Here is a 225,793-nt window from a genome sequence, read left to right on the forward strand (position 1 = left end):
TACGGGGCATTGTAAATTTTGGGGGGCGTGTTTAAGAGGCACCCGGTGCTGGGGCATATGTTATCTGTTGGCATAAAACGGCAACGGGGCCCCCCCCCGAGGGGTGGGCCCGTTTCCGTTTCACGTGAAACAGAGTGCGCTGCCTACTGCTCACCGATGAAGGCTTCGAGGTCGCGGAGGATCGCGGCCTTCGGCTTGGCGCCGACGATGGTCTTGGCGACCTCGCCGCCCTGGTAGACGTTGAGCGTCGGGATGGACATCACGCCGTACTTGGCGGCGGTGGCCGGGTTCTCGTCGATGTTGAGCTTGACGATCTCGATCTGGTCCCCGTGCTCGGCCGCGATTGCCTCCAGCGAGGGGGCGATCTGACGGCACGGACCGCACCAAGCGGCCCAGAAGTCCACCAGTACGGGCTTCTTGCTGTTGAGGACTACCTCGTCGAAGGTGTCGTCGGTCACGTTCTTCAGGTCGCCGGCCACGGCGGCCTCCTTAACTTCGCGGGGTGTGGGGTGGGGTGGGTCAGACCGCGGGGGTCTTCTCCGGTTCGGCGGCCTTCTCGTCGGCGAGTGCGGCAAGGAAGCGCTCGGCGTCGAGAGCGGCGGAGCATCCGGTACCGGCGGCCGTGATGGCCTGCCGGTAGGTGTGGTCGACGACGTCTCCGGCGCCGAACACTCCCGACAGGTTGGTGCGCGTCGAGGGCGCTTCGACCTGGAGGTAGCCCTCGTCGTCGAGGTCGAGCTGGCCCTTGAAGAGCTCGGTGCGCGGGTCGTGGCCGACTGCGATGAACAGGCCGGTCACCGGGAGCTCCGAGGTCTCGCCCGTCTTCGTGTTGCGCAGCGTCAGACCGGAGAGCTTCTGCTCGCCGTGGACCGCGGCGACCTCGCTGTCCCAGGCGAACTTGATCTTCGGGTCGGCGAAGGCACGGTCCTGCATGGCCTTGGAGGCACGCAGGGAGTCGCGGCGGTGGACGATCGTGACGGACTTGGCGAAGCGGCTGAGGAAGGTTGCTTCCTCCATCGCCGTGTCGCCGCCGCCCACTACGGCGATGTCCTGGTCCTTGAAGAAGAACCCGTCACAGGTCGCGCACCAGGAGACGCCGCGTCCGGAGAGCGCGTCCTCGTTGGGCAGGCCGAGCTTGCGGTGCTGGGAACCGGTGGTGATGATGACGGCCTTGGCGCGGTGGACCGTGCCCACCGTGTCCGTGACGGTCTTGATGTCGCCGGTCAGGTCGACTGCGACCACGTCATCGGGGATGAGCTCCGCACCGAAGCGCTCGGCCTGGGCGCGCATGTTGTCCATGAGCTCGGGGCCCATGATGCCGTCCTGGAAGCCCGGGAAGTTCTCCACGTCGGTGGTGTTCATCAGAGCACCACCGGCGGTGACGGCGCCCTCGAACACCAGCGGCTTCAGCGACGCGCGAGCCGTGTACAGGGCGGCGGTGTAACCGGCCGGCCCGGAACCGATGATGATCACATTACGGACGTCGCTCACTGGTGTCTTCCTCGTCTCTGCAGACTGCCTACTGCCTACTGGGGCCGGTTCAACGACTCTCACCCCACCCAACGGATCCTACGGGCCTTGCATTCCCGACGTGCCGCGGCATTCGGCGCGGTGTTCAGGAGCGGGCGTAGGAGTCGGTGAGGAGCAACCGTCCCTTTGTCGCAGGCGTGGCGTCGACGCAGGCCGCATCGACGACATACGCCTGCACGCGCGAGGAGTCCGTCGAGTCGGGCAGGACGACGAGGTAGGCGGCCCTTCCCTGGTAGTTGCCTTGTTCCGCGGCCAGGGGCGGAGTGCTACGGCCGGTGCCCTGCTGTACGCAGGGAGGGACGGTCGCGGTGGGTGCGCGCAGGGTGCTCCTGGGCGTGGCGGGGTCCTCGGAAGACACCTCGGGGGTCACCTGTGAGTCGACGGTCGGCTCTCTCTTCTCGCCGCCCGGGACCTCTGAAGGCTTTGCAGCGCTGAGGATGGCGTTGACGCGACCCTCCAGCGTGCTCTCCGAGAAGGTGTGTGCACTGTCCTCGGCTGCGCTGGAACTGCTGTCCGCCATCTTGGAGGCGGAATCCGAACCGTTGGGTGTCTGAACGGACTGCAGCAGGAAGACGCTCACGCCGACGACCGCTGCCCCGAAGGCCGCACCGAGCACTGCCGTGCGGCGCCGACGGCGGCCGGGACGACCACTGGGGCCGGTCGCGCCCCTGGGCCGTCCTGCCGGGCGGTCGGCCGGGGTGGTCTTCGAACCGGTGGTCTCCTCGGCAGCGGGCTCTGTTTCACGTGAAACAGAGTCGGCTTCAACGGGAGCGGTGGAATTCAGGAGTGCTTCGGCGGCGAGCGCGGCATCGATACGGCCGGCGACATCGTCGGGCATCCGCTGGGAGCCGGGCAGGGTCCCGAGAAGGCTGCGGATCTCCTCCAGAGAGGTCTGGACGTCGTCGCAGAGCGCACATCCGTCGATGTGGTCGCGGACGTCCGCCGTGCGGGAGGCGGAGAGAAGTCCCTCAGTGAGATCCGAGATCTCCGAGACGTCCGGGTGCTGATCCATGTCGGCCGTGGAAGTCACGAGCGCCCACCTCCTCCCTTCGCAGCAGCAGGATCGCTTGTCCCTGCATCTCTAGGTCCCGACGCCGGTGGGACGGATGTCCCCTGCGTGCGGTTCCTTCCCACTGTGTGGTCCCCGCTATCCCTGGCATCACCGCGCAGATGGGTGAGCATGGGGACCAGTCTCGCCCGCCCCCGCGCACAGCGGCTTTTCACGGTGCCGGTCGGGACGTCGAGGATGCGCGCGGCCTCGGCGACCGGGTAACCCTGCATGTCGACGAGCACGAGTGCGGCGCGTTGTTCCACGGGCAGTTTGGCCAGGGCGGCGAGGAGCTCGCGGTGCAGATCCTGGCGTTCGGCGGGCGCCTCGGCGGACTCGTGCGGTTCCAGGAGCTGGTCGAGCCGGTCGGCGTCGTCGACCGGGGCTGTCTTGCGAGAGGCGGCCTTGCGCGCACGATCGAGGCAGGCGTTGACGGTGATGCGGTGCAGCCACGTGGTGACCGCGGACTGGCCGCGGAAGGTGTGGGCGGCGCGGAAGGCGGATATCAGCGCGTCCTGGACCGCGTCAGCGGCTTCCTCGCGGTCGCCGAGCGTACGCAGGGCCACGGCCCAGAGCCGGTCACGATGCCGCCGCACGAGCTCGCCGAAGGCGTCCGGATCGCCTGCGACGTGCTGGGCCAGGAGATCCTGGTCGTTCGTGTCGGCGAATCTGGCGTTGTCCAACGGTGAGCCCCCTCCCCTGGTGCAGTCAGTTGGTGATCTTGATGTCCGAGACCTTGCCGCGGAATCGTCCGTCGTCGCCACCCAGCGGCAGATTGGTCAGCCAGACCAGAACGTACCGCGCCTTCACCGGTTCGTCGGGCTTGAGGGACACCTTCGTACCTGATCCGTCGGCGACCTTGGTGAAACCACCGGGAAGCGCGGGCACCGACGAGCTTTCCGTCGTCCGGAGCTCCACGGAGGTGGTGCCGCCGAGGAAGGAGACATCCACGGTCCCGACCTGCTGGACCTTGCCAAGGTCGAGAACGACCCCGGCGCCGTCCTTGAGCCTGCCGAAGTCGGCGGAGGCGTAGCCGTCCGTGTGCCAGAAGGTGGAGGAATCACCGTCGTGCACGTTCTGTATCGTGGCGGGCTTCTCCGAGCCGTCCCCGAGCGGGTCGAAGTCCCGGGCCCCGACGATGGAGACGGGCTTGCCGGCTTCGTTCTCGTTGTTGTTCTTGTCGTCTTCCGGCGTCGTCTGGGTGGTGCCCGGGTCCACGGGGTCCTTGCCCCGGTCGAGGACCGTCTCGGCCAGCTGCCAGCTGCCCAGACCGAGCGCCGCGATCAGAAGGGCGGACACGGCCCATTTCAGAACCCTGCCCGTGCGGCTCTGCAGAGGGGGCGGCGGCGCGGCCATCACGGGCTGGGTCGCCTGGTTCGGACGGGCTGACGGGCGCCCGTACGTGCCCTGCTGGTAGGTCGTGCGCTGGTACTCGGGCGGTGCGGTGAACGTCGGTTCCGGCGGCAGGATGCGCGGCATGGCCGCGACGGCCTTGGCCAGCTCGTCCGGCGTGGTGCAGGGCTGCTCCTGCCTTGAGGCGGTCGCACCGTCGTTGGCGAGCGCCCGCATGGCGATCTCGGAGAGCCCGCGGTGGACACCTGCCCGCACCTGATCGGGGGAGATCAGACCGACGCCCTTGGGAAGCCCCGAAAGTCCGTAGGCGTCGTCCTCGTAGGGCCAGCGATGGGTCAGTGCGGCATAGAGCAGCGCACCGATGGCTTCGGTGTCCGTGCGCAGCGGGCGCTCCGCGGTGATGCCGCGCAGGGCGGCGTTCACGGCGAGGCCGCGAATCCGGTACTGCCCGGTCGAGCTGCGCAGCACCGCACCGGGAGTGAGCCTCAGATGTGCGAGACCCTCACGATGAGCGGCTGCCATCGCCTGCGAGACCTGGCTGACGAGCTGGTAGGCGTCGTGGGCCTCCAGCGGTCCCGAGGCCAGCAGAGCGGTGAGCTCCGTGGCGTCCGGAAGCCATTCATGGACGACGTAGACGAGGTCGTCCTCCTCGACGGCGTCCAGCACCTGTACGAAGCGCGGGTCACCGAGCAGAGCGGAGGACCGGGCGGCGGCCAGCACGGAGCGGGCACGCGGGTGGTCGGCGGGGAGGAGGTGCACCCCGACCGCACGGCGCAGCTTCTCGTCCACGGCGCGCCAGCTGCTGAATCCGTCCAGACGGGTGACGCACTCTTCGAGGCGATAGCGTCCGGCGAGTTTGTGGCCACTGTGCACATCGGGCGCCGGGGGAATGGCGCGTGAGCCGTCCCGCCCGCTGTCCGCACGCTTGGGGCTCACGCCTGCTGTGTCCTGGGGTTCCGCGGTCCCGTCGGTCGTGGCCTCGTCCGCCTTGGCGGTCAGCGGCTCGTTGCCGCCGTTGTCGGCCACGTCGACGGCAGCCGTGCTACGTTCCGCCACCGTCGTTCCTGCCTCCCCATCCGTTGAGCGATGCCAGCCGGCTCTGCACAGTCACGCCAATTGTGCCCACACTCCGGCGCTATGCACGACACGCGGTGTCCGGCGATGGTTGTGCGGCCGGCGTCCCCTTTACCGTCCGAGCCGACCCCGGACCATGCCGACCATGCCGTTGAGTTCTTCGATGCGCATCTTCTTGGCGGCCAGGAAGAAGACTCCCAGCAGCACGATGCTGCCGCAGACCAGCGCGACGAGTGAACCGAGGGCACCCTCGCCGAGGGCGGTCAGGAGAGCGAATCCGATACCGCCGCCGACGATGGCCGCGGGCACCGCGGCCAGGCAGAGGCGGGCGTAGGTGCGCACGATGCGGGCGCCGTCCAGATCGCCGCCCAGCCGGTTGCGCAGTCGGCGCCAGGCGATGCCGACGCCCACGGCGTAGGCCAGCCCGTACGAGGCGGCCATGCCGACGACAGCCCACTGGGCCGGAAGGAGCACGTAGCAGAGGGCGGAGGCGGCTGCGTTGACCGCGGCGACGATGACGGTGTTGTAGAAGGGGGTCCGGGTGTCCTCGTACGCGTAGAAGCCGCGCAGCACGACGTACTGAACGGAGTACGGGATGAGGCCGAGGCCGAACGCCATCAGGATGAAGCCCATGGAACGGGCGGATTCGGTGCCGCTGGACGCGTACAGCAGGGTGCACATGGGCAGGCCGAGCGCCAGGAAGGTGAAGGCGACCGGCACGATGGCCACGGCCGAGTTGCGCAGTCCCTGGGAGATATCGTCGCGGACCGCACCGGGATCGTTGTCGTGGGCGGCCCGGGAGATACGGGGGAGCAGAGCGGCCATGACCGAGACGGTGATGATGGCCTGCGGCATGCCCCAGATCAGCTGGGCGTTCGAGTAGGCGAGGAAGCCGGTCCCGTCCTTGCCGGACGCGGCTTGCGCCGAGGTGGCCAGCTGGGTGACGACCAGTACGCCCGCCTGGTTGGCCAGCACGAACAGGACGGTCCACTTGGCCAGCTTGACCGTCTTTCCGAGCCCGTGGCCCCGCCAGTCGAAGCGCGGACGGAAGCGGAAGCCGGCCTCACGCAGGTACGGCAACATGGCGAGTGCCTGGACGACCAGACCGAGCAGTGTGCCGATCCCGAGGAGCCGGATGCCCTCGTCGGGGATCGTCGTGACGTCCATAGCGGACTCGCCCGAGGTGCCGTAGACCCAGATGAACAGACCGAACGTGAAGATCATGACGACGTTGTTGAGGACCGGGGTCCACATCATCGCGCCGAACTTTCCGCGGGCGTTGAGAATCTGGCCCATCACGACATGGATGCCCATGAAGAAGATGGTCGGCAGGCAGTACCTGGCGAAGGTGACGGCCACGTTGTTGGCGTCAGAGTTCCCCGCGATCGTCTGCGACATCATGCCGATCAGCCAGGGTGCCGCGAACACCGAAACGGCGACGATCACGCCCAGCGCGACCATCACGAGGGTCAGCAACCGGTTCGCGAATGCCTCGCCGCCGTCCTCGTCGTCCTTCATGGAGCGGACGAGCTGGGGGACGAACACCGAGTTCAGTCCGCCACCCACGGTAAGGATGTAGATCATCGTGGGCAGGGTGTACGCGATGGTGAAGACGTCACCGAGCACCGCCGCACCCAGGGCGGCGGTGATCACCAGGCTTCGTACGAAGCCGGTGAGCCGCGACACCAGGGTGCCGGCCGCCATCAGCGCGCTGGACTTCAGTATTCCGGAGGCCCGGCCGCCGGACTTGGGCGGGACGGGAGCCGGGGCCGGTTCGGGCTCCGGCGTACCGGACGGCCTTCCTGAGCCCTCCTGGTCGCGGAAGAGGTGAGCGAACGCGTCCGGTTCCTCGCGGTCGTCGGACGCGCGGGTGACCAGGTCGTCCACTCCGACGAACTGAGTGGTCGCCGCATTGTCACCGTACGGAAGATGGCGGGAGGGGCCGTCCGGCTCGGGGGCCGGGGTCTGGGCCCACAGACGGGGGTCCGGGGCGTACGGCGCCGCCGGCGGCTGCTGGTAGAGGGGCTGCGGCTCCTGGAACGTGCCCGGGGCCGGCGGCGGGTGCGAGGCGCGGTCGTACAGCGCTTCGGTCACCGGGTCCTGGGCCGCGAGGTCCTGAGCCTGGTAGGGATCGTGGTCGTAGGCCTGCTGAAGGTACGGATCGGGGGGCGTCGGGCTCTCGTAGCCGTCCGGAGGGACCGCCGGCCCACCGGGAGACCCACCTCCGCCCGCACCCTGGCCGCGGTCACCGTCGTACGGCGCGTTCATCGAAACCCCACCTCATCGTCCCCGGCCGACCGGCCACGACAGACATCGCTGCTCAACGGTCCACTTTCTCACCCGTTCCTGACGGGTCCCCGCTTTCCGGACCAGTGTCCGGCGTCGGGTCACTCGGCTGCTCGGGTTCGCCGCCGTTGTCCTCCGTTGTGTCGCTTGCGATGGTGCGCTTGCGGTGTGTGTACATCCTGATGCCTGCGAGGACCAGCAACAGCAGTCCGCCCGCGATGACGAGCAGCACGGTCGGCGTGACCTCGGAGATCTTCACCGTGAAGGTCATTTCTTCGCCGTACGGTGTGCCGTCCTCGGTGAACAGTCGAGCGGTGACCTGCACCTGCCCGTTGACATTGGCCGCGGCATCGAATTTCACGGACTGACTGTGACCGCCCGCGATCTTGACGGGCTGCTCCGCCACGGCGCCGCCGTCGTTGAGCTTCAGCCGGGTCGCGTTCTCCGACGTCAGCCGGAGCACCAGGTGGTCGACGCCCTGCACCAGCTTGTTCTGGACCGTGACGGGAATCGTCGCGCTCCGGCCGGACAGGGTGACGTCCGACTTCGCGATGAGCTGGACCTCGCTGGTGAGGCTACGCAGGTATGTGCGTACCGAGTCACGGTACCGCTGCGCCTCCAGGGGCCTGCCGCGCCACGACGTCGACATGGAGCGGTTGATCGCGTTCCCGAAGGGGGTCACCACCCGGTCGGGCTGGGTGAGGATGACCTGGAAGCTGTTGAGCGATTCCTTGGTGGTCCTGATGTCCTGGAACGCCTGGGTGGGGAGTTCCTGGCTGCGCAGCTTCTTCGGGTACTGGGATGACCCGGGCACCTTGGTCGTGGCCTGCGCGTCGGGCTTCTCCTCGGCCGCGGCCGTCAGGTCGATCGGCTGCGTCCAGCGCTCGTCGGTGAGCGCGCGCAGGGAGTCGGCCATCGACTGCGCCTGGGAGGCACTGGGAGTGCGCTGGGGGGCGACGACGATGCTGCGCTGCTTCTTGGGATCCTGCTCCGTGAGCGCCAGCGTCTGCGCCAGGAACCTCTGGACGGCGAGTGTGGAGTCCCCGGCGTGCGACATGTCGCCCTTGAACGCCGTCGAGAGCCGGTGGTCCGCGACGACGGCAGTGGTGCCGCCGCCGATCGGCCGGGCCGCGGTCGGTGTGTAGAGGAGGCTGTCGGATTCCCCGAGGCTGTCGCTGCGGGCGATCACGTTGTGCGCGCCGGCCGAGGTGGCGACGTCGACGATCGACGGATCGACCGCACCCTCCACCGGCCAGGCGAAGTCGGTGGACGGCTTCACGTGGAGGATGGTCTCCACCGTCGTCCCCGCCACTTCGGTGGCGGTCTGAAGGTGGCTGAGGGTGCCCGTGACTGTCTTGCCCCGGTGCGCGATCGACGCCAGATCGGGGTCGGCGAACGGCAGCGCGATCACCTTGCCGTCCTCCACCGCCGCTCCGAGCGCCGTCAGCCACTTCTTGGCGACGTCCTGGTTCGTCCCCGCGACCGTGGTGTCGCCGACCTTGATCCGGTAGTTCTTCGTCATCGCGTCGACCGTGGCGAGCAGATCCGGGTCGATGACCCAGGTCACCGGGAGCTGACGGCCCAGCGAGACCAGCTGTTCCAGCCGCCCGCCCGGAGCGAGCTCGGCCGCGAGGTCGTCGTCGGAGAAGACCGGTGTCTGCTGTTCGTCCGAGCCCGTCTCGGCGCTGACGTGCGCGGAGGCGATGAGCGGCCAGAGGTACGTCAGCTTGGTCTTGCCGTCGCTTTCCTTGGGCTGCCAGGGAAGGAAGGTGCGCTGAAGTCCCAGCACATGGTCATAGCGCGCGCGGGCGGTCTGACCAGAGAGCGAGACTCCGAGCTGGTAGACGCCCGCGTCGTCCAGCGGCAGTTTGTTGACGGGCACGGAGAACTCGAAGTCCTGGCTGATGCCCGACCGCAGATTGGCGGTCTTCAACGTGTACTTGCCGCCGAGCGGAGCCGGATCGACTCCCGGTACGTACCCGGTGCGCTTGGCGGCGTCGTCGATCGCGGTCCTGCCGGACAGCTTCGGTCCCACACGAAGATCGATCTCCGCGTTGGTGATCGTCTCCCTGCCCTTGTTCGTCAGGGTGCCGGAGACGGTGAGTGTGTCGCCTTTCACTGGCGCACTGGGGGCCAGTGTGTCGAGGGACACCGCGACGGTGCCGGCGCCGGTGGGGGCTTTCACGGGCTCCGCGGCCTGCGCCGCAGGCGCTGTGGGACCGCTGAGGAGGCCCGCCAGCAGCGGCGCCCCGATGAGCAAGGAGGCCGTACGCCGCAGCCACCGGCGGGCAGGAGCGGGACTCATCCCCTGAAAGTCTGCCGCCTCGGCCACGCGCCTACCCGTCCCTCGTCGTCGTCACTGCTGTCGATCGTTGTCGGTCCTTGCGTCCCCGCATGGTAACGATGTGCGCCGGAGCTAAGTGCTGGGGACTGCGCCACATGATCGGGAGAGTCTCGCAGGGTCCGAAGAAACGATGACGCCCGGGCCGGTCGGTGCACGTACCCTTTTCTGTTGTGCCGAATGCCAACGAAGACAACGCCAGTGCACTGAGCCAGGTGCAGCACCGCGCAGTCAGTGAACTGCTGCGAGTGTCCCCGGTCGCCGACGACCTCGCCCGCCGATTCCAGGAGGCTGGATTCAGCCTCGCCCTGGTCGGTGGCTCGGTCCGTGACGCGCTGCTCGGCAGGCTTGGGAACGACCTGGACTTCACGACCGACGCCCGCCCCGAGGACGTACTCAAGATCGTCCGGCCGTGGGCGGACTCGGTGTGGGAGGTCGGAATCGCCTTCGGCACCGTCGGGTCCCAGAAGGACGGATACCAGGTCGAGGTCACGACGTACCGGTCGGAGGCGTACGACAGGGCCTCGCGCAAGCCCGAGGTCTCCTACGGCGACTCCATCGAGGAAGACCTCGTACGGCGGGACTTCACGGTCAACGCGATGGCTGTCGCTCTGCCGCAGAAGGAGTTCATCGACCCGCACGACGGCCTGAAGGACCTCGCGGAGCGCGTGCTGCGCACCCCGGGAACCCCGGAGGAGTCCTTCTCCGACGACCCGCTGCGCATGCTGCGTGCGGCGAGGTTCGCCGCACAGTTGGACTTCGAGGTGGCCCCCGACGTCGTCGCGGCGATGACCGACATGTCTGGGCGCATCGAGATCGTCTCGGCCGAGCGGGTCCGCGAAGAGCTCAACAAACTGCTCGTCTCCGCACACCCGCGCAAGGGACTGGGGCTGCTGGTCGACACAGGTCTGGCGGACCACGTGATGCCGGAGCTTCCCGCCCTGCGGCTGGAGAGTGACGAGCATCACCGCCACAAGGACGTCTACGAGCATTCGCTCACCGTCCTTGAGCAGGCCATCGACCTGGAAGAGGACGGGCCCGACCTCGTCCTTAGGCTCGCCGCTCTGCTGCACGACATCGGGAAGCCGCGGACGCGTCGCTTCGAGAAGGACGGCCGGGTCTCCTTCCACCACCACGAGGTGGTCGGCGCGAAGATGACCAAGAAGCGGATGACCGACCTCAAGTACTCCAACGACATGGTCAAGGACGTCTCGAAGCTCGTGGAGCTGCATCTGCGCTTCCACGGCTACGGCGATGGGGAGTGGACCGATTCGGCGGTCCGCAGGTACGTGCGCGACGCCGGTCCCCTCCTGGAGCGTCTGCACAAGCTGACGCGGTCGGACTGCACCACGCGCAACAAGCGCAAGGCGAACGCTCTCTCGCGGACCTATGACGGCCTTGAGGAGCGCATCGCCCAGTTGCAGGAGCAGGAGGAGCTCGATTCGATCCGGCCCGACCTGGACGGCAACGAGATCATGGAGATCCTGGCGGTCGGTCCGGGGCCAGTGATCGGTAAGGCGTACACGTTCCTGCTGGAGCTGCGGCTGGAGAACGGGCCGATGGAGCGCGATGCGGCCATCGCCGCTCTCAAGGAGTGGTGGGCGGCGCAGAGCTAGCCGCTGCCGGTGCCGGTCATGTTTCACGTGAAACATGACCGGCACCGGATGGGTCGAGGGCGCTGTTTCACGTGAAACAGCGCCCTCGGCGTTATTCGGAGCCCCCGACATTCAGCGCCCTCGAACATGGAGCCCCGCGACGCTATGGAGACTCGCTCAGCACTCCCCTGACGTGCCTCCACCGCAACATCGCCACGGCGACGGACGCGTAGAGCACGGCCACCCCGATCACCACGGTGACCGATCGCCCGTCAGCGGGCAGCAGCAGAGCGGACGCCCCCGCCGCGCCGACGAAGCCGACATTGAACAGCACGTCGTAGAGGGAGAAGACCCTGCCGCGGAAGGCGTCGTCCACGGAGGTCTGCACCACCGTGTCCGTGGTGATCTTCGCTCCCTGCGTGACGAGCCCGAGCACGAATGCCGCGATCAGTATCGGTCCGAGCGCGAAGGGCAGCGCCAGCGCCGGCTCCAGGACAGCGGCGGCGCCCGCGCACAGGGCCATCCAGCCGTACCGGCCCAGACGCCCCACGGCCCAGGGAGTCACCACCGCGGCCACGAAGAACCCCGTCGCGGAAGCGCCCAGGGCCAGCCCCAGCAGAGCCAGCCCATCGGACTCGGTGTCGGACCACGCGTACCGGCACAGCATCAGCACCATCACAGTCAGCGCCCCGTAGCAGAAGCGCATCACCGTCATGGCGGCCAGAGCGCGGGCAGCGTCCTTCCGCTCGGCCAGATGGCGCAGCCCGGCGGCGAGGCCGCGGGCGGTGATGACCAGTGCCTCACGGACCCGCAGACGGCTCGCGTCCTCGTCGGGACCGAGCAGCCGCCGGGGCAGGCTCAGGGAAGTCACGGCCGAGATGAGATACAGCGTCGCGCCCAGCAGGACCACCGCGGCATCGGACCCGTCGGCCAGCAGGCGCACGGCGAAGGCGAGGCCGCCGCCCGCAGCCGCTGCCAGCGTGCCGGCCGTCGGTGAGAGGGAGTTGGCGACGACGAGCCGGTCGGCGTCGACAACGCGTGGGAGGGCCGCCGAAAGCCCGGCGAGCACGAAGCGATTGACCGCTGTGACGCAGAGGGCGGAGACGTAGAAGAGCCAGCTGGGTACGGAGCTGAGAATCAGCAAGGCCGTGCAGCAGGCGAGGGCTGCCCGCAGCAGATTCCCGTACAGGAAGACCTGACGGCGTGGCCAGCGGTCCAGGAGGACGCCGGCGAAAGGGCCCACCAGTGAGTACGGCAGCAGCAGCACCGCCATGGCGGAGGCGATGGCGCCGGGCGTCGCCTGGTTCTCCGGGGAGAAGACGACGTGCGTGGCCAGAGCGACCTGATAGACGCCGTCGGCCGACTGGGACAGAAGCCGTACGGCGAGAAGACGACGGAAGTTCCGAAGGCGCAGGAGTACGCGCAGATCACGCACGACAGGCATGTGAGCAAGCGTCACACACGTTGAGGGTCCCTGGGCGGATTGCCCAGGGACCCTCAACGTGTGGATGGGGAGAAGCGGCTACTGCTCATCGCCCCGGTGATGCTGTGCGCCGTGAACGGCTGCTCAGCGCTCGACCTCGCCCGCGATGAACTTCTCGACGTTGGCCGCGGCCTCGTCGTCGAAGTACTGCACCGGCGGGGACTTCATGAAGTACGAGGACGCGGAGAGGATCGGGCCGCCGATGCCGCGGTCCTTGGCGATCTTCGCTGCGCGCACGGCGTCGATGATGACACCCGCGGAGTTCGGGGAGTCCCACACCTCGAGCTTGTACTCAAGGTTCAGCGGAACGTCACCGAAGGCACGGCCCTCGAGGCGCACGTACGCCCACTTGCGGTCGTCCAGCCAGGCCACGTAGTCCGACGGACCGATGTGGACGTTGTCCGCACCCAGCTCGCGGTCGCGGATCTGCGAGGTGACGGCCTGCGTCTTCGAGATCTTCTTGGACTCCAGGCGCTCACGCTCGAGCATGTTCTTGAAGTCCATGTTGCCGCCGACGTTCAGCTGCATGGTGCGGTCCAGGACGACACCGCGGTCCTCGAAGAGCTTCGCCATCACGCGGTGCGTGATGGTGGCGCCGACCTGGGACTTGATGTCGTCGCCGACGATCGGGACACCGGCCTCGGTGAACTTGTCCGCCCACTCCTTGGTGCCGGCGATGAAGACCGGGAGGGCGTTGACGAACGCGACCTTGGCGTCGATGGCGCACTGCGCGTAGAACTTCGCAGCGACCTCGGAACCGACGGGCAGGTAGCAGACGAGGACGTCGACCTGCTTGTCCTTGAGGACCTGGACGATGTCGACCGGGGCCTCGGCCGACTCCTCGATCGTCTCGCGGTAGTACTTGCCCAGACCGTCATGGGTGTGGCCGCGCTGAACGGTCACGCCCGTGTTCGGCACATCGGCGATCTTGATGGTGTTGTTCTCGCTGGCGCCGATGGCGTCCGCGAGGTCGAGGCCGACCTTCTTCGCGTCGACATCGAAGGCGGCGACGAACTCGACATCGCTGACGTGGTACTCGCCGAACTGGACGTGCATCAGACCGGGCACCTTGCCGGCCGGATCGGCGTCCTTGTAGTACTCGACGCCCTGAACCAGCGAGGCGGCGCAGTTGCCCACGCCAACGATTGCTACGCGAACCGAACCCATGCCGATTGCTCCCTGTGTGTTCTCGGTGTTCCCCGTCGGACCTTGCGGACCTGCGGGGGTTTTCACTTGGTGGTGTCGTCGGACGGATCCGGCCGGGTGGAATCCCGGTGCCGGGGCAGGCCGCCCGTCTCTCCTGATGTGTCCTGTTGAGCAGAACCTTCGGTCGAGGACCTTCGCTGATCCCGTCCCGACCGCTCGCTCTCGATGAGCTCGTTCAGCCAGCGCACTTCGCGCTCCACGGACTCCATGCCGTGTCGCTGCAGCTCAAGCGTGTAGTCGTCGAGTCGTTCACGGGTGCGGGCGAACGAGGCGCGCATCTTCTCGAGACGCTCCTCGAGCCTGCTGCGGCGACCCTCCAGCACACGCATCCGCACTTCCCGCTCCGTCTGCCCGAAGAAGGCGAAACGAGCCGCGAAGTGCTCGTCCTCCCAGGCGTCCGGGCCGGTGTGCGAGAGCAGCTCCTCGAAGTGCTCCTTACCTTCTGCCGTCAACCGGTAGACGATCTTGGCCCGGCGTCCTGCGAGTGAAGACGCGGGAGCGACCGCCCGGCCCGTGGTGGGAGGAAGGTCTGCCGGAGCATTTCCCGGTTCTTCGATCAACCAGCCATGGGCGACCAGCGTCTTGAGGCAGGGGTAGAGAGTGCCGTAACTGAAGGCGCGAAAGATCCCCAGCGAGGTGTTGAGGCGCTTGCGCAGCTCGTACCCATGCATCGGGGATTCGCGGAGCAGGCCGAGTACGGCGAATTCGAGGATGCCTGAGCGTCTGCTCACCTTCGCCTGCCCTTCCTTCTCCGTGTGCTCCCGCGGAGCTCTTGAGTGGAACGTATGCCGTGCTGATGTATCGACTCGATACATCAGCACGATAGATTGGTCGGCCCGCTTCGACAAGGGCGACCTTCGTGAGCGGCGTCACATCACCAATTCGTAGGAAGCGACTTGCGTTATTTGGGGTGAAGTTCGGCGCTAGGTGTGTTTTGACCGTGCGTACTCTGGGCGGGATGCAGACCACCGGGAACCGTGTGGCGCTCCCGAGCGTCAGTCTTCGCGGACTGCCGGATGCACTGCGGGTGAGCCCTCCGCAGGGTTTGTCCGTAATTCGGGGGGACCGGATCTCAACTGCCGCTTCCAGGCGCTCTCGCCTGCCCGAGGAGTAGTCGTTCGATGAGCGAGCACCGTCGCAAAACGTCCCAGCCGCAAGGTGGCGGACGCGCAGCGGCCAGACGAGCCGCCCAGCCTGCAGGACGTCGCGCAACACCGTCACGCAGCGTAACCAACGAATCACCGTCCGACTCGTACGGCGAGGAACGCCAGTACGGAAGTCGTGCCGAGGCCCGTCGCGCTGCCCAGCGCGGCGGGGGACGCCGAAGAGGCGCCGAAGAGCTCAGCTCCGGAGCCGGAGGCGCCGGCCGCCGTCGTGGCGGAAGCGGTGGAGGCGGCCACGACGGCCCTGGCCGAGGCCGGGGCGGCGCAGGTGGCGCCCCGGGCAAGAAACGCTTCATCGACTACCCGCGCTCCGGGAAGTACGGCTTCCGCCGCTGGGTGCCGTCCTGGAAGCTCGTCTCCGGTGTGTGTCTCAGCTTCCTCGGTCTTCTGATGGGCGTGGCCGGAGTCGCGTACGCGATGGTCGAGAAGCCGAAGGTCAGTCTCGCAGCCACGGCCCAGAACAACGTTTACTACTGGGCCGACGACACGCAGATGGTCGCCACCGGTGGTGAGGTCAACCGCCAGGTGATCAGCTACGCGCAGATCCCGGAGGCGATGCGCAACGCCGTCATCTCGGCCGAGAACAAGACGTTCGAAGACGACAAGGGCATCGACCCCATGGGTATCGCCCGAGCCCTGTTCAACATGGCCAAGGGTGGTGAGACCCAGGGCGGCTCGACCATCACCCAGCAGTACGTGAAGAACTCGATGCTCACCCAGGACCAGACCGTCAGCCGGAAGTTCAAGGAGCTCTTCATCACCCTCAAGGTCGGTGGGCAGATGGAGAAGCAGGACGTCATGGCCGGCTACCTCAACGTCTCGTACTACGGCCGGGGCGCCTGGGGTCTGCAGGCCGCGGCCCGCACGTACTACAACAAGGACGCGAAGGACCTGGACCCGAGCCAGTGCGCTTTCCTGGCCACTCTGCTCAAGGGCGCGACCTACTTCGACCCGGCGGGTGTTCCCGAGGTCGACTCGGTGAAGGCCACGAAGGAGAAGAACAGGGAGCGGGCGGAGGACCGCTGGAGGTGGATCCTCAACGAGGAGGTCAAGGACGGCAGGATGGAGGAGGCGGAGCGCGCCACGTACGACGAGTTCCCCATGCCGCTGCCGCCGCGGAAGGACGCGCAGCTCGGCGGTCAGACCGGCTACCTGGTCGACCTCGCCAAGTCGTACGTCCTCAATAACACCGACATCACCTCGGCCGAACTCGCCCAGGGCGGCTACGAGATCCACACGACCTTCGACGAGGACAAGGTCAACCAGCTCAAGAAGGCCGTCGAGGACGTCGACAAGGCGAACATCGACGCGAAGAAGCGCCCAGAGAAGGACACCCACGTCCAGTTCGGTGGCGCGTCGGTCGACCCGGCCACCGGTGCCATCGTGGCCACGTACGGCGGGCGGGACGCGACCAAGCACTACACCAACAACGCCGATCCGACCGGTGCGCAGGTCGGATCGACCTTCAAGCCCTTCGTGCTGGCAGCGGCGATGAAGTACGGGAAGCGCAACCCCGCCCTCGACGCGGAACAGAGCGAGTCGGAGCGTACGCCGGTCTCCCCCAAGAGCATCTACAACGGCGACAACCTGCTGAAGATCACGCAGTACAACGGCGATGTGTGGCAGAACGAGAAGGGGGAGCAGTGGCGGCAGACCAATGACGGCGATCAGTCCTACGGCGATATCGATCTGCGTTACGCCATGCAAGAGTCCGCCAACTCCCCTTACGTGCAGCTCGGTATGGACGTCGGCACCGACAAGGTGAAGGACGTGGCCATGGACGTCGGGCTGCGCGACGACGACTACATGGCGGACTCGAAGGTTCCGTCGTTCTCCATCGGTACGTCATCGCCGAGCGCCATCCGGATGGCAGGCTCGTACGCGACGTTCGCCACCAGTGGCATCCAGCGCGAACCCTTCTCGGTCACCGAGGTGAAGAAGAAGGGCTCGCCGGTCTTCCAGCACGAGTCGAAGAAGAAGCGTGCGCTCGACCCGATCATCGCGGACAACGTCACCGATGTGCTGAAGAACGTCGTGGAGAAGGGGACGGGTACGCCGGCCAAGCTGCCCGGCCGCGATGTGGCGGGCAAGACGGGTACGACGGACGGGAACAGGTCGGCGTGGTTCGTCGGCTACACCCCGCAGCTGTCCACCGCCATCAGCATGTTCCGCCTGGACGACAACGAGAAGAACACGAAGCGCGAGTTCCTCGAGATGTACGGCACCGGTGGTGAGGAGCAGATCCACGGTGCCTCGTTCCCGGCGCAGATCTGGCACGACTACATGGCCGCGGCGATGAAGGGCCAGAAGGTCATCAACTTCCCGAAGCCGCAGCCGTGGGGCGACAAGATGTACGGCGGCGGTGCGGCCAGCCCGACGCCTACGCCGACCGTCACCGCTTCGCCGACGCCGTCTCCCACGCCGTCGACCATGTCGCCGACGCCGACGCCGTCTTCCCCGTCCCCCACGCCGAGTAACACCTGCGGCATCTGGGGCTCGGAGGACTGCAAGAACAACGGCGGTACCAACACCGGTACGGACACCGGCGGGACGACCACCGAGGGAACGACCGACGGAACCGATACGGGCGGGACCACCGACGGAACCGACACGACCGGCACAACGGGCGAAACGACGACCGACGGCAGCGGGAACGGCGGGAACGGAAACGGGAACGGTGGGTTCTTCGGGGGCGGTGGATAGCCCCCGTAGGACAGCGCCCGGCGACGGGCCTGCCTGAGAGACGACGGCGAGGGCCGCCGCACCCACCAGGTGCGGCGGCCCTCGCCGTGTCCCGGGGCGGGCCACGCCTCGCGCACAGCCCCGTACGGCAGGATGTGCGGCATGCCAAGCGCAGAAGACACGAGCGTGCATCCGGAACGGCCCGTCGTACGGCCCACGCACGAGGACGAGATCGCCGCGGCCGGCAGCGAGCTGATCGGCGGGCGAGTGGGCCGCTGGGCGCTGCTCGGCAAGAGCCCGCTGACTCCCGTACGGGTCATCGCGCTGGTCGCGATCGGCATGTTCGCGCTCGGCATGGTGCAGAAGATCCCCTGCTACGAATGGGCCTGGTTCAGGGGCACCACCTCGCAGTACACGCACGCCTGCTACTCCGACATTCCGCATCTGTACATCGGACGCGGCTTCGCCGAAGGGCTCGTGCCGTACTTCGACCGGCTCACCGGTGACATGCAGTACCTCGAGTACCCGGTCCTGACCGGCCTGTTCATGCAGGTCGCGTCATGGCTGACGCTGACGCCCGACAGCGACCCCGTGCAGCAGCGCGAGCAGATGTACTGGATGGTCAACGCGGGCATGCTGATGGTCTGCGCCGTCATCACCGCGGTGTGCGTCGCCCGTACGCACCGGCGCCGCCCCTGGGACGGCCTGCTGGTCGCCCTGGCGCCCGCCCTGGCACTCACCGCCACGATCAACTGGGACCTGCTGGCCGTCGCCCTGACGGCCGCGGCGATGCTCATGTGGTCCAGGGGGCGCGCCCTCGCGTTCGGCATCCTCATCGGCCTGGCGACGGCCGCCAAGTTCTACCCCGCGCTGCTGCTCTGGCCGGTCCTGCTGCTGTGCTGGCGGGCCGCGAAGTGGAAAGCGTTCTTCCATGCGGTGCTGGGCGCGGGAGCCGCCTGGCTGCTGGTCAATCTGCCCGTGATGGTGTTCGCCCCCGAAGGCTGGAAGAAGTTCTACACCTTCAACCGGGAACGGCCGCTCGACTTCGGTTCCTTCTGGCTGATCATCACCCAGCGCACGGGCCTCGCCATCGACGTCGACACGGTGAACATGGGGTCGACGCTGCTGATGGTGGTGGCGGTCCTGGCGCTGGCGGGGCTGGCTCTGGCCGCCCCCCGCAGGCCGCGTTTCGCACAGCTCGCGCTTCTACTGGTCGCGGCCTTCGTCCTGACCAACAAGGTGTATTCGCCCCAGTACGTGCTCTGGCTCATTCCGCTCGTCGCGCTGGCCAGGCCGCGCTGGCGTGACTTCCTCATCTGGCAGGCGTGCGAGTGCATGTACTTCCTGGGGATCTGGCTGTACCTCGCGTACACGACGAGCGGCGACAAGCACCAGGGGCTGCCCGAGGAGGGCTATCAGATCGCGATCGTCCTGCATCTGCTGGGGACGCTGTACATCTGCGCCGTCGTCGTCCGGGACATCCTCATGCCCGAACGCGACCCGGTACGACGTGACGGGTCCGACGATCCGTCGGGCGGCGTGATCGACAACGCGCCGGACGTGTTCGTACTCGGAGAGGCGCCGCACCAGGCACGGCACGCGGCGCACGCGGTCGAGGGGCCGCGTGTGGAGTGGGGTGTCGCACGAGGACCGGCCGCCGACTGAGGCGCGGCGGGCCGGTCCTCTCGGGGCGGCCGGGTCTCTCAGAGCACCGGGTCCCGCACGTCGGAGGGTCTCAGGTCACCGGTCGACGAGGCGGTCGAACTGGGTGGTCGTGTGGCGCAGATGGGCCACCAGTTCGTCGCCGACCTTCGGCTCCTGGGCGTCCGACGGCACGAACAGGATCGACACCTGCATGTGCGGAGGCTCCGCGAACCAGCGCTGCTTGCCCGCCCAGACGAACGGTGAAAGGTTCCGGTTGACCGTGGCCAGGCCGGCGCGGGCGACTCCCTTGGCCCGCGGCATCACGCCGTGCAGGGCCTTGGGAGCCTCCAGGCCGACGCCGTGGGACGTACCGCCGGCCACGACGACCAGCCAGCCGTCGGACGCCGCCTTCTGCTGGCGGTAGCCGAAACGGTCACCCTTGACGACGGGCGTGACATCGAGGACGGCGCCCCGGTATTCCGTCGCCTCGTGATCGCCGAGCCAGAGCCGCGTACCGATGCGGGCGCGGAAACGGGTCTGCGGGAACTGCTGCTGCAGCCGCGCCAGTTCCTCGGACCGCAGATGGCTGACGAACATGGTGTGCAGCGGCAGCCGGGCCGCGCGCAGCCGGTCCATCCAGCCGATGACCTCCTCGACCGCGTCCGAGCCGTCGGTGCGGTCCAGCGGAAGATGCAGGGCGAAGCCTTCGAGCCGTACGTCCTCGATGGCGGCGTGCAGCTGCCCCAGCTCCTCCTCCTTCACACCGTGGCGCTTCATCGAGCTCATGCACTCGATGACGACCCGCGCACCCACGAGGGCGTGAACACCGTCCACGGAGGAGACCGAACGGATGACGCGGTCGGGCAGCGGCACCGGCTCCTCACCCCGCCGGAAGGGAGTGAGGACGAGCAGGTCGCCGCTGAACCAGTCCTTGATACGAGCTGCCTCGTAGGTGGTTCCGACGGCGAGGGTGTCGGAGCCGAACCGGATCGCCTCGTCGGCGAGCCGCTCGTGGCCGAAGCCGTAACCGTTGCCCTTGCAGACCGGTACGAGGCCGGGGAACTGGTCGAGCACGGACTTCTGGTGCGCCCGCCAGCGCGCGGTGTCTACGTAGAGGGAGAGCGCCATGGCCGGCCCGGAACCTTTCTTGTGGCTGCGGTGTATCAGAGGTATGCGGAACGTGCTGAAGCATCCATTGAAGCGAAAGACGTCAGCGGCGCGACATGTAGATGTCGAGTGCCTTGTGCAGCAGCTTGTTGAGCGGGAAGTCCCACTCGCCTACGTACTCGACGGCTTCCCCGCCGGTGCCGACCTTGAACTGGATCAGGCCGAAGAGATGATCGGTCTCGTCCAGCGAGTCGCTGATGCCGCGCAGGTCGTAGACCGTCGCACCCATCGCGTACGAGTCGCGGAGCATGCGCCACTGCATCGCGTTCGAGGGCCGGACCTCACGCCCGATGTTGTCGGACGCTCCGTACGAGTACCAGACGTGCCCGCCGACGACGAGCATCGTCGCCGCGGAGAGGTTCACCCCGTTGTGCCGCGCGAAGTACAGCCGCATGCGGTTGGGGTCCTCGGAGTTGAGGACCTTCCACATGCGCTGGAAGTAGGAGAGGGGGCGCGGCCGGAAGCGGTCGCGCACGGCGGTGATCTCGTACAGCCGCTGCCATTCGGCAAGGTCCTCGTAGCTGCCCTGGACGACCTCGACACCGGCCTTGTCGGCCTTCTTGATGTTGCGGCGCCACAGCTGGTTGAAGCCCTTGAGGACGTCTTCGAGGGAGCGGTTGGCCAGCGGCACCTGGAAGACATAGCGGGGCTGTACGTCACCGAAGCCGGCGCCGCCGTCCTCGCCCTGCTGCCAGCCCATCTTGCGCAGCCTGTCCGAGACCTCGAAGGCGCGGGGCTCGATGTGAGTGGCCTCGACATCGCGCAGACGCTTCACGTCGGGGTCCTGGATACCGGACTTGATCGCGGCCGAGTCCCAGCGCCTGATGACGACGGGCGGGCCCATCTTCACGGAGAAGGCGCCCTGCTGCTTGAGGTGGGCAAGCATCGGCTGGAGCCAGTCGTCCAGGTTCGGGGCGTACCAGTTGATGACCGGGCCCTCGGGGAGGTATGCGAGATACCGCTTGATCTTGGGCAGTTGGCGGTACAGGACCAAGCCGGCGCCGACCATCTCGCCGCTCTTGTCGAACCATCCCAGGTTCTCCGAGCGCCATTCGGTCTTCACGTCAGCCCACGCCGGGACCTGGCAGTGACTGGCCGAGGGCAGGCTCTGGATGTACGCCAGATGCTGTTCTCGGCTGATGGTCCTCAGGGTCAGGCTCATGCGGGGCGCTCCTCGGCAGGTGTGTCCCCATCGGTCAGGGGCTCCGGCTCTCGCGCCGAAGCCTACTGTGACCGAGGAGCGCCCCGTCTGGCACTACGGGACCGGGCTCGGCACCCGGGTGAGAGAGCTCTCAGCCGATCACGCCGCCGAAGAGGCCGCCGTGAGCCATACCGAGGAAGAACCCGATGGCCGATGCGCCGAGTCCGACGATCAGCGGGAACCTCTCGCGTGTGGTCACCGAGACGTACTGCCCGTAGGCACCCGTAAGGATTCCGATCAGTCCGGCCCACGAGCTGATCAGGTGCAGGTTGTGGAACATCGCCGTCACGAAGGCGACGGCACCCAGCACCAGGGTCACCGCCATCAGGCCGTCCTGGAGTGGATGAGCCTTGCCGTCCGTGGCGAAGAGGGAGACGGAAGAACGGGGTCGCACTGCGTGTGCCATGGAGAACCTCCCGGCCTGAAGGCGGCGCACTGTAGCGCCGCTCACACCCGATGTGTACAGATTGCGTCCTCTGAGCACCGGATTTCAACCGGAAGCCCCTCTGCGGGTAGTCTGGACGGTCTGCACCTGTGTCTGCCCTGAGCCGGCTAGGCGGCACCCTCTCCATGTGAGGGCGTTGTCAGTGGCGGCTGTTTTACTCGGAGACACAAGTGCTCAACGCATCACGACCCTCCTGCCACGGAACGACCGTGGCCGCTGAGTCCAAAGGAGGTGGGTTCCACATGCGTCACTACGAGGTGATGGTCATCCTCGACCCCGATCTCGAGGAGCGCGCAGTCTCCCCGTTGATCGAGAACTTCCTCTCCGTTGTCCGTGAGGGCAACGGAAAGGTTGAGAAGGTCGACACCTGGGGCCGTCGTCGTCTCTCTTACGAGATCAAGAAGAAGCCTGAGGGCATCTACTCGGTCATCGACCTGCAGGCAGAGCCCGCAGTCGTCAAGGAGCTCGACCGACAGATGAACCTGAACGAGTCGGTCCTCCGGACCAAGGTCCTCCGCCCCGAGACCCACTGAGCTTCTAGCTCAGCGGTCATCGGGTTCGAGTAGCAGCAAGCAGCCAGAAGCAATCCCCGCCGAGAGGTTCACCCATGGCAGGCGAGACCGTCATCACGGTCGTCGGCAATCTCGTCGACGACCCCGAGCTGCGCTTCACCCCGTCCGGTGCGGCGGTCGCGAAGTTCCGTGTCGCGTCCACTCCCCGCATCTTCGACCGTCAGACCAATGAGTGGAAGGACGGTGAGGGCCTGTTCCTCACCTGCTCGGTCTGGCGTCAGGCGGCGGAGAACGTCGCGGAGTCGCTCCAGCGAGGCATGCGCGTCGTCGTGCAGGGCCGGCTGAAGCAGCGGTCCTACGAAGACCGTGAGGGCGTCAAGCGCACGGTCTACGAGCTGGACGTCGAGGAAGTCGGCCCCAGCCTGAAGAGCGCCACGGCCAAGGTCACCAAGACCACGGGTCGCGGTGGCCAGGGCCAGGGCGGCCAGGGTGGATACGGCGGTGGCCAGCAGGGCGGCGGCAACTGGGGCGGCGGTCCCGGTGCCGGCGGCCAGCAGGGCGGCGGCGGTGCTCCCGCCGACGACCCGTGGGCCACCGGCGCGCCGGCAGGCGGCCAGCAAGGCGGGGGTCAGCAGGGCGGCGGAGGCAGCTGGGGCGGAAGCTCCGGCGGCTCCGGTGGATCTGCTGGTTCCGGCTCTGGCGGCGGCTACTCGGACGAGCCGCCCTTCTAGGGCAGCTCGTACCCCCACTTCTTGATCACACAGGAGAAACACCATGGCGAAGCCGCCTGTGCGCAAGCCTAAGAAGAAGGTCTGCGCGTTCTGCAAGGACAAGACCCAGTACGTGGACTACAAGGACACGAACATGCTGCGGAAGTTCATTTCCGACCGTGGCAAGATCCGTGCCCGCCGCGTTACCGGCAACTGCACGCAGCACCAGCGTGACGTCGCCACGGCAGTCAAGAACAGCCGTGAGATGGCGCTGCTGCCCTACACGTCCACCGCGCGATAAGGGGAGGGTGACCGAATCATGAAGATCATCCTCACCCACGAGGTCTCCGGCCTCGGTGCTGCAGGCGACGTCGTTGACGTCAAGGACGGGTACGCCCGTAACTACCTGGTTCCGCGTGGCTTTGCCATCCGCTGGACCAAGGGTGGCGAGAAGGACGTGGCGCAGATCCGCCGCGCCCGCAAGATCCACGAGATCGCGACGATCGAGCAGGCCAACGAGATCAAGGCCAAGCTCGAGGCCGTCAAGGTTCGTCTGGCTGTTCGCTCCGGCGACGCCGGCCGTCTCTTCGGCTCCGTCACCCCGGCCGACATCGCCTCGGCGATCAAGGCTGCCGGTGGTCCGGACGTCGACAAGCGTCGCGTTGAGCTCGGCTCGGCGATCAAGACGCTCGGCGGACACCAGGTGTCCGTGCGTCTGCACCCCGAGGTCGCTGCGAAGCTCGGCATCGAGGTCGTTGCTGCCTAAGGGCACAGCTCAGCAGAGCTAGGTGAAGGGCCGCACCCCTGGGTGCGGCCCTTCGTCGTTCCTCGGATCGGGTCGGATCGGAACAGGTCGGAACGTCTCGCGTGGGGCCTGTTTCACGTGAAACAGGCCTCATCGGCCCTTGGTCAGCGCGTGGCGCCGGTGACGATCCACCGTCCCGAGCGGGCGCGCAGCCAGAGCGTCACCAGCCGGACCGTCATCATCAAGGTCATCGCCCACCAGAGGGCGGTGAGGCCACCGCCGAACGCGGGGACCAGAAGGGCGACCGGGGCGAAGACCGCCAGAGTGAGCAGCATCGCCCAGGCGAGATAGCGGCCGTCCCCGGCTCCCATCAGGACCCCGTCCAGGACGAAGACCACGCCGGCGATCGGTTGCGAGAGCGCCACCACCAGCAGAGCGGGGAGCAGTGTGTCCTGCACGGACTGGTCGCTGGTGAAGAGCGGGATGAACAGGGGACGCGCCAGCACGATCAGCACGCCCAGCACCACGCCGGACATGATTCCCCACTGGACCATGCGGCGGCATGCCTCGCGTGCGCCCTTGGCGTCGTTCGCGCCGAGATAGCGGCCGATGATGGCCTGTCCGGCGATGGCGATGGCGTCTAGGGCGAAGGCTGTGAGGCTCCACAGCGACAGGATGATCTGGTGGGCGGCGATGTCCACGTCGCCGAGGCGGGCCGCCACAGCGGTGGCGATCATCAGGACGGCGCGCAGCGACAGCGTACGGACCAGCAGGGGTACACCTGCTTGTGCGCTGGCTCTGATGCCGGCGGCATCGGGTCGCAGGGAAGCCCCGTGGCGTCTGGCACCTCGGACGACCACGACGAGATAAGCGGCGGCCATGCCGACCTGGGCGATCACGGTGCCCCAGGCGGATCCGGCGATGCCGAAGCCTGCGCCGTAGACGAGCACGACGTTGAGAACGCCGTTGGCGGCGAAGCCGCCGATGGCGACATAGAGCGGCGTCCTCGTGTCCTGGAGACCGCGCAGTACACCGGTCGCCGCGAGGACGACGAGCATGGCGGGGATCCCGAGGCTGGAGATCCGCAGATACGTGGTCGCGTAAGGGGCCGCGGTATCGGAGGCGCCGAACACATCGACGAGCCAGGGGGCCGAGGGGAGGGTTACGGCGACGACCGCGGCGCCCAGCAGCAGCGCCAGCCAGATTCCGTCCATGCCCTGCCGGATCGCGGACGGCAGATCTCCCGCGCCGACCCGGCGGGCTACTGCCGCCGTGGTCGCGTAGGCAAGGAAGACGAAGACGCTCACGGCCGTCATGAGCAAGGCTGCGGCTACCCCCAGACCGGCCAGCTGGGGCGTTCCGAGATGGCCGACGATCGCGCTGTCGACCATCACGAAAAGAGGCTCGGCGACGAGTGCGCCGAAGGCGGGAACGGCGAGGGCGATGATCTCGCGGTCGTGCCGTCGGCGGCTGATCGAGGGCGTCGCGGGGGCCTTGGTCATGAGGGCCAATCTAATCTTCCACAGGTAAGAGATGCAATGCCATTGCACTCCTTACTTTGGTCACCGTCCGGAGTTCTGCTGTGCACCGTTTGCCGTGATCTTGATCTGAGGGCAAAAGAATTTCTCCCCCACAGCCGGTGGATGGAGAAACCCCAGGTCAGGGCGCTGGTCCGGGTGGAGGTATGAGTTTGTCCACAGTGCTGTCCCCCGCTCCGTGCACAGGATCCGAGGAGTTCTCCACAGCATCTGGCCCGTCGTCCACATGCCCTGTGGATAACCAGATTGGCTGACGGTGCGGAGCGGCCTACCGTGGTCCGGCGCCCGCACTCCGTTATGGCCTTGGAACCCCGCAGAACTCTTCGCGCCGGAACCGGAGTCGGGCGTCTTGTTTGTCGGTGCCGTGCCGTAAGAAAGAGTGGCACGGCTAGGTCCGCGAAGCGGACGGGAGGAGGTGGCCGGGTGAGTATCCCCGAGCCTTTGGACGACCCCTGGGCCGACACCGGTCCCAGTGACCGTCTGCCCGTTTCCCGTAAGCGCCGAGGTGACGGCAAGGGACGCGACGAACAGCACGACCGGGGGCGCGAGGACAGCTGGGACGGTGGCTCGCCCGGCTTCGAGCGTGTGCCTCCGCAGGATCTCGACGCCGAGCAGTCGGTGCTGGGCGGCATGCTGCTGTCCAAGGACGCCATCGCCGACGTCGTGGAGATCATCAAGGGCCACGACTTCTACCGCCCGGCCCACGAGACCGTCTACACGGCGATCCTCGACCTCTACGCCAAGGGCGAGCCGGCCGACCCGATCACCGTGGCGGCCGAGCTGGTCAAGCGCGGCGAGATCACCAAGGTCGGCGGAGCCCCGTATCTGCACACCCTCGTCCAGTCCGTGCCGACCGCGGCGAATGCCTCGTACTACGCGGAGATCGTCCACGAGCGGGCCGTACTGCGACGCCTCGTCGAGGCCGGCACCAAGATCACGCAGATGGGATACGCGGCCGACGGAGATGTCGACGAGATCGTCAACTCCGCCCAGGCCGAGATCTACGCCGTCACCGAGCAGCGCACCAGCGAGGACTATCTGCCGCTCGGCGACATCATGGAGGGCGCTCTCGACGAGATCGAGGCGATCGGCTCGCGAAGCGGGGAGATGACCGGTGTACCGACCGGCTTCACCGACCTCGACGCCCTCACGAACGGCCTGCACCCCGGCCAGATGATCGTCATCGCGGCCCGCCCCGCCATGGGTAAGTCCACGCTCGCCCTGGACTTCGCGCGGGCGTGCTCGATCAAGAGCAACCTGCCGAGCGTGATCTTCTCCCTGGAAATGGGCCGCAACGAGATCGCGATGCGACTCCTGTCGGCCGAGGCCCGGGTCGCGCTGCACCACATGCGCTCCGGCACGATGACGGACGAGGACTGGACGCGCCTGGCCCGCCGGATGCCGGACGTCTCGGCCGCCCCGCTCTACATCGACGACTCGCCGAACCTCTCCATGATGGAGATCCGGGCGAAGTGCCGGCGCCTCAAACAGCGCAACGACCTCAAGCTCGTGGTCATCGACTATCTGCAGCTGATGCAGTCGGGTGGTTCCAAGCGGGCCGAGAGCCGTCAGCAGGAGGTCTCGGACATGTCCCGAAACCTCAAGCTGCTCGCCAAGGAGCTGGAGCTTCCGGTGATCGCGCTCTCCCAGCTGAACCGTGGCCCCGAGCAGCGTACGGACAAGAAGCCGATGGTCTCCGACCTGCGTGAATCCGGCTCCATCGAGCAGGATGCCGACATGGTGATCCTGCTGCACCGTGAGGACGCGTACGAGAAGGAGTCCCCGCGTGCGGGCGAGGCGGACCTGATCGTGGCCAAGCACCGTAACGGTCCGACGGCGACGATCACGGTGGCCTTCCAGGGCCACTACTCACGCTTCGTGGACATGGCCCAGACCTGAGCCGGCCGGCTGGAAGGCCAAGCCCCCGGGCGGCCGGTTGATTGGTCAACCAGCTTGGTGGCAGGCCCTCTTCGGTCTGACCGTGGCGTGCGACCGCGGGTGCTTCGTGGGGCGGAAACAGGGGACCCGATCGGTCAGGAATCGAGAAGCGCCGGTGCGGGACCGCGCCTAGCATGATCGTCATGGACATCACCATTCACACCAGTTTCCTCCCGCACGACGACCCGGACGCGTCCGTGGCCTTCTACCGCGACGTCCTCGGTTTCGAGGTCCGCAACGACGTCGGACAGGGCAAGATGCGCTGGATCACGGTCGGTCCCGTCGGTCAGCCCAGCACGTCGATCCTCCTGGCGCCGCCGGCCGTCGACCCCGGAATCACCGACGACGAGCGCCGCACCATCGCCGAGATGATGGCCAAGGGCACCTACGGCTGGATCCTGCTCGCCACCCCGGACCTCGACGGCACGTTCGACAAGGTGCAGGGCGCCGATGCCGAGGTCGTTCAGGAGCCGACCGAGCAGCCGTACGGCATCCGCGACTGCGCCTTCCGCGATCCCGCGGGCAACCTGATCCGCATCCAGGAAGTTCGCTGAGCCCGCCTCCACCGCACCGCACCGCCCCGCCGCCTTGAGCGGTTGCTCCGGCTGCTCGACCGGCTCGTCCACTCCGACGGGCCGGTCGTTGCCATGAGCACCCCACCATCCACTTGGAGAAAGGGAGTTCTCTCATGTGTCACCCCTCGTGGGGACGCGCACGCGCCGAGGCTCAGCGTCTGAGCGACCTCGCGCGAATGCGTCGTGTACGGGACAGGATCGACCGGGAGTACGCGCAGCCGCTGAACGTCGAGGCGCTCGCTCACGGCGTGAACATGTCCGCCGGGGACCTCAGCCGTCAGTTCCGGCTGGCGTACGGCGAGTCGCCGTACGCGTACCTGTTGACGCGCCGCGTCGAGCGCGCGGCGGCGCTGCTGCGCAGCGGCGACCTCGACGTCACCGGGGCCACAGAACCGGTCAGGAATCGAGAAGCGCCGGCCGTCGAGCCGCAACTAGCGTGATGGTCATGGAAACCATCGCATCCGTCACCCTCGACGTGGCCGACCCCACGGCCGCCACCGACTTCTACACCACCGCCTTCGGGCTGGACACGCAGATCCGTCTGCGGGCATCCGAGGCACCCACCACCGGCTTCCGCGGGTTCACGCTGTCGCTCACGGTGTCCCAGCCGTCCACCGTCGACAGCCTGGTCGATGCCGCTGTCGCCGCCGGAGCCACCACGCTGAAGCCCGCATCGAAGTCGCTCTGGGGCTACGGCGGTGTCGTGCAGGCGCCGGACGGGACGATCTGGAAGGTCGCGACCTCCGCGAAGAAGGACACCGGCCCCGCCACCCGGAAGATCGACGAGATCGTGCTCCTGCTGGGGGTGGCGGACGTGATCGCGAGCAAGCGGTTCTACGTCGGCCAGGGTCTTGCCGTGGCGAAGAGCTTCGGCCGCGTGTACGTCGAGTTCGCTGCCGGGTCGAGCCCCGTCAAGCTGGCGCTGTACAGGCGCCGTGCGCTTGCCAAGGACGCCGGTGTCTCTCCCGACGGCACCGGATCGCACCGGCTCATGATCGGCGGCGGTGCCGGCCCCTTCACCGACCCGGACGGGTTCGCGTGGGAGGCCGTATCGTCGGCGCGCACCGCCTGATGCGTCCCTGCTGTCTGCCCTGACCACCGACGGAGCCCTGTACCCCGTAGCAAGGGCTCTCCACGAAGTGACTGGAGTAAGCATGACGAAGGCGCCGCCGCGTGAACTCGAGGAGCGGCTGCGGGACACCCGCGCGCGACTGGAGAGCGATATCGATCTCTGGGTCGCGACGTCGGGCTCCGAGGGCGGAGTCCACCTCGTCCCGCTCTCGTACCTCTGGGACGGGACCGTGTTCCTCATCTCGACGCCCCTCGCCTCGGTCACCGGCCGCAGCCTGCTCGCGGACGGCCGGGTGCGGCTCGGCCTCGGGCCGACGCGCGACGTCGTCATGGTCGACGGTGACGCCGAGCCGGTGGACATCGCGGCCCTCGGCCCCGGGGCGCGCGAGGCGTTCGCGGCCAAGACCGGTTTCGACCCGGGCGCACTCGAGGACCAGTACCAGTACTTCCGGGTTCGGCCGAGGCGCATCCAGGCCTGGCGTGAGGCGAACGAGCTGCGGGGTCGCGATCTCATGCGCGACGGCCGCTGGCTGGGCTGACTGCCGGCGGATACCGCGCAGAGAGACCGGTGAGAGGCCCGGCTCCGAGGATGAATGACCAGTGATGTCGTGACGTTCCCCCTCGCCGGGGCCGATACTCCCTGATTCCGAGGACCGTGCCTTTCCGACAGGAGAATGCCCATGCGTTTCCGCTGTCTCGCCACCACTGCCGTCCTCGCCGCCACCCTGGTGGTATCCGCCGCAGCGACCTCAACGGCCAAGTCCTCACCGGCCAAGCCCGCACCGAACGACAACTACCTCACCGACACCAAGTACGACGCCGTCTCCATCGGCATGACCCAGCAGCAGGTCGAGGACTTGATCGGGACCGATCCCAGCTGCTCCGGCACCGCGGAGGGCCTCATGTGCTGGACAGCGAACCAGTTCGTCGACCAGACGGCGACGTTCACCTTCAACGACAGTGACCGGCTGTACAAGAAGGAGAAGGGCTTCTCCTTCGCCTACGGCTGGTACACCTACGACCTGCCCCGAACGATGACCAAGGCCCAGTACGAGACGTTCGCCGTGGGCGACCTGCTGGCCGACGTCAACGCCGTCGTCGACGGCACCTCATGCACGGACATGTCGGTCGAGCACCCCAACTACCCGTCCACCAGCGGGTGGAAGACCCTGATCAAGTGCGACGGAACCGTCGATGAGTCCTACCCGGAGATCAAGTTCTACTTCACGGACGGCCGGCTGACGGACAAGACCTACTGGTCCCGCGACAGCGTCCGCTGAGGGCTGTGGCGCCGCTCAGGCGGCGAAGCCCAGGGCGAGGGCGCCGACCACCGGGGCCATGTACACCAGGGGGAAGGGGACGTGGGCGTACGAGCGGGCCCGGATCACGGTGATGACGGCGCCCGTGAAGTACAGCACCAGGCCGATACCGGCCAGGAGGCCGATGACCGGTACGAGCAGGCCGGCGAGGAGGCCCACCGCCCCTGCCGCCTTTGCCGCACCGAGCCAGACCCACCACGACCGGGGGACGCCGTAGTCGGCCAGCGGCTCCACGACCCACTTGGCGCGGGCGAGGACCGAGACGGCCGAGAAGCCGGCCATCGCGGCGGCCAGGACAGTGACGACGACGTATGCGGTTGACATCAGGAGTGCTCCCATCGGGGAGGCCGGGTGTTCCGGCCGGTTCGAGTCCGTCACTGCTATGACCCGGCGCGACACGGGAATGTGACAGGTGACCGGCAGCAATGTGTCAGCGGGGCACGATCTGCGTGACCACGGTCTCCACCAGGTCGTCGAGCTCGGTGTCGGACAGCACCCCGGGCAGCGTGAAGTGCTCCACGAGTACGCCGGTCATGGCCAGGTAGAGCACGAGGAACGTGTCGTGGTCGCCCGGCAGGCCCGCGTTCCGGTGGAAGTCGGCGCCCGCGTCGAACTCGGCGCGCACCGTCTGTGTCAGCTGGACGCGCAGGGCAGGCCGGCGGGTGGCCTCCAGGCGCAGTTCGAGCATGGCCAGATAGCCGGTGCGGTCGTCCGTCATGCGCTGGACCAGCCATCGCATCAGGGACGTGACCAGTTCTCGTGAGGGTGCGGGGCGCAGCGCCTCTTCGACCGTGGCCGGGTCCGGCGTCATGCGGCTGTTGATACGGGCGCCGGCCTGCATGAACAGGTCGTCCCGGCTGGCGAAGTAGTTGGACGACGTGCCCACCGGTACACCTGCCCGGGCGTCCACGGCGCGGAAGGTGAGTCCGCGGGCCCCTTCGTCCGCCAGCACTTCGATGGCGGCGTCGGTGAGCGCTGTCCGGCGTTCCGGATTCCTGGCCATGGGTCATCTCCTGTCGGTTCGCCCCTCCGAAAAAGAGGCTTGCGTAACCACTACATGTGAAGCACTATAGATGACGTGGTTGTGGCGCCGGGGAAAATGGCGCCGCGATCGCGGACATGCTCAGTGGCCACATGGCCACATGGCCCACGTGGAACGGGGACCACATGCGCAAGCTCACCTACTTCATCGCCTGCTCGATCGACGGTTTCATCGGGGACCCGAGTGGCGACGCAACATCGATGTACCCCTTCGTCAGTGAGGAGTTCCTCGGATTCCTCAAGGCGGAGTATCCGGAGACCGTTTCGGTCGCGGGCCGGGAGGCTCTGGGGTTCCATGACGCGAAGAACCAGCGGTTCGACACCGTGGTCCAGGGGCGCACCAGCTATCAGCTGGCGCTGGACGCCGGCATCACCAGTCCTTACGCCCAGCTCCGCGAGTTCGTCGCCTCCCGCACGCTGAAGGAATCGCCGGACGCGAACGTGGAGCTGATCTCGGAGGACCTGGTCGGCCGCGTCCGGGAACTCAAGGCGGAGAGTGGCGACCTGGGGATCTGGCTGTGCGGTGGCTCCCAGCTCGCGGGAGAGCTGATCGACGAGATCGACGAGCTCGTGATCAAGACCTATCCGCTGGTGTACGGCTCCGGCATGCCGATGTTCGGTTCGGACTTCCGGCCCACCGAGTTCACCCTCGACGGCGTGCGTACCTTCGAGAACGGGGCGCTGGTCAGGACGTACGGCCGCAAGCGCTGATCCGCTGACCGGTGGTCCGTACGGACCCGGGCGGGGCGCCACTTCAGCGCCCCGCGAAAACGGCTCGCCAGACGGCTGTCGCCCGGGTAGTCCTTGACCATGATCTCCCCCATTGAAGAGCTGCTCCCCAGTACGCGACGTGCCTTGCTGCACCGCATCGCCACCGCTCAGTCCGAAGGCCGTACGCCCTCGTTCGTCGCCGCGGTGCAGCGGGAGGGGCAGACCGTCTGGAACGGCTCGCGCACCTGCGTCGAGGGCCATGCCCCCGACACGGACACGCAGTTCAGGATCGGCTCCATCACCAAGACGTTCACCGCCGTACTGGTGCTCCGGCTCCGCGACGAGGGTCTGCTCGATCTCGACGATGCGCTGGAGAAGCACCTGCCCGGTACCGGGGTGGGCGACGTGACCGTCTTCCAACTGCTCGGCCACAGCGCGGGCCTGGGCGCCGAGTCGCCCGCGCCCTGGTGGGAGCGGACGCCCGGGTCCATCCGTCCCGGGCTTGCCGACGTCCTCGGTGACCGGCCGCGGACACAGCCGGCAGGCCGGAACCACCACTACTCCAACCCCGGCTACACCCTGCTCGGCGCGCTCGTCGAGGCGCTGCGAGGGGCCTCCTGGGAGGAGGTGCTGCGCCGGGAGATCCTGGAGCCGCTGGGGATGCACCGGACGACCGCGCAGCCGGTGGCTCCGCACGCGGGCGGCTGGGCCGTGCACCCCTGGGCGGATGTCATGCTTCCCGAACCGTCCGAGGATCTCGGCCTGATGGCGCCGGCCGGTCAGCTCTGGTCGACAGCCGCCGACCTCCTCCGCTTCGCGGCGTTCCTCGCCGAGGGGGACGAGAAGGTCCTCGGCGCGGCGTCCGTGCGGGAGATGCGGGTGCCGTCGGCGTCGCCCCCGGCAGGGGACTGGGACGGCGCCTACGGCCTCGGTCTCCAGGTCGTGCGCAGGGACGGCCGGACCCTCGTCGGTCACACGGGTTCGCTGCCCGGATTCCTGGCCGCGCTGTGGTTCAGCGTGGAGGACGGCCTTGCCGCCGTCGCGCTCACCAACGCCACATCCGGGCCGCCCACCGCCACGGTCGCAGCCGACCTCGTCCGGATCGTCGCCGACGCGGAGCCTCGTATCCCGGCGCCGTGGCGCCCGCTGCCCGAGGTCGACAGGGAACTCCTGGCGCTGACGGGCCCCTGGTACTGGGGCACCCACTGCTACGTCCTGAAGCTGGCCGCAGACCGGGACGTGGAGCTTCTTCCCTTGCGCGACGGCGGTCGCAGTGCCCGCTTCCGGGCCCGGCCGGACGGTACGTGGACGGGCCTCGACGGGTACTACGCGGGGGAGACGCTCAGCGTGGTGCGGACCGGCGACGGCGCCGTGGACCATCTCGACCTGGGTTCGTTCGTCTTCACCCGTGAGCCGTACGACCCGGGGGCGGCCGTCCCCGGTGGCGTGGACGCGGAGGGCTGGCGGGGGCTGGCCATCTGAGTCGTCCCCGGAGCTCACCGGTTCGTTTCACGTGAAACACCCTGGTCCCGCTTCGGTTCTCCCGCACGTGCGGGAGCCGGGCTCAGAGGGTGAGCTTGAACCCGACGTGGCTGGCGGTGAATCCGAGGCGCTCGTAGAAGCGTCGCGCGTCGGTACGGGTGGCATCGGACGTCAGCTGGACCAACTGGCACTCCTGGCGCCGGGATTCGTCCACGGCCCACTGGATCAGCTGGGTGCCGAGTCCACTGCCGCGCTCGTCGGCATGAATGCGGACGCCCTCGATGATCGAGCGCGTCGAGCCGCGCCGGGACAGGCCGGGAATGATCGACAGCTGAAGTGTTCCGACGACCCGTTCCTCGCGCACCGCGACGACGAGGTGCTGGTTCGGGTCGTCGGCGAGCCGCTGGAACGCGGTGTTGTACGGGGTGAGGTCGTCCGGCGACTCGCGCTGCGCGCCGAGCGGGTCGTCGGCCAGCATGGCCACGACGGCGGGAAGGTCGGAGAGCGCGGCAGGACGTATTGCAAGATCGTTCATATTCGGCAGAATACGCAGCCCGCACGGACTACGCGGGAACCTTCAGCTCTTCCACCGCGGTGACGAGCGGGGCCAGCTCGGGGTTGAGCGCGGCTTCGTCGAGGGCGGCACGCAGCGCCGTGTCATTGGTCGGCCGGGCCTCGGCGAGCAGGGTCAGTCCGCTCTCGGTGACGTCGGTGTAGATGCCGCGCCGGTCGGTATCGCAGAGGTACCGGGTCAGCAGTCCGCGGTCCTCGAGCCTGGTGACCAGCCGGGTGGTGGCGCTCTGGCTCAGCACGACGGCGTCGGCGACCTGCTTCATCTGGAGATGACCGCCAGGGCCGCTGTGCTGCCTGCTCAGGACGTCGAGCAGCGAATACTCCCGCACGCTGAGGTCGTGGCCCGCCTGCAGGGCCCGCTCGATATGGGACTCGATCTTCCCGTGGAGCAGGGAGAGCGCGCACCAGCCCTGGGAGAGCGCGGTCAGGGCGGGGTCTGTCGCTGTCATGGTCTCTCCTCCGTGTGGAGCCTTGTGCCTCCAGGATAGGGCACACGTGCAATAGTCTGCGTGTGCAATTAATCAGCGCCTGCAATTATTGCGAGCTCAGCCCATCGCGACGGTCAGTGGAGCGAACCGGCGGGTCCAGTCACCCGGCAGTTCGGGGCTGCCGTAGGTCATGACCGCCGTGCCGGCGCCCTTTTCCAGGCCGCGCTCGTGGAGCCAGTCGACCAGCTCCTGGTGGCGTGCGTCGATATCGGCGCGCAGAGGCCGGTCCGTCGTCGCGGCGAGCGAGGCGACGAGGGCCTTGGCCGTGGCGGTGTCCCGGGCGATCAGCGGGCCGAGAGCATGGACGTTCCCGCTCGGCCAGAGCGCCGCGTACCCGATGAGCTCGCCGCCCTCCTCCGCGACCCGGAGCCGGTCGGAGAAGGCGGGCAGCCGCGCGATGACGTGGGTACGGTCGGCGCCGAACGTATCGGCGTCCAGGCGGAGGATGCCCTGGAGGTCATCGGCCGTGGCCGGGCGGGTGGTCACCGTGCCGGCCACGGGGGACCCGTCAGGGTCCTCGCTCGGCGGCCGGAAGTGGCCGCCGAGGCGGTCGGCCCGTCCCGCCAGGGTGAAGCCGAGCTGCTCGTAGAGCGGCTCGCCCTGGGGGGTGGCGTACAGCGCGAGCGGACTCTCCCCCGCCGACTCGATCACGTACCGCATCAGCCGCCGGGCGACCCCCTGCCGTGCGTACCGTCCGGCGACGAGGACCATGCCGATGGCTGCGAGGCGCGGTCCGTACGAGGTCACCACACAGCTCGCGGCCAGGCCCTTGCCGTCCGGGTCGTCGATGCCGTAGCCCGTTCCGGCGGAGAGGAGCAGCCCCCACCGGTGCTCGTCGCGTGGCCACCCGCGGTCTTCGCAGAGGTCGGCGCAGGGGACCAGGTCGCCGCGGGTGAGGCGCCGGATGGGCAGTTCGGCGAGCGTGCGAGGCAGTGGGCTGTGCATAGGGGTCAGGCTGTCCGACGCGATGATCGTTCGTCCACCGCTTTAGCGGATCTGGCCGAGACGCGCAGCTGCCGGCCCCGCCGGGTCAGTCCCCAGGGCTTGAGTACCGAGACGGCTGTGACGAACAGATACGTGGCCGAGGCCACCGCCGGACCCATCACCAGGTCGGAGTTGATGACGCCACCTTCCGCTGCCTCGTTGATCCCGGGACGCAGCGAGAAGATCGACAGGCCGGTGGTGACCAGGGTGATCCAGAACTTCGCCCAGACCCACCGGTGCCTGGCCAGCCCCCACGGTGTGCCGAGTGCCAGCACCAGACCGCTGAGGAGCGAGAGGAGGGCGACCGGCACGACCAGCCAGTCACCGAAGATCTTCATGGCGCGGGTGGCGGCCTGCGCGGTCGTGGGATCACCCGTGAAGAAGGCGGTGAGGCCGAGAGTCAGCAGGCCGACGGTGAGGCCGAGCCAGCTCACGGAGACCGCGACATGGGCGACGAGGACACTTCTGCGGGTGCGTCGATTCAGTGGTTTCACGTGAAACACGTTGTCAAGCGCGGAGCGATCGGTCGTCTGACAGCGGGAGTATCCGCACGTACTGACCTCGGCGTACGAGGATGCCCCGGAGCGTCGTCCGTAGGGCCATGGGGCAGGAGAGCGTAGTGGGAACACGCGCTCTGATACCCGGACTTCCCAGTATTTGTCCGATGCGTGGGGAGTTCCTGCCACACTGCGACGAAGGAGAGCCGCACGCAGGGGACGCGTGGGGTGTGGGCGCGTCACGACCATTTGATGCTTGAGGCGAGGCACTTCTATGGACGTTCCGGTCACCACACCGGCCGACAGATCCGGATCCGCGACTCCGTCCGCATCTGCCGATGAGACCCTGATCCACCGCACGCTCGCGGAGGTGGGCCCGGTCGCGGACCGCGCCACCGCCTACTTCTACGCGCTGCTGTTCATCCGCCACCCGGATCTGCGCGCCCTGTTCCCGCCGGCGATGGACACCCAGCGCGACCGCCTCTTCCGGGCGATCCTCACGGCGGCCGACCGGCTCGGTGACCCGGAAGCCCTCACCGAGTACCTCGGAGCGCTCGGCCGGGGCCACCGCAAGTACGGCACGCAGCCCACCCACTATCCGGCGGTCGGAGAGGCTCTGCTCGGTGCGCTCGGCCGCTACGCGCCCGCCACCTGGAGCGGTGAGGCGGAAGCGGCCTGGGTGAGGACCTACACCAGGATCTCGCAGATCATGATCGACGCGGCGGCGGAGGACGAGCGCAACGCCCCTGCGCTGTGGCAGGCGGAGGTGGTCTCCCACGACCTCAGAACCCCCGACATCGCGGTCCTCACGGTCCGCCCCGACCAGGCGTACCCCTTTCTGGCCGGGCAGTACACGACCCTTGAGACCCCTTGGTGGCCGAAGATATGGCGCCACTACTCCTTCGCCTCGGCGCCGCGCAGGGACGGGCTGCTCTCGTTCCACGTCAAGGCGGTGCCCGCGGGCTGGGTCTCCAGGGCGCTGGTGCACCGCGCCCGCCCCGGCGACATCCTGCGGCTGGGAGCTCCGGCGGGTTCGATGACGGTCGATCACACCACCCACAACGGTCTGCTCTGCCTCGGTGGTGGCACGGGCATCGCGCCCATCAGGGCGCTGGTCGAGGACGTCGCCGAGCACGGTGACCGGCGTCCTGTCGACGTGTTCTACGGCGCTCGCAGGGACGACGACCTCTACGACATCGACACGATGATGCGCCTCCAGCAGACCTACCCATGGCTTGCCGTGCACCCGGTGGTCGGCGGGGGACCCGGCCACGGTGCGCAGGGCCGGCTGCCCGACGCCGTACGGGAACGCGGGCCCTGGAAGGGGTACGAGGCCTACCTGTCCGGCCCTCCAGGCATGATCCGCAGCAGCGTGGACGTGCTCAGAGGCATCGGCATGCCGGCCGAGCGGATACGGCACGACGCACTCGACGAACTGTCGGTGCCCGCGCCCGGCTGAAAGCACCGCTTCAGCCGCCTCAGCCGGTTCAGCCGCTTCACCAGGCTCACCCCAGGTCGGCCGCGTGCATCGCGCGTACGCCCTCGATATTGCCGTCCAGGTAGTGCCGCAGCGAGAGCGGGACCAGATGGACCGCGGCGATTCCGATCCGGCTGAAGGGCACCCGTACGGTCTCGTACTCCCCGCAGGGATCGTCGATCTCCGGGCCGTGCCGCCGTGAGGGGTCCATCGACTCCAGCCGGCAGACGAAGAAGTGCTGGACCTTGACGCCCTTCACCCCGCCGCCCGCGATGTGTTCCACGGTGTCGACGAAACAGGGCACGACATCGGTGATCTTGGCGCCGAGTTCTTCGTCGACCTCACGGTGCAGGGCGTCGACGACGGTGGTGTCCTCCGGCTCGACCCCGCCACCCGGCGTGAGCCAGTACGGATCCACCCCCGGTTTGGTGCGCTTGATGAGGATGAGGTCGTCGCCGTCGAGCAGGATGGCACGTGCGGTGCGCTTGACCACAGGTCGTTCGGTCATGGCAAGAGAGTGGCCCGTTGAGCGCGATCTGAAACTCTCCCGAGCTCACAGGTCACCAGTCGACGGCAGCGCGCACCAGCCACTCGTGAGCCCGCGCGATGTGCGGCATCGCGAGTGTGCCGGTGCGCGCGGCCAGGAAGTACGTACGCAGTGGGGGCACCGGCGGATCGAGGAGCGCCACGACCTCCCCCCGCTCCAGCGCCCGCTCGCACAGATACCGCGGCAGCACGGCGAGACCGGCGCCCGCAGCCGTGCACTCCAGGACCGCCCGCAGATCCGGTGTGATCACGGTCGCGGACGCGGCCGGCCGGCTGTCGAACACGGCGGCCCAGTAGCGGGAGACGAAGGGCAGGCTCTCGTGCACCTCGACCACGGGCAGCTGCTCCAGCACCACAGGACCCTTGTGTCGAAGTGTCCCGGGCCCCAGGCGGCCGGCCCAGCGCGGTGCCGCCACCAGGACGTGTTCCTCGTCGCAGAGCGTCGTGGAGGTGAGCAGCCCACCGCGCGGCCGGGCCGTCGTGATGGCCAGGTCGTGGTGGCCGGCGGCCAGCCCCTCCATGGTCTCCTCGGCGTTCGCGCTGAACGAACTGCGCAGCGTGAGCCCCTGGGAGAGCAGCGGGGTGAGCGCGGGCAGGGCGCGTACGGAGGTGAACTCGGGGGGCCCTGCCAGGTGCAGTGTCCGTATCCCCGTTGTCCCCGTCACCTCGTCGAGCCCGGTCTCGGCGATCTCGACGAGGGCGTCCAGGTGGGGAGCGGCCCGGTGCGCCAGCTCGTCGCCGATGCTGGTCGGGGTGACACCACGGGCCCGGCGCAGGAAGAGGGGGCGGCCGAGCTGGCGTTCCAGCGTCCGTATCTGTGAGGTGACGGCGGGCTGCGAAAGACCCAGCAGGGCGGCGGCCCGGGTGAACGACCCCGCCCGGTGCACGGTGACGAAGGTGCGCAGCAGAGCCAGGTCCATTGCCCCGCCTCCTCCCGCGCCCACGACGCTTCGGACCCGGACAACTATAAATATGTCGATAGGTCGCTGCCGCTACTGTGATTGGACACTGACGCAGAGTCAACTAGCCTTGTGCAAGCGGTTCTTCGCGCGTTGAACCGCGTGTGGAACCGGGGCGGTCCGAGCCACGAGGGGGGAGGCTCGGGCCGCCCGTACCAGCAGGCACCCCTGCTGAGCAGGGTGTTTACCGGGACGCCTCGTCGAGAGCGCGTTCCACGTCGGCGAGCAGGTCCTCGGGATCCTCGGCACCGACCGAGAACCGGATGAAGCCCTCCGGCACGGCGTCCCCGCCCCAGCGCGCCCGGCGTTCCGCGGTGGAACGTACGCCGCCGAAGCTCGTCGCGTCGTCGACCAGCCGCAGCCCGGCAAGAAAGCGTTCCGCGGTCGCCTGGTCGGCCAGTACGAACGACACCACCGAGCCGAAGCGCCGCATCTGCCGCACGGCGACGGGGTACGAGGGATCGGTCGGCAGCCCCGGGTAGCGCAGACCACTCACATCGGCGCGCTTGCCCAGCGTCTCGGCGAGTGCGAGAGCGGTCGCGCACTGCCGGTCGATCCGCAGCTGGAGCGTGGACAGGGAACGGTGCGCGAGCCAGGCCTCCATCGGCCCCGGAATCGCCCCGACGACCTTGCGCCAGCGCCGTACACCCGCTGTCAGCCGAGGATCGCGGCAGGTCACATGGCCGAGCAGGATGTCGCCGTGGCCCGTCATGCCCTTGGTGTCGCTGGCCACCGAGAAGTCGGCGCCCAGCTCCAGCGGGCGCTGGCCGAGCGGCGTGGCCAGTGTGTTGTCGACGGCGACCAGAACGCCCACCAGGTGCGCGGCCTCCACGAGCCGGCGCACGTCGCAGACATCGAGGCCGGGGTTGGAAGGGGTCTCGATCCACAGCAGCTTGGCGCCCTCCAGGAGCGCCAGTTGCGCGTCGCCGCCGGTCGGCGCGGTCCGCACCTCGACGCCGTACGCCTCCAACTGCTCACGGACCAGCGGCAGCGCCTGGTAGCCGTCGTCCGGCAGTACCACCGCGTCGCCCGTCCGCGTCTGCGACAGCAGTACGGCGGTGACCGCCGCCATCCCGGAGGCGAACACGGTGGTCTCCACCGGCTCCCCGGGCGCCTCCAGCTCGCTGATGGCACGTTCCAGATGTGTCCACGTCGGGTTGGTATCGCGGCCATAGGTGTACGGGCCGACCGGTTCTCCGGACAGATGGAAGTGCGCGGCGAAAACCGGTCCGGGCAGGGTGGGTTCGTACTGCGCCGGTTCGGGAAGCCCTGCCCGTACCGCTCGTGTCCCGTCGCCCATGGTGCTCATATCAGTCCTCGTCGGGGAGTACGACGTTCAGCGCCCAGGAGACGACCGAGATGATCAGGCCGCCGAGGACTGCGGTCCAGAAGCCGTCGACATGGAAACTCAGATCGAACTGGTCGGCCAGCCACGAGGTCAGCATCAGCATCAGGGCATTGACCACCAGCGTGATCAGCCCCAGCGTCAGGATGAAGAGCGGGAGCGTCAGCAGCTTCACCACCGGCTTGACGATGAAGTTCACAAGGCCGAAGAGGAGTGCGACCACGATCAGCGTGAGCACCTTGTTCCAGGTGTCGTCACCGGTCAGTGTGATGTCGTTGAGCAGCCAGATGGCTACGGCCAGCGCACCCGCGTTGGCGATCGTCTTGACTACGAAATTCTTCATGTGTCTGATCGTGGCAGACATGATCGGTGGCCGACACCGGCAGCACGGAACAAGGGCGGACAGGGCGATGAAGGCATTCAGGCTGGACGAACTGGAGGCGGAGCGGGCCGCCAACGACGGCGCCTACCTCCAGTTCGTGCGGGAACGCAATATGTCCGTCGGGCTCTACGCGCTGGACGCCGGACAGCTCGACCCGCAGCAGCCCCACAACCAGGACGAGGTCTACTTCGTCGTGAGCGGCCGTGCGGCGATCACGGTCGGCATGGAGACGACACAGGTGGGCAGGGGCAGTGTCGTGTACGTACCGGCCGGAGTGGCCCACAAGTTCCACCACATCACCGAGGACCTGCGGGTGATGGTGGTCTTCTCTCCGCCGGAGAGCTGAGCCCGGCTCCCCCGGTCCCTAGGGGATCGTTCAGGGGAGTTCAAGGGATCGGGAGCCTCCGCCGGCCACCCCCGCGCCTCTAGCATCGAAGCAGGAACCCATGGAGACGAGGTAAGGACGATGGCCGTGCAGGAGATATTCGCGGGGATGCCCTGGTGGGTGAAGTGGGTCGCGGTGCCCGTCATCGCGATCGTCGTGTTCGGCAGCCTGATCGCCAGCGTGGTGGGCTTCGTCATCGGCCTGCTCTTCAAGGTGCTGGTCTTCGCCGTACTGGTCGGTGGTCTGGTCTTCGTCGTACGGAAGTTCATGTCCTCGTCCTCTTCGGACCGTGACTGGTAGTGACGGGCGTCCCGGGACGATTAGGCCAGCTGAGCTAAGTCCCGGACGAAAAGGCATTGCGGGCGTACGGTGCGGATACAGTGGCGTATCGCTGCCACAGCCTGGGAAGTAACCGTCCGTCACCACCTTGACCAGTGGTTTGTACGTCAGTCCGGTCTCCGGACCTCAGGTTCGTGGCAGTCCGTGGGGGCGGCCCCCACGGGAGGGCTGACCGCCCGTCACCATGCCTGGGGGTGACCTGTGACCACAGCAACGAATACCGCTGTGCCGACGTTGATCGGATCGGTTCAGCGGGCATTGAGACTGCTGGAGGCTGTGGGCACCCATCGCGACGGGGCGCCCGCGAAGCAACTCGCAAGGGAAGCGGGGCTTCCGCTTCCGACCGCGTACCACCTGCTGCGCACCCTGACCCATGAGGGCTATCTGCGCCGGGAGAACGGCGTCTTCCTCTTCGGGGAGGCTGCCGAGCGGCTGATCGACGGTGGTGCGGTGCAGAGTCGTCGCAGCGCCATGACCGATTCGCTCGCGCGATGGCGCGACATCATCGGTGTGCCGGTGTACTGCGCCATCTACCGCGAGGGTGAGATCGAACTCATCGCGGTCGCGGACACCCCGTCGAATCCCGCCGTCGACGAATGGGCCGCGTTCCCCGAGACCGGGCACGCACACGCGATCGGCCAGTGTCTGCTGAGACAGCTCGACGAGGCCGAGCGGGTCGATCATCTCGACCGCCATCCAGTGGACCCTCTGACTCGTCACTCTGTGCGAGATCGTCAGGCGCTTCTTGATCGGTTGCGATCGACCGAGCGCATGGAGCCTGTCATCGAACGACAGGAATATGCCCTTGGAACGATCTGTGCGGCCCTTCCTGTCACGGTGGGTACGACCGTCGCGACGGTGGCCATTTCCGTCCCCCTTGACCAGCAGGATCGATTGCTCCCCGCAGTCGATCAACTACGCACCGAGGTTGCAGACCTCTTGCGCTCGCTCATGTTCTCTATCAGTATCTGAAAAATCACTCCTTGTGATCTGCTATCGCGTGCACCACGATGGCGTCAATAGGGCCACGGGGGATCATTCCTGGCCAGTTTCATCTACCGCGGGGTTGAACGATGCGCGAGTCGGTTCAAGCAGAGGTCATGATGAGCTTCCTCGTTTCCGAGGAGCTCTCGTTCCGTATTCCGGTGGAGCTCCGGTACGAGGTTTCTGATCCGTACGCGATCCGGATGACCTTCCACCTGCCGGGCGACGCCCCTGTCACCTGGGCTTTTGGTCGTGAGCTGCTGCTCGACGGTCTCAACAGCCCCAGTGGCGACGGGGATGTGCACATCGGTCCGACCGAGCCCGAAGGGCTTTCCGATGTACACATCCGGCTCCAGGTCGGGGCGGACCGTGCTCTGTTCCGAGCCGGCACGGCGCCCCTTGTGGCGTTCCTCGACCGGACGGACAAACTGGTGCCGCTCGGTCAGGAGCACACGCTGAGTGACTTCGAGGGCAACCTGGAAGAGGCACTGGGCCGGATCCTCGCCGAGGAGCAGAACGCCGGCTGAGGGGGCACGTCGCTACGACTTGCGACGACGGCCCCTCCCGCTCCGTACGGGTGCAGAAGCTCCGGCTTCCGCGCCGACCCCTGTGCGGTCCGCGGAGACCACCAGCGCCGCCAGAGCCGTCGTCACCGGCACCGAGGCGACAAGACCGATCGAACCGATCAGCGTCCGGACGATCTCCTCCGCCACCAGTTCGCTGTTGGCCACCGTCCCCATGCTGCTCTGGGCGATCGAGAAGAGCAGGAGCAGGGGCAGCGCGGCCCCCGCGTAGGCGAGCACGAGGGTGTTGACGACCGATGCGATGTGATCGCGGCCGATTCTGATCCCCGCCTTGTAGAGCTTCCGTGCCCCCATCGTCGGGTCCGCCTGGTGCAGTTCCCAGACCGCCGACGTCTGGGTGACGGTCACGTCGTCGAGCACGCCGAGCGAGCCGATGATGACGCCGGCCAGCAGCAGACCGCTCATATCGATGTCCGGGTACAGACCGTGGATGAGACCGGTGTTGTCGTCCGTGTTGCCGGACAGGCTCGCCCAGCCGATGAAGAGCGAGCCGAGCAGTCCGATCAGCAGCAGCGAGATGAGTGTGCCGATGACGGCCACGGACGTACGGGCCGTCAGTCCGTGGCACATGTACAGGGCCGCCAGCATGATGGCGCTCGCCCCGATCACCGCCACGACCAGGGGATTCGAGCCCTGGAGGATCGCCGGCAGGATGAACAGGGTCAGCACGGCGAACGACACGACGAGCGCGATCAGCGCCATCACGCCCTTCATCCTGCCCACGACGACCACCACCAGCGCGAAGATTCCGGCCAGCAGCGCCAGCGGCAGCTTCCGGTTCACGTCGGTCACCGAGTACTGGAGGTCACGGGGCGCGTCGGGCGCGTACGCCACGACCACGCCCTGACCCTCGTGCAGCTGCCTCGGGGCGTCCGGCTGGACCACCTCGACGAAGGTCCGGCCCTTGTCCTTGCCGCTGGTCACCTCGATCGTGGCTTTCTCGCAGTCCCCCGTCTGCGCGTTGGCCGCCTCGCGTCCCGAGGGTGTCGAGGTGTCGCCGGTCGACGGAACCTGTGCGGCGTTCACGTCCGCGCAGTCCACCTTGTCGACCCGGATCACCGTGCCGGACTGGGTCTGCCGGTCGAAGCCGACGCCCGTGCGCTCGTGTTCGGGTGCGCCACCGGGCCAGAACGCCACGAGACCGACGAGGACCGCCGTGGCGAACGGAATCAGCACGGCCGCGATGACCTTGCGCAGATGCTTGGAGACGGGGGCGGCAGGGCCATGACTGTGCGAGTGGCCGTGCGGGGCGCCCTGCGGTTCGGGATCGCTTTGGGAGGAGGTCACCGGCCGATCATCGCAAGAACGGGAGGGGCCCTCTATTCAGCACGCCATGAAGGACGCTAGCGTGGTGGCACCTTTGCACACGCGGGAGCTCGGAGCACCGGGCTGAGAGGGCGCTGACCTCCGTACACCGGTACGGAACAGGCTGCGCCGACCGCCGAACCTGTTACCGGGTAATGCCGGCGTAGGGAGTAGGTCTCATGACCACCACGGACGTAAACACGCCTGCCTCCAGTTCCGAGGAGAGCGGGAAGTCCATCGGCTGGCACAAGGGATACGTCGGGGGTTCACGCCCCGACATCCAGGTGCCGGTCCGCCAGGTGCACCTCACCAACGGCAAGGACGTGACGCTGTACGACACGTCCGGGCCTTACACCGACCCGAACATCGACACCGATGTACGGCGCGGACTCCAGCCCCTGAGGGAGAACTGGATCATCGCCCGCGGCGACACCGAGGAGTACGCGGGCCGCGAGGCCCGTCCCGAGGACGACGGGCTCAAGCACACCTCGCCGCGCGGCGGACTGCGCAACCTTGACGCGGTCTTCCCCGGCCGCCCGCGCCAGCCGCGCCGGGGGCGTGACGGGCAGGCGGTGACCCAGCTCGCGTACGCCCGCAGGGGCGAGATCACCCCGGAGATGGAGTACGTCGCGATCCGCGAGAACGTCTCCCCCGAGGTCGTCCGCGAGGAGATCGCGGCGGGGCGTGCGGTGCTGCCCGCCAACGTGAACCACCCGGAGATCGAGCCGATGATCATCGGCAAGCGGTTCCTGGTGAAGGTCAACGCGAACATCGGGAACTCCGCGGTCACCTCCTCCATCGAGGAGGAGGTCGACAAGATGACCTGGGCCACCAAGTGGGGCGCGGACACGGTCATGGACCTCTCGACCGGGCGCAACATCCACACCACCCGCGAGTGGATCCTGCGCAACGCCCCGGTGCCGATCGGGACGGTGCCGCTCTACCAGGCGCTGGAGAAGGTCGACGGCCGTGCCGAGGACCTGACCTGGGAGGTCTACAAGGACACCGTCATCGAGCAGGCCGAGCAGGGCGTCGACTACATGACGGTCCACGCGGGTGTGCTGCTGCGGTACGTGCCGCTGACCGCGCGCCGCAAGACCGGCATCGTCTCGCGCGGCGGCTCGATCATGGCGGCCTGGTGCCTCGCGCACCACAAGGAGTCGTTCCTCTACGAGAACTTCGAGGAGCTCTGCGACATCCTCGCCGCGTACGACGTGACGTACTCCCTCGGTGACGGGCTGCGGCCCGGGTCCATCGCGGACGCCAACGACGAGGCGCAGTTCGCCGAGCTGAAGACGCTCGGGGAGCTGAACACGATCGCCAAGCGGCACAACGTACAGACGATGATCGAGGGCCCCGGGCACGTCCCGATGCACAAGATCAAGGAGAACATCGACCTCCAGCAGGAGATCTGCGAAGAGGCGCCGTTCTACACGCTCGGCCCGCTGACCACCGATGTGGCGCCCGCCTACGACCACATCACCTCCGGCATCGGCGCCGCGATGATCGCCTGGTGGGGCACGGCGATGCTCTGCTACGTCACGCCCAAGGAGCACCTGGGGCTGCCCAACCGGGACGACGTGAAGACCGGCGTCATCACGTACAAGATCGCCGCGCATGCGGCGGACCTCGCCAAGGGGCACCCGGGGGCGCAGGAGTGGGACGACGCGCTTTCGGACGCCCGCTTCGAGTTCCGGTGGGAGGACCAGTTCAATCTGGCCCTCGACCCGGACACGGCGCGGGAGTTCCACGACGAGACGCTGCCCGCCGAGCCGGCGAAGACCGCGCACTTCTGCTCGATGTGCGGTCCGAAGTTCTGCTCGATGAAGATCTCGCACGACATCCGGCGTGATCACGGCGGTACGCAGGAGGAGGTCGAGGCGGGCATGGCGGAGAAGTCGAAGGAGTTCGCCGCGGCCGGCAACCGGGTGTATCTGCCGATCGCCGACTGACACCACTGACGGCACCGCACACACGCAAGACGGCGCCGTCCGGGGCACAAGCTGCCCCGGGCGGCGCCGTTTTCGTATGCCCGGTGGCCAACAGCCGACCGTCGTGGCTCATTTCAGGCGGCGTGTACCCAAGTGCCCGAGTTGTGGTGGCCGTCCGGCATCGGTAGGGACACGGTAGCGCGGCAGGTAGGTGTACGTTTCCGCAGCGGTCGGCCACGGCTTGACCCTTTCCTTATCTGTGTCTTACCTTCCGGCTTGCTCGGCTGAAAATGTGCGCCTCTGAACAGAGGCCTGGGGAGGGAAAAGCAGTGAACTGGTACCTGACAGTGCTCAAGAACTACGCGGGCTTCAGTGGGCGTGCGCGCCGCAAGGAGTACTGGATGTTCGTGCTCTTCAACTTCATCGCGGCCATGGTGCTCGCGGGCATAGGCGTGGCGATCGACACGCAGATCCCCTACATCCTCTACCTCGTCGCCACGGTGGTCCCGACGCTCGCCGTCGTCGTGCGGCGGCTGCACGACACCGGCCGTTCGGGCTGGTGGATCCTGATCTCGTTCGTGCCGCTGGTCGGCGGAATCATCCTGCTCGTCTTCCTTGTCTCCGACGGCAAGCAGGAGACCAACGAGTACGGGGCCAACCCCAAGCTGGCGGTTGCGGTCTGATCCGCTTCCCACCGCACGGGCCGGGCGCAGCGAGAGCTGCCCCGGCCTTTGTGCGTTCCGCACACGGAACGCACAAAGGTCACTCCGGCTGGTGCTCGGGACCGCCGAAGTCCGGACTGGTGAAGTCGGGGCTGGTGAAGGTCGGACGGGGGCCGGCCGACGGTCCGTCGGACGGGCCGGAGAAGTCCGGCCTGCTGTACCCGATCTTCGGGATGCGGTTCGGCGAGCGGTGCGGGATCCGGGAGGCGGCGCCCGCGGTCGGGTCGGCGAGGGCGTCCCGCAGGAACGGCAGGATGCCGCGCTCCAGCAGCGCGTGGCGCCACGCCTCTCTGGCGCGCGCCACGTCCTCGGGCAACTCCTCCTCGGGATCCTCGGCAGGCAGCGAGTTGGCGCCGTTGCGCAGGGCCGTGATGAGGAGTCCGACAGCGGCGACCAGGGTGGCCGCCGCGGCGACCGCTCCGAAGAACCAGCCCGCGGTGACCATCGTGTCGGCGAACGCGATCTCCGGACCGAGCGCCTGGAGCAGATAGCCCACGAGCAGGAAGATCACGGCGGCGGTACCTGCGAGGACCGGGGCCAGGACGGTGATGACGGCGCCTATGCCCGCGCCCGGCCCGCTCGTCTCGTCCGCGGCGGATCCGACGGCCTGGCCGAGGGCCGGATCACCTGCCGGACCGCGCAGTTCACCGCGGACCTTCACATAGTGCTCGTACTCGGTGGCGGCGGCTGCCGTGATGAGCGCCGTGGCGTTCAGCGCCATCGTGCGCAGCTGTTCCGGGTTGAGCCGGTCGCCGACCCCGTCCAGGGCCGGGTGTTCATGAGCGTGACGCAGCGCGTCGTCGAGGATCCGCTCGTACTCGGGGCGGTCCTCTGCCAGCAGGTGCGGAGCGCTTTTCATGTGCATCCCCCGATGCTCCGTAGGGCCTGACTGACCGCGTTGTACCGGGCAATCGGGCGGAAACGGAGGAGAGCCTGCTACTGATACGCCGATGGTAGAGCGCCCACGGCACGGGGTGACAGGGGGTTTCCGTAAATAGGCCCGGTGGTCGGCGTGGTCAGGTCGTGGATGCGTCTTCCCCGGACTGCTTCATTCATGCAGGGGGAGTTGGACCACCAGCAGCTTTCCGGCCATGGTCACTCCGCCGTCCATGGCGATGGCGAGTCCGTCCGCGTACACGTGCGGGCCGTCCACGACGGGACGTGCGCTGTCCTCGCCGTCCTCCGAACCGACCTCGCCAAGGAGATACGGAATGGGGCTGTGACCATGGACGACGCGCTGTCCGCCGTACGTCGACATCAGCTCGCGTACGGCGTCGGCGCCGCCCTCGTCCCGGAAGGCGAACCGCTTGGTCAGCTTGCGGAAGACGTCCCAGCACTCGTCGGCGTCGTTACGCGTGAGAATGGCGTGCACCGTGTCGTTGACGTCCTCGATGGTGGAGCCGTAGTCGAGGTACGCCGTCGTGTCGGAGTGCATCAGCAGATGCCCGTCCTCCTCGACGACCGCGTCGAGCCGGGACATCCACTGGAGGTGGACGTCCTGGAGCCGGTCCATATCGGTCTTCTGGCCGCCGTTGAGCAGCCAGGCGGCCTGGAAGGTCGCGGTGCCGGCTCCGGAGTTCACCGGGGTGTCGCCGAACCGCTTGGCTCCGATGAGCAGCAGTTCGTGGTTGCCCATCAGGGCCTTGCAGTAGCCGCCGGCGGCTGCGGCCTCGGCGGAGAGCCGCATCACGAGGTCGATGACGCCGATGCCGTCGGGGCCGCGGTCCGTGAAGTCGCCGAGGAACCAGAGCCGGGCGTTGCCCGCCGCCCAGGCGCCGTCGGCGTCGATGAGGCCCTGCGCGGCGAGGGCGGCGAGGAGCTCGTCCAGGTAGCCGTGGACATCGCCGACGACGTAGAGCGGTCCGCGCTCCGCGTCGACGGCCGGCCGCTGCTCGGGGACGGGGCGCACCTCGACGGTGTCCTCGCGCCTGATCACGGGCAGATCGCGCTCGGTGGGCGTGTAGCCCTCCGGCGGTCCGTCGTCCATCGTCACGCTTCCGGGATGCGGCGAGGGCGCCGGTACGGGCGTCTGCGCATACGGCGGAACGCGAAAGTCGCGCAACGTCGCCGTCCGCACCACGGGTTCCTGACCGGCCCCCTGAGTCATCGACCCCTCCACCACCGTCGCGCCGCCGTACACCTGACGGGCCCTGCCTGGTAGAGGTGGTCCGCGGTGTTGTGCGCCCATCATAGGAATGCGGATCGTGCTGTGTGACGCACCAGGGGTGGTGAATCCGCGCGCACCTACGGATCACCGGTCGATTGGCCCGGTTTGTTCCGATCAGTCCCCTGCCGGAGAGCGCGGAGCGCTGACCGTGGTGCGTGGCGGGCGGCGCTGTGACGAGGTCCGGACGATGAGCTCGGTCGGTATTACCTGTTCGAGTGGCCCGTCGTGTTCGACCCCCTCGATGGCGTCGATGAGGAGCTGGACGACCGCCGTGCCGATTCTGCGCGGCTTCAGGGACAGCGTCGTGATGGGCGGCTCGGTGCTCGCGTACACGGTGGACTCGCTGCAGCAGACCAGCAGCAGGTCCTCGGGGACGCGCAGACCGTACCGGCGGGCGGCGGCCAGCAGATCCGTCCCGTTGGGGTCGAAGAGCCCGTACACGGCGTCGGGCCGGTCCGGGCGGGCCAGGAGGCGGTCGGCCGCCACCGCGCCCGCGCACGGGTCGTGGGCCGGATAGGACTCGTACACCGGGTCCTGGCCCACGCGCTCGCACCAGTGGAGGTAGGCGGTGGTGGAGAGCCGGGTGTACGTGTCGGTGGTGGTGCCGGTCAGCAGGCCGATGCGGCGGGCTCCGGCGGCGGCCAGATGGTCGAGGAGGTCGAGTACGGCGGCCCGGTGGTCGTTGTCGACCCAGGCGGTGACCGGAAGCGACCCGGCCGGGCGGCCGTCCGAGACGACGGGAACCCCCTGGCGCACGAGTTCGGTGACGACCGGGTCCTGGTCGGAGGGGTCGATGACGACGGTGCCGTCCAGTGCGACGTTCGACCAGACGTCGACGGTGCTGTGGCGGGAGGTGGCGGGGAGGATGACGAGGGCGTAGCCGCGGGCGAGCGCCGCGGATGTCGCGGCTCTGGCCATCTCCGCGAAGTACGCGAATTCGGTGAAGGTGAAAGGTTCATCCCCGTACGTGGTCACGGTCAGGCCGATCAGACCCGACTTGCCCGTACGGAGGGTTCGGGCCGCGGCGGACGGGCGATAGCCCAGACGCTCGGCGACCTCGCGGACATGGCGGCGGGTGGCGTCCGGGAGCCTGCCCTTGCCGTTGAGCGCGTCGGAGACGGTCGTGATGGAGACCCCGGCCGCGGCGGCTACATCCCGGATGCCCGCCCGTCCTTGCCGGCCGTTGCGCCGGGGCGTCTCTGTCCGGCTCACCTGGTGCTTCCCTGCTGCTGTCATGGCGAGCCGATAGTAGGGCTCGGACGGCTGGTTGGGCCGGTCGCATATTCACCCGTTGACAGGCACGTTTCTGCATGATCATTTGTGGCCAAATGCCTTGCAAAGCAAGGGCGTTGACGGGTTGGACGCAAGTGTGTCACGTGTCGAAGTGGATGGGCCTACTAAATGGTCGATGTCTCGAAGAGGTCTCAACTCACCACTTCGAGGGATGCGCGCCACGGAGTGAGCCACCGGCGCGCAGCGGATTGCGGAACGCTCCCCCTCGTCCGGCCCAAGTCGGGCGTGACCATTCCGTGCTCTTCCCCTCACAGGGGACGAATCCCGGCTCCGGCCATTCGCAGCGGCGCCGAATCCTCATAAGGTGAGCAGTATTGATGTGCACGGATGGTCGAGGAGGACCTGCGGTGAGCGATACGAGCCCCAAGCTGCGCGCCGAGCTGGACGGCGTGCCCGCCTATGTGCCGGGTAAGCCGGCGGCGGCCGGCGGACCGGTCGCCTTCAAGCTTTCCTCCAACGAGAACCCGTTCCCGCCGCTGCCTGGCGTGATGGAGTCAGCGCTGGCCGCCGCCGCGAACTTCAACCGCTACCCGGACATGGCCTGCACCGGTCTGATGAACGAGCTGGCCGACCGGTTCGGTGTGCCCCTCTCGCACCTGGCCACCGGTACCGGCTCGGTCGGGGTGGCGCAGCAGCTGCTCCAGGCCACGTCGGGCCCGGGGGACGAGGTCATCTACGCCTGGCGTTCCTTCGAGGCGTACCCGATCATCACGCAGGTCAGCGGTGCGACCTCGGTGAAGGTGCCGCTGACCGACGGTGATGTGCACGATCTGGACGCGATGGCGGACGCGATCACCGACCGGACGCGTCTGATCTTCGTCTGCAATCCGAACAACCCGACCGGCACGGTGGTCCGCAGGGCCGAGCTGGAGCGGTTCCTGGACCGGGTGCCGAGCGATGTGCTGGTGGTGCTCGACGAGGCGTACAAGGAGTTCATCCGGGATGTCGAGGTGCCGGACGGCATCGAGATCTACCGGGACCGGCCCAATGTCGCGGTGCTGCGGACCTTCTCCAAGGCCTACGGTCTGGCCGGTCTGCGGGTCGGGTTCGCGGTGGCTCATGAGCCGGTGGCGGCCGCGCTGCGGAAGACGGCCGTCCCCTTCGGGGTCAGCCAGCTCGCGCAGGACGCCGCGGTCGCCTCGCTCCGCGCCGAGGACGAGCTGATGGGGCGGGTCGGCTCCCTGGTCTGCGAGCGCAACCGGGTGTACGAGGAACTGCTGCGGCAGGGCTGGACCGTTCCGGAGTCCCAGGCCAACTTCGTGTGGCTGCGGCTCGGGGACCGTACGGCCGACTTCGCCGCCGCGTGCGGGCGGGCCGGAGTGGTGGTCCGGCCGTTCGCCGGTGAGGGTGTGCGGGTCACGATCGGGGAGTCCGAGGCCAACGACCTGTTCCTCAAGGTGACGGAGTCATACCGCAACGAGTAGTGAGCTGGAGTAGCCGCTGCGGAGTCTTCCGTTCGCCGTAGTAGCCGTTCCGTCCTGTGTGCCGGTGGCCCCGGACCTCGCATGCTGAGGTCCGGGGCCACCGTGCTGCCGCTAGGTACCCCCGATCGAGCCTTCCGAAAGTGTGTGCGCCATAATGCTTGTGAATGTGAACGCGTTCACAAGCGTGTCCCGGTTCCTCCCACGATCGGTGGGATTCGAGGGGCAAAGTGCCCCTGTGAACACGGCCCCGTAAGGAGAACGACGACGTGGAACTAGCTCTGGCGCCGGAGACCCTGGCGCGATGGCAATTCGGCATCACCACCGTCTACCACTTCCTGTTCGTCCCTCTGACGATCTCCCTCGCCGCGCTCACCGCCGGCCTGCAGACCGCCTGGGTGCGGACGAGCAACGAGAAGTACCTCCGGGCTACGAAGTTCTGGGGGAAGCTCTTCCTGATCAACATCGCCATGGGTGTCGTCACCGGCATCGTCCAGGAGTTCCAGTTCGGCATGAACTGGTCGGACTACTCGCGCTTCGTCGGCGACATCTTCGGCGCCCCGCTCGCCTTCGAGGCCCTGATCGCGTTCTTCTTCGAGTCCACCTTCATCGGGCTGTGGATCTTCGGCTGGGACAAGCTGCCGAAGAAGATCCACCTCGCGTGCATGTGGATGGTCTCCATCGGCACCATCCTGTCCGCGTACTTCATCCTGGCGGCCAACTCCTGGATGCAGCACCCGGTCGGCTACCGCATAAACGAGGAACGCGGGCGCGCTGAGCTCACCGACTTCTGGCTCGTGCTCACACAGAACACCGCGCTCACCCAGTTCTTCCACACCATCACGGCGGCCTTCCTCGTCGGCGGCGCCTTCATGGTCGGTATCTCCGCCTTCCACCTGGCGCGCAAGAAGCACATCCCGGTGATGCGGACGTCGCTGCGGCTCGGGCTCGTCACCGTCGTGATCGCCGGAATGTTCACGGCCGTCAGCGGCGACATGCTGGGCAAGGTGATGTTCAAGCAGCAGCCGATGAAGATGGCCGCTGCCGAGGCCCTGTGGGACGGGCAGAACTCCGCCCCCTTCTCGATCTTCGCGTACGGGGACGTCAGCAAGGGCCACAACACCGTGGAGATCTCGATCCCCGGGATACTGTCCTTCCTCGCGGACGACGACTTCAACTCGTACGTCCCCGGCATCAACGACATCAACGAGGCCGAGCAGGAACGCTTCGGCCCCGGTGACTACCGCCCCAACATCCCGGTCGCCTTCTGGAGCTTCCGCTGGATGATCGGCTTCGGCATGGCGTCGTTCGGCCTCGGTCTGCTCGGACTGTGGCTGACACGCAAGAAGTTCATGCTGCCGGCGGCGATGCGGACCGGTGACGACGAGGTGCCGAACCTGGTCCTGTTCAAGAACAAGGCGCTGAGCCCGAGGCTCACCAAGCTCTACTGGATCGTCGCCCTGTGGACCCTGCTCTTCCCGCTGATCGCCAACTCCTGGGGCTGGATCTTCACCGAGATGGGGCGTCAGCCCTGGGTCGTCTACGGCGTGCTCCAGACCCGCGACGCGGTCTCCCCCGGCACCTCGCAGGGCGAGGTTCTCACCTCGATGATCGTCTTCACCCTGCTCTACGCGGTGCTCGCCGTGATCGAGGTCAAGCTGCTCGTGAAGTACATCAAGGCCGGACCGCCGGAGCTCACGGAGGCCGATCTCAACCCGCCCACCAAGATCGGCGGTCACGACGAAGAAGACGCCGACCGCCCGATGGCCTTCTCCTACTGAGAGCAGAGGAGCTGCGAGATGGAACTCCACAACGTCTGGTTCGTACTCATCGCCGTCCTCTGGACCGGCTACTTCTTCCTGGAGGGATTCGACTTCGGCATCGGTGTCCTCACCAAGGTGCTGGCCCGCGACCGCAAGGAACGCCGGGTCCTGATCAACACGATCGGTCCGGTCTGGGACGGTAACGAGGTCTGGCTGCTCAGCGCGGGCGGTGCGACCTTCGCCGCGTTCCCCGAGTGGTACGCCACGCTCTTCTCCGGCTTCTACCTGCCGCTGCTGATCATTCTGCTCTGTCTGATCGTGCGCGGTGTCGCCTTCGAGTACCGGGCGAAGCGGCCCGAGGAGCGGTGGCAGACCAACTGGGAGAACGCGATCTTCTGGACCTCGCTGATCCCGGCGGTGCTGTGGGGAGTGGCCTTCGGAAACATCGTGCGCGGTGTGAAGATCGACGCCGACATGGAGTACGTCGGCACCTTCGGGGACCTGCTCAACCCGTACGCCATCCTCGGCGGACTGGTCACGCTCTTCCTCTTCACCTTCCACGGCACGGTGTTCGCCGGACTCAAGACGGTCGGGGACATCCGGGAGCGAGCCCGCAGGCTGGCGCTCAAACTGGGGCCGGCCACCGCGGTCCTCGCGCTGGTCTTCATGATCTGGACCCAGATCGACAACGGTGACGGCTGGAGCCTGCTGGCCATGACCGTCGCGGCCGTGGCGCTGGTCGCCGCGATCGGTGCCGTCGCGGCCGGACGCGAAGGCTGGTCGTTCGCGCTCTCGGGGCTGACCATCGTGGCGGCGGTCGCGATGCTCTTCCTGACGCTCTTCCCGAACGTCATGCCGTCCTCGCTGAACGACGCCTGGAACCTCACGGTCACCAACGCCTCGTCCACCCCGTACACGCTGAAGATCATGACCTGGTGCGCGGCCATCGCCACTCCCGTCGTCCTGCTCTACCAGAGCTGGACCTACTGGGTGTTCCGCAAGCGCATCGGTACCCAGCACATCGCCGATGCGCACTGATCGCACCGGCCGCGCCGAGCTCTCTGGGGGCTGTTTCACGTGAAACCGATCGACCCGCGTCTGCTCCGGTACGCCCGGGCCACCCGCCTCTTCCTGGTTGCCGTGGTGGCACTCGGGCTCGTCGGGGCGGCGCTGGTGATCGCCCAGGCGATGCTCATCGCCGAAGTGGTGGTGGGCGGATTCGAGAGGGGACTGTCCCTTCCCGGACTCCGCACGCCTCTGCTGCTGCTGGCCGCGGTCGCGGTGGGCCGGGCGCTGGTGGCCTGGCTCACCGAACTGGCCGCGTACCGGGCCGGTGCGGCGGTCAAGTCCGAGCTGCGCGGCCGGCTCATGGAGCGGTCCGCGCAGCTCGGCCCCGAGTGGCTGAGCGGGCAGCGCACCGGCTCCCTGGTGGCACTCGCCACCCGGGGCATCGACGCGCTCGACGACTACTTCGCGCGCTACCTGCCGCAGCTGGGACTCGCGGTGGTGGTCCCGGTCGCGGTCCTGGCCAGGATCGTCACCGAGGACTGGGTCTCCGCCGCGATCATCGTGGTCACGCTGCCGCTCATCCCGCTCTTCATGATCCTGATCGGCTGGGCCACACAGTCCCGGATGGACCGTCAGTGGCGGCTGCTCTCACGGCTCTCGGGACATTTCCTCGATGTGGTCGCCGGGCTTCCGACCCTGAAGGTCTTCGGGCGCGCCAAGGCGCAGGCCGAATCGATCCGCACCATCACCTCGCAGTACCGGCAGGCCACCCTGCGGACCCTGCGGATCGCGTTCCTGTCGTCCTTCGCCCTGGAGCTCCTGGCGACCCTCTCGGTCGCCCTGGTCGCCGTGACCATCGGCATGCGGCTCGTCCACGGCGAACTGGACCTCTACACCGGCCTGGTGATCCTCATCCTGGCCCCGGAGGCGTATCTGCCGCTCCGGCAGGTCGGGGCGCAGTACCACGCGGCTGCGGAGGGGCTCTCGGCCGCGGAGGAGATCTTCTCGGTCCTGGAGACCGAGCCCCCCGCAGGCGGCACACAGGACGTTCCCGCCGCGCTGAGGCTGGAGCTCGACGGGGTGACGGTCCGGCACCCGGGCCGTACCGAACCGTCGCTGAACGACGCCTCCCTGGTGGTGGAGCAGGGTGAGACCGTCGCCCTCGTCGGCCCCAGCGGGGTCGGCAAGTCCACGCTCCTCCAGGTGGTGCTGGGCTTCACCGCCCCCGACGAGGGACGCGTACGGATCGGCGGGACCGATCTGGCCGACCTCTCTCCGGAGCGCTGGCGTGAACGCATCGCCTGGGTGCCGCAGCGCCCGCATCTCTTCGCCGGCACGATCGCGGAGAACGTACGACTGGCCCGCCCGGACGCGAACGACGAGGCGGTGTCGGCGGCGCTGCGGGACGCGGGTGCGTCCGACTTCGTCGCGGACCTCCCGCAGGGTGTGCGGACGCTGCTCGGCGAGGACGGCGCCGGCCTTTCGGCAGGGCAGCGTCAGCGGCTCGCCCTGGCGCGGGCGTTCCTCGCCGACCGGCCGCTGCTCCTGCTCGACGAGCCGACCGCGAGCCTCGACGGCGAGACGGAGGCGGGGATCGTCGAGGCGGTACGGAGACTGGCGGCCGGACGGACCGTGCTCCTCGTCGTACACCGCCCGGCGCTGCTGTCGGTCGCCGACCGCGTGGTGACGCTGGAGCCGCGGGACGTCCCGAGCCCTGCGGACGCGGCCGTGGAGGCGCAGCGCCCGATGATCCCGCGGCCCGGGGGGCCGTCCCCCGCCGCACCGTCCGATGCCCTGAGCACCGCGGCGGAGCCCGGGATCCTCAAGGACACCGTCCCGAGGCAGGGGAACGTACTCGCCCGCGTCAGGGAAACCGCCGGTGCGCAGCACGGGAAGCTGGGTCTGGCCCTGCTGCTCGGCAGCCTCGCCGTGGGCTCGGCCGTCGGGCTCATGGCCGTGTCGGGATGGCTGATCTCCCGCGCCTCCGAACAGCCCCCGGTGCTCTATCTGATGGTCGCCGTCACCGCGACCCGCGCCTTCGGTATCGGCCGCGCCGTCTTCCGGTACGCGGAGCGTCTCGTCTCGCACGACGCGGTGCTGAGGATGCTCGCCGAGCTGCGGGTCTCCGTGTACCGGGGACTGGAGCGGATCGCGCCGGCCGGTCTGCGTACGACGCGGCGCGGCGACCTGCTGTCGCGCCTCGTGGCCGACGTGGACGCCCTTCAGGACTACTGGCTGCGCTGGCTGCTGCCCGTGGGCACCGCGGTCGTCGTCGGGACCGCCGCTGCCGGATTCACCGGCTGGCTGCTCCCGGAGGCGGGCGCCGTGCTCGCCGCCGGGCTGCTCCTCGCCGGGGTGGCCGTGCCCTTGGTCAGCAGTGCGAGCGCCCGTCACGCGGAACGCCAACTGGCGCCCGCGCGGGCCGCGCTGGCCACCAGGATCACGGATCTGCTCAGCGGGACGGCCGAGCTGACGGTCGCGGGCGCGCTGCCCGAACGCGGCCTGCGGGTGCGCGAGGCGGACGGCGTCCTCACCCGGATCGCCTCCCGCGCGGCGACCGCGACCGCGCTCGGCGGCGGTCTCACCGCCCTGATCTGCGGCCTCACGGTGGTCGCCACCGCACTCGTCGCGCTCCCCGCGGTGCACGACGGGCGGCTGGCGGGCGTGGAGCTGGCGGTGGCGGTCCTGACCCCGCTGGCGGCGTTCGAGGCGGTGACGGGACTGCCGCTCGCCGTGCAGTACCGCCGCCGTGTGAAGCGGAGCGCGGAGCGCGTGTACGAGGTGCTGGACGCCCCTGTGCCCGTACGGGAGCCCGTCACGCCCGCTGCCGAGACCGCTTCGCCTTTCCCGCTGGAGGTACGAGGGCTGTCCGCCCGGTACGCGGGAGCGGGCCGCGACGCCCTGGAGTCCGTCGATCTGACGCTCCTGCCCGGCAGGCGTATCGCGGTGGTCGGGCCCTCGGGCTCGGGCAAGTCGACGCTCGCCCAGGTCCTGCTCCGCTTCCTGGACGCACGGGCCGGGACGTACCGCCTCGGCGGTGTCGAGGCGTGCGAACTGGACGGCGACACGGTCCGCAGGCGTGTGGGGCTGTGCGCCCAGGACGCCCATGTCTTCGACAGCTCCATCCGCGAGAACCTGCGCCTCGCCCGTACCGGAGCGACGGACGCCGAACTGCGGGACGCGCTCGCGCGGGCGCGGCTCCTTGACTGGGCCGAGTCGCTGCCCGACGGGCTCGACACCCTGGTGGGTGAACACGGCGCCAGGCTCTCGGGCGGTCAGCGGCAGCGGCTCGCGCTGGCCCGCGCGCTCCTCGCCGACTTCCTCGTACTCGTCCTCGACGAGCCCGCGGAACACCTCGATCTGGTGACGGCCGACGCGCTGACCGCGGACCTGCTGGCCGCCACCCGGGGCCGTACGACCGTCCTGATCACCCACCGTCTCGCGGGGCTCGACGCCGTGGACGAGGTGCTGGTGATGGACGCCGGGCGCGTGGTCCAGCGCGGTGCGTACGCCGATCTCGCCGGTGTGGACGGCCCCTTGCTCCGCATGCTGGAGAGGGAGAGGGAGAGCACGCCCGTCTGACGGAGGGGCGTCGGGCGGGCTGGTCCTGGCCCCGCCCGACTTTCCTCGCCAATTGGGACTAATTAGGCTCAGTGCATGGCAGAGCCGGACCCGAAGGACTCACTCGAAGCCGCGACCCGGGCGACGCGCAGCCTGCAGGGTCTCTCCACCGAACTCACCGCCCGTGTCCCGCAGCTGCTGGAGGCCATGCGCTCCGTCGGCACGGGCCTGGAACTGCACTCCACCCTTGACCGCATCTGCGAGACCGCGGCCGAGCTGGCGGGAGCCCGCTACGCGGCGATCGGTGTCGTCGACGAGGCCGGCGAGGGGCTGTCCGACTTCGTCACCTACGGAGTGCCGGAGGATGTGGCCCGGGAGATCGGCCATCGGCCCGACGGACAGAAGGGGCTCCTCGGTGCGCTGATCCATGATCCCGTACCCCTCCGGCTGGCCGACCTGACCGCCGATCCCAGGGCCGCCGGATTCCCGCCGGGCCATCCGCGGATGCGTACGTTCCTCGGGGTGCCGATCCGTGTACAGGGGGAGATCTTCGGCAATCTCTATCTGGCGGAGAAGCACGGCGGGACCGAGTTCAACGACTACGACCTGCACATGGTGAGGGTGCTCGCCACCGAGGCCGGGATCGCCATCGGCAACGCCCGGCTGTACGAGGCGGCGCGGCAGCGCGAGCGGTGGATCGACGGCTCGGTGGCCGTCACGACCGCCCTCCTCTCCGGTGGTGACGCCGACGACGCGCTGTCGGTCGTCGCCGAACAGGCCCGTCGTCTCGCCGACTCGGCAGCGGGGATCGTGCTGCTGCCGACATCGGACGGCGGTCTCGAGATCGTCGCGGTCTCCGCCGACGACCCGTCCGCCTCGCTGGGAATCATCATTCCTCCGGGGAGCCCGGTCGTGTCGATGCTCCTCGCCGGTGAGGCCGTCTTCATGGATGACTCGGCCACCGACGAACGCCTGGTCACAAGGCTGGCCGACCAGTTCGGCCCGAGCATGCTGCTGCCCCTGCACAGTGGCGGCAGGGTGCTCGGCGCGCTCGCCACCCCGCGCGGTCGGGGCGAGCGCCCGTTCACGGAGGCGGAGCGGACGCTCGCCACCCAGTTCGCCTCGCAGGCGGCGCTCGCGCTGATGATGGCCGAGGCGCAGCGCGACCGCGAACGGCTCGCGGTGTACGAGGACCGGGACCGGATCGCCCGTGACCTCCACGACCTCGTCATCCAACGGCTGTTCGCCACCGGGATGATGCTGGAGAGCGCTCAGCGCAGGTCGGTGGTCCCCGAGGTGCAGACCGGAGTCGGACGGGCCGTCGACGAACTGGACGTGACGATCCAGGAGATCCGGACGGCGATCTTCGCGCTCCAGCAGGAACCGGCCGAGGCGCCTTCGGGGCTGCGCACCCGCGTGCTGCGGGAGATCAACATGGCGGCCGTGCCACTGGGCTTCAAGCCCTCGCACCACTTCGTCGGACCGGTCGACTCACTCGTGGGCGAGCTCACCGGGAAGAACCTCATCGCGGCCCTGCGCGAGGCACTGTCCAACGCGTTCCGGCACGCCGCTGCCTCGCTGATCGATGTGGTCGTCGACGCGACCGTGACGCTGCCGGACGGGCGCGAAGGAGTACGCCTCACGGTCGCCGACGACGGGGTGGGCATCCCTGACGGCGGGCGGCGCAGCGGTCTGCGCAACCTGGCCCGCCGCGCGGAGTCACTGGGCGGCGCGAGCTGGTTCGGCCCCGGGATCGGGGAGGACGGGGGCGGTGCGACGGTGGTGTGGGAGGCGCCCCTCTGACGGCCGCGCCTCCCGTGCACGGTGCGTCAGCGGGCGGCGAGAATACGCTCGATGACGACGGCCACGCCGTCCTCGTTGTTCGTGAGGGTCCTTCCGGAAGCGGAGGCCACCGCGTCGGGGTGGGCGTTGCCCATCGCGTACGAGGCGCCCGTCCAGCTCAGCATCTCCACGTCGTTGGGCATGTCCCCGAAGGAGACCACCTCGGACGGGTCGATGCCGCGCTCGGCGCAGCAGAGGGCGAGGGTGCTGGCCTTGGAGACACCCGGGCCGCTGAGCTCCAGGAGGGCTGTCGGGCTGGACCGGGTGATGGATGCCAGGCTGCCCGCAGCGGTGCGGGCCAGCGCGAGGAACTCGTCCGGGGCCAGTTCGGCGTGATGGGCCAGGAGCTTGATCACGGGGGCGCCGGAGCCCGGGGACTCCTCCTGGAGCAGCTTCTCGGCGACGGCGACGGTGGCACCCGGGTCCAGGTGGAACGGCGGGTAGGCCGGTTCGTAGTGGATGCCGGTGGTGAACTCGACGGCGAACGAGGTGCCGGGGGCCACTTCGCGGAGCGTGCGGACCGCGGTGAGGGCGGCGTCCCGCTCCAGTGGCCGGACCAGGAGCGGCTTGCCCTCGGCACGCAGATCGACGACGGTCGCGCCGTTCGCGCAGATCGCCATGCCGTGAGGGTGGACGTGGTCGCGGACGACATCCATCCATCGGGCGGGCCGGCCGGTGACGAAGAAGACCTCGATCCCGGCCTCCTCGGCCGCCGCGAGGGCTGCCACCGTGCGGTCCGACAGTGTCTTGTCGTCGCGCAGGAGTGTGCCGTCCAGGTCGGTGGCGATCAGCCGGGTTACGGCAGGCAGAGGCGAGTCGGTAGCTGAGGTCACAGGGTCATTCTCCCGTACGGAGGTGCACGGGCGTGCGCAGGGGCGCACATTTGAGGGCACGCGCCCCTGAGCAGCAGAACATGCCTTTGGCATGTGCCCGGGGACATCTGAACGGAAATCAGCGGAACTGAGCAGGCCCCTCGGTGGCGATCCGCTCGAAGACCTTCTCGTCGGCGGCGAAGTCCGAGCCGGGGACCGGCCAGTGGAGCACGATCTCCGTGAACCCCAGCTCGAAGTGCGTCCCCGCGAAGTCCACGTACGCGTCGAAGGAGTCCAGCGGGCGGTCGGGGGTGAAGCCGGTGAGAAGGATCTTGTCCAGCTCCGTGGTGTCCCGGCCGACCGCGGCGCCCGCCGCCGCGAGCCCGTCGAGCTGTCGGCGCAGCGCGTCCACGGACTGTGCCGGCGTCCCCGTCTCGTACAGCTTCGGGTCACCGGTGGTCACCCACCCCTGGCCGTACCGCGCGGCGAGCTTCTGCCCGCGCGGGCCGGTGGCGGCGATCGCGAAGGGGAGCCTGGGGCGCTGCACACAGCCGGGGATGTTGCGGGCCTCGTTGGCCGTGTAGAACTCGCCCTCGTGCGTGACCGAGGGCTCGCGCAGCAGCTGATCGAGCAGCGGGACGAACTCGGCGAAGTGGTCGGCGCGTTCGCGCGGCGTCCACGGGGCCTCGTCGGTCCTGCGCAGCGTCGTGGCGTCGAAGCCGTTGCCCCCGGCGCCGATGCCGAGGGTGATACGTCCGCCGGAGACGTCGTCGAGCGTGATGAGATCCTTGGCGAGCGTCACGGGGTGCCGGAAGTTCGGCGAGGTGATGAGGGTGCCCAGACGCATCCGCTCGGTGGCGGCAGCGGCGGCGGTCAGCGTGGGGATCGCACCGAACCACGGTCCGTCGCGGAAGGTCCGCCAGGCCAGATGGTCGTAGGTGTACGCGGCGTGGAAACCGAGGTCCTCGGCCCGCTGCCAGACCTTTCGGCCTTCGCTCCAGCGGTGAATGGGCAGGATGAGGGTGCTCAAATGCATACATGCGACATTACGGCCGAGTCGTCGGGATACGTCGCAGGGGTCGGCGCGAGTGGTTGCCGCCTCCTGTGCACGGGGCGACGCTGGAACTGGACGCGGCCGGTCCCATCCCGCGCGTGAGCGCGGCGCCGGGCGCTGTTCACTGGAAGGATGAGCCCTCATGAGGATGCTGCTGACCGTTCGGATGGACACCGAGCAGGCGAACCGAGCCGTCTCCGACGGGACGATGCCCAAGCTCATCGGGGACATCGTGGAAACCCTCAAGCCCGAGGCGGCCTACTTCACGCCGACGGAGGGCGAACGTACCTGCATGCTTGTCTTCGACATGGAAGAAACCGCGCAGATGCCTCCGATCGCCGAGCCGTTCTTCCAGGCCGGCGGCAAGGTCAGCATGCAGCCCGTCATGAACCTCGACGATCTCCGCAAGGGCCTCGGCAACCTCGCGCGCTGACCGCACTCAGCCGGGCATACGCAGGAACTCCGGTGGTACGGCGTCGGTGAGCCAGACCCCGTTGGCGCTGACGTGAAAGGTGTGACCGGCCCGGTGCATGGCCGCCGCGTCCACCGACAGCACGACGGGCCTGCCGCGGCGGGCGCCGACACGGGTCGCGGTCTCGCGGTCGGGCGACAGGTGGACATGGTGGCGGGTCATGGGGCGCAGCCCTTCGGTGCGGATCATGTCCAGGGCCCGCGCGACAGTGCCGTGGTAGAGGTACGCGGGCGGCTCGGCCGGAGGCAGCGCGAGGTCCACCGTGACGCTGTGGCCCTGGTTCGCGCGGATGCGGTCGCCGTCCACGGTGAAGCGCTGTTTGTCGTTGGCCGCGACGACGTGTTCGAGCTCGTCGCGGGTGAGGGCGAATCCCTGCCGGGCCGTCGCACGCAGAAGCTCGTCGATCGGTACCCAGCCCTGGGCGTCGAGCGTGATGCCGATGCGCTCGGGTTTGTGCCGGAGATGGGCCGAGAGGTACTTGGACACCTTGACCATGCGTTGTTCGTTCATCCGGTCAGAGTGCCCAGGGCGCACGTCCCGGCGCACCCGGATTTTCCAGCAGTGATGTAAGCCCACAGGTTTGATCCACAGCCAACTGCGGTTATCCACAGGCAGTTTGGCGATTCTGTGGACAAGTAGCGGCCGAAATAGGCTATTTGGTCAACTTATTTGGTTTTTGCGTGAGATGAGGCAAGAGAGTCCAATGTCCTGGCCTGCACCTCCCGTTCAGTTGCTGCCGCGACGAAGGCCGCCGCCTGCTCCGCGCCAACCAGCTCGTGGACGGCGCGCATTGTCCCGGCCGGCAGAAGGACCGGGCGGGGCGTGTCGTCGTCGGTCAGCGGCTCTTCGGAGCCCAAGTGATGGTGCAGGTGACGGGTCGCGAACAACCGCATGGCGCGGGCCAGTTCGGCGTCGACCGTCTGTTGGGCGAGCGGCCGGAGCCGACGCACCATCGACGCGGCCTCCGCCGCGTCCGCGTCCGTCGGAGGGCGGTGACCGAGATAGCGGGCGAAGACGTGCTCGGTGGTGAACTCCAGGAAGCGGGACGCTATGTGCTCGACCTGCCCCCGAAGTTCACGGAGATGAGAGGCGATCGCGGAGAGCGGGACCCCGGCCGCGTACAACTCGGCGGCCACGGACAGCTCTTGTGGGCTGGGGACCAGGAACTCGTCCTCCTTGCCCGGCACACGTTCGAGTACGCCGAGTGCCACCGCCTCGTCGACCGCCGCGTCGTCCGGCCTGGAACCGAACCTCATGTCGAGATCGGCGCGGGTGATCCGGCCGGCCTCCTCATCGGTCCATGGACCCTGCACCTCGGCGACCAGGCCGAGCACTCCGCCCAGACCGCGGCCGGCGTCCCACGCCTCCAGCAACTCCTTGATGCTGGCCAGGGTGTAGCCCCGGTCCAGGAGATCCGCGATCTGCCGGAGCCTGGCCAGGTGCGTGCACCGGTAGACGTTGGCCCTACCGCGCCGCTCAGGTGTGGGCAGGAGCCCCCGGTCCTGGTAGGCGCGGATCGTGCGGACCGTGGCACCGCTGGCATGGGCCAGGTCCTCGATCCGGTACTCGGCGTCCGCTCGGGCCCCGGTCCCGCCCGCCGTCCCGCCCCCGGTCACAGCGGCGGCTTCAGACGGGCGATGGAGCGCAGCACCCTGGGACTCACCCGGGACAGCAGCCGCGCCCCCCGGGCCTCCGGGGTGACCGGCACGACGGCCTGATTACGCACGACGGCCTTCAGGATCGCGTCGGCGACCTTCTCCGGCGGGTAGTTCCGGAGCCCGTACAGCCTGCTGGTCCGCTTCTGGAGGCGCTTCTCCTCCGCCGCGTCCGTGCCGGCGAACCGCGTGGTCGCCGTGATGTTGGTGTTGACGATGCCCGGGCAGATCGCGCTGACGCCGATGGACTTCTCGGCCAGTTCGGCCCGCAGGCACTCACTGAGCATCAGCACCGCCGCCTTGGACGTGCTGTACGCGGGCAGGGCGCGCGAGGGCTGGAAGGCCGCGGCGGAAGCCGTGTTGACGATGTGGCCGCCCTGGCCGCGGTCGGCCATCTGCTTCCCGAAGATCCGGCAGCCGTGGATGACCCCCCACAGATTGACGTCGAGAACCTTCTTCCATTCCTCGCTCGTCGTCTCCAGGAAGGAGCCGGACAGTCCTATCCCGGCGTTGTTGACCAGCACGTCGACGATGCCGTACTCCCGGGCGACCTTCTCCGCGAGCTTCTCCATCGCCTGCTCGTCGCTGACGTCGACCGTCTCGCCCCAGGCGGCCGGAGAGCCGATCAGCCGGGCCATCTCCGCCGTCCGGGCCGCTCCCTCGCCGTCCCGGTCCACCGCGACCACCCGTGCGCCCGCCTCGGCGAACGCGAAGGCGGTGGCCCGGCCGATTCCTCCGGCCGCCCCCGTCACCAGGACCAGCTGTCCGCCGAACCGGTCGGCATGGGCCCCGGTCGCCATCGAGCCCTGCACCGGCATACCGTCCCGCTTCGCGTCCTCGTTGGCCGCGACGAACTCGCTGATCCAGGCGGACAGCTGGTCCGGCCTCGTACGGGGAACCCAGTGCTTGGCCGGCAACGACCGCCGCACGAGTTGCGGAGCCCACAGCTCCAGTTGGTCGTAGAGCGACTCGGAGAGGAAGAAGTCGTCGGTCGGCGTGATCAGTTGGACCGGGACGTGTGCGTAGGCGTCCGCCCGGGGCCTGCGCAGACGGGGGCGGACGTTGTCACGGTAGAGCCAGGCCCCGTGCGCGGCGTCCTGGGGCAGCGACGCCGTCGGGTAGTCGCCCGCGGGCACCTTCTCCATGCGCTGGAGGATCCGCGGCCACTGCTTGCCGAGCGGCCCGCGCCAGGCGAGCTCCGGCAGGACCGGGGTGTGCAGCATGTACACGTACCAGGACTTGGCGCCCTGCCCCATGAGCTGGCCGACCCTGCGCGGAGTGGGCCGGCTCATGCGCTGCTTGATCCAGTGACCGAAGTGGTCGAGGGAAGGCCCGGACATGGAGGTGAAGGAGGCGATCCGCCCCTCGGTCCGCTTGACCGTGGCGAATTCCCACGCCTGGACCGAACCCCAGTCGTGTCCCACCACATGCACGGGCCGGTCCGGGCTCACCGCGTCCACGACGGCCAGGAAGTCGTCCGTGAGCTTCTCCAGCGTGAAACCGCCCCGCAGCGGGGACGGCGCCGTCGACCTGCCGTGGCCGCGTACGTCGTACAGCACGACGTGCCACTCATCGGCCAGCCGCGAGGCCACCTCCGACCAGACCTCCTTGCTGTCCGGATAGCCGTGCACCAGCACGACCGTCGGCCTGGACCCGTCGCCCAACTCGGCGACACACAGCTCGATTCCGCCCGTGCGGACCCAGCGCTCGCGCGCTTCACGCAGCGTCATGCCGCCACCTTCTCCTCTGCCCAGCGCCGCACATGCGGCAGATCGTCGTCCAGCCAGAACGCGCTCTGTTCGGGGTCCTTGGAGTCGGTGACGACCAGGATCTCCTCGAACTTCGCGCCCGTACCCCGGAATCCGAGGTGCGGCTCCACCGCCCACAGCCCCGGCTGCGGCGGGTGGTCGGAGAAGCGGTAAGGGCTCCACAGGGGAGACCAGCCGTCCCGGTGGCCGTGCAGCGCGTCGCTCGCCAGCCCCTTGAGCGACTGGGTGCCGAATCCGAAGACATGGGGGGACCAGCGCCGCTCGGTCACACGGTCGACCTTGTGGGCGATGACACCGAACGGATACGCCCGGTGCCGGTTCGCGTATCCCTGTCTGATCATGAGCCGCTCGACGTCCTCGTAGATCTCGCGCAGTGAACGCCGCTCACGGACCTCGCGCAGGATCAGCTCGCGGTGGACCTCCAGATCGGCCAGCAGCCTGTCGTGCAGCGGGCTGAGGCCGAGGCAGCCGGAATAGCCGATGTCCGCGGTGAACCCCTTGTACACCGGGGCCATGTCGAGGATGAACGGCATCCCCGGCTCCAGCTTCCGGCCGGTCGGGAAGAACTGCAACGGCACCTTGAAGCCCGCGAACGCCGTACGGTCCCCGAACCAGGCGAACGGGAGGTGGAACCAGTCCCGCACACCGCGCTCGCGCAGCCAGTCACGCTGCATCCGGGCCGCCTCGCGCTCCGTCACACCCGGCCTGAGCTGGGCGGCGACCGCCTCCGCGCAGTCGTACGCGAGGCGCTGCACCTCTCTGAACCCCCGCAGCTCCGGGGCTGATTGGTCCTTCACTGCCGAGGTCATGCAACCGTCCGTTCCCTGACGTGTGCGGTCCGTGCCCGTAACGTGACACTGATGAATGTGACAATGTCCGGCGGCTACGTCAAGAGGCGTGCGGCGACCTGTGGACAACTCCGCGGACGGGCCACCCCGGTCCGGACGTCCTCCCTTGTGGGGTCCCCCTACGGGTCCGTACGCCTGGAGTCTGACGCCGATACAGCCGCCAGGTCTGACGACCGCTGTGGCCCACGCCACTACCGTCGAACCCGTGACTGTGATCGTGACCGAAAGCCTGAGCAAGCGGTTCCCCCGCGTGACCGCGCTTGACCGGCTCACCCTGGACATCGGACCCGGTGTAACCGGCCTGGTGGGTTCCAACGGGGCCGGCAAGTCCACATTGATCAAGATCCTGCTGGGTCTGTCCCCCGCCACCGAAGGCCGGGCCGCTGTCCTCGGGCTCGACGTCGCCACCAGTGGCGCCGCCATCCGGGAGCGCGTCGGCTACATGCCCGAGCACGACTGCCTGCCGCCCGACGTCTCGGCGACCGAGTTCGTCGTGCACATGGCCCGGATGTCCGGCCTGCCTCCCACGGCGGCGCGCGAGCGCACCGCCGACACGCTGCGCCACGTCGGTCTGTACGAGGAGCGCTACCGGCCCATCGGTGGCTACTCGACCGGCATGAAACAGCGGGTGAAGCTGGCCCAGGCACTCGTCCACGACCCGCAGCTGGTCCTTCTGGACGAGCCGACCAACGGCCTGGATCCGGTGGGCCGGGACGAGATGCTCGGCCTGATCCGCCGTATCCACACCGACTTCGGCATCTCCGTGCTCGTCACCTCCCACCTCCTGGGCGAACTCGAGCGCACCTGCGACCACGTGGTCGTCGTCGACGGCGGCACCCTGCTGCGGTCGAGCTCCACCAGCGACTTCACGCAGACCACCACGACCCTCGCGGTCGAGGTCACCGACAGCGACACCCACCCCGACGGCACGGACGCGCTGCGCAAGGTCCTCACCGAGGCCGGCGTCACCCTGGTCGGCCTCGACGGCGTCGACACCGAGGGGCTGCCGGGAGCGGGCCACATCCTCCTGGTCGAGGCGACCGGCGAGGAGACGTACGACATCGTCCGCGACAGCGTCGCCGTCCTCGGACTCGGCCTCGTACGGATGGAACAGCGGCGCCACCACATCGCCGAGGTCTTCCGTACCGAAGAGGCGCCGCAAGCAGTCGGCGCGGCACACGCCGCGGGCGCCGGCGCCGTAACGCAGAAGGGGAGCGGTTCGTGATGAGCACCGAGACCGGGGCCGTGACCGGGGGCGACAGCTCCCGGATCCACAACATCGGCTACCGCTCCTACGACGGCCCGCGCCTGGGCCGAGCCTATGCGCGCCGCTCGCTCTTCTCGCAGTCCCTCAGGGGCTCGTTCGGGCTCGGCCGCTCCGCGAAGTCCAAGGTGCTCCCGATGCTGCTGTGCGGGGTGATGTGCCTGGTCGCGCTGGTCCTCGTCGCGGTCGCCATCGCCACACCCAACATGACGAAACTGCCCATCAAGTACACGGCGTTCGCGATCTACCTCCAGGCGGTGATCGGGCTCTTCATCGCCGCACAGGCACCGCAGTCCGTCTCCAGGGACCTGCGGTTCAAGAGCATCCCGCTGTACTTCTCCCGGCCGATCGAACGCGGCGACTACGTGGTCGCCAAGTACGCGGCCATGGCGTCCGCCCTGTTCATCCTCACCGCCACGCCGCTCGTCATCCTGTACGCGGGTTCGCTGCTCGCGAAGTTCGACTTCGCCGACCAGACCAAGGGATTCGGACAGGGGCTGGTGTCGGTGGCGCTGCTGTCCGTCCTGTTCGCCGGACTCGGTCTGGTGATGGCCGCCCTCACACCGCGCCGCGGCTTCGGCGTCGCGGCGGTGATCGCCGTACTGACCATCTCCTACGGGGCGGTCTCCACGGTCCAGGCCATCGCCTGGGAGACGGGGTCCGACGGGGCGGTGCCGTGGCTGGGGCTCTTCTCCCCGATCACACTGATCGACGGTGTCCAGACCGCGTTCCTCGGTGCCACCTCCGCCTTCCCCGGAGGGGAAGGCCCGGGCGCCGGTGCCGGAGTGGCGTATCTGATCGTTGTTCTCGCGCTCGTCGCCGGCTCGTACGCCGTGCTGATGCGCCGCTACCGGAAGGTCGGGCTGTGACCACCATCGAGATCGACCACACCTCGCGCTGGTTCGGCAACGTGGTCGCCGTCAACGACGTCAGCATGACGGTGGGCCCGGGTGTCACGGGTCTGCTCGGCCCCAACGGCGCAGGAAAGTCCACGCTGATCAACATGATGGCCGGGTTTCTCGCCCCGTCGACGGGCAAGGTCACGCTCGACGGCAGGACGATCTGGCGGAACGAGGCGGTCTACAAGGAGATCGGCATCGTGCCCGAGCGGGAAGGCATGTACGACTTCCTGACCGGCCGCGAGTTCGTCGTCGCCAACGCCGAACTGCAGGGACTCGGCGACGAGGCGGCGCGCAAGGCGCTGGCCACCGTCGAGATGGAGCACGCGCAGGACCGCAAGATCTCGACGTACAGCAAGGGCATGCGCCAGCGCGTGAAGATGGCGTCCGCGCTGGTCCACGAGCCGTCCGTGCTGCTGCTCGACGAGCCGTTCAACGGAATGGACCCGCGTCAGCGCATGCAGCTGATGGAGCTGCTGCGGCGGATGGGCGCGGAGGGCCGTACGGTCCTGTTCTCCTCGCACATCCTCGAAGAGGTCGAGCAACTGGCCTCGCACATCGAGGTGATCGTGGCAGGCCGGCACGCCGCGTCCGGTGACTTCCGGCGCATCCGCCGGCTGATGACGGACCGGCCGCACCGCTATCTCGTACGGTCCAGCGACGACCGCGCACTCGCTGCCGCGCTCATCGCCGACCCGTCCACCGCGGGCATCGAGGTCGACCTGAGCGAACGTGCCCTGCGGATCCAGGCCGTGGACTTCGGGCGCTTCACCGCGCTGCTGCCGAAGGTGGCACGCGAGCACGGCATCCGGCTGCTGACCGTTTCGCCGTCCGACGAGTCCCTCGAATCGGTCTTTTCCTATCTCGTAGCGGCCTGACCAGTGGCCGATAAGGAGCTGTGAAGCGTCATGTACGACCCCACAGTCGCTCGGCTCACCTACCGGGCACTGCTCGGCCGGCGCCGGGCCGCCATTCTGTTCATCCTGCCGGTGCTGCTGGTGGTCATCGCCGTTGCGGTACGGGCGTTGGCCGGCGTGGACGACCAGGTGGCCGCCAATGTGCTGGGCGGCTTCGCCATCGCCACGATGGTTCCGCTCATCGGTGTCATCGCGGGGACCGGGGCGATCGGACCGGAGATCGATGACGGCTCGATCGTCTACCTCCTGGCCAAGCCGGTGAAGCGTCCGACGATCATCGTGACGAAGCTGATCGTGGCCATTGCCGTGACGATGGTGTTCTCGGCACTGCCGACCCTGATCGCGGGCCTGATCCTCAACGGCAACGGTCAGCAGATCGCCGTGGCCTACACGATCGCGGCGCTGGTCGCCTCGATCGCGTACAGCGCGCTGTTCCTGCTGCTCGGCACGGTCAGCCGGCACGCCGTCGTCTTCGGCCTGGTGTACGCCCTCGTGTGGGAGGCGCTCTTCGGCAGCCTGGTGCCGGGCGCGCGGACGCTCAGCGTGCAGCAGTGGTCCCTCGCGGTCGCCGAGAAGGTGGCCGGGGAGGGTGCGATCACTTCGGACGTCGGCCTGCCGCTGGCGACGCTGCTGCTGGCGGGTATCACGGTGGCCGCCACCTGGTACGCGGGCCAGAAGCTGAGGGCGCTGAAGCTCGCCGGCGAGGAGTGAGCCGACCTGCCCGACATGGTGCGACCCCCGTCCGATGGGCGGGGGTCGTTCTGTGTCCTATGAACGGACAGTGGTACGCGTGACTGTACGGTTATCGGCTCGTTGTTCAGTGTGCGTGGAGGCAGTTGGAATCTGTGGCGTCGAGCGTTCGTGAATTCGGGGATCGCCGACACCGGTGAGGCAGTGCCGGCCGGGTCGGTCATTGAGTCAGTGGCAACCGTGAGCGTCCTCCACCCCTGAAGCCCGGGGACAGGGCCGTCCATCGCCGTTCCCGCGCACGAAAGGCATGCCCATGCCCACGGAAGTCGCCCTGCTCGAATCACGCGCCCTGCGTGTTGAGCGGATGGGGCGCGTCGACGTCCTCGACAAGATCAAGAGTCTTGTCATGCTCCCGGACGGAATTCACGTTCGCACAGAGGATGTCGCTCGCTACTTCGAAGTATCCACAGAAGCCGTAAAGAAGGTGACCCAGCGCCATCGAGCCGAGATGGAGGAGAACGGGCTCACGCTGCTGCGCGGCGCTGACCTGCGAACCTTCCATAGGGACATGTTGTCCCTATGGACCGGCGGGGAGGGTGAGAGTTATCCACAGGCCGCCACTCAGCTCACGCTCTACACCCGCAGAACCGTGCTCAACGTCGCCATGCTTCTTCGCGACAGCGACATCGCGCGGTGCGTGCGTACGTACCTTCTCGACGCCGAGGAGGAGCTGAAGGTGGCGTACCGCTCGCTGGATCAGCGCGTCACCGGCATCGAAGGCTGCCTCGCCGGTGTCGGCAACGCGCTCCAGGAGCTCGGCCCGGTGCTCGGCAGGATGTCGGAGCGGCTCGACAGCCTCGACCGGAAGCTGGACGTCACGTACCAGGTCGTCGGCGCCATGAGTGTGAAGCTCTCGGACGTCTCCCAGGACATCGTCCGCATCGACACACGCATGGACGGTCTCGCCCAGCAGCTGAAGGATCTGCGCGGCTGACCCGACCCTGACACCCGACAGCTCGCGGTCCGCCCCGGCTTCCCGACGCACGGGCGCGGACCGCGAGTTAATCGGTGGCACGGGAGGCGCGCCACGCGGCACAGTGGTGGAGACAGCGCGCACGGATACGTACGCCAATGACCGGGGAGGAGCGCGGCGATGACCGAGAGTCCGAGTCCGTCGAGTTCCCAGCAGGGTGGTCCGCAGCCGGTCCCGGAGTAGCCGCATCAGCTACTCCGCCGAACCGCTCGCCGCAGGACCCCCCGGGTGGCCCTTCACGCGCGTCGCGCGCGGCCACCCGCCCGGAGGATTGGCCGAGTGGTAAGGCAGCGGCTTGCTAAGCCGTCGTCGGGGTCGCGAAACCCCGCGCGCGTTCGATCCGCGCATCCTCCGCCGCAGAATTTACGGGGGAGTCCGCCGGGGCCGGCGGGCTCCCCCCGTGCGTCAGGCGCGCCCTGTCCTCAGAAGCTCCTCCAGCACCACGGCGATGCCGTCCTGCTGGTTCGAAGCGGTGATCTCGTGGGCCACGGCCTTGAGGTCGTCGTGCGCGTTCGCCATGGCCACACCGTGCCGCGCCCAGCCGAACATCGGGATGTCGTTCGGCATGTCACCGAAGGCCAGCGTGTCCGCGGCCTTCAGGCCCAGCCGACGGGCGGCCAGGGACAGCCCGGTCGCCTTGCTCAGCCCCAGCGGCAGGATCTCCACCACACCCGGACCCGCCATGACCACGTCCACCAGACTGCCGACCGCCTCCCGGGCGGCCTTGGCCAGCGCGTCGTCGCCGAGCTCCGGATGCTGGATGTAGACCTTGTTGAGCGGGGCGGCCCACATCTCGGCGGGATCGTCCACGAAGACGGCCGGCAGCGGTCCCTCCTGCACCCGGTAACCGGGCCCGACCAGCACCTCGCCGTCGAGTCCGTCACGGCTGGCGGCCAGCGCCAGAGGACCGACCTCCGCCTCGACCTTCGACAGCGCAAGACCGGCGAGCTGCCGGTCCAGGGTGAGCGAGGTCAGCAGCTTGTGCTCACCGGCGTGGTAGACCTGCGCGCCCTGGCCGCAGACCGCGAGGCCCTCGTAACCCAGGTCGTCCAGGATGTGCCGGGTCCACGGGACCGCGCGTCCGGTGACGATGATGTGCGCGGCGCCGGCCGCGGTGGCTGCGGTCAGCGCCTCGCGCGAGCGCTCGGAGACCGTGTCGTCGTCACGCAGCAGCGTGCCGTCGAGGTCGGTCGCGATGAGCTTGTACGGGAAGGTCGTCACTTGGAGACCGGCTCCAGGACCTCACGCCCGCCGAGGTACGGCCGCAGCACCTCGGGAACCCGCACCGAACCGTCGGCGAGCTGGTGGTTCTCCAGGATCGCCACGATCGTGCGCGGTACGGCGCAGAGCGTGCCGTTCAGCGTGGCCAGCGGCTGGACCTTCTTACCGTCGCGCATCCGGACGGACAGGCGGCGCGCCTGGAAACCGTCGCAGTTCGAGGCGGAGGTCAGCTCGCGGTACTTGCCCTGCGTCGGAATCCACGCCTCGCAATCGAACTTCCGGGAGGCGGAGGCCCCCAGGTCGCCCGAGGCGACGTCGATCACCTGGAAGGGCAGCTCGAGCGCGGTCAGCCACTGCTTCTCCCAGTCGAGGAGACGCCGGTGCTCGGCCTCGGCGTCCGCCGGATCGACGTACGAGAACATCTCGACCTTGTCGAACTGGTGGACGCGGAAAATGCCGCGGGTGTCCTTGCCGTACGTGCCGGCCTCGCGGCGGAAGCAGGGCGAGAAGCCCGCGTACCGCAGCGGCAGCTTGTCGGCCTCGACGATCTCGTCCATGTGGTACGCGGCGAGGGGCACCTCGGACGTACCGACCAGGTAGAAGTCGTCCTTCTCCAGGTGGTAGACGTCCGCGGATGCCTGGCCGAGGAAGCCGGTGCCCTCCATGGCGCGCGGGCGGACCAGCGCGGGGGTCAGCATCGGGATGAAGCCGGCCTCGGTGGCCTGCGCGATCGCGGCGTTGACCAGCGCGAGTTCCAGCAGCGCGCCGACACCCGTCAGGTAGTAGAAGCGCGAACCGGAAACCTTGGCCCCGCGCTCCATGTCGATGGCGCCCAGCGCCTCGCCGAGCTCCAGGTGGTCCTTCGGGGCGAAGCCCTCGGCCCCGAAGTCGCGGATGGTGCCGTGCGTTTCGAGGACGACGAAGTCCTCCTCGCCGCCGACCGGCACGTCCTCGTGGACGATGTTGCCGAGCTGGAGGAGCAGCCGCTTGGCCTCGGCGTCGGCCTCGTCCTGAGCGGCGTCGGCCGCCTTGACTTCGGCCTTCAGCTGATCGGCCTTCTTGAGCAGCTCGACGCGCTCGTCCGGGGATGCCTTGGGGATCAGCTTGCCGAGCGACTTCTGCTCGGAGCGGAGTTCGTCGAAGCGGACGCCGGACGACCTGCGCAGCTCGTCGGCGGAGAGAAGGGCGTCGACGAGCGCGACGTCCTCTCCACGGGCGCGCTGGGAGGCGCGAACACGGTCGGGGTCCTCACGGAGCAGGCGAAGGTCAATCACCCCTCAAGGCTACCGGTGCGGGGTTCCCCCGCTCGAACCGATATCGATGAGCGTGTCACTTTGCCCGAATTGCCGGAATTGATAATCCTGGAGGGAATCGTCGGTCCGCGTGTGGCCGGGGTGGTCAATAAACGAGCGCATTCCCCCGAAAAGGGTTCAAGTGGTTCGCGCTGCTTGACGCACCGGGCTTGTGGGAGGCGGGAGTTGGGGGCGGAATCCCGATGTTGTCCACAGGTGGGGGCGGTTCGATTTAGTTATCCACAGGCTGTGAGGAAGATCTGTGGACACCGGAAGAGATCGTTCCGAAAGCCGCATGAAGGCTCATGGATTCCCCGCTCAAACGCAGTTCACACACTCATTCGGGTGGGAATTCGATGCTCTAAAGAGTTGATCAATGCAATTGGGGTGACACGGGACGACCTGGGGTTCTGTGGACGGATCTGATGCCACTGAGCCGATTTGTCGACCATGTCGCATTACGGTGTCGACTTGTCCCCAGGTCGAGAGGTCGGCCTGTGGATAACTCTGTGGGTAAATGAAAATCTGCAGGTAGGACCGGTGGGCAACGCACAGGACGCCCCTCGTGGGGGCGCCGCCGGTGCCCGGCTCAGCCGGGCCGGTTACACGTCGGGCCGTCAGGCCCGGTGCTGCGTCAGGCCCGGCCGTCCTGGCTGCGGGCCAGCCAGTCGGAAGCCTCGGTGAAGTCGGAGTCCGAGGTCCCCGCGCGCAGCGCGCGTACGTCCTCGGCCGTCACTCCGGCCCGCGGATACGAACCCAGGAACCGCACGTTCGGGCAGATGCGCTTGAGCCCCATCAGCGCCTCGCCGACCCGCCGGTCCGCGATGTGCCCTTCGGCGTCCACGGCGAAGCAGTAGTTGCCGATGCCCTCCCCGGTGGGCCGGGACTGGATCAGCATCAGGTTGACCCCGCGTACGGCGAACTCCTGGAGGAGTTCGAGCAGTGCACCCGGGTGGTCGTCGCCCAGCCAGATGACCACCGAGGTCTTGTCCGCGCCGGTCGGCGCCGACGGCCGGGCCGGGCGGCCCACCAGGACGAAGCGGGTCTGGGCGTTCTCGGCGTCGTGGATCTCCGTCACCAGCGGTTCCAGGCCGTAGGTCGCCGCGGCGAACTCCCCGGCGAAGGCGGCGTCGTAACGCCCCTCCTGGACCAGCCGCGCACCGTCGGCGTTGGACGCGGCCGACTCCCACACGGCCTTCGGGAGATGGGCCGCCATCCAGTTGCGTACCTGCGGCTGCGCGGCCGGGTGCGCCGTGACCGTCTTGATGTCGGTCAGCTTGGTCCCCGGACGCACCAGCAGCGCGAACGTGATGGAGAGCAGCACCTCGCGGTAGATCATGAGCGGTTCACCGGTGGTCAGCTCGTCGAGCGTCGCCGTGATGCCGCCCTCGACGGAGTTCTCGATGGGTACGAGCGCTGCCGCCGCTTCGCCGCTGCGCACCGCGTCCAGAGCCGCCGGTACGGAGACCATCGGGACGAGCTCCCGGGTGGCGGCCTCCGGGAGCGTACGGAGGGCGACCTCGGTGAAGGTGCCTTCGGGGCCGAGATAGGCGTAGCGCGTGGCTGACATACGGTCACCCTAATGCGCCCTGCGTGAGGGGCCTCGCCGTCTCAGGATGCGGCCGGGCAGCCGTCAGGACTCCAGCAGCCGCTGCCCCACGTACTCACCCTCCGCCGCGCCGCCCGGCACCGCGAAGAGACCGCTCGCCTCGTGCCGGATGAACGGCGAGAGCGCGTCGCCCCGGTCGAGCTTGCGCTGCACCGGCACGAAGCCCCGGAACGGGTCCGCCTGCCAGCAGACGAAGAGGAGCCCGGCGTCCGGGGTGCCGTCCGCCGCGATGCCGTCGTGGTACGAGAAGGGGCGCCGCAGCATCGCCGCTCCGCCGTTCTTCTCGGGGGAGGAGATCCGGGAGTGGGCGTTGTCGGGGATCAGGAGGCGGCCGTCGGGGCCGGCCTTGTCGAGGTCCATCTCGGTCGTCTCGGTGCCGCCGCTGAGCGGGGCGCCGTCCGCCTTGCGGCGCCCTATCACCCGCTCCTGCCGCTCCACCGGGAGCTTCTCCCAGTCGTCGAGGAGCATCCTGATGCGCCGTACGACGGCGTACGAGCCGCCCGCCATCCAGTCGAACGCCGGCCCGGAGCCGGGCGAGGCGGTGCCGGTCCCGGTGCTCGAAGGTACGAAGATCCGCTGGTCGAAATCGCTGTCGGACGGCTTCGGATTGCCGGTGCCGTCGATCTGGCCCATCAGATTGCGGGCGGTTCTCGGCCGGTCGGTGGCGCCCGGAGTGCGGTTGAAGCCGTTCATCTGCCAGCGCACCCGGGCCGTCGCGGCGGCCTCCTTCTGGATGGCGCGCAGCGCGTGGAAGGCGACGAGCGCGTCGTCGGCGCCGATCTGTACCCAGAGGTCGCCGTTGGAGCGCTTGGCGTCGAGGTGGTCGGAGGAGAAGGGCGGCAGCGGGTCGAGGCCGGTGGGCCGACGGCTGGTCAGGCCCGTACGTTCGAAGAAGGTGCGGCCGAAGCCGAAGGTGACCGTCAGCGAGGACGGCCCGGCGTCCAGCGCGATCCCGGTGTCGTGGCCTTCGCCGTCCCCGCCCTCCGCCGGCCGGCCCGCCATCAGCCGCTCGGCCGTGGACGACCAGCGGCGCATCAGCGCGGCGGCCTCCTTGCGCCCCGCGCCGGGCACCAGATCGAAGGCGACCAGATGGCCGCGGGCCTGAAGCGGAGTGGTGATCCCCGGTTGATGTTTCCCGTGAAACATTGCGCGGGTCGATCCGACGGTGGCCAGCGCGGCCGGTTCGTCGGGGCGGGTGGCGGCGTATCCCGCGGCGCCGCCCGCCGCGCCCAGCATGAGACCGGTCGCTCCGGCGGCCCCGGCGGTGCCGAGCAGGCGCCGCCGGGAGATGTCGTCCTTCATGTTCTTGCTCAACCTGCTCAGCCGATCTTGACGTTCTTGTCGATGGTCGTCTGGTCGATGTCCGACGTCCGTACTGTCACGGCGATCGTCCAGTCGCCCGCCATCGGGATCTGGACGCCGTCGGCCGTCCAGTGGCCCTCGGTGAGGCGGTCGGGGACGACCGGCAGCGGACCGATGTCCTTGGACTTCAGCGTGAGCGCCACCTTCACCTCGGGGACGTCCAACGGCTTGCCGTTGTCGCCGTCGACCCAGAGATGCAGTTGGTTGGCTCCGGTGCGGCCGGGATCGATGTCCATCCGCACCGTCCCCTTGCCGTTCCGGCCGCCGGTGTCGAACGGCAGGGTCAGATTGACCGGGGTTCCGGCCGCCGGAACGCTCGCCGCGGCCGAGCCGCGGGAGGCTTCCTCCTCGGTACGACCCGGCTCGGTGGAGGTCAGCACGGTCGTCACCGCGAGGATGACGACGGCGATGCCCGCCTCCGTAAGCACCGAGCGGCGCAGCCCGGAGCGGTCCGGGTCGGCATCGCGGACGCGCTTCTTCTCCGTGGCCGTCAGGGCGGCACGCTGGCGGGCGAGCTGCGCGGCGCGCTCGGGGGCGACGGCCTCGGCGTCCGAGGTCACCGTCACCGCGACCGGCTCGGCGTCCGTCGCCTCCGTGCTCTCCGGGGTCTCCGTCGCCTCCGTGCTCTCCGCCAGCCGGGAGGTCCACCGGCGGGAGATCCAGGCGACACCCACGAGGACGGCCACCAGGGCCACCTTGACGAGCAGGAGCTGCCCGTACCTGGTGTCGGTCAGTGCGGACCAGGAGCCGACCTGCCGCCAGGACTGGTAGATCCCGGTCGCGGCGAGGACGACCACGCTCCCGAACGCCACGCGGGAGAAGCGTCGTACGGCGGAGCTGTCGACCCCGGGCGTCCGGTACAGGGCGACCAGCAAGGCGGCCAGACCGCCCAGCCACGCGGCGACGGCCAGCAGGTGCAGGACGTCGACCGGCATGGCGATGCCCGGCTGGATACCGGTCGACGCGTGCTCCGCGAGAGCCCAGGTGCCGGCGATCCCGGCGGCGACGACCGTGCCGCCGATGGCGAGGCCGAAGGTGAGGTCCTTCTGTTCCGTCTCGTCCTCGCGCTTGGCGTACCCGCCGAACAGGACGGCGATGAACAGCGCGGCGGCGCCGAGCAGCAGCAGCCGGGAGACCAGTGCGGCCCCCGGCTTGGTGTCGAGCACGGCCTGCAGACCGTTGAGGTCGAACGCGTCCGCGAGCTTCCCGGAACCGGTGTACGGGCTCCGCAGCAGCAGCATGACCAGGGTGGCGGCGGTCAGGGTGATCCAGCCGCGCACGACGAGGCGTTGCAGCGGGCGCTCGCCAGCACCGCGCCGCCAGCAGGCCAGTACGAAGGCGGCGCCACCGGCCAGCAGGATGAATCCGGCGTACGCGGCGTAGCGCGCGATGCCGTAGAGCGTGCCGACCAGACCTCCGCCGGCTCCGCCCGAGGGGAGCGCGACGGTCGTTTCCGAGGGGGCGCCGATGGAGAACGTGAAGGCGCCGGACACCGGGTGGCTGTCCACGGAGACGGCCTGCCAGGCCACGGTGTAGGTGCCGTCGGGCAGACCTGCGAGGAGCCGGACGCCGTACTGCACCGCGCCGCCGCTCCCCACCTCGCGTGGCGTACCGGCGTCCGCCCGGCGTCCGTCGGGGTCGAGGACGCGGATCGAGTCCTCGCCCATGGCGATCTGTTCGGAGAAGGTGAGCGTGACGTCCTTGGGAGCGGTGTCGACCACCGCCCCGTCCTGCGGGTCGCTCCCGGTGAGGGCGGCGTGCGCGGACGCGGGGCTCGCGCTCGCCAGCACCAGGCCGAACAGCAGGCTGATCAGCGTGGCGAGGAGCGCGACGGCGGCGAGCGGCCGGCGTATCGGGTGCGGCCCGAAGTGCGGGGCGGTGGCTGTCATGGGGTGTCAGTCCCTCACTGCTTCTTCGGGTTGTGGGTGGTCTCCTTCACGGGAACGTCGACCTTGATGGGGCCGGCCTTCTCGAAGTGCAGCTCCAGGGAGACCTTCTCGCCCTGCTTCGGCCGCTGCTTGAGCTTCATGAACATGATGTGGCTGCCACCGCGTTCAAGATCCAGTTCGCCGCCGGCGGGCACTTCGAAGGAACTGACCATGCGCATGGTCTGGTTCTTCGTCTCGTGGATCGTGACGTTGTCCGAGAGCGGACTGGTCACGGAGGTCAGCCGGTCGGCGGCGTCGCCGCTGTTCCGTACGACGAGGAAACCGGCCGCCATGTCGCTGATGGGCTGCGGCATGAAGGCGCCGACCACCTTCAGTTCCGGCTCGCTGCCGGAGGAGCAGCCCGCCAGCGTCAGCCCCGTGGTGAGGGCCAGAACGCCGGCGATGACAGTGCGGCGGTTCACGGAGTCGCCCCCGTGATGAGCTTCGGGAGGTCCTTCGTGTAGTCGTCCGCCGTGGTGTCCTCGCCGTAGAGCACGTACCCCTTGTCGGTCTTCGGCGAGAACGCGACCACCTGGGCGCCGTGCATCGAGACGACGGTGCCGTCCTTCTCCACCTTCGGCGGGTCGATGCCGATGCCGATCTGCCGGGCGCCCGCCTGGATGGTCGGGAAGTCTCCGGTGAGTCCGGTGAAGGTGGGGTCCTGGGCCTTGAGCCAGCTGCCCAGGGACGACGGGGTGTCGCGTTCGGGGTCGGTGGTGACGAAGACGACCTGGAGTTTGTCCTGGTCGGCCTTGGGCAGGGCGCGCTTGGCGAGCGCGATGTTGCTCATGGTCAGCGGACAGACGTCGGGGCAGTGGGTGTAGCCGAAGTAGATCAGCGTCGGCTTGCCCTTGGTCTCCTCGCGGAGGTCGTACTTCTTGCCGTGGGTGTCGGTGAGGACGAGATCGGGCTTGGTGAAGGGCTGGTCGAGTACGGTCGCGGCCTTGGTGCTGGTGTCGGCGGAGACATCCGCGACGGGCTGCTTCGCGGAGTCGGCGTCGCTGCCGCAGGCCGACAGCGTCAGTGCCGCCGCGGCGGCGAGCGCCGCGGCCAGCATCGTCTTCTTGGTGCGCATGGAGAATTGTTTCCTGGTCTGTGGTGCGGGTGCTGCTTTGGGCGTCAGGCGGTGCGGCGGCGTCCCGCGAGCACGCCGAAGGCGACACCCGCGATGCCGATGACGATGCCGACGACGCCGAGGATCCGGGCGGTGCTGTCGCTGCTGTCGGACGGGGCGGCGGACGCCTTCGTGTCCTCGGCGGACTCGTGGGCCTTGTCGTCAGCGGCGTGGGCGCTCTTGTCGTCGGCGGCGGGAGCGCCGTGCGCGTCGGCCGAAGCGGCGGTCAGCTTGAGGACGGGGGCCGGGCTCTCGGGCTCTTCGCCGCCCTCGGTGGGCTCCTCGATCCAGCGGACGACTTCCTTGTTGTCGTACGTCTGGAGGGCCTTGAAGACGAGCTGGTCTGCATCCTCGGGGAGCTGGCCGACCGAGAGCGGGAACTGCTGGAAGTAGCCCGGATCGATCTTGCTGCCGTCGGAGGTCCAGGTGACCTTCGTGACGGCCTCGGTGATCTTCTTGCCGTGCACGTCGAGGGGCTTGTCCAGCTTGCTCTTGTCGACCTTGATCTTCCAGCCGGGCACGGCCTGCGGGCTGACCGAGGACAGCGGGTGCTCGGTCGGGAAGTTCACTTCGAGCTTGACCGTCGAGGCGTCGTCACGCTCGTTGGGGACCTTGAAGTTGATGGTGGCGTAGCCGCCCTTGGCGGCCTCGCCCTGCGGCTGGACGCTGACGTGCGCGGCGGCGGGGCCGGCGAGCAGCAGGACGGTGGAAGCGGCGACGCCGCCCGCGATGGCGATGCGTGAAACGTTCATGGCAGGGATCTCCACAGGCAGGGGAACAGGTGGTCCGGCGCGCGTGTGCGCGACGGCATCGCGACACCTGTCCCCTGGGTGATCCAAGGAGGGTGTCGCGTCAGGCCGCGTGTACGTATACGGCGGGAGGCCCGCGCCTGATCACCATGTGCTGCAACGGATCCCCGGTGGCGGGCGCGAGTGCGTCGTCGGCCGTACGGGGGAGGTGGGGCCCGGTCGTACGCCGCCCGTACGGGAAGCCCGCGAGAAGGGTGCGTACGAGCGAGAGCGCGGCGCGCAGAGCACGTAGCCTGGCGCCCGCCGCGAGCTCCTGGGCGCCGTGCACCGAGAGCCGGGTGAGACCGAACAGGGCGACCTCGCCGCGGCGCAGCAGCCAGCCGGTGACGAGTGCGGCCAGGAGGTGCCCGAGAAGCATGGGCAGGCTCGGCAGCGTCCCGGACGATTCCGCGAGTCCGGCGAGGCCGGTCAGCGCGGTCGGGCCGGCCGGTGCGAGGTGCGCGTGATCCTGCATCAGGGTCGCCGGGTCGATGCCGGCGTCGGTGACGACGCGGTGGGCATCGGCGGCGTTCAGCCGGGCCGGTCCCTCGCCGCACAGCAGCCCGGCGGCGAAGCGGATGAGCGCGTCGCTGTCCGTCCCGGCCGCGGGACCGGCCGCGGTGTTCGCGCCGTGGGTGCCGAGTCCGAAGAGGACGTGCAGAGCGAGCTGTCCGCCGGTGAGTGCGGCGGCGATCGACAGGAGCGACCGTTCGCGCCCGGCGAGCGGCAGCACGACCGCGAAGACCCCGAGGAAACCGGCGAGCAGTGTCCACCACGGGACTGCCGCGCAGGAGGCGAGCGCATGTCCTGCCGCGGACAGCACGACGCAGACCGCGGTGAACACCGCGGCCCTCATGAGCCGCAGACCGGCTCCGGCGCGTGCGACGGGCTTAGACATGGCCGGGTCATCATCGCACTGCGTACCCGGACCCCGTCAGGCAGGTCCGGAAGGTCGGATTCCTCGACATGGGTGGCTGTTGTGCCTGTTCGGGCGGCTGGGATCGCCGGACATAGCCGGTATGCGGAATATTCGCATCCGCCGAATGAGTGCCATCACAGCCGAAGGGTGCTTACGAAGGGCTCCGCGCGGCAATACGTATGGGTATGTCGAGCCGCAGCCAGGAGGCTGGAGCATGAGCATGTGGTGGTCACTCCATTTGCGGCGCGAAGCTGCGAGCGTTCCGCTCGCCCGTCGTTTTCTGCTCGGCACCATGGAAACCGCAGGGGTCGATCCGGACATCTCCTACGACTTGTCGGTCGCGCTCAGCGAAGCCTGTGCGAATGCCGTCGAGCACGGCGGGGACCGATGGGACGCCACTGACGCCGATGGTGCCGGTGATACGCCGGGGTTCCGCCCCACAGGGGACGGGCCCTCCGGTACGGCCTCCGGGCAGTATCGGGTCACCGCTTATCTGGACGGCGAGAAATGCCGTATCGAAGTCGCCGATTCGGGGCCCGGTTTCCCCAGCCGGCGCACGCTTCGCACCGCCGCACAACCGTCCGCGGACTGTCCGCAGGACCGGAAGCCCGCTGCCGCGCAGCGGCCACCGGCCCACCGGCAGCCGCCCGCCGCGTACCCGCCCGTCACGGCGGAGAGCGGGCGGGGGCTCGGTCTGATCGAGGAGCTCGCCGATCACGTCCACTTCGCCAACCGGCCTGGCCGGGGCGCTGTGGTGAGCTTCGACAAGGTCCTGAAATGGCGGGAGGGCGCGCTGCTCATGGTGTCCTGAGCGGCGCGCCCTCCGGCACGGGGTGCGACGTTCCGTCGCCCCGTGGGGTCAGCTCTTGAGCTGAGCCATCCATGCCTCGACCTCGTCGGCACGACGCGGCAGCTGGTCGGACAGGTTCCGGTGGCCGTCCTCGGTGACGAGGATGTCGTCCTCGATCCGGACGCCGATGCCGCGGTACTCCTCGGGCACGGTCAGGTCGTCGGCCTGGAAGTACAGACCGGGCTCGACCGTGAGGCACACGCCGGGCTCCAGGACGCCGTTGACGTACGCCTCGGTGCGGGCGGCGGCGCAGTCGTGGACGTCCATGCCGAGCATGTGACCCGTGCCGTGCAGGGTCCAGCGGCGCTGGAGGCCGAGCTCCAGGACCTTGTCCACGGACAGGTCGCCGAGCAGGCCCCACTCGACCAGCTTCTCGGCGAGTACGCGCTGCGCGGCGTCGTGGAAGTCGCGGTAGTCGGCGCCGGGCCTGACGGCCGCGATGCCCGCTTCCTGAGCCTCGTACACCGCGTCGTAGATCTTCCGCTGGAGCGGCGTGAACGTGCCGTTGATGGGAAGGGTGCGCGTCACATCGGCGGTGTAGAGGTCGTTGGTCTCCACACCGGCATCGAGCAGCAGCAGCTCGCCGGAGCGGACGGCGCCGTCGTTGCGGACCCAGTGCAGCGTGGTGGCGTGCGGTCCTGCCGCGCAGATCGAGCCGTAGCCGATGTCGTTGCCCTCGATGCGGGCGCGCAGGAAGAACGTGCCCTCGATGTAGCGCTCGCTCGTCGCCTCGGCCTTGTCGAGGACCTTCACGACGTCCTCGAAGCCGCGGGCCGTGATCTCGCACGCCTTCTGCAGCTCCGCGATCTCGAAGGCGTCCTTCACGAGGCGGGCCTCGGAGAGGTAGACGCGCAGCTCCTCGTCGCGCTCCGCGGTGACCTTGTCGGTCAGGGCGGCCTCGATGCCGGCGTCGTGCCCGCGCACGTTGCGCACCGGTCCGGTGGCCTCGGTCAGCGCGGCGCGGAGCTCACGGACGTCCTTCGCCGGTATGCCCAGCACCTGCTCGGCCTCGGCGAGCGAGTGGCGGCGGCCCACCCACAGCTCACCCTGGCCGTCGAGCCAGAACTCGCCGTTCTCGCGGTCGGAACGGGGCAGGAGGTAGACCGTCGCCTCGTGCCCCGCCTCGTCGCCGGAGCCCTTCGGCTCCAGGACCAGGACGCTGTCGTGGGTCTGGTCACCGGTGAGGTACGCGTACTCGGTCGAGGGCCGGAAGGCGTACTCGGTGTCGTTCGAACGGGTCTTGAGGTTGCCCGAGGGAATGACCAGGCGCTCGCCGGGGAAGCGCGCGGAGAGCGCGGCGCGGCGGGCAGCGGTGTACTCGGCCTGGGCGATCGGCTCCAGACCGTGCAGCTCGGTATCGGCCCAGCCGGACTTCATGTTCTCGGTGAGCTCATCGGAAATGCCCGGGTACAGGCCGTTCTTCCGCTGCTTGATCGGCTCTGCTTCTTCGGTCTCCGGCTCCGGGTTCTCCGGGGTGAGCTCCTCAGACACGATTTGTCTCTCCTTGATACGACACTGGACCACCCCCCATCGTACGGGCGTACGGAAGGGGGTCCAGGGCCGGAAGACCTCTTACATGTCCCGGAGCGGGCGGCGCGAAACGGGCGGCGCGGCGGCCAGCCGAAAACAGGCGGCCGCAGGGGTCGGTCGAAAGCCGTGGCCGGTCGAAAGCAGCGGTCGGTCGAAAGCAGCGGTCAGTCGAAATGGGCGGCCAGGATCACGACGTCCTCGGTGCCGTCGCCCTGGTCCAGGCCCTCGGGCAGCATGGCCCGCAGTACGTGGTCGGCGACCGCTCCCGGGTCGTGGCGCGCGGCCTTCGGCACGCAGGCCGCCGCCGAGTGCAGCCGGGCGAACGCCCGGTCCATCGCGTCGCCGGTACGGCGCAGCAGCCCGTCGGTGTAGAACAGCACGGTCTCACCGGGTTCGGGGGTGAACTCCACGCTCGGAGCCTCCCAGCAGGCGAGCATCCCCAGGGGCGCCGACAGGGTGGTCTCCACGAACTCGGTGCGGCGCTCGCCGATCACCAGGGGCGGACTGTGCCCCGCGCCTGCCAGCACGATCTTGCGGCGGGCGGGTTCGCAGTAGGCGAAGAGCGCGGTCGCGGCCCTGGCGGGCTCGGTCAGCCGCAGCAGCAGTTCCAGATCGGAGAGTACGGCGACGGGGTCCTCGCCCTCCATCACGGCGTACGCCCGCAGACTCGCCCGCAGCCTTCCCATGGTGGCGAGTGCGCCGGGACCGGAGCCGCCGACCGATCCGACGGCGAGGCCGAGCGCCCTGTCCGGCAGCGGCAGCGCGTCGTACCAGTCCCCGCCGCCGTGGGGCGCGGGCCTGTGCCGGGCGGCCAGCTGTACGCCGGGGACGCGGGGCAGCCGGCTGGGCAGCAGCTCCTCGGCGAGGATCGCCACGTCGGCCCTGGCCCTTTCGAGCTCCAGCAGCCTGGCCAGGTGCTCCGTGGCGTACCGGATGTAGAGGCCGACGAGATGTCGCTGGCGTTCCAGCGGTTCGGCGGGTTCGTCGTAGAGCCAGACGGCGGCGCCGAGCCGGCCCGCCGAATCGGTGGCGAGCGGCAGGGCGTAGCTCGCGGCGTAGCCGAGCCGGGCGGCGACCTCACGGTGGCGGGGGTCGAGATTCTCGTCGCCGAGCAGATCGGGGCTGGTCAGCGGTCCCTGGGCGTCCGGCAGTCCGTCGAGGATGCGTCCGTACGAGGTGGCGCTGCGCGGCACGGTCTCGATGTGCCCGAGCTCCGCGTGGGCGAGTCCGAGGCCGACCGTGGTGGACGGGCCGCCAGCGGCCGGTTCGAGGACGAGGAGTCCCCGACGGGCGCCGACGAGGGCGGCTCCGGCGTCCAGGAGTTCGCGGAGAGCGTGGTCGAGGGTATGCGTTCTGGCCAGGCGCTCGGTGAGCTCGTGCAGCGTGGTGAGGTCGGACACCCAGGACGCCAGACGGTCCTGGAGGAAGGCTCCCGGGGCTGCGGGCACACCCGTCAGAGGTGCGGAAGTGTGCGTTGAAACAGGAACGATGGGATCGATTCCAGCCACTTTCGGCAGGTGAGGGGCGCTCATGGCAGCCAGCTTTCCGACCGGTGCGATTCGTCGAATAGCATCGCAAACCCCCATGTCATTCTGCGCCGCTATCAATGCATCCACATGTACACGCACAAGTAAGGCGATGTCCAGCATTGTCCTCGCGGGATTTGTGGTGTCTGTGTGACAGTTAAGTTGGCTAAAAAATGCACCTATGGCAGTTATTTGCGGTCGACTGGGTGTGCTCGACAGGGGGTGCTCTCGGGGTGAAGTGCCCGAGGGAGCGTCATCCAGGGCATGCTGGGTACGTAATCGGTGATGACCAGGGGCAGTTGTGATCGCCCTGGAACCTGGCAGCGGGCCCGGACGTCTTTATCGACGACGGCCGCGCCCCCACCCCCGAGTGGCGGGGCTTGCACCAGGGACGGCAAGCGTGAAGCGCGCGCCGCCTCCGCCACGTATTGGCTGGACTCGGCTCAGCACGGCTCGGCTCAACTCGGCTCGGTTCGGTTCGACTCAGCTCGGTTCTCAGCTCCATTTCTGCTCGGTTCCACTCTGCTCGGCTCGGCTCACGCTCGGTAGCGACGGCTTGCCCGTACCGCACATCCGATGAGCATGTACGCACAGTGAAGAGACACACACGTGGTGCAACGCACGCGTGGTGTCATGTGGACCTCGGCGTTCAACGGAAAGGAACGAGCGCTCATGCGCGAGATCCTCGGAAGGCGACGCAGGCTCCGGCTCCGGCGCAAGGGACGGCCCGCACAGCTCGACGCGGCGCTGACCTGTGCCACCGCATGGCAGTGGCCCGTGCTGCCCGGAGCGGGACTGGCGACGGCCGGCATGCGCGGTGACCGCGGCCGTGGCTGCGCCTGCCCCGACCCCGAGTGCGCCGTGCCCGGCGCACATCCCTTCGATCCCGGCCTCCTGGCCGCGACCACGGACGAACGCATGGTGCGGTGGTGGTGGACCAACCGGCCCGCCGCCCCGGTCATGCTGGCCACCGGCGGCCGTGCGCCGTGCGCGCTCAGCCTGCCCGCCGTGGCGGGCGCCAGAGCGCTGACCGCACTCGACACGATGGGCATGCGGATCGGCCCGGTGGTGGCGACGCCGACGCGGTGGTCGCTACTGGTGGCCCCGTACACCCTGGAGCGGCTCGGGGAGCTGCTTCACGCCAAGGACTGGGTGCCCAGCTCCCTGCGCTTCCACGGCGAGGGCGGCTACCTCGTCCTGCCCCCGTCGGAGATCGGCGCGGGGCAGGTCCGGTGGGAGCGTGCGCCCCTGTCCCGGACGGCCGCGCCCTGGCTCCCCGATGTGGAAGCGGTGCTGGACGCGCTGGTCGAGGCGAGCACCGGTGCTCCGGACGGCGGCAGCCGGCTCGCGTACTGACGGGCAGACAGTAGATCGCCAGGCGGGACGGTACGGCGGTCGGCTCACTCGTACGGGTGTGAGCCGACCCGAGTTCTGCGGTAAATGGGCGCGCGGGTCCCGACCGCCCGCATTCCGTCGATATCGTCGGCAGACCGTCAGAAATACGCGCCCAGTTGGCAGGTGAGGCCCCGATGAATCTCCGCATGGCCGGTCTCTCGGCGGCGGTGTTGTTCACCGTTCTGCTTCCACTGGCCGCTTCCGCCGTGACTTCGGATACGCCTGATTCCGTATCGTCCGATGCCAAATCCGGTGAGTCGCTACTTTCTGATGGCCTTTCCGCAGAACATGGCGAAGAGAGTGCCGTAGAACGCGCCGGAGAAAAGCCCGAAGTGCATCCGGCGGATGGCTCGAAGGATGGTTCGGCCGAGAGCCTGACGGAGAGTGCGGGCAGAAATGCCCCGGAAACTTCTCCACCCGGACTTCTGTCCGAAAGTGGGCTGCCCTTCGGAGCCGGAGGCACCGACGCGCCTGCCGCCAGGTGCGGTCCCGAGCTCACCTCCCCCGAAGGCGTCGAGGCGCAGACCTGCGTCATGGCGGAGGGGCGCGATGTGTGGGCACGTACCTACTATCGCAACACGACCGGTGAGCAACTGCGGTCGTTCCTCACGCTGATGGGGCCCGGCGGGCGGGCCGTCGAGCTGCGCTGCGAGGTGGAGGCGCACGACGAGCCGGGCGTCTGCGAGACCCCCCGCGCCCCTGCTCACGGAGCAGTCGGCGCCTATACGGCAGTTGCGGAGTACGCCGGGGGCGGAGCGGCGGACGAGGCTCCGCTGCTTCTGCGAACCGGCAGCAACCTGGCGTCCCCGCCCACGGATTGACCGCCCGGACCGATGGCTCGCGGGGCGGTCCACCGGTACTGCGGCGAATGCCGGGCCGGTGTCACGGGCCCTGTCGTACGGGCCCGGATATGAGGATGCCCGATCGCTGGCGACGGGGGATGCACCAGCGACCGGGCTTCCAGAACGGTAACAAGAGATCTGCCGTTCGCAAATTCGATCTCGCCTATTCGGACAGCCATTTACCCGCGAGTACGGTCGCTGTGACGCGAGTCACCGGACCGTCCCGCGGGTAATCGTCACTGTCAGCTGAGCGTCACTTGGCGGTTGGTGAGCCCGCCGCGCGCCCGACGCTCCTCGGGGCTGAGAGGGGCATCCGAAGCGAGCGCTTCCGCGAGCCGCTCCGCAAGCTGCGCGGCCGGCTTCTCGCACTCCTCCGCGCCCATCGTGCGCGGCAGGTCCCAGACGGGAACCATCAGGCCGTGGGCCCGAAAGGACCCGACCAGACGGGTGTCGTCGCCCAGCGAGGACGTCCCCGCCGCGTGCAGCCGTGCGAGTGCGTCGAGGAGCTGCTCCTCGGGGTGCGGCATGACCCAGCGCAGGTGGTTCTTCTCCGGGGTCTCGCACCAGTACGCGGCGTCCACGCCGGAGAGCAGCGTGGTCGGGATCGCGGCGTCGTTGGCCCGCTCCAGGGAGGCGGACACCTCGGCCGTGGCGTTCTCGGCGTCCGGGACCCAGAACTCGAAACCGGAGTGGACGACCGGCTCGAACGGGGCGCCGGGGTCGAGCACGTCCTGGAGACGCGGACCGTCGGCCGGTACGCGCCGGGCGGCGACCGGCGTGCCCGGCTCCGCTTCCAGCGCCCGCTGCAGAGTGTCCGCGAGGTCGCGGCTCAGGTCGCCGGAAGAGGTGTCGTTCTGCAGGGCGAGCAGTACGGAACCGTCGTCGCGGCGCAGCGCGGGCCAGGCCATGGGCAGTACGGTCGCGAGCGTCACGGACGGCACGCCATCGGGCAGTCCGCCCTTCAGCGTCAGCTCGACGGTGGCGGCGGGCACCAGCTCGCGCAGGGCGACCCAGTCGCACTCGCCGGAAAGCCCCTCGAAGGGGCGCTGGACCAGTTCGGTCACGGCCTGGGCGGCGGCGCGTCCGTGACACGCCTTGTAGCGGCGGCCAGAACCGCACGGGCAGGGCTCGCGGGCCCCGACGACCGGGATCTCACCATCCTTGAGCTGCTGCTTCCCGGCCTTGGTCTGAGGGCGCTTCTTGGCCATGGTGGGCATTCTCCCGATTGCGACAGTGCGGTCTCGGCCGCGAGCCTAGCCGCCTGTGCCGCTGCCCGGACACACATGCCGGGCGCGGCCCTTGCGCGCCCCTCACTGCCGGGCCGGTGCGCGACGCTCCGTCCGCCCGTCACCCCATGTCGTCGAAGGCGTCGGCGAAGCCGAGGCCGTCGAGTCCGCCCAGCTCGTCCAGCCCGTCGAGGCCGTTGACGCGGTTGATGCCGTTGACGCTGTTGTGCCCACTGAGTCCGTCGGGCCCGTCGGTGTCGCCCCCGGTGCGCTCGTCGGTCCCGTGCTCCTGGGCCACCTGCGCCCAGACGGTGACTTCGCCCGACGAGTCGTCGCGTACGCCCCACTCCTGGGCGAGCGCGTTGATGATGTTGAGCCCCCGACCGCCCCGAGCGGTCACCGAAGGCGTGGCCGGGACCGGCCGGGTCGGCCCGCCGCCGTCCGTCACTTCGACGGTCAGCTCGCCCGTTCCGTCGACGCGCCATGCGGCGCGGACATCGCCGTCACCCACCTCTGTGTGCTGCCCCAGCGGCCTGCCGTGTCTGCAGGCATTGCTGAGAAGTTCGGAAAGGATCAGAACTGCATCGTCGACGACCGCGTCCGAGACCCCGTTGCTGCGAAGCTGCTCGCGCATACGGTGCCGCGCCTGCCCCACGCCCGCAGGGCCATGGGGTACGGCCATGCTCGACGACGTGGGCACTTCCTGTGCCACCACCAACGCCACCCCCGGACCTCCTTCGCCCCACGCCACGGATTGGATGCCCCACTGGACTGGACCGGAAACCGGCCAAAGGTCTGCCAGTGACGCACTCGTAACGATCGGATACGGAACGAATGCGCCGGTGTACTCCCCGTAACGGATGTTAAAGGCGACCCAGTTGGGACAGGACCTGCTTTGGGCGGTTCGTGATGATTGCCTCCACTCCGAGGCGTGCGCAGAGCTCGACGTCCTCCGGTTCGTTCACCGTCCAGACGTGCACGCGGTGGCCCGCGCGGTGCAGCCGGTCGATGTAGCCGGGGTGACTGCGTACGATCCGCATCCCCGGACCGGCGATCCGGGCACCCGCGGGAAGCCGTCCGTCCCGGAGCCTCGGGGTGACGAACTGCATCAGATAGACCGTCGGCAGCGTGGGCGCGGCTGCCTCGACGCGGTGCAGGGAGCGAGCCGAGAAGCTCATGATGCGTACCGGCGATGGTCCGTCGGCCGGAGGATCGTCCAGATCGAAGCGCTTGAGCAGGTGCAGCAACCGCTCCTCGACCTGCCCGGCCCAGCGTGTGGGGTGTTTGGTCTCGATGGCCAGCTGGAGGGGCCGCCCGGCCGCGCGCGTATCGGTGACGAGTTCGAGGAGGCGTTCCAGCGTGAGTACGGAGGTGAGCTCACCCGGCGCCGGATCCCAGTCCGGGGACTCCTCGCGGTCCTTCCAGGAGCCGAAGTCGAGCGCGGCGAGAGCGGAGAGCTCCAGAGCGGAGACGGCACCGCGGCCGTTGGACGTGCGGTTCACCCTGCGGTCGTGGACACAGACGAGATGTCCGTCCGCGGTGAGCCGCACATCGCACTCCAGGGCGTCGGCCCCGTCCTCGATCGCCTTCCGGTAGGCGGCGAGGGTGTGCTCGGGTGCGTCGTCCGAGGCCCCGCGGTGGGCGATGACCTGGATGGGGGTGCGGATGGTGTGCTGCCGTGCGTCGGTCACCGCGTCATGGTGTCACCCGGTGGGCGAGAGGCGCGCGCACCTTCTGAAGGGCGACATAAAGGGAGACCGTTTTGCCTGATGTAAAGATTGGTGTGCGGATGCACAGGTCCTGCTTACAGTGGCCTGACGTGCTGTGGGAAAAGCTGACCGCAGACACGTGCACAGCGGATCTCTTGCCGAAGACCGAGTGGAACCGAGGAGTAAAGAGCTGTGAGCACCGAGAACGAGGGCAACGAGGGCGCTGCGGTCCCGGCCGTACCGCCTGTTCCGTCCACACCTCCAGTGCCGCCGGCCGCTGCTCCCGAGGGCATGCCCCCGTCCGCGGCGGCCCCGGCCGTTCCCGCTGAGGCACCGACGGCTCCCACGCCGGCCGTCACCCCTGCCCCTGTCCCGGTCCTTGACGGGGCTTCCGAGGACCAGTCGCACGAAACTCTCCAGCAGTCCTATCAGCAGGACCACCAGCGGGACTATCAGCAGCCGAACCAGGAGCCGTACCAGCAGCCCGCGGACTCGGGCGGCTGGCCGCCTCCCCCTCCGGCCATCCCCTCCTACGCCGGAGGCGGCGGCGACGCGGGCCCGGTCTGGGGTGCTCCGGCGCCCACGGCCCCGGAACCGGCGCGCAAGCGGCGCGCGAGCGGTCTGGTCGCCGCGGTGGCCGTGGCGGCGCTCGTCGCCGGCGGCGTCGGCGGAGCCCTCGGCTACTGGGTGGCCGACCGGAACGACACGGACTCCGGCACCGGATCGACCACGGTCGCGGCCTCGAACAGCCCGAAGGACTTCAAGCGCGCCGAGGGCACGGTCGCCGGCGTCGCGGCGAAGGCCCTGCCCAGCGTCGTCACGATCGACGCCCAGAACGGCGACGGCGAGGGCGGTTCCGGCACCGGCTTCGTGTACGACAAGGAGGGCCACATCCTCACGAACAACCACGTGGTGGCCTCCGCTGCGGACAGCGGCCAGCTGACGGCGACGTTCTCCAACGGCAAGAAGTACGCCGCCGAGGTCGTCGGCCGTGCCCAGGGCTACGACGTGGCCGTACTGAAGCTGAAGAACGCACCGCAGGGCCTCACCCCGCTGGCCCTCGGCGACTCGGACCAGGTCGCGGTCGGCGACTCGACCATCGCGATCGGTGCGCCGTTCGGCCTGTCCAACACGGTCACCACGGGCATCATCAGCGCCAAGAACCGCCCGGTCGCCTCCGGTGACGGTTCCAGCAGCAAGAACTCGTACATGAGCGCCCTGCAGACCGATGCCTCGATCAACCCGGGCAACTCCGGCGGCCCGCTGCTCGACGCGGGCGGCGCGGTCATCGGCATCAACTCGGCCATCCAGTCGACCAGCGGCGGCGGCCAGTCCCAGGCGGGCTCGATCGGCCTCGGCTTCGCCATCCCGGTCAACCAGGCGAAGAACGTCGCCGAGCAACTGATCAAGACGGGTGAGCCGGTCTACCCGGTGATCGGCGCGACGGTCACGATGGACGAGACGACGGGCGGCGCGGTCATCTCGGAGGAGGGCGCGGGCGGCACCCCGGCGGTCTCTCCCGACGGCCCCGCGGCCAAGGCCGGGCTCAAGGGGGGCGACGTGATCACGAAGTTCAACGACACCGTGATCGAGAGCGGCCCCACCCTGATCGGCGAGATCTGGACCCACAAGCCGGGCGACAAGGTCACGCTGACCTACAAGCGCGACGGCAAGACGGCAACGGCCGAACTCACCCTGGGCGAGCGCGAGGGCGACAGCTGACCGGCTAGGCTGTCCTTCGCGTCGAGGCGGGCCCGCGGCCCGTCGGCTCGATGACGCGGGGGTGGGTTGCCCGAGCGGCCTAAGGGAACGGTCTTGAAAACCGTCGTGGCAGCGATGTCACCGTGGGTTCAAATCCCACACCCACCGCCGAGGTCAGAGTAAGTGCAGGTCAGAGGGCGGGTCCCGAATTCGGGGGCCCGCCCTCTGTGTTCACCCTGTCTCACCTTGACTCACCCATATCCCGGTTCTGACCAGTGCGTATGGGCCATGTGTGGGCCAGGATCGGCGACTCAGCCGCCGTTCAGCCCCTGCTCGATGAGCGCGTTTGCGCGGGACTGCTGGCCCTTCAGGAGCTTGGCGTAGAAGCGGAAGAGAACGGTCAGGCTGTGGCCCGCCCGTTGCGCGACCTCCACGGGGTCCACTCCGGAGTTGATCCACAGGGAGACCCCCGCGTGACGGAGGGAGTACGGGACGTCTGCGAGGGGCGTCTTCGCCTCCTTCGCCGACAGAGCCTTGAGGCGAGCTGAGTCCCAGAGAGCGCAGTATTCCGTGGACCCGACGCGTCCGCCCTCCGCCGCCCGGAAGAGTCGGCCGTCGTCCGCAGCCCCGTGCCTTTCCTTGTGCTCCCGGAGCATCGCCGTGAGCACGGGCGGGATGGGGACCGACCGAGTCGCGGTACGGGCCCGGCGCTTGAGCCCCCGTTGGTCGTACGACTTCCCGTCGTCGGTCCACCCCGAGCCGACCTCCGGACGGCTTCCGGCAAGGATGAGTTCACCCCACCCGGTCTTCGGCAGCGTGCAGTCCTCCGCGCGCAGGGCCGCGATCTCCGACGGCCGCATGGCGGCGTAGTAGAGGCACCCGAAGAACGCGGCCAGATGCTCGCCCCGCCCACTGAGCTGCCGTACGGCGTCGATGAGCGCGGCGGCCTGCACCGGGTTCGGGACGTACCGGAAGTCGACTTCGTCGTCCCGTACGGGGGCCGTCCAGTCCACACGGCCCAGCGGGTTGGCGGGGAGGATCGTGCGCTCGACTGCGTACCGCAGCGTGTTGCTCAGCACCATGCGCTTGCGGTTCACCGTGTTGTCGGCGGCGGGCTTCCCGTTGAGCTTCGTGGCGATGGCGTCCAGGGCCGCGCGCAGCCGATCGGCCCGGGCTACTTCCGTCATCTTGTACGTGTTCGAGGCGATCCACGTGAGAGCTGCGGCGACATCGGCCGGCGCCTGCTCGACCTCGTGGCGCAGGCGCAGCGTTCCGTCCTTGTCCTGCATTGCGCGGAAGGCCCATCCGTACAGCGCCTTCCGCAGGACGGCGGAGTCAGGGGCCCCGCGCGAACTGGACACAAAGGCCGGGGTGACGTTGGCCAGTGTCTCGGCGATGCTCGCCCGGTGCTTGGCCGCTGCCTTCGGCCACTTCATCAGCACGTACGCGGTGGCGTGCTCGTACCAGGTGGGTGTGGTCAATGCCTCGAACTCCGAGGCGGGGAGCCCGGTCTCCTCGTCGAACTGCTCCCGGTTACGCAACGCGGCCAGCAACTCGGACTGCCGCCCTTCGGCCTGCGGCTTGAGCTTGAAGCTCCGCGAGTGCGAGCGCTCTCCGACCCGCCACCGCAGCTCGAACGGCTTCGGACGGCCCTTCCGCTGCCGGATGGACCAGATGTCTACGTCGTACGTGAGCATGGCTCTCCAAAAGCGGGAGAGGGCCCACCGGATCGGCGGGCCCTCTCGTAATGGGTGAATCAGGCGGCGGACTGCTCGTACTGGCTGAGCCAGGCGTCAAGGTCGGCACGGCGGACGCGGATCTGCTTGTTGGGGAGCTTGATGAGCTTCGGGGCGAGGCCGCGGGCGCGCATTCGGTAGAAGGCGGCGCGGCTCATGCCGAGTTCGGAGAGGACTTCGGGGAGCTTGAGCATCTGCGGGCGAGCCACGGTGCGACTCCTTTGGGAGAGCGACGGGTCATAGAGCTGTGGGCTTTCGGGGTCTGCGACTGTCCTAGGTGCGGATTTCTGCGTCACAGCGTCACCAGCGTCACGCGGGCTTCTGACCTGGGGTTTTGCGTGACGCGGCGGTGTGGGGTGCGTCATCGGTGCGTCACGGGCTGCGTCACGGCGTGACGCAGGTGACGCAGGATGACGCAGAGCTTGCCGTCTGCGTCACGCCCGTAACCGCAGGCCAGGGGCTGGTTTTTCCGTCAGCGTGACGCTGTGACGCAGAGCTTCCCTACTTAGGAAAAAGGAAGGAGCGTCTGTAGTAGTCCGGTTGCCCCTCAGAGCGTGAATGAGGAGCCGCTGCGCGGCACGACTACCGGGCGGCGTTCCGCCGAACAGCAAGAAGAGCACGCCGCGCCGGGTGCTCTTCTTGCTTGTCCGGGTGAGCGAGCAGTGCGGGTCAGAACACGCCCGGCTGCTCGTGTGGGGGTGGGGTGGCCTGGCGGGTCATTTCGAGGTAGCGGCCCTCGCGGGTACGGCCCGAATCGATGAGGACTCCCCGGGCGGCGAGGGTCGGTTGGAGGCGCTTGAGCCGGTCGGAGAGGACTTTTCCGGTGGTCGGCCAGCCCCTGGGCAGGGGCCGCATTTCGTCGCCGCCGTAGAGGCGGCTGAGGCACTGCAGCCACTCGGTGGAAGTCATCTGCTGCTCGGCGCCCGGCGCCAGGCCGACGGCGTGCGCGAGGACGGTCTGCGCAAGCAGGTCGCCTTCAATCACGTCGTCGTTCAGGTCGTCCAGGCTGGCCCGGTAGGCGGTGAGCGCTCCGAGGCTGGTTGCCGCGTCGAGCTGCGCGCACAGGTGGGCGAAGTCGGCCATCCGCAGATCGGTGGGGGTCTCCGCCTCAGCGGCGCGAACCTTGACCGTGAGGTCCAGCAGCGAGCCGAGGACGACGGGCAAAGCGTCCTCGAACTCCGCCCACAGCTCAGCCTCGGTACGCCTCACGGTGGGACGCTCCAGCCGCAGGGGCAGAAGCCGTTCGGCGAGGTCGGGCCGGATGACGCCGACGTCGATGCCGGTGAGGAGTAGGGGGCGGCGGTAGCGGGCCCGGTGCACGTCCCCGTCGGTGAACAGGGCCCTTTTGACGCTCTCGGCCCCCGTGACGATGCAGCACATGGCATCGGACAGGTCCGGCGTCATGTGGGACAGGTTGTCCAGCGCGGTGACCCACCCCGCCGCCACGGCCGCGATCAGGTTCTCCTCATCCTTCGGAGCCCGACGCAGGTCACCACTCATGCCCTCGATGATCCGCACGAGCATCCGGCCGGCCGTGGACTTCCCCGCGCCCTGCGGGCCGGTAAGGAACGGGGCAGGGACGGGCACCGACGGCCCCAGACAACCGACCAGCCACGCCATGGCCAGGCACTCGGTCTCCGCGTTGGCGAAGTTCGTCAGCCTGAACAGAAGGTCGATGCCCTTGCCGTCGGTGTCCTTGACCGGCAACGGGAGTTCCCCGGTGAGCTGGGTGCGGCGCCAGCACACCTCGCGCGGGTCGGGGATGGTGATGTCCCAGCCGGTGGGGTGGATGCGGACGGACTGCCCGTCATTGCGGCCCAGGTCCAGCCACGTCGCTCCGTCGAATCCGGGGGCGACTCGGATTTGTACGGGCTGGGTGTCCTCCGTCAGTGCGAGGGCTTCGATCAAGTCCAGCGCCTCCTTGAGCGCGGTCCCGTTGAACACGCCGCGCCCGTCTTTGAACAGGCCGACCATGAGTTCCTGGCGGTGGCTTCCCGTGGTGCCCTGGGAGCGGATCGGCCGGGCCACGGGGTGGCCGTTCTTCTGGGCGTACACGGTGCCGTCAGCGGTGCGGAAGTACCGGAAGTGCTGCTGCGCGTAGTCGGTGATGACCTCACGTGCCGGGTTCTTCTCGTCGTCGGACATGGTCACAGTCCCAATCGGGTGCGGGCGTTGGTCCACGCGTCGGTGCAGTGCCGGGCGGATTCGCCCTTGGCCTGGGCGGCAGCGAACAGCCGCCCGACGTGCGTGTCGGTGAGGCAGCCGCACCGGCCATGGGCGGACAGCACGGCGAGGAAGGTGCGGTAGACGGTCGCGTGGACCGCGCTGGGGGCCTCGGTGATGCGCTGCTCGGCCATGGCGATGCCACGGTCCAGGTAGGCGGGCGTGCGATGGCGACACTGCCCGGCCCCAGCCCCTGCCGCCAACGTGATGACGTGCGGTGAAGGCCGGACCGCGGGGGGCTCCTTGACGGCCAGTGCGCGCACGGCGCCCGGCAGGTCGGTCATAGTGCCGGTCCCGGGACCGAGCCACCGCGCATAGGCCATCGTGGACTTGATGTCGACGCCTCCACGAACGGCGTTCACTGACTGCATCGCACCCCGGTAGATCCAGTGCTCGCCCCGTGTCGTGGGTACGGTCCGGGTGGCCGGGAGCGTCTGGCGGGCCCACATGACCGCCTCCGTGTTGTCGAGGTCGACGACGGTCAGCCCGGCCCCACCGGGGTGGTAGGCCACGGTCTGAGCCTGCCCCCACACAGCCGCCCACGGGCGGCCGGTGAGAACGGCGGGGTCGGTGGTGGCGGCGGCCCATCCGTGGCAGGGACGGGGGCAGTGGCAGGGGCCGGGGGTCTTCATGTTCGGCCGGCCGCCGCAGGCGTTGTCGCGGCAGGCCGGGCAGTTCCCGAACGGGACCTTCCCGGCTCGCAGCGGCAGCACCGGCACGCTGGCCGCGGCGAGTGTCAGTGCGGTTTGAAGGTGAGCCCCACGGTCCCGGCCTCGCAGGATGGTGGTGGGCTGAGTCATGCTGGATGTCTCCAGTTCTGTTGAGGGCTGGGAGACAAGGGCGGCCCCGGATCATTGGCGTGAGACAGGGGCCGCCCTTGGCGTAGCTAGGGGTTGGTGGGCGGGAGTTCGGGGAGTCCAGCCCGGGTGAGCGTGGCGGGGTCGAAGCCGGGCAGGGTGGCGCGGGCGGTGAGTGCCTGAGCGAGGGCGTCGGCGTAGGCGACGGATTCGCGGGCCACCTCGATGTGTGTCCGGCTGCGGAGCAGTTCCACCCGCTCGGTGTGGGCGTGGTCCTCGCGCCGGACGGTGGTCTGCCGGTCGTAGGCGACGGTGTCGCGGCGGTCGGTGCGCCAGTACCGGGCTGCGATCCCGTACGCCACCGTGGTCGCCAGGACCCACAGCAGTAGCGGGAGAGGCAGGCCGTCGGCGTATCCGGCGACGCCCGCGAGAGCGAGTCCGCCGGAGGTGGCGAATGCGGTTCCGGCGAGCACTCCGTCACCGCCACCGCGCCCGGCAGCGGCGAAAGCGCCGGCCGTTGCGGCTCCGGCCGCGAGCACGACCATCAACGCCGCGTTGCCGGTGCTGTGTTCGGCGCCGTTGGCGTTCCAGATCCGGCCCAGGATGAGCACGGTGGACGTGGCAACAGCCGGTGCAACCTTCGGGGCCGCGAGCGCGACCCAGTGGCGGGCGACGATCTGTTCGTTCATGGCGGTGCCTCCTACAGGTCCGGGATGGCTTCGATGACGGCGGTGGTGAGTTCGTTGATGGGTCCGGACGCGCCGGTGGAGGCGAGGAAGAACCCGAACATGACGGCTATGAACGCGGAGCCCCAGCCGAGGGTGTTGGAGCGGAGCAGGAAGAACAGGACCAGTCCGAACAGCAGGACCAGCGAGACGGTGACAACCACAGTGGTTTCCCTTCGGGTGGGTTAGCGGGTGCCGTCGCGGTGGAGGCGGGCGGCGACGTTGTAGAGGTGACGGCCGACGCGTATGCGTTTGCCGGTGGCCTTGCAGCGGCGGCAGTCCTTGCCGCGCTTGGCCTTGCCCTTGCGGTCGGTCTTGATGGCGTGGCCCCAGCCGCGGCACTTGCGGCAGTCACCGAACGGGCTGGCCGCACACAGAGTCGCGTAACAGAGCGTGAGCACGAGAAGGAGTGCGCTAGCGAGCAGGGCAGGGGTCATGAGGGGCCTCCCGGGCCTGTTTCAGGGGTTTCCGCAGGTGGGGCGCTAGTGACTAGCTCCCTGATCAATGCGGGTTTGTGCCGCTAGCGGTGCCGCTAGACCTAGCGGGGTGTACTGCTAGGTCTAGCGGCGAACGGTGTCAGCCCGCGTCCCGGTTTCCGTCACGCTCCGCAATCACGGTGAGGATGTGGGAGCGCTCGATGCCACGCCGGTTGGCGCCCTTCCCGGCCTCGGTCTTGCCCCACACCTGGCCGGTGCTGACCCCATGCGGCTTGAGCGCTGCGGCCAGCTGTTCGGGCTCCCACCCGCCGTAGACGTCCGGCCGCAGCTCCGCGAGGCGTGCCACGACAACTTCGGACCACAGCTTCGGCTCTTCGGCCGGCACGACCGCGAGGATGTCCGCGAGCAGGTCAAAGCCGCTCGACTCCCGGTCCTCGAACGACTCCCCCGCGGCGTGGCCGGTGAGGGTTCCGGCGGCTTCGCGCAGGCGGCGGGCCCGCAGCCCGATCACCTCAGCCGTGGGCGCGTCCACGTAGACGGACGAGACGATCCGCGCGTCAGAACCTTCACCGACGAAGTAGTGGATGCCCTTGTCCTTCCAGCTGAACATCGTGGCCCGGATGCCCCGCTTGTAGCTGCTGGTGCCGAGGACCATGTCGTTCTCCAGCTGGCCCATGACCTTCAGGCACCACCGGGCCGACGCGTTCGCGCTGATCCCGGTGGGCAGGGCCTTGGCGTCCGGTCGCTGGGTGGCCAGCAGCAGGACGATTCCGGTGGCGGGGCCGCGCTTGACCAGGTCGGTGCAGATCTCCTCGAACTCCCCGCCGTGCTTGGGGTGCTCGAACCAGACCTGGCACTCATCCACCCCGATCACGATCGGGTGCAGACCAAGCTTCGGCTTGGACGCCAGCTCGGACGTCACCTTCGACTCGGGGCAGATGTCCCGGGGCAGGGACCGGATCATCTTCGCCCGGCGCCGCAGCTCGGTACGCAGTTCCCGCAGGTCAGCGAGCGCGTAATCAATGTCTTCATCGTCGTCCCCGGCCCGGTGGCGGTGCGAGACCCGCTCGCCCACCGGGTCGAGGTCGCCGGTTCCCTTGAGGTCGTAGGTGTGGACCTCGGCGCGGGAGTCGAGTGCGGCGATGAGCAGGAGCAGGCGGAGCAGGAAGGTCTTGCCCATGCGGGGGATGGCTCCGATGACGCCTGCGATGTACATCAGGGTGATGTCGACCCAGCGTCCGCGCTGGTCAGTGCCGAAGGAGACCGGCTTGAACAGGTCGACGGACCCGCCCTTGATGAGCGGCCATGCGGGTTTCGTGGCGGTCGACATGTCCTGATCCCCGACCCACAGCACGAGGCGCCCGGTGTGCTCGTTCGGTACGGCTTCGGGCCACACACAGCCGAGGGGGCGGCGCAGGCCGGAGGCCAGTTTGTCGCGGCGCTCGATCACGTCGGTCACCGTGACGCCGTACGGGAGGTCGCCCTCCGCGCGCCATCCGGGGCCGTCGCGGGTGATCGGGGCGGTGAACGTGAACCCGTCCCGCCCCTTGCCCTGCACCTGGTTGATGGCCGTGATGCCGAGTGCTCCCAGGGCCCGCAGGACAATGTCGGAGGTGAGCTTGGGTGCCTTGGTCATCTCGACTGCGCGGGTGATGACGGGCGCGTCGGCCTGTGTACCGGCCGAACCCAAAGCGAGCAGCACCGCCCCGACCGAGATGGCTTGGAGCCAGCCGGGGGCGAGGACGTAGATGGCGAGCGCGGCACCCAGCCCAACGAACATGGCAAGCACCGTGACCAGAGTCCGCAGCCGTACCCGGCCGTCGCGCTGTCGGGAGAGCTTGAGGTACTCGGCTGCGTCCTCGCGCCGGACGGAGGCGAGTCGGACCGGCTCGCCCTCCCGGTCGGCCACCCACCGCATCGTCCCGCCCAGGAACTTCGCAGCCCCACGCGGCGACTGGAACGCGAGGCGGGTCGCGTAGTACGGGGAGCGCAGGGCGTGGTACCCGGCCAGGTGACCGTAGTGACCAGCGGCCCAGCGGGTCGCGGTCCGCAGCTCGGTCGTCGACCGGAGCCACAGAGGGAGGATCGCGCGGCGCTTGGCGCCCATGAGTCGGCCCAGGAATCCGGGGCCGACCGGCTGCGCACCGTCGACCATCACACGCTCGGTCGGGTCGCCCGACCCACCACCCGACTCACCACTGCGGGAGTCGGCCGACCGGTCGGTGTGCGGGTCGGCCGACTCGGTACGGGCCGACCGCGCCTTGTCGAGGTCGACCACATCGGCCCCCGAATCGGGTCCGGAGGTGGTGGCCATGTCGGCTTCGAGTCGGTTGAAGAGTTCGTTCTCGTCGTCGTGATTCACTGACTGTCCTTCCTGGACAAGGGAGTGGGCACGGGCCCGACCGACGCTGTGAGAGGTGAGCGGCCGGGCCCCTGCGGTTGATGCTCATCGGTCGTGCTGGAGACCAGGGGCAGGATTCCTGCCCCTGGTACAGGCATGCGTTTTCACGCAGCGGGGCGCTGTTCGTCGGGGTAGGCGCAGGCGGGGCACATGCCGAGCGACGTCGGGATGCAGTACCCGGCATCCGTCTGGCACTTGGGGCAGGTGCGGCGGGCGAGCATCGCCTTGGCGAGAGCCGCGGTACGACCCGGTGTCATCGGGCGAACCGGTTTGGCCATGTCGAGGCGGTAGAGGTAGGCGACCGACACCCCGGCCTTACGTCGGCGGGAGCGGCGCATCACCTGCGCGGCCACCGGCTGACCACCGGGCCGCAGACCGCGGGCGCGGAGCTGGCGGCGAGTGGCATATCCGTCCGGGGCGTACCTCCACGGGAACGTCGGTATCCCGTGCATGGCCCCAGACGGGTCGTAGCACTTGCCGAACGTCGGAGACATCAGGCCACCGCCCGCGAACCCGATTCGGCACCGGAGCCGCGTCGGCCGGCACGGCGACCGGACCAGGTTGCGAAGAGCCTGCCGAGCCCCGCCCGGCGGACCCCGGCCCGGGCCTGCTTGGCCGCGTACATCGCCTCATCCGCCCGACGCAACAGCCCGGACAGGTCCTCTCCGGGGTGGTCTTCGGCACGAACCCAGCCGAGCGACACCGTGGTGTGCACCGCAGGGTCCAGCCCGTCCGCGGGGCGGGCGAGCACCCCGTGCAGGACCGCGAGGAGGTCGGCGGCGGTGCCGTGGTTGTCGATGACGACCGCGGCGAACTCATCTCCCCCGAGCCGTCCGGCAATACCGGACTTGCCGACGTAGTGGGCCAGCCGGTCCGCAGTCGCTTTCAACAGCGCGTCCCCGGCCGGGTGGCCGTGACGGTCGTTGATCTGCTTGAAGTGGTCGACATCCGCGAGCACCACCACCGCCCGCGGATCCTTGAGCAAGGCGGTGGCGCGGCGGGTGAAGCCGTCGCGGGTGCGCAGCCCGGTGAGCGGGTCACGGCGCGCGCGGTGCAGGGTGCGGCGCATCCACAGGGTGTGAGCAGACCATCCGGCCGCGAGTGGCCCAGCAGCGAGTGCGACTAACAGGACGCTCATGCTGCCACCGCCGACCGGTCACGGAATTCCTGGTAGCGGGTGGAGACCCAGCCGATAGACCAGCCGCACAGCTCGGCGGCAGCCCGTACCGGCAGACCTTCACCGAACGCAGCGTGGACGATCTGGCGGGCGTGGTCCTCGGGCAGCTTCTCGTTCACCGGACCACCGGAGAGCAGAGCAGCGCGTTCACGAGCGGCGCGCTCCTGCTGCTCCTTGTGTGCATGGCGGGCGGCGGCTTCCTGATCCAGACGCTCCCGCTCGCGACGATCGGACGCCTGTCGTTCCAGGCGTTCACGCTCGGCGTGCTGCTGTTCACGCTCGCGTTCACGGCGTTCACGGGTCTCCCGCTCGGCCCGCTCCCGGGCCTCGGCCCGATCACGCTCCTCACGCCGTGCCGCTTGCTCCCGCTCGGTCTGTTCACGGGCCAGCATGGCTTCGTGGTCGCGCTGTTCACGCACCAACGTGGCGGCGTGCTCGCGCTCCTCACGGGCCCGGCGCTCGCTCGCTTCCCGGCGCTCAGTAGCGGCCTGCTCGCGTTCTGCGCGCTCGGCTTTCTGTGCGGCTTCCTGCGCGGTTAGGGCGGCGGTGATGGCCTGCCGGTAGGCGAGACCGGTCTCGGCGGTGACGATGAGCAGGAGCGGGGCGACCGCGTGCACGGCCACTCCGACCAGCTCTTTCTTCAACGCGGAGTCGGCCACGTTCAGGGCCAGGGTCATGCCACCGGTCATCCACCGCAACGCGATGGGCCACCGGCCACCATGCCCACCCAGGCGGGCCAGGACGGCATCGAGGCGGACCACGATCACGACCGCAGCGTCCACCACCAAGGGCAGAATCGGCGCGGTCCACTTCCAGCCCTCGGGCGTGTGCTTCTCCATGAGCGGCGTCACCGTCAGGATGGAGAAGAGCATCGCCCCGCCCACGATCAGCCACGTGCCGACGGACAACGCCCGCTCCGCTGAACGGATCTGAACACTGTTCATCCCGCACCCCCCGACACCGGCAGGGACGGCACCACCGAGCACATGAACGCGTCCGTCGCGGTGTCGAAGGTGAACGTGATCGTGGCCCAGGCATCCGATGCGGACGACGGCCCTGAACACGGCCGCCAACCGTCCGGGTGAGCACCGTGCGTACCCGCGCACGCCTTTGCCGCGTGAACACTGCGGTGGATGCTGTGCGGCTCGCCGTAGCGCACCAGCAGCACAACCTCACGCAACTCCGCTGCATCCAGCTCGGCCCGCAGCGCGGTGACCACACCGGCATAGGCCACCCGGTCCTGCTCCGCCTGCTCGGCCCGGCCAGTCAGCTCGGCCACCGTGCGAACGTGAGCAGCGAAGGCCGTATCGGCCTGCTCCTGCACCCGCGCCGCGTCGCCGTGGGCCCGCTCCGCTTCGGCGACCAGTCGGGCCAGCCGAGCCTTGGTGACGAAACGAATCATGACGCCACCGCCCTATCCACACCGGCGTCCCCGTCCAGCGGCCGAACTTCGGCCGCCGCCGTGAGGGCTACGCGCACCGGGTGCGGGTGGTACTCCGGCCCGGTGTCCTCGACCCACTCCCACTCGGTCCCGTCGACGAGGACGAACCCGAGGGACGCGAGGGCCATCTCGCGGACCTCGATGCTCGGGATCTCCGTGGACGTGGGCCAGGTGTGGACCGGCCAGTCACTGACCCGGCCGGTCATGGCCACGTACAGCTGCCAGCAGGGTCCGGCGGTCCGTACCGGCACCGTCGTCCCGCAGCAGCGCAAGCTCAGCTGCGCCCGCAGTACCCGGCCGCTCATGCCGCCACCCCGCCCCGGTACTGCCGACGGCGGGCCTTGGTGGGCATCGGGATGACGTTGAAAAGCTCCGGCGCGAACGCCTCGATCGCCTCCGCGGCGACCCGGCTCACGCGGTTGGGGAAGTCGCGGTTGTCGGCAAGGATGTCGCGGGCCGCGTCCATGCGGGCCGCGCGCTCCATCTCGCTCTCGCCCTCCACCCCGAGCCACAGCTCGACCGGGGTGCCCAGGGCGAGTTCGATGAACTCGGTGGTGCTGGCCGCGATGCGACCGGCCACAATGTTCTTCATGGGTCGTTTTCTCCTGTCGGTGGAACGGCCCAGAACAGCGGCCCCGGTGGTAGGACACCGGGGCCGCGCGCCGTTCAGGTGAGGTGAAGCAGGAAGAGCGATCTCCGGCTCCCTGCTGCCCTGCCCGTACGGCTCGCGGCCGGACGGGCAGGGGAGGCAACCGGCGCGGCCCAAAGGCTGCGCGGGTGAAGCTGAGCGGCGGATCACCAGCTGTCCCGGTGCGCAACGCGGCCGTTCAGCCGATGACGCGAAGGGCGTTGCTGCCGTGCCGGTCCAGCACGGCCAGCGCCCGGATTCTTCGTCGGTGCATCAGTAGCTCCTCTGTCGGTGTCGCCGTACATGCGTGTCGCACTGCAAGGGGGACCTCGTCCCCACACTCCGGCCGTTGCTCGCGGTCGCCGGGCCACCTCGCCAGTCGGGCCGAAGCCCATTGCGTCCTACCTGGCCTTTAGCGGGATTGCAGCGTCCCCGCCCTCTGCTGGAAGCACTCCATCGGCGAACCGATGCAATACCTGTATTACAGGTCCTGCATGCTGGTTCCGTCAAGCAGGGCGGTGGAACTTCTTGACTTCGCGCCCTGGACTTCCTGGTGCACCATCAGCATCTGTGCAGGCCAGGGGCGTTGGTTACCCCATACGTGGACAGCTCAGATTCATCTCGCTACCTTCAAGAGGTCCCAAGACGTCCCATCGGGGGTTGCGATGTCCAACGAACGCTTGCGGTCGGCGCTTCTCGCGCAGGGCATGACCGTGCAGGACCTGGCCGATTCGATCGAGGTCAACCCGAAGACGGTCGAACGCTGGATCACCCAGGGCAAGGTGCCGTACCGGCGCCATCAGTACGCCACGGCGTCACTGCTCAACGTGGATGTGACGACCCTGTGGAACGACTCCCGCGCAGTCGACACGGCAACTGACCTGAGCAAAGCGGAGATCGTCACGATCTATCCGCACCGCCACATGGTGCCCAACACCTTGTGGCGCGAGATCTACGAACGAGCAGAAGCACGCATCGACGTTCTGGTCTACTCCGGTCTGTGGCTGTCGGAAGATCCGCTGTTCCATGACCTCTTGAAAAGGAAGGTGCAGGGGACGACGCAGGTCCGAATCCTTCTGGGAGACCCAGGCTGCGTTGCTGTGCACCAACGCGGCATAGACGAAGGTCACCGGATTATGGACGGCAAGATTCGCAACGCCCTGGTGAACTACCGCCCACTCTTCACCAGCCATCCCAACATCGGCTTTCGCCTGCACGATGGAACGCTCTACAACTCGCTCTTCCGTTCTGACGACGAGATGCTTGTGAACACCCACGTATACGGAATCGGGGCGTACATGGCGCCTGTCCTGCACCTGCGACGGCTCCCAGGAGGTGGGCTCTTCGACACCTACGCGAATAGCATTGAACAGACCTGGGGCAGCGCACGCCCGGTCGAAGATCACGACATCACGGGAGTTTGAGCATGGGACGCATCGACTACCTTCATGACCCAGCCGCTCCGCCGGCCAACTCGGTGGTGCCGTCCGTCGTGGCATTCGTGCAGAACGATGCGGGCGGCGTCCTGCTGATCCAGCGCTCTGACAACGGCCGTTGGGCGTTGCCGGGCGGCGGTCACGATGTGGGCGAGTCCATCAGCGACACGGTGGTGCGCGAGGTCTGGGAGGAGACAGGGATCAAAGCCGAGGTCGTCGACATCTCGGGGATCTACACCGACCCTGGCCACGTGATGCTGTACGACGACGGTGAGGCCCGGCAGCAGTTCAGTATCTGCTTCCGCGCTCGCCCGGTCGGCGGCGACGTCCGTACGAGCGATGAAACGACACAGGTCCGCTGGGTCTCCCCAGCGGACCTTGCGGATTTCGACATCCACCCCACCATGCGGCTCAGGATCGAGCACGCGATGGACCGGACGCGGACCGCGCCTTACGTCGGCTGACGTTTGGCTGCGGCGAGCCGTTCGACGACGCGGGCAGTGCTGGCGAGAATCTCCGGTTCGGCCCGGCGGATGAACGTGCCGATCAAGCTGTCCGGTCCGTAGCGCCCTGCGATCTCATTCACCCTGTCCACGGGATTCGTCGGGGTGCCGTCCGGCGTCGTGTTCATGTCGCAGTAGCAGAGAGCATCGGCGAGGTGGGGATGTTCCCGCGGAAACTCCCCCTCCAGCTCCGCACTCAGCCCGCGTGCTTCTGCCTCCATCCACGCGCAGGAGTGGTGCGCCACGAGGCACACGACCCGCTCGTCTGCGTTGGCTACGTCCCGCAGGTATCGCGCTCCGTCCAGCGGATGAAAGCCGGTCTTGGCGAGGTCCGGCGCGTATCCGATGTCGTGCAGGATTGCCGCCGCCTCCATGAGGTTCGCGTCCGCACCCAGGATTGGCGCGATGGTACGGGCCCTCTCTGCGACCCCTTGCGAATGTGCCCACCGGCGGGGCAGAGGTTCGGCGAGCAGCGATTCGGCGAGGGGATAGGCCCATTCAGTCAGAGTCGTGGAGATCAAGGGTTGGCACTTTCGTCTCGGTTCGGCAGGGACAACACGGTTCGCTGCTTCCCCTGCCTCCCTTCCGACAGCAGACCGGCGGCTTGCAGTTTGTCGAGCGCTTTGCTCACGGTCGGACGCGAGACACCAAAGTCCGCGCACAGCTCGGATGCGCTCGGGAAGTCTGCCCCCACGGTGAGTTCCCTATCCGTGATCACGTCAGCGAGACGTTCGGCCAACGGCCGGCGGTCGACGGACTCTCCACGCCGCACCACCCGCCAGCGCCCGCCTGGCACCGGTTCTGCGACTCCCTCTTTCTGGAGAGCGCCGAAGACTCGGAGCGCGACGCCGCGCGATACGCCGTGGTCACGCATCAGGTCAGCAGCCGACGGCAGCTCGGTCATTTCGTCGTCGGCGTCAATCTGAGCTCTGACAACATCAGCGATCTTCAGGAAGGTCCCGCGAGGGCTGGCCTGCTGCGACACGCGTCTTCCCTCTCTCCGTCGTAGTTGTCTCAAGCCTGCCATGTTCCTCTTCTCGTCAGTACTGTCCGGCGGGATGGGCGGGACTGCTCGCACAGCGCGGAATCGCGGGCAGTGGGCCATGTGTGGGCCAGCGGGGCGCCACCGGGGGTAAGCCGCCGCTAATGCGCAGGTCAGAGGCGCAGGCGTTCGGACAGGCGGGCGGTCTTGAAAACCGTCGTGGCAGCGATGTCACCGTGGGTTCAAATCCCACACCCACCGCAGATGAACGGCCCCTGACCGGGTGAATCGGTCGGGGGCCGTTGTCATGCGCGCTGTCCGTCCGGCACCGTGGTTTTCCGTCCCTAGGATGGCGGACGGGCAGAGCCGTAGCGCAGAGGTCGTCGCGCGCGGTCTCCAAAACCGCGAGGACGCCGGTTCGAATCCGGCCGGTTCTGCCTTCCCGCGGCGTGGTGTCCGGCGTTCACCACTCAGCCCAACCCGCCGAGGCCCGTGGTCAGGCGGGCCGCTGAGGCGATTGCGGCTCGGGCCTCCTGTTCGGAGAGGCCGGTGTGGACCGCGGCGGCGGTGAGGGCGTCCGCGAGTTCGTCGCCGAAGCCGTGTTCGTAGGCGCGGCAGGCCGCCCAGAAGAGGCGGGTGTTGCGCTGGCCCTCCTGGGCCGCCCGTACGAACTGGATCAGACCCTGGCCTCGGCGGATTCCGGGCCGGTGGACCGCGGGGTGGTGGCGGCGCGCGGGGGGTGTGAGCAGGCGGAGAAGGGCGCGCGGGCACGGCGCGGGGGCGAGGCGGGCGGTGCCCGGGGCCAGGCGGTACGTGCCGTGGGTGGTGACCGAGCCGGGGCCCACCAGGTATCCGCCGGAGCCGCGGATGTCGATGCCGGGTGCCAGGCGGCTCGCCGAGTTCGGTACGGCCACGTCGAGTGGACCGGTCAGCCAGAGGTGGCGTCCGCCGCTCGGCGTGAGCACGGTGATGGTCGGCGGGATGGTGAACCGGTGCCGCTCGGCCAGCTGTTGGAGTGCGCCCATGGAGTCGCTGCCGTGCGCCGCGTCGATGTCGAGGTCGATGCCGATGAGGCGGTGCGGGGGCCGGCCGCAGGCGATGCCGTAGCCGGTGGCGCGCGGCGCGGCGGCGAAGAGGGCGCGTACGGCGGTGGGGTCGGTGGTGGCGTCGTGGACGCCGTGGCCGGTCAGTCCACAGCCGCCCCGGCAGCGGACCGGAGGGTCCTCGCCGCGGTGGGGGGAACGCAGTGCGGGGAGCTTGGTGGCGGACAACGGGATGACGGGGAGCCCGCGCTCCGCGGCGGCGAGTGCGTGGGCCAGGGCCAGGGTGGCGGTCTGCCGGTCGATGGTGGCCATGCATTCATTCTCGTACAAGCGTTCGAAGGACGGAAGAGGGCGAGGGGGAGTGAAGGGGGTGGCGACCGCGAGGAGGCGGTGACGCAGGAACGCTTTTCCTCTTGGGGGGTGTGGGATTGGGCGGCGGCAAGGTGTGTGAGCTGGGGTTTTGGGGCGCGCGGGAGGTTTATCGGGTGTTCCTCACGCTTGCGGGGGAATCGAGGGCTGCGGGGTGGTTCGACGGGGATTCGGCGGGCAACTTTGGTCCTGCGACGTCGTGACCAACTCCGGAGCGGTCGGCCAACTGCTTCGGAATCAGCCGTAACAGCCGTAACAAGCCGTACTTTCGGTTCCTGGAGGAATTGACATGGCAAGCATTCGTACCGCTCGTGCCCTCGCCGCTGTTGCCGCCCTGCCGCTCGCCGTTGCGCTCTGCGGTGGTGTGGCCGCGGCCGACAACGGATCCTTCGCGAACGACGGGTCGAACGCGGCGGTGGCGACGATCGTCGGCAGTGGTGTCGGTGGCAACAACCACGGCAACTCGTCCACGTCGCAGCAGCAGGCGGTCGGATCCGGCGCCTCGAACCAGAGCAACTCGGCCCAGGTGAACGGCTCGGCCTTCACGGCGATCGACCAGTCCAACGAGAACTACGCGGTCAACTTCACCCAGCTCTGGTGACCCGGAGGCCGGGGACTGCTGGGGGGTAGGTCCACGGTGATGTGAAGCACGGTCTGCGCGGCGGCACTTCGGTGCCGTCGCGCAGACCTTTGTGCGTTGCGGGTCTTGCGTGTTGTGGCAGTTGTCTTGACAGTCCGAGTAAATCTGACGGACAGTCAGAAAGTCATGACGTCACCGATCCGTACGCCCGGGAGGACGCCGCAGTGCACCTCGCCCCGACGGAACGCCAGCAGCAGCTGCGCGCCGAACTCCGCACGTACTTCCGCGATGTCATGCCGGACACGAGGGTGGTGGACCCCGCGGCACAGCGTGCGCTGCTGCGGCGGATCGGCGCCGACGGCATGCTCGGACTCGGCTGGCCCGTGGAGTACGGCGGGCAGGGCCGCGGCCCCGACGAACAGTTCGTCTTCTTCGACGAGGCGTACCGCGCGGGCGCACCCGTATCGATGGTCACGCTCAACACCGTCGGACCGACCCTGATGAAGTACGGGACCGAGGAGCAGAAGGACTACTTCCTGCCCAGGATCCTCAGTGGCGAGCTCGTCTTCGCGATCGGCTACAGCGAGCCGGAGGCGGGTACGGACCTGGCGGCGCTGCGCACCCGTGCGGTACGCGACGGCGACTGCTGGGTCATCGACGGGCAGAAGATCTTCACCAGCAACGCCCAGAACGCGGACTGGATCTGGCTCGCCTGCCGGACCGATCCCGAAGCGCCCAAGCACAAGGGAATCTCGATCGTTCTCGTCCCCACGGACGATCCCGGCTTCGCCTGGACGCCCATCGAGACCGTGGGCGGGCTGACCACGACGGCCACCTACTACGACCGCGTGCGTGTACCGGTCAGCCATCTCGTCGGTGCCGAGAACGGCGGCTGGGGCCTGATCACCAACCAGCTGAACCACGAGCGGGTGGCGCTCGCCGCGATCGGGATGCAGGCCGAGGATTTCTACGACGAGGCGCTGGCCTACGCCCGGACCCCCGATCCGGTGACGGGGCGGCGGCCGGTTGACGAGCCCTGGGTGCGGTCCCGGCTGGCTGAGGCGTATGCCCGGCTGGCGGCAACGCGCCTGCTCAACTGGCGTTTGGTGGGGGAGGTGGGGGCGGGCTCACTGGCCCCCGGCGAGGCAAGCGGTGTGAAGTTCGTGGGAACCGAAAGCGCCGTCGAGGTGTATCGAATGTGCCAGGAAATTACGGGCGAGGCCGGGATGGTCCGAGGCGGCTCACTGGGTGCGTTCGGGGACGGGGAGCTGGAGCGGATGAACAGGGCGGCGCAGATCAACACCTTCGGGGGCGGGGTGAGCGAGGTGCAGCGGGAGATCGTCGCGACGATGCGGCTCGGCATGAAGAGGGGGAAGCGGTGACGGAAGGACAGGGAGGAGGAGGCGGGCAGGGACGGCCGGACGAGCTGTACGCGCGCATCAAGGTGTACGAGGGGCGTGCCGCGGCCACCGCGGGCATCGGCAAGGACGTGGTCAACCAGGCGATGATCCGGCACTGGTGCGAGGCGATGGGCGACAGCCTCCCGGCGTACGAGGGTCCGGACGCCATCGCGCCGCCGACAATGCTCCAGGCGTGGACGATGGGCGGGCTCTCGGGGCACACGGACCGGTCGGAGGCGTACGACGAGCTGTTTGCCCTGCTCGACGGCGCCGGCTGTACATCGGTGGTCGCGACCGACTGCGAGCAGGAGTATCTGCGTCCGCTCCGGCCCGGTGACCGGATCACCTTCGACGCGGTGATCGAGTCGGTCTCGGAGCGGAAGACGACCAAGCTGGGCACGGGGTATTTTGTCACGACGCGGATGGATGTCCGGGCGGACGGGGAGCCCGCCGGGACGCACCGCTTCCGGATTCTGAAGTACCGGCCCGCGTCGGGGAAGCCGAGCTCCAGGAACCTGCGACCGCGCCCCGTGATCAACAGGGACAACGCCGGATTCTGGGAAGGGGTGGCCGAGCACAAGCTGCTGATCCAGCGCTGCGCGGAGTGCGCGACACTGCGCTTCCCCTGGCTGCCGGGGTGCAACGAGTGCGGTGGCCAGGAGTGGGACACCGTCGAGGCGAGCGGTGAGGGCACCGTCTTCTCCTACGTCGTGATGCATCACCCGCCCTTCCCCGCCTTCAGCCGTTCCGACGAGCCCGGGCCGTACGCGGTAGGGCTGGTCGAGCTGGACGAGGGGGTGCGGATCGTCAGCAACGTCATCGGCGTGCCGTTCGACAAAGTGCGGCCCGGCATGCGAGTGAAGCTCGAATTCCTGCGTACGGATCCCGAGTTGGAGCTTCCTGTCTTCCGGGGGAGTGAGAGCTGAGATGGACTTCACGCCTACGGAGGAGCAGGCGGCGGGTCAGGGTCTTGCGGCCCGGATCTTCGCGGATCTGTCGACGCACGAGCGGCTGGCGGCGGCCGGGACGGGCACGGACGCCGAACTCTGGAAGGAGTTGTGTGCGGCAGGGCTGACGGCCGCTGTCGAGGAGATCGGGCTGCTGGGGCTGGTGCTGTTGCTGGAGGAGCAGGGCAGGACCACAGCACAGGTGCCCTTCGCGGCGACCTGTGTGTACGGGGTGCTCGCGGTCGGCGAGCACGGCACGGCGGAACAGCGGGAGCGGCTGCTGCCGCCGCTGCGGGACGGCACGGCCGTGGCGACGGGGGCGTTTCCGGCGCGGGCCGGTCTCCGGTCGGCCGATGCCGATGCCGATGCCGACGGCGATGGTGGCGGGCGACTGAGCGGGACCGTGCCGTATGTGCCGTGGCTGCGGGACGCGACGCATGTCCTGGTGCCGGACTCGGACAGGGCGCTGTGGTTGGTGAGGACCGCCGATCAGGGAGTGTCGGTGCGGCCGGTCGAGACGACGGCGCCGTGGGCGGCGGCGCGGCTCGTCCTGGACGGTGCGCCCGGGGAGAGGCTCGGTGGGGCAGGGGCGTACGCCTCGGTGCTGGCGACGAGCCGTACGGCGTTCGCGGGGCTGCAGGCGGGAGTGGCAGCCGGTTCGCTGGCGCGGGCGGTCGAACACACCGTGACCCGCGAGCAGTTCGGCCGTCCCCTCTCCACCAACCAGGCGGTACTGCTTCGGGCCGCCGACGCACACATGGACACCGAGACGATCCGGGTCACGGCGTACGAGGCGGCGTGGCGGCGCGATCACTCGCTGGCGTACGGGGCACAGGCGCTGACGGCCGCGTGGTGGGCGTCGGAGGCGGGCCGGCGCGTCGTGCATGCCGGACAGCATCTGCACGGCGGGACGGGCGCAGACCTGGAGCATCCGGTCCACCGCCACTTCCTGTGGGGGCGCCAGCTCGACGCCTACTTGGGATGTGGGAGTGAAGTGCTGGACGAACTGGGCCTGTTGCTGGCGGAGGAGGTGCCGACATGAGACAGGGAGCGCGAGAGTTCCGACCGTGTGTGGGTGAGGAGCTGGTGCCACTGGAGATCGCGGTGACCCGCACCCTCATCGTGGCGGGGGCCGTCGCGTCCCGCGATTACCAGGATGTGCACCACGATGCCGAGCTCGCGCGGGAGAAGGGGTCGCCGGACATCTTCATGAACATCCTCACGACGAACGGGCTCGTGGGCCGGTTCATCACGGACCGCTTCGGTCCCTCTGCGGTGCTGAGGAAGGTCGCGATCAGGCTCGGGGCTCCCAACTACCCGGGGGACACGATGGTGTTGTCCGGAACGGTCGTCGCAGTAACAGGCGCGGCGGACTCGGCCGCGGCCACAGAGGCCGTGGAGGTGGACGACATCGTGGAGGTGGAAGTCGTGGGGGCCAACGGGCTGGGGCGCCATGTCTCCGGCAGGGTCACCCTCGCTCTGCCGGCCGTCGATCCGGCGGGGGAGGCGGCGTCATGAGCCTGCGCAGGGCCGATTCGCTCGGCGGGAAGGCCGCGGTCGTAGGGATCGGTGCGACCGAGTTCTCCAAGGACTCGGGGCGCAGCGAGTTGAAGCTTGCCGTCGAGGCCGTGCGGGCCGCTCTCGACGATGCCGGGCTGACCCCTGCCGATGTCGACGGGATGGTCACCTTCACGATGGACACCAGCCCCGAGATCACGGTCGCGCAGGCGGCGGGGATCGGCGAGCTGTCGTTCTTCTCGCGGGTCCATTACGGCGGCGGAGCCGCGTGCGCCACCGTGCAGCAGGCGGCGCTGGCCGTGGCGAGCGGGGTGGCCGATGTCGTCGTCTGCTACCGCGCGTTCAACGAGCGCTCCGGGCGCAGATTCGGATCCGGAGTACAGCAGCGGGAGCCCACCGCCGAAGGAGCGGCGCTCGGCTGGAACCTCCCGTTCGGGCTGCTCACTCCCGCCTCCTGGGTGGCGATGGCCGCCCAGCGCTATCTGCACACCTACAACCTGGCCCCGGAAGTCTTCGGGCACGTCGCGGTCACGGACAGACGCCATGCCGCCAGGAACCCGGCGGCGCACTTCTACGGGAAGCCGATCACCCTCGCCGACCACGCCGCCTCGCGCTGGATCGTCGAACCGCTGCGGCTGCTCGACTGCTGTCAGGAGACCGACGGCGGGCAGGCGATCGTCGTGACGAGCGCCGAGCGGGCCAGGGACCTGCCCCGGCCACCCGCCGTGATCGTCGCCGCGGCCCAGGGAGCGGGGCGGGCCCAGGAACAGATGACCAGCTTCTACCGGGACGGGCTGACAGGACTGCCGGAGATGGGAGTGGTGGCCCGGCAGCTCTGGCGCAACTCCGGGCTGTCCCCCGCCGACATCGATGTGGGCATCCTCTACGACCACTTCACTCCGTTCGTGCTCATGCAGCTGGAGGAGTTCGGCTTCTGCGGGCCGGGTGAGGCCGCGGACTTCGTGGCGGGTGACGAACTGCCGCTGAACACACATGGAGGGCAGCTGGGAGAGGCGTATCTGCATGGGATGAACGGCATCGCGGAGGCGGTCCGGCAGATCCGCTCCACCTCGGTGAACCAGATATCCGGTGCGGCCAGGACGCTGGTCACGGCCGGTACGGGCGTTCCCACCTCGGGGCTGATCCTGGGCACGGACGACTGAGCCGGCGGCGCGGCGTGGCTGCGGCGGAGCTGCGGCAGGGTGGCGCCCAGGGGCCCGGGCCCGCCGGTGTCCGGCTCGGGGGCGGACCCTGACACGGGCGGTCGGCCCCTCCACCTTCAGGAGGTCGGGCCCGCCCCACCCCTACAACCTGAGGCGGACGCCGCTTCGGGACCTGGGGCCGATCCCCTCGGCGGCGACCGCTCCTAGCGTGGACATATGACCACGCCAGTCTGCACCGGCGCCTCCAGGGCAGTCGCTGCCGCCGCCGGACACCCGACCTATTCGCCCTATGCGTCGTTCTCCTCGTACGTACGGGCGCGGGGGCCCGTGCTGCTGCGGACGGCCCGCTCGCTCACCGCGAATCCGAGCGATGCGGAGGATCTGCTGCAGACCGCGCTCACCAAGACGTACGTCGCGTGGGAGCGGATCGAGGACCACCGGGCGCTCGACGGGTATGTCCGCCGGGCCCTGGTGAACACGCGCACCTCGCAGTGGCGCAAGCGCAAGGTCGACGAGTTCGCCTGCGACGAGCTGCCCGAGCAGGAGACCGTACCCGCCCCCGATCCGGCCGAGCAGCAGTCGCTGCACGACGCGATGTGGCGGGCGGTCCTCAAGCTCCCGGACCGCCAGCGCGCCATGGTCGTCCTGCGCTACTACGAGGACCTCAGCGAGGCCCAGACGGCCGAGGTGCTCGGCGTGTCCATCGGTACGGTCAAGAGCGCCGTGTCCCGGGCACTCGGCAAACTCCGCGAGGACCCGGAGCTGACCCTGGTCCGATAGGCGCGCTCCGATGGGCGCGCTCCGATGGGCGCGCTCCGATGGGCGCGCTCCGATAAGCGCGGTCCGGTAAGGGCGGACCGTCCCAGGAGGTGCGAATTTGCCCGGCCGCACCGATTCGTAAGCGCCGGAGTAGTGACATACCAATTGGTATGTGCGCAGAATCAGCGGAACATTACTGCCGCGTAGCGCCCACCGGGAGGACGCCGTGCTCAGCACCATGCAGGACGTACCGCTGACTGTCACCCGCATCCTGACCCATGGGATGACCATTCACGGGAAGTCGCAGGTCACGACCTGGACCGGCGAACCCGAGCCGCACCGTCGTACCTTCGCCGAGATCGGCGGGCGTGCCGGGCAGCTGGCCCACGCCCTGCGCGACGAGCTCGGCATCGACAGCGACCAGAGGATCGCGACGCTTTGTTGGAACAACGCCGAACATGTCGAGGCGTATCTGGCGATCCCCTCCATGGGCGCCGTACTGCACACGCTCAACCTCCGGCTCCCCGCCGAACAACTGGTCTGGATCGTCAATCACGCCGACGACAAGGTCGTGATCGTCAACGGTTCGCTGCTGCCCCTCCTCGTACCGCTGCTCCCCCACCTGCCGTCCATCGAGCACGTGGTCGTCACGGGGCCGGGTGACCGCTCCGGGCTCAGCGGCATCGCGCCGCGCGTGCACGAGTACGAGGAGCTGCTGGCCGGCCGCTCCACCGACTACGACTGGCCCGAGCTGGACGAACGCCAGGCCGCGGCCATGTGCTACACCTCCGGCACCACCGGCGACCCCAAGGGCGTCGTCTACTCCCACCGTTCCATCTACCTGCACTCCATGCAGGTCAACATGACCGAGTCGATGGGGCTGACGGACAAGGACACCACCCTCGTGGTCGTGCCCCAGTTCCATGTGAACGCGTGGGGGCTGCCGCACGCGACGTTCATGACCGGCGTCAACATGCTCATGCCGGACCGCTTCCTTCAGCCCGCCCCGCTCGCCGACATGATCGAGCGCGAGAAGCCGACCCACGCCGCGGCCGTCCCCACCATCTGGCAGGGACTGCTCGCCGAGGTGACCGCCAATCCGCGCGACCTCACCTCGATGGCCAGCGTCACCATCGGCGGCGCCGCCTGCCCTCCCTCCCTCATGGAGGCGTACGACAAGCTGGGCGTCCGCCTCTGCCACGCCTGGGGCATGACGGAGACCTCGCCGCTCGGCACGATGGCCAACCCGCCCGCCGGACTGACCGAGCAGGAGGAGTGGCCGTACCGCGTCACGCAGGGCCGTTTCCCCGCCGGTGTCGAGGCACGCCTCGTCGGTCCCGGTGGCGAGCACCTGTCCTGGGACGGCGAGTCGGCCGGTGAGCTGGAGGTGCGCGGGCCCTGGATCGCCGGTGCGTACTACGGCGGTTCGGACGGCGAGCACCTGCGGCCCGAGGACAAGTTCAGCGAGGACGGCTGGCTGAAGACCGGCGACGTCGGCGTGATCAGCGCGGACGGCTTCCTCACCCTCACCGACCGGGCCAAGGACGTCATCAAGTCCGGCGGGGAGTGGATCAGCAGCGTCGAGCTTGAGAACGCGCTGATGGGGCACCCCGACGTGGCCGAGGCCGCTGTCGTAGCCGTCCCCGACGAGAAGTGGGGAGAGCGCCCGCTCGCCACGGTCGTCCTCAAGGAGGGCGCCACCGCCGACTACGCCTCGCTGAAGGCATTCCTCGCCCAGTCGGTCGCCAAGTGGCAGCTGCCGGAGCGCTGGACGATCATTCCGGCGGTCCCGAAGACGAGCGTCGGCAAGTTCGACAAGAAGGTGATCCGCAAGCAGTACGCGGACGGCGAGCTGGACATCACCCAGCTCTGATCCTCACGACGACGAGGAGGGCGGTACGGGACTTCCCGTACCGCCCTCCTCGTATGCGCGGGCCGGAGCCTCGCGTCAGTTGGTGCCTATCTTCGCCAGCAGATCGACGATGCGGGACTGCACCTCGTCGCTGGTGGAGCGTTCGGCCAGGAAGAGAACGGTTTCGCCGGAGCTGAGCCCGGACAGTTCCGACTGATGCAGACCGGTCGAGGTGTAGACGACCAGCGGGGTGCGGTTCAACTGACCGTTCGCGCGCAGCCAGTCGATGATCCCGGCGCGCCTGCGGCGTACCTGCATCAGGTCCATCACCACCAGGTTCGGCCGCATACGGGTGGCGAGCTCGACCGCGTCGCTGTCGGCCGCCGCCCTCGCGACCTGCATCCCGCGGCGCTCCAGCGTCTCCGTCAGAGCCACCGCGATCTCCTCGTGCTCCTCGATCAGGAGCACCCGCGGCGGATGCTGTTCGCTGTCGCGAGGTGCGAGTGCCTTGAGGAGTACGGCGGGGTCGGCACCGTACGCGGCCTCGCGCGTCGCCTGCCCGAGCCCGGCCGTCACCAGCACCGGAACCTCGGCGGCCACGGCCGCCGTGCGCAGCGACTGGAGGGCGGTACGGGTGATCGGCCCGGTCAGCGGGTCGACGAAGAGCGCGGCGGGGAACGCCGCGATCTGGGCGTCGACCTCCTCGCGGGAGTGCACGATCACCGGGCGGTAACCGCGGTCGCTCAGCGCCTGCTGGGTGGAGACGTCGGGAGCGGGCCAGACGAGCAGCCGTCGCGGATTGTCCAGCGGCTCAGGGGGCAGCTCGTCGTCGACGGGCCGGGGCTGAGGCCGGTTGGCGACCTCGACCGCGCCACCGGGGCCGTCGAGCGGCTCCGGGCCTTCGGCGGCGCCCCTGTCGGGCGCCCCTATGGCGTACGCGCGCCCTGCGGCCACGGGGGCCGACAGCAGCTGACCGGACCCCGGGCCCTGCGTGGTGCCACCCTGCGTGGACGCGCCGGCCCCGGTGCCGCCGGGGGCGGCGCCGGTCTGCGGCGGGACGGGCGGTGCCGGAGGCTCGGCCTCCGGCGGGGCGGCCAGCTTGCGGCGCCGTCCGGCGCCGCCGAGGCTCTGGTTCTGCTGATGCGCGAGATGCTGCGCGAACGGCACACCCTGCCCCAGCGTCCGCACGCTGAAGGCCCGCCCCTGCGTCGAATCCGAGGACGCGGACGCCGGCATCGGTGCTTCGGCGGGCAACGGCTGGCGCCGCGCATCCTGTGCGGGGCCCATGCCGTCGGCGGGGTGGGGCGCGGCAGGCCGTGCGCCCTCCTGCGCCGGGACCGCGGAGGGTGCCGGGACGGAGCCGGTGGTGTGCGTGGTCCGGCCGGGGGCCGGCCAGGAGTCGTCGTCGGGCGGGCCATCGGGGGTGTCGGCGTCCATCCCCAGCGCGGCCAGGTTCTGGCCAGAGGTGCCGTCCTCACCCCAGCCGGGGGGCACGGACGTGTTGCCCGGCTCCTCCGGTGCGACGGGACGGCGCGCCCGGCGACGGCCCGACGGCACGGGGTGCGCCTGCGGCGGGGTGTGGTCGGCGTCCGGAGTGTGTACGGCGTCGTGGCGCTCCGGCAACGCGTCGGCGGTCGCCTCGGCCATGGGCGGAACCCGGTCGGCGTCGGCGGGCGGGAGCGCGAACGGGACACGCGGCCCCGTGGGCTCGGCCTGAGCGGCACGCTCCTGGGCGGCCGACAGCGCGCGCCGCGCCCGCCGTCCACCGGGCTGCGAGGCGCCGGCCGGTGCCTCGCCCGGGGACGCCTGCGAAGAGCGGTCGGGGGAAGGGAGGGCCGGAAGGGCCGGCTGGGGCTCCCCGTCCCGTCGCGCACGATGGCCCGAAGGCGAAACCGGGACCTGTGCGCCGGACGGCACACCCTGCGGCGGCACGGTCCGACCGAGCTGCGGACGCCCACCGCCGCCCTGTGCACCTTCCGCGGCCGTGACGACGGAGCCTTCGGAGGGAGCGGAGGGAGCGGAGGGAGAGGACGGAGCCGAAGCACCGGCAGGCAGCGCCAGAGCCTGCCCAGGCTGCCCCGGAGCCTGGCCCTGCGCGTCCCCGGGCAAACCCACAGCCCCGGTCTCCGCCGGGCTGGGCCGTCCACGCCTGCGCCCGGACCCCCCGTGCTGCTCCTCGCCGACGGAGACAGCAGAGCCGACAGACGCAGCAGCGGCATCCGGCACCGCCGGCCCGCGCCGCGCCCTGCGCCGCCCGGTCGGCTCCGCCGCACCGGTGTCGGTGGCCTCGGGGCCGCTCACCGGGCTGTCCAGGAAGGCGTCCGTCGACGACCTGCGCGCCCTGCGCCGACCGCCGCTCGTGGCGCCGGAGTCCTGGGCCTGGTCCAGAGCCTGGTCCTGCGGGACGGTCTCCGGCAACGCGTGCACGGCCTCAACCGGCGGGGGTGCCACCGTGCCGGAGCCCGTTCCGAGCGGCACTTCGAGTACGTACGCACTGCCGCTCATGCCCGGCATCTCGTGCGTCTGGAGCACACCGCCGTGCGCCCGTACGATCCCGCGCACGATCGGCTCGTGCACCGGGTCTCCCCCGGCGAACGGGCCGCGCACCTCGATCCGTACGACGTCACCGCGCTGCGCGGCCGCCACGACGACCGTCGAGTCGACGTAACCGCCGCCCGGCACCAGCCGGGTCTTGCCCGTCGAGTCGACACCTGCGACGTCCGCGACCAAGTGGGCGAGGGCCGTCGCCAGCCGCACCGGGTCCACCTCGGCCTCGATCGGCGGGGCATGCACCGCGAACTGCGCGCGCCCCGGCCCGATCAGCTCCACCGCACCGTCGATACCGGCCGTCACGACGCCGTCGACCAGCACGGGGACCTTCGTGAGGCCCTCGGTGCCCGAGTCCAGACGCTGGTAACCCAGCACGTTGTCGACGAGCGTCGTCATCCGGGCGTAGCCCGCGGCCAGGTGGTGCAGGATCTGGTTGGCCTCCGGCCACAGCTGGCCGGCCGGGTCGGCGGCGAGCGTGGACAGTTCGCCCCGCAGTTCCTCCAGCGGGCCGCGCAGTGATTCGCCGAGTACGGCGGTCAGCTGGCCGTGCCAGGCGCTCAGCCCGGCGACGAGGTCCGTCTGCTTCTCCAGCTCGGATGCGTACCGCTCCGTGCGGTCGGCGAGTTCGGCCGCGTGGCGCTCGGTCAGCTCGGCGACCTCCGCGGCGTGGGCCTCGGTGAGACGGGTGATCTCGGAGCTGTGGCTCCCGGTCAGCTCGGCGACCTCGGACGTGTGCTGCTCGGTGAGCTCCTCGTACGGCCTGCGGTCGGTGAAGGTCATCACCGCGCCGACCAGCTGGTCCCCGTCCCGTACGGGCGCGGTCGTCAGATCGACCGGCACCTGCGCGCCGCTCCTGGACCACAGCACCTGCCCCCGCACCCGGTGCTTGCGCCCGGACTTGAGGGTGTCGGCGAGTGGGGACTCCTCGTACGGGAAGGGCTCGCCCTCCGCACGCGAGTGCAGGACCAGGGGGTGCAGCTCCTTGCCGCCCAGGTCGCTGGCGCGGAATCCGAGTATCTGAGCGGCGGCCGGGTTGACGAGGACGACACGGCCGTCCGTGTCCGTACCCACGACGCCCTCGGACGCGGCCCGCAGGATCATCTCGGTCTGGCGCTGCGAACGGGCCAGTTCGGCCTCGGTGTCGACGGTGCCCGAGAGATCGCGTACGACCAGCATCAGCAGCTCGTCGCCGGTGTAGCTGGAGTGGATGTCGTTGTACCCGGCCTGGCCGCTGTCCAGGCTCGCGCTGGTGACCTCCGCCGGGAATTCGATGCCGTCGGTACGCCGCGCGGTCATCCGCGTCGGCTTGGTCCTGCCCTGCTCGTCCGCAGCCTCCGGCCGACGCATCGACCCGGGGATCAGCTTGGAGTCGAACTCCGGAAGCAGATCGAGCAGTCCGCGGCCCACGAGCGCGGTGCCCGGGGTCTCGAACATTTCGAGGGCGATGGTGTTGGCGTTGACGACCGTGCCGTTGCAATTGACGAGCAGAAGCCCGTCCGGGAGGGCGTCGAGTATGGCTGCGAGGCGAGCAGCGCCTCGGGATGGCCTGCTGCTCACGACGACGCTTCCTCCCTGATTACCGCACCTTGCCGACAGCGGGCCCCATCTTGCCCCTCGGGCCGCAGGCTGTCACTGGAGGAGTCTAAAGGCAGGGGAGGGCCGCAGGGCGGCCTATGAGGGGGAGCTCTCACCAAGGTTCTGTGCGAGCCGTGTACGACGAGGGCGTGACATGTGACCGTCCACGCACCCTTTGACGTGCGCGGACACCGGGCGGGCGGCCCCGCGGGAGGGCCGTCAGACGGTGGGCAGTACGGGAACCAGGTTGTTCCAGCGCGAGATCTCGCAGCCGTTCGCCCGGTTCAGATATGCGGAGAAGTCCCGCCCCTGCCACGTCCCGACGATCCGTGCGGTGGCCGGTCCGCCGTGGATCTGGGTGCACATCCCGCCCTTGGGCGTCGGCAGGAACGGGTTCTCGCCCGCCGCCTCCGCCTCCGCCAGCCGGTCGCAGGCCGCCTGCGCCCGGGCGTGGGTGCCGCCTGCCGGACTGCAGAGAAGCTCGAAGGTGCCGTCGGCCGCCGGGTCCCCGGAGTCCGAGACGGTCACGGTCATACGCATCCGCGCCGCCTGATCCCCGTGTCCCCACGGGTCCAGGACGCGGCCCTGGAGGCTGCCGTGGACGCCCTGGACATCCCGAACATCCCGAACATCCTGAAGGAACAGGTGCGGCGACAGCAGCGGTACGGGGACCGGGGCCACGGCGGTCGCCGCCGGCGCGGCGGCGGACAGTGCGGCGAGAGAGGCGACAGCGGTGACGGTGAGACGACGCAGCATGCGGGGCTCCTGTGCTCTGGACACGACGGGTGCTCTGGACACGACGGGCGGCATTAGGGGGCTGCGCCCCCGCCCCCTCTAACGCTCCGCACGCTCCGACGATGCGCACCGCTGCGGTGCTTTGCCCTGGCACCCGCATGCCTAGTACGGTGGGCGGCGATTGGTGACAGCGCGCTCGACTGTGTCATCATCTGCACGCACCACTCGCGCTCGCGCGGGGTGTGCTGGAGGCGTCGCCTAGTCCGGTCTATGGCGCCGCACTGCTAATGCGGTTTGGGTCTTAAAGCCCATCGAGGGTTCAAATCCCTCCGCCTCCGCTCCAACCCGAAGCCCCGTGCCCCTGGCACGGGGCTTCGGTCGTCTCCGGCATCGGATGACTCCGTACGGGTGACGGGCGACCCCTCCCACAAGGCTCCTGAGACGCTGTTTCCGCAGCTCAGAGCTGGTGGAGCTAATGGATTTCGCGTGACGGCGCAGGTCATGTAATGTTGTTCTCGCAACGCCGACGGGGCAGAAAAGCCCGGGAGGCAAGCCAGCGGGTAACACCAACGGCAGGCACTCGTAGCTTAACGGATAGAGCATCTGACTACGGATCAGAAGGTTGCAGGTTCGAATCCTGCCGAGTGCACATCGCACGAAAGGCTCCCAGGAGAAATCCTGGGGGCCTTTCGCGTTGTCCGGTGGTGACCGGTCCTGGCAGTGGTCAGTGGTCGGTGGCGTCGTAGGCCAGGCGGGCCTGTTCGACCGTTTTCAGGTTGGTGGTTGCCCAGGTGGCCAGGGTTGCGAACAGGGGGCCCAGGCTTTGGCCCAGTTCGGTGATCTCGTACTCCACGCGTGGGGGGACCTCGGGGTAGTACGTGCGCTCCACGAGGCCGTCGCGTTCGAGTTGGCGCAGGCGTTGGGTGAGAACCTTGGGGGTGATCGTGCCGATGCGGCGTTCGAGTTCGACGAAGCGCTGGCGGCCGTGCTCGTTGAGGTTGAGGAGGATCGGTGTGGTCCAGCGGCTGAACACGATGTCGATGACGGGGCCCACGGGGCAGCTGAGCGGGCTGACCGCCGTGGGTGCGGGGTGGGCTTCGTCCACGGTCATGCGGGGGTTCCTTCGAGTCGCAGCGTGATCCAGTGGGCCGTGTCGCCGGGCAGCTGGTAGCGCTCCGTCTCGACGAAGCCGTGGTGCAGGGCGAACCGCAGGCCGTCCGTGTTGGAGGCCAGGACCACCGTCTCGATCGCCTGGGCGCCGAGGGCGTGTGCTCGGTTCAGGGAGCGTTCGTAGAGCTCGGTGCCAAAGCCCTGGCGGCGGTGGGCGGTGAGTACGCGGGCGATGACGGTTGCCGTGAAGGTGTCGTCGGCCGGGGGGCGTACGGTCGTGCAGCCCACCAGGACGTCGTCGAGGTACGCGACCTCCATATGGTTGTGCAGGGCGCGTTCCCGTACGTCGTCGAGCGACAGGGTGTGCGCCGGGATGATCACGTTGTGGGCGTGCTGCCAGTCCTTGAGCATGGCGTCGCCGACAGGTTGTTCGATACGGAGGCCGGTCATCGCAACAGGATGCACCACCCGTGGCGCCCGTACCGTGGGTGCGCTGATGTTTCTGTGGAGTGCGGGGGTTGCGTGTGGGATGGCGGTGCACCGGGCTGCGGTGGTCCGATGACGGGCCCGAGCTGGGGTGGCGCGGGGGCGGAAAGGGTGCGGATTCCCGGCGGGTGAGTGTCCTTTCGTACGGGAAGGAGCTCGGGTTCCGGGCCGTTGGTGAGCGGCACTGTGTCGGGGCGCGGGGCAATGTCTGTCCGCTGGCCGCGGTGGTGTCCGCGCGCAGTACGGGGGCTCGGTGTCCTGAGTGCGCGCGGCTGGACCGGGCGCACTCCGTGGCGGCCGACACGATCGCCGACGACCCGCGGACGTACCGCGTCTATCTCGCCTGGTTCGGGCCCGGGATGGTCAAGGTCGGGATCACCGCCGAGGAGCGGGGTGCGGCGCGGCTGCGGGAGCAGGGGGCCGTGGTGTTCAGCTGGCTGGGGCGCGGGCCGCTGATGGCCGCGCGGCGGACCGAGGAGCTGCTGCGGGCCGCGCTCGGGGTGCCGGACCGGATTCCGTACGCCAGGAAGCGGGCGGTGCGGGGTGTGCTGCCGGGGGTCGGGGAGCGGGCCGCCGAGGTGGCCGAGTTGTACGGGCGGGCCGCGGCGCTCGAAGGGGGAGGGTGGCCGGAGTCGTTGGAGCGGTTGCCGTTCGAGGCTGTCGACCATGGAGCGGTGTTCGGGCTCGGTGGGGTCGGCGAGGCGGCTCGCGCGGTGACCGGGCTGGTCGACGGGGGTGTGGTGGCCGGGCGGCTGGTGGCGGCGGCCGGGCCCGATCTGCATCTGGAGACCGGGGTGGGGGGCGTGGGGGGCGTTGTTGTGGTGGATACGCGGCTTGTCAGCGGGTGGGAGCTCGTGGGGGCCGATGTGCGGGCGGGGGTGAGTGTGCCCGTCGTTGATATCGGGGGTGGTGGGGTGCAGGGCGGGTTGTTCTGAGAGGGTCGGGGGGAGAGTGGGAGGGGTGGGAGGGGTGGTTGGGGTGAGTGGTGACAGTTTGGATGTTGTGCGGTTCTGGGAGCGGCTCGGGCTGCCCGGGATCATCGACGTCCATACGCACTTCATGCCGGAGCAGGTGCTCCGCAAGGTGTGGGCGTACTTCGACTCCGTGGGTCCGCTGACCGGTATGGAGTGGCCGATCACCTACCGGCACGACGAGGACGAACGGCTCGCCGTGCTGCGGTCGTTCGGAGTGCTCCGGTTCACCTCGATGATCTATCCGCACCGGGCGGGGATGGCCGCTTGGCTGAACGACTGGGCGGCCGGCTTCGCGGCTCGTGTGCCCGACAGTCTGCACACCGCGACCTTCTTTCCGGAGGAGGGCGTGGAGCGGTATGTGCGGGAGGCCGTCGAGGCGGGGGCGCGGGTGTTCAAGTCACACCTCCAGGTCGGGGCGTACGATCCGAACGACCCGCTGCTGGAGCCCGTGTGGGGGCTGCTCGCGGAGGCCGGGGTTCCCGTGGTGATGCACTGCGGGTCGGGGCCCGCGCCCGGAAAGTACACCGGGCCCGAGCCGGTCGGCCGGCTGCTGGCGCGTCATCCGCGGCTGCGGATCGTGGTGGCGCACATGGGGATGCCGGAGTACACGGACTTCCTGGCGCTCGCGGAGACGTACCCCGAGGTGCGGCTCGATACGACGATGGCGTTCACGGACTTCAGTGAGAAGTTCACACCGTTCCCTGTAGGGGAACGGGGGCGGCTCGCGGATCTGGGGGACCGGATCCTGCTGGGCACGGACTTCCCGAACATCCCGTACCCGTACGTTCATCAGCTGCACGCCCTGGAGCGGCTGGAGCTGGGCGATGCGTGGTTGCGGGCTGTTTGTCATGGGAACGCGAGCGCCTTGTTCCGCTGAAGCGGCCGAGGCGTTTCTCAGGGAATTCACAGGAACGGGTCAGAGCTCTCTCACCGGCGCCTCCCAGGGTGGGGTCATGACGACGACGACCTCGCCCCAGGGGCGTACCGAACTGCTCAGGCCGGACCGCGGCCCGGTCCGCGTACTCGTGGTGGACGACGAGGCTCCGCTCGCCGAGCTGCTCTCCATGGCCCTGCGGTACGAGGGGTGGGACGTGCGCAGTGCCGGGGACGGCGCCGCCGCCGTGCGCGCGGCGCGCGACTTCCGGCCCGACGCGGTGATTCTCGACGTGATGCTGCCCGACATCGACGGGCTCGCCCTCCTCGGCAGGATGCGCCGGGAGCTGGCCGATGTTCCGGTGCTCTTCCTCACGGCGCGGGACTCCGTCGAGGACCGCATCGCCGGGCTCACCGCTGGGGGCGACGACTACGTCACCAAGCCGTTCAGTCTGGAGGAGGTCGTGGCGCGGCTGCGCGGGCTGATCCGGCGGTCGGGCACGGCCGCGGCGGCGCGGGCCGACTCCACGCTCGTGGTCGGTGACCTGGTGCTCAACGAGGACAGTCACGAGGTCGGCCGGGGTGGGGAATCGATCCATCTCACCGCGACCGAATTCGAGCTGCTCCGCTTTCTGATGCGCAATCCGCGCCGCGTGCTGAGCAAGGCCCAGATCCTGGACCGGGTGTGGAACTACGACTTCGGCGGCCAGGCCAATGTCGTCGAGCTCTACATCTCGTATCTCCGCAAGAAGATCGACGCGGGGCGCTCCCCGATGATCCACACCCGGCGCGGGGCCGGGTATCTCATCAAGCCCGGTGAGTGAGCAGTAGGCGGGTGAGTCGCCTCAGGAGCAGGAAGCCCTGGACTCTGCGGACCCGGCTCGTCGTGGCCGCCGTCTCGCTCATCGCGGTCGTGGCGGCCGTCATCGGCTCGGTGACCGCCATCGCGTTCCAGAGCTATATGTACGGGAAGCTGGACGACCAGCTGCGCTCCATCGCCGTACGGGCCGAACGCCCGCCCGGTGAACCACTCCCCGAGAAGCTCCGGAACGCAGGCCCGCTGGGATTCATCGGCGGGGGCGGCCAGCCCTTCGGCACGGTCGGCGCCGTGCTGGACGACGACGGCTCCGTCGCCGAGTCGAAGATGGCCGTCGAGGATGAGGAGCAGCGTGCCCAGGAGAGTTCCAGGGCGCTGAGCGACTCCGAGTCGGACGCGCTGGAGGCAGCGGGTGCCGAGGTGGGCTCGGGGGCGCGCGGAGTGGATCTGCCCGGACTCGGCAGCTACCGCGTGGAGGCCGTCGGTACGTCCGACGGGACCACGATCCTCGTCGCCATCCCCGCCGACGAGGTGCGCAGCGACCTCACCGCCCTGATCCTCGTCGAGGTCTGCGTCACCGCGGCCGGGCTCGTGGCCGCCGGGATCGCGGGCGCCGCCATGGTCGGCGTCGCCCTGCGCCCGCTGCGCCGGGTGGCCGCGACCGCGACCCGGGTCTCCGAACTCCCCCTGCACAGCGGCGAGGTGGACCTCGCGGAGCGGGTTCCGGATGCCGAGGCCGATCCGCGTACCGAGGTCGGGCAGGTCGGCGCGGCTCTCAACCGGATGCTGGGGCACGTCGGTTCGGCGCTTGAGGTGCGCCAGGAGAGCGAGACGCGGGTACGGCAGTTCGTCGCCGACGCCAGCCACGAACTGCGCACTCCGCTGGCCTCGATACGCGGCTACGCCGAACTGACCCGGCGCGGAAGCGAGGAGACCGGTCCCGACACCCGGCACGCGCTGGGGCGGATCGAGTCCGAGGCGGAGCGGATGACCGGGATGGTGGAGGACCTGCTGCTCCTGGCCCGGCTCGACGCGGGCCGGCCGCTCTCGCTCTCGTACGAGAGCACTGATCTCTCGCCGCTAGTCGTGGACGCCGTGAGCGACGCGCGCGTGGCAGGCAAAGGGCCCGGCGCGCGGCCCGATGACCATCATCACTGGCGGCTGGAGCTGCCGGACGTTCCCGCGTCCGTACGGGCCGATCCGACCCGGCTCCATCAGGTGCTGGTCAACCTCCTGGCGAACGCCCGTACCCACACACCTCCCGGGACCACGGTCACCGTGCGCGTCCGGGCGGCAGGTGCCGGTCACCCCTGGGTGACACTCGAAGTGCAGGACGACGGGCCGGGCATCGCGGCCGAGCTGCTGCCGCACGTCTTCGAACGGTTCGCGCGGGGCGACGCATCGCGCTCACGCAACGCGGGCTCCACGGGTCTCGGGCTCGCCATCGTGCAGGCCGTCGTCGCCGCGCACGACGGGCGGGTGGAGGTGCGGTCGGTGCCGGGGGACACGGTGTTCGCCGTGCGGCTTCCGGCCGATCCGGTGTACGCGGGGGCGTAGGGCGGGGCCGTTGTGGCTCACAGCGGCCCGGGCTCGATGGTGGCTCACAGCACCGGCACAGGCTCAGCACACCGGTGTGACAGGGCGGTTGGCGAACGTCTGTGACATGGCAACCGACACCCCTTGGAACACCCTGCCGGCCCGGGAGCACCTCCTGGCCGGAGCGGTCGACGCGGCCGGTGCACCCGTACTCGACGTCGTGGTTCCGGTCTTCAACGAGGAGAAGGATCTCGAAACCTGTGTGCGCCGGCTGCACGAGCACCTCGTACGGACTTTCCCGTACCGCTTCCGGATCACCGTCGCCGACAACGCGAGCACCGACCGCACGCCCCAGGTGGCGGCGCGGCTCGCGGCGACCGTGCCGGAAGTGCGCTCGTACCGGCTGGAGGAGAAGGGCCGCGGGCGGGCGCTGCGCACCGTCTGGTCCCACTCGGACGCACCGGTCCTCGCCTATATGGACGTCGACCTCTCGACCGACCTCAACGCACTGCTGCCGCTGGTCGCGCCCCTGATCTCGGGCCACTCCGACCTCGCCATCGGCTCGCGGCTGGCGCGCAGTTCGCGGGTGGTGCGCGGGTCGAAGCGGGAGTTCATCTCGCGGGCCTACAACCTCATCCTGCGTTCCTCGCTGGCCGCCCGCTTCAGCGACGCCCAGTGCGGATTCAAGGCGATACGGCGTGAGGTCGCGCAGCGGCTGCTGCCGATGGTCGAGGACACCGGCTGGTTCTTCGACACCGAGATGCTGGTGCTCGCGGAGCGTGCCGGCCTGCGTATCCACGAGGTGCCGGTCGACTGGGTCGACGACCCCGACTCCACCGTCCACATCGTGCGGACGGCGACCGATGACCTGAAAGGCGTGTGGCGGGTGGGGCGGGCGCTGGCCGTCGGCGCCCTGCCGCTCGACCGGCTGGCCCGGCCCTTCGGGGACGATCCGCGCGACCGCGCGTTGCCCGGGGTGCCGGGCGGGCTGGCCCGCCAGCTCGTCGGGTTCTGTGTCGTGGGCGCACTCTCCACGCTTTTCTACCTCGTCCTGTACTCGCTGTTCCGGACGGGCTTCGGCCCGCAGTTCGCCAACGGCGGCGCGCTGCTGGTGTCGGCCGTCGCCAATACGGCAGCCAACCGGAGGCTCACCTTCCGAGTACGGGGCAGGGGCGGAGCCATCCGTCACCAGGCGCAGGGGCTCGTCGTCTTCGCCATCGGGCTCGCCCTGACGAGCGGCTCGCTCGCCGCGCTCGGCGCGGCTTCCGGATCGCCCTCGCACGGTACGGAACTCGCCGTCCTGATCACGGCCAACCTCGCGGCGACGGTGCTGCGGTTTCTGCTCTTCCGCGCCTGGGTCTTCCCGGACCGGAGCGGCTCCGAACACGAACTGAGGAACGTCCGATGACCACCCTGTACCCCGACGGCCATCCCCCCGCCCACCCGCCGATGGACGATCCGCGCTGGGTGCGGCCCGCCGTGCTCGGAATGCTGCTCGCCGTGGGACTGGCCTACCTCTGGAACCTCAGTGCCTCCGGGTACGCCAACTCCTTCTACTCCGCCGCCGTACAGGCCGGCAGCCAGAGCTGGAAAGCCTTCTTCTTCGGCTCGCTGGACTCCGCCAACGCCATCACTGTCGACAAGCCCCCGGCCACGCTCTGGCCGATGGCCCTCTCGGTACGGATCTTCGGCCTGAACGCCTGGGCGCTCCTCGTCCCGCAGGTGCTGATGGGCGTGGCCACGGCCGGGGTGCTCTACGCCGCCGTACGCCGCCGATTCGGCGCGCCCGCCGGGCTGATCACGATGGCGGTCTTCGCGCTGACACCCGTCGCGGCGCTGATGTTCCGCTTCAACAACCCGGACGCGCTCCTCGCACTCCTGATGACCGTCACCGTCTACTGCGTGCTCCGCGCGCTGGAGAACGGGCGGACGAAGTGGCTGGTCTGGGCGGGAGCCGCGGTCGGGCTCGCGTTCCTGACGAAGACCCTTCAGGCGTTCCTGATCCTGCCGCCGCTCGCCGTTCTGTACGCGGTGTGCGCGCCCACCTCCGTACGCAAGCGGCTGGGGCAACTCGCCCTGTCCGCCCTCACGATGGTCGTCGCCGGTGGCTGGTGGGTGGCGATCGTCGAGCTGTGGCCCGCCTCCTCGCGTCCGTACATCGGCGGCTCGCAGAACAACTCCTTCCTGGAGCTGACCTTCGGCTACAACGGGCTCGGCCGTCTCAACGGCGAGGAGACCGGCAGCGTCGGCGGCGGGGGCGGCGGAGGCGGTCAGGGTGGTGGCTGGGGCGAGACCGGCATCGGCCGGATGTTCAACTCCGAGATCGGCGGCCAGATCTCCTGGCTGCTGCCGGCCGCGCTGATTCTGCTGCTCGCGGGCGTGTGGCTGACCCGTAAGGCGAAGCGGACCGATACCGCCCGTGCGGCGTTCCTCGCCTGGGGCGGCTCGCTGCTGATGACCGCTCTCGTCTTCAGCTTCATGGCGGGCATCTTCCATCAGTACTACACGGTGGCACTGGCCCCGTACCTCGCGGCGCTCGTCGGCATGGGCGTCACGGTGCTGTGGGAGGAGCGTGCCCTGTGGTGGGCGCGGGCAGTGCTCGCCGCCACGCTCGCTGTCACGGTCTGCTGGTCGTACGTCCTGCTGGGGCGCACCCCGGACTATCTGCCGTGGCTGCGCTGGACCGTTCTGGTGGCCGGGCTCGTGGGAGCGGCGGGTCTGCTGTTCGCCTCCCGGCTGGGGCGGCGGTTCGCGCTCGCCGTGGTGGGGCTCGGTTTCGCCGCGTCGCTGGCGGGGCCGACCGCGTACACGGTCAGCACGCTCGGCACCGGGCACCAGGGTTCGATCGTCACGGCGGGTCCGTCCGGCGCCAGCATGATGGGCGGCGGCCGGGGCGGTCCCGGGGGCGGGGGCGGGGGCGGAGAGGGCCCGGGTGGCGCGATGGGCGGCGCGATGGGCCGGCCGCCGGGTGGTGGCCAGCCGGGGCAGGGGCAGTCGCAGGGCGGTGGCCGGCAGCCCGGTGCCATGCCCGGCGGGGCCATGGCCGAAGGCGGCATGGGTCTTGGCGGTGGTGGCGGTATGGGCGGACTGCTCAACGGTTCCTCCGTCGGCGCCGAGGCCAAGAAGCTCCTGGAAGCGAACGCTGGGGACTACACCTGGGCCGCCGCTGCCATCGGTGCGCAGAACGCCGCGAGCTACCAACTCGCCACCGGAGAGCCCGTGATGGCGATCGGCGGCTTCAACGGCAGCGACCCCGCTCCGACGCTCGCCCAGTTCAAGAGCTACGTCGAGGACGGCAGGATCCACTACTTCGTCTCCGGCGGAGGCGGTGGCGGTGGCGGCGGCAACAGCGGCACCTCCTCGCAGATCACCTCGTGGGTCGAGGACACCTTCAAGAAGGTCACCGTCGGCAGCGCGACCTTCTACGACCTGACCCGCGCGAAATGAACTTGTACGGCGTACAGGAGTGCCTTACGGTGTACGACGCCAAGCACTCCCATACACCGTACGAGTAGTAACGGAGCTCAAGGAGCCCGCATGACGGCGACCACCGCCGAGCCGAACGACCTCGCCCCGCAGGGGCACCCGCAGCGCTGGCTGATCCTCGGCGTCATCTGTCTGGCCCAGCTCACCGTGCTGCTCGACAACACCGTCCTGAACGTCGCCATCCCCTCCCTCACCACGGAGCTGGACGCCTCCACCGCCGATGTGCAGTGGATGATCAACGCGTACTCGCTCGTCCAGTCCGGTCTGCTCCTCACGGCGGGCAGCGCGGCCGACCGCTACGGCCGCAAGCGGATGCTGGTCGCCGGACTCGCGCTGTTCGGCATCGGTTCGCTGGTGGCCGGGCTCGCGCAGTCCTCCGGCCAGCTCATCGCCGCCCGCGCCGGGATGGGCATCGGCGGTGCGCTGCTGATCACCACCACGCTGGCCGTGGTCGTCCAGATCTTCGACGACAGCGAGCGCGTCAAGGCGATCGGCCTCTGGTCGACCGTCAACTCGCTGGGCTTCGCGACCGGTCCCCTCATCGGCGGGATCATGCTCGACCACTTCTGGTGGGGAGCGATCTTCCTCATCAACATCCCGGTCGCGATCGTCGGCCTGATCGCGGTCCTGCGTCTCGTCCCGGAGTCCAAGAATCCGCAGGGCGACCGGCCCGACCTGCTCGGCGCGCTGCTCTCCACCATCGGTATGACCGCCGTCGTGTACGCGATCATCTCCGGCCCGGAACACGGCTGGACGTCCGGCCAGGTCCTGCTCACCGCCTTCACCGGGGTCGCTGTCCTCACCGGATTCGTGCTGTGGGAGCTCCACATCCCGTACCCGATGCTGGACATGCACTTCTTCCGGAACCAGAAGTTCATCGGTGCGGTCGCGGGCGCGATCCTGGTCGCCTTCGGAATGGGCGGTTCGCTCTTCCTGCTGACCCAGCATCTGCAGTTCGTGCTCGGATACGGGCCCCTGGAAGCCGGACTCCGTACGGCTCCGCTCGCGCTCACCGTGGTCGCGCTCAACCTCACGGGTCTGGGCGCCCGCCTCGTACCGAAGCTGGGGACTCCCGCCACCATCGCCGCCGGGATGAGCCTGCTGGCCGCCGGGCTGGGCGCCATCGCGGTGCTCGGCAGCGACGGGTACGGCGGAATGCTCCTCGGCCTGGTCGTCATGGGCGCCGGGATCTCGCTCGCGATGCCCGCCATGGCCAACGCCATCATGAGCGCCATTCCGCCCGAGAAGGCGGGCGTGGGTGCCGGGGTCAACGGCACACTCGCCGAATTCGGCAACGGCCTCGGGGTCGCCGTGCTCGGCGCCGTGCTCAATTCCCGCTTCGCCGCCCTGATCCCCGCCGCCGTGGGGGCCGCCTCGCTGCCGGCGGCGCTCGCCGCGGCTGACAGCGAGGGGGAGCGGCAGCGCATCACGGACGCCTTCGCCTCCGGTCTGGAGACCAGCCAGCTGGTCGGCGCGGTGGCGGTGCTCGCGGGCGGACTGCTGGCCGCGGCGCTCCTGAGGCGGGCCGAGCGGATGGAGCCCGGACCCGCGGATCCTGCCGTGAAGGACCCTGCCGTGAAGGACCCGGCTGAGGCAGACTCGGCCGGTACGGCGGCATAGCATCGGAGGGGACGCGTACCGGACCGTAACCGTCCGGTACGTGCCCCCGCAGCCCCGGTCCGTCCTGGTCCGTTCCGTCCGGCAGAACGAGGAGAGTGCGCCATGGTGTCCGCGGCCGACCGCGTGAAGAACCCCGCACGGACGAGTGTGTGGCTGGACCGCCGGGCCCCCTCGCGCACCCGGAAGTCCGAGTCGCCCGTGGGCCTGGACCGGGACAGGATCACCGCGGCGACGGTGCGGCTGCTGGACGCGGAGGGCCTCGCCAAGTTCTCCATGCGCCGGCTCGCGGCGGAGCTGGACGTCACCGCGATGTCCCTCTACTGGTACGTCGACACCAAGGATGACCTGCTGGAACTGGCGATGGACTCGGTCTTCGCGGAGATCGTGCCCCCGGGTGAGGACGCGGACTGGCGCGACCGGCTGCGGGAGATGGCGCGCAGCTACCGCGAACTCCTCGTCCGCCACGTCTGGGTGTCGCCACTGGCCGGCCACTTCCTCAACATCGGCCCGCACGCCATGCTGTTCTCGTACGCCGTCCATGACGTCGTACGAGCCACCGGGCTGCCGCTGAGGAACCAGACGGGCGCGCTGGCCGCCGTCTTCCAGTTCGTGTACGGATTCGGCACCATCGAGGGCCACTTCATCGAGCGGTGCAGGAGCGCGGGGCTCAGCCAGGACGAGTACTTCCAGCAGGCGATGGGCACCATCCAGGGCGATCCGAACCTCAAGAATCTCGCCGCGGCGTCGATGGAGACGGTGGAGGCGCGCGGCGGCGGCTCGGTCGAGGAGATGCGCGAGCTGGACTACGTGTTCGCGCTCGACCTGCTGATCGCGGGCATCGAGGCGATGTGCGTACGGGCCGGAGTGCCCGCCCAGTAACGGCGTCCGGAGTCCCCGCTCAGTAGTCGTGGCCGGATTCCATGCTCAGTAGCCCCGGTCCACGTCCACGGCGAGCGCCGGTGTCCTGCCCGCGCTCAGCTCGTCCCAGCACGCCTCGAAGTCTTTGATGATGTCCTCGTCTGCGGTGATCCCGGCGGAGTGCGACGTGATCACCGTACGAGGGAGCTGCCAGCAGCTGTCGCCCGGCGCGGCGGGCTCGTCGGGCAGTACGTCGAGCACGGCCCGCCGTACGGTCCCGGCGCGCAGGGCCGCCTCCAGCGCGTCCATGTCCACGGTCGCCCCGCGCCCGACGTTGATGAACGTCGCGCCGCGCACGGCCGCGAAGCGGGCGGCACCGAAGTGCCCCTCCGTCGCGTCCGTCAGGGGCAGGGCGGCGACCACCCAGCGCGCGGCGGCGAGCGCCGCTGCCTCTTCGCCTGACAGGTCGGCCCCGTCGGTGCCGATCACCCGGTCGAACCCCGGTGGCGGTACGGCGCGTGGGCTGCGGGCCACCCCCACCGTCCGGATGCCGCATCCCCGCAGCAGACCGGCGACCGCCGAACCGATGCGCCCGGTGCCGTAGACCAGCGCCGTCTGTCCTGCGGCGAGTTCGGAGGGGATGCGCCGCCACTCGGCCCGTGCGTGCTGCGCGGCGAACTCCGGCACGGCCTGGCATTCGGCGAACACCCAGGCCAGCACGTACTGCGCGATCCGCTCGCCCATGCGGCCCACGGTCCGGGTGAGCAGCGCGTCCTGCGGCCAGGGACCGGAGTCGAGCAGCGCGTCCGTACCGGCGTTGACGCTGTGGAACCACACGAGCCGCCCGCGGCGAAGCGCGTCCGGCAGCGAGGCCCCGACGAGGACGAACGGCCCGTCCGGTACGCCGTCGTGAGCCGGCTCCACCGGGCGCCCGGTGATCCGCTCCAGCTCCCGGAGTACGGGCTCGCCGACCGTCGGCGCTACCAGCAGCCGGGCCCGCGCGAGGAGTTCCGGCCCAGGAGTCTGTACGGGCACGTCAGCTGCCGGGCGCCAGGTTGGCCGGGAAGCCGCCCGTGGCGATCGGACCCCACCGCTCCGGAGTGATCCGGATGATCGACTTCCCCTGCTTCACCATGGCAGCCCGGTACTCGTCCCAGTCCGGGTGCTCGCCGGAGATGTTCCGGAAGTACTCGACGAGCGGCTCGACCGAATCCGGTGAATCGATCACCTCGGCCGAGCCGTCGATCTGGACCCAGGCATCGTTCCAGTCGTCCGACAGGACGATCACGCTCACCCGCTCGTCCCGTCGGGCGTTACGGGTCTTCGCCCGCTCCGGATACGTCGAGACGACGATCCGGCCCGAGTCGTCGACGCCGCAGGTGAGCGGGGAGCCCTGGGGGCGGCCGTCGGACCGGGTGGTCAGCAGGATCGCCCGGTGCCGGGGCCGCACGAACGCCAGCAGCTCTTCGAGTTCCACGGCGGTGTTGGTCGCGATGTGGGATGGCATGCGTCCGACCCTACGACGCGCCGCAAGCCCTAGGACGGCAGGGACTCGCCCTGTACCGCCTGGATGTCCAGCTCCACGCGCAGCGTCGTACCGATGGCCGAAATCCCCGCCCGCACCACCTGGTTGTAGTTCATGGCGAAGTCGTCGCGGCGCAGTTCGGTCGTCGCGTGGAAGGCCGCGCGCACACCGCCCCAGGGGTCGGGGCCCGTGCCCAGATAGCTGAGGTCGAGATCGACGGCGCGCGTGATGCCGTGCAGTGCGAGCTCGCCGTGCACCGTCCAGCGGTCGGGGCCCGCCGGGGTCAGCCCGCTGGAGCGGTAGGTGATCTCCGGGAAGCGGTCCACGTCCAGGAAGTCGGGCGACCGCAGGTGCTTGTCCCGCATGCCGTTGCCGGTGTCGACGCCGGCCGCGCCGATGACGGCCTCGACACGGGAGCGCTCGATGTCCGGCGCGATCTCGATCCGGCCGGTGAGATCGGTGAACCTGCCGTGCACGCTGGAGATCCCCAGGTGCTGCGCGACCGCGCCCACCGATGAGTGCGCGGGGTCCAGCGACCAGATGCCCGGAGGCGGAAGTTCCGCCCCGCCCTGCCGGGCCATGACGACGGTGCCCGCGTCGATCCGGCCGCCCGCCGTGACGAGGGCGGTGGAGGCCGTGGGGGCGTACCCGACCGCTGTGACGATCACGGTGTACGCGCCGGCCGGCAGAGGTTTCTCGGTGCGGACGGCCCCGTCCTCGTTCGCGTCGGCGCGCAGCACCTGGGTGCCGGTCATATCGGTGACTGTCACGACCGCGTGCTGGACCGCCCAGCCGTCCCGCGTCCGTACCTGTGCGCGAAGTGCCATCCCGTTTCTCTCCTTGCTGCATGACCCGCTGGGTCAATGAGTCGGGCCCCGGGGGCGGGTGCGGCAGGCCGTCCCCTGCCTGCCGTACCCGCCACCGGGGCCCATTTCCGCCGGCCGGGACAGCCTCTCCGCTAGAAGTGCCGTCCCGCCAGGGGTCTTTGTTACTCGCCGGGGTGGGCGAGCTCGATGTCGTGGCCGTCGACTCCGTGACCGGCCACGGTCAGGGCGCCCGCCACCGGCGGGTAGCCGGTCGCGACGACCGAGTACTCGCCCGCGTCCAGGTCGGTGAAGGCGTACGCCCCGTCCTCCCCGGTCGTCGCGTTGGCGACCACGTTGCCCGCCGCGTCGATCAGCGTGACGCGGGCGTCCGGCAGCGGGGTCCGGGCGGACCCGGCCCGCACGACGCCCCGGACCAGCGCACCGGCCCGCAGAGCCGCCTCGACCCGGGTGACGCCCTGGCCGCCGACCTCGACGGGGAGCGCCAGCGGGCGGAACCCGGCGGCGTTCACCGCGACGGTCACCGCGCCCGGGACCAGCTCACCGAAGGCGAAGTCGCCGGCCTCGCCGGACCTGCCGGTCGCCAGCACATCGCCGCGCACATCGGTCACCACGACCATGGCGCCCTCGACCGGAGCCCCGGTGGCCTCGGCCCGGACGGTCCCGGTGAGACCGCTCGTACCGACGAGGAGGATGTCGTACGCGACGGGGTCCTCGCCGACGACCACGGTGGACGCCTGCGGCTGGAAGCCGTCGGCGGACGCGATCAGGACGTACGAACCCGCGCCGGGCGCGTCCAGTGCGTAGCCGCCGTCGGCCTGGGAGACGGAGCGCCCCAGCTGCCGGCCGGCCGGTGAGATCAGCGTGACGGCGGCCTGTGCGACGGGCACGCCTTCGGCGCCGCGCACCACACCGCGTACCGCCGTGCCGTGTGCCGCAGTGCCGTATACCGCCGTGTCCGGCACCGTCTCCACCGGAGCTTCGAGGGTGGCGACCGAGGTGACCCCGGCGACGCCCTCGGCGACCTGGGCGGGTTCCGTGACGGCCTCGGCGGTGGCCGGGGTGTCGTTCGACGCGCTCGTCTTCAGTGCGACCTCCTTGATGAAGATCGTCACGACGAAGGCGATGAGCGCGGCCGGAGCCGCGTACAGGAAGACATCGCCGACACCGTGCCCGTACGCGGCCTCCACGACCGTACGGATCGGGCCGGGAAGGGTGTCCAGGTCGGGGATGCCTCCGCCGCCCGTGCCGCCGTGACCCATGGCCGCGCCCTCGGGACCGAGGTCGGCCAGGCCGTCCTTGACGTAGTGCGTGACACGGTTCGCCATGACGGCGCCCAGCGCCGAGACGCCGATCGCACCACCGAGCGAACGGAAGAACGTGACGACGGAGCTGGCCGAACCGAGGTCGGCCGGAGCCACCTGGTTCTGCGTGGCGAGCACCAGGTTCTGCATCATCATGCCGACGCCGAGACCCATGACGAACATGTAGACCGCGATCTGCCAGTACTCGGTGTCGTACCGGATGGTGCCCAGCATGCCGAGCCCGGCCGTGACCAGGAAGCCACCGCTGACCAGCCATGCCTTCCAGCGCCCGGTCTTGGTGATGACCTGGCCGGAGACCGTCGACGAGAGGAAGAGTCCCGCGATCATGGGGATCGTCATGACCCCGGACATCGTCGGCGACTTGTCGCGTGCCAGCTGGAAGTACTGGCTGAAGAACACGGTGCCCGCGAACATCGCGATACCGACGAACAGCGAGGCGACCGAGGCCAGCGTGATGGTGCGGTTGCGGAAGAGGCGGAGCGGGATGATCGGCTCGCTCGCCTTCGACTCGACGAGCAGGAAGAGCCCGATGAGTACGACGGTGCCGCCGAGCATCATGTACGTGGGTCCGGAGATCCAGTCGTACTTGTCGCCCGCGAAGGTCACCCAGAGCAGCAGCAGCGAGACGGCGGCGCTGATGAAGAACGCGCCCGCCCAGTCGACCTTGACCTCGCGCTTGACGACCGGGAGCTTCAGGGTCTTCTGGAGCACGACGAGCGCGATCATCGCGAACGGCACGCCCACGTAGAAGCACCAGCGCCAGCCCATCCAGCTGGTGTCGGTGATGACACCGCCGAGCAGCGGACCGCCGACGGTGGCGACGGCGAAGACCGCGCCGAGGTAGCCGCTGTAACGGCCGCGCTCGCGCGGGGCGATCATCGCGGCCATCACGATCTGGGCGAGGGCGGAGAGACCGCCGACGCCGATGCCCTGCACGACACGACAGGCGATCAGCATGCCGCTGCTGGTGGAGAGACCGGCGACGACCGATCCCGCGACGTAGATGATCAGCGATATCTGGACCAGCAGCTTCTTGCTGAACAGGTCGGAGAGCTTGCCCCACAGCGGGGTGGTGGCGGTCATGGCCAGCAGCGAGGCCGTCACGACCCAGGTGTAGGCGCTCTGGCCGCCGCCGAGGTCGGAAATGATCTCGGGCAGGGCGTTGGAGACGACCGTCGACGACAGGATCGCGACGAACATGCCGAGCAGGAGCCCGGTCAGCGCTTCCATGATCTGCCGGTGTGTCATCGGCGTGCCGTCGGGGGCTTCGGAGCCCCCGTGCTTGGCGTGGCCGCCCCGCACACCGGTGGGTGTGGTCGTAGCCATTGAGTTCCTTCTCTTTGCATCTGTTACACAGGTGTACGGGTGTGCGAATCGTCTGAGTACCGCGTGCGGCAGTCCCCGTTGTGCTTTCCGGGAGGGCACTCACCGGAGCCACGGCAGGCGAAGCTGTCACGCAGCCGGGACAGCAGGGCGTTCAGCCGGCCGACGTCCTCGTCGGACCAGTCGATGAGTTTCCGGGCGAAGACCTCGGTCGTCCGGCGGTTCAGCTCGGCGAGCTGCTCGTCTCCCGCAGGGGTCAGCCGCAGGATGCGGGACCGCTTGTCCGCCGGGTCCGGCGACCGTTCTATCCAGCCGCGTTCGGCCACATGTGCGACGTGGCGGCTGGTCACCGACATGTCCACGGCCAAGAGCTCGGCAAGTCTGCTGATCCGCATCTCGCCGTGTTCCGCCAGGAGTGCCAGTACGGCGGCGGAGCCACCGGGGCACTCGGGGGGAAGGGTCCGGGTGAGTCCGCGCTTGACGGCGCCGATCGCGCTGAGCTGCCGGGCCAGTTCCTGGTAGTGGCTCCGAGCGGCCATGGGCCCTCCTGACATCTCGGCGCCAACTAATTGCTTAGGGCAACCATAGAAGCGGTTGGTTGCTACAGGCAAACGAAAAGCGCCTTGCAGAAGTAAAGGAACGCAAAAGGCTCCGTAGGCTCCGGGTCAAACGCGCAGCGTGCGGCGCGGGCCTCTCCCCGACTGTGACTCCCGCCACGAGTCCTGCCACGACTTCCCGCAGCCCCGCGGCACCCGGGGGTTGGGTGGTAACGCCGAGTTCGCTAGGGTCCTGGCCCATGGCACACAACCCCCACGCCCCTCAGCAGGGCCCCGAGGGCACCAACGACCCGGCGGGCAGCACCCAGATGTTCCGCGCTTTCGTCGACGAGGGCGAGCCGCAGCGCCGGCAGCAGCCGGCGGCGACCTCGTCCGGACCGCGGGTCGGGGTGATCGCGGCCGTCGTCGCGGTCGTCGTCGTCCTCGGTGCGGTCGCCTGGCTCGCGCTCAGCTGATCATTCCGCCCCCACGCACGTGGGGGGTCACTTCCATACGGCGGTGACGTCCTGGGTCTCGATCCGCATCCCCAGGGGAACCCGCCAGGCGTCCACGCAGACGGTGTACGTCTTCTTCCGCAGCGCTCCCGCGTCGATCGGCGCGGGGAGCGGCTGCGTCGACTCGACGGTCGCCCAGTCGACCCCGAGCGCCCCGATGACGTGCGTCTCGAAGGTGACGGTCCCCGAACGGACCGGTGAGCCACCGGTGTTGCGGAACTCCACGGTCACCTTCTCGCACCAGCGCCGGTCCGCGTCCGTGTTCACCGGGTCGCCGAGCTGTAGCGCGGCGGGGGTGGCGGGTGCGGTGGGACCGGGACTGCCGGAAGGCGGCGGGGCGCTCCCCGTACCTCCTGAGCCTCCCGTACTTCCCGAGCTGCCCGAACCTCCCGAGCCGCCGGTGCTGCCGGAACCTCCGGTGCTTCCCGGCTGCGTGCCCCCAATGCCCCCAGTGCCACGCGTACCCTCTGCGCCCCCTGTACCGCCCGTGCCGCCGCCCGCAGCCGCTGCGCCACCCGAGCTTCCTGGGGTCGCCCCGGAGCCGCCCGTTCCGCTGCCGGGGTCCGTGGTGGCGGTACGTTCCCCGGCTCCCGGTACGCCGGGCAGCTCGCCGCCCGTGGCCGACCCGGACCCGCCGTCGCCGCCCTTCTCGCCGCCGCCCTTGGAGCGCTCATCGCCCGAGGCGTCCAGCGGGATCAGCGTGACCTTCCCCGAGGGCAGGCCCGCCGTCCTCGGCGCCTCGGCCGGGCCGGCGCCGGCCGCCCCGACCGCCACATAGCCGTCGTCGCCCGCGCTGCCGCCGCCGCAGGCGGCCAGCGCGCCGCCCAGGCACAGCACGGCCGCCGAGGCGGCGATCACGGTGCCCCGGCGGCCGGTCGAACGAAATGTCTGACGTCGCATCGCGCCAGTGTGGCTGACGGTCCGTCAATTCGGAACCCTCGCGCGGCAGCACGGGGATCAGTCCGCGATGAGCCCCTCCCTGAGCTGGGCGAGCGTCCGGGTCAGCAGGCGCGAGACGTGCATCTGCGAGATGCCGACCTCCTCGCCGATCTGTGACTGCGTCATGTTGGCGAAGAAGCGCAGCATGATGATCTGCCGCTCGCGCGGGGCGAGTTTGGCCAGCAGCGGCTTCAGGGACTCGCGGTACTCGACGCCTTCCAGGGCCGTGTCCTCGTACCCCAGACGGTCCGCGAGCGAGCCCTCGCCGCCGTCGTCCTCGGGCGAGGGGGAGTCCAGCGACGAGGCGGTGTACGCGTTGCCCACGGCCAGGCCGTCGACCACGTCCTCCTCGGAGACCCCGAGCGCCTTGGCCAGCTCCGGCACGGTCGGCGAGCGGTCGAGCTTCTGGGCGAGCTCGTCACTGACCTTGGTGAGGGCGAGCCGCAGCTCCTGGAGCCTGCGCGGCACACGCACCGACCACGAGGTGTCGCGGAAGAAGCGCTTGATCTCCCCGACCACCGTCGGCATCGCGAACGTCGGGAACTCCACGCCCCGTTCGCAGTCGAAGCGGTCGATCGCCTTGATCAGGCCGATGGTGCCGACCTGGACGATGTCTTCCATGGGCTCGTTGCGGCTGCGGAACCGCGCCGCCGCGTAACGCACGAGTGGAAGGTTGAGTTCGATGAGCGTGTCCCGCACGTAGGCCCGCTCCGGGCTTTCCGTTCCGTCGGGACCCGGTGCGGGACCCAGCGCGGCGAGCCGCAGGAACAGGGAGCGGGACAGCGTACGGGTGTCGATGGCTTCCGACGAGCTGGTGAGCACGATCGGTGCCGGCACGCTCTTCGTGAGCGTGAGCACCTTCGAGCTGCCCTGTTCTGCGGACATGCCACCCCCTTGAGGTCGCGGACGGTCGCGGTGGCCGCGACCATCGGAGGAACGCAGCCTCCACCTGAATACCGGAGGGGAGGCTGCGGCAAACGCGGTTCCAGCAGAATGTCACATGTCGGCAACACGCTGTAGTGACATGTCGACAAGTCAGCGCCATGTCTGTGCAGGAAACAGGGGGTGTGAGGCTTTTACGCCGCCCGAACCGGAAGAAGCACGATCTACCCGATCCGGTTACGCCTCGATCCTATTTGCGGATCGGAGTCGGGCGAAGCTTCTGGCCAGCAGTCTTGACACATGCATCTGGGAAACGCCCAATTCCGCGCTGATCTGTGACTGGGTCAGATTGCTGTAATAGCGCAGCAGCAGGATGCGCTGCTCGCGCTCGGGCAGCTGGACGAGCAGATGCCGTACGAGATCACGGTGCTCGACCCCCGCGAGGGCCGGGTCCTCGTACCCGAGCCGGTCCAAGAGTCCTGGCAGCCCGTCACCTTCCTGCGCGGCCTCCAGTGAGGTCGCGTGGTACGAGCGGCCCGCCTCGATGCAGGCGAGGACCTCGTCCTCGGGGATCTTGAGCCGCTCGGCGATCTCCCCCGTGGTGGGGGAGCGGCCGTGAGCGGTCGTCAGGTCCTCGGTGGCACCGGTGACCTGGACCCACAGCTCGTGGAGCCTGCGCGGTACGTGGACGGTCCGTACGTTGTCCCGGAAGTACCGCTTGATCTCGCCGACCACCGTCGGCATCGCGAACGTCGGGAACTGGACGCCGCGTTCCGGGTCGAAGCGGTCGATCGCGTTGATCAGGCCGATGGTGCCGACCTGGACGACGTCCTCCATCGGTTCGTTGCGGCTGCGGAAGCGGGCCGCCGCGTACCGCACGAGCGGCAGGTTCGCCTCGATCAGGGCCGCCCGGACCCTGCCGTGTTCGGGAGTGCCCCGCTCCAGCCCCTTGAGGCGGCCGAACAGCACTTGCGTGAGAGCCCTGGTGTCCGCGCCCCTGGTTTTGGCGGGCGCGGTGGGATCGGGTGTCTCGGTCTGGATGTCGTCGGTCTGGACGTTCTGGGGAGGCACTTGAGGCGCTGTACTGGCCGGCACGGTGACGCCACCCCTTTGCGGTCAACTACGGTCAACTCATCCGTCAAAAGCGGTCATAGCATCACAAGACATGTCCACTGTGTGCAAGCACCGCATATAGCCGTGTTGAGAACAAGTTGGTTTAAACGCAAAGAAAAACCCCTCACCTGAGTGGTGAGGGGCCAGGCGGACCAAGGGTCCGTCACATGTCAGAACGGGTAGTCGGCGATCACCCAGGTGGCGAATTCGCGCCACTGTCCGGCCGCGGCCTGATGGGCCGGATGCTCGATGTAGCGCTTCAGGGCGTCCTCGTCGGCGACCGCCGAATTGATCGCGAAGTCGTAGGCGATCGGCCGGTCGGTGATGTTCCAGGCGCACTCCCAGAACTCCAGCTCGGGGACCTGCCCCTCCAGCTCCTGGAAGGCCCGCACACCGGCGACGACCCTCGGCTCGTCCCGCTCGACGCCGTCGTTCAGCTTGAACAGGACCAGGTGGCGGATCATCGGGTTCTCCTACTTGACGAGCTCGGACATGAAGTCGCCGACACCCTGGGCGGCACTCGAAACGCCCTCGAACCCTACCTGGACAAGATCAGCGGCCCGGGCGGGGGACGTGATGATCGTGTACAGCACGAAGACCGAAACCACATAGAGCACGATCTTCTTCGCTTGCACCACAGCCCCTGCCTCTCCCGTTCGTTCCTCTGTACGGTCGGCGATTCTAGTCGCACGAATGGCCGTATCCCGAGGTTCTTTCCGATCGGTGATCAGACCATTGATCTGGTCTTTAAGGACCAAGGACCCTGCGATCGGGGCCTTTCGCCCGGCGATGAGGCTTTCGTACGGAGGCAGGATGGAGAACGAGCCCAGCGGATCCGGCAGGAATCCGATGGGCGAGGAACAGGACCCCTTCCGTGGGGTCCGCGCCGCGACCTCCCCCCGGACAGCGGCGAGGACCGGGAGGCCCTGTTCTCACCGGGGGAAGCGGCCTGTCCCCCCGACGCCGCTTCCCCCGACCTCACCTTTCCGGAACGCCCGAAGGGCCCGACGCGACGCGTCGGGCCCTTCGTCGTGAACGGAATCGCGGACCGCGTCAGCGGCGGCCGGAACCGGCGCGTGCGCGGACGACGTCGACGAGCCGGCGGACGACAGCCGCTGTCGAGACGCCGTGCGGGCCCCTTCCGACGCGGGAGGGCGGGGCGGGGCGGCGCCGACGCGTGCTCCCGCGCCGCGAAAGCTCTCGGACGACCGTGCTCAGTCTGGAAGGCATCTTCGGCATCCCCCTTCGTTTCGGTCTTCGTTTCGGTCTTCGTTCCGGTGCTCGGGGCCGGTGGCCCCGTACACACCGCTTGCCCCGTAACGCCAGGGGCATGTCCTGTCGCCTCGGGCCTCGTGGTTTCGCCGAACCCGTGGATCACTGATAATCGGCCGCTCATGGCAGAGACGGGAGCGGAGACGAATGGGCAGCGCAAAGCGTGTCCCGCAGACGCAGGACATGGCCGGGGAGGAACTCTCCGGGGACGAGGCGTGGGCCGCCCTCAAGAAGTACGGCGGGCGGAAGCTGCTGGTCGACGCGTTCCTCCGCTTCCGGTACGCGGACGGCTTCAGCCACTCGCGTGCGCTGGCGTTCCAGGTGGCCCTTGCCCTGGTGCCGTTCACGATCGCGCTGGTCGGCGTAGCGGCGACCCTCAGTACCGAGAGCGTCGGCAAGGCCGTCGAGCTCACGCTCACGCGGATCGCACCCGGCGCCAGCGCCCAACTGATCGAGGACGCGCTGGAGGACGGGCGCCGCAGCGCGGGCGAGAACGTCGCCGGCGCCGTCGCGATGTGGCTGGGACTGGGATTCGCCGTAGTCAGCCTCGTGTCGGCCATGGCCCAGATCGAGCGCGGCACCAACCGCATCTACGGCATCGAGCGGGACCGCCCGTTCGCCGCCAAGTACGGCAGGAGCCTGCTGCTCTCGGCCGCGGCGGGCACGCCCATGGCGCTCGGCTTCCTCGTGCTGGTCGCCGGTGACACGGTCGCCGGAGCCGTGGTGGACGCGTTCGGCGGAGACGGTCTCCCCGAGTGGTGGCACTGGCTGCAGATCCCCGTCGGAATCACCATGGCCTGGGTGGCATCGGCCGTCATCTTCCGGTGGTCACCGCGACGGGTCCAACCCGGTTACACCTGGCTGGCCTTCGGCTCGGCCGTACACCTGGCCCTCTGGATATCCGCGACCTGGCTGCTGGCGGTCTACGTCGAACAGAGCGGCTCGTTCGGCGCCGTCTACGGGCCCCTCACAGCGTTCGTGGCGCTGCTGCTGTGGGCGAATCTCACCGGGATCGCCCTGTTCCTCGGCCTCGCGTTCGCGGCGCAACTGGAGGCGGCGCGCGCGGGCAGCACCGAACCCGTGCACGGCGACGACGCATGAAAAAAGAACCGCCTCCGACCTGGTCTCCCAGATCAGAGGCGGTTCTCTGCGGCGGTAGCGGAGGGATTTGAACCCTCGGTGAGTTTCCCCACACTCGCTTTCGAGGCGAGCTCCTTCGGCCGCTCGGACACGCTACCGAGAGAGAGCTTAGACCATCCCGGGCCGTGATCAGAAATCAGATCTCAGAGCGTGCGGAAGAAGGCCGTCAGCTGGGCCGAGCACGCCTCCTCCAGGACTCCGGCGACGACCTCGGGCCGGTGGTTCAGCCGGCGGTCCCGTACGACGTCCCAGAGCGAACCTGCGGCGCCGGCCTTCTCGTCGCGCGCCCCGTAGACCACCCGGGCGACCCGGGACTGCACGAGGGCGCCCGCGCACATCGTGCACGGTTCCAGGGTGACCACCAGGGTGCAGCCGGACAGCCGCCACTCGCCGAGCGCCGCGGCGGCGCGGCGGATGGCGAGCACCTCGGCGTGGGCGGTCGGGTCCCCGGTCGCCTCGCGTTCGTTGTGACCCACGGCGAGCAGGGCGCCGTCGGGGCCCAGGAGAACGGCGCCGACCGGCACATCGCCGGCCAGCGCCGCCTGCGCGGCCTCGTCGAGGGCATGGCGCATGGGTGCCTGCCACGGGTCCCGTACGGGGTCGTGGAGAGGCGGTGAGGAGGGTGGGGGTGGTGGTGCGTTCACCCGCGGACCCTAACGGACGGACTCCAGGACCTCGGCCGCTCCCAGCGCGTCCGCGATCTCCACCAGTGCATCGGTCCGCAGGGTCAGCAGCTCCTTCTCGGAAAGGCCGAGGTCGGCGAGGAGCCCGAGGTCTCCGAGCGGTCCCGCGGGTACGGCGTCGTCGAGGGGCGTGACGTCGTCGTCGACCACCGGATCGGCCCGGTCGTCCACGGCGGCGCCTTCGGACACTTCCGGTTCGCCGTCCTCGGTGCCGTCGAGGTCGACGAGCTCTTCCAGTGCGGCGATCTCGTCCTCGGCCCCCGGTTCGCGGCCGAGCAGTTCGTCGGTGAGGAGGATCTCCCCGTACGAGGAGCGGGCGGCGGCGGACGCGTCCGAGACGTAGATACGGGGGTCCTCCTCACCGTCCACCCGGACGACGCCGAACCAGGCGTCCTCCTGCTCGATGTAGACCAGGACCGTGTCCTCGTCCACCGAGGCGTCCCGGGCCAGATCGGTCAGATCGGACAGGGTCTCCACATCGTCCAGCTCCGTGTCGCTCGCTTCCCACCCGTCTTCGGTGCGCGCGAGCAGTGCGGCGAAGTACACCGTGACTCTCCCACTTGTCATAGGTGAATCGGTCCGACGGGAGGGCAGCCGTTGTTCCGGCTGCTCTGTGCCCGCCCAATCGGCATCGTGGCAGAAACAGCGGCGGAGCGAGACCTCTTCGACCGTTGCGTCGGCCATCAGTTCCGGGAGTGCCTGCTCGGCGGCGGTCCGCAGGAGACGGTCCGCAGGCCCGTGGAACGCGGGTCACCAGCGGAACGTACGCATCCGCATCGCCTGGCGCATACGGGCCGCACGGGCCCTGCGCGGCTGGACCCGGTCGCGCAGCTGCTTGGCCTCATGGAGCTCGCGGAGGAACTGCGCACGGCGCCGGCGGCGCGACGTCTCACTCTCATGGACGTCCGGCGCCTCCGGCGCGTCGTCCGGCGCGTCCCGTGGCACACGTGCGGCACGCGCCCGCTTCGGCTGCTCCCCGTCCGCCATCGACACACCACCCCAACGCTGGGTCCGTATGCCACCACCTTCCCTCCGAACAGGTGGTTGATGCCAGCGCAGAGTGCCGGGAGGCACGGCTACTGTTGACGGCATGCGGATCCACGTCGTCGACCACCCGCTGGTGGCGCACAAACTCACCACGCTGCGCGACAAGCGCACCGACTCCCCGACCTTCCGGCGTCTCGCCGACGAGCTGGTCACCCTGCTCGCCTACGAGGCCACCAGGGATGTGCGTACCGAGCAGGTCGACATCGAGACCCCGGTGACGCCCACGACCGGGGTCAAGCTCTCGTACCCCCGGCCCCTCGTCGTCCCGATCCTGCGCGCAGGTCTCGGCATGCTCGACGGCATGGTGCGGCTCCTGCCGACCGCCGAGGTCGGCTTCCTCGGCATGATCCGCAACGAGGAGACGCTCCAGGCGGAGACGTACGCGACGCGGATGCCCGAGGACCTCTCGGGCCGCCAGGTCTATGTCCTGGACCCCATGCTGGCCACCGGCGGCACGCTGGTCGCGGCCATCAGGGAGCTGATCAAGCGCGGTGCGGACGATGTCACCGCGGTCGTGCTCCTCGCGGCGCCCGAGGGCGTCGAGGTGATGGAGCGCGAGCTGGCAGGCGCGCCGGTGACCGTGGTCACCGCCTCCGTCGACGAGCGGCTCAACGAGCACGGCTACATCGTGCCGGGCCTCGGCGACGCGGGTGACCGGATGTACGGCACGGCCGACTAGGCCCTGCCGTAGAGCCAGGCGGTACGGCCTCGTGCCCGTCAGCAGGACGACGGGGACGGGGCCGGCTTCTTGAGGGCGGTCAGGGCCGTGGCCGCGGCCTGGGGTGTGTTGAACGCCTTGAACTTCGTACCGAGAATCAGGTCGACGTCCGCCGTCCTGCGGGCGTCGGTCTTCTGCAGGCTCCCCGGCAGCTGTGTGCCGAGCACCGGGAACGGGCCGTTCGCGGCGGTCGGGGCGCCCAGCAGCACCGCTGTCCCGGGGACCTTCTTGTCGTACGCGGCGGGGGCGTTGCCCACCTTGCCGATGGCGAAGCCGCGCTTCTTCAGCTCGTCGGCCGCGGACTTGGCGAGTCCGCTGCGCGGCGTCGCGTTGTAGACGTTCACCTTGATGCCGGCCGGCCTGGGCAGCGCCTTGGCGGGCACCACCACGGGCTTGGCCGAGGCGCACTTCTTCTTGTGGTCGGCGGCGACGGCCTTCTTGTCACCGCCCGTGAAGACGTCGATGAGCTGCAGAGTGCCCCAGCCGGCCAGGCCGAGGGCCACCACTGCGGCGACGGCCGTCAGGACCAGCCTGCGGCGGTGACGTGGACGGCGCATCCGCGGGTACGCGTTGCCCGTGATGCGGTACTTTCCGCCCATGCCGGGGGGAGTGAGCATGCTCATGGGTAAAGCGTAGTGCGGCCCAGTGATGATGCGTACTAAATGATCAATGGATTGCACCCACACGAGCCGGAAAGCACCCGAAAGGCCCGAAGAAGGCGAGGGGTGACGGCTGTGCGGCTGTGGGGTCAGCCGAGTTCGAGGACGCGGGCGTGCAGCACCTGGCGCTGCTGGAGTGCCGCGCGGACCGCGCGGTGCAGCCCGTCCTCGAGGTAGAGGTCGCCCTGCCACTTCACGACGTGGGCGAACAGGTCGCCGTAGAACGTGGAGTCCTCGGCGAGCAGGGTTTCGAGGTCCAGCTGGCCCTTGGTGGTGACGAGCTGGTCGAGGCGGACCGGACGCGGGGCGACATCCGCCCACTGTCGGGTGCTTTCCCGGCCGTGGTCGGGATAAGGCCGCCCATTTCCGATGCGCTTGAAGATCACACGGAAAGCCTACCGGGCAAGGGGCTCCGGGCGCAGCCGGGCAACCGGACTGTGATGGCGGCCGAAAGCGGCAAAACCCCTGAAGGTGGAGCGCTCCGCCGCGGCGGGCGTGCCGCCGGTTCCCCCGAAAGGGACCGGCGGCACGCCGTTGGCCGTGAAGCCGGGGTGCAGGGTTACTCGGTGACGCCGTGATCGTGGCCGTCGTGCAGTCCGCCGCCGCTGCCGGGGTCACCGGTCGTGGGCTCGTCCGGGACCGGACGGGTCAGGGAGCTCAGGTCGTAGGCGTAGGTGCCGACGGCGTTGGCGATCACATCGATGTTGCTGTCGAACAGCTTCATGTCGATGTTGTCGAGGTCGTCGCAGGCCGCGTGGTAGCAGGGGTCGTACGCGATTCCCGCCTCGCCGCCGTACGTCTCCGCCTGGGCCGGTGTCTTGATGCCCTCGGCGCCGGTGAACGTGCCGCCGGACGGGATGCCGACGTCGATGAACGGGCCGTAGTCGGAGCGCCCGGTGAAGTCCGTGCCCTCGTGGGCCTGGCCCTTCCCGTCGAGGAAGTCGTTGATGTCGCGCTCCAGTTGGGCGGAGCCCTCGGGCCCCGCGCCCGCGCCCACTCCGTCGGAGTTGTTGCCGTCGTAGACGAATCGCGCACCGTTCGGCGAGGCGATCATGTCGAAGTTGAGGTAGAGCGCGATCTGCTTGCGCTGCGCCTCGGTCAGCTTCGCGACGTAATCCTCCGAGCCCAGGAGGCCGTTCTCCTCCGCCGACCACCACGCGAAGCGCACCTTGTTGGCGGGGGTGCGGTGGGTCTTGGCGAGTTCCAGCGCGACTTCGATGAGGCCGGCCGAGCCGGAACCGTTGTCGTTGATGCCGGGGCCCGCGGTGACCGAGTCCAGGTGGGCGCCGAGCATCACCGTCTTCGACGCGTCGCCGCCGCGGGTCTCCGCGATGACGTTGCGCGTGGTGCGCTCGTCCTGGAGCTCACGGATCTCGAAGGAGACCGTCACCTCGCCCTTGGCCAGGTCGGCGGCGAGCTTCTCGCCCTCGGCCAGGGTGAGTCCGCCGGTCGGGATCTTCCCCGACGGGACGTCGCCGAGAGTGCCGGAGAGCACGCCGTCGACGTTGTTGTAGATGACCGCTCCGACGGCTCCCGCGGTGGCTGCCGTCGCCTGCTTCTGCGCGAAGGAGCAGCCGCCGCGCTTGATCAGCGCGATCTTGCCGGTGAAGTTCGCCGAGGCGTAGTCCGCCGCTTCGCAGCCGGTGGTGGCGTCGACGGGGACGGCGGCCATCGCCGCCTGCACTCCGCCCACCGGGGTGGACTTCGTGTACGTCATCGCCTTGATGGTGATGTCGCGCGGGGTGGGCGAGACGACGGCGAGCTTCTCGGCGAGGGTCTCGGTGTACATGAAGTCGAAGGATTCGTATTCGACCTCGTACCCGGCCTTGCTGAGCAGCTGGTAGACGTAGGCGGCGGAGGCGTCATGGCCCAGTGAACCGGCCGAGCGGTGGCCGTCCGAGGAGTCGGCTATCGCCTGGAAGCGCTGGAGGTGCCGGTGGGCGTCGTCCGCGGACGAGCTCTTCACCAGCTTCCGCGACAGCTTCGCCGCGTCCTTCGCGGGATCGTGCGAGGACGGGTGCCCCTGGTGCGGGGCTGCGGCCAGGAGGAGCGGTGTGGCCAGCGCGGTGGCGGCCACAACAGCCATGGCTCTGCGACGAGTTGCGTGCACAGGAGTCCTTCCGGTGTGAACAGATGTGCACGAAAGCTAGCGAGCGTGGCGCCATCTGGGAACTGTTGTGGCTCGATGCGATCAGTTGTGTGGCTGGTTCGTGATCACTTCTTGGTGCTGGGCTTCCCGCCGCCCGCGGTTTTCTTCGCCGCCGCCTTCGCCTCCTGCTTGTACGCGCGCACCTGGGCGAGTGAGTCGGGACCCGTGATGTCGGCGACCGAGCGGTGCGAGCCGGCCTGGCCGTACGGACCCGCCGCCTCCCGCCAGCCCGTGGGCCGTACGCCGAACTGCTTGCCCAGCAGCGCGAGGAAGATCTGCGCCTTCTGGGTGCCGAATCCGGGCAGTGCGTTCAGCCGTTCCAGCAGTTCGGCCCCGGTCGGGACGTCCGCCCATACGGCGCTCGCCTCACCGCCGTACTCCGCCACGAGGAACTGGCACAGCTGCTGCACCCGCTTGGCCATGGAGCCGGGATACCGGTGCAGGGCGGGTTTCTCGGTGAAGAGCGCGGTGAACGCGTCCGGGTCGTGGGCGGCGATCTCGTGGGCATCCAGGTCGTCGCCGCCCATCCGCTGCGCCAGGGTGTACGGGCCGGTGAACGCCCACTCCATCGGCACCTGCTGGTCGAGCAGCATGCCGACGAGAGCGGCCAGCGCGCTGCGGCCGAGGAGCTCGTCGGCCTCGGGCTGCTGGGCGATCCGCAGGGTGACGTCCTTGCCGTCGTTGCTCTTCGTCATTCCTGGATCATCGCGAGAGCGTGCGATGTCTGCGAGTCGGATTGCTGCCGATGGCTCAGAGTTCCAGCCTCGAACCGGCGTCGCCGTCGAACGCGGCGCGCATCCGGCGGTCGTGCGTGACGATCACCAGCGTGCCGGTGTACTGCGCCAGGGCCGCTTCGATCTCCTCGACCAGGGCGGGGGCCAGATGGTTGGTCGGCTCGTCGAGGAGCAGGAGGTCGGCGGGGGCGGTGACCAGGGCGGCGAGTTCGAGTCTGCGCCGCTGGCCGGTGGAGAGCGCGCGTACGGGCAGGGCCAGGTCACTCGTACGGAACAGGCCGAGCGGGAGCAGCTCGGCGGCGGCCTCCTCGGGATCGGTGTGGTGCCGGGCGGCGGCGAAGGCGGCGAGCACGGTGCGGTCGTCGTCGGGGAGCGCGGAGTGCTGGCGGAGGAAGCCGACGCGGCCGGGGCGGCGGACCGTGCCCTGATCGGGGACCAGCTCCCCGGCCAGGACCTGGAGCAGCGTGGTTTTTCCGGCTCCGTTGGGGCCGGTCACCAGGAGGCGTCCGCCCGGTTCGACGCGGAGGGAGTCGAGGGTGAGGCGGCCCGGTACGCGCACTCCGGTCAGCTCGGCCCCGCCCGCGGTCACGCTGTGGACGCGGCCGGTGAAGCGCAGGGGCTCCGGGGGCGGGGGCACCGGGTTCTCGGTGAGCCGGTGCACCTGTTCGCGGGCGTTGCGGATACGGCTCATCGCGCCGTGCGCCCGTGAGCGGGCCCGGAAGGCGCCCGCCCCGCTGAAGGAGGCCGGTGCCTTCCGGGGGATGGCGGAGAGCAGTCCGATGTTCGAGTCGGCGAGGGCGGAGTGCCGGGCGACGTCCTCGCGCCACTGCTCGTACTGCCGGTGCCACCTGGCCCGCGCGGCGGCCTTCGCGGCGAGGAAGCCCTGGTAGCCGTTGCCGTAGCGGGCCACGGTGTGCCGTGCCTCGTCGACCTCCACGACGGTGGTGGTGACCCGGTCCAGGAAGGCCCGGTCGTGGGTGACGGCGACGACGGCGCCGCGGTGGGCGAGCAGGTGCTGCTCCAGCCAGGCGACCGCCTCGTCGTCGAGGTCGTTGGTCGGCTCGTCGAGCAGCAGCAGTTCGGGGGAGCCCGCCAGGGTCGCGGCGAGGGCCAGCCGGGAACGCTGCCCGCCGGACAGGGTGGCCAGCGGGCGGTTGCGGTCCGGCGCGGCGCGTTCGCCGAGCCGGCGCAGGACGATCTCGACCTGGCGGTCCGCGTCGCGCCCGCCGCGCATTTCGTACGCGGTGACCAGATCGCCGTACACCGCGAGTTCCTCGGGGCCCGCGTGACGCAGGGCCGACTCGGCCTCGCGTATCCGGTGTTCCATCGTGCGGAGTTCGGCCAGGGCGAGGTCGATGGCGTCGCCGACCAGTGCGGTGGCGGGCAGGTCGAGGACCTGCGGGAGGTAGCCGGTGCCGCCGGGTGCGGTGATCAGGACGGTGCCGTTGTCCGGGCGTTCGCGGGCCGCGAGGAGCCGGAGCAGCGTCGATTTCCCGGAGCCGTTGTCGCCGACGACGCCGATCCGTTCGCGGGGGCGGACCGCGAGGGTGACCCGGTCGAGGACGGTGCGGTCCCCGTAGCGCTTGGAGACCTCGGTGAGGACGATCGGGGCGGTGGTGGGGGTGGGTGCGGTGGCAGTGGTGGTCGGGACCGGGTGCAAGGGCGGCTTCTTCCGTCGACGACAGGGCTGGGTTCTGACTGATTCCAAGACGAGACGTTCCGTCTCGTTAGAAGGTACTCCGGGGATGCGATGCCCGCAACAGGTGGGAGTGCACCCGTTGACTTGGAGTGCACGCGAAGATCCACACTCCCTCTCAGTGCCCGCACCCGACGGGCCGCAGGAGGGGGAACTCCCATGCGTTACCGCACGATCGGCACCACCCCGGAGACCCGCCGCGAGGTCAGCGTCCTGAGCCTGGGCGCCATGCTCTTCGGCACGCTCACCGACGAGGAGACGTCCTTCGCGATCCTCGACCGGTACGTCGAGGCGGGCGGCACCTTCGTGGACACCTCCAACGCCTACGCGTACTGGGTCAGCGGCAGCCGCGGAGGCGAGAGCGAGCACCTGCTCGGCCGGTGGCGCCGCAGCCGCGGCATCGGGGACGAGATCGTCGTCGCCACCAAGCTCGGCGCAAGCCCGCTGGCCGAGGGCACCGGCCACCTCGACAACCCAGAGGGGCTCTCGGCCAAGGCGATCCGTTCCGCCGCCGAGCAGAGCCGGGAGCGGCTCGGCACGGCGAAGCTGGACATCCTGTACGCACACATCGAGGACCCGGCGGTCCCGCTGGAAGAGACCGTCGAGGGTCTCGCCGCCCTGGTCACCGAGGGCACGGTCGGTCTGCTGGGTGTGAGCAACCACAGTGCGTGGAAGGTCGAACGCGCCAGGAACATCGCCGCGGCGGCCGGACTGCCCTCGTACGACGTCCTGCAGTACCACCACACGTATCTGCGCCAGCGCACCGATCTGCCGAGCCAGATCTCCGGCGGCAGCCAGGGCGTGGTCGGCGGGGACATGCTCAGCTATCTCCGGGCCGAACCCGGGCTCGCGATGGTCGCCTACTCGCCCCTGCTCGCGGGCGGTTACGTCCGTGCCGACAAGCCGCTGAGCCCCGCGCACGACCACCCCGGCACCCCCGTGCGTCTTGCGGCGCTCCGCGAGGTGGCGAAGGAGACCGGGGCCACCGTGAACCAGGTGGTGCTGTCCTGGCTGATCGGGGCCGAGGTGCCGGTGATCCCGCTGGTCGGCGCGTCATCGGTGGCGCAGCTCGACGAGAGCCTGGCCGCGGTGGACCTGGACCTGACGCCGCGGCAGCGCGCGAAGCTGGACGCGGCCGGCTGACCTCGGTCCGGTGCGCGTCAGGGGGCCAGTCTGGCCGCCCGCATGCGCAGGTAGCGGACCTCCGGTTCGCTGAGGGTGCGTGCGGCGGCCCGTCCGTAGGCGGCCCGCGCGCCCTCCGGGTCCCCCGCCCGCTCCAGCAGATGGGCCCGTACGGCATCCAGCCTGTGGTGGCCCGCCAATTGGTCCTCCAGCGCGTCGATCTCCGCGAGCCCGGCGCGTGGGCCGTGCACCATGGCGAAGGCCACCGCCCGGCCGAGCTGGGCCATGGGGTCGGCCGCGCGCCGGACGAGGACGTCGTACAGCGCGAGGATCTGCGGCCAGTCGGTGTCCTCGGCGCGCTCGGCCTCGTCGTGGAGTGCCGCGATCGCCGCCTGCACCTGGTACGCCCCCGCAGGCCCCTCGGACAGGGCCTCGGCCACCAGGGCGGTGCCCTCCGCGATCGCGTGGCGGTCCCAGCGGGTGCGGTCCTGCTCGTCCAGCGGAACCAGCTCGCCGTGCGGGCCGGTGCGGGCAGCGCTGCGGGCCTCGGTGAGCAGCATGAGGGCCAGCAGGCCCGTCACCCGGCCCTCCCGGGGCAGCAGCCCGCGTACGGCACGGGTCAGCCGGATCGCCTCGCGCGCGAGGTCCGCACGGTGCAGATCGCGGCCGGAGGTCGCCGTATAGCCCTCGTTGAAGATCAGGTAGAGCACCTGGAGTACGGCGGCGAGCCGCTGGTCACGGTCCTCGGGCACCGGATGACGGAACGGCGCGCCCCGCAGCTTCTGCTTCGCCCGGCTGATCCGCTGCGCCATGGTCGCCTCCGGCACCAGATGCGCGCGGGCGATCTCGGACGTGGTCAGACCGCCCACCGCACGCAGGGTCAGCGCGACCTGCGCCGCCGGGGACAGCGCGGGGTGGCAGCAGAGGAAGAGCAGGGTGAGGGTGTCGTCCTGGGACGGGGCGCGGCTCTCACCGGGCGGCGGGGCCGTGAAAGCGTCCCGGGGGGTGAGCGCGGCCGCCGTCTCCTCGCGCCGGTGGCGGGCCGATTCGCTGCGGAGCTGATCGGTCAGCCGCCGCGAGGCGGTCCTGATCAGCCAGCCGCGCGGATTGTCCGGCAGCCCCTGGACCGGCCACTGCTGAGCCGCCGCGAGCAGTGCCTCCTGTACGGCGTCCTCGGCCGCGTCGAAGTGTCCGTACCGCCGCACGAGCGCGCCGAGGACCTGCGGCGCGTGACGGCGCAGCAGGTCCTCGACCTGGGTCGTACTCACCTGGTCCCGCTCAGCACGGGTCGCCGGTCCCGCCCTGGATGGCGCGGATGACCACGGGGTACTCCGGAGCGCCCTCGGGCTGCGGGCACTGTGCGACGCGTGCGGCGATCTCGGTGACCCTGTCCAGGCTCTCGCAGTCGAGCACCCAGTACCCGGCGAGCACCTCCTTCGTCTCCCCGTACGGGCCGTCCGTGATCACCGGCCGGCCGTCGTCACCGATGCCTACGTGGCGGGTCTTCCCGGGTTCGGTCAGGCCCTGCCCGTCCACCAGTTCGCCGGACTCGGCGAGGTCGTCGTTGATCCCCTGCATGAACGAGAACATCGCCTGCAGTTCCTTCTCGCTCCAGGCCGGGCTCTGCGGAGACGCGTTGCCGCTCATTGCGTTGTAGTCGGCCTGTGAGCCCTGCACCATCACCAGGTACTTCATGATCTTGCTCCCTCGGCTGGCGTGCCGCCCCTTGTGGGCAACTCTCACAGGGGACGTCGGAACCGGGGGCGGGTTCTCGACACCGCGCGGAAGTTTTTTCCGAAATCACTCTCCGGCCGTGCGGCGGTGGGTCCGGCCGGCGGGCGGACAGGCCCCGGACAGTAGAGTTCGGCTGCGTCTTTCCCCGATCACCGAGGTACCGGCCTTGTCTTCCGCACCCTCCATACCGTCCGAACCATCCGCCCCGCAGTCATCGCGTGCCGTGAGCGTCGTGGGTATCGGTGCCGACGGATGGGCGGGCCTGCCGGACGCCTCGCGTACGGCGCTCACGGCGGCCGACGTCCTGATCGGCGGAGAACGCCAGCTCGCGCTTCTCCCGCCGTCCTGCGCCGGGCGGCGAGTGCCCTGGCCCTCGCCGCTGCGGCCGGCCGTCCCCGGGCTGCTCGCCGCGCACGCGGGACGCTCCGTCGCCGTACTGGCCAGCGGCGACCCCATGTTCTACGGCATCGGCCGCGCCCTCACCGAGGAGCTGGGGGCCGGGGTGCCGCGCATCCTGCCCCACCCGTCCTCGGTCTCCTACGCCTGCGCCCGGCTCGGCTGGCCGCTGGAGGACACCGAGGTCGTCACGCTCGTCGGCCGCCCGGCGGCCCGGCTGGCCGCCGCCCTCCACGAGGGGCGCAGGCTGCTCGTCCTGAGCGCCGACGCGGCCACGCCCGCCGCGGTGGCCGCCCTGCTGTGCGAACAGGGCTTCGGGCCCAGCCGGATGCGGGTGCTCGAACAGCTCGGCGGGGAGCGCGAAGCGTGCGCGGAGGGGATCGCGGAGACGTGGGGGCGTCCGGCGGGCGACCCGTTGAACGTCGTCGCGGTGGAGTGCCGGCGCGCACCGGATGCCCTGCGGCTCGGTGCCGTACCGGGGCTGCCCGACGAGGCGTACGAACACGACGGCCAGCTCACCAAGCGGCATGTGCGGGCCGCGACGCTCGGCGCCCTCGCGCCCGCCCCCGGTGAACTCCTCTGGGACATCGGCGGCGGCTCGGGATCGATCGCCGTCGAGTGGATGCGGACCGCGCCGTCCTGCCGGGCGGTCAGCGTGGAACGCGACCCGGAGCGGGCCCTGCGCATCGCGCGCAACGCGGACCGGCTCGGGGTCCCCGGACTGCGGGTCGTCACCGGCCGGGCGCCGGCCGCTCTCGCCGGACTCCCCGTGCCCGACGCCGTGTTCATCGGCGGCGGGCTCACCGTCCCCGGCCTGCTCGACGCCTGCTGGGACGCGCTGCCCGCCGGTGGCCGGCTGGTCGCCAACACGGTCACCCTCGAATCCGAGGCGCTGCTCGCCGAGCGGTACCGGGCGCACGGCGGCGAGCTGGTGCGCCTGGCGGTGGCCCACGCCGTTCCGGTCGGCGGCTTCACCGGCTGGCGCCAGGCCATGCCCGTAACCCAGTGGTCCGTACGCAAACCCTCATCCGTACGCACAGCTTCAGGAGACAAGACATGACCGTGTACTTCATCGGCGCGGGCCCCGGTGCGGCCGACCTGATCACGGTGCGCGGCGCGCGCATACTCGCCGCCAGCCCCGTCTGTCTGTACGCGGGCAGCCTCGTGCCGCGCGAACTGCTCGACGACTGCCCGGCGGGCGCCCGCCTCGTGGACACCGCGCAGCTCGACATCGAGCAGATCACCGACGAGCTGGTGCGGGCGCACGGGGAGGGGCACGACGTGGCGCGGCTGCACTCGGGCGACCCGTCGGTCTTCAGCGCGGTCAACGAGCAGATGCGGCGGCTCGACGAGGCGGACGTGCCGTACGAAGTGGTGCCCGGGGTGCCCGCGTTCGCCGCGGCGGCTGCGGCGCTCAAGCGGGAACTGACCGTGCCGACGGTCGGCCAGACGGTGATCCTCACCCGGATCGCGCAGCGGGCGACCGCGATGCCGGAGGGCGAGGACCTGGCGACGCTCGGCCGCAGCGGCGCGCTGATCGTGCTGCACCTGGCGGCGCGGTACGTGGACCGGGTGGTCGAGGAACTGCTGCCGCACTACGGGGCCGACTGCCCTGCCGCGGTGGTCGCGATGGCGTCCCGGCCGGACGAGCTGATCCTGCGGGGGTCCCTGGACTCCATCGCGGAGCAGGTCAAGGCGGCGGGGGTGATCCGGACCGCGGTGATCATGGTGGGCCGTACGTTGGGGGCGGAGCAGTTCCGGGACAGCCACCTGTACTCGCCGGAGCGTGACCGGCACGTGTGCTGAGGCCCGGGGCTCCGGCTCCGGTCACCGCACACCGCTGCGTCCCACCACCGTCCCCGCGCGGTCGATGCAGATGACGTCCACGGCCACCGGCGCGCCGCGCAGTACCGACAGAGCCTGATCGCGCGCCGCCACCGCGACCAGGTCGCCCAGGGGGACGCCGGCCGCCGCGCACAGCTGGAGCGCAGCCAGGCCCGTGTTCGCGGTGGCGATTTCCGCCGCCAGGGAATCGTCCGCGCCGCCCGTCCGCGCCAGCTCCGCGAGGAACGGCTTGTCGACCTGGGAGCGGGCCGAGTGCAGGTCGAGATGGCCCGCGGCGAGCTTCGACAGCTTCGCGAACCCGCCGCACACCGTGAGCCGGTCCACCGGGTGCCTGCGTACGTACTTGAGGACCGCGCCCGCGAAGTCGCCCATGTCCAGGAGGGCGATCTCCGGCAGCCCGTACTCGGCCACCACGGTCTTCTCCGATGTCGAGCCGGTGCACCCCGCCACATGGGTGTGGCCTGCGGCCCGGGCCACGTCCACCCCGCGGCGGATCGAGTCGATCCAGGCCGAGCAGGAGTACGGGACCACGATGCCGGTCGTCCCCAGGATCGACAGGCCGCCCAGGATGCCGAGGCGCGGATTCCAGGTGGAGCGTGCGATCTCCTCGCCGTGGTCGACGGAGACGGTGATCTCGACGTCGCCGGAGCCGCCGTGCTCCGCCGCCACGCGTGCCATGTGGTCGCGCATCATCTGCCGGGGGACGGGGTTGACCGCCGGTTCCCCCACGTCGAGGGGCAGCCCCGGCAGGGTGATCGTGCCCACGCCGGGGCCGGCCCGGAACACGACACCGGCGCCCGGCTCCAGGCGGCGCACGGTGGCCCGTACCAGCGCCCCGTGCGTCACGTCCGGGTCGTCGCCCGCGTCCTTGACCACCCCGGCCATCGCCGTGTCGGCGGACAGTTCCTCCACCGCCAGGGCGAAGGCGGGTGTCTGGCCCCTGGGCAGTGTGATCGTCACCGGATCGGGGAAGTCGCCGGTCAGCAGCGCCGTGTACGCGGCCGTGGCCGCGGCGGTCGCGCAGGCACCGGTCGTCCATCCGGGGCGCAGGCCGGTGTGTTTGAGTTGGGCGCTGCGCCCGCCCTTCGCCTCGCCGCTGGTGTCACCGCTGGTGGCACTGCTCGTGCCGGCGCTCGTGTCACTGCTCGTGTCACTGCCCTTGTCACTGCTCATGGATGGACCGTCCGATGCCTCTGCATGTACTCGTGCTCGGCGGCACGACGGAAGCCCGCCGTCTCGCCGGGACACTGGTGGACACCCTGCCCGCCGGGGCCCGGGTGACCAGCTCGCTCGCGGGCCGCGTGGCCCGTCCCGCGCTCCCGCCCGGCGAGGTGCGGATCGGCGGCTTCGGCGGGGCCGACGGGCTGGCCGAGTGGCTGCGGGCGCACCAGGTGGATGCCCTCATCGACGCCACCCATCCTTTCGCCGGGACGATCAGTTTCAACGCGGCCTCGGCCGCCGCCGCAGTCCATGTTCCCCTGCTGGCGCTCCGTCGGCCCGGGTGGGTGCCGGGGGAAGGCGACCGCTGGCACTCGGCCGGGTCCCTGGCCGGGGCGGCGGAGCTGCTCCCCGCACTGGGCGGGCGGGTCTTCCTCACGACGGGGCGGATGGGGCTCGCCGCCTTCGCGGGGCTGGACGAGCTGTGGTTCCTGATGCGTTCGGTGGACGCCCCCGACGCGCCGTACCCCCCGCGGATGGAGGTCCTGCTCGACCGGGGGCCGTTCACGCTCGACGGGGAGCGGGAGCTGATCCGCCGCCACCGCGTCGACGTCGTCGTCACGAAGGACAGCGGCGGCGACGCGACCGCCCCCAAGCTCACCGCCGCCCGTGAGGCCGGAATCCCGGTGATCGTGGTGCGGCGGCCACCGGTACCCGAGGGGGTGCCGGTGGCCGGTACGCCTGAGCAGGCCGTGGAGTGGCTGCGGGGCCTTGCGGGGTACGGGGGCTAGGACAGGCCCTAGGCCTCCGGGTAGCGCCTCGGCGTCCAGACGATCTGCTGCCCGTCGCCGCGCCGTACCCACTGGGTCTGCGAGGAACCGACGATGAGGATCGTCCGCATGTCGACCTCGTCCGGGTCGAGATCGGCAAGACGTACCGTACGGACGCTCTCCGCCGGACCGCCGACATCACGGCCCAGCACCACGGGCGTGTCCGGGGAGCGGTGTTCCAGCAGCAGGTCGCGGGCCTTGCCCACCTGCCAGGTTCGGGAGCGTGAACCGGGGTTGTACAGCGCCATCACGAGGTCGGCCGAGGCCGCCGCGCGCAGCCGTTCCGCGATGACCTCCCACGGCTTCAGGCGGTCGGAGAGCGAGATCGTGGCGTAATCGTGGCCCAGCGGGGCGCCCGCGCGGGCGGCGGCTGCGTTGGCCGCGGTCACGCCGGGCAGCACCCGTACCGCGATGTCCTTGTACAGGTCCTGCGACGCCACCTCCAGCACCGCCGTCGCCATGGCGAAGACGCCCGGGTCGCCGCCCGACACCACGGCCACGCGCCGACCGCGGCCGGCCAGGTCGAGGGCGAACTCGGCGCGCTCCGACTCGACCTTGTTGTCCGAGCCGTGGCGCGACTGGCCCGGCCGGACCGGGACCCGGTCCAGGTACGTCGTGTAGCCGACGATGTCGTCGGCTGCGGCCAGCGCGCCGCGTGTCTCGGGCGTCAGCCACAGCGGTCCGGCGGGGCCCGTGCCTACGACGACGACCTCGCCGGAGCCGGGCTCGCGCTCGGGGCGGGGTGCGTCGATACGGCTGGGCAGCACCGCGACCGCGAAGTACGGCACCGAGGCGGGGTCCGTGTCCGCGAGCTCGCCGGTGCGCTCGCCGGCCATCGTCGCCCGCTCGACGTACCGCGCCTCGGGCAGCCGCCCGGACGCCTCGAAGGCGCGGCGGACGGCGGGGAACGTACGGCCCAGCTTCATCACCACCGCGGAGTCGGTGGCCGCCAGACGTGCCGTCAGCTCCTCCTCGGGCAGGGTGCCGGGCAGGATCGTCAGCACCTCCTCGCCCTCGACGAGCGGGGTCTTGAGGCGGGCGGCGGCGGCGCTGACGGAGGTGACGCCGGGGATGACCTCGGTCTCGTAACGGTCCGCGAGCCGCTTGTGCATGTGCATGTACGAGCCGTAGAACAGCGGGTCGCCCTCGGCGAGCACGGCGACGGTGAGCCCGGCGTCGAGATGCACCGCGAGGCGGGCCGCCGCCTCGGTGTAGAACTCCTCCAACGCGCCCCGGTAGCCGCCCGGGTGGTCCGTGGTCTCCGTGGTGACGGGGTAGACCAGCGCCTCTTCGATGTGGTCGGCGCGGATGTGCTCGGCCGCGATGGAGCGGGCGATCGAGCGGCCGTGGCGTGCGCTGTGGTACGCGACGACGTCGGCCTCGGCGATGACCTGGACGGCCCGGAGGGTCATCAGGGACGGGTCACCGGGGCCGAGGCCCACGCCGTACAGGCGGCCCGTGGTCTGCGTGTTGTTCTGCTCGCTCACGCTTACTCTTCCTCGCTGGCGATGGCGTTGACTGCCGCCGCCGCGATCGCGCTGCCGCCGCGACGGCCGCGCACGATCAGGTGCTCCAGGCCGGACGGGTGGGCGGCCAGGGCGTCCTTGGACTCGGCGGCTCCGATGAAGCCGACCGGCATGCCTATGACGGCCGCGGGGCGCGGGGCGCCCTCCTCGATCATCTCCAGCAGCCGGAAGAGGGCGGTGGGGGCGTTGCCGACGGCGACGACGGCGCCCTCCATGTGGTCGCGCCACAGCTCCAGGGCGGCTGCGCTGCGGGTGGTGCCCAGCTTCGCCGCGAGGTCCGGCACGGCCGGGTCGGACAGGGTGCAGATCACTTCGTTGTCCGCGGGCAGCCGCTTGCGGGTGACGCCGCTGGCGACCATGGCCACGTCGCAGAGGATCGGTGCGCCCGAGCGCAGCGCGGCACGGGCGTGCGCCACGGCGTCCGGGGAGAAGGCGAGATCGCGTACGAGGTCGACCATGCCGCAGGCGTGGATCATGCGGACGGCGACCTGGCTCACGTCGGCGGGCAGCCCTGCCAGATCCGCCTCGGCGCGGATGGTGGCGAAGGACTGGCGGTAGATCGCCGGTCCGTCCTTCTCGTACTGATGCACAGTGCCTTCGCTTTCTCTGTCGGGGTTATGACGGATGGTCATGTGGTGGTGCCGCGGGCCGTTGCCACCGTGGTGGCGAGGGAGGTCGTGCCGGGCGGGACGGTCACGGGGTCGTGCGGGTGGCCTTCCCTCACGACGGTGATGCGGTGGCCGCCGTCGGGGGTGGCGACCACGTCGACCCACTCCCCGTGCGGGTGGCCGCACCGGCGTTCGCACCCGGACCAGTAGACGGGCAGCCGTCCCGGCGGGCGTCCGGGCGTGCCGATGGTGGCTGCCGCGTCGGCGCGCACGTCGGCCAGCGACTTGGCGCAGCCGGGGCGGCCGATGCAGGCGCCCACTCCGGTCCAGGGGGAGGCGTCGCCGGTGATCAGTCCGGCCGCGTCGAGGGCGGCGAGCAGTTCGGGGGCGCGGTGTTCGGGGGCGCCGGGCACGATGATGCCGCGCCAGGGGGTGAGCCGTAGTTCGCCGGTGCCGGTGTGGGCGGTCGTGATGAGCTGCCGCCACTGAACAGGGGTGAGGCGGCCGAGTGGTACGCCTACGGAGAGCGCGACGGTGGCGTGCGGGCCGGGGGGTACGGGGCCGGGGGGCGGGGGGTGGGCTTCTGTTCGGGCCACCCTGGCGGTCTCGACGGTTCCGACGGTCCCGGTGAGCTGGTGTGCGATGCGGGCCGGGAGTGCGGTGCGGGTGTCGTCGGGCAGGTCCTTGACGCGCCAGGCTCCGGAGGCCTCGGCTGCGTCCAGGAAGGTTTCGGCGGCGAGGAGGGCTGCGACGGGGGCGGCGTCGGCGGTGGGCAGTCGTAGGACGGTGTCGCTGTCGCCGATCCGCAGCAGGGCGGTTCCGCCGGCCGCGATCAGGGTCACATCGGCGCCGAGGGCGTCGACGTCGCAGTGGCCGTCGTCGAGGGCGAAGAGGAAGCGGCCGGAGAGGGCGGTCGCGCGGTCGCTGCGGCAGAGCAGCCGGTCCAGTTCGGTGAGCCAGGGGCGGATGTCCGGCAGCTCGCGGTCGTCGAGGCCGGAGAGCGGGGACGCGACGATGTTGCGTACGCGTTCGTGGCGTTCGGAGGGCAGGAGTCCGGCGCTGCCGAGCACCTGGGCGAGCTCCGTGCCGCAGTCCGGGGCGAGGCCGCGGAGCTGGACGTTGCCGCGTGAGGTGAGGTGCAGGTCACCGTCGCCGAGTCGTTCGGCCGCCGCGTGCAGGGCCTCCGCCTGAGCGGCGGTCAGGACGCCGCCGGGTATCCGGACCCGGGCGAGGGCGCCGTCGTCCGCGCGGTGCAGCCGCAGTGTGCCGGGGCAGGCATCACCACTGCTCCGGGCACAGGCGGCGCCCTGGGACCGGGGCGAAAGGGCGGATGCGGACATGGCGGCGAGCATACCGACCATCACACCGGCGTCGGCCGGGCCCGGTGCGATGGCCGGGACCGGACGCTGAACGGCTCGCAATGTCCGGTGGGTGGGGTCGGGGGCCCTCCGGGGTGTCTCCTCGGAACGGGCGCGGCACCCGGATCGTCGACGAGACCGGTACGTACGCCCGCTCCTGCGGGGACCCCCCTGCACGCCCCCTCCGCCCGCTCCGGCGCCAACGGCCAGAGCGGGCGGAGGGCCGGGATGACGTGGACGGGCCGGGTTCCGGCACTGCACCGGCACCACACCTCCCAAGACGAACACCCCAGCCATTTTTCCGGCCATGCTCCGCGCCATCTCAGCCCGTTGACCGGCATCCCTCGGACTGTCGACCGGCACCCTCCAGCCCGTTGACCGGCCCGCCCCCAGCCCGTGGACCGGCCCACCCTCAGCGCGTTGACCGGTCCACCCCTCAGCCCGTCCGGCGTTTGAGGACGGAACCCGGCTGGTGGTCCGGGTCCACCAAACCTGCCCGTTGACCGGCATCCCCCAGCCCGTGGACCCGCACCCCTCAGCCCGTCCGGCGTTTGAGGACGGAACCCGGCAGGTGGTTCTGGCCAACCAAACCGGCCCGGGGACACCGCACCAGCCCGTCCGGCGAGGACAAGATCCTGGCCGCCCCACCCGCCCGCGCACCCCGCCGCCTAGGATGCACACGGCGGTCCGCACGGGCCGCCATCGCCAGACGGCGACAGGGGAGGAAGCCCGGTGAGATTCCGGCGCGGTCCCGCCACTGTGAGCCCGGCCGAGTGCGTCGGCCGGGCGAGTCAGGAACTCCCTTTCCCCACATGCCCGGTTCAGTCCGGGCAGGGGAACCCGATACCGACACCGCCCGGGGCGTGGACACCCCGAGGAAGGCCTGACGCAGCATGATCCTGCTTCTGTCGACGTCCGACACCGACCTGCTGAGCGCCCGCGCATCGGAAGGCCCGGTCAGCTACCGGTACGCCAACCCTTCCCGGCTCCCGCTCGACGGCCTCCCTCAGCTCCTCGACGGCGTGGACCTCGTCGTCGTCCGCCTGCTCGGCGGCGTACGCGCCTGGCAGGACGGCCTCGACCAGCTGCTCGCCACCGGCCGCCCCGTCGTGGTGCTCACCGGCGAACAGGCGCCCGACGCCCAGCTGATGGCCGCCTCCACCGTCCCGATCGGGATCGCCGCCGAGGCGCACGCCTACCTCGCGCACGGCGGCCCCGCCAACCTCGCGCAGCTGGGCCGGTTCCTGTCCGACACCGTCCTGCTCACCGGGCACGGCTTCGACCCGCCCGCCCCGGCCCCGGCCTGGGGCCCGCTGGAGCGGACCGCGCGGCAGGCCGACGAGGCCGCGCCCACCATCGCGGTGCTCTACTACCGCGCCCATCACATGAGCGGGAACACCGCGTTCATCGACGACCTCTGCTCGGCCGTGGAGGACGCCGGGGCCCGCGCCCTGCCGTTGTACGTCGCCTCGCTGCGTACCCCGGAGCCCGAGCTCATCGACGAACTCCGCGCCGCGGACGCCATCGTGACCACCGTCCTCGCGGCGGGCGGCACCCGGCCCGCCGAGGCATCGGCGGGCGGCGACGACGAGTCGTGGGACGCGGGCGCGCTGACCGGTCTCGACGTACCGATCCTCCAGGCGCTGTGTCTGACCGGTTCGCGCAGCGACTGGGAGGACAACGACGAGGGCGTCTCCCCGCTGGACGCCGCGAGCCAGATCGCGGTCCCCGAGTTCGACGGCCGGCTGATCACCGTGCCGTTCTCGTTCAAGGAGATCGACGAGGACGGCCTGCCCGCGTACGTCGCCGACGCCGAGCGTGCGGCGAGGGTCGCCGGCATCGCTGTACGGCACGCCCGGCTCCGCCATATCCCGGCCGCCGAGAAGCGGATCGCGCTCGTCCTCTCCGCGTACCCGACCAAGCACTCCCGTATCGGCAACGCCGTCGGTCTCGACACCCCCGCCAGCGCCGTCGCGCTCCTGCGCAGGCTGAGGGAGGAGGGATACGACTTCGGTCCCGAGGAGGAGATCCCGGGTCTGGTCTCGGGCGATGGCGATGAGTTGATCTACGCGCTGATCGAGGCCGGCGGCCACGACCAGGAGTGGCTGACCGAGGAGCAGCTGGCCCGCAACCCGGTCCGCATTCCGGCGGCCGACTACCGCCGTTGGTTCGCCACGCTGCCGGCCGAGCTCCGTGAGGCCGTCGAGCAGCACTGGGGCCCGGCGCCCGGCGAGATGTTCGTGGACCGGTCCAGCAATCCCGAGGGCGACATCGTGCTCGCGGCGCTGCGCCGCGGCAATCTGCTTATCCTGATCCAGCCGCCCCGTGGTTTCGGCGAGAACCCGATCGCGATCTACCACGATCCTGATCTGCCGCCCTCGCACCACTACCTGGCCGCGTACCGCTGGATCGCCGCATCCGCCGAGGACAACGGGTTCGGCGCCGACGCCATGATCCACCTCGGCAAGCACGGCAACCTGGAGTGGCTGCCCGGCAAGAATGCCGGTCTGTCCGCTGCTTGTGGCCCGGATGCCGCTCTGGGCGATCTGCCGCTGGTGTATCCGTTCCTGGTGAACGACCCGGGCGAGGGTACGCAGGCCAAGCGCCGGGTTCACGCGACCCTGGTCGACCACCTCGTACCGCCGATGGCCCGCGCCGACAGCTACGGCGACATAGCCCGGCTGGAACAACTCCTCGACGAGCACGCCCAGATCGCGGCGATGGACCCGGCGAAGCTCCCGGCGATCCGTGCGCAGATCTGGACCCTCATCCAGGCCGCGAAGCTCGACCACGACCTGGGGCTCGAAGACCGGCCCGAGGACGAGGGCTTCGACGAGTTCATCATGCATCTCGACGGCTGGCTCTGTGAGATCAAGGACGTCCAGATCCGCGACGGTCTGCACGTGCTGGGCGGCGCCCCGACCGGCAAGGAACGCGTCAACCTGGTCCTGGCGATCCTGCGCGCACGCCAGATCTGGGGCGGTACGGCTTCGCTGCCCGGCCTGCGCGAGGCCCTCGGCCTCGACGAGTCGGCCGCCACCCGCACCGCCGCCGACGAGATCGAGGAGCAGGCGCGTGGCCTGGTCCAGGCGATGGAGGACGCGGGCTGGGACCCGGCCGCCGTCGAGGCCGTGGCCGCCGGGCGGGCACAGGCGGTCGCCGACATCCTCGACTTCGCCGCCCGCGAGGTCGTGCCGCGCCTCGCAGCGACGACCGACGAACTCGACCACACCGTGCACGCGTTGAACGGTGGCTTCGTCCCCGCCGGTCCTTCCGGGTCCCCGCTGCGTGGTCTGGTCAACGTCCTGCCGACCGGCCGCAACTTCTACTCCGTCGACCCGAAGGCCGTCCCTTCCAAGCTGGCTTGGGAGACCGGTCAGGCGCTTGCCGACTCGCTGCTCGAGCGCTACCGCAACGACAACGGCGACTGGCCCACCTCGGTCGGTCTGTCGCTGTGGGGTACGAGTGCGATGCGGACCGCCGGCGACGACATCGCCGAGGCGTTCGCGTTGCTCGGGATCCGTCCGGTCTGGGACGACGCCTCGCGCCGGGTAACGGGGCTCGAAGCGATTCCGTACGAGGAGCTGGGGCGGCCGCGCATCGATGTGACGCTGCGGATCTCCGGGTTCTTCCGGGACGCGTTCCCGCACACCATCGGGCTGCTCGACGACGCGGTGCGGCTGGCCGCCTCGCTCGACGAGCCCGCCGAGCGCAACTACGTACGCGCGCACACCCAGGCCGACCTGGCCGAGCACGGCGACGAGCGGCGCGCCACCACCCGTATCTTCGGCTCACGCCCCGGTACGTACGGCGCCGGTCTGCTCCAGCTCATCGACTCCCGGGACTGGCGTACGGACGCCGATCTCGCCGAGGTCTACACGGTGTGGGGCGGGTACGCCTACGGGCGCGAACTGGACGGCCGTCCGGCCCGGGACGAGATGGAGACCGCGTACAAGCGCATCGAGGTCGCGGCGAAGAACACCGACACCCGTGAGCACGACATCGCGGACTCGGACGACTACTTCCAGTACCACGGCGGCATGGTCGCCACGGTCCGTGCGCTGAAGGGCACCGCCCCGGAGGCGTACATCGGCGACTCGACCCGTCCCGAGACGGTCCGGACGCGGACGCTGGTCGAGGAGACCTCGCGTGTCTTCCGGGCGCGGGTGGTCAACCCCAAGTGGATCGAGGCGATGCGCCGCCACGGGTACAAGGGGGCGTTCGAGCTGGCCGCGACGGTCGACTACCTCTTCGGGTACGACGCCACGACGGGCGTGGTCGCCGACTGGATGTACGACAAGCTCACCGAGACGTACGTCCTGGACCCGACGAACCGCGAGTTCCTCCAGCAGGCCAACCCCTGGGCGCTGCACGGCATCGCGGAACGCCTCCTGGAGGCCGAGTCCCGCGGGATGTGGGCCAAGCCCGACCCGGCGGTACTCGAAGCCCTGCGCAAGGTCTTCCTGGAGACGGAAGGCGATCTGGAGGGCGAGGACTAGGGCCACACCCTTCGTACCGTCACACCCGCCGCCGCCAGCGCGTCGGTCTCGTCCTCCGGGGCCGTCGCGTCGGTGACGACGGCGTGCAGTGCGGCAGCCGGGGCGACGAACGCCAGCGCGGTACGGGAGAGCTTGGCGGCCTCCGCGACAGCGATGACGCGGCGGGCCGAGGCGATCGCGGTGCGCTTCACGGCGGCGTCGTCCAGGTCGTACGCGGTGAGGCCGTCGGCCGCGGTCAGCCCGCAGCAGCCGATCACGGCGGTGTCGAAGCGCAGGGCGGCCAGTGACGCCGTGGTCAGCGGGCCGGTGAGCGTGAGTTCGCCCGGCCGCGGTTTGCCGCCGGGCACCAGCAGGGTCAGCTGCTCCGCTCCGGTCAGTGCGTTCACCGCGTGGAGGGACAGCGGCATCACGGTCAGCCGACGGTGCTCCAGCGCGCGGGCCACCTCAAGGCAGGTGGTGCCGCTGTCCAGCACGACGGACTCGCCGTCGGCGATCAGCCCGGCCACCTCGGCGGCGATGCGCCGCTTGGTCTCTGTCCCCTCCTGCGCGCGCAGGGCGAAGGGCGGTTCCTCGCCGCGCAGCAGCAGGCTTCTCGCGCCGCCTCGGTAACGCTCCAGGACGCCCTGGGCGGCCAGCGCCTCCAGGTCGCGGCGGATGGTCATCTCCGAGGCGCCGGTGAGTGCGGCCAGTTCCGCGACGCCGATCCGGCCCGCGGTGCGCACGGCATCGGTGATCTGCCTCAGTCGATCTGTGCTCGCTGTGCTCGACATGGCGTTATTGAACATTGTTGTTGTTTGAAGTGCAAGCTTTCGAACATCGTAGATGTTCGTTATGTTCGTAGCCATGGATAAAGCGCTGCGGGGTGGCCGGCTGGCCACCTTCGCCTACTTCGCCCTGAACGGCTTCCTCATGGGGATGTGGATCGTCCACATCCCCGCCATCGAGGACCGCGCCGGGATCAGTCATGCCGTGCTCGGCTGGCTCCTGCTGCTGCTCGGAGCGGGCGCCTTCGTCGGCATGCAGCTCGTCGGACCGCTCACCGACCGCTTCGGGCCCCGCACCGTCGTACCGGCCGGCGCGGCGCTGTGCAGCGCGACCCTGGTCCTGCCGGGGCTGGCGACGAACGCCTGGACGCTAGGGGCGGCGCTGCTGTTGCTCGGGTTCGGCAACGGCTGTCTGGACGTCAGCATGAACGCGCACGCGGTCCAGGTCGAGCGTGGTTACGGGCGGCCCGTCATGTCGGCCTTCCACGCCACGTTCTCGATCGGCGGGGTGCTGGCGGCGCTGGTCGGCGCCCGCGCGCTCGGCTGGAATCTGAGCCCGGTGGTGACGCTCGGCACGATGGCGGTCCTGGGTCTTCTCGTCGCCGTACTGGCCGCCCCCGCGCTGCTGCGGCCCGAGCCCGTGAGCGATGCCGTTGCGGAGAGCGGGGAGATCAGGCGCGGCGGGACGCCCCGGCGCATCTGGATGCTGGCGGCGCTCGCGCTGATGCTCATGCTCTGCGAAGGGGTGGCCAACGACTGGAGCGTGCTCCACCTGCGCGACGTCCTGGACGCGCCCGCCGCCACGGCCGCGCTCGCCTACGGGGCCTTCGCCACGGCCATGACCGTCGGACGGCTGCTCGCCGACCGGGTGGCCGCTCGTTTCGGAGCGGTGGCTGTCCTGCGTCACGGTTCGGCGGTTGCCGCTGCCGGGCTGACGGTGGCCGCGCTCTCGCCCTGGATCCCGCTGGCCCTGGCCGGGTGGACCGTGTTCGGGATCGGCCTCTCCGGCTGCATCCCCCAGCTCTTCAGCGCCGCGGGCCACGCCGACCAGGACGCCGCCGGAGCCAACGTCTCGCGTGTCGCCGGGCTCGGCTACATCGGCATGCTCGCCGGGCCCGCCGTCATCGGCCCGCTGACCCACTTCGTACCGCTCAACCTGACGTTCTTCCTGCCCGTGGCGTTCTGCGTGGTCGCCGCCTGCACGGCCGGCCCGCTGCTCAACGGCACCGGCCCCCGGGCGGAGCGCTCGGGGGCCGGGATCAGAGCCTGATACGTCAGTTGGCGTTCACCAGGTCGTGCGCGGGCACCTTCACCGTGCGGGCACCCGGCGTGCCTCCCAGGACAACCTTGCGCAGGGCGCTGTTGTTCTTGAGGCTGGTCTCCTTGAGCCGCTTCTCCGGGTTGGCCAGCACCTGGATGTAGTAGGTGCCGTTCGCCAGACCGGTGATGTCGAAGGACTGACCGGGAAGGTCCTGCGTGTAGGTGTCGCCGGAGCCCACGTCGAGCACCTCACGTACGGAGATCGAGTTCTCCTGGCCGCACGCGGTGGACAGGTCGGTGTTGTACGGGTGCCAGTTGGCGTTCTTCACCGTGTAGTCGACGGCGTCGGTGTTGGCCAGGCAGAACGCCTCCTTGCCGCTGCGCACCGTCTCCTTCTTGTCCGCCTTCAGCAGCCGGTAGCTGGCGAAGTCGGTGAAGTGCCAGTGCTCGTGGCCCGGGCGCGGGTCCCACTCCATGGTGCCGGTCGGTGTGTAGCCGACCTGCTTGCCCTTGGCGTCGTAGAAGTACTGATAGGCGTCCATCTTCTTCTTGCCGGGGGAGCGGAAGCCGTCCACCACCAGCTGTGCGGGGCCCGCGTTCCATACGTTGGCGCTGAAGGCCATGTAGTCCTTGCCCTTCGGCGCGCCATCACCACCGTCGCTGATGGTGATGCCGTAGGCGGGCAGCGAACGGAGGTCGGGCTTCGGCACGTCCGGCACGGTCGCCTTGCCGGCCGGCCGCTTGGCCAGGGGGCTCAGCGCGGGCGCCTTCCGCGAACCGTCGGTCTGACCGGTCCGGTCGCCCACCGCCGTCGCCCGGAAGCCGGTCTGCTTCTTGACCGCCCACGGGAGGGCGGGCGGCGCCGGGGTGTGCGGGCCGTGACCCACGTTGTAGGAGGGACTCGCCCCGCTCGTCAGGGCAGCGGGGGCGGGCGTGCGCATCGGTGCGCCGTGACCGGCGTGGCCGGACATGTGCGAGCCGTGGCTCTTGGCCGCCGCCGTGCCCGAGTCCTCCTCGTAACTGCGCTCGCGCACGGTCACCTTGACGGTCTGCGGCTTGTTCGCGATGCCGAACAGGTCGCGGTAGCGCTTGGTCACCGCCACCTTGGCCGTGTACTTGCCCGGCTTCAGCGCGACCGGGGCCGATTCGTAGCCCGCGTACGTGTTGGACGCCCAGCCGTTCTCGACACCCCACACCGAGCCCAGCGTGAAGGGGTTGCCGGGGCAGCTCTCGGGATACTTCGACTTGGCCGGCGCGTCGGGACGTACCCGTCCGGACGCGTTGTTCGGGCAGAACGCTTCCTTCTTGTTCGCCACGGTCTTGCCGGCCGCGTCGGTGAGGGTGACCTGGATGAAGTCCGGCAGCCCCGAGAAGTTCTTCACCGTGCCCGTGGGAAGGACCTTGGTCCGGGTCTTCTTCCCCTCACGGATGATCTGGGTGGCGACGACCGGGTCCTTGTAGGACTTTCGGGTCACCTTGAGTTCGAGCGGCCCGTTCTCGGCGGTGAGGTACGTACCGAGGTCCAGGTAGACGCCGGGGTCTTCCTTCCACGAGTCGAGGGTCACCGATGTGGAGGCGGCGATCAGGCTGAGCTTCGGTGTCGGCTGTGCACTGGCGCCGTCGGGCGCGGCGGCCACGACTCCGGCGGTAACGGTGATGGCAGCGGCGGCGGCGATGGTCGGTCGCCACAGACGAGCCTTCTGGGATGTGGTCATTGTTCCCCGTTTCTCCGTTCTTCGCGCGTGCTCCGCCTGCCTGCCGGCAGCGGAACTGTGTCCCTTCTGTGAGAGTCGGTGGACCGCGCCGCAGGTTGTCTGTGGACCCGCGAGTCACCCATCGTTGGCTGAAAAGCGCGTCACGGAGGGTGAATCAAGCCGTAGTTGCCCTGTCTCCGGCCTGTCGGCGGCTCGGGTGTAGTAGGGCGAGGACCGGGCCGATGGCCAGGATCACGGCGAGTGCCGCGAAGCCGAAGGTCAGGGTGGTGAAGGTGGCCACCGCCGCGACGAGGAGCGGGCCGCCCGCATCGCCGAGTTCGCGGCCGAGTTCGGCCGAGCCCATGGTCTGGCCGAGGCGGTCGGCGGGGGTGGACGCGGCCAGGGCGGCGAAGCCGAGCGGGGTGATCAGTCCGGTGCCCGCGCCGATCAGCGCCGCGCCGGACAGTACGCCGAACAGGCCGGGCAGCATGGCGCATCCGAGCCCGGCGGCGGTGAGCAGGAGTCCGGCGGCCAGGCCGGTACGGGTGGTGAGGCGCCCGGCGTCCAGGGCCCGCCCGGCGGCCGGCTGGACGACGGCGGCGCAGGCGGCGAGCACGGAGACGGCGGCGCCTGTGGCCACGGTGCCGAGTCCGGCGGCGGCGCCCGAGACGGGCAGGAACCCGACGCCTACGGAGAGCGCGGCGGTCGCCCCTGCGAGGGCGGCGGTCGGGGCGAGGAACGTACGGGAGGTGAGCCGCCCGGCCAGGTCGAGCACCGTCTGTCGCTTGCGGGGCAGCGGAGGCACCGCGGGCACGGCCAGCGCGGCCCAGACCGCGACGGCCACACCGAGCACCGCCATCACCGTGAAGAGCAGGCGCAGCCCGCCCGCCCAGACCAGGACACCGCCGAGCAGCGGGCCCAGGGTGTAGCCGATGGACTTGTGGAATCCGTAACTGCCGAACGCCCGGCCGTGCTTGGCGGCCGGGTTGAGCCGGGCGACCAGGGCGGAGGCCGAGGGCGAGAAGGCGGAAGCGGCGGCGCCCTGGCCCAGGCGGGCGGCCCACAGCCAGCCGGGGCTGTCCGCGATCGCGTAGAGCGCCGAGGCGGCGGCGAAGGCGATGAGCCCGCCGAGCAGGACGGGCCGGGCGCCGACGCGGTCGGCGAGAGTGCCGAAGACGGGCTTGAGCAGCACCTCGGCCCCGTCGTACAGGGCGAGCAGTCCGCCCAGGACGAGCAGCGAGGTGACCGCGTCGTCGGAGAAGCCGCCGAGGTTGGCGGCGATGCCGTGGGCACCGAACGCGGTGGTGAACCCGGCAGCGTACAAAGGCCACATGTGCTTGCCGGGTGCCGGGCGGCGTGCAGTCGTGTCCGTCATCGCCCGTCCTCCCCCTCCCCTTCGCTCCGGTGCAGGGCGGCGAACACGCGCTCCGCGTAGTCCTCGCAGACGGCCACGCACCGCTTCAGCCGCTCGGCGGCCTCACCGGCCTGCGGCGCGCCGAATACGTCGCGCGCCGTCAGGTCCCGGTGCCAGCGCCGCAGTCGCTCCAGGCTCTGTTCCTCCTCCTCCAGTTCGGCGAGGGTGAACTTGGCGATCCGGATCTCCTTGGCGATCTCCGCGTCGAACTTCCCGCAGTCCGCGAGGAACTCCGTCCAGTCCTCGGAGCGTGCGGCGGTGAACAGGGCCTCGAAACGCGCCGCGTCCTCGGGCCCGCGTCCGGCTGCCTGGAGCGTCACGGCCTGACCTTCGGCCCGCTCGGTCAGCTCGACCGCCCGCCGCACGCCGTCGGCGAAGACCGGCACGTCCGGTACGGCCCAGACGCCCTGGCCCAGCGACAGGGCCCCGACCTTCCGGAGCTCGCGCCAGACCGCCACCCGATGCCGGGACGGCTCGGCGGGCAGCTTGATCACGAGGACCAGCCACTGTGTTCCCGCTTGGTTGTTCGTCACGCCGGGAAATGTAGCAGGCGTTACATTCATATGTGGGGCGGCCTGCTCCGCGCTTTACTGAGCACGTCAAGTGCGTGATGCCGGCCCGTCGTTGGGTGGGCTGCGGCACAGGGGAGGTTGGAGCGTTGAGAGTTTCCGTGCTCGGTCCGGTGCGGGCCTGGTCCGACGACGCCACGCCGGTCGACCTGGGCGGCGTACGGCTGCGCATGCTGCTGGCCAGGCTCGCCGTCGAGGCGGGCCGCCCGGTTTCCGTCGACTCGCTCGTGGACGGACTGTGGGGTGCGCGGCCACCTGCGGACGCGGTCAACGCGCTTCAAGCCCTGGTGTCCCGGCTGCGCAAGGCCCTGCGCGGCGTGGGAACGCTCGACTCCGCGGCGGGTGGCTACCGGCTGTCGGTGCGCGCCGAGGACGTGGACGCGTACCGCTTCGAGGAACTGGCCGGTGAGGGCAGGAGAGAGCTGGCGGCAGGCCGGTGCAAGGAGGCGGCCTCCGTCCTCGATACGGCGCTCGAGCTGTGGCAGGGCGCGGCGCTGGCCGATGTGCTGGAGGCGCCGTTCGCCCAGGTGGCCACCGCGAGGCTGGACGATCTGCGGGCCGGCGCCGCCGAGGACCGCTTCGACGCGGAACTGCGGCTCGGCCGGCATGCCGACGTACTGGCCGATCTGGAGGCGGCGGGCGCGGAACGCCCGCTGAGCGAGCGGCTGGCCGGGCTGCGGATGCGCGCCCTGGCCGCGGCGGGACGCCAGTCCGACGCGCTGGCCGTGTACGAGGAGATGCGGGGCAGACTGGGCGAGGACCTTGGTGTCGACCCCTCGGCCGGACTTCGGGAGATCCATCTCGCCCTGCTGCGGGGTGAGTTGGAGCAGCGGGCCGCGGTGAACGACTCCGTACCCAATCAGCTCCCGGCAAGGCTCACCAGCTTCGTGGGCCGGGACGCCGAGCTGGACAGGCTCGCCGGGCTGATGGCCGTCTCCCGGCTGGTCACCCTCGTGGGGCCCGGTGGTGCGGGCAAGACGAGGCTCTCCCTCGAAGCGGTGACCCGGCACCGGGCGTACCGGCGCGGCCGGGTCTGGTTCGTGCCGCTGGCAGGCGTGGGCACATCGGACCAGCTGGCCGACGCGGTGCACGCGGCTCTCGGCTCCTGGGACCTGCGGGGCCCCGACGGCGGGCCCACGCACCCGGCCACCCCGGTCGACCGGGTGACCGAGGTGCTCGACGTCGGCGAGGCCGTGCTCGTACTGGACAACTGCGAGCACCTCGTCGAGGCCGCCGCGGAGCTCACGTACCAACTGCTCGACCGGCTACCGCACTTGAGGGTTCTTGCCACCAGCAGGGAGCCGCTCGCCATCACAGGGGAGGCGCTCTGCCACCTCGGCCCCCTCGGTGTGCCCACGGGGACACCGGAGCCGGCCGACGCGGCCGGTTCTGCGGCGGTGCGGCTGTTCATCGACCGGGCCGCCGGTGTCCGGCCGGACTTCGTACTCGACGAGTCCACCGTCGATGCCGTGGTGGAGATCTGCCGACGGCTCGACGGGATGCCGCTGGCCCTGGAGCTGGCGGCGGCCAGGCTGCGTTCGATGAGTGTCCAGCAGATCGCGCGGCGGCTCGACGACCGGTTCCGGCTGCTGACCTCGGGGAGCAGGACCGCGCTGCCGCGCCAGCGCACCCTGCTCGCCGTCGTCGAGTGGAGCTGGGATCTGCTGGGCGAGCCCGAGCGGGTACTGGCGCGGAGGCTGTCGGCCTTCCCCGGCGGGGCGACGCTCGCCGCGCTGGAGGTGGTCTGCGCCGACGCGGCACTGCCTGCCGGGGACGTGCTGTACGTACTCGGCTCGCTGGTCGAGAAGTCCCTGGTCGAAGCGGACGACGGCTCGGGTGGGGACGAGCCGCGGTACCGGATGCTGGAGACCGTGCGCGCGTACGCCGCCGCGCAGCTCGTCCGGGCCGGAGACAGCGTCTCGGCGCCGTTCGCTGCGTACTTCCTCGCGCTGGCCGAGGAGCACGAGCCGGGTCTGCGCACCGGTGAACAGCTGCGCTCGATGGCGCTCTTCGACACGGAGCACGACAACCTGGTCTCCGCGCTGCGGGCGGCCGTCGAGGCCGGGGACGCGCCCCTGGCGTCCCGGTTCGTGGGCGCGATGTTCTGGTACTGGGGGATCAGGGGGATGAGCACGCAGTTCGAGACGTTCCTGGCCGACGTGCTCCGCTTCGGCGACGCCCTGCCCGACCGGGCGCGCGCCGCCTTCGCGGTGGTGCGGTTGATGGCGGGCAGCCAGGTCGACGCGTCCGTCCCGGTGCGCGCGCTGATCGAGGAGTGCGAGCGGGCCGGTGCGGCGGAGTTCCATCCGTCGCTGCCGCTGTGGCTCCCCCTGCTCGGGTTCTCCTCGGGCGACGCCGGCCTCGGGGAACGCCTGCTCCGGAGTTCGCTGGACGCGCCGGACCCCTGGGTGCGGGCCGCCGCGCACTGGGCGCGCGACTCCGTCCTCACCGGGCGGGGCGAACAGCCCGCCGGTGCCCACGCGCGCCGTGAGGCGCTGCGCGGCTTCGAGGTGGTCGGCGACCGCTGGGGCCTGGGCATCGCCCTGCTCGCCGTCGGCCGGGACCATTCGCTGAGGGGCGAGCACGAGGAGGCCGTCGCCGCCTTCGAGCGGGCCGTCACGATCAGTTGCGAACTCGGCGTGGAGGACGACATCTTCAGCAGTCGTGCCGCGCTCGCGACGGAGCGGATGCGCGGCGGCGACCTGGACGGCGCCCTGCGGGACATTCACGCCGCGCAGCGCCAGGCCAAGGAGCGGGGCTATCGGCGCATGGAGGCCGAAATGCTGTTCAGCCTCGCCGAACTGCACCGCAGGTCGGGGGAGTTGGCTCAGTCCGACCAGACCCTCGACCGGCTGGACACGCTCGTCGGCCGGCTGGCACTTCCCGAGGAGATGGCCCGGGACCGGATCGCAGCCGCCCGGATGGCGAACCGGCTCGCGGAGGGTGCGGCGGCGCGGGCGCGCGAGCTGCTCCCGAGGGCCCTGCGCGGCGCCTTCGCCCGGGGCGAAGCCGCGGACATCGCCCAGGCCGCGGAACTTCTCGCCGGGCTGCTCCTGCTGGAGGGCGACCTCGGCGGGGCTGCCACGGCGTTGGGTACGAGTCAGGTTGTCCGAGGAGTATCCGATGAGGGTGACTCGCAACTGCGCGAACTGGTCGCCGAGTTGACGGAGCGACTCGGGAAGGCCGGGTACTACGAGGCGTACGGCAGGGGCGCGGGGCTGCCGAGGCAGGACGCGCTGAACCGGCTGACCGAGGAGTCCGGTCAGCCGGTGGCGTAGGAGAGCGTGTCCGGTGTTCAGGAGGCGCTCTTCCGGTAGGCCCGCATGGCCAGCGGGAAGAAGACCACAACCACACCGGCCATCCAGGCCAGGCTGCCGAGCATGGGTCCTGCGACCTCCCCACCGTTCAGCAGGCCCCGCACGGTGTCGGCCATCAGGCTGACCGGGTTGATGTCCGACCAGGCCCGGAGCCAGCCCGGCATGGTCTGCGAGGGGACGAACACATTGCTGGCGAAGGTGAGCGGCAGGACCACGACGGTCATCAGGCCCTGCACCGAGCCGGGCGCCTTGACCAGCATGCCGATGTAGACCGACAGCCAGGAGAAGCTGACAGCGAAGCCGATCAGCAGCAGGGTCGCGGCGAGGACGGACACCATGTTCGTACCGACCCGGTAGCCCATGATCAGGGCGAGAGCCGCGAGGGTGGCGAGAGCGACGACGTACCGGACGATGTCGGCCAGGACGGCGCCGATCAGCGGGGCGGAGCGGGCGATCGGCATGCTGCGGAACCGGTCGAACATCCCGGTGCCGGCGTCGGTGCTGAGAGCCACGCCGATACCGATGCTGGCCTGGAAGACGGTCATCACCATGATGCCGGGCACGATCGTCCGCAGATATGCGTCGGTGTCGCCGTCGGCGATCGCGCCGCCGAAGAGGTAGACGAACATCAGCAGGAACACGATCGGCGTCAGGATGACGTCGACGAGCGTCGCGGGGGACTTCACGAGCTTCGTGACGCCGCGCCCGGCGAGGGCGAGGCTGTGCCGGAAGGTCTGGGCCGGGCCGATACGGAGCGGGGGCGCCGCAGCGGCGGGGGTGACGGTCGGGTCGATGGTCGAGGTGCTCATGCCACGGTCCTCTCGGCGAAGGTGCTCTGCTGGTCGTTCTGCTTGCTGCTCTCTGAGTTCTCGTCCGCGGGCCGTCCGGTGAGGGCGAGGAAGACCTCGTCGAGGCTCGGCAGACGCAAGCCCAGTTCGTCGGCGCCGATGCCCGCGCCGTCGAGCTTGCGGACCAGTGCGGAGATGAGCACCGGGTCGTCGACCGGCACGGTGAGCAGACCGGTGTTCACATCACGCACGGGGGCGGCGCCGGTCAGCTCGGTCAGGATCCGGCCCACCGCGTCCAGGTCGGCGGGCACGGTCGGGCGCACCTGCAACGTCTGGCCGCCGATCCGCCGCTTGAGCTCGTCCGGCCGCCCCTCGGCGGCCACCCGGCCGCGGTCGATCACGGTGATCCGGTCGGCCAGTTGGTCAGCCTCCTCCAGATACTGCGTGGTGAGCAGCACCGTCGAACCCTCCGCAACCAGCCGCCTTACGATCCCCCAGACCTCCTGCCGCGCATGGGGGTCGAGCCCGGTGGTCGGCTCGTCCAGATACAGAACCTGCGGCCGGCCGACCAGACTCGCCGCCAGGTCCAGCCTCCGGCGCATCCCCCCGGAGAAGGTGCTGATCGGACGGCCCGCGGCCTCGGTCAGCTCGAACTGCTCCAGCAGCTCGGCGGCCCGCGCCCTGGCGTCCCGCCGCGAAAGGTCGAGCAGCCGGCCCAGCAGCACCAGGTTCTCCGTGCCGGACAGGGCCTCGTCCACCGAGGCGTACTGCCCGGTGAGCCCGATCAGCCCGCGGACCCGCACCTGGTCCTTCACCACGTCGTGGCCACCGACGGTGGCACGGCCCCCGTCGGGCCGCAGGAGCGTGGACAGAATCCGTACGGTGGTGGTCTTGCCGGCCCCGTTGGGACCGAGCACCCCGACCACCTTCCCGGCCGGCACCTCCAGGTCGACGCCGTCCAGCGCGACCATGTCCCCGTACCGCTTGACCAGACCCTCGGCCCGGATGGCGTACGACATGTTCTCTCCTCGTCAGGCCCTCGTCGTTCTCGATGAACAAGACGATGCCGACCGCCGCTGACAGCACGCGGACAGTGCGCTGACAGGGACGGGAGAGACCTGTCAGCGGGTGCCGGAGACGCAAGGGCACGACCCGCCATCTCCCATTGGCGCAGGTTGCAGTGGCCCCGTATACTTTCTGGCGCTTTTTTTCTGCGTTCATTCGCCTCTATTCATTGCTTCCTGTTTCCGGCTCTGCCGGACCTTGACCCGGAGACGTATGGAGGCGCAGCATCAGGGCATCGGCATTTCTGCCTCCCGAGGTGATCTTGTTGGTCACTCATCCGCGTCGCCGTGCCACCGACTTTCCGTCGGGAAAACTCTTCGAGGGGAATTCGGGCCGCCCGATGGTGAGCCTGGTGATTCCCCTGCGGGAACCGGGTGCGAACCTTTCCTGGCTGGTCGGACAATTGCCGGAATGTGTCGGTGAGGTGATTCTCGTCGGCGCGCCCGCCGGGAGTGTGCCCGATCTGCGGCCGGCGGGCGGCGGGCCCGCGCCGCGTCTGGTGGAGCTCTCCGCCGACGGCCCGGAGGCACTGCTGCACACCGGCCTGACCGCCGCGACCGGCGACTGCCTCGTGCTGATCGAGGCGAACGGGACCATGTCCCCGCTGGAGATCCCGCACTATCTGCACTACCTGGAGAGCGGTTTCGACTTCGTCAAGGCGTCGCGGTTCATCGCCGGTGGCAGCCCGGCCGGATACCCCCTGTTCCGCAGGCTGGGACACCGGTTCCTGCTCGCGGTGGCACTGCTGCTCTACGGGCAGCGACTGACCGACCTCTGGTACGGATTCTGCGCGTTCCGGCGCGGGTTCGTCACTCTGCTCGATCCGAGTGGCGACGGAATGGAACTGGACGTGGAGGTCGTCACGCACGCCCTGCATTACGGACTCCGTATCGCGGAAGTTCCCAGCCGGGAACTCCCGCGCCGCGACCGTACGCCCCGCCGGCACACGCTCCATGAAGGAGCCCGCATTCTGCAGGCTCTGATAGCGGGACGCCCCCGTAGTGCGCTGCTGCGCCTGGTCCCGTATCGAACGAAGGCCACTTGAAGCCTTGAAGTTCAATACCGTTCGGAATTCCGGGCACGCAAGGCAGCAGGCGAGAAGGCGTCGCAGCAACCTCGCGAATCGCCGGAAGAGGCCCATCGTGATCACCGTTCAGGTCCGCCGCCGTCCGGCGCCCCACGAGCCGCATCCCCTGCGGCGGGCGACCGACTGGCCGACCACGGTGTCCCGGCCCGCCTCCGTCACGACGCCCGCCCGGCACGGAGCGCACCCCGCCCGCCGGGCCTCCGACCGTCTGATTCCGGCGGCCCGCGCCCCGCGCGCAGCCGCCCACCGCCGGTTCGGCGCCCCGCGTCGCCGGCGGTCCCGCGTCGCCGCCGCGCACCGCGCGAGGGATGGGTTGACCGGCGCACGATCCCTGCCACCGTCCGGCGCGCCCAGATCGAGGCGGTGACGAGGGTTCGCGGGGCGGTGGCGGCCAGTCCCGTGCTGCGCCGCGCCGCTCTGAACGCGCTCAACGCGATGCCACGGCGTGGGCTTGCCGGCTGAGAACCGCGCCCTGGCAGTGCGACGTCCAGATCAATACCACCGCATCCCCCGAACCATATATATGTAACGTTTATGATGTATACTTACACTAAGGCGTGCATCGAGAGGATCAAGGAGACCGGACTTCCGCCGCGTGACCTCCGGAGGCGAGCCATGACGGAGCGCAGCGGCGGCCCACGGCGCCACCGGGGTCGCCTGAGCAGGGACCGTGTGCTGGCGACTGCCCTGGCCCTGGTCGACCGCGAGGGCCTGCCGGCGCTCAGCATGCGCCGTCTCGCCGCCGAACTCGGGGTGGAGTCGATGGCGCTCTACCGGTACACGCCCGGCAAGGACGCCCTCCTCGACGGCCTGGTCGAAGCCTTCCACCGGGAACTGCAGGAGGCCCTGGAGGAGGAACCCGAATCCGAGGCACAGGGGCCGGGGACCGCGACGACGGCCGGGTGGCGATCCGATCTCCACCGCACGGTCCGCGAGACCTACCGGGTCTCCCTGCGCCATCCCCAGGTGGTCCCGCTGCTCGCGACGCGCATGCTGGCGGTGCCGCTCTCCCGCCTCCCGCCTTCGGTGCTGCGCGCCCAGGAACGGATGCTCGCTCTGCTGGCCCACGCGGACCTGGACGCCCGGCGCACCCAACTGCTGTACCGGTCCGTCACCGCCTGGGTACTTGGCTACGTCTTCGTCGAACTACGCGCGGTCGTGGACGATCCGGACGAGCCGGAGCCCGCGATCCGGCTCGGCCTGCACCGCATGCCGGCCCAGGAGTACCCACTTCTGCGCGCCACGGCACCGGCACTCGCGTCACGGTCGGGGGAACGGGCACTTGCGGACGGCCTCGACGCCTTGCTGGACGGGTTCGCGGCGGGGGAGCGCTGAACCGGGCTGAACCGGGGTGACCGCAACCCTGACTGCACCCCTCGGCCCATCCTCACGGTCGCCCGCCCATCGCCCCCGCGTGGTGCTTGGAGCCCCTCGCACTCAACGATCCGAAAGTGAGCCATCACTGAGCGAACGCCCCTCGCTGCACGGTGGCCTGACGTACTGTTCGGCAGTGAACGCTGATGGCGTCAGGCCGTTGCGCGCCCTCGCGTGGAGGCCTGAACGGTCGGCAGGCCGCGGCGGCCCGCTGGCAATGGCGGAGGATACGAGATTCGAGCTCGTGAGGGGTTGCACCCAGCACGCTTTCCAAGCCTTGGTCTGGGGATTCTGGCGTGTACAGGAATGTTCTGAACTGCGGTGCAGCCGACTCGGCTGGGCATCTGAATGATGTTGTACGCCGGTGAACGCAACCAGAACTGCAACCACTGCTGACCTACTTGCCGTGTGTCGGGCCGTACCACTGGAGGGGTTGCCCGGTCACTGCGGCGATGCAGTCGAAGTCGTGATCGCGATGAAGCAGAGTGAGCCCCTGCAGCTCAGCGGTCGCGGCGACGACTAGATCGACTGCTCCGGCACTTCGGTGTTTCCCCTGCTTGGTGAGGGCTTCCTGGACCTGCCAGGCGCGGTCGTAGGCGCGGTCGTCGACGGGAACCCAGCCGAAGATCAGCCGCATCTCCTCGATACCGTGCACCCGATCGGCGGCCGACCGTGCGCTGTAGAAGAACTCGAGTTCGGTGATGGGGCATGTCGCGATGAGTCCAGCTGCGGCGGCCTGGTCCCAGCCGTACTGCTCCGCGTCCCCGCGCATGAACCGCGCGAGCGCGCTGGTGTCGATCAGGAACTGGGCCGCGTTCACCGGCGGTAGTTCTCCTTGTTCTCGAACAGCTCCAGATCAAATGCGCCGTCGCCCGCCGCGGCCCGCAGCCGGGCGAGAGCCAGGGCGCGACGCCGACTCTCCAACACCTCGCGAAGAGCGGTGTTGACGGTCTCCTTCTTGGTGCTCGTCCCGAGGGCTTTCGCCACGTCCGCGACCAGATCGTCGTCCAGGTCGATGACTGTCCGACTCATGTGCGCCTCCTTGATATCAAATGTGGAGACAAGTATATCTCGGGAGGTGCCCCACGGGGTGTCATCGGGCGCCCTGGCCGCCCCGGCCTGACCGCGAGGTCCGGGCACCGGGCATGGCCGCAGCATCCCCTCTCCGCCCCGCCCCGCCCCGCCCCGTGCCGCGCCTGACGCGACGAGCCAGTGGTAGAAGTCTGGTCCACCTTGCTCCGAAACGAAAGCATTCGTCGAATTTCTATTCTCCGCCGACATGGGAGGCCCCATTCTCCACATCATCGGGATGCACGATGGAGTCCTGGATTCCCAAGATTTTCATAAGCGACTTGACCGACACGACTCGGCTATTGCCAATCCAGAGCACTCTAAAAGAGAGGGAGCCCTTCCCGGCCATCCTTGATGCTTGCGATTCTGATAGACCAGCAGCGTTGGCTGCCTCGCTGAAGCCAATATATTGCGGCAGTAGATCAGAAATTCGATAATAAAGATTCTTCCCGTCAACCCAGGATCGCCCCACCTGTGTGGGAGTAATGCAGGGGGACTCTTCCTCATCGCGGCAACCGCTGCGGAGCCTGTCATGAAAGATTTTGACGTGGCCCATCGCTCCCATTCGTTGCAGCAGGGCTCCTGTGCGCTCGCCGCGAATCCTCTCATCGGCATCCGGATCCAGCACCGTGCCGGCGTCAACGATTGACGATGCGCGCAGCGTGGAATCTTCCTCATGCGCTGCATCAGCAATCAAATATTCCGCACTTGCCGCACACGTTTCCGAGCTCCCGGTTTCCACCAGGCCGCGAGCGCCGGTGAACGCGCGGGTCATCATGGTATCCAGGAGTTTCCTGGAAGGCACGCCGCCTGCCATGGAAAACCACGTCTCCAGTGCTCCTTCTACCATCGCAGACCTGATGTCAGAGATCTCATATTGCCATTTTCTCGCCAACTCTTTCGACCATCCCCCAAAGTAGGGAGTCAGTAGATCCAGTAGGATCATCAACCATTTCTCCCGCTCCTTTTGGTCGCTTTCTCTCGCCAGAGTTCCCACCGACTCCCAGAGGCGCAGGCTTGCTACGGATTTCGATCGGCCAAGTTGAACTTTCTCGCGCAGCACCTGATATGTGGGATGATTCTTGATCGCACACACTTGGACATCGCCGACATGTGCACAGATGGGCTCCCCGTCGCAGTCACGCAGAACTCGTTCAGTGATGAGAGTGAAGACATCGCGCATGGTTTTCCTCTCGCAGCGCCGGGTCTGGCTTTCGGAAAATCATGGGGCGCGGCAGTTGCGCTTCGAGGATTTCTGCTTGGATTCAGCCCCATCGAGTGAACTATGTTTGGCGGTAGAAAATATGCGGGGCATGAGTAGCACCACTCGACAGGTGCGCTCCGCCTGCGGCGGAGTGAGGTCCTCGGCCTCATGTGGACGCATATGGACCTCGCGCTAAAGGTCCTGACGGTCCACCGGAACCGGCTACGCACATGACTGCGCCAGTCGCTGCTCGTACTGCTGTGGCTCGGCTTCGCACCAGGTCGCCTTGGTCGTCGAAGGGGGAGGCGGAGTGGAGGCCGTGACGGCAGATGTCCAGTACGTGCCGGGTTCGATGGTGCGTTCGGCGCTGCCGACGGCGCAAAGGAGCGCAGGGCGACGAAGAACGGATCCTGGCAGGTGCAGGCCGGCGGAACGCAGAAGGCCCCCACCGCAAGCGGTGGGGGCCTTCGACGTATTGCCCGGTGAGAGCAATGGCGGAGGATGCGAGATTCGAACTCGTGAGGGGTTGCCCCCAACACGCTTTCCAAATGTTCGCCCGCCTGTACGGGGACGGTCACGGGCATGCCGACCTGCGGCCGAACCATCGGTTACAGACTCGCCGAACTGTGGTGTACGCGCGTGAATGAGACCAGAACTGAGACCGGGCGCGCGTTCATTTACCGACCTGCGGGCCGTACCACTGCATGGCTTGGCCGGTGATAGCGGCGATGCCTTCGAAGTCGTGGTCGCGGTGCAGGAGGGGCAGTCCCTGGAGTTCCGCGGTGGCGGCAACGACGAGGTCCACAGCTCCCGCACTGCGGTGCTGACCGCGCTGGGTCAGCAGCTGCTGGCGGTTCACGTCAGTAAAGGCACCCGGATCGAAGGTGGTGAAACCGCACGACGCGTGGCTTGGCCTACTTCTTGATCTCGTTGATGCAGAGGACGAACTGCTCGCCCGAGCTTCGCCGACCTCCGGTCTGCTCCTGGTAGCCGATGTCCGACTTGCCCTTGCACTTGTCCGTGTCCAGCGTGTCGGGGATCACTTCGACCACCGTGTACGTGGCTTCAGCGCCGCCGCACTCCACAACCTGCAGGTCTGGAGCCGTCGTCGACCCGTTGTTCTTCATGCAGTCGCCGGCCTTCGCCGTATCCGCATCGTCACGGCTCGCGAAGTAGCCCACCGCGCACATGATGAGGACGACCACTACGGCGATGCCCTTCAGAATCTTCATGACACCCATGCCCCCGCTCCGGGACGGCGGCACGGGCGCCGGCTGCTGTGGGTACCCGTACCCCGGCTGCGGAGGCTGGTGTGCATGCGGGGCGGGCTGGCCGTAAGGGTTGGCGCCTTGCTGCGGCGGATAGGTCATATGGGATTCCCCCGTTGATGCTTGCACGTTCGATTGTCGTGAGCACGCTATAGGACGAAGTCGTCATCCCTTCAATGCGGCAGCGAGGCGGCGACCATGACGATCAGTGAGACGGAATGCTCCTCGAGAGCGACCCTGGGCGGCTCGCTGTGGACGCAGGTGGCGGCGCATGTGGGTCGGCGGCCGACTGCGAGCGCCGGCGGCAGATGGTTGGCGAGAAGACTCCTCTTCCCGAGGCGGCCGACCGGCGGATTCACCCTGCCTCGGATGCCGTCAAAGCGGTCGCGGAATCTCATGCTGATCTTGCCCGTCGAGCGGTACGGGCGCGACGCGGCCATGTTCTGTGGCGTGTGCCGTGAGCTCCCGAACGGTCGGTAGGCGACAGCGGCCCGCCGGCGACGACTGCAACCGGAACTGAGACCACCAACGTCGAAGGGCCCCGCAGCAAGCTGCGGGGCCCTTCGACGTATTGCCCGGTGAGAGCAATGGCGGAGGATACGAGATTCGAACTCGTGAGGGGTTGCCCCCAACACGCTTTCCAAGCGTGCGCCCTAGGCCACTAGGCGAATCCTCCGCGGCAAACAATACAAGACGTTGGGGAGTGCTCGCGAACACGTTCCCCCGGAGCCGTCCCCGGGGCCGAACCGGTGGACCGGAGGGTGTGGGGATCGGCTAAGGTGGGCGTCAGCCCCTCACGTGGCGCTATCTGACTGAACTCCCCCAGGGCCGGAAGGCAGCAAGGGTAGGTCGGCTCTGGCGGGTGCGTGGGGGGCGCTTGCGTTCCCGGGGGCTTGTCGGGGCCGTGGTGTGCCCGGTGCGGGGCCGGTTGTCAGTCCGCCCCGATAACCTCGTATGTGTGTCGTCCCTTGCGCTGTACCGCCGCTATCGCCCCGAGTCGTTCGCCGAGGTCATCGGTCAGGAGCATGTCACTGACCCCCTGCAGCAGGCCCTGCGGAACAACCGGGTCAATCACGCGTACCTGTTCAGCGGGCCGCGGGGCTGTGGAAAGACGACCAGTGCGCGCATCCTCGCCCGCTGTCTGAACTGCGAGCAGGGGCCGACGCCGACGCCGTGCGGGGAGTGCCAGTCCTGCCAGGACCTCGCGCGCAACGGGCCGGGTTCGATCGATGTGATCGAGATCGACGCCGCATCGCACGGAGGCGTGGACGACGCCCGTGACCTGCGGGAAAAGGCGTTCTTCGGGCCCGCTTCGAGCCGATACAAGATCTACATCATCGATGAGGCGCACATGGTCACCCCGGCAGGGTTCAACGCCCTGCTGAAGGTGGTCGAGGAGCCGCCGGAGCACCTCAAGTTCATCTTCGCGACCACCGAACCCGAGAAGGTCATCGGCACGATCCGGTCGCGTACGCACCACTACCCGTTCCGGCTGGTCCCCCCGGGGACGTTGCGCGGATATCTCGCCGAGGTGTGCGGCAAGGAGAACAGTTACGTCGAGGACGGCGTCCTGCCCCTGGTCGTCCGGGCCGGTGCCGGCTCCGTGCGTGACTCGATGTCGGTCATGGACCAGTTGCTGGCGGGCGCGGGCGACGACGGTGTGACATATGCCATGGCGACCTCGCTCCTGGGGTACACGGACGGGTCGCTGCTGGACTCCGTCGTGGACGCCTTCGCTGCGGGTGACGGCGCCGCGGCCTTCGAGGTCGTGGACCGGGTGATCGAGGGCGGCAACGATCCGCGGCGCTTCGTCGCCGACCTGCTGGAGCGACTGCGCGACCTGGTGATCCTGGCCGCCGTTCCGGACGCGGGGGAAAAGGGCCTCATCGACGCGCCCGCCGATGTCGTCGAGCGGATGCAGGCCCAGGCGTCGGTCTTCGGCGCCGCCGAGCTGAGCCGTGCGGCCGACCTGGTTAATGAAGGGCTCACGGAGATGCGCGGGGCTACGTCTCCCCGGCTCCAGGTGGAGCTGATCTGCGCCCGGGTCCTGCTGCCCGCCGCCTTCGACGACGAGCGTTCGCTCCAGGCCCGGCTGGACCGGCTGGAGCGCGGAGCCTCGTTCGCGACCGCCGCTGCCGGACCTGCCATGGGGTACGTGCCGGGGCCGGAGGCCCACACCATGGCTCCGGTCGCGCCGCCCGCCGCCGTACAGCCCGCCGGGAATCCCGAGGCCGGACCCGCTGCCGCGCGTGCGGCGGTACGGGGCGAGGCCCCCGCCGCACCGCCCGCCGTACCCTCCGCCCCGCAGGCAGCCCCGCAGGTCCAGCCCGCGCCCGCGCCCCCGGCCCCGGTGGCTCCCGCGGCCCCCGTTGAGCAGCCCCCCGCCGAGCAGCGGCCCGGGGCGTGGCCCGCCGCGGCCGGAGCCGAGGCGGGACGCCGGCCCGGTGGCTGGCCGACCGCGTCCGTCCCCGGCCGGACCCCGCCCGCGCAGACCGCACCCCCGGCCCCGTCCCAGGCCGCACCCGCCGCCTCCGCGCCCCCGCCACCCGAGCCGAGTCAGGGCATGGCCCAGGGCGCCGGCGGCGCCGCCCAGGTGCGGAACATGTGGCCGGACATCCTGGAGGCCGTCAAGAACCGTCGCCGGTTCACCTGGATCCTGCTCAGCCAGAACGCCCAGGTCACCGGCTTCGACGGCACCACCTTGCAGATCGGCTTCCTCAGCGCGGGCGCCCGCGACAACTTCGCGACCAGCGGCAGCGAGGAGGTGTTGAAGCAGGCACTCGCCGAGCGGTTCAACGCCCAGTGGAAGGTGGAGGCGGTCATCGACCCCTCCGGCGGCTCCGGCCAGCCGCCGCAGACCGGCGGGGGACGCCCGCCGGCCGCCCCCTACCAGCCCGCGCCCACGCCGCAGCCGTACGAACCCCCCGCTCAGCAGCAGGGACAGCAGGGACAGCAGTACGGACAGGGACAGGGACAGCATCAGGGGAGCCAGCAGGGGCAGCAGCCCCCGCCGTCCCAGTCCTCGGGCTCCGGCGGCACGGGTGCCGGTCCCGGTGGCGAATCCATGTCGCAGTCCTCCTACGCTCCCGAGCCGCCGCGCTCCGTGGCACCGGAGGACGACACTCCGGAGGCCGACGACCCGGATCTCGTCGACTCGGCGCTCTCCGGTCACGACCTGATCGTCCGCGAGCTGGGCGCCACGGTCGTGGAGGAGTTCATCAACGAGCAGTGAGCCCGGGGCGTACCCGCCCTCCGCCGTGTCCACGGGGCGGAGCCCGTCAAGCGGTCCGGCCCCCGGCGGCTAGGCTGCACCCCGTGAAGGTCCTCGTCATCGGCGGCGGCGCCCGCGAACACGCCCTGTGCCGCTCTCTCTCCCTCGACTCCGACGTCACCGCTCTGTACTGCGCCCCCGGCAACGCCGGAATCGCAGAGGTGGCCGAACTGCACCCGGTCGACGCGCTCGACGGCGACGCCGTCGCGCGCCTCGCCACCGAACTGGGCGCCGAGTTGGTGGTCGTCGGCCCGGAGGCACCGCTTGTCGCCGGAGTCGCCGACTCCGTGCGCGCCGCAGGCATCCCCTGCTTCGGCCCCTCGCGCGAGGCGGCCCAGCTGGAGGGGTCCAAGGCGTTCGCCAAGGACGTCATGGCCGGCGCCAACGTCCCGACCGCCCGCAGCTACGTCTGCGCCACCCCCGCCGAGATCGACGCGGCTCTCGACGCCTTCGGCGCCCCGTACGTCGTCAAGGACGACGGTCTGGCGGCCGGCAAGGGTGTCGTCGTCACCGACGACGTCGAGGAGGCCCGCGCCCACGCGCTGGCCTGCGACCGCGTGGTCATCGAGGAGTTCCTCGACGGCCCCGAGGTCAGCCTCTTCGCGATCACCGACGGCACCACCGTCGTGCCGCTCCAGCCCGCCCAGGACTTCAAGCGGGCCCTCGACAACGACGAGGGCCCGAACACCGGAGGCATGGGCGCGTACTCGCCCCTTCCCTGGGCCGACCCGAAGCTGGTCGACGAGGTCATGGAGAGCGTCCTCCAGCCGACCGTGGACGAGCTCCGCCGCCGCGGCACCCCGTTCTCCGGGCTGCTGTACGCGGGCCTCGCGATCACCTCGCGCGGCGTCCGGGTCATCGAGTTCAACGCCCGCTTCGGCGACCCCGAGACGCAGGTCGTCCTGGCCCGCCTGAAGACCCCGCTGGCCGGTGTACTCCTCGCTTCCGCCAACGGCACCCTGGACCTCGTACCCCCGCTGAACTGGCGTGACGACGCAGCTGTCACCGTGGTCATCGCCTCGCACAACTACCCGGCGACGCCCCGCACGGGCGACCCGATCGACGGGCTGGCGGATGTCGCGGCACAGGATGCCCCGCATGCGTTCGTCCTGCACGCCGGGACCAGGCAGGACGGCGACACGGTCGTCAGCGCCGGGGGCCGTGTGCTCTCGGTGACCGCGACGGGCAAGGACCTCTCCCGGGCCAGGGAGCGGGCCTACACGGCGCTCGGCCGTATCCGCCTCGACGGCTCGCAGCACCGTACGGACATCGCCCTGAAGGCCGCACGGGACGCAGAGACCGCCGGGGCAGCAGGGGCAGCAGGGACCACCGGAGTCTGAGCCGGCTCCGCCCGCGCACCGCGCCCGCGCCCGACGGCCGCACACGTGCCCGGCACCTCCCCGGAGGTGCCGGGCACGGCTGTATGCAGACCCCCACCGCCGTACGCCCCGTACGCCGGGGTGCGCGGCGCCCGTGCGCCGCATGTACCGGAGAACAGCGAACCCATGAGAACCGGCGCGTCAGCAGCTTTAGCCAAAGCCATTCCATCGGGTGACGACTCGGCCATCCGGATGACGCCCGCCGAGGTCCCAACTAGGGTGCGGCGCAAGCGTTCCGGCACTTGGCCCACCGGCATTGCGATGTCAGTGACGGGTGCCACAGTGGGGGAGTGAGCAACACCGTCGCGGGGACAGAGGGGGTGACATCCGGCCGTGTCCGGTACCGGGTTGGGTGAGGAGCTGGGCGCGCTGGCTGCGCGTGCCCGAGCTCTCGCGCTGCTGCGCATCCGCAGCAGAGCAGTGGCCGTGGCGATCCTGCCCGCGGCCGTGGCCGTCGTGCTGCTGGCCGCGTCGCTGCAGGGCCGTATCAGCGGCAGCGTCTGGGACACCGTCCGCTGGACGGTGACGGCCTGCGCGCTCGTCGTGCTGCTGGTCGCCGCCGCGGTGGCCTTCGCGGTGGCCAGGGCGAGACCGGCGGTCAGTCCGACCGTGGCCGTTACGGAGCGGTCGGCCCCCGACCTCTATCGCCTGGTCAGGGACCTGGCCGACCGGCTCGAAGTGCCGGCTCCCTCGGCCATAGCGCTGACCCCGGACTGCGACAGCTGGCTGGAGGACCGTACGCACCCCGCCACGCAGCCGGGCGCCTCGGCCATGGCCAAGGGGCTCGTGGCCGGCCGGCCACGCCGTCGCGTGCAGGATGCTCCGGTCCTCGTCATCGGCTCCCCCTTCCTCTGGTGGATGCGCGTCGCCGAGCTGCGGGCGGTCCTCGCCCCGGTCGTCGCAGGCACGGGCTCCTCCGCGCACCCCGACATAGCCGCGGCCCGCCGTTTCGTACGAGGGCTCGACGCCGCCGTCGCCGACGCAGCCGCGCCCGGACAGGGTGCGATACGGGGGCTGCCGCTCGCGTTCGTCGGCTGGGTCGCCCGGATTCTGCTGCGCAGTTGCCGGGAGCACGCGGCCGAGATGGAGCGGTGCGTGGCCTCCGCCGCGTCGATGCGGGCCCAGAGCGTGGATTACGGGCTGCGGATCGTCGCCCAGGAGCAGGTCGGCCTCGCCTACGCGGGCTGGGACCGGCTGCTGACCCGGGTCGCACTGCCCGCCTGGCGGATGGGCCGCTGGCCGTCGAGGCTCGACGCGGGCGTCGTCTCCGCCCTCACCGAGCTGTCCCGGCGGGACCGGCTGGCGGACGGCTTCACCTCCCGGCTCGGTGAACGTCCCGCCTGCGACCTGCTCGAAGAGCCGGGCGTCGCCGACGAAGCGGCCTCGCTGCTGGCCGCCAGGCTCTTCCACGGCGGGCCCGCGGAGAACGGTCCCGACTGGTCCCCGGTCGACTGGCAGCAGTATCCGGAAGAGGTCGTCGACCGGAAATGGCGCGCCGAGGCCGCCCGGCTCCACCGGGTCCTCGACTCCATGGGTGTGCCGCCCACGGCCGCGACCGACCCCGCCGACCCGGCGGTCCCCACCCTGGCCCGCGTCATCGGCCATCTGACGGGTTCGCCCGCGGGCGGCGAAGAGCTCGCGGCCGGAATCGGCGCGGCGGTGGCCCGAGAGGAGGCCCAGACGCCCCGGCCGGTGGCAGGCGGCGCGGACTCCGCGAAGAGCGGTACGGGCGCCGACGCCCTCGACTTCTGGGGCTCGGACCCACTCCCGCTCTTCCCGCTCCAGCCGCCCCGTACGGGCACGGAGCTGCTCACCGACCATGTGGTGGCGATGGTCTGCTGCGCCGCCGTCGACACGGCGGGCGCGGCCCCCGGGCTCGACTGGCTCGACGGTCCCGCACTGCTCGTCGACGGGAAGCGCCGGGCCGACCTGGGCGGCCCCGTCCTCAGCCTGGTCGAGGACGGCGACGCGGAGCCGCTGCATATGTGGCTCTCCGAGGTGGGAGTCCGCACGGACAAGCCCGTCCGCCTCGTGTGACCGGCGGGGTACGGGGGTGGGGGTGCGGCACCCGTATACGGAAGCCGCACCCCCGCCTCCAGCAGGCGCCCCCAGCAGGCGGGTTCCACGGAGACCCACAGCCCCAATACCCGGAAGGGTAGGTTCCGTTCACGTCAATTCGCGACGAACGGTGACGGAGTGCATGCGTTATGTGATGTGCTGGGGATCGGCGCTGACATCCGGCGCACCAGAGTTGTCCGGGGGACTCGAGGGAGGGGAGCGGTATGGGGGCGGAGCAGATTCGGCGATGGGAGTCGGGTGCACTCGCGCATGCCGTGAGCGATCCCTTCGGGCAGGGCCCCCTGCCCTGGCTGCGCGGCAGCGAGAACTACTTCGACGACACCGGCCAGGTCGTCCCCTGGTACGCGGACCCCGAGCTCGGACGGGGCGGCACCGGCGGAGGCACCCGTACCGCCGACGACGTGCACCGTCAGATCAAGGGCTTCGTCTCGCCCGGCGCCGCGGCCCCCGGTGAGGCGATCGACTTCCACATCACCGTGGACCCACCGCAGCAGTTCTCCGTCGATGTCTACCGGATCGGTCATTACGGTGGCGACGGCGCCGCCAAGATCACCACGAGCCCCCGGCTCTCCGGCATCGTCCAGCCGGCCCCGCTGGCCGCGGACCGCACGGTCTCCTGCCACCACTGGTGGCTCTCCTGGCGGCTCCAGATCCCCAGCTACTGGTCCGTCGGCGCGTACGTGGCCGTCCTCACCACCGCCGACGGTTACCGCTCCCACATCCCCTTCACGGTCCGCGACGACCACCCCGCCGACCTGCTCCTCCTGCTCCCGGACATCACCTGGCAGGCGTACAACCTCTACCCGGAGGACGGCCGCACCGGCGCCAGCCTCTACCACGCCTGGGACGAACAGGGGCGGCTGCTCGGCGAGGAGGACGCCGCCGCCACCATCTCCTTCGACCGGCCGTACGCGGGCGCTGGACTGCCCCTCCACGTCGGTCACGCCTACGACTTCATCCGCTGGGCCGAGCGGTACGGGTACGACCTGGCCTACGCCGACGCCCGCGATCTGCACGCGGGCCGCGTCGACCCCAGCCGCTACCGCGGCCTGGTCTTCCCCGGACACGACGAGTACTGGTCGCTGCCCATGCGCCGTACCGCCGAGCTCGCCCGCGACACCGGCACCTCGCTCGTCTTCCTCTCCGCCAACACCATGTACTGGCAGGTCGGACTCTCCCCTTCCGCCTCCGGAGTCCCCGACCGCCTGCTCACCTGCCGCAAGCGCCGAGGGCCCGGAAAGCCCGCCCTGTGGCGCGAGGTCGACCGCGCCGAGCAGCAGCTCCTCGGTATCCAGTACGCGGGCCGGGTCCCCGAACCCCACCCACTGGTCGTACGGAACGCGGAGCACTGGCTCTGGGACGCGACCGGCGCCACCGAGGGCGACGAGATCGACGGGCTGGTGGCGGGCGAGGCCGACCGCTACTTCCCGCGCACCACGCTCCCCGAACACGAGAACCGCATCCTGCTCGCCCACTCGCCGTACCGGGACAGCGACGGAGCCACCCGCCACCAGGAGACCTCCCTCTACCGGTCCCCGTCCGGCGCCCTCGTCTTCGCCTCCGGCACCTTCGCCTGGTCCCCGGCACTGGACCGCCCCGGCCATGTGGACCCGCGAATCCAGCGCGCCACGGCCAACCTGCTCGACCGCATCTGCAAGCGCGACTAGGCCTCCGCGACTCTCCCGGGCCCCGCCCCCCGCCGCGCCACCTCGATACGGGACAATCGGAACGACTCCTGGATCAACCTACGCGGAGGCAGCGTGTCCGGTTTCGTAGAAAAGCCCGAGCCCGTGCGGGTCCCGGGTCTCACCCACCTGCACACAGGCAAGGTGCGCGACCTGTACCGGAACGAGGCGGGCGACCTCGTCATGGTCGCCAGCGACCGTATGTCCGCGTACGACTGGGTCCTGCCCACCGAGATCCCGGACAAGGGCCGCGTCCTCACCCAGCTCTCGCTGTGGTGGTTCGACCAGCTCGCCGATCTCGTACCGAACCACGTCCTGTCCACGGAGCTCCCCGCCGGAGCCCCCGCGGACTGGGCCGGCCGCACGCTGATCTGCAAGTCGCTGCGGATGGTGCCCGTCGAGTGCGTCGCGCGCGGCTATCTGACCGGTTCCGGTCTCGTCGAGTACAACGCGTCCCGCACCGTCTGCGGCCTCGGCCTCCCCGAGGGCCTCGTCGACGGCTCCGAGCTCCCGGCGCCGATCTTCACGCCCGCCACCAAGGCGGCCGTCGGGGACCACGACGAGAACGTGAGTTACGAGGAAGTGGTCCGGGAGGTCGGCGCTGAGACGGCCGCCCAACTGCGCCGGACGACCCTCGATGTGTACGGCCGGGCACGCGACATCGCGCGTGAGCGCGGGATCATCCTCGCCGACACGAAGTTCGAGTTCGGCTTCGCTACCAACGGTGAGGGCCAGGACGAGTTGATCATCGGCGACGAGGTGCTGACCCCGGACTCCTCGCGCTTCTGGCCCGCCACCACCTGGGAGCCGGGCAGGGCTCAGCCCTCGTACGACAAGCAGTTCGTGCGTGACTGGCTGACCTCGCCGGCCTCCGGCTGGGACCGCAAGAGCGAGCAGCCGCCCCCGGCGCTGCCCCAGGAGATCGTGGACGCGACCCGCGCCAAGTACATCGACGCGTACGAGCTGCTGACCGGCACCACCTGGTCGTAACGCCGTAGCGGGGGCCCTGCCAAGAGCAGGGCCCCCGCCACGCAGACACGAAGAAGGCCCCGGTCACGAGGACCGGGGCCTTCTTGCGTGGAGCGAACGACGAGGTTCGAACTCGCGACCTCAACCTTGGCAAGGTTGCGCTCTACCAGCTGAGCTACGTTCGCATTGCGCCGAAGCGCGATGCCTACTATACCCAACCTCGATCCCGTGCGAGACGCACCGCCGCATGACGGTTCTCCGCACCGAGTTTGGAGACGGCGGCCGAGAGATAGTTCCGCACCGTCCCCTGGGTCAGCGACGCCCGCTCGGCGATCTCCGCCACCGGTGCTCCGTCCGCCGCCAGTTCCAGCACCTCGGCCTCCCGGGCGGTCAGCGGAGAGTCCCCCGCGGAGATCGCGTCGGCGGCCAACTCCGGGTCCACATAACGGCTTCCGGCGTGCACGGTACGGATGATCTCGGCCAGCCGCCGGGCGCTCACCGTCTTCGGTACGAAGCCACGCACGCCCGCCGCGAGCGCCCGCTTCAGATGTCCGGGCCGCCCGTGACTCGTCACGATCATGGTCCGGCAGCCGGGCAGATCGGCCCGCAGCGATGTGGCGACCTTCACACCGTCCGCCCCCGGCATCTCCAGATCGAGGACCGCGACATCGGGGCGGTGCGCCAGCGCCATGGCGATCGCCTCGGGTCCCGTCGCCGCCTCCGCGACCACGACGAGGTCGTCCTCCAGTGCGAGCAGCGCGGCGAGCGCGCCCCGGATCAGATGCTCGTCATCGGCGAGCAGGACCCGAACGGGGTGTGGTGGCGCGGATGTCATCGTTCCTCCAGAAGGGTCGGCAGGAGCGCCGGGCCGGCGGTCGGCGGCAGGTCGGCCGGTACGGGCGGCCCCTGCTGCGGCACCCGCAGCGGCACCGTCGCGGTCAGGCGGAAGAGGCCGTTGCCCGCCAGGCCGGCCTCCAGGGAACCGTCGATCGCACCGAGCCGCTCCCGCAGCCCGTCCAGGCCCGAGCCCCCACCCGGACCGCCACCATCGCAGCCATCCCTGCCATCACTGCTGAAAACGCCACTGCCGCCCACCGACGCATCCCCGCTTCCGGGCGCACCGGCCGCCCCCGCGGACACGGCCCCGTCGTTCTCGACCTCCAGCCGCACCGAGGTCTCCGTCCGCCGGATCCGGATCGTGCACCGCCGCGGGTCGCCGTGGCGCAGCACGTTGGTCGCCGCCTCACGCACGACCCAGCCGAGCGCCGACTGCACCGGCGCCGCCAGCCGCCCCCCGTCGGCCCCTGAACCGGTGAGGAGGTCGGCGCCCTCGGTGGTGCAGGCGATCCCGGCCGCCCGCAACACGCTCTGGGCGCCCATGAGTTCCGTACTCAGATCGGCTTCCCGGTATCCCCGTACGACATCGCGCACTTCCTGCTGGGAGGCGCGGGCGATCCGCTGCACCTCGACCATCTGGTCCACCGCCTCGGGCCTGCCGCGCTGGGCGAGCTCCACGGCGAGTTCGCTCTTCAGCGCGATGACGGCCAGATTCCGGCCCAGCACGTCGTGCATGTCCCGCCCGAACCGCAGGCGCTCCTCCGCGACCGCGAGCCGCGCCTCCACGTCCCGGGCCTCGCGGAGCTTCCACATCACGTCCAGCATCCAGGCTGAGCAGCGCGAAGTGATCACGACCCAGCCGCCCCAGAAGCCGACCGACATCACGCAGCCGGTCACCAGCTCACGGCCGCCGCCGATGAGCACGGCCGCCCCGCACACCACCCCGAGCAGGCACACGTGCGCAGCGGCCAGGGTCCGCCGCCGTGCGATCAGGCTGGTCCACATGCCGAAGGGCACCACGGCCGAACCGAGCGCGATCCACAGTTCGGGGAACTCCGTGGGCCCGGCCTGGGCGGCGAGCCACAGCGTCGCCGCCAGATTCCCGGCCATCAGAGCCGCGCCGGCCAGCAGTTGGGCGCGGGCAACGGTCGCACGCCCCAGGTACGCCTCCAGGGAGACCGACGTCATTCGTGTGGCGTGGACGCCCTGGGCCACCGCGAGCAGACAGCTGAGGACGATCGACCAGGGGTCGGCCGACGCACGGACGGGCCGGGTCACCGACAGTGCCGCCTGCCCGGCGACTCCCAGCCACACCAGGGCGTACAGCGTCGAGCGTGTGTAGAGATCAACCTTGTCGAACCCGCTGCGGCCCCGCCAGCCCCGTACCCGTACCCACACAATGACCCCTCAGCGCCGCGGGTCCCAGCGGAACCACCGCTGCCCAGCAAACACCGCGTTCGCGGTCCAAGCCAGCGTGGTCAGTGCGGCCCCCAGCAGATCCTGGCTCTCCGTGCCGCCCAGCCAGCCGGCCCGTACGAGAGTCATCGTCCCGGTCAGCGGCAGCAGTTCGCACAGCGAGGCCACCCGCTCGGGGAAGACCTCCAGCGGTACGAAGAGGCCCGAGCCCAGCATCGAGACGAAGAACAGCGGCAGCGTCGTGAGCTGCGCGGTCTGCACGGTGCGGGTCAGCGCGGAGGTGGCCGCCGCCAGCGCGGTCAGCAGTACGAGGCCCAGCAGCAGCCCCGCGACGAGCAGTTCGGGCCGCTGAGGTGCCCCGAGACCGAAGGCGATCGTGCCGACCGCGACGATCAGCACGCTCTGGGCGAGCGCCAGCAGAACCGAAGGCAGGGCGGTCCCGGTGAGGATCTCGCGGTCGGAGACCTCCCCCGTACGCAGCCGCTTGAGGACGAGTTCCTCGCGCCGGGCCACGTACGAGGAGACCAGGTTCATGTAGACGACCTGGAGCAGGACCATGCCGATGCCCCCGGACAGGGCCGCGCCGGCCACGGTCAGCCCGGTACCGCCGAGGTCCATCCGGTCCAGTGAGGACTTCATCGCGACGATCATGATCAGCGGCATCAGGAGCGCGACGAAGACGGCCGTCCTGTTGCGGATGAGGAGGGTCAGCTCGGCGCGTCCGAGCGCGCTCAGCCGTCTCGTAACCGTGGTGCTCGTCATGCCGTGGCCACCCTCTCGGTCTTCGGGTCCGTCGTCGCGATGTCGAGGAACGCGTCTTCGAGCGAGGCGGAACGGGCATCGAGCCCGACGAGCTGTACGCCGGACTCCCGGGCCCAGCCGAGCAGTTCGTGGAGGGACTCCTGGAGCCGATGGGTACGGATCTCGATCCGGCGGCCCTCGCCGCCGGCCCGCAGCGACAGCGGAAGCTGAGCCACGCGTACCCCTTCGGGCAGCTCGAACCGGATCCGGGACGGCCGCGCGGCCGTCACCTCGGCGGTCGTCCCGGATGCCACGATCCGCCCCTGGTGCATGATCGCCAGCCGGTCCGCGAGCTCCTCGGCCTCTTCCAGGTAGTGCGTGGTCAGCAGCACCGTCGTTCCGCTGTCGCGCAGGCCCCGCACCAGTTCCCAGGTGTCGCGCCGGCCCTCCGCGTCGAGTCCGGTCGTCGGCTCGTCGAGGAAGAGGACCTCGGGCCGCGAGGTGAGGGCGAGCGCTAGGTCGAGGCGCCGTTTCTCGCCGCCGGACAGCTGCTTGACCCGTACCCGGGCGCGGCCGGACAATCCGACCAGCTCGATCGTCTCGCCCTCGGGACGGGCATTGCTGGTGCAGGCCGACCACATCCGTACGGTCTCGGCGACCGTCAGATCGGACGGGAAGCCGCCCTCCTGGAGCATCACGCCGGTCCGGGGGCGGACGGCCGCTCGTTCGCGGTACGGGTCGTGGCCGAGGACGCGCACCATTCCGCTGTCGGGTCCGGCCAGGCCCTCCAGGAGTTCGACGGTGGAGGTCTTGCCCGCGCCGTTCGTCCCGAGCAGGGCGAACAGCTCGCCCCGGGCCACCGAGAAGGAGACCCCGGAAACGGCCTCGAAGCCGCCGGCGTAACTGCGCCGTACCTCGTCCGCCTCGATCACGGCAGCGCTCGCGCCGTGCTTGAGAATGTCGTCGCTGGTCATGACTTCAGACTTCCGCCGGTACGGGCCCGGGGGCAGTGCGCCCTGTCATCACTGCTCATGACAAACGTCATGGCGGACCGGGTGTGAATGGCGCGGGATATCGGGGAAATCCGAGGAGGCGTACGACAAAGGCCCTGACCGATGAAATCGGTCAGGGCCTTTGATCAAGAGCGGACGACCAGGTTCGAACTGGCGACCTCAACCTTGGCAAGGTTGCGCTCTACCAACTGAGCTACGTCCGCATTGCTGCCACTCGGCTTTCACCGGTGGAGCGCTCACCACTCTACCTGATCCACTAAGTGGTCAGACAGTGTGATGCAGAGCGGGTGACAGGAATTGCACACTGCGCCTTCCCCCTGGAAGGGGGATGTTCTACTACTGAACTACACCCGCACGCGGCTCGGGATCCGGCCTTTCGGCCTCGCCCCTCGGCGTGCTCCAGACTCTAGCCGACCTGCAGGGGTGTCGCGCAAGTCGGCTCCCCGCGGGTGTCGCGAGGAGAGTCCGGAGCGGGCGCCGGGAGGGGGCTTCCGCGGCGGCGCCTCTCAACTGGCGGCGTGGAACGCCTCGTAGACCTTCTTGGGAATCCGGCCCCGGGCCGGCACCTCCATCCGGTGCGACCGGGCCCAGGCGCGCACGGCCGCCGGGTCGGGAGCGAGCGACGTGTGGTGGTACGAGACGGGAGTCTTGCCGTGCTTGCCGGCATTTGTCTGCTTCCGGCCGGCCGCCATGTAGGGCGCCAGCGTCTTGCGCAGTTTCTTCGCATTGGCGGGATTGAGGTCGATCTCGTACGACTTCCCGTCCAGGGCGAAGGTGACCGTTTCCGCCGCTGTTCCCCCGTCGATGTCGTCGGAGAGCGTAACCACTACGCGCTGAGCCACGGATATCGGTCCTTTCCTACGGCACCGCCGCGTCTGACATGCGGTGATGCCGGCCTTCCGGCTGTTAGGCGGATGCGGATCGACTGGCGTCGACTGTTCCTGGGGTGATGAGGCTTTCCCCTGGTAATCATTTGTACAGCGATGGGTGCCGCATTGTGAAGCCCAGGCAATTGTTTCAGCGTGTCCGCACGAAGACGCCGGTGCAATCCGGTGAGGATTATTTTTCCAGGACTTTCCCCGCATGTTGTCGCTACCGATATCTCGGCGTGATCTGCGCCGTCCGATATCTACCCGCGTAGAATTTCTGGCCAGGTACGCTGAGTGGACCCGCGGGGGTCTGGGGAACCCCCCGGAGACACAGCCGCACCACACCACCGGGAGTGCCAGTGGCACGCGTCGTAGTCGACGTCATGCTCAAGCCGGAGATCCTCGACCCGCAGGGACAGGCTGTGCAGCGCGCACTGCCCCGTCTCGGCTTCGAAGGAATCGCGGACGTACGTCAGGGAAAGCGTTTCGAGCTCGAGGTCGAGGGGCCGGTCGACGCCGCAGCCCTCGCCCGCATTAACGAGATGGCCGAGACCTTCCTCGCCAACACCGTCATCGAGGACTTCGTCGTGAAGGTGGAGGAGGAGAAGTGACCGCTCGTATCGGCGTCGTCACTTTTCCCGGCACCCTCGACGACCGGGACAGCCTGCGGGCCGTCCGGATCGCTGGCGCCGAACCCGTATCCCTCTGGCACCGCGACAAGGACCTGCACCAGGTCGACGCCGTGGTCCTTGCGGGCGGTTTCTCGTACGGCGACTATCTGCGGGCCGGAGCCATCTCCCGTTTCTCGCCGGTGATGGAGACCATCATCGAGCAGGCGAAGGCGGGCATGCCGGTCCTCGGCATCTGCAACGGCTTCCAGATTCTGACCGAGGCACATCTGCTGCCCGGCGCCATGCTGCGCAACAACCACCTCCACTTCATCTGCCGTGACCAGAAGCTGAAGGTGGAGAACGCGGCGACCGCGTGGACCTCGGACTACTCCGACGGCCAGGAGATCTCCGTACCTCTGAAGAACGTGGACGGCCGGTACACCGCCGACGAGCGCACGCTCGACGAGCTGGAGGCCGAGGGCCGCGTCGCGTTCCGCTACTTGGCCACCGGCGAAGCCGCTGATGGTTACAGCAACCCGAACGGGTCGCTCCGCGACATCGCCGGCATCACCAACGCCGCGGGCAATGTCGTCGGTCTGATGCCGCACCCGGAACACGCCGTCGAGCCGCTGATCGGCACCGGTCGCACCGACGGTCTCGGATTCTTCACCTCGATCATCAAGAAGCTGGTCAACGCATGAGCCTGGATACGGTCAAGCACGCGGCCGAGACCCCGGACGCCGAGCAGCCCTGGAAGGAACTCGGCCTCAAGGAGGACGAGTACGCCAAGATCCGCGAGATCCTGGACCGCCGTCCCACCGGTGCCGAGCTCGCCATGTACTCCGTGATGTGGTCCGAGCACTGCTCCTACAAGAGCAGCAAGGTCCACCTCAAGCAGTTCGGCGAGAAGGTCCCCGAGAACGACGCGATGCTCGTCGGCATCGGCGAGAACGCCGGTGTGGTCGACGTCGGCCAGGGGTACGCGGTCACCTTCAAGGTCGAGTCGCACAACCACCCCTCGTACATCGAGCCCTACCAGGGCGCGGCCACCGGCGTCGGCGGCATCGTCCGCGACATCCTCGCCATGGGTGCCCGTCCGGTCGCGGTCGTCGACCCGCTGCGCTTCGGTGCGGCCGACCACCCCGACACCCGGCGTGTCCTGCCGGGCATCGTCGCGGGCATCGGCGGATACGGGAACTGTCTCGGTCTGCCGAACATCGGCGGCGAGGTCGTCTTCGACGCCTGCTACCAGGGCAACCCGCTCGTCAACGCCGGCTGCATCGGCGTGATGAAGCACGAGGACATCCACCTGGCCCAGGCTTCCGGCCCCGGCAACAAGGTGATCCTTTACGGCGCCCGAACCGGCGGCGACGGCATCGGCGGCGTCTCCGTGCTGGCCTCGGAGACCTTCGACGACACCAAGCCCACCAAGCGCCCCGCGGTCCAGGTCGGCGACCCGTTCCAGGAGAAGCTCCTCATCGAGTGCACCCTGGAGATCTTCAAGGAGAAGCTGGTCGCGGGCATCCAGGACCTCGGCGGCGCCGGGCTCTCCTGCGCCACGAGCGAGCTGGCCTCCGCGGGCTCCGGCGGTATGCGCGTCGAGCTGGACACCGTGCCGCTGCGCGACTCCTCCCTCTCGCCCGAGGAAATCCTCATGAGCGAGTCGCAGGAGCGCATGTGCGCGATCGTCGAGCCTCAGCACGTCGAGCGCTTCATGGAGATCTGCGAGAAGTGGGACGTCATCGCCACCGTCATCGGTGAGGTGACCGAGGGTTCGCAGCTGGAGATCTTCTGGCACGGCGAGCAGATCGTCGACGTACCGCCGCGGTCCGTCGCCCACGAGGGCCCGACGTACCACCGCCCGTACGCCCGTCCCTCCTGGCAGGACGCGCTCCAGGCCGACGACGCGGGCAAGCTCGCCCGTCCGGCCGATGGTGCCGAGCTGCGCGAGCAGGTCCTCAAGCTGGTCGCTTCCCCGAACCAGGCATCCAAGTCCTGGATCACCGACCAGTACGACCGCTTCGTGCAGGGCAACACCGTGCTCGCGATGCCCGAGGACGCCGGCATGGTCCGGATCGACGAGAAGTCGAACCTGGGCGTGGCCATGGCGACCGACGGCAACGGCCGGTACGCGAAGCTCGACCCGTACACGGGTGCGCAGCTCGCGCTGGCGGAGTCGTACCGCAATGTCGCCGCGTCCGGCGCCAAGCCGCTCGCGATCTCGGACTGCCTGAACTTCGGTTCGCCCGAGGACCCGGACGTCATGTGGCAGTTCGCCGAGGCCACCCGTGGTCTCGCGGACGGCTGCCTGGAGCTCGGCACCCCGGTCACCGGCGGCAATGTGTCGCTGTACAACCAGACCGGCGAGACGGCGATCCACCCGACGCCGGTCGTGGCCGTGCTCGGTGTGATCGACGACGTCACGCGGCGTACGCCGGTCGCCTTCGCGGAAGAGGGCCAGCTCCTCTACCTGCTGGGTGACACGCACGAGGAGTTCGGCGGCTCGGCCTGGTCCGAGGTCATCCACCAGCACCTCGGCGGCATGCCGCCCAAGGTCGACCTGGGCCGCGAGAAGCTGCTCGGCGAGATCCTGATCTCGGCGTCCCGCGACGGCATGATCGACGCGGCGCACGACCTCTCGGACGGCGGCCTGATCCAGGCGGTCACTGAGTCCTGCCTGCGCGGTGGGAAGGGTGCACGGATCGTCGTGCCGGACGGTCTCGACGCGTTCACCTTCCTCTTCTCCGAGTCGGCCGGGCGCGCGATCGTCTCGATCCCGCGCAGCGAGGAGCTCCGCTTCAACGACATGTGCGGTGCGCGGGGTCTGCCCGTGACCCGGATCGGTGTCGTGGACGGCGAGGAGATCGAGGTCCAGGGCGAGTTCAGCATTCCGCTGAGCGAGCTGCGCACTGCGCACGAGGCGATCATTCCCGCGCTGTTCGGCTGAGCCGTACCGCTCACGTTCCGCTGAAGCCCCTGTCCGGATGTCCGGGCAGGGGCTTCTTCGTTGCCCTCTTGTGCGGGATTACGTAATTACGTAATATGCTGTCATGGAGCTTGAGGAGCGTGTCACCGAGCTGGAGCGGCGCCTTGCCGCGCTGGAGCGGCCGACGGGTGCGGAGCCTGCCGCCCGCGCGGACGGGCCCCGCGTCGACGCCGATTTCTGGGCGCTGGATGGGCTGAAACGGCAGCTCGACGGCGCCGGGGACGCCACGGCCGACGGCGGAGTGCTCTACACGGGTGCGGTGCGCCTGCCGACGGGCGAGCAGTACGAGTGGCAGTACGGCGCACTCACCGCACAGCTGCTGGGCTCGGACGAGGATCCGGGGGACTGGTCGGACGCCGCCGAGTCCCTGTCAGCCCTCGGCCATCCGGTACGGCTGCGCCTGCTGCGCGAGATCCTCGCCGGCCACCGCACCGCCGCCGAGCTGACCGGCCTCGACGGGGTCGGTACGACGGGCCAGATCTACCACCATCTGCGCCAACTGGCCGGTGCCGGCTGGCTGCACACGACGGGCCGCGGACGGTACGAGGTGCCGGGCGCCCGGGTCGTGCCGCTCCTGGTGGTGCTGACGGCGGGGAGACGCTGAGCCGAGCCGATCCCGCACCCACACCGAGCCGACAGACCGAGGGGGACACCATCACCATGACCATGTCCGTACGCAAAGCCGCCATGATTCTGTACCGCTGCTGCTGGATCGCCTTCGTCGTGCTGGTGATCATGAGCTTCGTGGCCGATCCGCTGATCCCCTACAAGCTGCCGCTCGTGCCGGCGGCCATCGCGATCGTCATCGGTTTCGTGGTGGGCCGCCGCGGCCGTACGGCAGGTGCGAAGGCGGTTCCTCCGGTGGAGGTCGAGTCACCGGTGACCGGCCGCTGGACCGCGCTGAACAGCCCGGCGGACAAGGTGCCCAGCCATGGCACACACGGCTACGGACAGACGTACGCGATCGACATCGTGGCCGAACCGGAGGGCGAAGAGGCCATGGTCCGCCCGGCGTTCCGATGGCTGTGGCCGGTCGTCCGCCGCAACCGCGACTTCCCGGCCTTCGACGCCCCGCTGCTCGCGGTCGCGGACGGCACCGTGGTGCGAGCGAGCCACGGTCAGCGCGACCACCTCAGCCGCAACTCCGGTCCGGCTCTCGCCTATCTGATGCTGATCGAGGCTTCGGTCCGCGATATGACGAGCGCGCACAGAATCGTCGGGAACCACCTCGTTCTCGACCTCGGCGACGGTACGTACGCGATGTACGCCCACCTGCGGCGCGGCTCGCTCCTGGTGAAGGCGGGGGACACGGTCCGGGCCGGGCAGGAGCTCGCCCGCTGCGGGAATTCGGGCAACTCCACCGAGCCGCACGTCCACTTCCAGCTGATGGACGACCCGGACCTGGATGTGGCACGCGGTGTCCCGTTCACCTGGCGGGGCATAGGCGTACCGGCCAACGGCGAGTCCTTCACAGCAGGGGACTCCACGGCAGGGGACTCCACGGGAGACCTTCCCCCCGCTTCTTCCGTCGCAGACCTCCGGGAATGGTCGTAGCCGCCCGTTGGTTGCCCCCGTATGCCTCCGGCCAAGAAGCGCTTGCGCACGTATGACGCCATCAGAACCCGGGCCGCGGTCCTGGCCCAGTTCGGCCATGTCCGGGAAGCCGTCCGTGCCCTGACGCCCGAGCAGCTGGCACTGCCGACCAGGCTGGGGGACTGGACCGTGCAGGAGCTCGCCGCACACCTCACAATGGCGCTCTCCCGCGTCACGACCAGCCTGGAGCTGCCCGAACCGGTCGGTCCGAAGCCCGGTCTCGCCCTGCTGGAGTGGCCGTTCTCCACAGCGGGCCGCGCGGACGGCATCGCCGACGACACCAGGGCACTGGCCGCCGCTCACCCGGACCTCGACGCGCTGTACGAGGAGGTCGCCGGCTGCTTCGACGCGCTGGTGCCCGCCGTACCCGGGGACCGGCTGGTCGCGACCAGGGCCGGGACGATGCGGCTCGGAGACTTCCTGGTCACCCGCACCGTCGAGCTGGTCGCGCACACCGACGACCTCAACGCGGCGACCGGCCTGGACATCCCGTACGACCGGCAGGCACTCGCCGCCTGCACCCGGCTGCTCGCCGACGCCCTCGCGGACAAGGCCCCGGGCGGTTCGGTCGAGGTACGGATCCCGCCCTTCGCCGTCGTCCAGTGCATCGGCGGCCCCAAGCACACCCGTGGCACACCGCCCAACGTCGTCGAGACGGGGCCGCTCGTCTGGGCCCGGCTCGCCACCGGCCGTACGAGCTGGGCGGACGCACTCGAAGCGGCGGAGGTCAGCGCGAGCGGTGAGCGGGCCGATCTCGCCGCACTGCTGCCGCTGATGAGCTGAGGGGAACCGGATCGCCTCCCCGATCCGTCCCAGGGCCATGCACACGCAACGTATGGCTGTCAGCGTCCTGGCCCTCCTCACCCTCGCCGCCTGCGGCACGGAGTCGGGTTCCGGAACCGGCTCCGGCACGGGAGCCGGCGACGGCAGCGGCACTGTGCGGACCGACCTGCCCGTCACCGACGTCCGCTGGAGCGTCGAGTCCCTGACGGTCGACGGGAAGAAGTCCACCGCACCGGCCGGTGCCCACGTCGAGATCGACCCCAAGGGCCGGGCGACCGGAAACCTCGGCTGCAACCACTACACGGCCGATGCCCGCATCGAGGGCGACAAGGTGACCCTCGGGCAGGGGACCACCACCGAGATGGCGTGCGAGAAGGACGTGCAGGACTTCGAGAACGCCATGTCCCGCGCGTTCACCGGCACCCTCAAGGCCGCCGTGGTGAACAAGACCCTGACCCTGACCACGACCAAGGGGGACACCATCACCCTCACGTCCGAGCCCCCGGCCCCCCTCACCGGCACCACCTGGACCGTCACCACCCTGACCAAGGGCGAGACCGCGGAGTCCCTGCCCGCCGAAACTCGGGACAAGGCGCGCCTCACCTTCGGCAAGGACGGCACGGTGGAGGGCAACCTCGGCTGCAACAGTTTCCACGGCAAGGCGACGGTCGCCGGCTCCTCCATCACCTTCGGGCCGATCGCCTCCACCCGGAAGATGTGCGGGGAGGCCGAGATGGATGTCGAGCGGTCGATGCTCGCCGTCCTCAAGGGGAAGACGACGTACGAGATCGACCACCACGCCCTGTCCCTCACCGCCGAGAACGGCAACGGAATCAGTGCCTCCGCTTCTGAGGGCGAGAAGTGAGGGCAAGAGGCAGCGCCCCGGAATCCGTCCCGTCCGCTCCCTCCCGGGCACTTCCCGGCCGCCCCGTGGTGTGAGGCTCGCCACGAAACGAGCGTTCGGCCAGCGGTTCCCGCGACGGGTCCCCGGGTCACCGAGTGCCACGACACGGGCTCGACGGCCCGGTGCGGCCGATGGCTTGAACCGAGCGGTAACCCGCCGCCAATCCGGGCGCCTGCCGCCCAAAGCGTGCAGGCGGCCTGTCCGGCCACCGCCCCGCGATCACACGGAGTGATCGTCCGGGGGTGCGTGGGGGGCTCGTCCGGAGCGGCCTCCACGCACGCCCGCAGTGCTTCAACAGCCCATGTGTGACAGGCAGCGAATTCGGACCGGTGGTCGATCTCGCCTACACTCGGTGGTGTGCCTCGTGGTGATGGACGACTCAACCACGACCTGCTCCCCGGAGAGAAAGGCCCCCAGGACGCTTGTGGCGTCTTCGGTGTCTGGGCTCCGGGCGAAGAGGTCGCCAAGCTCACCTATTTCGGACTGTATGCCCTGCAGCACCGTGGACAGGAGTCCGCGGGCATCGCAGTGAGCAACGGGTCCCAGATCCTGGTCTTCAAGGACATGGGACTGGTCTCGCAGGTCTTCGACGAAACCTCTCTGGGATCTCTCCAGGGCCATATCGCGGTCGGTCATGCCCGCTACTCCACCACCGGTGCCTCGGTGTGGGAGAACGCGCAGCCGACGTTCCGTGCCACCGCGCACGGCTCGATCGCCCTGGGTCACAACGGCAACCTGGTCAATACGGCCCAGCTCGCCGAGATGGTCGCCGACCTCCCTCGCAGGGACGGCCGCGCCACCCAGGTGGCCGCGACCAACGACACCGACCTCGTGACCGCGCTGCTCGCCGGCCAGACCGATGACGACGACAAGCCGCTCACCATCGAGGAAGCCGCCGCCAAGGTGCTCCCCGAGGTGAAGGGCGCGTTCTCGCTCGTCTTCATGGACGAGCACACGCTGTACGCCGCCCGCGACCCGCAGGGCATCCGCCCGCTGGTCCTCGGGCGCCTGGAGCGTGGCTGGGTGGTGGCCTCCGAGTCCGCCGCCCTCGACATCTGCGGTGCCAGCTATGTCCGTGAGGTCGAGCCGGGCGAGATGATCGCCATCGACGAGAACGGCCTGCGCACCTCCCGCTTCGCGGAAGCGAAGCCCAAGGGCTGTGTCTTCGAGTACGTGTACCTGGCCCGCCCCGACACCGACATCGCCGGGCGGAACGTCTACCTCTCCCGTGTGGAGATGGGCCGCAGACTGGCCGCCGAGGCCCCGGTCGAGGCGGATCTGGTCATAGCGACTCCGGAATCCGGCACCCCTGCCGCGATCGGATACGCGGAAGCCAGCGGAATCCCGTTCGGCGCCGGACTGGTCAAGAACGCCTACGTCGGCCGGACCTTCATCCAGCCGTCCCAGACCATCCGCCAGCTGGGCATCCGCCTCAAGCTGAACCCGCTCAAGGAAGTCATCAAGGGCAAGCGCCTGGTGGTCGTCGACGACTCGATCGTCCGCGGCAACACCCAGCGCGCACTGGTCCGGATGCTCCGCGAGGCCGGTGCAGCCGAGATCCACATCCGGATCTCCTCCCCGCCGGTCAAGTGGCCCTGCTTCTTCGGCATCGACTTCGCGACCCGCGCCGAGCTGATCGCCAACGGCATGTCGGTCGACGAGATCGCCACCTCGATGGGCGCCGACTCGCTCTCGTACATCTCGCTCGACGCGATGATCGAGGCGACGACGATCCCCAAGCAGAACCTCTGCCGCGCCTGCTTCGACGGTGAATACCCGATGCAGCTCCCGGACCCGGAGCTGCTGGGCAAGCAGCTGCTGGAGACCGAGCTGGCGGCCGGCCCCGCCGCGACCGCGGCGGCCGACGCGCTGCGTCGTCCGTGACCCGGAACGACCGGCGCTTCCCCCACCAGCCCCGTATTTCCACACGAAAGATCCCAGGCAATGTCTGAGACAACAGGTGCTTCCTACGCGGCAGCGGGCGTCGACATCGAAGCCGGTGACCGTGCCGTCGAGCTGATGAAGGAGTGGGTGAAGAAGACGAAGCGGGCTGAAGTCGAGGGACTTGGCGGCCTGGGCGGATTCGCCGGCCTCTTCGACGCCTCGGCGCTCAAGCGTTACGAGCGTCCGCTCCTCGCATCCGCCACCGACGGTGTCGGCACGAAGGTCGACCTCGCCCGTCAGATGGGCGTGTACGACACCATCGGCCACGACCTCGTCGGCATGGTCGTCGACGACCTGGTCGTCTGCGGCGCGGAACCGCTCTTCATGACCGACTACATCTGTGTCGGCAAGGTGCATCCCGAGCGTGTCGCGGCCATCGTGAAGGGCATCGCCGAAGGCTGTGTCCTCGCCGGCTGCGCCCTGGTCGGCGGCGAGACCGCCGAGCACCCGGGCCTCCTCGGCCCCGACGACTTCGATGTGGCGGGCGCCGGTACGGGCGTGGTCGAGGCCGATCACCTGCTCGGCCCGGACCGTATCCGTAAGGGTGACGCGGTCATCGCGATGGCGTCCTCCGGTCTTCACTCCAACGGGTACTCGCTGGTCCGCCACGTGGTCTTCGACCGCGCCGGCTGGTCGCTGGACCGTCAGGTCGAGGAGTTCGGCCGGACGCTCGGCGAGGAGCTCCTGGAGCCCACCAAGATCTACTCGCTGGACTGCCTGGCACTGACCCGTACGACCGAGGTGCACGGCTTCAGCCACGTCACAGGCGGCGGTCTGGCCAACAACCTCGCCCGGGTGATCCCGGACGCGCTGCACGCCACCGTGGACCGCTCCACGTGGACGCCCGGCGCGGTCTTCGACCTGGTCGGCAAGGCCGGACAGGTCGAGCGGCTGGAGCTGGAGAAGACGCTCAACATGGGCGTCGGCATGATCGCGATCGTCCCCGCCGACTCGGTGGACGCAGCGCTCACGACGCTGGCCGACCGGGGTGTCGAATCCTGGGTCGCCGGTGAGATCACGGACCGGGGTGCGCACACCTCGGGCGCCGAGCTCGTGGGCGACTACGCGAAGTAGGCAGTACGGGATGGGTCACCGGGATCGTCCGGTGACCCACGCCGTCATCGGGCGCCGGCCGGACCCGGGTGCGTCAGGACAGCACAAAACCCGGTCCGAGCAGGCCCGGACCGGGTTGTTGTGTCAGCGCGAGGTCAAGCGCGGCGCTGTGACGACGGACCGGACTGATCGTCCTCGTCGTCGTCATCGTTGTACTGATCCGCGTACTGTGCGTACGGGTCATCTTCCTCGTCGTCGTCCTCGAACGGCTCAGCGTTCGGTGGCTGACTCGAAGGTGATGCGCCCAGCTCATTGGCCAGACGCGACAGGTCAGTCCCGCCGCTGCTGTACTTCAGCTGACGGGCGACCTTGGTCTGCTTGGCCTTTGCCCGGCCGCGCCCCATGGCTCGACCCCCTCGGTGACGGGGCTCGACGGCCCCAGAGTCTTGACACGCGTTCATGTTTCAGGACGGACTCCCGGCTGAGAGACCGCGCCTGTAGGGCTTTAACGGTACCTGCTTCCGTGGCCATACGGTACGCCGCCCGCATGAAGTGCCCCGGAAGCGACCCGGCGAGGAGCCCCGTCCTCGCTGGTCAACTGCGATTTTAACCTCTTCTTGGCGCCCGACCCGCCGACCGGCGTGAGTCTTGTCTCGCCGGCCGGCGGCCGTGTCCGGTGTCAGGACCCGGAGGTCCCGTCACCGGTCAGTTACCGCGCGCTTCCGCCATCCGCTGTTCGGCGATCCTGTCGGCCGCCGCGGCCGGCGGAATTCCATCCGCCTTCGCACGTGCGAATATGGCCAGCGTGGTGTCGAAGATCTTCGTGGCCTTCGCCTTGCACCGGTCGAAGTCGAACCCGTGGAGCTCGTCGGCGACCTGGATCACGCCACCGGCGTTCACCACGTAGTCGGGTGCGTACAGGATCGAGCGGTCGGCCAGGTCCTTCTCCACACCCGGGTGCGCGAGCTGGTTGTTGGCGGCGCCGCACACCACCTTCGCGGTGAGCACCGGCACGGAGTCGTCGTTCAGGGCTCCGCCGAGCGCGCACGGGGCGTAGATGTCCAGGCCCTCGGTACGGATCAGCGCGTCGGTGTCCGCGGCCACCGCGACCTCGGGGTGCAGGTCGGTGATCCGGCGTACCGACTCCTCCCGAACGTCCGTGATGACGACCACGGCGCCGTCCGCCAGCAGGTGCTCGACCAGGTGGTGGCCGACCTTGCCGACGCCGGCGACACCGACCTTCCGGCCGCGCAGGGTCGGGTCGCCCCACAGGTGCTGCGCGGAGGCCCGCATGCCCTGGAAGACACCGAAGGCGGTGAGGACGGAGGAGTCGCCCGCGCCACCGTTCTCGGGGGAGCGGCCGGTGGTCCAGCGGCACTCGCGGGCCACGACGTCCATGTCGGCGACGTACGTGCCGACGTCGCAGGCGGTCACGTAGCGCCCGCCGAGCGAGGCGACGAACCGGCCGTAGGCCAGCAGCAGTTCCTCGCTCTTGATCTTGTCCGGGTCGCCGATGATGACGGCCTTGCCGCCACCGTGGTCGAGGCCGGCCATGGCGTTCTTGTACGACATGCCCCGCGCCAGATTCAGCGCGTCCGCGACGGCCTCCTCCTCGGAGGCGTACGGATAGAAGCGGGTGCCGCCGAGGGCCGGGCCCAGGGCGGTGGAGTGGATGGCGATGACGGCCTTGAGGCCGCTGGCACGGTCCTGGCAGAGCACGACTTGTTCGTGGCCCCCCTGATCCGAGTGGAACAGGGTGTGCAGGACGCCGTCGGTCACATCGGTCACTGTGGTGACTCCCAAGTACGAAGCGGCGGAAAGGCCCTCCTGAAGGTGGGGAGGGCCCCGGGCCGACCGGCACGGTCGGTCCGATGGGCAAGAGCGTAAGTCCTCCGCGTACGCGGATCCGTGCCGGTCCCGAGGATCACCCCCTGGCGGAGTACGGGCGTGACACGATTCGGCGCATGTCGGTGGTGTCTTCAGTGCTCGTCCCTTACTCGTCCTACCTGCGGGTGTACGAGCCGCTCGCCGCCTTTCCCGGGCCCGAACGCGCCCACTGGGCCCGGTACGCGGAGCGTTCCGCCTTCCCCACCGCCCAGGACGAACTGCGTCGTTCGCTGGCCGACTTGGCTCCCACCCCGCCCGTGGGGGTGCCCGTGCACGAGAGCGCGGACGCTTTCGTCGCGGAGGTGGACGGCGTGGTGTGTGTCTGCCCGTGGCGTACCCGGCTGCGGGGATGGCTGGCTCTGGAGGAATTGGAGGGGATGTTTCCGGCCACTGTGCTCGACGCGGTGCTGCCGCCTGTGGTGCGGGGCCAGGCGCTCACCGACTACGAGCGGTGGCGGGAGCGGAATCCGGATGCCCGGCCGTGGATCCGCACCGCGGTGTGGCAGGTTCCGGTGCGCTGGTTCGTGCTCTTCGCCGACGAGGAGCGTGAGTACGAGGAGGCGGGCGCCGACGGCGGGTCGCCCGTGCTGCGCTACCGGACCCCGATGGTGCAGGCGCGGCGCCGGCTGGCGCGGGCGCTGAAGACCCTGCGGGAGACCGTCGACCAAGGGCCGCTGACCGAGGGCCTGGTGGATGTGGGCCGCTGGCTGGAGGAATTCCACCCGCGCGCGCTGGTCGAGCTCGACTACGGGGGGCTGGTCCACGCGCTGTCCGGGGAGCACCTCGCCGGGGACCGCTCGGCGGCGGATGTGACCGAGGGCATCGCCGCGCTGCGGGCCGGGGACCGGGACGGGGCGGGCGTGGCGTACGCGCGTCTCGCCGAGCGCTGGCGCGCGGTTCGGGACCGTCAGTTCGCCAACTGATCCCAAACCTGCCTATGCGTAGCTAATGGGGCAGAGGTGCATTAACCGGCGCATAGACGTCCGAGCCGGAGTGCATCTACGCTTTTTGTAGTGAACCGAGGCGCGCTCCGGTGAGCTGACGGGGCGTGAAGATGCGTCCTGAGTGGCCCGTGTGGCGAGTGAGGCGGAAGAGTACGCCGCTGAGGCCAGGACCTACGTCCCGAACCGGGCCTTTGCCTCAAGCGTGACGGATAGCACTAACGGCGCCCTTGCGCCCATCCCCACTCCTCGTGCCAAAATAGGACAAGGAGTCCGGGGAGGACTCCTTCCGTCTAACTATGGGCGGAAAGCTCGGCATTGCACTCTATGGGGGGTCTGATGACTCCTGATCGCTCTGTGACTGATCGTCACTGTGACGTGACTGTCCGCTATGGCATGGTCCATCGGCTTCCGTCGCTGATGAACACCTGGGAGGGCAATTCCATCGGTTTGGCCGACGCGGCTGAGTGGATGGTGTAGTTGTAGTGCCGAGGACAAGCCGTTCGTCCTATAACCGACTCGGCCCGCGTCCGCCATTTCGGGCAACGCGGGTCAAGGTGCAGAATTTAGAGGAAAGAACCGAGAAGGTTCGGTTCTCCCGAGGAGGCCGCTCATGACCGCTCGCACCCCTGATGCCGAGCCGCTGCTGACCCCGGCTGAGGTTGCCACGATGTTCCGCGTGGACCCGAAGACGGTCACCCGTTGGGCCAAGGCTGGCAAGCTCACGTCCATCCGCACGCTCGGTGGGCATCGCCGGTACCGCGAGGCAGAGGTCCGCGCACTGCTTGCGGGTATTCCGCAGCAGCGCAGCGAGGCCTGACACACCCCTGTCGCCGCGCCATAACTGGGCACTGTCGGGTCCCCCAACCCTAGTCGCCCACCCATAGCTCCACTAGCTCCACATGACGGACGCCTGCCCCAACGGGCGTCATACCTATGCATTACGGGTACGTCACCCGATCGCGCTGGACTCCGCCGGGTCCAGCGCGATTTTTTTGTGCCCGAACGGCCGGGGGCGGGGCTGTGTGCGGGCCACTGGACGGCTCTGTTCGTCGACCGTGTGCGGACCTGTCCGGGGCCGCGAGTGGGCCTCTCAGAGGCTCCGGGCCGGCCCCGTCCGAACGGCTCCGGGTGCACCTGGATGAGAGTGCAATTGCACATATTAAATTCGCCAGTTGTAAGAAGGGGGTAAAGCCACCCCTTCCCAAAACTCATTCGGTGACTCCCGTCACACCGGCTGAGGCTTGCCAACTCCCAGCCTGCCACTGCCGGGAAGCGGATGGGCCCGGCCATTGGTCATGTCGTGGCGGGACTTTCGTCCTCGTTCTCCTCTGCGGCGCGCTGCGGCCCGGACGGCTCCGACGGCTCTGGCGGCTCGTCCGGGGCCGATATGCCGCCGCCCGGCGCTTCGGGGTCCTCGGAGGGGCGGGAGGGGCCCAGAAAGGCCCCGGACGGCCCCGACGCCGTCGTGGGCTCCAGGGCGAGGCGGAGCAGCCGATGGCAGATCGGGCAGTGCCGGGTGAGGTGGCGGTAGCCGGACGCCGCCGCCAGGTGGGCGCGCAGCAGCGCGCGGGTTTCGTGCCGTGCTGTGGACGCAGACATACGTGCCACCTCCCGGTGGGCCCGCGCAGCCCCTCGCCCGAGGAGAGCCGAGGGAAACAGGGGCAGCCTCTGCTCTACGGGTTACCCGTGGCAGATGACGCAGTCAAGACGCACGAAAGCCCGGATCAGAGGATCCGGGCTTTCGTTTACTGCGGTCCTGACGGGATTTGAACCCGCGGCCTCCACCTTGACAGGGTGGCGAGCACTCCAAACTGCTCCACAGGACCAGGTTTTCGCGGCTGCCTTGCGGCTGGCTGCGAAACCAGACTGTACAGGAGGTCGGAGGGTGCGGTCGAACTCACCCAGGGTGGCGGCACTGTTACGGGGCGACATGCCTCCGACGACCCCGATCAGGGTGCCGCCGCGTCGATCGCCTTGATGATCCGCTTGTCCGATACGGGCTGCGCCGTGCCCAGGGCGTGGGCGAAGTAGCTGACCCGCAGCTCCTCGATCATCCAGCGGATGTCGAGCACCTCCTGGGGCACCGGCCGCCCCTGCGGCAGCTGCTCCAGCAGCCAGGCGTACTCGTCCTGCATCTCGTGGACCTTCGCCATGCGCGTGGTGTCGCGCTGGACGGCCGTCGGCATCTGCTGGAGCCGGCGGTCCGCCGCCACCAGGTAGCGCATCAGGTCGGGCAGCCGCCGCAGCCCGGTCGCCGTGACGAAGCCCGGCGGTACGAGAACGGCGAGCTGGTCCCGTACATCCGTGACGTTGTTGACCAGCGTCAGGCTGCTGGTGGACTTCAGGCGCCGCTCGCACGCCTGCCAGGCCGCCAGGATCTGCTGCACCTGCCCGATCGTGCGGACCGTGAGGTCCACGAGGTCGGCGCGCACCTTGTCGTACAGCTTCCGGAACGACTCCTCGTCCCAGGCCGGGCCGCCGTGGGCGGCGATCAGCCGGTCGGCCGCCGCGGTCGCGCAGTCGTCGAACAGCGCCTGGATGGAGCCGTGCGGATTGCGCGACAGGGCCAGCTTCTGCTGGTTGGTCAGCTTGTCCGATGCGAACTTGGCGGGGTTCACCGGGATGTTGAGCAGGATCAGCTTCCGGGTGCCCCGCCACATCGCCTGCTGCTGCTCGGCCTCGGTGTCGAAGAGCCGCACGGCCACTGTCTCGCCCTGGTCGACGAGGGCCGGAAACGCCTTGACCGGCTGCCCCGCCCGACGTGTCTCGAAGACCCGGTTCAGCGTGCCGATCGTCCAGTCGGTGAGGCCCGAACGCTCGATGGACTCGCCCGTGGGCCCGGCGGTGGCCGCGGCGGCCTTGGAGAGGGCCTGGCGGGCCTTCGGGCGCAGCTGGAGCTTCAGCGCGTCCAGATCCTTGTCCTCGGCCACCGTGCGGCGCCGCTCGTCGACGATCCGGAAGGTGATCTTCAGATGGTCCGGAACCCGGGTCAGGTCGAAGTCGTCGGCCTTCACCGGGACGCCGACCATCCGCTGGAGCTCACGGGCCAGCGTGAACGGCAGCGGCTCCTGGAGGGGTACGGCCCGGTCCAGGAACTTGCCCGCGTAGTCCGGAGCCGGGACGTAGTGCCGGCGGATCGGCTTGGGCAGTGAGCGGATCAGCTCCGTGACCACGTCCTGGCGCAGGCCCGGGATCTGCCAGTCGAAGCCCTCCGAAGTGACCTGGTTGAGCACCTGGAGCGGGACGTGGACGGTCACACCGTCGGCGTCCGCACCGGGCTCGAACTGGTACGTCACCCGGAACTTCAGCTTCCCCTGGCGCCAGGAGTCCGGGTAGTCGTCCTTGGTGACGGCCCCGGCCTTCTCGTTGATGAGCATCGAACGCTCGAAGTCGAGCGCGTCCGGCTCGTCCCCGCGCTTGTGCTTCCACCAGGAGTCGAAGTGCGCCCCGGAGACCACATGCTCGGGAATCCGCTGGTCGTAGAAGTCGAAGAGCGTCTCGTCGTCCACGAGGATGTCGCGGCGCCGTGCACGGTGCTCCAACTCCTCGACCTCGCCCAGGAGTTTGCGGTTGTCGTGGAAGAACTGGTGGTGCGTACGCCAGTCGCCCTCGACCAGTGCGCTCCGGATGAACAGCTCGCGTGACGCCTCTTGGTCGATACGGCCGAAATTGATCTTGCGCTGGGCGACGATGGGCACCCCGTAGAGCGTGACCCGCTCGTACGCCATGACCGCCGCCTGGTCCTTCTCCCAGTGCGGTTCGCTGTACGTGCGCTTCAGCAGATGCCCGGCGAGCGGTTCGATCCACTCCGGCTCGACCTTCGCGTTGACCCGCGCCCACAGCCGGGACGTCTCGACCAGCTCGGCCGACATCACGAAGCGGGGCTGCTTCTTGAACAGCGCCGAACCGGGGAAGATCGCGAACTTGGCGTTGCGCGCGCCCACGTACTCGTTCTTCTCGGTGTCCTTCAGCCCGATGTGCGACAGCAGACCCGCCAGCAGCGAGGTGTGCACCGACTGCTCCGGCGCGTCGGACTCCTTCACCTCGATGCCCATCTGCTTGGCCACCGTACGCAGCTGGGAGTAGATGTCCTGCCACTCACGGATGCGCAGGAAGTTCAGATACTCCTGCTTGCACATCCGGCGGAAGCTGGAGGAGCCGCGCTCCTTCTGCTGCTCGCGGACGTAGCGCCACAGATTCAGGTACGCCAGGAAGTCCGAGGTCTCGTCCTTGAAGCGGGCGTGCTGCTGATCGGCCTGCGTCTGCTTCTCCGAGGGCCGCTCGCGCGGGTCCTGGATGGAGAGCGCGGCGGCGATCACCATGACCTCGCGCGCACAGCCGTTGCGCTCGGCCTCGACGACCATGCGGGCAAGGCGCGGGTCGACGGGCAGCTGCGAGAGCTTGCGCCCCAGAGGTGTGAGCCTCTTCTTGGGGTCCTTCTCATTCGGGTCCAGCGCACCGAGTTCTTGCAGCAGCTGCACACCGTCACGGATGTTGCGGTGGTCCGGCGGGTCGATGAACGGGAACTTCTCGATCTCACCGAGGCCGGCCGCGGTCATCTGAAGGATGACGGAGGCCAGATTCGTACGGAGGATCTCCGGGTCCGTGAACTCCGGACGGCTCACGAAGTCGTCCTCGGAGTACAGCCGGATGCAGATGCCGTCCGAGGTACGGCCGCAGCGGCCCTTGCGCTGGTTGGCGCTGGCCTGCGAGATCCGCTCGATCGGCAGCCGCTGGACCTTCGTGCGGTGGCTGTAGCGGGAGATACGGGCGTTGCCCGGGTCGATCACGTACTTGATGCCGGGGACGGTCAGCGAGGTCTCGGCGACGTTCGTCGCGAGGACGATCCTGCGGCCCGTGTGGCGCTGGAACACGCGGTGCTGCTCGGCGTGCGAGAGACGGGCGTAGAGGGGGAGCACCTCGGTATGTCTGAGGTTGCGTTTGTTCAGCGCGTCCGCGGTGTCGCGGATCTCCCGCTCGCCGGAGAGGAAGACGAGGACGTCCCCGTGGGGCTCCGAGTGGAGCTCGTCCACTGCGTCGCAGATCGCGGTGATCTGGTCGCGGTCGGAGTCCTCACTGTCCTCTTCGAGGAGAGGACGGTAGCGGACCTCGACCGGATACGTACGCCCGCTGACCTCCACGATCGGCGCCTCGCCGAAGTGGCGCGCGAAGCGCTCGGGGTCGATGGTCGCCGAGGTGATGACGACCTTCAGGTCCGGGCGCTTGGGCAGCAGCCTGGCCAGATAGCCGAGCAGGAAGTCGATGTTCAGCGACCGCTCGTGCGCCTCGTCGATGATGATCGTGTCGTACGCCAGCAGCTCGCGGTCCGTCTGGATCTCGGCCAGCAGGATGCCGTCCGTCATCAGCTTCACGAACGTCGCGTCCGGGTTCACCTGATCGGTGAACCGGACCTTCCAGCCGACGGCCTCGCCGAGCGGCGTGTCCAGCTCCTCGGCGATGCGCTCCGCGACCGTACGGGCCGCGATCCGGCGGGGCTGGGTGTGCCCGATCATGCCCCGGACGCCGCGCCCCAGCTCCATACAGATCTTGGGGATCTGCGTGGTCTTCCCGGAGCCGGTCTCACCGGCGACGATCACGACCTGATGGTCGCGTATCGCCTCCAGGATCTCGTCCTTCTTCTGGCTGACGGGCAGCTGTTCCGGGTACGACAGAGCGGGCATCCGCGAGGCGCGCCCCGCGAGCCGCTCGGCCGCCTTTCCGGCCTCGGCCGCGATCTCGTCCAGCACGGACTGTCGGGCCTCGGGCTTACGGATGCGGCGCGCACCCTCGAGACGCCGGCCGAGCCGGTTCGCGTCGCGGAGTGAGAGCTGTCCGAGCTGTGACTGGAGATCGGCAAAGGAAGTAGACATACGGGTCCCAGGATCGCACCCGGGCGCGAGGAGTGGCGAACGCATTTCGCGCGGTCTCCGTCACTCCCTCGGTGACCGCGGGGTGGGGCGGCATCACACCACGTACCATTTCGGGCAACTGATCACCCGCACCCTTCCCGAGAGGCCGGTCCCGTGTCCCGTACGCAGTGGTGCTGCCTGATGGCGGTGCTCACGGTCGTACTCGGGCTGTTCTGCGGACCCGCGGTCGCACTCGACGCCACCCCGGCGCCCACCGGCTCCACGGTCGTGGCCGTCGCCGGCCCCGCCGCTGACGGGTCGCGCGCACCGGGCTGCGGCAAGGGCAGGAACCACGACGGCACCGAGCCCGCCGTCCCCACCCGGGGCCGCGCCGCGCACGACCAGGCGCCGGGCCTCGCCGCATGGGGCCTGCCGGCCGCCACCGGGGCGGGACCCGCGGAACCTCTCGTACGGGTCACGATGCGCGGTCCCGTACCCGCGACGCCCACCCCGATAGAACTCTCCGTGCTGAGGGTGTAGTCGGCGGCGGTTCGTCCCGCAGCCGTTCCCCTTCCTCTCTCCCGTACCCATCGCACGGAGTAAACGCATGCCCACATCCCTGTCCCCGTCCAAGCCCGTGCTGTACGGCGCGGTCGTCGTCCTCGCCGCCGGGCTCCTCGGTTACGCCTCTTACGCCGCCACCGGACCGGACAGCTCCGGTTCCACTTCCACCTCCTCCTCGGTCGCGGAGGTGAGCGCCGACCCGTCCGCGGGCGTCTACGAGGAACTGGCCGGGCTCGCCCGCCGCGACGCGGGCGACAAGCTGGCACAGGGCCGCACCGACGCACCCGTCGTCCTCATCGAGTACGCCGACTTCAAGTGCGGCTACTGCGGAAAGTTCGCCCGGGACACCGAGCCCGCCCTGATCGAGAAGTACGTGAAGGACGGCACCCTGCGCATCGAATGGCGCAACTTCCCGATCTTCGGCGAGGAGTCCGAGGCCGCCGCCCGAGCGGCCTGGGCCGCGGGACAGCAGGACCGCTTCTGGGAGTTCCACCGCGCCGCCTACGCCGAGGACGCCAAGGACAAGGGCTTCGGCAAGGACCGCCTGAAGGAGCTCGCCCGGGAGGCCGGGGTGAAGGACCTCGACCGGTTCGCCCGCGACACGGAAGGCTCCGCAGCGGCGGAGGCCGTACGCGCCGACCAGGAACAGGGGTACGGAATCGGCGCCACGTCCACCCCGTCGTTCCTCGTCAACGGCCGCCCGATCGCGGGAGCCCAGCCGGCGCAGACCTTCACGCAGGCCATCGAGGCGGCGGCGGAGGCGGCGAAGAACACCGAGAACGCGGGCAGCGCCGGGGACACCGCGAAGTGACGGCGGACATCGGCTACTTCGCGGCCTTTCTCGCCGGGCTGCTGGCCCTGGTCAGCCCGTGCAGCGCCCTGCTCCTCCCAGCCTTCTTCGCGTACTCCATCGACTCCGCCTCACGGCTGCTGGCCCGCACCGGCATCTTCTACGCCGGTCTCGCCACCACCCTCGTCCCCCTCGGCGCGGCAGGCTCCTACGCCGGACGGCTGTTCTACGGCCACCGGGACGCACTGGTCCTCGGGGCGGGCTGGCTGATCATCGGGCTCGGTGTCGCACAGATCGTGGGCCTGGGTTTCGCCTCGCGGCGCATCGCCGCCCTCAGCGGACGCATCCGCCCGACGACCGCGTTCTCGGTCTACGCCCTGGGCGCGGTGTACGGGCTGGCAGGATTCTGCGCCGGCCCGATCCTCGGCAGCGTCCTCACCGTGGCGGCCGTCAGCGGCAGCCCGGTCTACGGCGGACTGCTGCTCGGCGTGTACGCGCTGGGCATGGCCGTTCCGCTGTTCCTGCTGGCCCTGCTCTGGGAACGCTATGAGCTGGGCCGCCGGGCGTGGCTCAGGGGCCGCACGATCCGTGTCGGCCGCTTCGAACTGCACAGCACCACTCTGCTGTCCGGGCTGTTCTTCATCGGCCTCGGCACGCTCTTCCTCGCGTACGACGGGACGACCGCGCTGCCCGGACTGCTGAACGTGGACGACTCGTTCGCCGTGGAGCAGTGGGCCGGGAGCGTGGGGGAGAAGGTGCCGGACGCGGTGCTGTTGGGGGGTGTGGTGGCTGCGGTGGCGCTGGGGCTCGGGGTACGGGCGTGGCGTCGCGCCGGCCGGCAGAAGCAGCAGGAGTCGCAGAAGCAGCAGGAGTCGCAGCAGAAGCGGGAGTCGCAGGAGGTGACCTGACACGACGAAGGCCCCGTCCGGTGGACGGGGCCTTCAGTGGTGGCTGGGGCCGGGATCGAACCGGCGACCTATCGCTTTTCAGGCGATCGCTCGTACCAACTGAGCTACCCAGCCACGCAGCTCTTACGGGCTGCAGCGGTCCTGACGGGATTTGAACCCGCGGCCTCCACCTTGACAGGGTGGCGAGCACTCCAAACTGCTCCACAGGACCAAGCAATGTGCGAGACAAGTCTCGCACACGTTAAAGCGTGCCCCCAACGGGATTCGAACCCGTGCTACCGCCTTGAAAGGGCGGCGTCCTGGGCCACTAGACGATGAGGGCTAAAGGCCCACCGGTTTGCTTTCCAGCGCGTCGGGGACGTGAGAAGCATATGGGATCCGCGGGCGAACGCCAAAACGCTTTAGCCGGAGGGTGTGGGAGCCGTCGGGGAGGGGGAGCGGCCGGCCGTGTTCTCCTCCGGGAGATGGCGGCTGACCTCGGCCGTCGTCAGTCCGAGGCCGCCCAGCGTGATCTCGTCCCAGGCCTGTAGACGGCGCGTCGAGCGGTCCAGGTAGAGCACCGAGGCGCGCACCTTCTCGGGCTGCTCGTTCTGTACGGCGCGCAGGCCCCCGCCGCCCGTGGAGCCCTCGACCTTCAGCCGCGTACCGAACTTGAGAAGTTCGTTCACCCGGTGGTGCACATGGCCGGCCAGGACGAGGGGGACGGTTCCGTCGGTCTCCCTTGCGGCATTCGGGTCATGGGCCACCGCGATGTCGACCGGTGTGCCGGCCCGCTTCTGGTCGCGCAGGGCCGAGGCGAACCGGATTCCCGCCATCCGTGCAGCCGCCTTGCCCTGGGCGGGGACGGAGCGGTCCGGGGTGAACTGGGCGTCGCCGGTGCCCGCCACCCGCAGGCCCCCGACGTTCACGGCGCTGCCCTCGTCCAGGACGCGCACGTTCTTCATGCCCTTCAGGTACGTCTGGGTGATCTTCGAGTCGTGGTTGCCGCGCACCCAGACGTAGGGCGCGCCGAGGTCGCGGACCGGGTCGAGGAAGCCGTTCTCGGCGGCGGTGCCGTGGTCCATGGTGTCGCCGGAGTCGATGATCACGTCGATCTCGTACTGCTCGACGAGTGAGCCGATGATGTGCCAGGCCGCCGGGTTGAGATGGATGTCGGAGACGTGCAGGACGCGGATCGTGGCGGGGTCGGGGCGGTAGACGGGCAGCGTGGACGTGGCGTCGTACAGCTTGGTGACGTTGGTGACGAGGCGGGCCAGTTCCTGCTGGTAGACGTCGAATTCGGTGACGATCGAGCGCGCGTCGCCGACGAGCGAGGGGGCGCTGGAGAGCAGTCCGGAGAATTTCGGCTCCAGGACGGACTTCGGATTCCAGGTGGCGTACGCGGAGATGCCGGACGCGGCCAGGAGCGCCAGTGCCAGGCCGCCCGCCGCGAGGGCGCGGCGCGGGCGGCGGTAGACGGCGAGGCCGAGGGCGGTGGCGCCCGAGACGACGGCCACGCAGGACCGCAACGCCAGGTCGCGGGTGCCGGAGACGACGTCGGTGGTGACTTCGTCCTGGAGGCCGGAGAGCCGTTCGGGGTGTTTGACCAGGGCCTGGGAGCGCACCGGGTCGAGCCGGTCGACATCGACGTCGAGGCGGATCGGGGCGATGTGGGAGTCCAGCTCCAGGGCGCCGAGCGGTGACACGTTGATCCTCGTGCCGCCGGTGAGGGACGGGCGCAGGGTCATATCGGTGTCCATGGGCCCCACCGGCGTACGGACACTTCCGACGATCAGCAGCCCCAGCCAGGCCCCCAGGACGACGACGGCGACGAGGCCGAGCGCGCGGGTGACGGGGTGCGGCGTGTCGGTGAGTGTGCGTACGGGAGTGGCGGAGCGGGAGCGGGAGCGGAGACGGTGCCGGAGGCGGTCGACTGCGGCACGGAACGGGTCGCGGGCCATTGGGCCCGTATGCCCTGGTTCGGGTCCGGACATGCGGGCGGGGGGACAGTGGGTACGGACGGGGCACGCGGTGTGGGCCGGTCGTACGTGACAATGGCGGGGTGCTGGAGATGACGCGCGAGGAGTTCGAAGAGCTGGTGAGCCAAGCTCTTGACCGGATCCCGCCGGAGCTGACGCGGCTGATGGACAACGTCGCGGTGTTCGTCGAGGACGAACCGGACCCCGGTGACCCCGACCTGCTCGGGCTGTACGAGGGCACGCCGCTCACCGATCGCGGTGAGTGGTACGCGGGGGTGCTGCCGGACCGGATCACGATCTACCGCGGGCCGACGCTGCGGATGTGCGAATCGCGCGAGGACGTCGTCGCCGAGACCGAGATCACCGTGGTCCATGAGATCGCGCACCACTTCGGCATCGACGACGAGCGGCTGCACGCCCTGGGTTACGGGTGAGCGAACCCCGGCCCCGCCACGGTGACGTCGGGGGTTCCGCCGTCGACCCGGATGTCGATCTGTCCGATCCCGCGCAGCGGGCGGAGACGGCCGGCGGGGCGAAGTGGAAGGTGCTCGGGGTCATCGCCGCGGGCGGCGCGCTGGGTGCCGTCGCGCGGTACGCGGCCCTGTTGCACTGGCCGGCCGACGGGGACTCCTTCCCCTGGGCGGTCTTCGTCGTCAATGTGTCGGGCTGCGCCCTGATCGGCGTGCTGATGGTGCTGGTGGCCGAGCAGGGTGCGGTGAGCCGGCCGCTGCTGCGGCCGTTCCTCGGGGTCGGGGTGCTCGGCGGGTTCACGACGTTCTCGACGTACGCGGCCGATGTGTCGGAGCTGCTGGTGCGCGAACAGGCGCTGACCGCCATGGCGTACGCGATGGGCACGGTCCTGGCGGCGCTCGGCGCGGTCTGGGGGGCCGCGGCGGGCACACGGGCGGTCCTGGACGCGTACGGGCGCGGGGCGCGCGCATGACCTGGCTGCTGGTCGCGATCGGGGGCGCTGTCGGAGCGCCGCTGCGCTATCTGACGGACCGCGCGGTGCAGGCGCGTCACGGCGCCGGGCTTCCGTACGTCTTCCCGTGGGGGACCTTCACCGCCAACGCCGCGGGCAGCCTGCTGCTCGGTCTGCTGACCGGGGCGGCGGTGTCCGAACCCGTGTACGCCCTGGTGGGTACCGGGCTGTGCGGGGCTCTGACGACGTACTCCACGTTCTCGTACGAGACGCTGCGGCTCGCCGAGAGCGGGCGTGCGTTCCTTGCCGTGGCCAATGTGGTGACGTCGCTGCTGGTGGGCCTCGGAGCGGTGTTCCTCGGCGCTGAACTCGCGGGCGGGTTCGGGGGGTAGCTCCCTTCGCGGGCGTGTCCCCGGTGGGGGTGTGGGAGTTGGGCACGGCGCCCCCTCCTTCCCCGCTTCGCTTTCACGCCCCGGAGGTGCCACCCGTGCGCCAGTTGTCCGCCCCTGTCCGATGGGCAGCCGTCACCGCGTTGACGATCGCCGCGTCCACCGGCTGCATGAGCGTCGGCGACGACGGCGAGAAACCGGCGCCCTCCCGGTCGGCCGGTTCGAAGGGGGCGTCGGCGGGGCCGGACGGCGTGACCGTGCCGGGTTCGGGCCGGGCCGGTTACGGCGGCAGCCGTGCCGAGGCGCAGTCCGACCGCGAGGCCGGGGCGAAGCCGGACCCGAGCGCGTCGGGCGCCACGCCGTCGGCGGCCCCCGGCGGGACGCGGCCGACGCCCGTGCCCGGCGCGCCGCTGCCGAGCACCGGGGGCCGGCCGCCGGCCCCGCAGCCCTCGGCGCCGGGTCCTGGACCCGGCGAACCGCCGCCCCCGCCGGTCACCCCCGAGCCCTCGGATCCGCCCCCTCCGACCCCTGATCCCGAGCCGGAACCGACCCCGCCGCCGGAGCCTTCGGATCAGCCGTCCGCGTCCCCCGCGGCGCAGCTCCGGAACCAGGCGATGAGCGCTCCGGAGAGGCCTGAGACGCAGCGCACACCGGAGGCATCACCGCAGGTCGGGCCGGTGTGAGAGAGGGTGCGCCGGGGCGGCGGAGGGGAGTTCCGGGCAGGTGGTTTGCGCTAAGTGGGTAAGGGTGCGTATGGTTATAGATCGTTTGATCCCATTGCCCGGCGCCGACACAGAAGAGCGCCGTGTGGCGCGTACTCTCCCTTGCCGTGGCTGGACCGCATTGAGGCGGTCGAAATTGCGAAAACACGGAGTTACGGGCGCGTGCCGAGACTCCGGAAGGTTTCGCATTTCGCATGTCAATTTCCAGTTCTGACCACACCGTCATGCCCGAGAACGTCGACAACGACGAGCTCATCACCCTCGACACCATCGAGAGCGTCGAGTCCATCGAGAGCGTCGAGGACGCCGAGCTCGCGGAGCTCGCCGAGGCCGTCGTGGCCGAGGCCGACACCGCAGCCGTCGTCGCTGCCGACCCCGAGGTCGTGAAGGTCGTCGAGGTCGAGGTCGTGGAGGTCGTGGAGACCCCCGCCCCCGTCGAGGTCGTGGAGACCCCCGCAGCCGAGGTCGCCCAGACCCCTGAGGTCGCCGCCGAAGACAGCACCGAGGCCGAAGACGCCGAGGACGCCGAGCCGACCGTCACCTTCGGTTCGCTCGGTCTGCCCGAGGGCATCGTCCGCAAGCTCGCCCAGAACGGCGTCACCGCGCCCTTCCCGATCCAGGCCGCGACCATTCCGGACGCCCTGGCCGGCAAGGACATCCTGGGCCGTGGCCGTACCGGCTCCGGCAAGACCCTCTCCTTCGGTCTCCCGACCCTGGCCACGCTGGCCGGCGGTACCACCGAGAAGAAGAAGCCCCGCGCGATCATCCTGACGCCGACGCGTGAGCTCGCGATGCAGGTCGCGGACGCGCTTCAGCCGTACGGCGACGTACTCGGCCTGAAGATGAAGGTCGTCTGCGGCGGTACGTCGATGAGCAACCAGATCTACGCGCTGGAGCGCGGTGTCGACGTCCTCGTCGCCACCCCGGGCCGTCTGCGCGACATCATCAACCGTGGCGCCTGCTCCCTGGCGAACGTCCAGGTCGCCGTCCTCGACGAGGCCGACCAGATGTCGGACCTGGGCTTCCTGCCCGAGGTCACCGAGCTGCTCGACCAGATCCCCGGCGGCGGCCAGCGCATGCTCTTCTCCGCCACCATGGAGAACGAGATCGGCACCCTGGTCAAGCGCTACCTGAGCAACCCGGTCACCCACGAGGTGGACAGCGCCCAGGGCAACGTCTCGACCATGTCGCACCACGTCCTCGTCGTGAAGCCGAAGGACAAGGCGCCGGTCACGGCCGCGATCGCCGCCCGCAAGGGCCGCACGATCATCTTCGTCCGCACCCAGCTGGGCGCCGACCGTATCGCCGAGCAGCTCATCGAGTCCGGCGTGAAGGCCGACGCGCTGCACGGCGGCATGACGCAGGGCGCCCGCACCCGCGTTCTCGAGGACTTCAAGAAGGGTTACGTCAACGCGCTCGTCGCGACCGACGTGGCCGCCCGCGGTATCCACGTCGACGGCATCGACCTGGTCCTGAACGTGGACCCGGCCGGCGACCACAAGGACTACCTGCACCGCTCGGGCCGTACCGCCCGCGCCGGCAAGTCCGGTGTCGTCGTGTCGCTGGCGCTTCCGCACCAGCGCCGCCAGATCTTCCGCCTCATGGAGGACGCGGGCGTCGACGCCTCGCGTCACATCGTGCAGGGCGCGGGCGTCTTCGAGCCCGAGGTCGCCGAGATCACCGGTGCCCGTTCGCTGACCGAGGTCCAGGCCGACTCCGCGAACAACGCCGCCAAGCAGGCCGAGCGCGAGGTCGCCGACCTGACGAAGCAGCTGGAGCGCATCCAGCGCCGTGCCGGCGAGCTGCGCGAGGAGGCCGACCGCCTGGTCGCCCGCGCCGCACGCGAGCGTGGGGACGACCCCGAGGAGGCAGTGGCCGCGGCCGCCGCCGAGGCGGAGGCCGCGATCGAGGCCGCCGCAGCGGCAGTGCCCGAGCCGCAGCCGGCCGTGCGCGAGGAGCGCCGTGACGACCGCGGCAACTTCGAGCGCCGTGACAACCGCGGCGGCGACCGTGGTGGTTACCGCGGTGGCAACGACCGCAACGACCGCGGCGGTGACCGTGGTGGCCGTTCCTTCGAGCGTCGTGACGACCGTGGTGGCAGCCGTCCGTCCTTCAACC

General features: G+C 69.7%; 205 protein-coding genes, 15 tRNA genes, 1 other RNA gene, 2 pseudogenes and 1 riboswitch (1 of these 224 cut by a window edge). Of the genes and pseudogenes, 98 read left to right on the forward strand and 125 right to left on the reverse strand.

Annotated elements, in window-relative coordinates:
• Nucleotides 1–143 precede the first annotated feature (143 nt).
• From trxA to ACWGO0_RS01780, 7 genes are all read right to left on the reverse strand, one after another.
• Nucleotides 144–479 carry a thioredoxin gene (trxA, locus tag ACWGO0_RS01750; protein WP_453526417.1) on the reverse strand — a complete coding sequence of 112 codons (336 nt, stop codon included), beginning with the start codon at nt 477–479 and terminating at the stop codon, nt 144–146.
• 40 nt (nt 480–519) lie between these two features.
• Nucleotides 520–1,491: a thioredoxin-disulfide reductase gene (gene trxB, locus ACWGO0_RS01755; RefSeq protein ID WP_453526420.1), complete on the reverse strand. Its 972-nt coding sequence runs from the start codon at nt 1,489–1,491 to the stop codon at nt 520–522.
• Between the two features lie 124 nt (nt 1,492–1,615).
• Nucleotides 1,616–2,560 (reverse strand): hypothetical protein, encoded by a 945-nt coding sequence (locus tag ACWGO0_RS01760; protein WP_453526422.1) that lies wholly within the window; start codon nt 2,558–2,560, stop codon nt 1,616–1,618.
• Complete coding sequence (sigM, locus tag ACWGO0_RS01765; RefSeq protein WP_453526425.1) at nt 2,557–3,261, reverse strand: RNA polymerase sigma factor SigM; 705 nt, start codon at nt 3,259–3,261, stop codon at nt 2,557–2,559. The genes ACWGO0_RS01760 and sigM overlap by 4 nt, the downstream gene beginning before the upstream one ends.
• A gap of 25 nt (nt 3,262–3,286) precedes the next feature.
• Nucleotides 3,287–4,987, reverse strand: a complete 1,701-nt coding sequence (locus ACWGO0_RS01770; RefSeq protein WP_453526428.1) for a serine/threonine protein kinase — start codon at nt 4,985–4,987, stop codon at nt 3,287–3,289.
• 129 nt (nt 4,988–5,116) lie between these two features.
• Nucleotides 5,117–7,273 carry a murein biosynthesis integral membrane protein MurJ gene (murJ, locus tag ACWGO0_RS01775; RefSeq protein WP_453526431.1) on the reverse strand — a complete coding sequence of 719 codons (2,157 nt, stop codon included), beginning with the start codon at nt 7,271–7,273 and terminating at the stop codon, nt 5,117–5,119.
• 52 nt (nt 7,274–7,325) lie between these two features.
• Entirely contained in the window at nt 7,326–9,623 is a 2,298-nt protein-coding gene (locus tag ACWGO0_RS01780) for a DUF6049 family protein (protein ID WP_453526434.1), read from the reverse strand.
• Nucleotides 9,624–9,805: 182 nt separating this feature from the next.
• On the opposite strand from ACWGO0_RS01780, the gene ACWGO0_RS01785 reads away from it, so the two are divergent.
• A complete protein-coding gene (locus tag ACWGO0_RS01785) occupies nt 9,806–11,248 on the forward strand; it encodes a CCA tRNA nucleotidyltransferase (RefSeq protein WP_453526437.1) in 1,443 nt (480 codons plus the stop codon).
• Nucleotides 11,249–11,390: 142 nt separating this feature from the next.
• On the opposite strand, the gene ACWGO0_RS01790 is transcribed toward ACWGO0_RS01785, so the two are convergent.
• The 4 genes from ACWGO0_RS01790 to ACWGO0_RS01805 all read right to left on the reverse strand — a co-directional run bounded on the left by ACWGO0_RS01790 (nt 11,391) and on the right by ACWGO0_RS01805 (nt 15,316).
• Nucleotides 11,391–12,671 carry an MFS transporter gene (locus tag ACWGO0_RS01790; RefSeq protein ID WP_453526440.1) on the reverse strand — a complete coding sequence of 427 codons (1,281 nt, stop codon included), beginning with the start codon at nt 12,669–12,671 and terminating at the stop codon, nt 11,391–11,393.
• Between the two features lie 123 nt (nt 12,672–12,794).
• Nucleotides 12,795–13,877 (reverse strand): inositol-3-phosphate synthase, encoded by a 1,083-nt coding sequence (locus ACWGO0_RS01795; RefSeq protein ID WP_453526442.1) that lies wholly within the window; start codon nt 13,875–13,877, stop codon nt 12,795–12,797.
• A 62-nt stretch (nt 13,878–13,939) separates the two neighbouring features.
• Nucleotides 13,940–14,647, reverse strand: a complete 708-nt coding sequence (locus ACWGO0_RS01800; RefSeq protein WP_453526445.1) for a helix-turn-helix transcriptional regulator — start codon at nt 14,645–14,647, stop codon at nt 13,940–13,942.
• A 507-nt stretch (nt 14,648–15,154) separates the two neighbouring features.
• Nucleotides 15,155–15,316, reverse strand: a complete 162-nt coding sequence (locus ACWGO0_RS01805; protein WP_453526448.1) for a hypothetical protein — start codon at nt 15,314–15,316, stop codon at nt 15,155–15,157.
• Nucleotides 15,317–15,415: 99 nt separating this feature from the next.
• Here ACWGO0_RS01805 and ACWGO0_RS01810 point away from each other — a divergent pair, with 99 nt between their 5' ends.
• Complete coding sequence (locus ACWGO0_RS01810) at nt 15,416–17,782, forward strand: transglycosylase domain-containing protein (RefSeq protein ID WP_453526451.1); 2,367 nt, start codon at nt 15,416–15,418, stop codon at nt 17,780–17,782.
• 132 nt (nt 17,783–17,914) lie between these two features.
• Entirely contained in the window at nt 17,915–19,426 is a 1,512-nt protein-coding gene (locus ACWGO0_RS01815) for a glycosyltransferase family 87 protein (protein WP_453526454.1), read from the forward strand.
• A 75-nt stretch (nt 19,427–19,501) separates the two neighbouring features.
• Here ACWGO0_RS01815 and ACWGO0_RS01820 read toward each other — a convergent pair whose 3' ends face one another.
• From ACWGO0_RS01820 to ACWGO0_RS01830, 3 genes are all read right to left on the reverse strand, one after another.
• Nucleotides 19,502–20,533: an alanine racemase gene (locus ACWGO0_RS01820; RefSeq protein WP_453526457.1), complete on the reverse strand. Its 1,032-nt coding sequence runs from the start codon at nt 20,531–20,533 to the stop codon at nt 19,502–19,504.
• Nucleotides 20,534–20,615: 82 nt separating this feature from the next.
• Complete coding sequence (locus ACWGO0_RS01825; RefSeq protein WP_453526460.1) at nt 20,616–21,734, reverse strand: lipid II:glycine glycyltransferase FemX; 1,119 nt, start codon at nt 21,732–21,734, stop codon at nt 20,616–20,618.
• Nucleotides 21,735–21,864: 130 nt separating this feature from the next.
• Nucleotides 21,865–22,179 carry a hypothetical protein gene (locus tag ACWGO0_RS01830; protein WP_453526463.1) on the reverse strand — a complete coding sequence of 105 codons (315 nt, stop codon included), beginning with the start codon at nt 22,177–22,179 and terminating at the stop codon, nt 21,865–21,867.
• A gap of 281 nt (nt 22,180–22,460) precedes the next feature.
• Here ACWGO0_RS01830 and rpsF point away from each other — a divergent pair, with 281 nt between their 5' ends.
• From rpsF to rplI, 4 genes are all read left to right on the forward strand, one after another.
• Nucleotides 22,461–22,751 (forward strand): 30S ribosomal protein S6, encoded by a 291-nt coding sequence (gene rpsF, locus ACWGO0_RS01835; protein ID WP_006604399.1) that lies wholly within the window; start codon nt 22,461–22,463, stop codon nt 22,749–22,751.
• A 74-nt stretch (nt 22,752–22,825) separates the two neighbouring features.
• A complete protein-coding gene (locus ACWGO0_RS01840) occupies nt 22,826–23,461 on the forward strand; it encodes a single-stranded DNA-binding protein (RefSeq protein ID WP_453526468.1) in 636 nt (211 codons plus the stop codon).
• A gap of 43 nt (nt 23,462–23,504) precedes the next feature.
• Nucleotides 23,505–23,741 carry a 30S ribosomal protein S18 gene (gene rpsR, locus ACWGO0_RS01845; protein WP_003967857.1) on the forward strand — a complete coding sequence of 79 codons (237 nt, stop codon included), beginning with the start codon at nt 23,505–23,507 and terminating at the stop codon, nt 23,739–23,741.
• A gap of 18 nt (nt 23,742–23,759) precedes the next feature.
• Nucleotides 23,760–24,206 (forward strand): 50S ribosomal protein L9, encoded by a 447-nt coding sequence (gene rplI / locus ACWGO0_RS01850; RefSeq protein ID WP_018553905.1) that lies wholly within the window; start codon nt 23,760–23,762, stop codon nt 24,204–24,206.
• Nucleotides 24,207–24,349: 143 nt separating this feature from the next.
• On the opposite strand, the gene ACWGO0_RS01855 is transcribed toward rplI, so the two are convergent.
• The gene (locus ACWGO0_RS01855) at nt 24,350–25,687 is read right to left on the reverse strand and encodes an MATE family efflux transporter (RefSeq protein ID WP_453526472.1); all 1,338 of its coding nucleotides are present in this window, start codon (nt 25,685–25,687) and stop codon (nt 24,350–24,352) included.
• A gap of 459 nt (nt 25,688–26,146) precedes the next feature.
• Between ACWGO0_RS01855 and dnaB the strand changes: the two genes are divergently transcribed.
• The 6 genes and pseudogenes from dnaB (at nt 26,147) to ACWGO0_RS01885 (ending at nt 30,587) form a co-directional block, all read left to right on the forward strand.
• The gene (gene dnaB / locus ACWGO0_RS01860) at nt 26,147–27,622 is read left to right on the forward strand and encodes a replicative DNA helicase (protein ID WP_453526475.1); all 1,476 of its coding nucleotides are present in this window, start codon (nt 26,147–26,149) and stop codon (nt 27,620–27,622) included.
• Between the two features lie 182 nt (nt 27,623–27,804).
• Nucleotides 27,805–28,215, forward strand: a complete 411-nt coding sequence (locus tag ACWGO0_RS01865) for a VOC family protein (protein WP_453526478.1) — start codon at nt 27,805–27,807, stop codon at nt 28,213–28,215.
• Between the two features lie 134 nt (nt 28,216–28,349).
• A pseudogene (locus ACWGO0_RS01870) lies at nt 28,350–28,616 on the forward strand (helix-turn-helix domain-containing protein); the annotation flags it as partial.
• 65 nt (nt 28,617–28,681) lie between these two features.
• Nucleotides 28,682–29,308 carry a glyoxalase gene (locus ACWGO0_RS01875; RefSeq protein ID WP_453526481.1) on the forward strand — a complete coding sequence of 209 codons (627 nt, stop codon included), beginning with the start codon at nt 28,682–28,684 and terminating at the stop codon, nt 29,306–29,308.
• Nucleotides 29,309–29,390: 82 nt separating this feature from the next.
• A complete protein-coding gene (locus tag ACWGO0_RS01880; RefSeq protein ID WP_453526484.1) occupies nt 29,391–29,846 on the forward strand; it encodes a pyridoxamine 5'-phosphate oxidase family protein in 456 nt (151 codons plus the stop codon).
• Nucleotides 29,847–29,987: 141 nt separating this feature from the next.
• Nucleotides 29,988–30,587 (forward strand): BLIP family beta-lactamase inhibitor, encoded by a 600-nt coding sequence (locus tag ACWGO0_RS01885; RefSeq protein WP_453526487.1) that lies wholly within the window; start codon nt 29,988–29,990, stop codon nt 30,585–30,587.
• 15 nt (nt 30,588–30,602) lie between these two features.
• Here ACWGO0_RS01885 and ACWGO0_RS01890 read toward each other — a convergent pair whose 3' ends face one another.
• Nucleotides 30,603–30,950, reverse strand: coding sequence for a DoxX family protein (locus tag ACWGO0_RS01890; protein ID WP_453526490.1), 348 nt, complete (start codon nt 30,948–30,950; stop codon nt 30,603–30,605).
• Nucleotides 30,951–31,056: 106 nt separating this feature from the next.
• On the reverse strand, nt 31,057–31,629 hold the full coding sequence (locus ACWGO0_RS01895; RefSeq protein WP_453526493.1) for a TetR/AcrR family transcriptional regulator: 573 nt from the start codon (nt 31,627–31,629) through the stop codon (nt 31,057–31,059).
• A 164-nt stretch (nt 31,630–31,793) separates the two neighbouring features.
• On the opposite strand from ACWGO0_RS01895, the gene ACWGO0_RS01900 reads away from it, so the two are divergent.
• The gene (locus ACWGO0_RS01900) at nt 31,794–32,378 is read left to right on the forward strand and encodes a dihydrofolate reductase family protein (protein WP_453527007.1); all 585 of its coding nucleotides are present in this window, start codon (nt 31,794–31,796) and stop codon (nt 32,376–32,378) included.
• Nucleotides 32,379–32,477: 99 nt separating this feature from the next.
• On the forward strand, nt 32,478–33,860 hold the full coding sequence (locus ACWGO0_RS01905; protein ID WP_453526495.1) for a serine hydrolase domain-containing protein: 1,383 nt from the start codon (nt 32,478–32,480) through the stop codon (nt 33,858–33,860).
• An 82-nt stretch (nt 33,861–33,942) separates the two neighbouring features.
• Here the strand turns inward: ACWGO0_RS01905 and ACWGO0_RS01910 are convergent, their stop codons facing one another.
• The 4 genes from ACWGO0_RS01910 to ACWGO0_RS01925 all read right to left on the reverse strand — a co-directional run bounded on the left by ACWGO0_RS01910 (nt 33,943) and on the right by ACWGO0_RS01925 (nt 36,399).
• On the reverse strand, nt 33,943–34,395 hold the full coding sequence (locus ACWGO0_RS01910; protein ID WP_453526498.1) for a GNAT family N-acetyltransferase: 453 nt from the start codon (nt 34,393–34,395) through the stop codon (nt 33,943–33,945).
• 28 nt (nt 34,396–34,423) lie between these two features.
• Nucleotides 34,424–34,882 carry a MarR family winged helix-turn-helix transcriptional regulator gene (locus ACWGO0_RS01915; RefSeq protein ID WP_453526501.1) on the reverse strand — a complete coding sequence of 153 codons (459 nt, stop codon included), beginning with the start codon at nt 34,880–34,882 and terminating at the stop codon, nt 34,424–34,426.
• A 96-nt stretch (nt 34,883–34,978) separates the two neighbouring features.
• Entirely contained in the window at nt 34,979–35,866 is an 888-nt protein-coding gene (locus ACWGO0_RS01920; protein ID WP_453526504.1) for a GNAT family N-acetyltransferase, read from the reverse strand.
• Nucleotides 35,867–35,871: 5 nt separating this feature from the next.
• Entirely contained in the window at nt 35,872–36,399 is a 528-nt protein-coding gene (locus ACWGO0_RS01925) for a DUF2269 domain-containing protein (RefSeq protein WP_453526507.1), read from the reverse strand.
• A 277-nt stretch (nt 36,400–36,676) separates the two neighbouring features.
• On the opposite strand from ACWGO0_RS01925, the gene ACWGO0_RS01930 reads away from it, so the two are divergent.
• The gene (locus ACWGO0_RS01930) at nt 36,677–37,861 is read left to right on the forward strand and encodes a globin domain-containing protein (RefSeq protein WP_453526510.1); all 1,185 of its coding nucleotides are present in this window, start codon (nt 36,677–36,679) and stop codon (nt 37,859–37,861) included.
• 46 nt (nt 37,862–37,907) lie between these two features.
• On the opposite strand, the gene ACWGO0_RS01935 is transcribed toward ACWGO0_RS01930, so the two are convergent.
• The 4 genes from ACWGO0_RS01935 to ACWGO0_RS01950 form a co-directional block, all read right to left on the reverse strand.
• Nucleotides 37,908–38,387, reverse strand: a complete 480-nt coding sequence (locus ACWGO0_RS01935) for an NUDIX domain-containing protein (RefSeq protein ID WP_453526513.1) — start codon at nt 38,385–38,387, stop codon at nt 37,908–37,910.
• A 52-nt stretch (nt 38,388–38,439) separates the two neighbouring features.
• A complete protein-coding gene (locus ACWGO0_RS01940) occupies nt 38,440–39,345 on the reverse strand; it encodes a LysR family transcriptional regulator (RefSeq protein ID WP_453526516.1) in 906 nt (301 codons plus the stop codon).
• A gap of 223 nt (nt 39,346–39,568) precedes the next feature.
• Nucleotides 39,569–40,693 carry a cystathionine gamma-lyase gene (locus ACWGO0_RS01945; protein WP_453526519.1) on the reverse strand — a complete coding sequence of 375 codons (1,125 nt, stop codon included), beginning with the start codon at nt 40,691–40,693 and terminating at the stop codon, nt 39,569–39,571.
• A 1-nt stretch (nt 40,694) separates the two neighbouring features.
• Nucleotides 40,695–41,072, reverse strand: a complete 378-nt coding sequence (locus ACWGO0_RS01950; RefSeq protein WP_453526522.1) for a phage holin family protein — start codon at nt 41,070–41,072, stop codon at nt 40,695–40,697.
• Between the two features lie 67 nt (nt 41,073–41,139).
• Between ACWGO0_RS01950 and ACWGO0_RS01955 the strand changes: the two genes are divergently transcribed.
• The 4 genes from ACWGO0_RS01955 to ACWGO0_RS01970 all read left to right on the forward strand — a co-directional run bounded on the left by ACWGO0_RS01955 (nt 41,140) and on the right by ACWGO0_RS01970 (nt 43,346).
• Nucleotides 41,140–41,457: a cupin domain-containing protein gene (locus tag ACWGO0_RS01955; RefSeq protein WP_383788782.1), complete on the forward strand. Its 318-nt coding sequence runs from the start codon at nt 41,140–41,142 to the stop codon at nt 41,455–41,457.
• Between the two features lie 126 nt (nt 41,458–41,583).
• Nucleotides 41,584–41,796, forward strand: coding sequence for a DUF5326 family protein (locus ACWGO0_RS01960; RefSeq protein ID WP_362844665.1), 213 nt, complete (start codon nt 41,584–41,586; stop codon nt 41,794–41,796).
• Nucleotides 41,797–42,036: 240 nt separating this feature from the next.
• A complete protein-coding gene (locus tag ACWGO0_RS01965) occupies nt 42,037–42,807 on the forward strand; it encodes an IclR family transcriptional regulator (RefSeq protein WP_453526526.1) in 771 nt (256 codons plus the stop codon).
• Nucleotides 42,808–42,908: 101 nt separating this feature from the next.
• Complete coding sequence (locus ACWGO0_RS01970; protein ID WP_328904793.1) at nt 42,909–43,346, forward strand: SsgA family sporulation/cell division regulator; 438 nt, start codon at nt 42,909–42,911, stop codon at nt 43,344–43,346.
• A 12-nt stretch (nt 43,347–43,358) separates the two neighbouring features.
• Here ACWGO0_RS01970 and ACWGO0_RS01975 read toward each other — a convergent pair whose 3' ends face one another.
• Complete coding sequence (locus ACWGO0_RS01975; protein ID WP_453526529.1) at nt 43,359–44,690, reverse strand: YibE/F family protein; 1,332 nt, start codon at nt 44,688–44,690, stop codon at nt 43,359–43,361.
• A gap of 197 nt (nt 44,691–44,887) precedes the next feature.
• On the opposite strand from ACWGO0_RS01975, the gene thiC reads away from it, so the two are divergent.
• Entirely contained in the window at nt 44,888–46,660 is a 1,773-nt protein-coding gene (gene thiC / locus ACWGO0_RS01980) for a phosphomethylpyrimidine synthase ThiC (RefSeq protein WP_453526531.1), read from the forward strand.
• Between the two features lie 308 nt (nt 46,661–46,968).
• The gene (locus tag ACWGO0_RS01985) at nt 46,969–47,322 is read left to right on the forward strand and encodes a DUF805 domain-containing protein (RefSeq protein WP_453526534.1); all 354 of its coding nucleotides are present in this window, start codon (nt 46,969–46,971) and stop codon (nt 47,320–47,322) included.
• Nucleotides 47,323–47,401: 79 nt separating this feature from the next.
• Here the strand turns inward: ACWGO0_RS01985 and ACWGO0_RS01990 are convergent, their stop codons facing one another.
• From ACWGO0_RS01990 to ACWGO0_RS02000, 3 genes are all read right to left on the reverse strand, one after another.
• Nucleotides 47,402–48,226: a hypothetical protein gene (locus ACWGO0_RS01990; RefSeq protein WP_453526537.1), complete on the reverse strand. Its 825-nt coding sequence runs from the start codon at nt 48,224–48,226 to the stop codon at nt 47,402–47,404.
• 183 nt (nt 48,227–48,409) lie between these two features.
• Nucleotides 48,410–49,483 carry a metallophosphoesterase gene (locus ACWGO0_RS01995; RefSeq protein WP_453527009.1) on the reverse strand — a complete coding sequence of 358 codons (1,074 nt, stop codon included), beginning with the start codon at nt 49,481–49,483 and terminating at the stop codon, nt 48,410–48,412.
• Between the two features lie 159 nt (nt 49,484–49,642).
• Nucleotides 49,643–50,764 (reverse strand): LacI family DNA-binding transcriptional regulator, encoded by a 1,122-nt coding sequence (locus tag ACWGO0_RS02000; protein WP_185299675.1) that lies wholly within the window; start codon nt 50,762–50,764, stop codon nt 49,643–49,645.
• A 404-nt stretch (nt 50,765–51,168) separates the two neighbouring features.
• Between ACWGO0_RS02000 and hisC the strand changes: the two genes are divergently transcribed.
• The 5 genes from hisC to ACWGO0_RS02025 all read left to right on the forward strand — a co-directional run bounded on the left by hisC (nt 51,169) and on the right by ACWGO0_RS02025 (nt 60,377).
• The gene (hisC, locus tag ACWGO0_RS02005; RefSeq protein WP_453526541.1) at nt 51,169–52,245 is read left to right on the forward strand and encodes a histidinol-phosphate transaminase; all 1,077 of its coding nucleotides are present in this window, start codon (nt 51,169–51,171) and stop codon (nt 52,243–52,245) included.
• A 266-nt stretch (nt 52,246–52,511) separates the two neighbouring features.
• Nucleotides 52,512–54,023, forward strand: coding sequence for a cytochrome ubiquinol oxidase subunit I (locus tag ACWGO0_RS02010; RefSeq protein ID WP_453526543.1), 1,512 nt, complete (start codon nt 52,512–52,514; stop codon nt 54,021–54,023).
• 18 nt (nt 54,024–54,041) lie between these two features.
• On the forward strand, nt 54,042–55,043 hold the full coding sequence (gene cydB / locus ACWGO0_RS02015; RefSeq protein ID WP_453526546.1) for a cytochrome d ubiquinol oxidase subunit II: 1,002 nt from the start codon (nt 54,042–54,044) through the stop codon (nt 55,041–55,043).
• Between the two features lie 39 nt (nt 55,044–55,082).
• On the forward strand, nt 55,083–58,595 hold the full coding sequence (gene cydD, locus ACWGO0_RS02020; protein WP_453526548.1) for a thiol reductant ABC exporter subunit CydD: 3,513 nt from the start codon (nt 55,083–55,085) through the stop codon (nt 58,593–58,595).
• A gap of 75 nt (nt 58,596–58,670) precedes the next feature.
• Nucleotides 58,671–60,377 carry a sensor histidine kinase gene (locus ACWGO0_RS02025; protein WP_453526551.1) on the forward strand — a complete coding sequence of 569 codons (1,707 nt, stop codon included), beginning with the start codon at nt 58,671–58,673 and terminating at the stop codon, nt 60,375–60,377.
• Between the two features lie 26 nt (nt 60,378–60,403).
• Here ACWGO0_RS02025 and ACWGO0_RS02030 read toward each other — a convergent pair whose 3' ends face one another.
• Both ACWGO0_RS02030 and ACWGO0_RS02035 read right to left on the reverse strand, forming a co-directional pair.
• Nucleotides 60,404–61,249, reverse strand: coding sequence for an HAD family hydrolase (locus ACWGO0_RS02030; protein WP_453526554.1), 846 nt, complete (start codon nt 61,247–61,249; stop codon nt 60,404–60,406).
• A 118-nt stretch (nt 61,250–61,367) separates the two neighbouring features.
• Nucleotides 61,368–62,264 carry an LLM class flavin-dependent oxidoreductase gene (locus tag ACWGO0_RS02035; protein WP_453526557.1) on the reverse strand — a complete coding sequence of 299 codons (897 nt, stop codon included), beginning with the start codon at nt 62,262–62,264 and terminating at the stop codon, nt 61,368–61,370.
• Between the two features lie 160 nt (nt 62,265–62,424).
• Here ACWGO0_RS02035 and ACWGO0_RS02040 point away from each other — a divergent pair, with 160 nt between their 5' ends.
• Complete coding sequence (locus ACWGO0_RS02040; protein ID WP_453526560.1) at nt 62,425–62,715, forward strand: hypothetical protein; 291 nt, start codon at nt 62,425–62,427, stop codon at nt 62,713–62,715.
• Nucleotides 62,716–62,721: 6 nt separating this feature from the next.
• On the opposite strand, the gene ACWGO0_RS02045 is transcribed toward ACWGO0_RS02040, so the two are convergent.
• The 4 genes from ACWGO0_RS02045 to ACWGO0_RS02060 all read right to left on the reverse strand — a co-directional run bounded on the left by ACWGO0_RS02045 (nt 62,722) and on the right by ACWGO0_RS02060 (nt 66,987).
• Nucleotides 62,722–63,264 (reverse strand): RNA 2'-phosphotransferase, encoded by a 543-nt coding sequence (locus ACWGO0_RS02045; protein WP_453526563.1) that lies wholly within the window; start codon nt 63,262–63,264, stop codon nt 62,722–62,724.
• Nucleotides 63,265–63,419: 155 nt separating this feature from the next.
• A complete protein-coding gene (locus ACWGO0_RS02050; RefSeq protein ID WP_453526566.1) occupies nt 63,420–64,370 on the reverse strand; it encodes a MerR family transcriptional regulator in 951 nt (316 codons plus the stop codon).
• A complete protein-coding gene (locus ACWGO0_RS02055) occupies nt 64,367–66,139 on the reverse strand; it encodes an SDR family oxidoreductase (RefSeq protein WP_453526569.1) in 1,773 nt (590 codons plus the stop codon). Before ACWGO0_RS02055 ends, ACWGO0_RS02050 begins: the two co-directional genes overlap by 4 nt.
• Nucleotides 66,136–66,987, reverse strand: a complete 852-nt coding sequence (locus ACWGO0_RS02060; protein ID WP_453526572.1) for a M24 family metallopeptidase — start codon at nt 66,985–66,987, stop codon at nt 66,136–66,138. The genes ACWGO0_RS02055 and ACWGO0_RS02060 overlap by 4 nt, the downstream gene beginning before the upstream one ends.
• A 217-nt stretch (nt 66,988–67,204) precedes the next feature.
• On the opposite strand from ACWGO0_RS02060, the gene ACWGO0_RS02065 reads away from it, so the two are divergent.
• The 6 genes from ACWGO0_RS02065 (at nt 67,205) to ACWGO0_RS02090 (ending at nt 72,183) form a co-directional block, all read left to right on the forward strand.
• A complete protein-coding gene (locus tag ACWGO0_RS02065; RefSeq protein ID WP_453526575.1) occupies nt 67,205–68,251 on the forward strand; it encodes an ABC transporter ATP-binding protein in 1,047 nt (348 codons plus the stop codon).
• Nucleotides 68,251–69,159 (forward strand): ABC transporter permease, encoded by a 909-nt coding sequence (locus ACWGO0_RS02070; protein WP_453526578.1) that lies wholly within the window; start codon nt 68,251–68,253, stop codon nt 69,157–69,159. Before ACWGO0_RS02065 ends, ACWGO0_RS02070 begins: the two co-directional genes overlap by 1 nt.
• Nucleotides 69,156–70,067, forward strand: a complete 912-nt coding sequence (locus ACWGO0_RS02075) for an ABC transporter ATP-binding protein (RefSeq protein WP_453526581.1) — start codon at nt 69,156–69,158, stop codon at nt 70,065–70,067. The genes ACWGO0_RS02070 and ACWGO0_RS02075 overlap by 4 nt, the downstream gene beginning before the upstream one ends.
• 30 nt (nt 70,068–70,097) lie before the next feature.
• Nucleotides 70,098–70,817 carry an ABC transporter permease gene (locus ACWGO0_RS02080; protein ID WP_453526584.1) on the forward strand — a complete coding sequence of 240 codons (720 nt, stop codon included), beginning with the start codon at nt 70,098–70,100 and terminating at the stop codon, nt 70,815–70,817.
• Nucleotides 70,818–71,109: 292 nt separating this feature from the next.
• Entirely contained in the window at nt 71,110–71,790 is a 681-nt protein-coding gene (locus tag ACWGO0_RS02085) for a hypothetical protein (RefSeq protein WP_453526587.1), read from the forward strand.
• Between the two features lie 304 nt (nt 71,791–72,094).
• Nucleotides 72,095–72,183 (forward strand) — tRNA-Ser (locus ACWGO0_RS02090).
• Nucleotides 72,184–72,234: 51 nt separating this feature from the next.
• Here the strand turns inward: ACWGO0_RS02090 and ACWGO0_RS02095 are convergent.
• The 9 genes from ACWGO0_RS02095 to ACWGO0_RS02135 all read right to left on the reverse strand — a co-directional run bounded on the left by ACWGO0_RS02095 (nt 72,235) and on the right by ACWGO0_RS02135 (nt 82,041).
• Complete coding sequence (locus tag ACWGO0_RS02095; RefSeq protein WP_453526590.1) at nt 72,235–73,050, reverse strand: HAD family hydrolase; 816 nt, start codon at nt 73,048–73,050, stop codon at nt 72,235–72,237.
• Entirely contained in the window at nt 73,047–74,324 is a 1,278-nt protein-coding gene (serS, locus tag ACWGO0_RS02100) for a serine--tRNA ligase (RefSeq protein ID WP_453526593.1), read from the reverse strand. The genes ACWGO0_RS02095 and serS overlap by 4 nt, the downstream gene beginning before the upstream one ends.
• A 652-nt stretch (nt 74,325–74,976) precedes the next feature.
• Nucleotides 74,977–75,912 carry a prephenate dehydratase gene (pheA, locus tag ACWGO0_RS02105; RefSeq protein WP_453526595.1) on the reverse strand — a complete coding sequence of 312 codons (936 nt, stop codon included), beginning with the start codon at nt 75,910–75,912 and terminating at the stop codon, nt 74,977–74,979.
• A gap of 63 nt (nt 75,913–75,975) precedes the next feature.
• Nucleotides 75,976–77,253 (reverse strand): iron uptake transporter deferrochelatase/peroxidase subunit, encoded by a 1,278-nt coding sequence (gene efeB, locus ACWGO0_RS02110; RefSeq protein ID WP_453527012.1) that lies wholly within the window; start codon nt 77,251–77,253, stop codon nt 75,976–75,978.
• Between the two features lie 17 nt (nt 77,254–77,270).
• A complete protein-coding gene (locus ACWGO0_RS02115; protein ID WP_453526598.1) occupies nt 77,271–79,202 on the reverse strand; it encodes a copper resistance CopC/CopD family protein in 1,932 nt (643 codons plus the stop codon).
• Between the two features lie 14 nt (nt 79,203–79,216).
• Nucleotides 79,217–79,663 (reverse strand): copper chaperone PCu(A)C, encoded by a 447-nt coding sequence (locus tag ACWGO0_RS02120; RefSeq protein ID WP_453526601.1) that lies wholly within the window; start codon nt 79,661–79,663, stop codon nt 79,217–79,219.
• Complete coding sequence (locus tag ACWGO0_RS02125; protein ID WP_453527015.1) at nt 79,660–80,298, reverse strand: SCO family protein; 639 nt, start codon at nt 80,296–80,298, stop codon at nt 79,660–79,662. Before ACWGO0_RS02125 ends, ACWGO0_RS02120 begins: the two co-directional genes overlap by 4 nt.
• Nucleotides 80,299–80,360: 62 nt before the next feature.
• A complete protein-coding gene (locus tag ACWGO0_RS02130; protein ID WP_453526603.1) occupies nt 80,361–81,107 on the reverse strand; it encodes a YcnI family copper-binding membrane protein in 747 nt (248 codons plus the stop codon).
• A 100-nt stretch (nt 81,108–81,207) separates the two neighbouring features.
• The gene (locus tag ACWGO0_RS02135; protein WP_453526606.1) at nt 81,208–82,041 is read right to left on the reverse strand and encodes a hypothetical protein; all 834 of its coding nucleotides are present in this window, start codon (nt 82,039–82,041) and stop codon (nt 81,208–81,210) included.
• Nucleotides 82,042–82,276: 235 nt separating this feature from the next.
• Here ACWGO0_RS02135 and ACWGO0_RS02140 point away from each other — a divergent pair, with 235 nt between their 5' ends.
• Nucleotides 82,277–82,873, forward strand: a complete 597-nt coding sequence (locus tag ACWGO0_RS02140; protein WP_453526609.1) for an ATP-binding protein — start codon at nt 82,277–82,279, stop codon at nt 82,871–82,873.
• A gap of 48 nt (nt 82,874–82,921) precedes the next feature.
• On the opposite strand, the gene ACWGO0_RS02145 is transcribed toward ACWGO0_RS02140, so the two are convergent.
• On the reverse strand, nt 82,922–84,403 hold the full coding sequence (locus ACWGO0_RS02145; RefSeq protein WP_453526612.1) for an aminopeptidase P family protein: 1,482 nt from the start codon (nt 84,401–84,403) through the stop codon (nt 82,922–82,924).
• Between the two features lie 203 nt (nt 84,404–84,606).
• On the reverse strand, nt 84,607–86,091 hold the full coding sequence (locus ACWGO0_RS02150) for a PP2C family protein-serine/threonine phosphatase (RefSeq protein ID WP_453526615.1): 1,485 nt from the start codon (nt 86,089–86,091) through the stop codon (nt 84,607–84,609).
• Nucleotides 86,092–86,640: 549 nt separating this feature from the next.
• Here ACWGO0_RS02150 and ACWGO0_RS02155 point away from each other — a divergent pair.
• Both ACWGO0_RS02155 and ACWGO0_RS02160 read left to right on the forward strand, forming a co-directional pair.
• Nucleotides 86,641–87,324, forward strand: coding sequence for a bifunctional DNA primase/polymerase (locus ACWGO0_RS02155; RefSeq protein WP_453526618.1), 684 nt, complete (start codon nt 86,641–86,643; stop codon nt 87,322–87,324).
• Nucleotides 87,325–87,497: 173 nt separating this feature from the next.
• A complete protein-coding gene (locus ACWGO0_RS02160) occupies nt 87,498–88,184 on the forward strand; it encodes a hypothetical protein (RefSeq protein WP_453526621.1) in 687 nt (228 codons plus the stop codon).
• A gap of 263 nt (nt 88,185–88,447) precedes the next feature.
• Here the strand turns inward: ACWGO0_RS02160 and ACWGO0_RS02165 are convergent, their stop codons facing one another.
• The 3 genes from ACWGO0_RS02165 to ACWGO0_RS02175 form a co-directional block, all read right to left on the reverse strand.
• Nucleotides 88,448–89,413, reverse strand: coding sequence for a DUF5926 family protein (locus ACWGO0_RS02165; RefSeq protein WP_453526623.1), 966 nt, complete (start codon nt 89,411–89,413; stop codon nt 88,448–88,450).
• Nucleotides 89,414–89,552: 139 nt separating this feature from the next.
• The gene (locus ACWGO0_RS02170) at nt 89,553–90,155 is read right to left on the reverse strand and encodes an ATP-binding protein (protein WP_453526626.1); all 603 of its coding nucleotides are present in this window, start codon (nt 90,153–90,155) and stop codon (nt 89,553–89,555) included.
• 139 nt (nt 90,156–90,294) lie between these two features.
• The gene (locus ACWGO0_RS02175; protein WP_453526629.1) at nt 90,295–91,122 is read right to left on the reverse strand and encodes a glycerophosphodiester phosphodiesterase; all 828 of its coding nucleotides are present in this window, start codon (nt 91,120–91,122) and stop codon (nt 90,295–90,297) included.
• A 210-nt stretch (nt 91,123–91,332) separates the two neighbouring features.
• Here ACWGO0_RS02175 and ACWGO0_RS02180 point away from each other — a divergent pair, with 210 nt between their 5' ends.
• On the forward strand, nt 91,333–92,862 hold the full coding sequence (locus ACWGO0_RS02180) for a S1C family serine protease (protein ID WP_453526632.1): 1,530 nt from the start codon (nt 91,333–91,335) through the stop codon (nt 92,860–92,862).
• A gap of 60 nt (nt 92,863–92,922) precedes the next feature.
• Nucleotides 92,923–93,009, forward strand: a tRNA-Ser gene (locus tag ACWGO0_RS02185).
• Nucleotides 93,010–93,152: 143 nt separating this feature from the next.
• Here ACWGO0_RS02185 and ACWGO0_RS02190 read toward each other — a convergent pair.
• The 14 genes from ACWGO0_RS02190 to ACWGO0_RS02255 all read right to left on the reverse strand — a co-directional run bounded on the left by ACWGO0_RS02190 (nt 93,153) and on the right by ACWGO0_RS02255 (nt 104,370).
• The gene (locus tag ACWGO0_RS02190; protein ID WP_453526634.1) at nt 93,153–94,538 is read right to left on the reverse strand and encodes a tyrosine-type recombinase/integrase; all 1,386 of its coding nucleotides are present in this window, start codon (nt 94,536–94,538) and stop codon (nt 93,153–93,155) included.
• A gap of 59 nt (nt 94,539–94,597) precedes the next feature.
• Nucleotides 94,598–94,786, reverse strand: coding sequence for a helix-turn-helix transcriptional regulator (locus ACWGO0_RS02195; RefSeq protein WP_453526637.1), 189 nt, complete (start codon nt 94,784–94,786; stop codon nt 94,598–94,600).
• Nucleotides 94,787–95,246: 460 nt separating this feature from the next.
• Nucleotides 95,247–96,722 carry an ATP-binding protein gene (locus tag ACWGO0_RS02200; RefSeq protein ID WP_453526639.1) on the reverse strand — a complete coding sequence of 492 codons (1,476 nt, stop codon included), beginning with the start codon at nt 96,720–96,722 and terminating at the stop codon, nt 95,247–95,249.
• Nucleotides 96,723–96,724: 2 nt separating this feature from the next.
• Nucleotides 96,725–97,600: a DNA primase gene (locus ACWGO0_RS02205; RefSeq protein WP_453526642.1), complete on the reverse strand. Its 876-nt coding sequence runs from the start codon at nt 97,598–97,600 to the stop codon at nt 96,725–96,727.
• Nucleotides 97,601–97,686: 86 nt separating this feature from the next.
• A complete protein-coding gene (locus ACWGO0_RS02210) occupies nt 97,687–98,286 on the reverse strand; it encodes a hypothetical protein (protein ID WP_453526645.1) in 600 nt (199 codons plus the stop codon).
• An 11-nt stretch (nt 98,287–98,297) separates the two neighbouring features.
• Entirely contained in the window at nt 98,298–98,486 is a 189-nt protein-coding gene (locus tag ACWGO0_RS02215; protein ID WP_453526647.1) for a hypothetical protein, read from the reverse strand.
• Between the two features lie 21 nt (nt 98,487–98,507).
• A complete protein-coding gene (locus ACWGO0_RS02220) occupies nt 98,508–98,759 on the reverse strand; it encodes a hypothetical protein (protein ID WP_453526650.1) in 252 nt (83 codons plus the stop codon).
• Nucleotides 98,760–98,898: 139 nt separating this feature from the next.
• Complete coding sequence (locus ACWGO0_RS02225; RefSeq protein WP_453526653.1) at nt 98,899–101,121, reverse strand: cell division protein FtsK; 2,223 nt, start codon at nt 101,119–101,121, stop codon at nt 98,899–98,901.
• A 143-nt stretch (nt 101,122–101,264) separates the two neighbouring features.
• Nucleotides 101,265–101,654, reverse strand: a complete 390-nt coding sequence (locus tag ACWGO0_RS02230) for an RRQRL motif-containing zinc-binding protein (RefSeq protein ID WP_453526655.1) — start codon at nt 101,652–101,654, stop codon at nt 101,265–101,267.
• The gene (locus tag ACWGO0_RS02235) at nt 101,654–102,298 is read right to left on the reverse strand and encodes a GGDEF domain-containing protein (protein WP_453526658.1); all 645 of its coding nucleotides are present in this window, start codon (nt 102,296–102,298) and stop codon (nt 101,654–101,656) included. The genes ACWGO0_RS02230 and ACWGO0_RS02235 overlap by 1 nt, the downstream gene beginning before the upstream one ends.
• A complete protein-coding gene (locus tag ACWGO0_RS02240) occupies nt 102,295–103,281 on the reverse strand; it encodes a DUF2637 domain-containing protein (protein ID WP_453526661.1) in 987 nt (328 codons plus the stop codon). The genes ACWGO0_RS02235 and ACWGO0_RS02240 overlap by 4 nt, the downstream gene beginning before the upstream one ends.
• On the reverse strand, nt 103,278–103,739 hold the full coding sequence (locus ACWGO0_RS02245) for a hypothetical protein (RefSeq protein ID WP_453526664.1): 462 nt from the start codon (nt 103,737–103,739) through the stop codon (nt 103,278–103,280). Before ACWGO0_RS02245 ends, ACWGO0_RS02240 begins: the two co-directional genes overlap by 4 nt.
• A complete protein-coding gene (locus ACWGO0_RS02250) occupies nt 103,736–104,083 on the reverse strand; it encodes a DUF6303 family protein (protein ID WP_453526666.1) in 348 nt (115 codons plus the stop codon). Before ACWGO0_RS02250 ends, ACWGO0_RS02245 begins: the two co-directional genes overlap by 4 nt.
• Complete coding sequence (locus ACWGO0_RS02255; RefSeq protein WP_453526669.1) at nt 104,080–104,370, reverse strand: hypothetical protein; 291 nt, start codon at nt 104,368–104,370, stop codon at nt 104,080–104,082. Before ACWGO0_RS02255 ends, ACWGO0_RS02250 begins: the two co-directional genes overlap by 4 nt.
• A 701-nt stretch (nt 104,371–105,071) precedes the next feature.
• Between ACWGO0_RS02255 and ACWGO0_RS02260 the strand changes: the two genes are divergently transcribed.
• Together ACWGO0_RS02260 and ACWGO0_RS02265 are read left to right on the forward strand one after the other, a co-directional pair.
• Complete coding sequence (locus tag ACWGO0_RS02260) at nt 105,072–105,830, forward strand: helix-turn-helix domain-containing protein (RefSeq protein WP_453526672.1); 759 nt, start codon at nt 105,072–105,074, stop codon at nt 105,828–105,830.
• A 2-nt stretch (nt 105,831–105,832) separates the two neighbouring features.
• The gene (locus ACWGO0_RS02265) at nt 105,833–106,306 is read left to right on the forward strand and encodes an NUDIX domain-containing protein (RefSeq protein ID WP_453526675.1); all 474 of its coding nucleotides are present in this window, start codon (nt 105,833–105,835) and stop codon (nt 106,304–106,306) included.
• Here ACWGO0_RS02265 and ACWGO0_RS02270 read toward each other — a convergent pair.
• Together ACWGO0_RS02270 and ACWGO0_RS02275 are read right to left on the reverse strand one after the other, a co-directional pair.
• Nucleotides 106,294–106,866: an HD domain-containing protein gene (locus ACWGO0_RS02270; protein WP_453526678.1), complete on the reverse strand. Its 573-nt coding sequence runs from the start codon at nt 106,864–106,866 to the stop codon at nt 106,294–106,296. The genes ACWGO0_RS02265 and ACWGO0_RS02270 overlap by 13 nt on opposite strands.
• Nucleotides 106,863–107,330: a GntR family transcriptional regulator gene (locus tag ACWGO0_RS02275; protein WP_453526681.1), complete on the reverse strand. Its 468-nt coding sequence runs from the start codon at nt 107,328–107,330 to the stop codon at nt 106,863–106,865. The genes ACWGO0_RS02270 and ACWGO0_RS02275 overlap by 4 nt, the downstream gene beginning before the upstream one ends.
• Nucleotides 107,331–107,462: 132 nt before the next feature.
• Between ACWGO0_RS02275 and ACWGO0_RS02280 the strand changes: the two genes are divergently transcribed.
• Both ACWGO0_RS02280 and ACWGO0_RS02285 read left to right on the forward strand, forming a co-directional pair.
• Nucleotides 107,463–107,585 (forward strand) — tRNA-Ser (locus tag ACWGO0_RS02280).
• Nucleotides 107,586–107,689: 104 nt separating this feature from the next.
• A tRNA-Trp gene (locus tag ACWGO0_RS02285) sits at nt 107,690–107,764 on the forward strand.
• Nucleotides 107,765–107,797: 33 nt separating this feature from the next.
• Here ACWGO0_RS02285 and ACWGO0_RS02290 read toward each other — a convergent pair.
• Nucleotides 107,798–108,682 (reverse strand): bifunctional DNA primase/polymerase, encoded by an 885-nt coding sequence (locus ACWGO0_RS02290; protein WP_453526684.1) that lies wholly within the window; start codon nt 108,680–108,682, stop codon nt 107,798–107,800.
• Nucleotides 108,683–109,028: 346 nt separating this feature from the next.
• On the opposite strand from ACWGO0_RS02290, the gene ACWGO0_RS02295 reads away from it, so the two are divergent.
• The 8 genes from ACWGO0_RS02295 (at nt 109,029) to ACWGO0_RS02330 (ending at nt 116,979) form a co-directional block, all read left to right on the forward strand.
• On the forward strand, nt 109,029–109,340 hold the full coding sequence (locus tag ACWGO0_RS02295) for a hypothetical protein (protein WP_453526687.1): 312 nt from the start codon (nt 109,029–109,031) through the stop codon (nt 109,338–109,340).
• A gap of 203 nt (nt 109,341–109,543) precedes the next feature.
• Nucleotides 109,544–110,701, forward strand: a complete 1,158-nt coding sequence (locus ACWGO0_RS02300) for an acyl-CoA dehydrogenase family protein (RefSeq protein ID WP_453526690.1) — start codon at nt 109,544–109,546, stop codon at nt 110,699–110,701.
• A complete protein-coding gene (locus tag ACWGO0_RS02305; protein ID WP_453526693.1) occupies nt 110,698–111,645 on the forward strand; it encodes a bifunctional MaoC family dehydratase N-terminal/OB-fold nucleic acid binding domain-containing protein in 948 nt (315 codons plus the stop codon). The genes ACWGO0_RS02300 and ACWGO0_RS02305 overlap by 4 nt, the downstream gene beginning before the upstream one ends.
• A 1-nt stretch (nt 111,646) precedes the next feature.
• Nucleotides 111,647–112,708, forward strand: coding sequence for an acyl-CoA dehydrogenase family protein (locus ACWGO0_RS02310; RefSeq protein ID WP_453526696.1), 1,062 nt, complete (start codon nt 111,647–111,649; stop codon nt 112,706–112,708).
• Nucleotides 112,705–113,184 (forward strand): MaoC/PaaZ C-terminal domain-containing protein, encoded by a 480-nt coding sequence (locus ACWGO0_RS02315; RefSeq protein WP_453526699.1) that lies wholly within the window; start codon nt 112,705–112,707, stop codon nt 113,182–113,184. The genes ACWGO0_RS02310 and ACWGO0_RS02315 overlap by 4 nt, the downstream gene beginning before the upstream one ends.
• Nucleotides 113,181–114,347, forward strand: a complete 1,167-nt coding sequence (locus ACWGO0_RS02320) for a lipid-transfer protein (RefSeq protein ID WP_453526702.1) — start codon at nt 113,181–113,183, stop codon at nt 114,345–114,347. Before ACWGO0_RS02315 ends, ACWGO0_RS02320 begins: the two co-directional genes overlap by 4 nt.
• A gap of 216 nt (nt 114,348–114,563) precedes the next feature.
• The gene (locus ACWGO0_RS02325) at nt 114,564–115,127 is read left to right on the forward strand and encodes a SigE family RNA polymerase sigma factor (protein ID WP_453526705.1); all 564 of its coding nucleotides are present in this window, start codon (nt 114,564–114,566) and stop codon (nt 115,125–115,127) included.
• A 205-nt stretch (nt 115,128–115,332) separates the two neighbouring features.
• On the forward strand, nt 115,333–116,979 hold the full coding sequence (locus ACWGO0_RS02330) for a long-chain fatty acid--CoA ligase (RefSeq protein WP_453526708.1): 1,647 nt from the start codon (nt 115,333–115,335) through the stop codon (nt 116,977–116,979).
• Between the two features lie 75 nt (nt 116,980–117,054).
• On the opposite strand, the gene ACWGO0_RS02335 is transcribed toward ACWGO0_RS02330, so the two are convergent.
• Nucleotides 117,055–121,065 carry a PAS domain-containing protein gene (locus ACWGO0_RS02335; RefSeq protein ID WP_453526711.1) on the reverse strand — a complete coding sequence of 1,337 codons (4,011 nt, stop codon included), beginning with the start codon at nt 121,063–121,065 and terminating at the stop codon, nt 117,055–117,057.
• A gap of 237 nt (nt 121,066–121,302) precedes the next feature.
• A complete protein-coding gene (locus ACWGO0_RS02340) occupies nt 121,303–121,839 on the reverse strand; it encodes an SSI family serine proteinase inhibitor (RefSeq protein WP_453526713.1) in 537 nt (178 codons plus the stop codon).
• A gap of 226 nt (nt 121,840–122,065) precedes the next feature.
• On the opposite strand from ACWGO0_RS02340, the gene ACWGO0_RS02345 reads away from it, so the two are divergent.
• Nucleotides 122,066–122,156 (forward strand) — tRNA-Ser (locus ACWGO0_RS02345).
• A gap of 238 nt (nt 122,157–122,394) precedes the next feature.
• A tRNA-Arg gene (locus ACWGO0_RS02350) sits at nt 122,395–122,467 on the forward strand.
• A 75-nt stretch (nt 122,468–122,542) separates the two neighbouring features.
• Here ACWGO0_RS02350 and ACWGO0_RS02355 read toward each other — a convergent pair.
• On the reverse strand, nt 122,543–122,929 hold the full coding sequence (locus ACWGO0_RS02355; RefSeq protein WP_453526716.1) for a winged helix-turn-helix transcriptional regulator: 387 nt from the start codon (nt 122,927–122,929) through the stop codon (nt 122,543–122,545).
• Nucleotides 122,926–123,378 (reverse strand): GNAT family N-acetyltransferase, encoded by a 453-nt coding sequence (locus ACWGO0_RS02360; protein WP_453526718.1) that lies wholly within the window; start codon nt 123,376–123,378, stop codon nt 122,926–122,928. The genes ACWGO0_RS02355 and ACWGO0_RS02360 overlap by 4 nt, the downstream gene beginning before the upstream one ends.
• Before the next feature lie 68 nt (nt 123,379–123,446).
• Between ACWGO0_RS02360 and ACWGO0_RS02365 the strand changes: the two genes are divergently transcribed.
• The 8 genes from ACWGO0_RS02365 to ACWGO0_RS02400 all read left to right on the forward strand — a co-directional run bounded on the left by ACWGO0_RS02365 (nt 123,447) and on the right by ACWGO0_RS02400 (nt 133,599).
• Nucleotides 123,447–124,349, forward strand: a complete 903-nt coding sequence (locus ACWGO0_RS02365) for a DUF2797 domain-containing protein (RefSeq protein ID WP_453526721.1) — start codon at nt 123,447–123,449, stop codon at nt 124,347–124,349.
• A 43-nt stretch (nt 124,350–124,392) separates the two neighbouring features.
• Nucleotides 124,393–125,265 (forward strand): amidohydrolase family protein, encoded by an 873-nt coding sequence (locus ACWGO0_RS02370; protein ID WP_453526723.1) that lies wholly within the window; start codon nt 124,393–124,395, stop codon nt 125,263–125,265.
• Between the two features lie 76 nt (nt 125,266–125,341).
• Nucleotides 125,342–126,085 (forward strand): response regulator transcription factor, encoded by a 744-nt coding sequence (locus ACWGO0_RS02375; RefSeq protein ID WP_453526725.1) that lies wholly within the window; start codon nt 125,342–125,344, stop codon nt 126,083–126,085.
• An 11-nt stretch (nt 126,086–126,096) separates the two neighbouring features.
• Nucleotides 126,097–127,635, forward strand: a complete 1,539-nt coding sequence (locus ACWGO0_RS02380) for an ATP-binding protein (RefSeq protein ID WP_453526727.1) — start codon at nt 126,097–126,099, stop codon at nt 127,633–127,635.
• A gap of 106 nt (nt 127,636–127,741) precedes the next feature.
• Nucleotides 127,742–129,022, forward strand: a complete 1,281-nt coding sequence (locus ACWGO0_RS02385; RefSeq protein WP_453526729.1) for a glycosyltransferase — start codon at nt 127,742–127,744, stop codon at nt 129,020–129,022.
• Entirely contained in the window at nt 129,019–131,061 is a 2,043-nt protein-coding gene (locus ACWGO0_RS02390) for an ArnT family glycosyltransferase (RefSeq protein WP_453526731.1), read from the forward strand. Before ACWGO0_RS02385 ends, ACWGO0_RS02390 begins: the two co-directional genes overlap by 4 nt.
• 90 nt (nt 131,062–131,151) lie before the next feature.
• Nucleotides 131,152–132,720 carry an MFS transporter gene (locus tag ACWGO0_RS02395; protein ID WP_453526733.1) on the forward strand — a complete coding sequence of 523 codons (1,569 nt, stop codon included), beginning with the start codon at nt 131,152–131,154 and terminating at the stop codon, nt 132,718–132,720.
• Nucleotides 132,721–132,822: 102 nt separating this feature from the next.
• A complete protein-coding gene (locus ACWGO0_RS02400; RefSeq protein ID WP_453526736.1) occupies nt 132,823–133,599 on the forward strand; it encodes a TetR/AcrR family transcriptional regulator in 777 nt (258 codons plus the stop codon).
• A gap of 45 nt (nt 133,600–133,644) precedes the next feature.
• Here ACWGO0_RS02400 and ACWGO0_RS02405 read toward each other — a convergent pair whose 3' ends face one another.
• From ACWGO0_RS02405 to ACWGO0_RS02425, 5 genes are all read right to left on the reverse strand, one after another.
• Nucleotides 133,645–134,613 carry an NAD(P)-dependent oxidoreductase gene (locus tag ACWGO0_RS02405; RefSeq protein WP_453526739.1) on the reverse strand — a complete coding sequence of 323 codons (969 nt, stop codon included), beginning with the start codon at nt 134,611–134,613 and terminating at the stop codon, nt 133,645–133,647.
• A 1-nt stretch (nt 134,614) separates the two neighbouring features.
• Nucleotides 134,615–135,085, reverse strand: a complete 471-nt coding sequence (locus ACWGO0_RS02410) for a PPOX class F420-dependent oxidoreductase (RefSeq protein ID WP_453526742.1) — start codon at nt 135,083–135,085, stop codon at nt 134,615–134,617.
• A gap of 29 nt (nt 135,086–135,114) precedes the next feature.
• Entirely contained in the window at nt 135,115–135,930 is an 816-nt protein-coding gene (locus ACWGO0_RS02415) for a YceI family protein (RefSeq protein WP_453526745.1), read from the reverse strand.
• A gap of 161 nt (nt 135,931–136,091) precedes the next feature.
• Entirely contained in the window at nt 136,092–138,578 is a 2,487-nt protein-coding gene (locus ACWGO0_RS02420) for an MFS transporter (protein ID WP_453526748.1), read from the reverse strand.
• A gap of 23 nt (nt 138,579–138,601) precedes the next feature.
• On the reverse strand, nt 138,602–139,114 hold the full coding sequence (locus tag ACWGO0_RS02425; RefSeq protein ID WP_453526751.1) for a MarR family winged helix-turn-helix transcriptional regulator: 513 nt from the start codon (nt 139,112–139,114) through the stop codon (nt 138,602–138,604).
• 257 nt (nt 139,115–139,371) lie between these two features.
• Here ACWGO0_RS02425 and ACWGO0_RS02430 point away from each other — a divergent pair, with 257 nt between their 5' ends.
• Nucleotides 139,372–139,587 (forward strand): hypothetical protein, encoded by a 216-nt coding sequence (locus ACWGO0_RS02430; RefSeq protein ID WP_453526754.1) that lies wholly within the window; start codon nt 139,372–139,374, stop codon nt 139,585–139,587.
• 27 nt (nt 139,588–139,614) lie between these two features.
• Here ACWGO0_RS02430 and ACWGO0_RS02435 read toward each other — a convergent pair whose 3' ends face one another.
• The 5 genes from ACWGO0_RS02435 to ACWGO0_RS02455 all read right to left on the reverse strand — a co-directional run bounded on the left by ACWGO0_RS02435 (nt 139,615) and on the right by ACWGO0_RS02455 (nt 143,198).
• On the reverse strand, nt 139,615–140,526 hold the full coding sequence (locus ACWGO0_RS02435) for a hypothetical protein (protein WP_453526757.1): 912 nt from the start codon (nt 140,524–140,526) through the stop codon (nt 139,615–139,617).
• A 57-nt stretch (nt 140,527–140,583) separates the two neighbouring features.
• Nucleotides 140,584–141,450 carry an RNA polymerase sigma factor SigF gene (locus tag ACWGO0_RS02440; protein WP_453526759.1) on the reverse strand — a complete coding sequence of 289 codons (867 nt, stop codon included), beginning with the start codon at nt 141,448–141,450 and terminating at the stop codon, nt 140,584–140,586.
• A gap of 234 nt (nt 141,451–141,684) precedes the next feature.
• Nucleotides 141,685–142,542 carry an RNA polymerase sigma factor SigF gene (locus ACWGO0_RS02445; protein ID WP_453526762.1) on the reverse strand — a complete coding sequence of 286 codons (858 nt, stop codon included), beginning with the start codon at nt 142,540–142,542 and terminating at the stop codon, nt 141,685–141,687.
• A gap of 188 nt (nt 142,543–142,730) precedes the next feature.
• Complete coding sequence (locus ACWGO0_RS02450; RefSeq protein ID WP_453526765.1) at nt 142,731–143,024, reverse strand: Dabb family protein; 294 nt, start codon at nt 143,022–143,024, stop codon at nt 142,731–142,733.
• 9 nt (nt 143,025–143,033) lie between these two features.
• On the reverse strand, nt 143,034–143,198 hold the full coding sequence (locus ACWGO0_RS02455) for a hypothetical protein (RefSeq protein ID WP_453526768.1): 165 nt from the start codon (nt 143,196–143,198) through the stop codon (nt 143,034–143,036).
• A 781-nt stretch (nt 143,199–143,979) separates the two neighbouring features.
• Here ACWGO0_RS02455 and ACWGO0_RS02460 point away from each other — a divergent pair.
• Nucleotides 143,980–144,933, forward strand: coding sequence for a YihY/virulence factor BrkB family protein (locus tag ACWGO0_RS02460; RefSeq protein WP_453526770.1), 954 nt, complete (start codon nt 143,980–143,982; stop codon nt 144,931–144,933).
• A 52-nt stretch (nt 144,934–144,985) separates the two neighbouring features.
• Here ACWGO0_RS02460 and ACWGO0_RS02465 read toward each other — a convergent pair.
• The 4 genes from ACWGO0_RS02465 to ACWGO0_RS02480 all read right to left on the reverse strand — a co-directional run bounded on the left by ACWGO0_RS02465 (nt 144,986) and on the right by ACWGO0_RS02480 (nt 146,642).
• Nucleotides 144,986–145,070, reverse strand: a tRNA-Ser gene (locus tag ACWGO0_RS02465).
• Between the two features lie 45 nt (nt 145,071–145,115).
• Nucleotides 145,116–145,544 carry a tRNA adenosine(34) deaminase TadA gene (tadA, locus tag ACWGO0_RS02470; protein WP_453527018.1) on the reverse strand — a complete coding sequence of 143 codons (429 nt, stop codon included), beginning with the start codon at nt 145,542–145,544 and terminating at the stop codon, nt 145,116–145,118.
• Nucleotides 145,545–145,625: 81 nt separating this feature from the next.
• Complete coding sequence (locus ACWGO0_RS02475) at nt 145,626–146,201, reverse strand: tRNA adenosine deaminase-associated protein (RefSeq protein WP_453527021.1); 576 nt, start codon at nt 146,199–146,201, stop codon at nt 145,626–145,628.
• 204 nt (nt 146,202–146,405) lie between these two features.
• A complete protein-coding gene (locus tag ACWGO0_RS02480; protein ID WP_453526773.1) occupies nt 146,406–146,642 on the reverse strand; it encodes a hypothetical protein in 237 nt (78 codons plus the stop codon).
• Nucleotides 146,643–146,745: 103 nt separating this feature from the next.
• Between ACWGO0_RS02480 and upp the strand changes: the two genes are divergently transcribed.
• Nucleotides 146,746–147,381 (forward strand): uracil phosphoribosyltransferase, encoded by a 636-nt coding sequence (gene upp / locus ACWGO0_RS02485; RefSeq protein ID WP_453526776.1) that lies wholly within the window; start codon nt 146,746–146,748, stop codon nt 147,379–147,381.
• 38 nt (nt 147,382–147,419) lie between these two features.
• Here the strand turns inward: upp and ACWGO0_RS02490 are convergent, their stop codons facing one another.
• From ACWGO0_RS02490 to abc-f, 5 genes are all read right to left on the reverse strand, one after another.
• The gene (locus tag ACWGO0_RS02490; protein ID WP_453527024.1) at nt 147,420–148,019 is read right to left on the reverse strand and encodes a LytR C-terminal domain-containing protein; all 600 of its coding nucleotides are present in this window, start codon (nt 148,017–148,019) and stop codon (nt 147,420–147,422) included.
• Nucleotides 148,020–148,168: 149 nt separating this feature from the next.
• Entirely contained in the window at nt 148,169–148,465 is a 297-nt protein-coding gene (locus tag ACWGO0_RS02495) for a type II toxin-antitoxin system VapB family antitoxin (RefSeq protein WP_003955420.1), read from the reverse strand.
• A 173-nt stretch (nt 148,466–148,638) separates the two neighbouring features.
• Nucleotides 148,639–150,165, reverse strand: coding sequence for a M28 family metallopeptidase (locus tag ACWGO0_RS02500; protein WP_453526779.1), 1,527 nt, complete (start codon nt 150,163–150,165; stop codon nt 148,639–148,641).
• 128 nt (nt 150,166–150,293) lie between these two features.
• Nucleotides 150,294–150,923 carry an HhH-GPD-type base excision DNA repair protein gene (locus ACWGO0_RS02505; RefSeq protein WP_453526782.1) on the reverse strand — a complete coding sequence of 210 codons (630 nt, stop codon included), beginning with the start codon at nt 150,921–150,923 and terminating at the stop codon, nt 150,294–150,296.
• Nucleotides 150,924–150,978: 55 nt separating this feature from the next.
• A complete protein-coding gene (gene abc-f / locus ACWGO0_RS02510; protein WP_453526785.1) occupies nt 150,979–152,622 on the reverse strand; it encodes a ribosomal protection-like ABC-F family protein in 1,644 nt (547 codons plus the stop codon).
• A 195-nt stretch (nt 152,623–152,817) separates the two neighbouring features.
• Between abc-f and ACWGO0_RS02515 the strand changes: the two genes are divergently transcribed.
• Nucleotides 152,818–153,801, forward strand: a complete 984-nt coding sequence (locus ACWGO0_RS02515; RefSeq protein WP_453526788.1) for an aldo/keto reductase — start codon at nt 152,818–152,820, stop codon at nt 153,799–153,801.
• Nucleotides 153,802–153,818: 17 nt separating this feature from the next.
• On the opposite strand, the gene ACWGO0_RS02520 is transcribed toward ACWGO0_RS02515, so the two are convergent.
• Together ACWGO0_RS02520 and ACWGO0_RS02525 are read right to left on the reverse strand one after the other, a co-directional pair.
• Nucleotides 153,819–155,048, reverse strand: coding sequence for an RNA polymerase sigma factor (locus tag ACWGO0_RS02520; RefSeq protein WP_453526791.1), 1,230 nt, complete (start codon nt 155,046–155,048; stop codon nt 153,819–153,821).
• Nucleotides 155,049–155,058: 10 nt separating this feature from the next.
• On the reverse strand, nt 155,059–155,475 hold the full coding sequence (locus tag ACWGO0_RS02525; protein ID WP_453526794.1) for a YciI family protein: 417 nt from the start codon (nt 155,473–155,475) through the stop codon (nt 155,059–155,061).
• 205 nt (nt 155,476–155,680) lie between these two features.
• Between ACWGO0_RS02525 and cbiE the strand changes: the two genes are divergently transcribed.
• Nucleotides 155,681–156,970: a precorrin-6y C5,15-methyltransferase (decarboxylating) subunit CbiE gene (gene cbiE, locus ACWGO0_RS02530; protein WP_453526797.1), complete on the forward strand. Its 1,290-nt coding sequence runs from the start codon at nt 155,681–155,683 to the stop codon at nt 156,968–156,970.
• On the forward strand, nt 156,967–157,716 hold the full coding sequence (gene cobM, locus ACWGO0_RS02535) for a precorrin-4 C(11)-methyltransferase (protein ID WP_453526800.1): 750 nt from the start codon (nt 156,967–156,969) through the stop codon (nt 157,714–157,716). The genes cbiE and cobM overlap by 4 nt, the downstream gene beginning before the upstream one ends.
• Nucleotides 157,717–157,737: 21 nt before the next feature.
• Here cobM and ACWGO0_RS02540 read toward each other — a convergent pair whose 3' ends face one another.
• The gene (locus tag ACWGO0_RS02540; RefSeq protein ID WP_453526803.1) at nt 157,738–158,928 is read right to left on the reverse strand and encodes a cobalt-precorrin-5B (C(1))-methyltransferase; all 1,191 of its coding nucleotides are present in this window, start codon (nt 158,926–158,928) and stop codon (nt 157,738–157,740) included.
• Nucleotides 158,929–158,948: 20 nt separating this feature from the next.
• Here ACWGO0_RS02540 and ACWGO0_RS02545 point away from each other — a divergent pair, with 20 nt between their 5' ends.
• The gene (locus tag ACWGO0_RS02545; RefSeq protein WP_453527027.1) at nt 158,949–159,704 is read left to right on the forward strand and encodes a cobalt-precorrin-6A reductase; all 756 of its coding nucleotides are present in this window, start codon (nt 158,949–158,951) and stop codon (nt 159,702–159,704) included.
• 8 nt (nt 159,705–159,712) lie between these two features.
• Here the strand turns inward: ACWGO0_RS02545 and ACWGO0_RS02550 are convergent, their stop codons facing one another.
• From ACWGO0_RS02550 to cobG, 3 genes are read right to left on the reverse strand one after another with little or no spacing between them, the layout of a single operon-like run.
• On the reverse strand, nt 159,713–161,230 hold the full coding sequence (locus ACWGO0_RS02550) for a precorrin-2 C(20)-methyltransferase (RefSeq protein ID WP_453526806.1): 1,518 nt from the start codon (nt 161,228–161,230) through the stop codon (nt 159,713–159,715).
• A gap of 2 nt (nt 161,231–161,232) precedes the next feature.
• Nucleotides 161,233–161,859 (reverse strand): precorrin-8X methylmutase, encoded by a 627-nt coding sequence (locus ACWGO0_RS02555; RefSeq protein ID WP_453526809.1) that lies wholly within the window; start codon nt 161,857–161,859, stop codon nt 161,233–161,235.
• Between the two features lie 38 nt (nt 161,860–161,897).
• Nucleotides 161,898–163,229 (reverse strand): precorrin-3B synthase, encoded by a 1,332-nt coding sequence (gene cobG / locus ACWGO0_RS02560; RefSeq protein WP_453527030.1) that lies wholly within the window; start codon nt 163,227–163,229, stop codon nt 161,898–161,900.
• A 727-nt stretch (nt 163,230–163,956) separates the two neighbouring features.
• Nucleotides 163,957–164,036: riboswitch (cobalamin riboswitch) on the forward strand.
• Between the two features lie 92 nt (nt 164,037–164,128).
• Between cobG and cobN the strand changes: the two genes are divergently transcribed.
• A complete protein-coding gene (cobN, locus tag ACWGO0_RS02565; protein WP_453526812.1) occupies nt 164,129–167,734 on the forward strand; it encodes a cobaltochelatase subunit CobN in 3,606 nt (1,201 codons plus the stop codon).
• Here the strand turns inward: cobN and ACWGO0_RS02570 are convergent.
• Nucleotides 167,731–168,504, reverse strand: a complete 774-nt coding sequence (locus tag ACWGO0_RS02570) for a DeoR/GlpR family DNA-binding transcription regulator (protein ID WP_453526815.1) — start codon at nt 168,502–168,504, stop codon at nt 167,731–167,733. The two genes, cobN and ACWGO0_RS02570, sit on opposite strands and share 4 nt — an antisense overlap.
• Nucleotides 168,505–168,577: 73 nt before the next feature.
• On the opposite strand from ACWGO0_RS02570, the gene ACWGO0_RS02575 reads away from it, so the two are divergent.
• Nucleotides 168,578–169,768: an MFS transporter gene (locus tag ACWGO0_RS02575; protein ID WP_453526818.1), complete on the forward strand. Its 1,191-nt coding sequence runs from the start codon at nt 168,578–168,580 to the stop codon at nt 169,766–169,768.
• A gap of 4 nt (nt 169,769–169,772) precedes the next feature.
• Here ACWGO0_RS02575 and ACWGO0_RS02580 read toward each other — a convergent pair whose 3' ends face one another.
• From ACWGO0_RS02580 to ACWGO0_RS02590, 3 genes are all read right to left on the reverse strand, one after another.
• Nucleotides 169,773–171,473, reverse strand: coding sequence for a lysyl oxidase family protein (locus tag ACWGO0_RS02580; protein ID WP_453526821.1), 1,701 nt, complete (start codon nt 171,471–171,473; stop codon nt 169,773–169,775).
• Between the two features lie 154 nt (nt 171,474–171,627).
• Nucleotides 171,628–172,827 carry an MFS transporter gene (locus ACWGO0_RS02585; RefSeq protein WP_453526824.1) on the reverse strand — a complete coding sequence of 400 codons (1,200 nt, stop codon included), beginning with the start codon at nt 172,825–172,827 and terminating at the stop codon, nt 171,628–171,630.
• Nucleotides 172,824–173,429 carry a Chromate resistance protein ChrB gene (locus ACWGO0_RS02590; RefSeq protein ID WP_453526827.1) on the reverse strand — a complete coding sequence of 202 codons (606 nt, stop codon included), beginning with the start codon at nt 173,427–173,429 and terminating at the stop codon, nt 172,824–172,826. The genes ACWGO0_RS02585 and ACWGO0_RS02590 overlap by 4 nt, the downstream gene beginning before the upstream one ends.
• Nucleotides 173,430–173,524: 95 nt before the next feature.
• On the opposite strand from ACWGO0_RS02590, the gene ACWGO0_RS02595 reads away from it, so the two are divergent.
• Complete coding sequence (locus ACWGO0_RS02595) at nt 173,525–176,713, forward strand: BTAD domain-containing putative transcriptional regulator (protein WP_453526830.1); 3,189 nt, start codon at nt 173,525–173,527, stop codon at nt 176,711–176,713.
• A gap of 17 nt (nt 176,714–176,730) precedes the next feature.
• On the opposite strand, the gene ACWGO0_RS02600 is transcribed toward ACWGO0_RS02595, so the two are convergent.
• Nucleotides 176,731–177,561 (reverse strand): ABC transporter permease, encoded by an 831-nt coding sequence (locus ACWGO0_RS02600; protein WP_453526833.1) that lies wholly within the window; start codon nt 177,559–177,561, stop codon nt 176,731–176,733.
• A complete protein-coding gene (locus tag ACWGO0_RS02605; protein ID WP_453526836.1) occupies nt 177,558–178,559 on the reverse strand; it encodes an ATP-binding cassette domain-containing protein in 1,002 nt (333 codons plus the stop codon). Before ACWGO0_RS02605 ends, ACWGO0_RS02600 begins: the two co-directional genes overlap by 4 nt.
• Nucleotides 178,560–178,957: 398 nt before the next feature.
• Between ACWGO0_RS02605 and ACWGO0_RS02610 the strand changes: the two genes are divergently transcribed.
• Nucleotides 178,958–179,650: a glycosyltransferase family 2 protein gene (locus ACWGO0_RS02610; RefSeq protein WP_453526839.1), complete on the forward strand. Its 693-nt coding sequence runs from the start codon at nt 178,958–178,960 to the stop codon at nt 179,648–179,650.
• Between the two features lie 657 nt (nt 179,651–180,307).
• Nucleotides 180,308–181,027 (forward strand): TetR/AcrR family transcriptional regulator, encoded by a 720-nt coding sequence (locus tag ACWGO0_RS02615; RefSeq protein WP_453526842.1) that lies wholly within the window; start codon nt 180,308–180,310, stop codon nt 181,025–181,027.
• A gap of 436 nt (nt 181,028–181,463) precedes the next feature.
• Here ACWGO0_RS02615 and ACWGO0_RS02620 read toward each other — a convergent pair whose 3' ends face one another.
• The 7 genes and pseudogenes from ACWGO0_RS02620 to ACWGO0_RS02650 form a co-directional block, all read right to left on the reverse strand.
• Entirely contained in the window at nt 181,464–181,886 is a 423-nt protein-coding gene (locus ACWGO0_RS02620) for a PIN domain-containing protein (protein ID WP_453526845.1), read from the reverse strand.
• Nucleotides 181,883–182,098, reverse strand: a complete 216-nt coding sequence (locus ACWGO0_RS02625; RefSeq protein ID WP_023548893.1) for a type II toxin-antitoxin system VapB family antitoxin — start codon at nt 182,096–182,098, stop codon at nt 181,883–181,885. The genes ACWGO0_RS02620 and ACWGO0_RS02625 overlap by 4 nt, the downstream gene beginning before the upstream one ends.
• A gap of 232 nt (nt 182,099–182,330) precedes the next feature.
• On the reverse strand, nt 182,331–183,320 hold the full coding sequence (locus ACWGO0_RS02630; protein WP_453526849.1) for a hypothetical protein: 990 nt from the start codon (nt 183,318–183,320) through the stop codon (nt 182,331–182,333).
• 694 nt (nt 183,321–184,014) lie between these two features.
• Nucleotides 184,015–184,191 (reverse strand): annotated as a pseudogene (locus ACWGO0_RS02635) (PIN domain nuclease); the annotation flags it as partial.
• Between the two features lie 64 nt (nt 184,192–184,255).
• Complete coding sequence (locus ACWGO0_RS02640; protein ID WP_453526852.1) at nt 184,256–184,573, reverse strand: LppU/SCO3897 family protein; 318 nt, start codon at nt 184,571–184,573, stop codon at nt 184,256–184,258.
• A gap of 209 nt (nt 184,574–184,782) precedes the next feature.
• The gene (locus tag ACWGO0_RS02645; protein ID WP_453526855.1) at nt 184,783–185,049 is read right to left on the reverse strand and encodes a hypothetical protein; all 267 of its coding nucleotides are present in this window, start codon (nt 185,047–185,049) and stop codon (nt 184,783–184,785) included.
• Between the two features lie 148 nt (nt 185,050–185,197).
• A tRNA-Ser gene (locus ACWGO0_RS02650) sits at nt 185,198–185,285 on the reverse strand.
• A gap of 109 nt (nt 185,286–185,394) precedes the next feature.
• On the opposite strand from ACWGO0_RS02650, the gene ffs reads away from it, so the two are divergent.
• From ffs to ACWGO0_RS02680, 6 genes are all read left to right on the forward strand, one after another.
• An RNA gene (gene ffs / locus ACWGO0_RS02655) (signal recognition particle sRNA small type) lies at nt 185,395–185,493 on the forward strand.
• 74 nt (nt 185,494–185,567) lie between these two features.
• Complete coding sequence (locus tag ACWGO0_RS02660) at nt 185,568–187,841, forward strand: DNA polymerase III subunit gamma and tau (protein ID WP_453526858.1); 2,274 nt, start codon at nt 185,568–185,570, stop codon at nt 187,839–187,841.
• Between the two features lie 83 nt (nt 187,842–187,924).
• Nucleotides 187,925–189,220 (forward strand): phosphoribosylamine--glycine ligase, encoded by a 1,296-nt coding sequence (purD, locus tag ACWGO0_RS02665; RefSeq protein ID WP_453526861.1) that lies wholly within the window; start codon nt 187,925–187,927, stop codon nt 189,218–189,220.
• Between the two features lie 372 nt (nt 189,221–189,592).
• The gene (locus ACWGO0_RS02670) at nt 189,593–191,296 is read left to right on the forward strand and encodes a hypothetical protein (RefSeq protein ID WP_453526864.1); all 1,704 of its coding nucleotides are present in this window, start codon (nt 189,593–189,595) and stop codon (nt 191,294–191,296) included.
• A gap of 245 nt (nt 191,297–191,541) precedes the next feature.
• Complete coding sequence (locus tag ACWGO0_RS02675; RefSeq protein ID WP_453526867.1) at nt 191,542–193,005, forward strand: N,N-dimethylformamidase beta subunit family domain-containing protein; 1,464 nt, start codon at nt 191,542–191,544, stop codon at nt 193,003–193,005.
• Nucleotides 193,006–193,098: 93 nt separating this feature from the next.
• On the forward strand, nt 193,099–194,013 hold the full coding sequence (locus ACWGO0_RS02680) for a phosphoribosylaminoimidazolesuccinocarboxamide synthase (protein ID WP_453526870.1): 915 nt from the start codon (nt 193,099–193,101) through the stop codon (nt 194,011–194,013).
• Nucleotides 194,014–194,101: 88 nt separating this feature from the next.
• Here ACWGO0_RS02680 and ACWGO0_RS02685 read toward each other — a convergent pair.
• The 8 genes from ACWGO0_RS02685 to ACWGO0_RS02720 all read right to left on the reverse strand — a co-directional run bounded on the left by ACWGO0_RS02685 (nt 194,102) and on the right by ACWGO0_RS02720 (nt 198,841).
• Nucleotides 194,102–194,177 (reverse strand) — tRNA-Gly (locus tag ACWGO0_RS02685).
• A gap of 23 nt (nt 194,178–194,200) precedes the next feature.
• Complete coding sequence (locus ACWGO0_RS02690) at nt 194,201–194,827, reverse strand: response regulator transcription factor (protein WP_453526873.1); 627 nt, start codon at nt 194,825–194,827, stop codon at nt 194,201–194,203.
• Nucleotides 194,824–196,227, reverse strand: coding sequence for a sensor histidine kinase (locus ACWGO0_RS02695; RefSeq protein WP_453526876.1), 1,404 nt, complete (start codon nt 196,225–196,227; stop codon nt 194,824–194,826). Before ACWGO0_RS02695 ends, ACWGO0_RS02690 begins: the two co-directional genes overlap by 4 nt.
• 9 nt (nt 196,228–196,236) lie before the next feature.
• Nucleotides 196,237–197,007 carry an ABC transporter permease gene (locus ACWGO0_RS02700; protein WP_453526879.1) on the reverse strand — a complete coding sequence of 257 codons (771 nt, stop codon included), beginning with the start codon at nt 197,005–197,007 and terminating at the stop codon, nt 196,237–196,239.
• Complete coding sequence (locus ACWGO0_RS02705; protein WP_453526882.1) at nt 197,004–197,960, reverse strand: ABC transporter ATP-binding protein; 957 nt, start codon at nt 197,958–197,960, stop codon at nt 197,004–197,006. The genes ACWGO0_RS02700 and ACWGO0_RS02705 overlap by 4 nt, the downstream gene beginning before the upstream one ends.
• A gap of 169 nt (nt 197,961–198,129) precedes the next feature.
• Nucleotides 198,130–198,202 (reverse strand) — tRNA-Gly (locus tag ACWGO0_RS02710).
• A 79-nt stretch (nt 198,203–198,281) separates the two neighbouring features.
• A tRNA-Gly gene (locus ACWGO0_RS02715) sits at nt 198,282–198,353 on the reverse strand.
• Between the two features lie 152 nt (nt 198,354–198,505).
• A complete protein-coding gene (locus ACWGO0_RS02720) occupies nt 198,506–198,841 on the reverse strand; it encodes a histone-like nucleoid-structuring protein Lsr2 (protein ID WP_453526885.1) in 336 nt (111 codons plus the stop codon).
• A 386-nt stretch (nt 198,842–199,227) separates the two neighbouring features.
• On the opposite strand from ACWGO0_RS02720, the gene purS reads away from it, so the two are divergent.
• The 9 genes from purS (at nt 199,228) to purM (ending at nt 208,763) form a co-directional block, all read left to right on the forward strand.
• A complete protein-coding gene (gene purS / locus ACWGO0_RS02725) occupies nt 199,228–199,479 on the forward strand; it encodes a phosphoribosylformylglycinamidine synthase subunit PurS (RefSeq protein WP_145798409.1) in 252 nt (83 codons plus the stop codon).
• Nucleotides 199,476–200,180, forward strand: a complete 705-nt coding sequence (gene purQ / locus ACWGO0_RS02730) for a phosphoribosylformylglycinamidine synthase subunit PurQ (RefSeq protein ID WP_453526888.1) — start codon at nt 199,476–199,478, stop codon at nt 200,178–200,180. Before purS ends, purQ begins: the two co-directional genes overlap by 4 nt.
• A complete protein-coding gene (gene purL, locus ACWGO0_RS02735) occupies nt 200,177–202,426 on the forward strand; it encodes a phosphoribosylformylglycinamidine synthase subunit PurL (protein ID WP_453526891.1) in 2,250 nt (749 codons plus the stop codon). Before purQ ends, purL begins: the two co-directional genes overlap by 4 nt.
• Before the next feature lie 103 nt (nt 202,427–202,529).
• Nucleotides 202,530–203,069 (forward strand): ArsR/SmtB family transcription factor, encoded by a 540-nt coding sequence (locus ACWGO0_RS02740; RefSeq protein ID WP_453526894.1) that lies wholly within the window; start codon nt 202,530–202,532, stop codon nt 203,067–203,069.
• Nucleotides 203,070–203,131: 62 nt separating this feature from the next.
• Nucleotides 203,132–204,019: a M23 family metallopeptidase gene (locus ACWGO0_RS02745; RefSeq protein ID WP_453526897.1), complete on the forward strand. Its 888-nt coding sequence runs from the start codon at nt 203,132–203,134 to the stop codon at nt 204,017–204,019.
• A 21-nt stretch (nt 204,020–204,040) separates the two neighbouring features.
• The gene (locus ACWGO0_RS02750; RefSeq protein ID WP_453526900.1) at nt 204,041–204,841 is read left to right on the forward strand and encodes a sterol carrier family protein; all 801 of its coding nucleotides are present in this window, start codon (nt 204,041–204,043) and stop codon (nt 204,839–204,841) included.
• A gap of 37 nt (nt 204,842–204,878) precedes the next feature.
• A complete protein-coding gene (locus ACWGO0_RS02755) occupies nt 204,879–205,706 on the forward strand; it encodes an META domain-containing protein (protein ID WP_453526903.1) in 828 nt (275 codons plus the stop codon).
• A gap of 396 nt (nt 205,707–206,102) precedes the next feature.
• Nucleotides 206,103–207,629, forward strand: a complete 1,527-nt coding sequence (gene purF / locus ACWGO0_RS02760) for an amidophosphoribosyltransferase (RefSeq protein WP_453526906.1) — start codon at nt 206,103–206,105, stop codon at nt 207,627–207,629.
• Nucleotides 207,630–207,689: 60 nt separating this feature from the next.
• Entirely contained in the window at nt 207,690–208,763 is a 1,074-nt protein-coding gene (gene purM, locus ACWGO0_RS02765; RefSeq protein WP_453526909.1) for a phosphoribosylformylglycinamidine cyclo-ligase, read from the forward strand.
• A 134-nt stretch (nt 208,764–208,897) separates the two neighbouring features.
• Here purM and ACWGO0_RS02770 read toward each other — a convergent pair whose 3' ends face one another.
• Both ACWGO0_RS02770 and ACWGO0_RS02775 read right to left on the reverse strand, forming a co-directional pair.
• Nucleotides 208,898–209,146 carry a DUF3073 domain-containing protein gene (locus ACWGO0_RS02770; RefSeq protein ID WP_453526912.1) on the reverse strand — a complete coding sequence of 83 codons (249 nt, stop codon included), beginning with the start codon at nt 209,144–209,146 and terminating at the stop codon, nt 208,898–208,900.
• A gap of 301 nt (nt 209,147–209,447) precedes the next feature.
• The gene (locus ACWGO0_RS02775; RefSeq protein ID WP_453526915.1) at nt 209,448–210,530 is read right to left on the reverse strand and encodes a Leu/Phe/Val dehydrogenase; all 1,083 of its coding nucleotides are present in this window, start codon (nt 210,528–210,530) and stop codon (nt 209,448–209,450) included.
• Nucleotides 210,531–210,706: 176 nt separating this feature from the next.
• Between ACWGO0_RS02775 and ACWGO0_RS02780 the strand changes: the two genes are divergently transcribed.
• Nucleotides 210,707–211,552 carry a hypothetical protein gene (locus ACWGO0_RS02780; RefSeq protein WP_453526918.1) on the forward strand — a complete coding sequence of 282 codons (846 nt, stop codon included), beginning with the start codon at nt 210,707–210,709 and terminating at the stop codon, nt 211,550–211,552.
• A gap of 631 nt (nt 211,553–212,183) precedes the next feature.
• Nucleotides 212,184–212,390: a developmental transcriptional regulator BldC gene (gene bldC / locus ACWGO0_RS02785; RefSeq protein ID WP_003949541.1), complete on the forward strand. Its 207-nt coding sequence runs from the start codon at nt 212,184–212,186 to the stop codon at nt 212,388–212,390.
• Nucleotides 212,391–212,866: 476 nt separating this feature from the next.
• Here the strand turns inward: bldC and ACWGO0_RS02790 are convergent, their stop codons facing one another.
• From ACWGO0_RS02790 to hrpA, 3 genes are all read right to left on the reverse strand, one after another.
• Complete coding sequence (locus ACWGO0_RS02790) at nt 212,867–213,172, reverse strand: DUF6274 family protein (RefSeq protein ID WP_453526921.1); 306 nt, start codon at nt 213,170–213,172, stop codon at nt 212,867–212,869.
• 152 nt (nt 213,173–213,324) lie between these two features.
• Nucleotides 213,325–213,399: transfer RNA gene (locus ACWGO0_RS02795), tRNA-Asp, on the reverse strand.
• A gap of 123 nt (nt 213,400–213,522) precedes the next feature.
• A complete protein-coding gene (hrpA, locus tag ACWGO0_RS02800; RefSeq protein ID WP_453526924.1) occupies nt 213,523–217,443 on the reverse strand; it encodes an ATP-dependent RNA helicase HrpA in 3,921 nt (1,306 codons plus the stop codon).
• 153 nt (nt 217,444–217,596) lie between these two features.
• Here hrpA and ACWGO0_RS02805 point away from each other — a divergent pair, with 153 nt between their 5' ends.
• From ACWGO0_RS02805 to ACWGO0_RS02815, 3 genes are all read left to right on the forward strand, one after another.
• A complete protein-coding gene (locus ACWGO0_RS02805; RefSeq protein ID WP_453526927.1) occupies nt 217,597–217,962 on the forward strand; it encodes a hypothetical protein in 366 nt (121 codons plus the stop codon).
• A 67-nt stretch (nt 217,963–218,029) separates the two neighbouring features.
• Complete coding sequence (locus tag ACWGO0_RS02810) at nt 218,030–218,797, forward strand: DsbA family protein (RefSeq protein WP_453526930.1); 768 nt, start codon at nt 218,030–218,032, stop codon at nt 218,795–218,797.
• Nucleotides 218,794–219,684, forward strand: a complete 891-nt coding sequence (locus ACWGO0_RS02815) for a cytochrome c biogenesis CcdA family protein (protein WP_453526933.1) — start codon at nt 218,794–218,796, stop codon at nt 219,682–219,684. The genes ACWGO0_RS02810 and ACWGO0_RS02815 overlap by 4 nt, the downstream gene beginning before the upstream one ends.
• A gap of 37 nt (nt 219,685–219,721) precedes the next feature.
• On the opposite strand, the gene ACWGO0_RS02820 is transcribed toward ACWGO0_RS02815, so the two are convergent.
• From ACWGO0_RS02820 to ACWGO0_RS02835, 4 genes are all read right to left on the reverse strand, one after another.
• Nucleotides 219,722–219,798 (reverse strand) — tRNA-Phe (locus tag ACWGO0_RS02820).
• 22 nt (nt 219,799–219,820) lie between these two features.
• A tRNA-Asp gene (locus ACWGO0_RS02825) sits at nt 219,821–219,895 on the reverse strand.
• A 38-nt stretch (nt 219,896–219,933) separates the two neighbouring features.
• A tRNA-Glu gene (locus ACWGO0_RS02830) sits at nt 219,934–220,006 on the reverse strand.
• Between the two features lie 79 nt (nt 220,007–220,085).
• The gene (locus tag ACWGO0_RS02835; protein WP_453526936.1) at nt 220,086–221,624 is read right to left on the reverse strand and encodes a metallophosphoesterase family protein; all 1,539 of its coding nucleotides are present in this window, start codon (nt 221,622–221,624) and stop codon (nt 220,086–220,088) included.
• Nucleotides 221,625–221,725: 101 nt separating this feature from the next.
• On the opposite strand from ACWGO0_RS02835, the gene ACWGO0_RS02840 reads away from it, so the two are divergent.
• The 5 genes from ACWGO0_RS02840 to ACWGO0_RS02860 form a co-directional block, all read left to right on the forward strand.
• Nucleotides 221,726–222,076, forward strand: a complete 351-nt coding sequence (locus ACWGO0_RS02840; protein ID WP_382730935.1) for a metallopeptidase family protein — start codon at nt 221,726–221,728, stop codon at nt 222,074–222,076.
• Between the two features lie 59 nt (nt 222,077–222,135).
• Nucleotides 222,136–222,585: a fluoride efflux transporter CrcB gene (gene crcB, locus ACWGO0_RS02845; RefSeq protein ID WP_453527033.1), complete on the forward strand. Its 450-nt coding sequence runs from the start codon at nt 222,136–222,138 to the stop codon at nt 222,583–222,585.
• A complete protein-coding gene (gene crcB, locus ACWGO0_RS02850) occupies nt 222,582–222,956 on the forward strand; it encodes a fluoride efflux transporter CrcB (protein WP_453526940.1) in 375 nt (124 codons plus the stop codon). Before crcB (ACWGO0_RS02845) ends, crcB (ACWGO0_RS02850) begins: the two co-directional genes overlap by 4 nt.
• A gap of 95 nt (nt 222,957–223,051) precedes the next feature.
• On the forward strand, nt 223,052–223,636 hold the full coding sequence (locus ACWGO0_RS02855) for a hypothetical protein (protein ID WP_453526943.1): 585 nt from the start codon (nt 223,052–223,054) through the stop codon (nt 223,634–223,636).
• 233 nt (nt 223,637–223,869) lie between these two features.
• Nucleotides 223,870–225,793, forward strand: the 5' portion of a protein-coding gene (locus ACWGO0_RS02860; RefSeq protein WP_453526946.1) for a DEAD/DEAH box helicase. 539 nt of this gene lie beyond the right edge of the window; only the first 1,924 of its 2,463 coding nucleotides appear in the window; its start codon is at nt 223,870–223,872; the stop codon falls past the right edge of the window.

Source organism: Streptomyces sp. NPDC055749 (assembly GCF_053617235.1).

Excerpts from the sequence above, each read along its gene's own strand:
- murJ (WP_453526431.1), bottom strand. The coding sequence starts at position 7,273 with ATGAACGCGCCGTACGACGGTGACCGCGGCCAGGGTGCGGGCGGAGGT.
- ACWGO0_RS01790 (WP_453526440.1), bottom strand. The coding sequence starts at position 12,671 with ATGCCTGTCGTGCGTGATCTGCGCGTACTCCTGCGCCTTCGGAACTTC.
- ACWGO0_RS01795 (WP_453526442.1), bottom strand. The coding sequence starts at position 13,877 with ATGGGTTCGGTTCGCGTAGCAATCGTTGGCGTGGGCAACTGCGCCGCC.
- ACWGO0_RS01815 (WP_453526454.1), top strand. The coding sequence starts at position 17,915 with ATGTGCGGCATGCCAAGCGCAGAAGACACGAGCGTGCATCCGGAACGG.
- ACWGO0_RS01820 (WP_453526457.1), bottom strand. The coding sequence starts at position 20,533 with ATGGCGCTCTCCCTCTACGTAGACACCGCGCGCTGGCGGGCGCACCAG.
- ACWGO0_RS01825 (WP_453526460.1), bottom strand. The coding sequence starts at position 21,734 with ATGAGCCTGACCCTGAGGACCATCAGCCGAGAACAGCATCTGGCGTAC.
- ACWGO0_RS01830 (WP_453526463.1), bottom strand. The coding sequence starts at position 22,179 with ATGGCACACGCAGTGCGACCCCGTTCTTCCGTCTCCCTCTTCGCCACG.
- rpsF (WP_006604399.1), top strand. The coding sequence starts at position 22,461 with ATGCGTCACTACGAGGTGATGGTCATCCTCGACCCCGATCTCGAGGAG.
- ACWGO0_RS01840 (WP_453526468.1), top strand. The coding sequence starts at position 22,826 with ATGGCAGGCGAGACCGTCATCACGGTCGTCGGCAATCTCGTCGACGAC.
- rpsR (WP_003967857.1), top strand. The coding sequence starts at position 23,505 with ATGGCGAAGCCGCCTGTGCGCAAGCCTAAGAAGAAGGTCTGCGCGTTC.
- rplI (WP_018553905.1), top strand. The coding sequence starts at position 23,760 with ATGAAGATCATCCTCACCCACGAGGTCTCCGGCCTCGGTGCTGCAGGC.
- ACWGO0_RS01855 (WP_453526472.1), bottom strand. The coding sequence starts at position 25,687 with ATGACCAAGGCCCCCGCGACGCCCTCGATCAGCCGCCGACGGCACGAC.
- ACWGO0_RS01865 (WP_453526478.1), top strand. The coding sequence starts at position 27,805 with ATGGACATCACCATTCACACCAGTTTCCTCCCGCACGACGACCCGGAC.
- ACWGO0_RS01875 (WP_453526481.1), top strand. The coding sequence starts at position 28,682 with ATGGAAACCATCGCATCCGTCACCCTCGACGTGGCCGACCCCACGGCC.
- ACWGO0_RS01880 (WP_453526484.1), top strand. The coding sequence starts at position 29,391 with ATGACGAAGGCGCCGCCGCGTGAACTCGAGGAGCGGCTGCGGGACACC.
- ACWGO0_RS01885 (WP_453526487.1), top strand. The coding sequence starts at position 29,988 with ATGCGTTTCCGCTGTCTCGCCACCACTGCCGTCCTCGCCGCCACCCTG.
- ACWGO0_RS01890 (WP_453526490.1), bottom strand. The coding sequence starts at position 30,950 with ATGTCAACCGCATACGTCGTCGTCACTGTCCTGGCCGCCGCGATGGCC.
- ACWGO0_RS01895 (WP_453526493.1), bottom strand. The coding sequence starts at position 31,629 with ATGGCCAGGAATCCGGAACGCCGGACAGCGCTCACCGACGCCGCCATC.
- ACWGO0_RS01900 (WP_453527007.1), top strand. The coding sequence starts at position 31,794 with ATGCGCAAGCTCACCTACTTCATCGCCTGCTCGATCGACGGTTTCATC.
- ACWGO0_RS01905 (WP_453526495.1), top strand. The coding sequence starts at position 32,478 with ATGATCTCCCCCATTGAAGAGCTGCTCCCCAGTACGCGACGTGCCTTG.
- ACWGO0_RS01910 (WP_453526498.1), bottom strand. The coding sequence starts at position 34,395 with ATGAACGATCTTGCAATACGTCCTGCCGCGCTCTCCGACCTTCCCGCC.
- ACWGO0_RS01915 (WP_453526501.1), bottom strand. The coding sequence starts at position 34,882 with ATGACAGCGACAGACCCCGCCCTGACCGCGCTCTCCCAGGGCTGGTGC.
- ACWGO0_RS01920 (WP_453526504.1), bottom strand. The coding sequence starts at position 35,866 with ATGCACAGCCCACTGCCTCGCACGCTCGCCGAACTGCCCATCCGGCGC.
- ACWGO0_RS01930 (WP_453526510.1), top strand. The coding sequence starts at position 36,677 with ATGGACGTTCCGGTCACCACACCGGCCGACAGATCCGGATCCGCGACT.
- ACWGO0_RS01935 (WP_453526513.1), bottom strand. The coding sequence starts at position 38,387 with ATGACCGAACGACCTGTGGTCAAGCGCACCGCACGTGCCATCCTGCTC.
- ACWGO0_RS01940 (WP_453526516.1), bottom strand. The coding sequence starts at position 39,345 with ATGGACCTGGCTCTGCTGCGCACCTTCGTCACCGTGCACCGGGCGGGG.
- ACWGO0_RS01945 (WP_453526519.1), bottom strand. The coding sequence starts at position 40,693 with ATGAGCACCATGGGCGACGGGACACGAGCGGTACGGGCAGGGCTTCCC.
- ACWGO0_RS01950 (WP_453526522.1), bottom strand. The coding sequence starts at position 41,072 with ATGAAGAATTTCGTAGTCAAGACGATCGCCAACGCGGGTGCGCTGGCC.
- ACWGO0_RS01955 (WP_383788782.1), top strand. The coding sequence starts at position 41,140 with ATGAAGGCATTCAGGCTGGACGAACTGGAGGCGGAGCGGGCCGCCAAC.
- ACWGO0_RS01970 (WP_328904793.1), top strand. The coding sequence starts at position 42,909 with ATGCGCGAGTCGGTTCAAGCAGAGGTCATGATGAGCTTCCTCGTTTCC.
- thiC (WP_453526531.1), top strand. The coding sequence starts at position 44,888 with ATGACCACCACGGACGTAAACACGCCTGCCTCCAGTTCCGAGGAGAGC.
- ACWGO0_RS01990 (WP_453526537.1), bottom strand. The coding sequence starts at position 48,226 with ATGCACATGAAAAGCGCTCCGCACCTGCTGGCAGAGGACCGCCCCGAG.
- ACWGO0_RS02000 (WP_185299675.1), bottom strand. The coding sequence starts at position 50,764 with ATGACAGCAGCAGGGAAGCACCAGGTGAGCCGGACAGAGACGCCCCGG.
- cydB (WP_453526546.1), top strand. The coding sequence starts at position 54,042 with ATGGAACTCCACAACGTCTGGTTCGTACTCATCGCCGTCCTCTGGACC.
- ACWGO0_RS02025 (WP_453526551.1), top strand. The coding sequence starts at position 58,671 with ATGGCAGAGCCGGACCCGAAGGACTCACTCGAAGCCGCGACCCGGGCG.
- ACWGO0_RS02035 (WP_453526557.1), bottom strand. The coding sequence starts at position 62,264 with ATGCATTTGAGCACCCTCATCCTGCCCATTCACCGCTGGAGCGAAGGC.
- ACWGO0_RS02040 (WP_453526560.1), top strand. The coding sequence starts at position 62,425 with ATGAGGATGCTGCTGACCGTTCGGATGGACACCGAGCAGGCGAACCGA.
- ACWGO0_RS02045 (WP_453526563.1), bottom strand. The coding sequence starts at position 63,264 with ATGAACGAACAACGCATGGTCAAGGTGTCCAAGTACCTCTCGGCCCAT.
- ACWGO0_RS02055 (WP_453526569.1), bottom strand. The coding sequence starts at position 66,139 with ATGACGCTGCGTGAAGCGCGCGAGCGCTGGGTCCGCACGGGCGGAATC.
- ACWGO0_RS02060 (WP_453526572.1), bottom strand. The coding sequence starts at position 66,987 with ATGACCTCGGCAGTGAAGGACCAATCAGCCCCGGAGCTGCGGGGGTTC.
- ACWGO0_RS02070 (WP_453526578.1), top strand. The coding sequence starts at position 68,251 with ATGAGCACCGAGACCGGGGCCGTGACCGGGGGCGACAGCTCCCGGATC.
- ACWGO0_RS02080 (WP_453526584.1), top strand. The coding sequence starts at position 70,098 with ATGTACGACCCCACAGTCGCTCGGCTCACCTACCGGGCACTGCTCGGC.
- ACWGO0_RS02085 (WP_453526587.1), top strand. The coding sequence starts at position 71,110 with ATGCCCACGGAAGTCGCCCTGCTCGAATCACGCGCCCTGCGTGTTGAG.
- pheA (WP_453526595.1), bottom strand. The coding sequence starts at position 75,912 with ATGTCAGCCACGCGCTACGCCTATCTCGGCCCCGAAGGCACCTTCACC.
- efeB (WP_453527012.1), bottom strand. The coding sequence starts at position 77,253 with ATGAAGGACGACATCTCCCGGCGGCGCCTGCTCGGCACCGCCGGGGCC.
- ACWGO0_RS02115 (WP_453526598.1), bottom strand. The coding sequence starts at position 79,202 with ATGACAGCCACCGCCCCGCACTTCGGGCCGCACCCGATACGCCGGCCG.
- ACWGO0_RS02125 (WP_453527015.1), bottom strand. The coding sequence starts at position 80,298 with ATGCTGGCCGCGGCGCTCGCCGCCGCGGCGGCACTGACGCTGTCGGCC.
- ACWGO0_RS02130 (WP_453526603.1), bottom strand. The coding sequence starts at position 81,107 with ATGAACGTTTCACGCATCGCCATCGCGGGCGGCGTCGCCGCTTCCACC.
- ACWGO0_RS02135 (WP_453526606.1), bottom strand. The coding sequence starts at position 82,041 with ATGTCTAAGCCCGTCGCACGCGCCGGAGCCGGTCTGCGGCTCATGAGG.
- ACWGO0_RS02140 (WP_453526609.1), top strand. The coding sequence starts at position 82,277 with ATGAGCATGTGGTGGTCACTCCATTTGCGGCGCGAAGCTGCGAGCGTT.
- ACWGO0_RS02150 (WP_453526615.1), bottom strand. The coding sequence starts at position 86,091 with ATGCTGGACATCGCCTTACTTGTGCGTGTACATGTGGATGCATTGATA.
- ACWGO0_RS02155 (WP_453526618.1), top strand. The coding sequence starts at position 86,641 with ATGCGCGAGATCCTCGGAAGGCGACGCAGGCTCCGGCTCCGGCGCAAG.
- ACWGO0_RS02160 (WP_453526621.1), top strand. The coding sequence starts at position 87,498 with ATGAATCTCCGCATGGCCGGTCTCTCGGCGGCGGTGTTGTTCACCGTT.
- ACWGO0_RS02165 (WP_453526623.1), bottom strand. The coding sequence starts at position 89,413 with ATGGCCAAGAAGCGCCCTCAGACCAAGGCCGGGAAGCAGCAGCTCAAG.
- ACWGO0_RS02190 (WP_453526634.1), bottom strand. The coding sequence starts at position 94,538 with ATGCTCACGTACGACGTAGACATCTGGTCCATCCGGCAGCGGAAGGGC.
- ACWGO0_RS02200 (WP_453526639.1), bottom strand. The coding sequence starts at position 96,722 with ATGTCCGACGACGAGAAGAACCCGGCACGTGAGGTCATCACCGACTAC.
- ACWGO0_RS02205 (WP_453526642.1), bottom strand. The coding sequence starts at position 97,600 with ATGACTCAGCCCACCACCATCCTGCGAGGCCGGGACCGTGGGGCTCAC.
- ACWGO0_RS02210 (WP_453526645.1), bottom strand. The coding sequence starts at position 98,286 with ATGAACGAACAGATCGTCGCCCGCCACTGGGTCGCGCTCGCGGCCCCG.
- ACWGO0_RS02220 (WP_453526650.1), bottom strand. The coding sequence starts at position 98,759 with ATGACCCCTGCCCTGCTCGCTAGCGCACTCCTTCTCGTGCTCACGCTC.
- ACWGO0_RS02230 (WP_453526655.1), bottom strand. The coding sequence starts at position 101,654 with ATGTCTCCGACGTTCGGCAAGTGCTACGACCCGTCTGGGGCCATGCAC.
- ACWGO0_RS02235 (WP_453526658.1), bottom strand. The coding sequence starts at position 102,298 with ATGAGCGTCCTGTTAGTCGCACTCGCTGCTGGGCCACTCGCGGCCGGA.
- ACWGO0_RS02240 (WP_453526661.1), bottom strand. The coding sequence starts at position 103,281 with ATGAACAGTGTTCAGATCCGTTCAGCGGAGCGGGCGTTGTCCGTCGGC.
- ACWGO0_RS02245 (WP_453526664.1), bottom strand. The coding sequence starts at position 103,739 with ATGATTCGTTTCGTCACCAAGGCTCGGCTGGCCCGACTGGTCGCCGAA.
- ACWGO0_RS02250 (WP_453526666.1), bottom strand. The coding sequence starts at position 104,083 with ATGAGCGGCCGGGTACTGCGGGCGCAGCTGAGCTTGCGCTGCTGCGGG.
- ACWGO0_RS02255 (WP_453526669.1), bottom strand. The coding sequence starts at position 104,370 with ATGAAGAACATTGTGGCCGGTCGCATCGCGGCCAGCACCACCGAGTTC.
- ACWGO0_RS02260 (WP_453526672.1), top strand. The coding sequence starts at position 105,072 with ATGTCCAACGAACGCTTGCGGTCGGCGCTTCTCGCGCAGGGCATGACC.
- ACWGO0_RS02265 (WP_453526675.1), top strand. The coding sequence starts at position 105,833 with ATGGGACGCATCGACTACCTTCATGACCCAGCCGCTCCGCCGGCCAAC.
- ACWGO0_RS02290 (WP_453526684.1), bottom strand. The coding sequence starts at position 108,682 with ATGGCCACCATCGACCGGCAGACCGCCACCCTGGCCCTGGCCCACGCA.
- ACWGO0_RS02295 (WP_453526687.1), top strand. The coding sequence starts at position 109,029 with ATGGCAAGCATTCGTACCGCTCGTGCCCTCGCCGCTGTTGCCGCCCTG.
- ACWGO0_RS02310 (WP_453526696.1), top strand. The coding sequence starts at position 111,647 with ATGGACTTCACGCCTACGGAGGAGCAGGCGGCGGGTCAGGGTCTTGCG.
- ACWGO0_RS02315 (WP_453526699.1), top strand. The coding sequence starts at position 112,705 with ATGAGACAGGGAGCGCGAGAGTTCCGACCGTGTGTGGGTGAGGAGCTG.
- ACWGO0_RS02320 (WP_453526702.1), top strand. The coding sequence starts at position 113,181 with ATGAGCCTGCGCAGGGCCGATTCGCTCGGCGGGAAGGCCGCGGTCGTA.
- ACWGO0_RS02325 (WP_453526705.1), top strand. The coding sequence starts at position 114,564 with ATGACCACGCCAGTCTGCACCGGCGCCTCCAGGGCAGTCGCTGCCGCC.
- ACWGO0_RS02340 (WP_453526713.1), bottom strand. The coding sequence starts at position 121,839 with ATGCTGCGTCGTCTCACCGTCACCGCTGTCGCCTCTCTCGCCGCACTG.
- ACWGO0_RS02355 (WP_453526716.1), bottom strand. The coding sequence starts at position 122,929 with ATGACCGTGGACGAAGCCCACCCCGCACCCACGGCGGTCAGCCCGCTC.
- ACWGO0_RS02360 (WP_453526718.1), bottom strand. The coding sequence starts at position 123,378 with ATGACCGGCCTCCGTATCGAACAACCTGTCGGCGACGCCATGCTCAAG.
- ACWGO0_RS02375 (WP_453526725.1), top strand. The coding sequence starts at position 125,342 with ATGACGACGACGACCTCGCCCCAGGGGCGTACCGAACTGCTCAGGCCG.
- ACWGO0_RS02385 (WP_453526729.1), top strand. The coding sequence starts at position 127,742 with ATGGCAACCGACACCCCTTGGAACACCCTGCCGGCCCGGGAGCACCTC.
- ACWGO0_RS02390 (WP_453526731.1), top strand. The coding sequence starts at position 129,019 with ATGACCACCCTGTACCCCGACGGCCATCCCCCCGCCCACCCGCCGATG.
- ACWGO0_RS02395 (WP_453526733.1), top strand. The coding sequence starts at position 131,152 with ATGACGGCGACCACCGCCGAGCCGAACGACCTCGCCCCGCAGGGGCAC.
- ACWGO0_RS02400 (WP_453526736.1), top strand. The coding sequence starts at position 132,823 with ATGGTGTCCGCGGCCGACCGCGTGAAGAACCCCGCACGGACGAGTGTG.
- ACWGO0_RS02410 (WP_453526742.1), bottom strand. The coding sequence starts at position 135,085 with ATGCCATCCCACATCGCGACCAACACCGCCGTGGAACTCGAAGAGCTG.
- ACWGO0_RS02415 (WP_453526745.1), bottom strand. The coding sequence starts at position 135,930 with ATGGCACTTCGCGCACAGGTACGGACGCGGGACGGCTGGGCGGTCCAG.
- ACWGO0_RS02420 (WP_453526748.1), bottom strand. The coding sequence starts at position 138,578 with ATGGCTACGACCACACCCACCGGTGTGCGGGGCGGCCACGCCAAGCAC.
- ACWGO0_RS02425 (WP_453526751.1), bottom strand. The coding sequence starts at position 139,114 with ATGGCCGCTCGGAGCCACTACCAGGAACTGGCCCGGCAGCTCAGCGCG.
- ACWGO0_RS02430 (WP_453526754.1), top strand. The coding sequence starts at position 139,372 with ATGGCACACAACCCCCACGCCCCTCAGCAGGGCCCCGAGGGCACCAAC.
- ACWGO0_RS02435 (WP_453526757.1), bottom strand. The coding sequence starts at position 140,526 with ATGCGACGTCAGACATTTCGTTCGACCGGCCGCCGGGGCACCGTGATC.
- ACWGO0_RS02440 (WP_453526759.1), bottom strand. The coding sequence starts at position 141,450 with ATGTCCGCAGAACAGGGCAGCTCGAAGGTGCTCACGCTCACGAAGAGC.
- ACWGO0_RS02450 (WP_453526765.1), bottom strand. The coding sequence starts at position 143,024 with ATGATCCGCCACCTGGTCCTGTTCAAGCTGAACGACGGCGTCGAGCGG.
- ACWGO0_RS02460 (WP_453526770.1), top strand. The coding sequence starts at position 143,980 with ATGGGCAGCGCAAAGCGTGTCCCGCAGACGCAGGACATGGCCGGGGAG.
- tadA (WP_453527018.1), bottom strand. The coding sequence starts at position 145,544 with ATGCGCCATGCCCTCGACGAGGCCGCGCAGGCGGCGCTGGCCGGCGAT.
- ACWGO0_RS02480 (WP_453526773.1), bottom strand. The coding sequence starts at position 146,642 with ATGGCGGACGGGGAGCAGCCGAAGCGGGCGCGTGCCGCACGTGTGCCA.
- upp (WP_453526776.1), top strand. The coding sequence starts at position 146,746 with ATGCGGATCCACGTCGTCGACCACCCGCTGGTGGCGCACAAACTCACC.
- ACWGO0_RS02490 (WP_453527024.1), bottom strand. The coding sequence starts at position 148,019 with ATGGGCGGAAAGTACCGCATCACGGGCAACGCGTACCCGCGGATGCGC.
- ACWGO0_RS02500 (WP_453526779.1), bottom strand. The coding sequence starts at position 150,165 with ATGGCTGTTGTGGCCGCCACCGCGCTGGCCACACCGCTCCTCCTGGCC.
- ACWGO0_RS02505 (WP_453526782.1), bottom strand. The coding sequence starts at position 150,923 with ATGACGAAGAGCAACGACGGCAAGGACGTCACCCTGCGGATCGCCCAG.
- ACWGO0_RS02515 (WP_453526788.1), top strand. The coding sequence starts at position 152,818 with ATGCGTTACCGCACGATCGGCACCACCCCGGAGACCCGCCGCGAGGTC.
- ACWGO0_RS02525 (WP_453526794.1), bottom strand. The coding sequence starts at position 155,475 with ATGAAGTACCTGGTGATGGTGCAGGGCTCACAGGCCGACTACAACGCA.
- cobM (WP_453526800.1), top strand. The coding sequence starts at position 156,967 with ATGACCGTGTACTTCATCGGCGCGGGCCCCGGTGCGGCCGACCTGATC.
- ACWGO0_RS02540 (WP_453526803.1), bottom strand. The coding sequence starts at position 158,928 with ATGAGCAGTGACAAGGGCAGTGACACGAGCAGTGACACGAGCGCCGGC.
- cobG (WP_453527030.1), bottom strand. The coding sequence starts at position 163,229 with ATGCTCGCCGCCATGTCCGCATCCGCCCTTTCGCCCCGGTCCCAGGGC.
- cobN (WP_453526812.1), top strand. The coding sequence starts at position 164,129 with ATGATCCTGCTTCTGTCGACGTCCGACACCGACCTGCTGAGCGCCCGC.
- ACWGO0_RS02570 (WP_453526815.1), bottom strand. The coding sequence starts at position 168,504 with ATGTCGAGCACAGCGAGCACAGATCGACTGAGGCAGATCACCGATGCC.
- ACWGO0_RS02575 (WP_453526818.1), top strand. The coding sequence starts at position 168,578 with ATGGATAAAGCGCTGCGGGGTGGCCGGCTGGCCACCTTCGCCTACTTC.
- ACWGO0_RS02580 (WP_453526821.1), bottom strand. The coding sequence starts at position 171,473 with ATGACCACATCCCAGAAGGCTCGTCTGTGGCGACCGACCATCGCCGCC.
- ACWGO0_RS02585 (WP_453526824.1), bottom strand. The coding sequence starts at position 172,827 with ATGACGGACACGACTGCACGCCGCCCGGCACCCGGCAAGCACATGTGG.
- ACWGO0_RS02590 (WP_453526827.1), bottom strand. The coding sequence starts at position 173,429 with ATGAATGTAACGCCTGCTACATTTCCCGGCGTGACGAACAACCAAGCG.
- ACWGO0_RS02600 (WP_453526833.1), bottom strand. The coding sequence starts at position 177,561 with ATGAGCACCTCGACCATCGACCCGACCGTCACCCCCGCCGCTGCGGCG.
- ACWGO0_RS02605 (WP_453526836.1), bottom strand. The coding sequence starts at position 178,559 with ATGTCGTACGCCATCCGGGCCGAGGGTCTGGTCAAGCGGTACGGGGAC.
- ACWGO0_RS02615 (WP_453526842.1), top strand. The coding sequence starts at position 180,308 with ATGACGGAGCGCAGCGGCGGCCCACGGCGCCACCGGGGTCGCCTGAGC.
- ACWGO0_RS02625 (WP_023548893.1), bottom strand. The coding sequence starts at position 182,098 with ATGAGTCGGACAGTCATCGACCTGGACGACGATCTGGTCGCGGACGTG.
- ACWGO0_RS02630 (WP_453526849.1), bottom strand. The coding sequence starts at position 183,320 with ATGCGCGATGTCTTCACTCTCATCACTGAACGAGTTCTGCGTGACTGC.
- ACWGO0_RS02640 (WP_453526852.1), bottom strand. The coding sequence starts at position 184,573 with ATGAAGATTCTGAAGGGCATCGCCGTAGTGGTCGTCCTCATCATGTGC.
- ACWGO0_RS02645 (WP_453526855.1), bottom strand. The coding sequence starts at position 185,049 with ATGGCCGCGTCGCGCCCGTACCGCTCGACGGGCAAGATCAGCATGAGA.
- ACWGO0_RS02675 (WP_453526867.1), top strand. The coding sequence starts at position 191,542 with ATGGGGGCGGAGCAGATTCGGCGATGGGAGTCGGGTGCACTCGCGCAT.
- ACWGO0_RS02690 (WP_453526873.1), bottom strand. The coding sequence starts at position 194,827 with ATGACATCCGCGCCACCACACCCCGTTCGGGTCCTGCTCGCCGATGAC.
- ACWGO0_RS02700 (WP_453526879.1), bottom strand. The coding sequence starts at position 197,007 with ATGACGAGCACCACGGTTACGAGACGGCTGAGCGCGCTCGGACGCGCC.
- ACWGO0_RS02705 (WP_453526882.1), bottom strand. The coding sequence starts at position 197,960 with ATGACCAGCGACGACATTCTCAAGCACGGCGCGAGCGCTGCCGTGATC.
- purL (WP_453526891.1), top strand. The coding sequence starts at position 200,177 with ATGAGCCTGGATACGGTCAAGCACGCGGCCGAGACCCCGGACGCCGAG.
- ACWGO0_RS02740 (WP_453526894.1), top strand. The coding sequence starts at position 202,530 with ATGGAGCTTGAGGAGCGTGTCACCGAGCTGGAGCGGCGCCTTGCCGCG.
- ACWGO0_RS02745 (WP_453526897.1), top strand. The coding sequence starts at position 203,132 with ATGTCCGTACGCAAAGCCGCCATGATTCTGTACCGCTGCTGCTGGATC.
- ACWGO0_RS02750 (WP_453526900.1), top strand. The coding sequence starts at position 204,041 with ATGCCTCCGGCCAAGAAGCGCTTGCGCACGTATGACGCCATCAGAACC.
- ACWGO0_RS02755 (WP_453526903.1), top strand. The coding sequence starts at position 204,879 with ATGCACACGCAACGTATGGCTGTCAGCGTCCTGGCCCTCCTCACCCTC.
- purM (WP_453526909.1), top strand. The coding sequence starts at position 207,690 with ATGTCTGAGACAACAGGTGCTTCCTACGCGGCAGCGGGCGTCGACATC.
- ACWGO0_RS02770 (WP_453526912.1), bottom strand. The coding sequence starts at position 209,146 with ATGGGGCGCGGCCGGGCAAAGGCCAAGCAGACCAAGGTCGCCCGTCAG.
- ACWGO0_RS02780 (WP_453526918.1), top strand. The coding sequence starts at position 210,707 with ATGTCGGTGGTGTCTTCAGTGCTCGTCCCTTACTCGTCCTACCTGCGG.
- bldC (WP_003949541.1), top strand. The coding sequence starts at position 212,184 with ATGACCGCTCGCACCCCTGATGCCGAGCCGCTGCTGACCCCGGCTGAG.
- ACWGO0_RS02790 (WP_453526921.1), bottom strand. The coding sequence starts at position 213,172 with ATGTCTGCGTCCACAGCACGGCACGAAACCCGCGCGCTGCTGCGCGCC.
- hrpA (WP_453526924.1), bottom strand. The coding sequence starts at position 217,443 with ATGTCTACTTCCTTTGCCGATCTCCAGTCACAGCTCGGACAGCTCTCA.
- ACWGO0_RS02810 (WP_453526930.1), top strand. The coding sequence starts at position 218,030 with ATGCCCACATCCCTGTCCCCGTCCAAGCCCGTGCTGTACGGCGCGGTC.
- ACWGO0_RS02835 (WP_453526936.1), bottom strand. The coding sequence starts at position 221,624 with ATGGCCCGCGACCCGTTCCGTGCCGCAGTCGACCGCCTCCGGCACCGT.
- crcB (WP_453526940.1), top strand. The coding sequence starts at position 222,582 with ATGACCTGGCTGCTGGTCGCGATCGGGGGCGCTGTCGGAGCGCCGCTG.